Below are 230,686 nucleotides of genomic sequence, written 5' to 3'. Positions count from 1 at the left end.
TAAAGTCACTGATTTTGGTGATCCCTAAACGGTAAGCAACATCGTAAAAATAGGTATCGCATGACTCTTCAATAGCACGATAAACATCAACATGGCCATGACCCAACGTTTCCAGTCACGCCATTTGTGCTCCACGTTAGGAATTTGGAAAAAGCCCGGATCCCAAATTTGTGTTTGCTCGGTTACCAGTCCTTCTTCAAGGGCAAGAATTGACATATGAGGCTTAACCGTTGAGGCAGGTGCATAACGCCCTTGCGTGGTTCGGTTAATTAGCGGTCGGTCTGGGTTTAACAACTTTTTGTAATCTGTGCTGCTGATACCATGGACAAATAAATTCGGGTCATAACTTGGGTTGGAGTAAAGTGCTAAAACGCCGCCATCTTTAGCATCAAGCACTACAATGGCACCACGCATGTCTTTTAAGGCATGTTGAGCAATTTGTTGTAAGCCTATATCGAGAGTGAGTACTAAGTCGTGACCAGGCTCAGGTGGCGTGAGGCTTAAAGTGCGGATAACTCGGCCACGGTTATTCACTTCAACGCGCTGCGAACCAACCACACCATGAAGAAGTTCTTCGTAATACTTTTCGATACCCAGCTTACCAATGTCGTGGGTTGCACGGTAGTTCGTTGCTTGGTCTTCTGCTTCCAGTTTGGTGAGTTCTTTTTTGTTGAGTTTGGCAACATAACCTAGGGCATGGGTAAGGGTATCACCATAAGGGTAATAGCGAGCTAAACGCGCTTCGATACTAAAGCCAGGAAACTTATGCTGATTAACCGAGAACTTTGCAACTTCGGTTTCGTCTAAACGGGCTTTTAATACTTGGCTTTTAAAGCGGCGATTGTGCTTAATGTCATCTAGAAAGTCAGCTTTTTGTTGCTCAGTTATTTTAATAACTTTTTCAACTTCGCTCAGTGCCTCTTCAAGGTTATCAACTTCCTCGGGTATTACTTCTAAATTATAAACTGGTTTGTTTTCAGCCAGTAATACGCCATTTCTGTCGTAAATAAGCCCACGGTTAGGGGCAATTGGAATAACTTTGATGCGGTTATCGTTCGAACGTGTTTGATAATCTTGATGTTCGATAACTTGGATGTTGTATAGGTTAGATAACAACACACCAATTAACAGTGTAACAAACACAAAACCCACAAATGCTCGGCGAGCAAACAAGTTTGCTTCAGCCGAGTGGTCTCGAATCGTGGGTCTGTGTTTTCGCATTGGCTTTACTACTCGCGATGATAAGGGTGGTTGTTATTCAAGCTCCAGCCTCGGTATAGGCTTTCTGCAACAATGATGCGCACTAGCGGGTGCGGTAGTGTCAGGTTTGATAATGACCACTTTTGCTCAGACGCTGCAATACACTCAGGTGCTAAGCCTTCTGGTCCACCAATCAATAAGCTAACATCGCGACCATCAAGCTGCCACTTTTCCATACTTTTTGCCAGCTGATGGGTATCCATTGGTTTACCCGTCACCTCTAGCGTTACAATGCGGTTACCTTTAGGGATCGCAGCTAGGGTCTTTTCGCCTTCAAGTTGTAAAATACGTTTGATATCCGCATTTTTACCACGTTTACCTGCGGGGATTTCAATTAGTTCAAGAGGCATATCACGCGGGAAGCGACGTTGATATTCTGTGAATCCGGTTTCAACCCATGCTGGCATTTTGGTGCCAACAGCAATCAATTGTATTTTCAAAATGGTTACCTATGTCCTTGCTAAGGGTTAGCCCCAAAGTTTCTCTAAATCATAGAAGTCGCGAGTTTGGTCTTGCATTACATGCACAACCACATCACCTAGGTCTACAAGCACCCATTCACCTTCGTTTTGGCCTTCGTAACCGAGAGGTTCTTCACCAGCATGGCGTGCTTCTTTAGCAACATGATCAGCAATAGATTGTACATGGCGTTTAGAGTTACCTGAGCACACTAACATGTAATCAGTAATGTCAGACTTACCACGAACATCAAGCTGTACCACATCACGGGCTTTCATATCATCGACTTTATCAAGGGCAAATGCGAGTAGTTGTTTAGAATCCAAAGTGTTTTCTCAAAAATAAATAATCTTAATTTGTTATTTTATCACGCAGGCAGTATTTATTCATCTGTTTGGTAAAGATGATGCTGCGCAATATAGTGACTTACATTGGTAGGTAAAAGTTCCGCTATATCATTATTTAAATGCAGCTTTTTTCTGATTTCGCTTGAGGCGGCATTAACTTGTAAGCCATTTAAAAAGAATAACTTACCTGCAGGGGCTTGTTGTAGCTGGCTAAGTTGCTCTGTTACGGCATTCTTTTTATAAGCTGCAAGTTCACCAGATACTTGGCAGTGCTGCCCCGGACGCTGGTACACCACAATATGACAAAGTTTGACAATTTCTTGCCATTTAAACCATTTATCTAGGCTATTGAATGAATCCATGCCGATTAAAAACATAATCGGCTCGGCTGGGTTTTCTGCACGAAGCTCTTCTAAACTTAGCAAAGAATAAGACGCACCTTCTCGGTTTAGTTCGCGGTAATCGATAGCAAAATGCGGATTGTCGTCAATCGCAAGTTTTAGCATATTAATGCGATGCTCATCACTTATTCCTGGCTTGGCTTTGTGGGCAGGAATAGCGCAAGGCATGAAGTAAAGGGTATCTAGTTGGCACTGCTGAACACACTGCTGGGCCATATTAATATGACCTAAGTGAATTGGATCAAAGGTGCCACCAAAAATAGCAATCATGAATTGTTACTCTTAGTCAAAGACCGGGTGGCAAGGTAAAGGTATCGCCACAGGTTGGCAAAATACTAAGCATATTTGCATTAATGCTTGGTAGGGGGCTACAAGATTGCCTTGTTTATATGCGGCATCAAACTGAGCTAATTGTTTGGTAATTTGTTCGAGTACTTGGATGTTCAAGCGATTTAAGGCCTGTTGTACAACAGCTTGTTGGTTTTTCCAAATATTATACTTTTTGTATAAATCAGCCATATTGGCACCATTCAAGCGCCCGTGTTGCATAGCCAGTAAGTTAGCTGCTTCTTTATTGATGGCCCAAAAAATACTCATGGCTTCAGTGTTATCGGCAGCCAGTTTAGTCATTACTTTAACTGCTTGTTCGGCGTGGCCATTTAATAAAGCATCACTCAAATCAAAAATATCAAATTTTGACTGATTTAGTAGCCCTTGCATCACAGCTTGTTGGTCAATTAGCTCACTACCATAAAGCAAAGATAGCTTTTCTAACTCTTGATGACAGGCAAGTAAATTTCCTTCAGTGGCATCAATTAAGCTTTGTTTCGCATTGTTATGAAGATTTAAGTTTAAACGGTAGCACTGTTCATCTAGCCAACGGTTTAGGTGATTACCTGATAATGGGTAACAAGGAACAAATAACCCTTGCTTATCGAGGGCTTTAAACCAAGCACTGCGTTGAATATCTTGGCTGGCTTTGGCGCCTTTTAAAACCAAAATAGTATCGGGATTAGCAAGCTCAACAAGCTGCTTAAAGATTTGACTGCCTTGCGTACCAGGTTTTTGCTCGTTTAAATCAAACTCAATTAAGGTACGAGCGCTGAACAGTGACATACTTTGGTATTGAGCAACAATTTCTTGCCAATCAAAACCCGGCATTAAGGTAAATTTTATTACCTCGTCAAAGCCTTGCTGTTTAGCTGCTTGGCGAATTTGCATGATGCACTGCGCAATTTGATAAGGCTCTTCACCAAACACCATGTAAAAAGGCGCGAGGCCTTTTTTTAACTGGCTAGGAAGCTGGTTTGCATAACAACGCATTACAGTTGTGATAGCTCACGAACAATACGACGACTCGCTTGCTTACGAATTTCGCCTAAGAGCAAATCAAGCTCTTTTGCTTTGGCAAGGGCATTGTCTGGGTCGTCTTGGTAGTTACGATACAATTCAAAGCTTTGATTAATCGCTTTTTGTCCAGGGCGCTTAAGGGTATAGCTTACGCTGTAGGCAAGTTCATATTCAGCAACCTGACCATTATTAAACAATGACAAAATTTGACGCTCTAAGCGGTCTTTGTGAATCTTTAACTCAGGGTGTTTACCAACTTGGTTAAGCTCAACTTTACTCGCAATCAGTTCTTTTTCGACTAATTCGAATAAGGCTGACTTTTCATCATCACCAACAAGGGTGAGTACTTTCAAGTCGTCAGGCAAGTTAGAGGCTTTCTTTAAGTGAAAGCCACAACTTGTCAGCAGTAAACAGACTAGCGCAAGGGCTAGTCCGTTTTTCAGTGCGTGAAGCGCTGCCATCTTAGTTAGCAACCACGTTAAGTAGTTTGCCAGGTACGTAAATTACTTTACGGATAGTCGCGCCTTCAGTGAACTTAGTCACGTTTTCTTCAGCAAATGCTAATGCTTCAACTTGCTCTTTAGTTGCATCTGCAGGCACTGTTAACTTAGCACGTAGCTTACCGTTAACTTGTACAATGATTAGCTTTTCATCTTCAACAAGTGCTGATTTATCAACTGTTGGCCATGCTGCATCTAAGATATCGCCTTCTTTGCCAAGGTCTTGCCATAACTGGTGACACATGTGCGGTGTGATAGGCGCAAGCATGATAAGTAATGCTTCAAGTGCTTCGTTAGCAATTGCCACATCTTGTTTATCAGCAAGTGGAGCTTTAAGTAACTTGTTCGAAATTTCCATGATTGCAGCGATTGCAGTGTTGAACGTTTGACGACGTTCAACGTCATCAGTCACTTTTGCAATTGCTTTATGAAGTTCACGACGAAGAACTTTTTGGTCGTTGTTTAATGCTGATTTATCAAGCGCTTGATAACCTACTGTTTCAACATCAACAGCGTATTTCCAAATACGTTTTAAGAAACGCATTGCACCTTCAACACCTGAATCAGACCATTCAAGAGTTTGCTCTGGTGGTGCAGTGAACATCATGAATAAACGCACTGTATCTGCACCGTACTGGGCGATAACTTGTTGTGGGTCGATACCGTTGTTTTTCGATTTCGACATTTTGCTCATGCCCGCAGAAAATACCGGCTCGCCATCTTCTTTGTGCCACGCTTTAACAACACGACCTTTGTCGTCTGTTTCAGTTTGAACGTCTGTTGGTGAAATCCAGATATCACCGCCTTTCTCATCTTTACGATAGAAAGTATCAGCTAGTACCATGCCTTGACATAATAAGCGCTCAAATGGCTCATCTGAGTTTACTAAACCAAAGTCACGTAATAGTTTGTGGAAGAAACGCGAGTAAAGTAAGTGCAAGATTGCATGCTCAATACCACCAATGTATTGGTTTACTGGTAACCAGTAATTGGCAGCGCCTGGCTCGATCATGCCTTCGTCAAAACGTGGGCTACAGTAACGAGCGTAGTACCAAGACGATTCCATGAAGGTATCGAAGGTATCTGTTTCGTGGAATGCAGGCGCGCCATTTACCTTTGTTTTAGCCCACTCAGGATCAGCTTTGATTGGTGAAGTCACACCATTCATTACTACGTCTTCTGGTAAGCGAACGGGTAGCATATCTTCTGTTGCTGCAAGCTCATCACCATTTTCGTCGCTAAGCATTGGAATTGGAGAACCCCAGTAACGCTGACGGCTAACACCCCAGTCACGTAGACGGAAATTAACTTTACGCTCACCTACACCCAGCGCTTCTAGTTTGTCTGCAACGGCATTAAACGCTGCTTCAAACTCAAGACCATCGAACTCACCCGAGTTAACTAACACACCTTTTTCTGTGTAAGCTTGGTTGTCTAAATCAACCGTTTCTTCAGAACCTGCAGCTGGTGCGATAACTTGAGCAATCTCAAGGCCATACGTTGTTGCAAACTCGTAGTCACGTTGGTCGTGCGCAGGAACAGCCATAACAGCGCCTGAGCCGTAATCCATTAATACGAAGTTAGCGACCCAAATTGGTACTTGCTTACCTGTTAATGGGTGAATTGCATAAAAGCCTGTTGCAATGCCTTTTTTGTCCATGGTTGCCATGTCTGCTTCAGCGATTTTCGTGTTTTTACACTCATCAACAAACATAGCTACAGCGTCGCTGTTTTTAGCAGCTTCTTGTGCAATTGGGTGACCGGCAGCAACTGCTACGTACGTCACACCCATGAAGGTATCTGGGCGTGTTGTATAAACACTGAATGTGTCTTCGTTATCAGCACGCTTAAATTCGATTTCTAAACCTTCAGAGCGACCAATCCAGTTGCGCTGCATGGTTTTAACTTGCTCAGCGCCAGTGGTCAAGTTTATCTAAATCGTCTAATAGCTCTTGTGCGTAATCAGTGATTTTGATGAACCATTGTGGAATTTCTTTTTGCTCAACAATTGCACCTGAACGCCAACCACGACCATCAATTACTTGCTCGTTAGCAAGTACTGTTTGGTCAACTGGATCCCAGTTAACTGTTGACATCTTTTTGTAAACTAAGCCTTTTTCGTAAAGCTTAGTGAAGAACCATTGTTCCCACTTGTAGTATTCTGGGTGACATGTTGCGATTTCACGATCCCAGTCGTAACCAAAACCTAGTTGCTTTAACTGGTTACGCATGTAATCGATGTTTTCGTAAGTCCACTTAGCAGGTGCTGTGTTATTTTTGATTGCTGCATTTTCAGCTGGTAGACCAAACGCATCCCAACCCATAGGTTGCATTACGTTTTTGCCTTGCAAGCGTTGGAAGCGTGATACTACGTCACCAATGGTGTAGTTACGAACGTGACCCATGTGGAGTCGGCCGCTTGGGTATGGGAACATAGATAGGCAGTAATACTTTTCTTTGCTCTCATCTTCAGTGACTTTAAATACTTGGTTTTCTTCCCAATAGGCTTGTACTTTTGACTCAATGTCTTGCGGGTTATATTGCTCTTGCATCTACGATTCCAGACTTCTTGCAAATTAATAAAAAATTGTCGATAAGGATAACCCAAAATACATGCTAATCACAGCGGCAAATAGGCGCTTTTGTTAATTTTCCAAGGAAATATATTTTCAGGGCAGGTTAACCTATACTCAACTAGAATAACGGTTGATTTTTCATCATTTTTGAAGGAGTAAACGATGGCAGATTATAAATCTTGGTTGAGCGATTTAAGTGCATGGCTCAAAGATGTAAAAGATCATGAGCTAAAAGATGCAATGGAAAAATTTGTTGAATCAGAGCAAGCACTTAAAGACTTAGGGCAAGAAAAGCTCAATCAGTATCGTGACTATCTACAACGCGATATCGACCACATCAAAGAAAACGACAGTCACTATGATTCACTCGCATGGCTCGAGCTTAAAGAGTCGCTTTGGTACGAGTTATCGCACATTGAAGATAAAACCCAGCTCGAATGGCAAGCCTTAAATCAAGATTTTCAACATAATGGTGTTTATCAAGAGGGAGAATGGATAGCCATGGGCACATTAGTATGTAAAAATTGTCAGCATAGTTACGATGTTTACCATGCTACGCAAATTACTCCTTGTACTGAATGTGGCGGTATTTATTTTCGCCGTAAGGCATTACAACCTTAATCAGTGACGCTGGCTTGTGCTGGGCGTTACCTATAATGCCCAGTCAAGACTGGGAAATAAGAAGTTAGAATGACAAAAAAACTAATCCCTCTACCTATTTCTGCGTTAGCACCTGAGATTGCCGCAAGTCATGTTGCGACTTGTATGCAAAACCCATATCCAGAAGCGTTGCCATTTATTGGTCAGCAACGTGCACAAAGTGCCCTTGACTTTTCACTTGGAATGGAATTACCGGGTTACAATGTTTATGTCATGGGTGAAGCGGCTCATGGTCGTTACACCTTAGTAAAAGACAAACTCACAGCCCATTCAAAAGACCGCCCAACGCCTAATGAGTGGTTGTATGTTAACAACTATGATGACCACCGCGAGCCAATCGCGTTATTCATGCAAGCGACAATCAAAGCAGTTAGCTGACGATATAGATTCATTTATCGACGAAGTACTCGATACATTCCCAGCGGCTTTTGATAACCCAGGTTATCAACGCAAGAAAAAGTCAATCGACCGTGAGTTTACCGATACTTACGATGCGGCAATTACTGCTGTTGAAATTGCAGCACTTGAGCAAAGTGTGGCACTGATTGAAGAAAATGGTGTTGTGGGATTTGCGCCTTTAGTGAATGGTAAACAACTGAGCGACAGTGAATTTTCAGCCCTTGATGAGCCACTGCGTATCGAATTTTATGAGGTTATCGAAAAGCTTGAAGATGCGTTAATCGAAGCATTAATTGAGCTTCCTCGTTGGAAGCGAGAGTCATCTGAAAAACTACGTAACCTTAAAAAATCAACTGCTGAGCTTGCCACTAAGCCACTCATTAAAGCCCTTGAACATAAATACGCGACGCACATCGGTGTGTTGCGTTATTTAAAAGATATTCGTGAAGAAATCATTGATGCGGTACTTGAATGGCTCGACGATGATGAAAACGACGAAAATAAAGAAGACTTTGACCGTAAAGGGATGCTCACAGACTTCTTTGCGCCAAATATTCTAGTCGAATACAAAGAGGGCGATGCAGCCCCTGTGGTGTATGAGCCAAACCCGACCTTTGGCAATATTTTCGGCAAAATTGAATATGCGACCTCACAAGGCTCGCTTATCACCAGTTACCGTTCAATTCAGCCAGGTGCACTGCACCGTGCTAATGGTGGCTATTTGATTATGGATGCTGAAAAAGTCATGGCGAACCCACAAGTGTGGGATGGCCTTAAGCTTTCTCTAAAAACGCATCAAATCAAAAACGACTTACCCTATCAAGACAGCTCTGTGGGAAGTAGCTTTACGTTACGTCCGCAGCTTATTCCTCTTGATGTAAAAATAGTGCTGCTAGGCTCTCGCGACCTTTATTACACCATTGGTGAATATGACGAAGAGTTTGCAGAGTTATTCCGTGTACTTGCTGACTTTGATTATTACTTACCAAGTAGCGATAAACTGCAATATCAGTTCATTACCAAGGTGACTGAATATTGTCAGCAAACACTTAATTGCACCGTAAATGAAGCTGCAATGGCAAGATTACTAAAGTTTAGTTATCGCCAAGCTGAGCACCATAACAAACTCTCAGCTCGTTTTGCTGATGTATTAGAGTTAGTGGCAGAAGCCAGTTTTTATGCCAAACAAGATGGCCAAACAGTGATTGATGCTCATCACATAGATGAAGCCATTGTTGGTAAGCAATACCGCACAGGGCAAATTTCAGAAACCATGCTGAGTGATATCAAAGAGGGGCAAATTTTAATTGCAACCGAAGGTCACGCAGTGGGCAAAGTAAATGGCTTAACTGTGCTGCATATTGGCGATACCTCATTTGGTACACCTGCACGCATAACAGCCACTGTATACGCAGGTGCAGATGGCGTAATTGACGTTGAACGTGAAGCCGAGCTGGGTAAAGCCATTCACTCAAAAGGGGTGATGCTATTAACCGGTTACTTAGGTAATAAGTATGCTCAGCAATTTAGCCTAACGCTCAGTGCCAATATCGCAATAGAGCAAAGCTATGGCTACATCGACGGTGATAGCGCCTCATTAGCAGAGCTGTGCGCGCTTATATCAGCCATTACGAACTTACCTATTAGCCAATCTATTGCACTGACAGGGTCAATTAACCAGCATGGTGATGTGCAATCAATTGGTGGTGTAAACGAGAAAATAGAAGGCTTCTTCAAGCTTTGTAAAATGCGTGGCTTAACCGGTGAGCAAGGGGTGATTATTCCTAAATCAAACCAAGTTAATTTAGTGCTTGATGACGAAGTACTCGATGCGGTTGAAAAAGGGCGCTTTAATATTTATGCCGTTGAAACGGTTGATCAAGCTCTCAGCTTATTAATGGATAAAGACGCAGGTGAAATGACCGCAGAAGGTTACCCTGAAGGCTCTATTAACGCGCTAGCCTTAGCAAGGCTTGCCAATATTGCAGATATCGTAAATGGCGACAATGATGATGAGAAGGACGCAGAATGATTAATTTAATACTTTTACTGATCATTGGTATTTTTTGCTTTTTAATTTTTAAAAATAGTAAAAAAGCGAAGCTTCAAGCCCTTGAAAATGAAAAACTCGCTGCGGACTTTTTAGCGAATAATAGTAAAGCTGACGATGTTCATGAAACCGCATCTGGGCTGCAATACAAAATTGAGCAAAGTTCTGGTAATGACACAAAGCCAAGTGCAACCAGTAAAGTAAAGGTTCACTATCACGGTACGCTTATGGATGGCAGTGTTTTTGACAGTTCAGTGGTAAGAAACTCACCAATTAGCTTTGGTTTAAACCAAGTCATTGCAGGCTGGACCGAAGGCTTACAACTCATGAGCGAAGGAGATAAATTTACCTTTTATATCCCGCCACAGCTTGCTTACGGCCGTAAACGCGTCGGCAGCATTCCAGCAGGCTCGCTACTTATATTTGATGTAGAGTTGATAAAGATAGAATCTTAAATGTAAAAAGGCTTCATTATGAAGCCTTTTTTAATTGTTATTTCTTAATCCTTACAAATACACCCACAGCGCTCAGTAATATCACTACCGCCCATACTGGCCAATTGCCATATTGACTATAAATGCTATCGCCTTTAATTAACGTGATATTGGCTTCGAGTACATCCGCTTTAAATTGTGGCATAGCTAATTGTGATTTAGCGATAGGGTCGTAAACGGCGCTAATACCGTTATTCGTCACGCGGATTAGCGGGCGCTGTAACTCTAAGGCGCGCATACGCGCTATTTGCATGTGTTGATGCGGGCCATTTGAGTCACCGAACCATGCATCGTTACTCACCGTGAATAAAATGTCGGAGTCACTGCGATAATTACCACGAACCAACTCAGAAAAGGCAATTTCATAGCAAATAGCCGGTAAAATGTTTAAGCCATTTGCGCGTAAATTGTTTTGCACTTCATCACCACGGGTAAAGGAGGACATAGGCAAATCAAACAGTGGCGCAATTGGGCGCAAGAAGTCCTGAAACGGCACAAACTCACCAATGGGTAATAACTGATGCTTTTGGTAGCGGTTTTTACCTAAATATTGATAGTGGCCTTCACTGTCATCGTGTTCTTTTTTACCAAGCACTATTAAGGTATTAAAAATGTTACGCGTGTCGTATTGGTAATCAACGATACCGGTAATAAGCGCGGTGTCATTAAACGTTGCAGCACTATCAAGGCCTGTTAAATACTCGGTTGATAATGCTTCAAGCTCAGGCACAGCAGCTTCTGGCCAAACAATTAAATCAGCATTCCAATGCAGGCGAGTCATATCTTGGTATTTGCTCATAGTCGTCCAAAACTCAGACGGCTCAAAACGAAGATGCTGTTTAATATTACCCTGCACCAGTACAGTTTTAATGGTTTTATCTTGGTAGTGTAGCTGGCTGCTGCTTGCAATCATATATAAGCCAGCTAATAGGGCTACAGAGGCGATAAGAGGTTTACCATCTTTATTTGCTAGGCGATATAAAGCAAACGCAATTAATATACATACAAGCGTAATGCCAAACTCACCAATCACTGGGGCTAAAAAATTAAGTGGGCTGTCTGTTTGCGTGTAACCAAAGCTTAGCCACGGAAAGCCCGTTAGCAATGTGCCACGTAAGTATTCTGTGGTTGCGATAGCGGCGAGTAACCAACATATAAAGCTATATGGGCCTGTAGCAAGGCGTGTTGTCAGCCAAGTAGCTAATGCAGGATAAAGGGCTAAATAAGCACAAAGCAGCACCATTAACGAAAGTGATGCGATTAATGGCATGCCACCAAAGGTCGCTATTGATACATGCACCCAGCTTATACCTGCACCAAACCAACCTAAACCAAATAAAAAGCCATATTTAGCACTTTGTTTAGCGGCTAATTTACCGTTTGCGAGAGGGTTAATGCAGTAGAGTAGAGTACCAAGGGAAAGAAAAGTTATAAACCATAGGTTATAGGGTGCGTAACTCAAGGTTAAAAAGAGGCCCGCAACAAGTGCGAGCCAGGCTTTTTTATCTTTTGCAAGGTGACTTAGGTTAGTTAGCAGTTTCTTCACTGTCGTTATCATCAGCCTTTGGAATGGTGACTTGCAATTGTAAGATACGGCGGTTATCTGCGTTAGTGACTTTAAATTGTAAGCCTTCTACCTCGATTGTTTCACCACGACTTGGCATGTGACCAAATGCATGTAAAACAATACCACCTATGGTGTCAGCATCTGAGGTGCTGTAACCAGTTTTAAAATACTCGTTAAAGTCATCAACTTCAGTCAGTGCTTGCACAGCGTAAACGTGCTTTGCAACTTGGCGAATATCTTGTAGGTCTTCACTTTCATCGTGCTCGTCTTCGATTTCACCAACGATGATTTCAAGGATATCTTCGATAGTGACAAGACCAGACACACCACCATACTCATCAATAACAATCGCCATGTGGTAACGTTGTTGACGGAACTCATTAAGCAGCGTGTCTACACGTTTACTTTCAGGCACTACAACTGCAGGACGCAAATATTCACGTAAAGAAGGCAGTTGCTCATCTTTGTTGATGATCAGTGGTAATAAATCTTTTGCTAATAAAATACCTTCAACATGGTCTTTGTCTTCACATACCACGGGAAAACGTGAATGTGTTGAATCAACCATCATAGGTAATAGCTCTTCTAATGGTGTATCAACCTCTAAGGTTACCATTTGCGAGCGTGGGATCATGATGTCCCGCACTTTCAGCTCTGATACACCTAGCACCCCTTCAATCATATCTTTGGTTTCAGGGTCGATAAGGTCGCGTTCTTGCGCATCGGCAATTACTTCTACCAGCTCTTCTCTATTCTGGGGTTCCCCTTGCAACATTTGGGCTATGCGACCCAGCCACGTTTTGCCAGAAGAACCCTGGCTAGTTTGCGAGTTGTCGTCGCTCATTGCGTCTAATTGCTCCGTTAATTTAAATATCGTCTCGATATGGGTCAGCGATGTTCAGATCGGCAAGTAATTGCTTTTCTATGCTTTCCATTTCAAGTGCATCTTCGTCCTTTATATGGTCAAATCCAAGTAAATGCAAGCATCCATGGATAACCATATGGGCAAAATGGTCGTGAAAGGTTTTTTCTTGCTCAATTGATTCGGCTAAAACAATAGCCGGACAAATGATTAAATCACCTACTAAAGGTAACTCAATGCCCGGTGGTGCTTCAAATGGAAAAGATAAGACATTAGTCGGTTTATCTTTGCCACGGTAATCATTGTTGAGCTGCTGGCTTTGTGCTTCATCGCTGATCACTATAGTCAGCTCTGCATCTTCACGGTAGTTGCTAAGGGCTTTGTCAGCCCATAGCTGGAATTGTTCAAAGCTTGGTAAGTCGTCAAACTCACAGGCTATTTGTAAATCTAATTCGGTCACGAGTTTGCTTCTTGTTGGTTTGCTTGCGCTTCTTTCGCACGTTGCTTCTCTGCACGTTTTAAACGTTCTGCTTCATCGTTTCGCTCATAAGCTTCAACGATACGAGCAACAACCGGATGGCGAACCACATCGTGTGATTGGAAGAAGTTAAAGCTAATTTCATCGACACCGTTTAATACTTCGATGGCATGACGTAAATTTGAGCGGGCACCACGCGGCAAATCGACTTGTGTAATATCACCCGTGATCACCGCTTTTGAATTAAAACCAATACGGGTTAAGAACATTTTCATTTGTTCTGCTGTGGTGTTTTGGCTTTCATCGAGAATAATAAACGCGTCATTTAGCGTACGACCACGCATGTAAGCAAGTGGCGCAACTTCAATCACGTTTTTCTCAATTAGCTTTTCTACACGCTCAAAACCCAGCATTTCAAATAATGCATCGTATAGAGGGCGTAAATACGGGTCGATTTTTTGACTTAAGTCACCAGGTAAAAAGCCTAGCTTTTCACCAGCTTCAACCGCAGGACGAGTTAATAAAATACGGCGAATTTCTTGACGCTCTAAGGCATCAACAGCTGCAGCAACCGCTAAATAAGTTTTACCTGTGCCAGCAGGGCCAATACCAAAGGTAATATCGTGATGCAAAATATTTGCAACATACACGCCTTGATTATCATTGCGCGGTTTAATAACGCCACGGCGAGTTTTAATCACCATGTCTTTGCCATATACACCTGGGTTTTCATCTTGCTCTAGCGCATTTGATTCGCTAATTGCCAAATGTACGGCTTCAGGTTCAATCTCGCCAATCAGGCCGCGAATAGGTTGAGTTTCAATATAGAGGTTTTTTAGTATCTCAACAGCCGCTGCTGCAAGGTGCAGTTTACCAGTTACTCTGAAGAAATTATCACGGTGTGCAATCTCAACACCAAGGCGGCGTTCAATTTGCTTAATGTTTTCGTCAAACGGACCACATAAAGATGAAAGGCGTTTGTTGTCGGCGGGTTCTAAATAAATCTCTAATGTTTTTAATTGATTACTCAAAATTGCTTCCTATTGATGGGTGCAGGCTGTGCCTGCACCAAGTGTCACCCTAAGGTACGAAAGTAGCAACGCCAATTTCGTTAGGGGCCGCAGCGGCCTCAGCTTCAGCAGCTTTACTTAAAATAGCTGAAGGTGCCACATCACGACGTAAGTTCATTTCTGATTCTGTACGAATTAGTTCACCACGTAAAGAGTTTGGCAATGCTTCTGTAATACGTACATCAACGAATTGACCGATCACTGAGTGAGGGCCTTCAAAGTTAACCACTCGGTTGTTCTCAGTACGGCCACGTAATTCCATTGGATTCTTCTTAGAAGGACCTTCAACTAGGATACGCTGTTCGGTATCAAACATTTGACGACTGATTTGCTGCGCCATCTGCGTGATACGGTTTTGCAGAATGTATAAACGTTCTTTTTTCTCTTGCTCTGTTACGTCATCTGGTAAATCAGCAGCAGGCGTACCAGGGCGCGCACTGTAGATGAAGCTAAAGCTCATATCAAAACCAATGTCATTGATAAGGTTCATAGTTGCTTCAAAGTCCGCTTTACTTTCGCCAGGGAAACCAATGATGAAGTCTGAAGACATGCTTAGGTTAGGGCGAATTTTACGTAACTTACGAATCGTAGATTTGTACTCGAGTGCAGTATGACCACGTTTCATAAGGTTAAGAACACGGTCTGAACCACTTTGCACTGGTAAGTGTAGGTGGTCAACAAGCTCAGGTACGTCTGCGTACGCATCAATGATATCTGGCGTAAATTCTACTGGGTGCGATGTGGTATAACGAATGCGGTCAATACCGTCAATCGCAGCGACATAACGTAATAAATCAGAGAAGTAACAAATTTCACCGTCGTGAGTTTCACCACGATACGCATTTACGTTTTGACCAAGTAGGTTTACTTCGCGAACACCTTGCTCTGCAAGTTGGGCAACTTCAAGTAATACGTCATCAAGAGGGCGGCTTACTTCTTCACCACGCGTATAAGGCACTACGCAGAATGTACAGTATTTAGAACAACCTTCCATAATTGATACAAACGCAGTAGGTCCTTCCGCTTTTGGCTCAGGTAAACGGTCGAACTTTTCAATCTCAGGGAATGAAACGTCAACTACCGAGCTGCTGTCGCCACTTTGCACTTGCTTAATCATTTCTGGTAAGCGGTGTAATGTTTGCGGGCCAAAGATTACATCAACAAACGGTGCACGTTGACGAATTGAGTCACCTTCTTGCGATGCAACACAGCCACCAACACCAATGATTAACTCAGGTTTGTCGTCTTTTAATAGTTTCCAACGGCCTAGCTGATGGAATACTTTCTCTTGTGCCTTTTCACGGATTGAACAGGTATTGAGTAAGATCACGTCAGCGTCTTCAGCTTCTTCAGTTAACTGATAGCCGTTAGTCGCATCTAGTAGATCAGCCATTTTCTGAGAGTCGTACTCGTTCATCTGACAACCCCAGGTTTTAATATGCAGCTTTTTACTCATTGAAATATAGCCTCGTTTTCAATTCGGTAGTGACACAAAAATGTGTTAGAAACAGGATTAAGTGGCAAGTATGCCGACTTAAAGGACGCGTATTTTAGCTGGATACCCGCACAGATCCAAGTATAGTTTTTATCTTTGTGGTGTGAAATCAAACAAGTCACTGTTTTAAAATTCATAAGCGGTAAATGCACTGACACGCAATATTGAATTACGTTACAATTTATCCCGTATTTAAATAGCCAAATGAGCGAATATTAAATGAATAAAAATAAGGTAATTGTTGTCGGTGGCGGCATGGTAGGTGCTGCTACTGCTGTAAAACTGGCCAAGCAGGGTAGGGATGTCACCGTTATCGAAAAGCACCTTATCGATGCTGATCACATTTTAAGCTCAGATAAGGTAGATATTCGCATTTCGGCTATTAATCGTTTTTCAGAGAATTTACTTGATGAGCTTGGTGCAATGCCGTTACTAAGACAAAATCGTATCGCACCTTATCAACAATTAGAGGCCTACCAGCAACAAGGCGAGAATTTATTGTTTGATAGCCATGAGATAGGCGAAACGCATTTAGGTCATTTAATCGAAAATAATTTAATTCAAGCAAGTCTTTGGCAGCAATTCGCCAAGTACAACATCGAAGTGATAGAGCAGTTATCTGCCATCACGGATATTACTCAAACGGCTGATTCAATCACCTTACATTATGGCGATACTCAATATACCGCTGATTTAGTTGTTGCTGCAGATGGTGGACAATCACAATTGCGAACTAAAGCTGGTTTAGGTGTAACTGGTTGGCAATATGGCCAGCATTGCATGGGCGTGTTAATCAAATTAGATGCCCCACAGCAGGTAAAAACGTGGCAACAATTTACGCCAAGCGGGCCTGTGGCGTTTCTACCGATGCAGGCCCCTTATGCTAATTTAATTTGTTATCACGAGGCTGCGGTTTTAAAGCAGTGGCAAAAGTTGTCGAATGAGCAACTTAAAGCAAAACTCATTGAACATTTTCCTGAACTACCGGGCGACTTTGAATTACTTGAGCATGCTGTTTTTCCACTTGCACGCCAACATGCCAATGATTACTCGCACGGACGTTTAGTTTTAGTGGGTGATTCGGCGCACACAATTAACCCGCTTGCTGGGCAAGGTGTAAACTTAGGCTTTCAAGATGTTGTAGCACTGGCAGATATTTTGGCAGATCAACCTGATGTTGGTCAGCAAGCGTTATTAAAACGCTACGAGAAAAAACGCCGCCACGCTAATTTACTGATGATGAGCATGATGGATGCATGTTATTTTGGTTTTTCAAACGAGATAAAACCACTGAGCTGGGTGCGCAGTAAGTTTTTAAAGCTTGCCAATAACACAGGCCCTGCAAAGAACTGGGTTTTAAAATATGCGATTAGCGGGACATTAAGTTAATAGTAAAAAATTAATCGTACAAAAGGCAAAGAAGCGGGGTAATGAAAATTAGCCCGTTTTTTTGTGCTAATACCAATCCGCAATAATACTTAATCATTTTGAGGGATTAAACCTGTCGCTACCTGCGTTAAAAATTTCTGATTTAGAACAACTAAATAACGAAATTTTTGCCTTGTTATCAACGAGGTTTTATTGCCTCAAAATAGACTACTTAATTAAGCGAATTGGTATAAAATTACCGAATATACTTTGGAGAAACTTGAAACTTGAAACTTGAAACTTGAAAGGGTAGTAAGTAGTTGGCTGGGATACCAGGATTTGAACCTGGGAATGGCAGGATCAAAACCTGCTGCCTTACCGCTTGGCGATATCCCAACGCTAAACTTGAAGAGTTTTAGTTCTACTTAAGAACATGGTGCGGAAGGAGAGACTTGAACTCTCACAACCGAAGTTACTGGAACCTAAATCCAGCGCGTCTACCAATTCCGCCACTCCCGCATCATTTGTACTAATCTACTGGTAGTTATTTTAGACTCTTCATTGAGTATTCTTTATCACTTTGATAAAGTGGCTGGGATACCAGGATTTGAACCTGGGAATGGCAGGATCAAAACCTGCTGCCTTACCGCTTGGCGATATCCCAACAAAGAATAATTTGATAGTTTGAGTTCTTATCAAGAACATGGTGCGGAAGGAGAGACTTGAACTCTCACAACCGAAGTTACTGGAACCTAAATCCAGCGCGTCTACCAATTCCGCCACTCCCGCATCATTCGTACTAATGTACTGGTAGTTATTTTAGACTCTTCATTGAGCATTCTTTGACACTTTGAGAAAGTGGCTGGGATACCAGGATTTGAACCTGGGAATGGCAGGATCAAAACCTGCTGCCTTACCGCTTGGCGATATCCCAACAAAGAATAATTTGATAGTTTTGGTTCTTATCAAGAACATGGTGCGGAAGGAGAGACTTGAACTCTCACAACCGAAGTTACTGGAACCTAAATCCAGCGCGTCTACCAATTCCGCCACTCCCGCATACCTTTTGCGTTTGTAGTAAGGGAACCTAAATCCAGCGTCTTAATCAAGACATCGGCCAATTCCGCTACTCCGCATCATTCGTACTTAAAGTACTGGTAGTTATTTTAAACTCTTCATTGAGTGCAGCTTTAACTCCTGCAGAGCCATTCTTAAGAAAGAATGGTGGCTAAGACGGGATTTGAACCTGTGACCCCATCATTATGAGTGATGTGCTCTAACCAACTGAGCTACTTAGCCATCGTGGCTGGGATACCAGGATTTGAACCTGGGAATGGCAGGATCAAAACCTGCTGCCTTACCGCTTGGCGATATCCCAACAAAAGCTTGATAGTTTGAGTTCTTATCAAGAACATGGTGCGGAAGGAGAGACTTGAACTCTCACAACCGAAGTTACTGGAACCTAAATCCAGCGCGTCTACCAATTCCGCCACTCCCGCATCATTCGTACTTAAAGTACTGGTAGTTATTTTAAACTCTTCATTGAGCAACAAAAAGAATGGTGGCTAAGACGGGATTTGAACCTGTGACCCCATCATTATGAGTGATGTGCTCTAACCAACTGAGCTACTTAGCCATCTTTTTTGTTAGCACTTCATCGCTGAGTGCGGGGCGTATTATGCTGATATGACCTAAATCCGTCAACACCTTTTTTGCAAAAAAATGCTTATCAGTGTTTGTTTGCATTAAAATTAAGCTAAGTGGCGAAATTTCATTTAAATTGCTGTTTTTTTGACTGCAATTTATGGGGTTAATTCCCAAACGCATCGTAAGAGTTTTAAAACGTACATTTAAAGTTGCTTGATTTTCATACAAAAATCAAGTTTCAAAATTAGTTAGCGTAATCTTTAGGTGATTTAAACATAAAAAAGCGAAAGCGAATGAATTTATATAGGCTATTTTGTCACTAAGGGGGCTTATTTTTACTTTTAAAATCCCCACAATTTGCTAATCGAGCAGTCAATAGGTTGCAAAATGGGGAGCGAGCTTTGAAATCCCCTCTAATTGACTGTTGTTATCACTCAATTGCTTTCGACGTATTTATTAATACGATTCACTGTGAAGCATAAATAACACCGTACATCACTAAAAAGAACAAGCAGAGGTAAGGCTGCAGAAGTATTACCCACCATGCTTTGATGATTTAGGGAAGGGTTAGTAATATTTAGGCAATAAAAAAGGCTCGTAATAACGAGCCTTTTAAAATCGAATGAGCAAATATGCTTATACGTTAAATAAGAAGTTCATCACATCGCCGTCTTTAACGATGTACTCTTTACCTTCTTGACGCATCTTACCAGCTTCTTTAGCACCGCTTTCGCCTTTAAACGCAATATAGTCGTCAAATGCGATAGTTTGTGCACGGATAAAGCCACGCTCAAAGTCAGTGTGGATTTTGCCCGCAGCTTGTGGTGCAGTCGCACCTACTGGGATTGTCCATGCACGTACTTCTTTAACGCCAGCAGTGAAGTAGGTTTGTAATTTAAGTAACTCGTAACCACCACGGATCACTAAGTTAAGACCTGGTTCTTCTAAACCTAGGTCAGCCATAAATTCTAGTTTATCTTCTTCTTCAAGTTCAGATAACTCAGATTCAATCGCTGCACATACTGGAATAACAACCGCATCTTCTGCAGCGGCAATTTCACGTACTTTGTCTAGGTAAGGGTTATTTTCAAAACCATCTTCTGCCACGTTCGCAATATACATGGTCGGTTTGATTGTTAAGAAGTTAAGCGGCTTAATTGCTGCTTTTTCTTCTTTAGTTAGTTCTAAAGAACGTAACGTTAAACCTTCATCTAAGTGTACTTTTACTTTTTCTAAAACAGCATTTTGCTCTTTAGCGTCTTTGTCGCCGCCTTTTGCTTTTTTAGCATTACGAACAATCGCTTTATCAGCACTGTCCATATCAGCAAGTACTAATTCAGTGTTAATTACGTCGATATCATCAGCAGGGTCAATTGTGCCAGCAACGTGAACAATGTTTTCGTCTTCAAAACAACGAACAACGTGACCAATCGCATCTGTTTCACGAATGTTTGCTAAGAATTGGTTACCTAAACCTTCACCTTTCGATGCGCCTTTTACTAGACCGGCAATGTCAACGAATTCCATCGTCGTTGGTAAAATACGCTGAGGATTTACGATAGCGGCTAAATCATTCAAGCGCGCATCAGGAACCGGTACCACACCCGTGTTAGGCTCAATGGTACAGAAAGGGAAGTTAGCGGCTTCAATACCCGCTTTAGTTAGTGCATTAAATAGAGTTGATTTACCAACGTTTGGCAAACCAACGATGCCACATTTAAAACCCATAGTAAGATACCTTGTGTAATTTCATTAAAACGGATTAAGGTTTAAATGAATGTAGTCTGTTTTGTGCTTTTAACACACCATCTTTTGCAAGTATTTCCATACAACGAACTGCTTCGTCAACGGCGGCGTCCATTTTTTCTTGATCGTCTTTCGCGGCTTTACCTAGCACCCAGCCTGTTACCATTTCTCGGTGACCTGGATGACCAATGCCTATGCGAAGGCGCATGAAATCTTTTTGGTTTGCCATTTTCGCAATAATATCTTTTAAACCATTGTGACCGCCGTGGCGCCACCTTTTTTAAGTTTTGCAACCCCAGGATCTAAGTCCATTTCGTCATGAGCAACGAGAATGTTTTCAACAGGGATTTTAAAGAAATTAGCGAGACTACTCACCGCCTTACCACTTAAATTCATATAAGTTGTAGGGATCAGTAATTTAAATTCTTGGCCTTGAATAATCACTTTGCCGGTGAGGCCGTGATATTTAGGATCATGTTTGAGTGTGCAGTTATAACGTGCAGCCAGTTCTTCGATGAACCAAGCACCTGCATTATGGCGTGTGTTTGCGTATTCGGGGCCTGGATTAGCCAGGCCCACAAGCATTTGAATAGAATTCAAGGTGTTTACACCTTAAAAATTATTCTGCAGCGTCTTCTGAAGCTTCTTCTTCAGCTGGAGCTGCTTTGTTAGCTTTAACAGTAACAACTGACTGATCGTGATCAGCGCCTTTAGTTAGCTCAACAGATGAAACACCTGAAGGAAGTTTAAGGTCAGAAAGGTGGATTGAATCACCAGCTACTAAATCTGAAACGTTAACTTCAACGAACTCAGGAAGTGCTTTAGGAAGACACGTGATTTCGATTTCAGTTAATTGGTGAACAACAGTGTTACCAGCTTTAGTTACTTTCTCTTCACCGATGAAGTGTACAGGCACTTTAGTGTGAAGTTTGTGAGTAGCATCTACACGTTGGAAGTCTAAGTGAGTGATCTTAGGCTTGTACGGGTGACGTTGAATATCTTTAAGGATAGCTTCAACTGACTCGCCACCGATGTTTAAAGTAAGGATGTGCGTGTAGAAACCTTCGTCTTCTTGCGCTTTGATCATATCTTTGTGTGCAAGAACGATTGATGCAGCTTCTTTGTCAGCACCGTAAAGGATTGCAGGAACTTTATCTTCACGGCGTAGGCGGCGGCTCGCACCAGTACCTGTTTCTGTACGTAATTCTGCATTGTATGTGTAAGTTGACATAATGTCTCCAATAATTAATAGTCTTAGGGCCTTTGCGACCAAGGTCCCCAGCCAAAAGGCGCGCTATCATACCACCCCTTTCGGGGAAAATAAATAACGACTACAAAAAAAGCACCTAGACGGTGCTTTTTTTAGTATTGCAGTGATGTTGATTAGTGTTCAAACATCGCTGAAATAGATTCTTCGTTGCTGATACGACGGATTGTTTCAGCAAGCATATCTGCAAGTGTAAGCACTTTGATTTTATCAATTGCTTTAAGCTCATCAGATAGTGTGATTGAGTCAGTTACGATAACTTCGTCAATAACTGAGTTACGAATGTTCTCAGCGGCATTACCTGAAAGTACTGGGTGAGTAGCGTAAGCAAATACGCGTTTTGCACCGTGTTCTTTAAGCGCTGCTGCTGCTTTACATAAAGTACCACCGGTATCGATCATGTCATCAACGATGATACAGTCACGACCTTCAACGTCACCAATAATGTGCATTACTTGTGAAACGTTTGCTTGTGGACGACGCTTGTCGATAATAGCAAGGTCTGTGTCGTTTAATAGCTTAGCGATTGCACGAGCTCGAACAACACCACCGATATCAGGAGAAACAACAACAACGTCATCGAAGTCGCGTTCTTTCATATCTTCAAGTAGAACTGGGCTACCAAATACGTTATCAACTGGTACGTCGAAGAAACCTTGGATTTGTTCAGCGTGTAAATCAACCGTTAGAACGCGGTCAACACCAACACTTGAAAGGAAATCTGCAACTACTTTAGCTGTAATTGGTACACGCGCAGAACGCACGCGGCGGTCTTGACGTGAATAACCAAAGTAAGGGATAACGGCAGTAATACGTCCAGCAGACGCACGACGTAGGGCATCAACCATAACGATAAGCTCCATTAAGTTATCGTTAGTAGGGTTACAGGTTGATTGGACAATGAAAACGTCAGAGCCACGAACATTTTCATTAATTTGAACACTGATCTCACCGTCACTAAAACGGCCAACAACAGCATCGCCTAATTCAATATACAAACGTTTTGCAACTTTTTGAGCTAGCTCAGGTGTTGCGTTACCAGCGAAGAGCTTCATGTCAGGCACGGTAGGGTTCCTCAGGCACTGAATTTTGGGACTAACAGGCTATGGTAGGCACCAAAGCAGGTTAACATTTACTTGTACGTTACTTCATTTCAAAGTGAGCATTTAATGCTGTATGAGCAGGAGAAAGTGTAGCACTACTTGCAACAAAACCTGTCCATTTTTCTGGTAATTGAGCTAAAACTTGTTGTGCTTGTGCCTCGGTTGAAAACTCAGCAAAGCAGCAAGCGCCTGTACCAGTCATCTTTGACGGGGCGTATTTTAGCAACCACTGCAGGGCTTTTTCAACCTCGGGGCAGAGCTTTTTAACTAAAGCCTCACAATCATTGCCTAAATTTTCTGTTTGCCAGTCTGCTTTTAGCTTAGGTGTGTCGCGCTTTAAATCTGGGTGGCTAAAAATTTTCGCAGTGCTCACATGCTGCCCTGGATGCACTACACAGAACCAACTTTGCGGTAATTCAATATTTTCTAGTTGCTCGCCAATCCCATGGGCAATGGCAGTGTGACCATTGATAAATACTGGTACATCAGCGCCTAATTTCACCCCAAGCTGAGCTAATTCTGTAAGTGATAAATCACAACCCCATAGTTTATTAAGAGCAAGCAGGGTAGTGGCGGCATCAGATGAGCCGCCGCCAACACCGCCGCCCATAGGCAAACGTTTTAATAGCTTTATTGAAGCGCCTTGTTGGCAATCACAGTGCTGTTGTAATAAACGGGCTGCTTTATATATAAGGTTATCTGCAAGCTCAATACCGTTTGTATCACCGATTACTGTAATATTTGGCTCGTTGTTGACAGTAAATGTTAAGTCATCACCAAATTCTAAAAAGGTAAATAAGGTTTCGAGTTCATGGTAGCCATCTTTACGGCGACCATTTATATGAAGGAATAAATTAAGTTTTGCAGGTGCTATTAAAGTTAGCGGGGCGGTTGAAGCGTGTGTCATGATTAATTTAACTGCCAATCATTAAGTTGAATTTTAATACGAATTTTATTGTTTTTAAGGCTTAGCTTAACAGGAAGCCAATAACCATCTTGTTTGATGTAATCTGAATAGGTTATCTGCCACTGTTGACCATTGTGTGCTTGCCAAATAAGACTTTTTAAACGGCCTTGCTCATCATAGCTTGCTTGGTCGCTCTCGACGGTACCTTTTAGCCACTTTGCGGCATTATCTAATGGGATTGAAAAACCGGTTAAACGATATAACAACATTGAGGCATCACGGTCGGTATATACATTGTCGTCATACTCAAGTTCAGCACCTTGTGCATTTTGCTTTAAAGACAGAATACGGGTACCAATAAAACTGGTAAGCACCATGTCGCTGTATTGCTCATCATGTTGCCAATTTAAATTGGCTGACTGGCGCTGCTCTGTACTAATAAATGCCATTTTGCCTTGCACTTGCCATTGAGCTTGTTGTTCTAATCGGCTTTTCCAGTCAGGATAAATGTAATCAACTGTTGAAATTTTTTGCGCACAACCGCCGATAAATAAAAAAAACATGAATAAAATCAAATATTGTTTAATCAAATGTCGTTCCTTACTTTCCATATTCCGCTGATTTTTGGTAAAATTAATGCCTTTACAGCTGGGCTTAGCAATATTTGGTACATATGACCATCGTAGCACTTGGTATAAATCACAAAACCGCATCCGTAGAATTACGCGAAAAAGTCGCGTTTTCGCCTGAGCAAATGTCTGAGGCGTTACAGCAATTAAGTGGTCATGCGCATTTTAATGAAGCGGTTATTGTTTCGACCTGCAACCGAACTGAAATCTATTGTAGCCTTGCTGAGCGTAATTCCCAAACCCTGTTGCACTGGTTAGCCAGTTTCCATGGATTGGATGAACATGAACTGAGCAATAATATCTATTATCATGAAGATCACGAAGCAATTAATCATTTAATGCGAGTGTCTTGTGGTCTAGATTCGTTAGTACTCGGTGAGCCGCAAATTTTAGGGCAAATAAAACAAGCCTACCATAATGCAAAAACTCACGATGCCATTGGTGTAACTTTTGACCGTTTGTTTCAAAAAACATTTTCTGTCGCAAAACAAGTTCGTACCGAAACTGATATTGGTGCTAGCGCAGTATCTGTTGCTTATGCCGCGGTTAATCTTGCGAAACATATTTACGGCAAACTAGATAAAACCAATGTACTGCTAATTGGTGCAGGTGAAACGATTGAACTAGTTGCTAAGCACTTATACCAAAACGATCCGCAAAAAATCACGGTGGCAAACCGTACTATTGAACGCGCTAAAACTTTAGCGAGTGAGGTTGATGCGGATGTGATTGCACTTGCCCAGTTACCTGAGCGTTTACACGACGCCGATATTGTTATTAGTTCAACCGCCAGTACCTTGCCTATTATCGGTAAAGGGGGGGTAGAGCAGGCGTTGAAAAAGCGCCGCCACAAACCAATGTTATTTATCGATATCGCGGTACCGCGTGATATCGAAAGCCAAGTAGGCGAATTAGATGCTGCCTATTTGTATTCAGTTGATGACTTACAAGCCATAGTAAGCGAGAATATCGCCGCCCGTGAGCAGGCTGCGGAGCAAGCGCAAGCTATTATTCGCTCACGTACCGATGAATTTGCTATGTGGTTGCGTTCACTCGATTCGGTGGATCTTATTCGCCATTATCGCAACGATGTACAAGATATAAAGTCAGAACTTGTCGAAAAAGCCCTTGGCCAGCTACAAGCAGGTAAAGAGGCAGAAAAAGTAATACTCGAGTTGGCAAACAAACTGACCAACCGCTTGATGCACGCACCTACCCGTGCCATTCAAGATGCTGCTAAAAAAGGTGAAGCAGCGGAGTTAAGCCAATTAAAGAAAATGTTAGGTATTGATCAGGAATAGTCGTTAAATGAAAGAGTCTGTTTATAGAAAATTAGAAACCTTAGTTGAGCGTTATGAGGAAGTGCAAGCGCTACTAAGCGACCCCTCTGTGATCAGCGACCAAAATCGCTTTCGTGCCTTATCTAAAGAATACTCAGAATTAGAAGAAATCGTAAAAGCATTTTTAGCTTACCAACAAGCACAAGATGATGTTGCTACAGCAGAAGAAATGTTAAAAGACTCTGATCCTGATATGCGTGAAATGGCGCAAGAAGAATACAAAGAAGCAAAAGCACAAATTATTGCATTAGAAGATGAAATCCAAATTCTAATGTTACCAAAAGACCCTAAAGACAATAATAATGTCTATTTAGAGGTTCGTGCTGGTACTGGTGGTGATGAAGCTGCTATCTTCGCAGGTGACTTATTCCGTATGTACAGCCGCTACGCTGAAACTAAAAAGTGGAAAGTAGAGGTAGTAAGTACTAACGAAGGTGAGCACGGCGGTTATAAAGAGGTTATTGCGCATATCTCTGGCGAAGGCGTGTATGGTCAGCTTAAGTTTGAATCAGGTGCGCACCGTGTACAACGTGTACCAGAGACTGAGTCGCAAGGCCGTGTTCATACCTCAGCTTGTACTGTAGCCGTTATGGCAGAAATTCCTGAAGCGGAAGCAATTGAAATTAACCCTGCTGATATCAAAGTCGATACTTTCCGTGCATCGGGTGCCGGTGGTCAGCACGTAAATAAAACTGACTCAGCAATCCGTATTACACACATTCCAACGGGTGTGGTTGTAGAGTGTCAGGATGAGCGTTCACAGCATAAAAACCGTGCTAAAGCGATGTCTGTACTAGGTGCACGTTTACAACAAGCTGAAGATGAAAAGCGTCAAGCGGCTGAAGCGTCAGAACGTCGTAACCTAGTAGGTAGTGGTGACCGCTCTGAGCGTATTCGTACCTATAACTACCCGCAAGGTCGTATTACCGATCACCGTATTAATTTAACACTTTATCGTTTGAATGAAGTGGTTGCCGGTGATTTAGGAAGTGTTATCGAACCTCTAATGCAAGAACACCAAGCTGACTTACTTGCTGCGATGGGCGATGAATAATCGTGCCGCAAAGCATTGAACAAGCAATTGTTGCTGCAACGGCGTTATTAACGCCTAGCAGCGACAGTGCTAAGTTAGACGCACAAGTTCTGTTATTATCCATTCTTGATAAACCTCGCAGTTATTTATTTACCTGGCCCGAAAAACAACTTACCGAACAGCAACAACTTGACTATGAACAAGCATGTCAGCGTCGTTTAAATGGTGAACCAGTTGCTCATATTGTTGGTTTTCGTGAATTTTGGAGTCTTCCTTTAAAGGTTAATCCTACAACTCTGATCCCAAGACCTGATACCGAAACATTAGTTGAATATGCTTTAGGCCTTGAGCTACCTACGGCTGCAAACGTGCTTGACTTAGGCACTGGCACAGGGGCAATTGCCTTAGCATTAGCCAGTGAAATGCCTAATTGGCAGGTGACAGGGGTTGATAGAGTGGCTGGTGCAGTTGAGCTTGCCAAAGAGAACAAACAACGACTCAATATTAGCAACGCTACTTTTGCGTTGAGCAATTGGTTTAGTGCAGTAAGTACACAAAAGTTTGACCTAATTGTTAGCAATCCTCCGTATATTGAACATGATGATGAGCACTTAAGCCAAGGTGATGTTCGCTTTGAGCCGCTCTCTGCATTAGTTGCAGATGACGACGGTATGGCTGATATTAAACAAATTATTACTATCGCACGTGACTATTTAGCAACAAATGGCTATCTTTTAATTGAACATGGCTACAAACAAAGTGTGAAGGTACAAGATTTTTTTGCACAAATGTCGTATAGCCATATACTTACAATTAAAGATCTTGGCGGTAATGACCGTGTAACGTTAGCACAATGGCTTAAATAACAATGAAGTGCACTGTGCGTACATAGCCTTTGAGGATCCCATAGAATGGATGATTTTTTGTTTTCGGATGAAGCACTTGATGAAGTAAATGAGGTGGTTCAGGGTAGTTGGAAAGTCATCGTCGTTGATGACGAGCCAGAAGTACATGCCGTAACAAAGCTTGCGTTGAGTGACTTTGAATTTCAAGATAAACGTTTAGAGTTTATTAGCGCCTATTCGGGTGAAGAAGCCAAGCAGGTTATTCAACAGCATCCAGATGCGGCTATCGTACTACTCGATGTGGTTATGGAAACTGACGATGCAGGCCTCAAAGTCGCTAAGTTTATTCGCGAAACCGCAAAAAATAATCACATTCGCATCATTCTTCGTACAAACGCCAACCTGGTCAAGCGCCAGAGCGTCAAGTCATCGTTAATTACGATATTAATGACTACAAATCAAAAACTGAACTAACCGCACAAAAACTATTCACTGTGGTGATGTCGAGCTTACGTTCTTACCGTGACATTTTATCGATTGAGCAATCTCGCCAAGGCCTTGAAAAAATTATTAAAGCATCCCGTGATATTTTCTCGACTCATTCACTTGAGAGCTTTATTGAAGGGGTGATGCAGCAACTAACCTCATTGCTAGGTACCGTTGATCAAGCTATGTATGCAACAAGTTTAGTTGCGAGTAACCCACAAGATAACCAAAAGAAGCTTGTTGTGTTTTCAGGGCGAGGTGAGTTTGAACGCAGTGAAGGCAAGGCGATTGAAGAAGTGCTTGATGAGGAGCAGTTACAAGCCTGCCAACAAGCACTGAGCGAAAAAACCATTGTTTATCGTGAAAACTATTTATTTGCTTATTGTTGTAGTGAATGTAATCACAACTCGATGCTATTTATTTCCGGTATCCCGAAGCATTTAACAGACACTCAGCGCCATTTGATTGAAATTTTCTCGCAAAATGTACAGCTGGCGTATGAAAACGTGCAGTTACAATCTGAAATTGAAGCAACACAGCAAGAGTTAGTATTTAGGCTTAGTGAAGCATTAGAGCAACGTTCAACAGAAACCGGTAATCATGTAAAACGTGTATCGCACATTTGTTATGAACTTGCCATGGGCTATGGTCTATCAAAACGCGAAGCAGAACTTATTCGCTTAGCTGCGCCACTGCATGATGTAGGTAAAGTGGGTATTCCTGATGCCATCTTAAATAAGCCTGGGCCACTTACCGACGAAGAGTGGGCTATCATGCAACAGCATGCTGAAAAAGGTCATTTAATTTTAAAAGACTCAAATCGTGACATTGTTAATACTGGGGCGATTATTGCGTTATCGCACCATGAGCGTTGGGATGGTTCAGGCTATCCGAAAGGTTTAAAAGGTGATGACATTCCAATTGCAGGTCGCATTGTCGCCTTAGCTGATGTGTATGATGCACTGCGCCATAAGCGCTGTTATAAAGAGCCGTGGTCACTTGACGATGTAGTTAAAGAAATTAATGCGCAACAGGGTAAACAATTTGATCCAAAGTTGATTGATGTGTTTAATCAGCGAATTAAAGAAATAGAAGACGTACTTGTACGTTATCCAGATTAATTAAAATAAAATTAGGGGCATATGGATTATTTAGCAGTAAAACATACTCACATGTTATTTGCCGTGTTGAGTATTATCTTATTCTACGTTCGTTCTTTCTCTCGCTTAAGGACGGGCGTTCTGGCAAAAAACAAAGTAGTGTTTATTGGCAGCCACAGTATCGACACCTTATTACTTATTTCTGCAGTGGCATTAATTGTAATGACCGGTTTTAACCCGCTTGAACAATCTTGGTTATTAGAAAAGATAATCTTAGTGGTTGCTTATATTGTACTCGGTGTGGTTGCCGCTAAGCAAAGTGCAAAAAGCGCGAAGCTTGTATTACTTGCGATCACCACGCTTATTTTATTAGTAATTGGTTATTTAGCATCTGCAAAAACAGCACTTCTTTTATAACAAATCTCTGAGCGGTATTTGATTGCATTGGCTGTCGTACCGCTTTTTTATATCTCAACGCTCAGTATTGGTAACTTAAAGCAAAAGTAGGTAAACTAGCTGTTCGTTTTTGAAAGAGATGTAGCAGTATAAATGACCACCCCTTGGTTTGAAGATCAAAATGAATCCTATCAAGATGAGGCCTTTGACGCATTTTCTTCTAAAGTGCTTTATCGTTGTATCGACGCTGAATTAAAGTGGGATCAACAAGCTGATTTAACAGCCTGTTATGACACCCTTAATGAGCTTGAAAATACGGTAACAGCTCTTTGCGCCGAATTAAAAGAGCCACATGAGCGTCTCGATAAGTTACTTGATACCTTTTATCAGCAATGGCTGTTTAGCTCATCAAGCTTAAAAGTGCCAGAGTACACGTTAAATAGCTTTAGCTATACCATTACTATGCGCAGTGGCACGCAAACCACGCTGGCAATTTTACTTTGTCATTTATTACAGCATGCTGAACTTGATGCCACGGTCACACTTAGTCAGGGAGACGTGCACGTTCACGTTGGGATGAGTGATGAAGAGGGCTATTTAATTGAGCCAAGCACAGGTCAGCAGAGCTGGTATATAACACCTGAGAATGCCTGTGAAGAAAATGGCGATGAGCAAGAACCGCTTGAACTGATTTTTGAAGAAGAGCTTTATAAGCTGTATCTAGCACAGCAAAAATGGTCGTTCATCAGCGAAAGTAAATTTGGTCATGCATTGCATTGTGTTGATATGCTGATGGAATTACTTGGTGATGACCCTTATGAGCGTCGTGACCGCGGCTATTTACTTAATCAGCTAGATTGCCCAAAAATGGCGCGTGATGATTTGCAGTACTTTATTAATGAGTGCCCAGATGATCCCGCTATCGAATTAATTCAGCACCAGATAGCTGAAATAGAAGACAACAATAATACACACCACTAATTTAAAGGAACATTTATGACTGACGCCCACAGTGCGCTAATTACCAATGACGCAGTCGTACTTGGTTTGCTTGCCGTTATTTTGGGGTTTATTTTTAAAACCTCGCACAGTAATAATGCTGCCTGCCAAAAATTTTATAAATATGTACCAGCATTATTGCTTTGCTACTTTTTACCATCATTACTCAATACTTTTGGGATTGTTGATGGTCATTCTTCGAATGTATATTTTGTAGCGTCACGCTATTTACTGCCAGCTTGCTTAATCTTGCTTACCATCAGTATTGATTTAAAAGCGATCCTAAACCTTGAACCAAAAGCATTAATCATGTTTTTAACAGGTACCTTGGGTATTGTTATTGGTGGCCCTTTGGCTATCTTAGTAATGAGCGCCGTTTACCCAGAAGCGGTGGGGGGCCATGGCCCTGACGCAGTGTGGCGTGGTATGACGACTATCGCCGGTAGCTGGATTGGTGGCGGCGCAAACCAAGCTTCAATGAAAGAAATGTTTGAAGTAGGCGGCGATATCTTCTCTGCAATGGTGACTGTTGATGTGATTGTGGCTAACTTATGGATGGCCGTACTGTTATTAATGGCAGCAAACCATAAGGCGATTGATGCTAAAACAGGCGCAGATACGCGTGCAATTGAAGATTTAAAAGAGCGCGTAGAAAAGTATCATGCTGAGCATGCGCGCATGCCAACTCTAAATGATTACATGACGATTATCGCAATTGCCTTTGGTATTACTGGCCTTGCACATTTTTGTGCTGACTTTTTAGGTCCGTTTTTTGGGGCTAACTTCCCGTGGGCACAAGAGTATAGTTTAAACAGTAAATTCTTTTGGTTAATCGTTATCTCTACCACAATTGGTATTAGTTTATCGTTTACTAAAGTTCGCCATATTGAAGCTTTTGGTGCGTCAAAAGTAGCATCAAGCTTTTTATATATTCTTGTTGCTTCAATTGGCTTACACATGAATATTACCGCGATTTTTGATTCACCAATGTACTTCGTACTGGGTGTTATTTGGATGATTACTCACGCAAGCTTAATGCTTATTGTGGCGAAACTAATTAAAGCACCACTGTTTTATATGGCGGTAGGCTCTCAGGCCAATGTAGGCGGCGCAGCATCAGCACCTGTTGTTGCATCAGCATTCCACCCATCACTTGCGCCAGTAGGTGTTTTACTTGCTGTTTTAGGCTATGGTGTTGGTACTTACATGGCTTATATTTGTGGATTAATGCTACAAGCTGTTGCACCTTAAGGAATAGAAATGAACAACCAGTTAATTAAAATTAACGAGATTGAATTAGCCAACGACAAACCATTTGTATTGTTTGGCGGTATGAACGTACTTGAATCACGTGATTTAGCGATGCGAATTGCGGAGCATTATGTAGAAGTTACAGCAAAGCTAAACATTCCATACGTTTTTAAAGCATCTTTTGATAAAGCGAACCGCTCTTCAATTAATTCATACCGCGGTCCTGGTATGGAAGAAGGTTTAAAAATCTTTGAAGAAATTAAATCTACTTTTAATGTGCCACTGATCACTGACGTACATGAGCCGCATCAAGCTGCGCCTGTGGCTGAAGTGGTTGATGTAATTCAGTTACCGGCATTCCTTGCTCGTCAAACTGACTTAGTTGTAGCCATGGCAAAAACTGGCGCTATTATCAATGTGAAAAAGCCACAGTTTTTAGCTCCACACGAAATGCGTCATATCATTAAAAAGTTTAATGAAGCGGGCAACAACAATGTTGCACTGTGTGAGCGTGGTACTAGTTTTGGTTATAACAATCTTGTGGTTGATATGCTTGGTATGGATGACATGAAGCCTATGGCGCCGGTTATCTTTGATGCAACGCACGCATTACAACGCCCAGGAGGCCGAGCTGACTCTGCAGATGGTCGCCGTGCACAAGCTGCAGAACTTGCTCGCAGTGGTATGGCATTAGGTATTGCGGGTTTATTTATTGAAGCGCACCCTAATCCGAATGAAGCAAAATGTGATGGCCCATGTGCACTTGCACTAAGCAAGCTAGAAGGTTACTTATCGCAAATGAAAGCGGTTGATGACTTAGTTAAGAGCTTTGCACCACTCGATACCAGCGCAAGCGATTTATAATTTAAGTATATAAGTATTTAAGTATGAAAAAGGCGACCATGGTCGCCTTTTTTTATTTGTATCGCTATAATCGACGCATAAGAAAAACTAATTCTAAGTTTGGTGTTTATGTCTCGTCGTTTACCTCCTTTAAATGCACTAAAAGCTTTCGAAGCCGCTGCCCGCCATTTGAGCTTTACCAAAGCAGCTGAAGAGCTATATGTAACGCAGGCTGCGGTGAGCCATCAAATTAAAACCCTTGAAGAGCATTTAGGGTTAAAGCTGTTTTTACGTAAGAATCGTTCTTTGCTGTTAACCGAAGAAGGGCAAGGTTACTTTTTAGATATAAAAGAAATTTTTACTCAGCTGATTGATGCCACAGAAAAACTGCTAGCCCGAGGTGCGAAAGGGTCACTTACGGTAAGTTTAACGCCAAGTTTTGCGATTCAATGGTTAGTACCCAGACTTAGTTTATTTAATGAATTACATCCAGAAATCGACGTGCGAATTAAAGCACAAGATCAGGATGAAAACTCACTTTCTGACGATGTAGATATTGCTATTTATTATGGTCGTGGCCACTGGAGTGGGGTACAGACATATAAGCTGCATACTGAATATCTAGTGCCATTATGTAGCCCATTGCTGTTAACGGGCCCTAAGCCACTTAATCAACCCAGTGATTTAGCAAATCATACCTTATTGCATGATACCACCCGTAAAAACTGGAAAACCTGGATGAAAACGGCTGGTGTGCGTAATGTACAAGTTAACCAAGGGCCGATTTTTAGTCACTCATCAATGGTATTGCAAGCCGCGGTGCATGGACAGGGGGTTGCCATTGGTAATAGCGTTTTAGCAAAACCTGATATTGATGCGGGTCGTCTAGTTATTCCATTTAATCACTCATTAGAAAGTAAAAATGCATACTATTTAGTGATCCGCGAATCGCAAACAGAGCTTGGCAAAATAGTGTCTTTTAAAGACTGGATGCTGAGCTTAGTAGAGCAAGAACAAGAGTATTAACATGTTACAGTGGTTTAAAAGTGCAACGGGCAAAGCTCGCGCACAGTTTATATTTGCCCATGGTGCAGGGGCAGGCAGTGATTCTGAGTTTATACAAACAATGGCTAACTTGATTAGTCAGCATGGGATTGATGTAGCCTTGTTTGATTTTCAGTATATGCAAATTGCTAAAGAAACGGGCAAGCGTAGGCCACCCGAGCGTGCTCCTAAGTTACTTGCCTACTTTAGTGAAATTTTAGCCGAACGCCAGCCAGAATTGCCGCTATTTATTGGGGGTAAATCTATGGGGGGGCGTATGGCTTCGATGCTTTGTACTGAGCAGGAGCAAGCTCAAATTGCAGGTGTTGTGGCTTTTGGTTATCCGTTTCATCCACCGGGTAAACCCGATAAACTGCGTATAGATCATTTTGTTGATATGCCATGCCCTTTTTTAGTGCTGCAAGGTGAGCGCGATACGTTTGGCTCTCAGCAAGAACTTGCTGAGCTTAAAATGGTTAACCCACCCGAGATTAAATTTCTAAAAGATGGTGACCACTCATTAAAACCACGTAAAAAAAGTGGCATTACAGAACAAGAAAACTTACAGCAAGCTGCAGATTATGCAGCGCAGTTTATTTTGAATTTAGCGGCTGGAGATAGGCAATGATCAAACTATATTTAATGATTGGTAGCTTATTTTGCATGCTTTCAGTAATGCTTGGCGCATTTGCTGCTCATGGTTTAAAAAGCCGCGTTTCTGAGTACGCAATTGGAATTTTTAAAACCGCTGCTGAATACCAAATGGTGCATGGCCTTGCACTGATAGCAATTGCTATCTTAATTAAATGGGGTATGAACTTAAGTTGGGCTGGTGGATTTTTTATCGCAGGTACCGTGTTATTTAGCGGTAGTTTGTATTTACTCGCACTAACGGGCATGAAGTGGCTTGGTATTATCACCCCAATTGGCGGTGTTTGTTTTATTATTGGTTGGGCTATTTTGTTAGTTCAAGCAGCACGATATAAGTTTTAAGGGTTATCTATGTCGAGTGTAGTTATTTATTGTCGCAGTGGTTTTGAAAATGATGCGGCTGCTGAAATTACTTTTCAGGCTGCTGAACAAGGCTTTGCAGGTTACGTAAAAACAAAACCAAATACGGGGATTGTTGTTTACGAGTGTTTTGATACAAGCCACGGCGAAGAAATTATAAAAAAAGTCGATTTCAAGAATATGGTATTTGCGCGACAATGGTTTACTGGCGCCTTAGTCGATAACATGCCACTTGAAGACCGCGTTAGTGCTATTGTTGATGCTGCCGCTGAGTTTCCTGAATGTGGTGACCTACGCGTAGAAACGCCAGATACCAACGAAGGTAAAGAGCTGAGTAAGTTCTGCAAAAAGATTTCTACACCTCTGAAAAAATCGCTTGAAAAGCGCTCGAAGGTAACACGCGAAATTGCTGAGAAAAAACCTGTTATGCATGTGTTATTTTTAGCAAACGACAGTGCTTATGTTGGCTATTCATATACATTCAATAATTCGCCTTTCTTTATGGGCATTCCGCGTTTACGTATGCCGAGTGATGCGCCAAGCCGCTCAACGTTAAAACTCGATGAAGCCTTTAACGTGTTTATTCCACCTCATGAAGCTGAAGAACGTATGCAACCTGGCATGCGAGGCGTTGATTTAGGTGCTTGCCCAGGGGGCTGGACATATCAATTGGTGCGCCGAGGTATGTTTGTAAGCGCAATTGATAATGGTCCTATGAACGATGACTTGATGGAAACAGGGCAAGTTAAGCATTTTAGGGTCGATGGTTTTAAATACCGTCCAGAAAAGCGCAATATTCAATGGTTAGTCTGTGACATGGTGGAAAAGCCAGCAAAAGTGACTAACCTTATGATTGATTGGGCGGTAAACGCCTACGCAAAAGAGCTTATTTTTAATCTTAAACTACCGATGAAAAAACGTTTTGATAGCGTTTACGAGTGTTTAAAAATGATTAAAGAAGAGCTTGATAAATATGGCGTAAGTTACGAACTGCAAGCTAAGCACTTATACCATGACCGTGAAGAGGTCACGGTTCATTTAAATGTAACTAAGGTGCCACAAAGTTTATACAGTTAATCGCGAGGGCTTAAAAATGGAGAATAGAATAAAGTTACTTGGGCTTAGTATTTTATTTTCCATTTTTTTAACGGCTTGTGGAGGCGGTGGAGGGAGTGAAGAGTCTAATAATGCTGAGAACCAAGCGCCACAAGTAAGTATTTCTGGTGATACTGAGGTCAATGAGCTGGCAACACTTTTATTAAGTGCGTCAGCCAACGATAGTGATGGTTCTATAGCCGACTTTTCTTGGCAGCAAACTGGTGGTCCTTCTATCGATTTTGCAGCAAACGGTCAACAAATCAATGTATCAATTCCTGCAGTAGATACTGACACAGATGTCTCATTTTCTTTGCGCGTTACTGATAATCAAGGCGCAACAGCTACAACCAGTATCATTATTACCATTATTAATGTTAATCAAGCCCCGACAATATCGGTTGCTGGTCCTCAGATATCCTCTTCTAGTAACAATATTTCTCTTAGTGCAAATGCCTCAGATTCTGATGGAGAGGTTATTAGTTATGATTGGCAGCAAACGGCTGGTCCAGATGTAGAGTTTGAAAATGGATCGAGCACAATTACTTTTACCACACCAAATGTTGCAACCTTAACTCAGCTTGTTTTTTCGGTGACAGTTACTGATAGTTTTGGTGAACAAAGCACGGCGCTTTTTGCTATAGATGTAAGCGCAAACAGTGCTCCATCAGTGAGTATAACTGGTTCGCAAAATATTCAAGAAGGGGCTGAAGGAGTATTAACAGCTACGGCAACAGACAGTGATGGTAGTATTATTAGCTATAGTTGGGTGCAAACTTCAGGCCCGATTACCGAATTTACTGCAACTGATAATTTAATAAATTATACGGCCCCTGAAGTAGAAACAAATGATGAAATTACCTTCCAAGTAACAGCAACTGATGATGATGGAGCTACAAGCTCAGCAGAATTTAGTGTTGTGGTTGAAAATTACATAAATCTTGCGCCTGTCATTACCCTCGATGCGATTGCTGATATTACTGAGTTAACGCAAGCTTCTGTCTCTGTGGTTGTTACAGACAGCGACGGGGTTATAGCAGATATTGAGTGGCAGCAGTTAAGTGGACCATCAGTAGATTTTGTGCAAAATGGCGAAACTATTACTTTCACAGCGCCAGAAGTGTCTGAAAATGCCGAGGTGATATTTCGGATCACTGCGGTAGATGATCAAGGAGCAATATCTTCAGCAAGCCTCACATTTATGATCATTCATGTTAATAAACCACCCACAGTCTCTGATATTGCTATTACTACAGAGTTTAATGAAAGTAGTGAATTTACTATAGACGCGAGTGATATTGATGGGGATGAGTTAACTATTAATTTTTCTCAGCAGTTAGCTGGGGCGAGTATCACTTTAGTTGATGCAACAACTTTTCGTTATCTTTATCAACCTGCATCAAATAGCATATCGCAAGCGCCTTTTACTGTAACTGTATCGGATGGAACTCAGAGTGCCCAAGCGACAGTGAGCGTGACAATTACAGATACTAGTGCTGCCACTGTTGTAAATGTAAGCCCTGAAGATGCAGCCTCTGCTGTGAGTGTAAATGCTCGAGTTATGTTATCGATGTCTGATGTGATGAAGTCATCGAGTTTAGTTGTTAATAGCGCCAATGGTGTATGTGAGGGAAGTGTGCAATTATCAGCTGATAATTTTGAAACTTGCTTAGCAATCGACTCATTAGAGATGACGGGACCACAAGGAAATGACAATGAATATTTTAACAATATTGAGTTTACAGCTGCTTTTAATCAAGCAACAGAATATGCGTTAAGATTAACCGAAGACTTAGTTAATTTTGCTGATACACCTGCTTTAGCCCAAGTAGTTTCTACTTTTACAACTGGAAGTAATGATTTAAAGATAACTGAGGTTGTCGCTATTCGTTTTAGCAACGACACGCCTTGGTTTGAACTTTATAACGGAACCGATAGTAGTGTTAATTTAGCTGATTACAGTGTACGAGTAAAAAGTCGTGACAGTTCTGATAATAGTATTTCGGCCGCAACAATTTTTAATTTGCCTGACCAAGTGATTGCTCCTGAGGAATATCTCATAGTTCATAGTGGTTTTGGTGATCAATTATTTTACGATACAACTGAGCAAAATAAATCTATCGCTTTTATTGGCGATATTGACTCAACGGTTCGCCCTTATTGGTTTTTGAATGGGTTTGTTGAATTACTAACGCGTGACTCGGGAAGTACTGTGGATTTTGTTCGATTTGGCAATGACACTACTGAGCCTCTGACGGCAGGACAATGGCAAACAGGATCAGCACCTGTCATTTCTAATGTAACTGGCTCAAGTATTAAAAGAGATATAGATAACACAGATACTAATTCATCATCTGATTGGCACTATAGCCAATTTACGACACCGGCGGGTGTTAATGATGTTAGCTGCGAAGATGACAGTGATGAAGATGGTATTCCTGACTGTTCAGAACTCCCTGGGTCAACTTTTTCTGGACTACCTCTGCATGCTTGGGGAGCTAGAGTTAATCAAAAAGATATCTTTATTGAAGTGGATTATATGGATAGCAGTGATGCGGGAATAATACCGCACCAAACAGCATTGGAAAAAGTGGTAAGCTCGTTCGCTGAGCAAGGCATTGTTGTTCACTTTGATGTGGGGGATTTGTACCACCAAGCAGGGGGAATATCTGTACAAGATCATGATTTAGGTGGGGGTGATCAAGTAACCTTTAGACAATATACACCTTATAACTTTAACCAAGGTGTTGAGAGTTTATTTCATTATAAAATGGCAAACTTTGACATGAGACGTAAGCCGATATTTCATTATATGTTAATGGCTAATAGTCGAAACATTGATGGCAGTGCGGGTTCTTCAGGGGTTGCTGAATTAAGTGGTAATGATTTGATGATAAGTATGGGGAATTGGGGGTTATCACTTGATAACGAAATATCTAGAAATTTAACCTTCAACTACCAAGCATCAACGATAATGCATGAGCTTGGCCATAATTTAGGTTTAGAGCATGGTGGTGATGAAAGTACAAACTATAAACCAAATCATTTGAGTATTATGAATTACCTTTATCAGTTGAGAGGGTTACCGACGATAGGGGATAATGAGGGAGATCGCTATTATTCGAGTCGCTATCGTGAGAATGCCAATTGTGCCGTACAAACTGCTGATTTGACTAATAGCCCATTTGACTCTCCTGAAAATTTTGTAATGTCTTATTCGCATGGACTCGGAAGTTCCATAGACGAAAATAATATAATAGAGGCTAATGGTTTAAGGTATCCCGGCTCTGCTGCTGTAGATTTTAATTGTAATGCTGATTTGACTGAAACTCTAAGCCAAGATACGAATGATGATACCGCCGTAACAGTGCTAAATGATGTTGATGAGTGGAGTTTGATTGAACTTCGTTTTTATACCTTGTTCTCTGGCAATCGCTTCGGTGTTCATCAGCAAGATAGCGATCAAAAAGACGTGTCGAAGCATATACAACAACGAATGATTGAAGAGCAAGCGCCACCTTTAAAACTTCTTAGTGAAATTAAAGCTGCTAGAGAAAAGCAAGGGATTAAGTAGTGAAGTATCTGGTTATATTTTTTATGTTGATATGTTGTGTTGCATGCACACCAGATGTTGAACCTCAATGGCATATGTCATCTAGATTAAATTATGATGGGCAGCCAGTAAACTGGAAATCAGACTCAGTAATTGGTTGCCAACATTGTAAAATTCAAGAGGGACGTATCGTTGAACCCGATGGGATCTCAATCATATACACTCTATACCAAAGAGGGCAATGGCGGGCTGAATATCGCGAATCACATCAAGCTAGGATTGTTTTAGGGAATAACGCACATGCACTTTTAGTTAAAAATAAAGGTTCAGGCACTATTTTATTAGAAAATAAACACAAACAAATTTCAGAGCTAGCAAAGATAGGGACCCCATTTATACTCAATATGGGGGAAGAAAGATTTACGGTGGTTATTAGTCAATTTGATGAACCTCGCTTTGGCACCGAGTTATCAGATCCTTTACCAGTTAAATTAAATTATAGTGTATTGAAAAGCCAATAGTTTTCTACTGGCTTTTCAAACATTTTAACTTCGATATTGGCTTCGATAGTTTTCAACCCATAACCGTGTGCCACCGCAAACAGCAACGGGCATAACAATTAGGTTTACGAATGGGATAGCAGTTAAAATCATGACAGCTAAACCAAAGCCATAAGATAACGTTTGCTTTTGCTTTAAGTCATTTTTCATTTCGTTAAAACTAATTTTATGGTTATCGAACGCATAGTCTTCATATTGCACTGCATACATCCAGCAAGTGAATAACACCCATAAAACTTGACCGATTACAGGTAAAATCCACAGTAAGATAAAAAAGCCTATAGCGCGCGGCAGATAATAGCAAAGTTTTGTCCATTCTCGACCTAACATACGTGGCACATCTTTCATTGTATCGAAAAGACTATCGTCATTAATTTTTTGCCCAGTGAGATAAAGTTCGACTTTTTCACTGAGTAAACCGTTAAATGGGGCTGCTATAAAGTTTGTTATAACTGTGAAGAGCATACTGTAACTAAATAAAATCACCAGCACAGCAATTGGCCACATTAGCCACTCGAGCCAGCTAAGCCATTCTGGTAATAACGAGTTCATGTAAGCAAAGCCATCGGTGAGCCAGCCATACAAAAAGAACAGCGAACTACCAAAAAGCAGAATATTGATTAATAAAGGAATAAGTACAAAACGTTTCAACCCCTTTTGGCTAATTAACTTAAAGCCAGAAAAGAAGTATTCCATACCTTGAGTGAACTGCACGAGAAAACCTCATCTTATTTCTTGTTGTTTGCAGTATAGGGTTTTGACGATATTTGAACAGCTTTTTTCCGTAACAAAGTGTTTAACTCTTTACATGGACAGTCACTTTAAGTCGGATAGGCACTCTAATAACTCTTTACATGGACAGTCACTGATTTATTGCTCTTGCGGCACAGAAAACTTTGTCTACACTTTAATTACAGCTAATGCATTTCAAATTATCAGTTCAAGGAGTGGACGATGGCTTTAGCAAGGAAGCGGCAAATCTGTTTGTCGAACACCAAATATTATCATTGTGTATCTCGTTGCGTCAGACGCGCTTACCTTTGTGGAGAAGACGCACTCACAGGCAAATCATATGAACACCGCCGAGTGTGGGTTGAACAGCGTCTGCTTTTTCTTGCAAAGGTATTTTGCATTGATGTGTGTGCTTATGCGGTGATGAGCAATCATACGCATCTTGTGCTTTATGTTGATGATAAAAAAGCAAATAGGTTATCGGATAAAGCCATCCTTTTACGCTGGTTTAAGCTCAGTAAAATGACGCCTTTAGATCAAAAAGCCCTTCATGGTGAGCCGTTAAGTGATGGTCAACAAGTCTTCTTAAATAAAGAGGTTGCAGAATATAGAAAGCGCCTTTCAAGCATTAGTTGGTTCATGCGAATGCTAAATGAATTTATTGCCAGACGTGCAAATAAAGAAGATGAATGTACTGGGCATTTTTGGGAAGGGCGCTTTAAAAGCCAAGCGCTCCTTGATGAATCAGCGCTTTTAGCCTGCATGACCTATGTTGATTTAAACCCTGTTCGTGCTAAAGCTGCGAGCACGCCGGAACAATCGGACTATACCAGTTTTAAAAAGCGATGCGAAAGCGCGAAGGAGTCAAAGCAACCTAAATTACTAGCTCGTTTTATTGGTGGCATGAGTAAGTGTAAATCAAAGGAAATACCTTTTGAGTTAAAGTCATACCTGCTACTTGTGGAGCAAACTGGGCGTTGTATCAGCGCGGATAAGCCTGGATATATAGAGCATCATTTACCTCCTATTCTAGAAAGGCTGAATTTGGAAGCTGAAAACTGGTTAACGCTAACAGCTCAGTTTGAAAACTTATTTCATGGAGCTGCAGGTCGAGTGGGTGCTATTGAAAGTTATTGTATTAAAACAGCTCGCAAGCGACGAAGTAACATTACAAATAGCCGAACTTTATTAGCGAGTTAAGTTTCTAGGTTTATTTTAACGTGATTTCAAATCGCTAGTATCTTCACGCTTTAAATTTAATTGTTTGAAATAATTAGCCCTAAAAGGCTAAAGTCAAAGCTCTATTCTCTCTGAAGCACACCCGCTAAACATAATTACAGAATAAGTTTAGTAATTTTTTTGACTCACCTTTGTATTTTTAAATTACTGCCTTCAGATTTTAAAAATACAATAGTTGTTGGTTTTAAATGACTGTTGGTTTTAAATGACTGTCCCTTTAAAAAGGCTTTACGAACTCTGAAGTAATCTCTGGTAAAAAATCTATAGGTATAAATTATTAACCTTGAATGGTGTGGTGTAGTTTAGACTTTAGTTTTTATCAACTTGGCGTTTTTTTGGTTACATACTGTTGAACTTAGAGATAGTATGTCGGTCCGAACAGTACCTATAAAATCATTATTGAAAACTACAGTAGAGGATAATGGAAATATCCGATACTATTGTTCACATAGTTAACAAAAAAGACATATAAAAATGGGAGTTTTATGCAGTTAGTCGATTTAAATCCACATGATCCTGAAGTAGTAAGCGTGTTTTCTGATATAGACCGACTCATAAACTCACTATACCCTGTTGCTACCGCTCAATCTTTAAGTGTTGAAGAGCTAGCTGAGCCTAATGTTTATGCTATAGGCTTAAAAAATGAAGATGGTATCGTTGCATGCGGCGCAATCGTTATGCAAGAAGGCAACCCTCCTTATGGTGAAATCCGCCGCTTATATGTAAAACCAAGCTACCGTGGTAAAGGGTTATCACGTCGAATTATGCAGATATTATTACATCAAGCTGGTGAGCAACTAATACCGCTTATTCGTCTTGAAACAGGTCCTAAACAAACAGAGTCAATTAGCTTATATGAAAACTTAGGTTTTAATCGTTGTGGTCCGTTTGGTAATTACAACGAAAATCCACAAAGTTTGTTTATGGAGCTTGGGCTAAATCAGTAATTTAGGTGGTAAGCTATGTTTTAGTGAGGTCATCTTTATTTATAAATTCACCTTACAACTATTGGGCTTTGTTACGCTCTTTCTGATTGCTGCTTGTGGTGATAGTTCACAGGTATCCATTACTTCTCAGAGTCGGCAACCAGACCTTATTATTAATAGTACTAAGCTCTATTTAAACTCATGCTACAGTCTTTCTGGTGTCTTCAACCATAATGGCACTATAAAAACAAAAGTTATTCTTATATTTCCTACTCGTCCTTTAAGTATTTGCGCTGATAAGCAATCGCAGCTGAATTTTGATGGCACCTATCTCACTGTAAGAATTTGCCGCACCTCTTTTGGCGCAGGAGGTTGCGGGGTTGAAAAATATCGCACAAAAGACTTCGAAAACTGGCAAGAGTACATAGGTATTACTTGGCATGATAACGAGCAATATGAAGCGTGGAGATGGTTAGGGTCAAATTCTTCAGCCGCTGATGAAATCACAAAAGTAATACCAGCCAATTAAAATCAATATGAAAAGGTAATTTACCAGTACATATATTCTACAGTGACTGTCCCTTTGAATGTGATCCTATTAAATACTATTTTCAGTGACTGTCCCTTGAAATAGGGTTTAAAAACATTCAGGGATGTTGATTAGCTTTTCACATCAAAAATCACTCGTTACGAGTAAAAATTCTTGTTGGACTTGAGTCACTATTTTTCTTTTAATGCGCGGCAACAACCCTTGCCGATTTCGGCATTACTAAAATAAAAGAGAAAGATAGATGAAAGAAACAACATCACTAGAACAAGCTCGCACGAGTTACAATGTTCGTCATTGGAGCCAAGGTTTCTTTGGTATTAATGATCAAGGTGATGTGTATGTTGCGCCAAACGCCATGCCCCAGAGCAAACCATTGCACTAATCGATATCGCACAGCAATTACAAGACAAAGGCTTAAGCTTGCCTGCGTTGGTTCGTTTTCCACAAATTTTACATCATCGTGTACATAGCTTATGTCAGGCATTTAACACGGCGATTGAAAATTATGGTTATCCGAAAGACTATTTGCTTGTTTACCCAATTAAAGTAAACCAACAGCGTGAAGTTGTTGAAGAAATTGTTGCAAGCCAAGCTGATATTGAAAAGAAACAATTGGGTCTAGAAGCGGGCAGTAAGCCTGAGCTATTAACTGTATTAGCGATGGCTGAAAAAACCAGTGCTGTTATTGTGTGTAATGGCTATAAAGACCAAGAATACATTCGTTTAGCACTGATTGGCGAAAAGCTAGGCCACAAGGTTTACATTGTTCTTGAAAAACTGTCTGAGCTAGACATGGTGCTTAGCCAAGCAAAAGAGTTAAACGTAAAGCCACGCATTGGTATTCGTGTACGTTTAGCGTCGCAAGGTAAGGGCAAGTGGCAAGCAAGTGGTGGCGAAAAATCAAAATTTGGTTTGTCGGCATCGCAAGTACTCAGTGTGGTTAATCGCTTAAAAGCGTCTGATCAACTTGATCTGATCCAACTTGTACACTTTCACCTTGGCTCGCAAATGGCAAACATCCGCGATGTTCGTTTAGGTGTGAGTGAAGCTGCGCGTTTTTACTGTGAGTTACGTAAATTAGGTGCACAAATCGATTGCTTAGATGTGGGTGGCGGTTTAGCGGTAGATTATGACGGTACTCGTAGCCAGTCACATAACTCAATGAACTACAGCCTAAGTGAATACGCTAATAACATCGTATACACCATTGGTGATACCTGTAAGTTATATGAGCAGCCAATGCCGCGCATTATTTCTGAGTCAGGTCGTGCGTTAACAGCGCACCATGCTGTATTGATTTCGAATGTTATCGGCACCGAAAGCTATGTACCTGAAGACATTCAAGCGCCAGCCGCTGATGCACCACTATTATTAAAAAACATGTGGACATCATGGCAGCAGTTAAGTGATGACAATGACGACCGTGCATTAATCGAAATCTATCACGATAGCCAAGGTGATTTAGCCGAAGCACATAATCAATTTGCACTTGGTTTGTTAGATTTAACAGAGCGAGCATGGGCGGAGCAAGTTAACTTACGCGTATGTTATGAACTTAACAAACATATGGATAACAAAAACCGTTTTCATCGCCCGATTATTGATGAATTAAATGCGCGTTTAGCAGATAAGTTTTTTGTGAACTTTTCATTGTTCCAGTCATTACCGGATGCATGGGGTATTGACCAAGTGTTTCCTGTTCTACCATTAAGTGGTTTAACAGAAGCACCACAAAAACGCGCCGTGTTACTTGATATTACCTGCGACTCAGATGGTGCTATGGAGCATTATGTAGACGGTCAAGGTATTGAAAGCACATTACCTGTGCCAGCTTTTAGCGAAGAAAAACCATATTTAATGGGCTTTTTCTTAGTGGGTGCTTATCAGGAGATTTTAGGTGATATGCATAACTTATTTGGCGACACACACAGTGCAATTATAAAAATGGATGAGCAAGGTCAGGCGCAAATCACTGAAGTTAACGAAGGTGATACCGTTGCAGACATGATGCGTTACGTACATTTAGATGTAGAAAGCTTCCAGCAATCTTACGCCCAGCTGGTGGCTGCTAAATTGCCAGAAACTGAGCAGCAAAGCGTTTTAGATGAGCTGCAAACTGGCTTAAATGGTTACACTTATTTAGAAGAGTTATAAGCAATGTCGACATTGTTTGACCACACAGATCATTCATTATATTCAAACGGCATGACGTTTTTACGTCAGCCGATGGTGCAAAACATCACTGCAATCGATGCGGATGTAGTGGTGCTAGGTTTACCCTTTGATTTGGCGACCTCAGGTCGCCCTGGTGCACGTTTAGGGTCTGACGCAATTCGTCGAGCTTCAGTGCACCTGGCATGGGAAGAAACCAAGTACCCATGGACGTTTCCGTTGTTTGAGCGTTTAAAATTAGCTGATGCGGGTGATTTTACTTACCCAGTAGGCGACCCAGAATATTTTACCGCGCAGTTAGAATTAGCCGCTGAGCAAATTCTTCGTCAAGGTAAAACATTATTAGGTTTAGGTGGCGACCACTTTGTGACTTTGCCGCTACTGCGTGCCCATGCTAAGCAATATGGTAAGATGGCATTAGTGCATTTTGATGCCCATACAGATACTTACAGCAATGGCTCTCGCTATGATCACGGTACCATGTTTTATCATGCGCCGATGGAAGGGCTTATTGATGTTGATCACAGTATTCAAATCGGTATTCGTACTGATTTTGATCAAAGCAAACATGAGTTTGCAGTGATTGATGCAATGGCAGCTAATGATTTGCCTGCACAAGATATCGCAGAGCAAATTAAAGCACGTGTGGGTGACTTACCTGTGTATCTAACCTTTGATATTGACTGCCTTGATCCCGCATTCGCTCCAGGGACAGGCACTCCAGTATGTGGTGGCTTAACCAGCGATAAAGTACTCAAAGTACTTCGTGCATTGAAAGGCATTAATATGGTCGGTATGGATGTGGTTGAAGTATCTCCATCCTATGATCAAAGTGAACTAACAGCGATTGCTGCAGCGACCATTGCCAATGAGTTATTACACTTATGGACTTTGAAGCATAAATACTAAATGAGAGAGACAAAGAGCGCCATTAGGCGCTCTTTTTTTTGATATTAAATTAAGCAATTAAGCGCTTCGAACATCAACCTTTAATTTAAGCTTTTGCCCAGGTTGAATGTATTTTTGCCCAGCTAATGAGTTCCATTTAATAATATCTTCTACAGACACATTAAACTTAGCAGCAATGCGCGCTAACGAGTCACCACGACGAACTTTATAGGTAATGGTGCGCTCTTTGATTTGTGTAGCAGCAAGTTGTGATTTTTCTTGCTTATACACAGTTAGCTTTTGACCAACACGCAGTACCGCGTCTTTTTTCAGCTTATTCCATGTTGCAAGTTCAGCTATGGTGACATCGTACTCACGGCTGATATCCCACAGTGTATCGCCACTAGCCACTTTATGGCTAAGTTTTTTACGTGTTGCTTTATTAGCTGCCATACGCACTGACTTTGGTAAATGCTGGCTATTAATCTCACCATCGCTTAGTGGCACAAGTAATTGCTGACCAACACGAATAGTATTCGATGAAAGCTTATTCAGTGTTTTAATCGCGTTTGTGCTTGTCGAAAACTTCTTCGCAATCACAGATAAACTGTCACCGCGTGCAACAATATATTGCTGCCAGCGTAGGCGGTCTTTTTGCTCTGTTTTAGCTAACTTGTCAGTAAACGCTTCAACTTTATCAGATGGTAATAATAAAAAGTGTGGACCATTAGGATCCGTCGCCCAGCGATTAAAACCTGGGTTTAAACGATACAGCTCTGTTAAGCTAATACCTGCCATGTCAGCGGCAAGTGCTAGGTCTATTTGGCTTCCTACATTAACTGCTTCAACGACTTGAGCATTAATAATTGGCTGCCACTTAACACCAAATTCGTCACTGCGTTTTACTAGATCAGACAGCGCTAACAGCTTAGGTACGTAGGCTGTGGTTTCTCTTGGTAAATCAAGTGACCAAAAATCCGTTGGTAAATGCTTTTTACGGTTCTTTTTAATGGCACGCAGTAAACGACCTTCACCTGAGTTATAGGCTGCAATGGCATTTAGCCAATCGCCTTCTAAGGTTTTGTGTAAATATGATAAGTAATCAAGCGCTGCACGGGTCGATTGCACAATGTCACGGCGACCGTCATACCACCAGTTTTGTTTTAAATCGAAACGCTCACCGGTTTGTGGCATAAATTGCCAGATGCCAGAAGCACTGCGATGTGAATAACCAAATGGGTCAAACGCACTTTCTACAATAGGTAAAAGTGCAATTTCGATTGGCATTTGACGCTTTTCGACTTCTTCTACAATAAAGTATAGGTAAGGCTCAGCTCGCTTAGAGATACGATCTAAATAGGCCTGATGACGCGCATAATAGTTACGCTCAGCAACAACTGGGCGGTTTTGTGGCACATCAATCGAAAGCTGATAGCGAATACGTTCCCATACATCATCAAATACAGGAGGCGGCTCATCAATATCGGTTAATTGTTGATATTGAGCGTTGATCATCAATGCATCATTGATATCGCTCGGACTTGCGCCGTCTAATTGTTGCTCAACATTATTGCTCGCAACATCTGTACTTGCTGAATCAGAAGCTGTCAATTGACAGCCACTTAAAATCAGCGCAAGTGATAAAACTAAAGGAGACTTATACATATATACCCATACATCAGGTAAAAAAACTCGGCGAATATTACCTGCTCTGAGAACATATTGCCACTTTATGACCAGTTTATGTCAGCTTATTATTGCAAGATGCTGATCTAAATATACAAAATTGTAACTACCGGCGTTTACATTTTTTAAAAATTATCTTTCCAGGCTCTGAGACCTGCAAAGCGTTGCCAAGGTTCATTCAGATCCAAATTAATTTTTAGCTCATTTGGCAGCTCATCGGTGATTGTTGCTATATTGCTACGTAAAAATGGATTTATTTGTTTTTCCACGCCTAACTTGGTTGGCAAACTTATTTTGTCGTTGGCGCGCAGCGCATCAACTTCATCACTGTAGCTGAGTAAGTACTCATTGTTTGGTTCAACGGCTTTTGCGAAGGCTAAGTTGGCTTGCGTGTACTCATGAGTGCAGTAGATTTTACACTCATCTGGCAGGGCTCTTAGTTTACATAACGAGTGCCACATTTGTTCTGCGCTGCCTTCAAATAATCGTCCGCAGCCAGCACTGAATAAGGTGTCGCCAGTAAAACTTAATTCGTCGTTAATGTAACAAATATGGTCTAGGGTATGACCAGGTGTTGCAAGCACGGTAAAGGTGTAATCATACACAGTGACTTTATCCGCTTCTGATACGCCATGAGTAATAGCTTTAAAAGGGCTATGTCTTGGCCCATAAACCGGAATATCACGAAATTCCTTAACCAGTGCAGCCACACCATCGGTATGATCATAATGGTGATGAGTAATCAAAATACCGCTAAGTGTTAAGTTATGCTCGCTCAGATAGTTTAAAACAGGCTCTGCTTGACCGGGGTCGACGACCCAGGCTGTTTGCTCAGCTTCATTGCTGATGCACCAGATGTAATTATCAGAAAAGGCTTTAATTGCTTTAACTTGCACCATGTTTAATTGCTCTATAAAGTGACAGTTAACACACAGTATAACGAGCTCAGAAAATGAAACCAGCCCTTAGTTTTCAAGAAGGTCCTAAGCCATACACTTGGCAGCAGTTCCCTCATGGTGACTATTTACGTGCTGAAATTGAACGTAAGCTAACACCATGGTTGCCTCGCATGTTTGGCTATCACATGCTCAAACTTGGTAATTTAAGTGGTGAGCTGGCAACCAGTGAAAGTCCTATAAAGCATCAAGTTTGTGTCGCAGAGCAGGGGTTATTTACCGGTGTTATTGCTGATGTAGACGAGCTACCTTTTTATGAGCACAGTGTTGATGCTTGCATATTATCGCATTGCTTAGAATATCATTCTGATCCACACCATATCTTACGCGAAGCACACCGTACTTTAATTCCCGGTGGCTATCTGGTGATCACGGGCTTTAACCCGTTTAGCTTGTGTGGCTTGGCGCAGCTTTTACCTTTTAGTCGCCAAAAGTTACCTTGGACAGGGCGCTTTTTTACGCCATCACGAGTAAAAGACTGGTTGAATCTATTAGGCTTTGAGATTATTTCGGACGAGCGATTTATCCATTCATCGCTTGCAAGAGGCAACCGTTTGTCACGTTTTGCTGCGTGGCGCAGTTTTGGTCAACAATATTTAAAGCCAATGGGCAGTGTGTATATGCTGGTGGCTCGAAAACGTGTGATCCCGCTGACACCAATTAAACCTAAATGGCATGCAAGACCACAATTTTCGCCGGTAAAAGGAGCAGGGCTCAGGCAAACATCAAAGCAGCACTGTGAGCGGGATAGCTAAATAGTGTTGTTGAGTATCCGTTTTGCTTGGGTACTGGCCTGCACGAATATTTAATTGAATAGAAGGGTGCAACAGCTTTGGTACTGCTAATGTTGCATCGCGGCCTTCCCGAGTTTCAATAAAACGTTGCTTATCGCCTTTTAAATGAATGTTTTGCTCGCGCTGCTCTTTCACTGTGGTTTTGTTCGCCAGCGGGCGCCCATCAGGTTGGTAGTCATGACACATCCAAAGTACGGTATCGTCAGGAAACGCTAAAATTCGCTGTAGTGAGTCATATAACTCACCGGCACTGCCTCCTGGGAAATCACAGCGGGCTGTGCCACTGTCTGGCATAAAGAAGGTGTCACCAACAAATACATTGCCATCAATGTGAAAACACACGCTGTCAGGGGTATGGCCCGGTGTGGCAATCACATCTACCGTGTAATCACCTAACTGAAATTGTGCTTTATCAGCAAATAAAGCATCAAAAGGTTCACCATTACATGGCATATCAAGATTATAAAGTTGGCTAAAGTGCTGTTGCACTTGTGTGATCCCTTCACCCGTGCCGAGTTTACAAGGGTGTGTGTCTTGTAATTGCTGCTTTATGTAACTTGCTGCGGTGATATGGTCAGCATGTGCATGAGTTTCAAGAAGCCATTGTAGTGTCAGCTGCTCAGTCTTTATATAGTTGATGATCTCATTGGCGGTGGTAAAACTTAACTCACCACTTGGCATATCAAAATCAGCTGGCGCATCAATCAGCAAGCACTGTTTAGTGTTTTCGCAACTGACTAAGTAACAGAGGGTGGCGCTTTGTTGATGAAAAAAAGAGTGAATGCGCAGAGCCATAGTGAATCCTTTATATTTTGTTATAGCCAAATCTTATAACATATAACAAAAATATAAAACGACCTGCGCCAAGTTTATTTCAAGGGACTTTTAATTACCGTCGTAACCAGTATCTTCAAGTAATTGATCGCTACCAGCTGCTTCACGGGCAAGATCGTCAACAATCTCATTGTATTTATTACCGCTATGGCCTTTTACCCAACGCCATTCTACCTCGTGTTGTTGGCAGGCAGCATCGAGTCTTTTCCATAAATCGACATTCTTAACTGGTTTTTTAGCAGCGGTTTTCCAGCCGCGCTTTTTCCAATTTTCAACCCAGGACTCAATACCTTGTTTCACATACTGGCTATCGGTCGTCAGAATGACGTGACAAGAGCGGGTGAGAGTTTCTAGTGCAACGATAGCTGCGAGCATTTCCATCCGATTATTTGTTGTTAGGGTGTAGCCTTGACTTAACTGCTTTTCGTGGCCGTTGTATCGCATCACGATGCCATACCCACCAGGCCCTGGATTTCCTAAACATGATCCATCGGTGTAAATCTCTACGGTTTTCTGCACTGTTTTACCTTGATATTGTGTACAATAAAGTGAATATAGAAAGATACCAGAGTCAGGCTTAAGACGATATGGCACATAGACAAATAGTTTTAGATACAGAAACCACGGGTATTGACCCAAAGCAAGGCCACCGCATTATTGAAATCGGTTGTGTTGAACTTGTAAATCGCCGTCTTACTGGCAACAACTTCCATGTGTACATCAATCCACAACGTGAAATAGAAGAAGAAGCAATAGACGTACACGGTATCACTAACGAATTTTTGCGTGATAAACCCCTGTACCACCAAATTGCCCATGAGTTTTTAGAGTATATTCGTGGTGCTGAGCTTGTTATTCATAACGCAGCGTTCGATATCGGCCACATGGACAATGAGTTTGCATTGTTAAATCAAGGTTTTCCGAATACTGCCGATGTATGTAGTGTACTTGATACGTTAAAGATGGCGCGTGACTTGCACCCAGGTCAAAAGAATAACCTTGATGCACTTTGCCGTCGTTACGATATTGATAACTCAAAGCGTACTTTACACGGCGCTTTACTGGATTCTGAGATCTTAGCCGATGTTTACCTGTCGATGACGGGAGGGCAAGTAAAGCTGAATCTTAATCAAAATAAAGATGAAGGCTCAACTCAACAAGCTGGTGGTATTCGCCGACTAAGTGCTGATAGAGCACCACTTGTAGTATTAAGAGCAACAGAACAAGAGCACGCCGCTCACGAAGAGCGTTTAGACTTGGTTGCAAAGGGTGGCCAATGCCTATGGCGTGCAGAATAAGGTAATAAAATGAGAAAACAACTACTAGCAGGATTAGTGTGTTTAATTCCCTTCACGGGATTTGCCAATGAGCAAAATAAAATAACCCCATTAGAACGTGATGGGGTGCAAAATGAAATTCCCCTGCTAGAGAACCGTTTTCGTATCGATCACAAAATCGATAAAGTAACTTTACTCTTCTTTCGTAAGCGCGGTGCCCCTGCCGTTGTGTTAGTTCGCCCTGACGGCACTAAGTATTATGCAACTGACTCAGTTAATAATGATGACCTCGACTGGTATGATGAATTGAGCTATGACTTGGTAACGATAAGCAACCCAATGCCAGGCCCTTGGCAAGTGGTCGGCAGTATCTTGCCTGATAGCCGTATTATGGTGCTGGGTGAAATAGAGCTTAATGTTGATCCACTCCCGCCCATGCTGTTTCGTGGCGAAACAGTAAAACTAACGGGCCGCGTATTAAATGACGGTGAGCCAATAGAAGTTGGTCAGTTTAGAGATGTGATCAGTTTGCACGTTGATTTTGTCAGCACTAATAATAGTGATTACGCAAACTTTGGTGCAGGTACGCAAAGTGTTACTGACTTTAAAGATGATGGCCGTGGCTTTGATGAGCGTCCGCTTGATGGTGTGTTTACCGGTGAGTTTAAACTGGTCTTTCCGGCAGGTGAGTGGCAGCCAGAGCTATATATAGAAACACCTATACTAAAGCGTACCGTGGTGCAAAAACCGATAGTCGTGCATGAGCCGCCTTTTGATTATGAAATAGCCCTTGCTGAGCAAGATGAAGATGACCACATTTTAACAATCACCTTAAACCCTGAAATCGTCAAACCAGAAACTGTGCTCATTCAAGGGAAAATTTATTACCCTAATAATGAAGAGCAAATGTTCTCTTTAGATGCTGATAAATCGCAAACACGGGAACTGGCCATTAAAAATTATGATTGGGGACGATACAGTGTTGAGCTCTCTGTATTTGGTAGCAACATAAATGACCGTGAATTTATGGCGACGTTACCGACGTATAAATTTGAAATTGAGCGACCAATTGAAGCTGTACCAGAAATTGTTCGCCCAGAAATTGATTTAGAAGCGCAAGCAGAGCAACAACGAATTATTGAAGAAGAACAAAAAGCGTCCACCATGCTGATGGTGACCTTAATTGTTGTTGGAAATTTAACCGTACTTTTATTAGGTTGGCTGGCAATTAGAATTTTTGTTCAGAAGAAACCGCTGAAATTTAAAATTTCTTTACCGTTTTTAAAGAAAAAAAATCAAACCGAAAATGATGAGCAAGCAACGAATGAAAATGAAGTTGGCAAAAACGGCTCAAAAAATGATAAATCAGGTGAAATTTTAAACCTTTCGATGTCAGATGACTAAAAAACCTGTAAAAATACAAAAAACCCCTTGACGAACTAGAGGGTGATTCGTATTATTCACGCCGCTGTCAGGGGAGACTCAGTCAGCAACGAAAATGTGGAGTGGTAGTTCAGTTGGTTAGAATACCGGCCTGTCACGCCGGGGGTCGCGGGTTCGAGTCCCGTCCACTCCGCCAATTTTCGACAATTTGTAAGTATGCGCTGGAGTGGTAGTTCAGTTGGTTAGAATACCGGCCTGTCACGCCGGGGGTCGCGGGTTCGAGTCCCGTCCACTCCGCCAATTACTTGCACAACTTATGGTTGTAAAACATTTTCCTTTGCGGAGTGGTAGTTCAGTTGGTTAGAATACCGGCCTGTCACGCCGGGGGTCGCGGGTTCGAGTCCCGTCCACTCCGCCAATAGGAAAAATAAATAGCATTAAATACTGCGGAGTGGTAGTTCAGTTGGTTAGAATACCGGCCTGTCACGCCGGGGGTCGCGGGTTCGAGTCCCGTCCACTCCGCCACTATTTAAACGCTATTTAATTACAAAATTTGTATCGCGGAGTGGTAGTTCAGTTGGTTAGAATACCGGCCTGTCACGCCGGGGGTCGCGGGTTCGAGTCCCGTCCACTCCGCCAACAAATTAAGTAATAACAATGATATCTCTGCGGAGTGGTAGTTCAGTTGGTTAGAATACCGGCCTGTCACGCCGGGGGTCGCGGGTTCGAGTCCCGTCCACTCCGCCATTTGATATCATAAACAAATTAAGTGCATTACCCCATGCACATACCACTGCGGAGTGGTAGTTCAGTTGGTTAGAATACCGGCCTGTCACGCCGGGGGTCGCGGGTTCGAGTCCCGTCCACTCCGCCATTTGTTTTCCTCAAGCAAATGATTATATAAGTCTTTACACTACGCCTTAGTATTTCCTTATACTGAAAACGTATCTCGTATCTCGTATCTCGTATCTCGTATCTCGTATCTCGTATCTCGTATCTCGTATCTCGTATCTCGTATCTCGTATCTCGTAAATTTCTTCCTATCTTGCTAATATTCTTCATTATTCCTATTTATTCAGCTTTTTATATCTGCATGAATAGCAAAGAATGGCGGCTCCACAACAAAAAGGAAATGCGTTATGAGTACATTCGGAACACAACTAAAACACTATCGCAGTGAGCTAAAACTAAGCCAACCAGAATTTGCTGAGCAAGTTGGAATAGAGCAAAGCTACCTTTCAAAACTTGAGAACGATAAATCAGTGCCTTCAAACGACACATTTCGTTCAATATTAACGGCGCTCAATCTAACAATTTGCGACTTTATGGAGCCATTAAAACATTCTGTAGATAAAGCGAGATTGATTAATGTGCCTGACATTGAAGCTTGGTGTAAGCAACAAAGTAATAAGCAATTCATTAAACAGCGCTCATTAATCTATATTGCGATACTGTTAAGTGCGCTAGGCTGTGCCATGTTTTATTTAGGGCATCAAGAAAAGCTATTCAATACAACGTTCTATGAGTACAAATCATATGGTGTAGTGAAAGATAATGAACCAGATGGCATTTTTCATGATTGGCGAACGCTACTTGTAGAACAAAGCCGCAAGAAAATAGATGCTAAACGTCGAGAAATGATTAGCAGGCATGATTTTAAATTTATTATTTCAGCGGACTATAAAGGTATTTCGTTTGTAGAATCTGGCGAGCAAGGCAGGCGCTTATATAGCCTTACTTCAAAAACACCTATTATCAAGCCCCATAAAGGTCATGTGTGGCTTGAGTTTATAGGTATCTTATTGCTTGTAGTTGGTGCAGGTCTCATCACATTTGAGAGTAAACTGACAAGAGTGCATTAATGAGTTGTAGAACCTGACGCGTGTTAGCTGGCGTCAGGATCACGAGGAATTAAATGTGCAAATTGCTGCTGGTGGATTTGTTCATATAGGGTAGCTGCATAGCTTTGCGCATCATGTAATCTACGCGTACTGATGTGTTTTCTAAGATCATCAAGTGCAGCCGTTGCAGGTTCATAACCTTGGCTACTTGCCAGGCTTAGCCACACCGCGCCATGAAAAACACTGTGCGGAACACCTTGTCCTTTGATGAAAAACAGCCCCATATAAAATTGCGCTCTATGGTTACCCGCCATAGCTGCTAAGCGCATCCATTTGGCAGCAAGGGGAGGCTGTTCATTTTTTAAATAATACAAAGCTTTGTTTAGTACGTTTTCAACAGATTGAGTACTTTTATCTGGCGCCGACCCTTTATCGGGTTGGGTAATAAAGGCAAGTACATTATCAAGCTGTTGCTCTAAATCTAAGCCTACTGGCGAATTATCAGACATAGTTTAGTTATTTTCTTGAAATAAAAGACCTTATTAGTTTAGAACATTGCAAGGTAAAATGTCCTCTTATTGAGATAAAATATGATAAAATTAGCCAATTAATCTCAACTTAAAGTTCAACATGTTCGAAAGACTTTTCAAAATCACTGAAAACAACACCTCTGTGCGCCGCGAGACTATTGCTGGCATCACTACATTCATTACCATGGTTTACATTGTATTTGTTAACCCTGCCATGCTAGCAGAAGCGGGAATGGACCAAGGTGCGGCATTCGTAGCAACCTGTATTGCTGCTGCAATTGGCTGTTTTATCATGGGTTTATGGGCAAACTACCCATTAGCACTGGCTCCGGGTATGGGCTTGAACGCCTTCTTCACTTATGGTGTTGTTTTGGGCATGGGCTACACTTGGCAAGCTGCATTAGGTGCAGTTTTTATGTCTGGTTGTATCTTTTTATTCTTAAGCCTATTTAAGGTGAGAGAGTGGATCATAGACGCTATTCCACTGGTATTAAAGCGAGCCATTGCCACGGGTATCGGTGCTTTCTTAGCGCTTATTGCATTGAAAAACGCCGGGATTATCGTAGCAAGCCCTGCAACCTTAGTGCAGTTAGGCGATATCACAGCCCCAGGTCCACTACTTGCGATTTTTAGCTTTTTTGTTATTGCAGCACTGTTATATCGCGATGTGAAAAGCGGCGTACTTATCAGTATTTTATTAGTAACCGCAATTGCGCTTGGTTTAGACCTTGTGGAGTATCAAGGAATTATTTCAATGCCGCCTTCAATTGCACCAACCTTTATGCAATTGGATTTTGCAGCAGCATTCGAAATCTCAATGCTAACAGTGGTATTTGCGTTCTTATTTGTTGATTTGTTTGATACTTCAGGCACTTTAGTTGCTGTAACGCAAAAAGCAGGTATTGCTGATGAACAAGGTAAAATGCCTCGTTTAGGTCGTGCATTAAGCGCTGACAGCACAGCTACCATTGCAGGCTCAATGCTTGGTACGTCAACAACAACGTCTTACATTGAATCAGTAGCAGGTGTGTCTGTGGGCGACCGTACAGGTCTAACTGCTGTTGTTGTAGGCATTTGTTTCTTGTTAATGATGTTCTTTGCGCCACTTGCTGGCATGATCCCAGCTTATGCAACGGCAGGTGCAATTTTATATGTAGCTGTATTAATGATGCAAAACTTAAAGCTGGTAAATTGGGATGATATGACAGATGCCATTCCAGTGAGCGTAGTATTATTAATGACGCCGTTAACTTTCTCGATTGCTCACGGTATTGCGCTTGGTTTTATTTCTTATACTGCAGTGAAGTTGGTATGTGGTAAAAAAGATGAAATCAGTATTAGTGTGTGGGTATTAACAGCGCTGTTTATTGTTAAGTTTGCGTTTTTATCTTAATTTTCACAAAGCAAAGAAAAAGTGGTTTACCACTTTTTCTTTGGTGCGAATAACACGTCTAAATCGTCCTGCTCTTGTTCTGCTTTCTTCTTTAGTGACGTCGCATTTGATGCTTTCAACTCAGAGCTAATCGTTTCTAAATAACCTTCAACTTCTTGTCTTTTCGAGTTTACATATTCATCGCTATAGCTAACTGAGTTAAGCGTTGCCAGTGCTTTTTCGAAATACTGTCTGGCAGAGCCCACCATATTTGCTGAGCGAGCTGAAAGCCCACGCTTAATTTGGCTTTCTACGTTGATTCGAAGTTGTAGTTTTTCAAGGCGTTTATCTTCGGCAACAAATATTTGACTCTCGATTTTACCTTTACTATGTTCAGAGCGTAGCACTGCCCTAAGTTTTTTTATTCCTTGAATTAAAGAAATAAGCTGCTTATCGTTGTCTGGTAACACTAATGAGTCGCTATTATTTGCCTCAATTGGACCCCCTAAACGCTGTTTAGCTTCATTTAAGCGACTTTTGAGTTCCTTAGAACTTGGAGAGAGTTGTACCATACTTGCAAGCGCATCATATATACGGCGCTGAATAATACGTAGAATATTCTCAGACATGGGAATATTGGCACTGTTAAGCAGCACGTCTTCTGCCTCTTCAATGATTTTCTTTTGTTTAGTTAACTCTTTGCGGCGCTCTGCTTCTTGTTTTTCTTTGTGTTGTTGCACAGCACTGACCCATAATGCGATCACAATTAATGCAACAATGAGCATGATGATGATAGAAACAATCATTACTAAATCTCAGTTTTAACTATCTAATTTTTTTATATTACCTTAAAAAGATTAGATCTGAACAGTTTTGCGGTAGTTATCTCGAATAAACTTATTAAGTTTACTACTTTATAATGAGTATAGCGCTAAACTAACATCTTTATTGAATATTTTGCGAGTAAACACGGCTACCGAGCATTAATTTAATGTGTTAGCCTTAGAAACAATCGATATAAATGTATAGCGCGATGAAATATCGCTTGGCATTGCGCTTTGCAGCCTTTATAAATAAACAATAACAACGTTTACAATGCAGCCATGAAACTACAACAACTCAGATATATAGTCGAAGTCCAAAATCATAAACTGAATGTCTCAGCGACAGCCGAAAGTTTATTTACCTCGCAACCGGGGATCTCGAAACAAGTTCGTATGCTTGAAGACGAACTGGGCGTACAGATCTTTGGCCGTAGTGGCAAACACCTTACCCATGTAACCAGTGCCGGTAACGAAATAATTAATATTTCGCGAGAGATATTGTCGAAAGTTGAAGGTATTAAAGCGGTTGCTAATGAGCATACTTTGCCTGATCAAGGTAAACTTAACATTGCGACTACTCATACTCAGGCTCGTTACGCATTACCGAATGTTATTCAAGGCTTTATGAAAAAGTACCCGGCAGTTTCTCTGCATATGCATCAAGGAACGCCACAGCAAATTTCTGATGCGGCAGCACGCGGTGATGCTGACTTTGCCATTGCGACTGAGGCACTACATTTATACTCTGATTTAGTTATGTTGCCGTGCTATCACTGGAATCGCAGTATTGTTGTGGCAAAAACACACCCGCTTGCGCAAAAGGCTGATAACTTAACGGTTGCCGATGTGGCTAAATACCCACTGATAACTTATGTGTTTGGTTTTACTGGTCGTTCTGAATTAGATAAAGCCTTCAATGCTCATGGCCTTGAGCCGCATATTGTTTTTACTGCAACGGACGCTGATGTCATTAAAACTTATGTTCGTTTAGGGCTAGGTGTGGGTGTTGTGGCGTCTATGGCGATTGATCAAATAACAGATACTGATTTAGTCTGTATTGATGCAAGTCACTTATTTGAAGCGAGCACCACTAAAATTGGTTTTCGAAAAGGCAGCTTCTTGCGTAGCTACATGTATGATTTTATTGAGCGTTTTGCCCCGCACTTAACGAAAGAGCTGGTTGAACGAGCAAGTTTATTACGTAACCAAGAAGATGTTGATAAACTCTTCGAAAACATTGAGTTACCAGTAAAATAGAGATAAGAAAGCCGCTTTAAAGCGGCTTTTTTTTATGCTGAAAGCGTGCTGTAAATTAACACTCGATGATGTTAACCGCTAAGCCACCGCGAGCGGTTTCTTTGTATTTCGTTTTCATATCATTACCTGTATCGAGCATGGTTTTAATGACCTTATCAAGGGTTACTTTTTGCTCTCCAGAACCACGCATAGCAAGGCGTGACGCATTGATTGCTTTAATTGAGCCCATTGCATTACGTTCAATACATGGTACTTGTACAAGACCGCCAACAGGGTCACAAGTTAGACCTAGGTTGTGCTCCATGCCGATTTCAGCGGCGTTTTCAACCTGTACAACATTACCACCCATAATTTCAGTTAGTGCACCCGCTGCCATTGAGCAAGCAACGCCCACTTCACCTTGGCAACCAACTTCAGCACCCGAAATTGACGCATTCTTTTTATATAAAATACCAATTGCTGCCGCCGTTAATAAGTAACGTGTTGCAATATCACGGTCTACTTCTTTAATGAAAGTGTGATAATACATTAATACTGCTGGCAAAATACCTGCAGCACCATTGGTTGGTGCGGTAACAACACGGCCGCCAGCAGCGTTCTCTTCGTTTACAGCAAGGGCAAATAAATCAACCCAGTCCATCGCACGTAATGGGTCGTTGTTTACTTCAATATTTAATTTAAGGTGTAAACTAGGGGCACGGCGCTTTACTTTTAATCCGCCTGGTAAAATCCCTTCTGTACGCATACCACGCTCAATACAGGCTTTCATTACTTGCCAAATATTAAACAGCTCATCCTTGATGTCTTTTTCGCTGCGCAGGGTTTTTTCGTTATGCATCATAAGTGTTGATACACTAAACCCTGATTCACGGCATAGCTCTAATAACTCTTTAGCTGTGTTAAACGGATAAGGCGCTGGGTTTTCTTCGCGAATTTCGAGTGCTTTTTGTTTTTCGTTCTCGAACTCTTCATCACTGACGATAAAGCCGCCACCGATTGAGTAATACACTTTGCTGAATAACTTTTCGCCATTTTGGCTAGCAATGATTTCCATTGCATTTGAGTGTTTTGGTAGAGTTTTACGACGATGAAATACAATCGCACCTTGCTTAGGGAAATTGGCTTTATGGCTTTGGTTTAAATAAATAACCTGCTCTTTTTCGATTTTTGCGAGGATATCGTCGACTAAATCAGCATCAATGGTTTCTGGATCATAACCGGCAAGGCCTAAGATCACAGCTTTACCAGAGCCATGGCCAATACCTGTTTGACCGAGTGAGCCAAATAGCTCAACTTTAATATCGGTGACGTTTGCAAGTAAGTTTTTTTCTTCTAGTTCGTTTACAAATAAACGCGAAGCGCGCATCGGGCCAACTGTGTGAGATGACGATGGATCAATACCAATACTAAACATATCGAATGCACTGATCATAATTTGCTACTCATTTTTCTATTAACGGCATACTACCTGCCTTTGAACGGTCCCACATGATAACGTTTAAACGTGTCTGTGTAACCCTAAAAGCAGGATAATTAAACTGGTAGGGCGAGCTGCTTGATAAAGTTATTAATAATGCTTGCTGTTGCTCCCCAAAGCAGACCATGGGGGGTCATCAAGCCTTGCAAAGTAATGGTTTTACCATTTCGCTCAAAGGGGAGGGGTTGCCAATTTTGTTGATTACTTAAATAAGATAAGGGTAGTAAAAAACTGGCAGCAACTTCGTTGGGATCTGCTTGCCATGTTGTGCCCTCACTAAGGACACACACAAAAGGTTCAATAGTGAAACCGGTTAGAGTCGCGTATTGATGTAATTTACCGTGGACAGTCACTTGGTGTGTGCCAATATTAAGCTCTTCATTGAGCTCTCGAAGAGCGGTGTGCAGCAAAGTGTCATCTTGTTCTTCATACTTTCCACCCGGTAAGCAAATCTCCCCCGGGTGATGAAGTAAATAACTAGGTCGCTTGCACAATAACAAATGCGCTTCGTCGTTAACATCAAGCAGAGGTAACATTACGGCACTGGCACGCTTTTCGGCATTAAAGCGAATGCTAGCTGGGCGCTCTGTGGTTTGACTTAAACTAAAACGGGCAATTATTTGCTGGCTATTCAAGGTGGTTACTTCAACTTTTACTTTAATAAAGGCAGTATTTTATTTACTTTATCGTAAGTTTCTTGGTACTCCAAGTCGACCTTTGAATCAACCACAATGCCACCGCCAGCCCAGCAATAGATTGCACCTTTGTGACACACTAAAGTACGGATTGTGATACTGGTATCCATCTTGCCACAGGCACTCAAGTAGCCAATTGAGCCGCAGTACACACTACGACGATGCGGCTCGAGCTCTTCTATAATTTCCATAGCGCGAATCTTCGGCGCTCCGGTAATTGAACCACCCGGGAAAGCGGCATGAATTTGGTCAACGGCATCTTTGCCATCCGCTAATTCTGCGCGCACAGTACTTACTAAATGATGCACAGCCGGAAAGCTTTCAATGGCAAATAACGAGGGAACGGTGACGCTACCTGGGCGAGCCACTTTGCCTAAATCGTTGCGTAGCAGATCAACAATCATGACATTTTCTGCGCGGTCTTTTTCAGATTGTTGTAAACGGATTGCTTGCGCTTGGTCTTGTTCAGAGTCAGCCAAACGAGGGAGGGTTCCTTTAATTGGCTTGGTTTCTATTTGGCCCTGATTAATAGCAATAAAACGCTCAGGGGAGATAGATAAAATAGCGCCATCAGGGTGATTTATATAGCTTGAAAACGGTGCTTTATTCGCTTCTCGAAGTTGTTTATAGGCTTGCCATGTTGAACCAGAAAACTCAGCTTTAAAACGCTGTGCAAGGTTGATCTGATAGCAGTCACCACTTTTTAAATAAGCTTGAATTTTCTCGAACTTTTCGCTGTAGCTGGCTTTACTCATGTTTGATTGCCAGTCGCTTTGTAGCGCGAACTCTGCACTTGCTGGTGTTTCGTTTAGGTGCTGCCGGTATAGCGCTAAGCGATTATGATTTGGCTGACAGACGTAAAACCAGCTTTGCTGTTGCTTATCATAAATAAGGGCATCTGGATAAAGGCCAATAGCCATTTGCGGCATGTTAATGTCGTTTTCGGCAGTAGTTGGCATGCTTTCAATCACGCGACCTAAATCATAACCAAAATAGCCAAGCCAACCACCTGTAAAAGGCAGGTTATTAGAGTTTGCTGTGTGATTAAATTCCTGAAGGCCTTCTTTCATCAAGCTAAAACAATCACTTGATTGTGCTTTGCCGTCGACAAAGCAGGTATTTTCACGCACTTCTAATTGCTTTAAAGGGGCAATAGCGATGATATCGAAGCGGCTATTCACATGTTCGCTATTGGCTGAATCGAGCAACACGGCATGGGGCAAATGAGCAAAATGACTAAATAGCGCGATGCAATCACCACTTAAATCTAATTTTATGCACAAATTTTCATCGTTTATCATCTACATTGCCCTGAATAACTAGCCCGAAACGGGCGAGGAGGGTATCATAAGTTAAATTTGATTGGCAGCGTTATGATTTCCTTTATAGTGATGCCATGACTAACCCGTAGAGTAAATCTTCGTCACCGGTTTACTCAGGATCACGTACAGCGCTACGCGATAAAAACTTAAGGAACCCGTAATGAGTACAATTCGTCAGCAAGACTTCATTGATAGCATTGAAGATGCATTGCAATACATTTCTTTTTATCACCCTCTCGATTTCGTACAAGCCTTAGAAAAAGCTTACAACAAAGAGCAAAGCAAAGCGGCAAAAGATGCCATTGCGCAAATTTTAATTAACTCTCGTATGTCTGCTGAAGGTAAACGTCCACTGTGCCAAGATACAGGTATCATTACTTGTTTCGTAAAAGTAGGTATGGATGTTAAGTGGGATAAAACAGACATGACTGTACAGCAAATGGTTGATGAAGGTACACGTCGCGCATACTTAAACCCAGATAACCCATTACGTGCATCAATTGTTGCAGACCCAGCTGGTACTCGTAAAAACACTAAAGACAACACACCATCAGTTGTTCATATTGACTTAGTGCCAGGCGCTGAAGTAGAAGTAATGGTGGCAGCGAAGGGCGGCGGTTCAGAAAATAAAACGAAAATGGTTATGCTTAACCCATCTGATGATGTGGCTGCATGGGTTGAGAAAACATTACCAACCATGGGGGCGGGCTGGTGTCCACCTGGCATGCTAGGTATAGGTATTGGCGGTACTGCAGAAAAAGCTGCGGTACTTGCTAAAGAATCATTAATGGATCCGGTTGATATTCACGAGCTAATTGAGCGCGGCGCTGAAACAACTGAAGAAAAAATGCGTATCGATATCTTCGAACGTGCTAATAAGTTAGGTATTGGTGCTCAAGGTCTTGGTGGTTTAACAACCGTAGTTGATGTGAAAGTTAAAACGGCACCAACTCACGCAGCATCAAAACCAGTGGTAATGATCCCGAACTGTGCAGCAACGCGTCACGTACACTTCACGTTAGATGGTTCATACCCAGCTGATCTTAAAGCGCCTAAACTAGAAGATTGGCCAGAAGTTACATTTGAAGTAGGTGAAGGTACACGTCGTGTTGATTTAAACACACTGACTAAAGAAGACACGCAAGAATGGAAGATGGGTGAAACGGTTCTTCTGTCTGGTACTATTTTAACGGGTCGTGATGCCGCGCATAAACGTTTACAAGATATGATCCAATCAGGTGAAGGTTTACCTGAAGGCGTTGATTTTGATAACAAGTTTATCTACTACGTTGGCCCTGTAGATGCAGTGGGTGATGAAGCGGTAGGTCCTGCTGGCCCTACAACTGCGACTCGTATGGATAAATTCACTGATATGATGTTAGAAAAAACGGGCATCATCGGTATGATTGGTAAAGCAGAGCGTGGTCCTGCTACAGTAGAATCAATCAAAAACAATAAATCTATCTACTTAATGGCAGTAGGTGGTGCAGCTTACCTTGTATCTAAAGCAATCAAGAAAGCACGTGTTGTTGCGTTCGAAGATTTAGGTATGGAAGCAATCTACGAGTTTGAAGTAGAAGATATGCCAGTAACCGTTGCCGTTGATAGTGAAGGTGCCAATGCGCATACGCAAGGCCCTGCTATTTGGAAAGCAAAAATCGAAGAACTTGATGGCAAATTAAAATAACCATCTTGAAACTCTTTTCATAAAACGGCGCACCTGCGCCGTTTTTTTTCAGCTCTGACCAGTCTCAGCTATTTCTCTAACATCTCTTTAAAAGCTGATTTTACTTGGCTTTATCGGCATAATTTTTTTGTCATTTTTTCTTTACGCTATACTTTACCTTTACGTTCACGTAATAAAGTTGGCGATGTTAATATTTTGTTTTGAATTAACAATGCTTAATGCGTACGTTGACTGGTATATTTTTTCCATAAAGTGTTAGTTTTTGAGTTGTTATTTCGGCCTGAGAACTTTGCTTAGTTTTATCATCTCATTTAGTGGTAAGGGAGCATACGAAGTGATAAAGTCTCGGCACTTTCAGCGCTCACACCCTTTAGGGTAAGAAAATTTCGGAGTATTTAACTGTGGCTGTATTTAATAAAGTCGACTTTGATAACCACGAGCAAGTGGTGTTTTGTTCAGATAAAGAATCAGGCCTAAAAGCTATTATCGCGGTTCACAATACCAAGTTAGGTCCAGCGGTTGGTGGTTGCAGAATGTGGGACTACACAACTGATGAAGATGCTGTTACTGATGCACTTCGCTTATCAAAAGGTATGACCTACAAAAATGCTGTGGCACGTTTACCATTTGGTGGCGGTAAGTCAGTGATCATCGGTAATGCTAAAGAAATTAAATCAGAGCAACTTTTCCGTGCATTTGGTCGTCAGTTAGAGCGTTTAAGTGGTAGCTACTATTCAGCTGAAGATGTAAACATCACTTGTGATGATGTGGCTATCATGAATAAAGAAACTAACTATGTATTAGGCCTTGAAGGTAAAAGTGGTAACCCTTCACCGTTCACAGCATATGGTACATTCTTAGGTATTAAAGCGGCGTTACAACATCAACGAGGTCATCAAGATCTTGCTGGTATCAAAGTAGCCGTGCAAGGTTTAGGTGCAGTAGCATATGGCGTTTGTAAACACCTACATGAAGCGGGCGCAACATTATTTGTAACAGATATCAACGAACAAGCTGTTGAGCGTGTTGTAAATGACTTCAATGCAACGGCTGTGGGTATTGATGAAATCTACGACTTAGATGTTGATGTGTATGCACCATGTGCACTTGGCGCAACGGTGAATGACACGACTATCCCGCGTTTAAAAGCAACAATTATTGCAGGTTGTGCGAATAACCAATTAGCAGAGTCTCGTCACGGTGAGATCATCCGCGAAAAAGGTATTTTATACGCACCAGATTACGTCATTAACGCAGGTGGTATCATCAACGTTTATTACGAAACTGCACCAGCAGGTTATAGTGCAGAAGCATCAACGAAGCACGTTGAAGGCATTTTTGATACGCTAACAGAAATCTTTGCTCGCTCTGAAAAAGAGCAAAAGTCGACGCATTTAATTGCCGATGAACTCGCATTAGAAATCATCGAAAACGGCTTATAATTTAGTAAATCGATAAATTTACAGGTAAAAAGGTGCGCAAGTCGCACCTTTTTTGTCTCTGTTATTTATCGCAACAAAATGACGAAGGCTAACTATCTCGGTACACTCGGTTTTTAAATCTCGAGGACGCCTAATGAAAACTCAGCCTTGTGAAATAACCCCAATCAATCTTGATACTTGGCCTCGTAAGCAGCATTTCGCTTTTTTCAAAGAATTTTCTCTGCCATATTTTAATGTATGTGTTTCACTCGATATGGCGGCTCTATATAACAAGTGCAAAGCAGAACCGTATTCGTTCTTTCACAGCTATGTTTACCTAACACTTGAAGCATGTCATGACTATGCACCAATGCGTCAACGTATTATTGATTTGTTGCCCGTACAACTGTCATCTGTAAGAGGCAGTGTGGTAGAGCTTGCAGAAGATGAAACTTTTCGTTTTAGTTATTTTGAAAAACAAGCGTCGATGGAAGATTTTTCAAAACACGCGATTGCTGTGGGTAAAACAAGTAAAGCAAAACCATTTTTCTCTGATGCATTTGCTGCAACAGAAGGGCAGCCTGATCTTATTCATATCTCAGTGCTCCCATGGCTTAATTTTACCGGCTTCTCGCATGCGGTGAGTGAAGGGCATGGTCTAGGTATACCCAAGTTTGTGTTTGGCCAATATGACGTACAAACTGGCAAGATGCCGCTTTCAATCGATGTGCATCATGCTTTGATGGATGGCCTGCATGTAGCAAGATTTGTGAAAATACTGCAAGAAAAAATTACGAATTTTTGTAATTGATTCTTGCTAAATGTTATCGAAGTAAGTAAAAATTGCAACTAATGTAGTATTATCTGAAGTTAGGGATGACTTTACTTCGCATAACTACATCACTGAATAGAACGATAATAAATATCAGGGTTTTAGTTTAATGGTGCGGGTAGTTAGTTGTATTTTCCTTTTTTTATGTTTCAGCGCGGTTGCAGAATCTGCACGCCTCTCTTTAAGTGACTATTTTACAGAGACTTGGAGTACTCGCGCCGGCCTTCCTCACAATAGTATAAATGGTGTAGCGCAAACCAAAGATGGTTACATTTGGATAGCAACTTGGGAAGGGCTTGCCCGTTTTAATGGTCGCGAGTTTAAACTCTTTACTCGAACAGAAATACCTGGCTTACCTGATTCTGGCCTACGTAGCCTTATTGCAATGGAAAATGGCGATTTATATATCGTGGGCGCCCGTGGTGGCATTGCGCTTCGCTCACAAGGAGGGTGGCGCGCATTACCAAGCTCATCAGCCATGGTTAATCATGCACTTGTTACTGAACAAGGTGAGCTTTGGTTGGCACTTGAAGGGCAAGGTATTGTATACCGCGCTTCTGAAACTGCCACTGAGCAAAAACTGCTTGATAAGTTAAGTGCCTACCGCCTTTTACAAGACAAAACAGGCGTGATTTGGGCTGCGACCAGTGATGGTCTTTATCAAATAGAGAATAAGCAAGTTAGTAAGATCAATGAAGACTCAGGGCTTCCAAATGCTTCTGTGTTTACCTTGTTACTAACGGAGTCAGGCACTTTAATTGTCGGCACTGAAAAAGGGGCATGGCAAAAGAAAAATAATAAGTTTGTTGCTATTAATCCCGTCCTTAACAACGAATCAATTGCTAGTTTACTCGAAGATGCACAAGGCGATTTGTGGTTTGGCACCATCAATAAAGGGGTATTTAGACTTAGCAGTTTAGGCCTTGAAAACTTAGCGGCAGATGATGGCTTACCCAACAACCGTATTTTATCCTTATTGCTCGATCGGGAAAAAAGTATTTGGGTTGGCACGAATGCCGGGTTATTCCGCCTGCGCGAAGCACCATTTACGAATTGGAGCCAAAGTCGTGGGCTTGCATCTGATTATGTGCGTACCGTGTTATCGCATTCTGATGGCAGCTTATGGGTGGGCAGTAGTAATGGCTTAAATCGTATTGAAAATGGCAAGCTCACAACCCTTACCCAAGCCTATGAAAAAGACCCACTATCCGTTTTAAGTTTAACTGAAGATAAGCAGGGCGGAGTCTGGCTAGGCACTTATACTGCCGGTTTAATGAAAGTGGTTAATGGGCAAATTTACCCAGTAAAAAACCGCAGTAATGGCCTGATCAGTAACGAAGTTCGCGCTGTGTTGTTTGATGCTTTTGATAATCTATGGGTTGGTACCGCTGCAGGCTTAACCAAGATAGACCCTGCAGGGCAAATTCATTCGTTTACCACGGAGGATGGCCTGGCCGGTGATTTCATAATGGCACTTAATGAGGATGACCATGGTAGATTATGGGTTGGCACGGGCGTCGGTGTGTCCATTTTTGACCCAGTTACAGAGCAGTTTAAAACACTTGAGTTTCCAACGCAGTTCAGCACTGAGTATGCATTCGGCTTTTACTTAGATGGCGATAAAATGTGGCTTGCAACCGATAGAGGTCTCGTTCGTTACAATCTCAGCACAGATAAAATGAGCTTATTTGGTCGAGATCAAGGTTTACCTGTCGATAAGCTGTTCCAAGTCATTGAACAAGGTGACTCACTGTGGCTGACCAGTAACCGCGGTGTTATTCAAGTCAATAAAGCTCAGCTAGTAGCACTGCTAGATAACCCTGAAAAAGTTCAGCCAATGAGCGTTTCGATGCAGCTTTATGATGAAGGCGATGGCATGCTTAGCGCGCAAGCTAATGGTGGTTCAAACCCTGCTGCTGTGCTTCATTCAGATGGACAAGTATGGGTTGCTACTGCAAAAGGCGTTGCTATTGCGACACCAGAACGCTTAAAAGAAGCCAGTAAACGCCGACTATCGACGGTTATTGAAAGCTTCGAAGTCGATGGCAAACCCATGACTTTACCCGTTGGAAGTGAGGTGTTGAGCTTGCCTGCGGGTGTTTCTCGTGTTTCGTTTAATTACGCTGGGCTTAGTTTTATCATGCCCGGGCGTTTAAACTACCAAACGCAATTAAGTGGTTACAATCAACAATGGGTAGACAGGGGGCGCTTGGCCATTACCGAATACACTAATTTACCACCGGGTAACTATACCTTTAAAGTGCGCGCTGGGTATCCAAATAGTGATTGGCAAGATAATGAACAAGTACTGCGGTTTAAAATAGCCCCTTATTTTTGGCAGAAAACCAGCTTTAAATTATTTATCTTAGTTGCAGTGCTTTTTGCTGCTTATGCCATTTATAAATACCGCTTATATCATTACAAGCGCATTGAAATTGAGTTAACTGAAAAAGTTGAACAGCAAATGCATGATTTACAAACGCAAGCCGATGCCTTTGCTCATTTAGCGAATCATGACCAATTAACGCAATTACCGAATAGACGTGCCTTTGATATATGGTTGTCTGAAAACTTTAGTCAGTTCCAACGTGATAATAAAACGCTTAGTATTGCCATTATGGATATTGATCACTTCAAACTCATTAATGACAATTTCTCGCACTTAATTGGTGATAAAGTGATTTGTGAAATTGCTCGTTTACTGCGCATGAACTTCCCTGATGAAGGTTATGCGGCGCGTTGGGGCGGTGAAGAATTTACCCTGTTGTTTCCATACAAAAACGCTGAAGAGGCCGCAAGATTGTGTGAAATTATCCGTTTAGAGATAGCGGGTTACGATTTCTCAGAATTAGCAGATAGCCTTTCTGTAACGGTAAGTTTTGGTGTGACAGATAACGCGCAAGTTGCAGACTACGACCGCTTGCTATCACACGCCGACAACGCTTTATACAATGCGAAGAATAACGGCCGGAACCAAATTTTTATTTATAATCAAGGCTGTATTACGCTCGATTAATCAGCTTTAAAAATAAAAATGTGTGTAAACAATTGATTCTTTTTTTGTTTGCACACATTAAAGTATCAAGATTGTTTTTTAGGCGATAGTAATGCTTAACCTGGTTTTGATACTTTTTTTAATAATTTTTGTTGTGTGTTACTGGCGCTGGGACGATATCCGTAATCACTTTTGGCAGAAAAAATACCTTAATAACTCCCTCAATGTTCAGCAAAAAAATCTGCTGTTAAAATATATGCCTATCTACCGAAAGATGACGGATGCCGACCGCGAAAAGCTGGAGCGTCATATCGTTTGGTTTTTAAATGAAAAACGCTTTATCGGTTGTGATGGCCTTAAGCTTAATGATGCAATGAAGCTGATTGTGGCAGCCGATGCTTGTGTTTTAGTGCTTAATAAACCGTGGCCATTGTATCGTAATGTAAAAGAGATCCTATTATATCCAAGCGCGTATTATGCCCCGCAAACTTCCCGCGATAATGCCGGACTTGTTAGTTATCACAATACGGTGCGTCAAGGTGAATCATGGCCAGGCGGAACACTGGTATTGAGTTGGCATGATGTCCTTGAGGGGAACCGTTTACCAAGCGATGGCCATAATTTAGTGTTTCATGAATTTGCCCATCAGCTCGACCAAGAAACCGGCAAAACTACGGGTACACCACTGCTTTCGAGTAACGAGGATTACCAAAAGTGGGCAAAAGTATTTAGCCGCGCCTTTAATCAACTTAAAACCCATTTAGCTTATGGCATGCCTCATATTATTCATAGCTATGGCGCGACTAATGAGGCAGAGTTTTTTGCTGTTATCACCGAAACCTTTTTAGAAAAACCCGCTGAGCTCAGGCAGTTTGACCCAGAAATTTATCATTTACTGGTTGGCTTTTATCAGTTTGATCCGATTGCGTGGCATTAGTCGACTATTTACGTCTGTTTAACACGAATCACTGGAATCTTGCTATGCTATTTGGTGCAATCTTAAACGTGTGCATATAAGCAAAACAATAAAAAGTGAGATTTCAATGAAGAAAATGCTTCATACAGCGCTCGCTGTATCTGTTTCACTTGCTCTAACTGGGCAAGTGGCGGCAGCTGAGCAATCAAATGACGACAAATGGCAGGTGGACGCACCAAAAGGCCAATTCCTAGACGCTAAAATTAGTGTTGAGCAGGGCACGTGGATGAACGTAGATATTAGCCCTGATGGTAAAACAGTGGTGTTTGACCTACTCGGCGATATTTATACCATGCCAATGTCAGGTGGCACTGCAACGCAATTAACCAGTGATATTGCATGGCAAATGCAACCACGCTTTAGCCCTGATGGTAAGCACATTGCGTTTACTTCAGACCAAGGTGGTGGCGATAACATTTGGGTTATGGATTTAAATGGTGAAAACCAAAAAGCCGTAACGAACGAAACATTTCGTTTGTTAAACAGCCCAGCTTGGAGCCCAGATGGTGACTACTTAGTTGCGCGTAAGCACTTTACTGCAAGCCGCTCTCTAGGTGCTGGTGAAGTATGGCTTTACCACAAAGCGGGTGGTAAAGGTGTGCAACTAACTGCACGTGAGAACGACCAAAAAGACTTAGGCGAACCAATGTTCTCACCGGATGGTCGTTATGTTTATTTCTCGCATGATGCAACGCCGGGTAAAACATTCCATTACTCTAAAGATTCTGTAGCGGGTATTTATAAAATTAAACGCTATGACCGTGAAACTGGCGAGATTGAAACAATTATTGATGGCATGGGTGGGGCTATTCGACCGACACCTTCACCAGATGGTAAAAAGCTTGCGTATATTAAGCGCGATGATTTCCAAACAAGCTTGTACTTATATGATCTTCACACCGGTGAGCATACTAAGCTGTATGGCGAGCTTGAGCGTGATATGCAAGAGACATGGGCAATTCATGGCGTATACCCAACAATTGCTTGGACACCAGATAACGAACAACTGGTCTTTTGGGCGGGTGGTACCATTCATAAGCTAGATGTGGATGATAAGTCTGTCTCGACTATTCCGTTTAAAGTGGAGACCAATAAGCAAATTCAAAAAGCCGTGCGTTTTACACAAAACATCGATAGCGATAATTTTGATGTGAAAATGCTGCGTAATGTACAAATTTCACCGGATGGTGAAACGGCTATATTTGAAGCGCTAGGTCATATTTATAAACGTGATTTAGAGTCTGGCAAAGTGAAGCGCCTGACTAAGCAAGACGACCACTTTGAATTATTCCCGCAGTTCTCTCGTGATGGTAAGAAGATTGTTTATACCACATGGGATGATAACGAACAGGGCTCAGTTCGTGTTGTATCTGCGCGCAGTGGTCGTGGCGATACCATTACTAAGGAGCCGGGTAAATATGTAGAGCCAACTTTCAGCCCTGATGGCAAAACGGTTGTTTACCGTAAAGCATCTGGCGGCAGTATCCTTAACCCAACATGGTCATTAGAGCCAGGTATTTACTCAGTAAGTGCTAAAGGCGGTAAAGCGACGCTAATCAGTAAATCAGGCTATCAGCCGCAATTTGGTGCAGCGAATGACCGTATTTATGTGATGAGCCCTTGGCCGAAACCAACATTAAGTGTTGTTGAGCTTGAATCAAAGCAAGTTCGTAAACTTTACGAATCAGAACATGCTACAGAGTTTAGAGTATCACCAGATGGCCAATACTTAGCGTTTGCAGAGCGTTTTAAAGTATTTGTTACGCCATTTGTTGAGCGTGGCAAAACCATTAATATTGGCCCGAAAGATAGCCAATTCCCAATTGAGCAGCTTTCTGTTCGCGCGGGTGAAAACATCAGTTGGAGTGGCACAAGCGATAAACTTTATTGGAGCTTAGGCCCGGAGTTATATCATGCCAGCCTAGCGGGTTTATTTGATATTAACCAAAATGCAGAGACTGACTTTAAAGTTAAAAACGGCGACAACATCGGTTTTACAAAAACCATGGCCGAGCCTAAATCAATCTTTGCGTTAACTGGTGCGCGTATTATCACCATGAACGGTGAGCAGGTTATTGAAAACGGCGTTATTGTTACTGATGGTAAGCATATTAATGCGGTTGGCAGCAAAGATAGTGTTGCTATTCCCAAAGGCGCAGAAGTAATTGATGTAACTGGCAAGACGATTATGCCGGGTATTGTTGATGCACATGCGCACGGCTCGCAAGGCAGCGATGAGATCATTCCACAGCAAAACTGGAAGAACTTAGCTGGCTTAGCGTTAGGTGTGACAACGATTCACGATCCATCAAACGACACCACAGAGATTTTTGCTGCAAGCGAAATGCAAAAAGCAGGCATGATTGTCGGTCCTCGTATTTTCTCTACAGGTACCATCTTATATGGTGCGAATATGCCAGGTTATACATCGCATATTGACTCGTTAGAAGATGCTAAATTCCATCTTGAGCGTTTAAAGAAAGTAGGTGCGTTTAGTGTTAAATCATATAACCAACCTCGTCGTGAACAGCGCCAGCAAGTTATTGAAGCAGGTCGTGAACTTGAAATGATGGTTGTGCCAGAAGGCGGTTCATTACTGCAGCACAACTTAACTATGGTAGTTGATGGTCATACGGGTATTGAACACTCAATTCCTGTTGCCAATATTTACGATGATATTCGCCAGCTTTGGTCACAAAGCGATGTGGGTTACACGCCGACACTCGGTGTAGCTTACGGTGGTATTTGGGGTGAAAATTATTGGTACGACAAGACGGATGTGTGGAATCACCCACGCTTAAGTAAGTTTGTACCAAAGAATCAGCTTTTGCCTCGCTCAATGCGTCGTGTTAAGGCGCCCGATCATCACTATAACCACTTTAACAATGCCCGTGTTGCTAAAGAGCTGCAAGACTTAGGTGTTTTAGTAAACCTAGGTGCTCACGGTCAACGTGAAGGTTTAGCGGCACATTGGGAGATTTGGATGTTTGCGCAAGGTGGTATGACACCACTTGAAGCAATTCGTGCAGCAACCTTAGATCCTGCTAAATACATTGGCCTTGATACCAACATCGGTTCTCTTGAGCCGGGTAAACTTGCCGATTTAATTGTTATTGACGGTAACCCGCTAACTAACATTCGTGATACAGATAAAATCGATTACACCATGATCAATGGTCGTTTATTTGATGCTGCAACCATGAACGAAGTGGGTGAGAAAAAACGCGAAAAGCTATATTTTGAAAAAATCTAACATAGCAAAAATCTAAACTGAAAGCGGCCATTGTGCCGCTTTTTTATTGCTTTAAATAAGGAAACTGTTTAATTCCTACTAGTTTTGCTTGGCAGATCATGCCCTCTACCAGCGTCATTAAATAGTGGCTGTGTGAGTCGAGCTGCGAGCTTTCCATGTTTTCACACGCTGATAGACGCTGTTTAATTAACTGCTGTACTGCCATTTTATGCTCTTTGCAGGCTTGATTTATCGGGCTTGCAGGATCAGCAAACTCAGCGGCAGTGTTAATAAATAAACAGCCATTAAAATCACCTAACTCAGTCACTTCAGAGTTAAACCAAGCTTCATGGCAGCTGATCAAAGCGACTTTAAACTCTTCAACAGTGGTTAGCTTGCTGGTGGCTTGCGTTAACCAATTTAAAAATCGGGTATGGCGCTCACTAAGGCACGCGAGTAACAATTCATCTTTACTTGTGAAATGGTGGTACATGGTTTTTTTGGCGACACCCGCCGCACTAATAATTTCGTTTATCCCCACACTATGAATGCCTTTTTGATAAAAAAGTGACAGGGTGGTCAAAATAATATGTGTTCGTTTATCCATAACATGGCCTCATTGGGTGACTAATGACAGCTTGACAGAAGTAGACCGACTTGTCTACTATTTGCCAGGTAGACAAGTCGGTCTACCTATTGGAGGTTTTATGGAGAATAAAGTAAGCAAGGCGGCCATTGCGGGTATATTTGCTTGTATGGCAATTTTTGTGTTGGCCTATTTACAGCAATTAGGAAGTTTTGGTGTGTGGTTGATGGCCCCATTTGGAGCAACTGCGGTGTTGGTATTTGGTGTGCCACATAGTCCGCTTGCGAAAGCGAAGAATGTTATCGGTGGGCACTTTTTAACTGCACTAATCGGTGTCGTATTTGTAAATTATGTCGGAGTAGGGCCTGTTGAAATTGCTATAGCCACAGGGTTGGCAATTAGCCTAATGATGTTGACGGACACAGTACATCCTGCTGCAGGCGCAAACCCAATTTTGATAATGCAATCTATGCAAAGCTGGGACTTTTTAGTGATGCCTGTATTGATTGGCACCGTATTTATTGTGTTGTTTGGCCATAGTAGCCAATGGGTTATAACTAGCCAAATGAACAGCCATAAAAAAACCGCTAACGAGTAGCGGTTTTTAAAATTGCTAAGTGTAATTTGATTACACAACACCACGCGGTAAACGACAGTCGTGGTCTTTTTCAGCTAGGTTAACAATCCAAAGCTCTTCAGCTTTGTAACCGTCATCGTTTGCTGTAACAACAGTGAACGATGCTTTCTTAGCTGTTTTAGCCGGTGCAGCGGTTTTAGTTTTGGTTTTTTTCGCTGGTGCTTTAGGTGCTTCTTCTGCTTTAGGCTCAGCTGTTTTACCAGAAGTGAGCTCTTCAGTCAGTGCTGCAACATCAGCAAGGCGCATATTTTTGCCACCGTCGATGCTATACCAACCAGGTTTTGTTGTGATTTCAGGTTTCTTACCATTCGCTGCTTCGTATGCTGCTTCGAAGGCATTTAACACTTCTGTTTTGTCTAGTTTGCTCATCAGAGACCCTATACGTTGTAAACACAGATTAAGAATATATATTTATACCTATTTTCAGCTTACTTTTCAATTTTTTGCGATTTTCCTTCCATTTTTCACTCATAAACGCCAAAATTTGCACAAAATAGAGGGTTGAAGGACGATTTTTATATGCAACGCAAACAATTTACTCAATTATTAAACGACATTCTTAAACCTGATTCTATCGCTGACTTTTGCCCAAATGGCTTACAAGTTGAAGGTGCGAGCGACGTAAAAAAGATAGTGACGGGTGTCACAGCTAGCCAAGCATTGATTGATGCCGCTATTGCAGAAAATGCAGATACTATTTTGGTACATCACGGCTATTTCTGGAAAGGGGAATCGCAGCCAATCACGGGCATGAAAAAGCGCCGTATTGCAGCGCTTTTAAATAATGATATTAACTTATATGGCTATCATTTACCGCTAGATATACACCCTGAAATTGGTAATAACGCGCAACTGGCTAAGTTACTCGATATTGAGTTCACAGGTGGGCTTGAATCTGGTCCAAATAGTGTGCCGGTAAAAGGGCGTTTAAAAACCCCTTTAAGTGGTGAAGAGTTTACCGCCAAAATAACCCAAGTACTTAACCGTGCACCATTAGCTAGTTTGGTAAGAAAAGAGAAAATCGAAACCATCGCTTGGTGCACCGGTGGCGGACAAGGGTATATTGATTTAGCAGCTACTCAAGGGATTGATGCTTATCTTACAGGTGAAGCCTCTGAGCAAACGATTCATAGTTCACGCGAGCAAGGTATCGACTTTTTTGCAGCAGGTCACCATGCTACTGAGCGTTATGGCATTAAAGCCTTAGGCGAGCTTTTAGCTGAGCAGCATGGTTTTGATGTGACGTTTATCGATATCGACAATCCAGTCTGATTGTTCTACAGCGCCTCTGGATCAATCCAGCGGCGCACACTCACCCAAGCACTGCCAATTTTCTCATGCGCGACTCTGGTCACTGCAACAAGTACTGCAATGTTAGGTATAAACTGCTTATACGTTGGATACTGACTAAAATCTTGAAAGTCGGTTGCCGCTGGTATCACATCAATGCCTTGTGCATTAAATAAGTCTTTCGCACGTGGCATGTGGCTCGCTGAGGTGACAAGAGCTGTCTCTTTATCGACTAAATAAATGGCAAGTCGTTTCGCTTCTTCTGCGGTATCCATAGCGAGAGGGTTTTGTTTAATTCTCGTTACAGAAATACCCAACGCTTTTGCTGTTTCAAACATGAGCTGACTATTGGTGGTATTAGCAAAACCGCCTCCTGATACATAGAGGGTGGCATTTGGGTAGTGATGGGCAAGCTTAACACCTTCAAGTAATCGAGCAAGCGCACAATCGCCTAGCTGGTGGTTTGCTTGAAGACGCGAGTTGGGCATTATTGAGCAACCAAGTACCACAATATTATCGAGTTTAGGGTGTTTTGCTTGGTTAAATTGCCATGCAGGGTTATTGCTTGCAGCTATCAGTGACTGACCAATAAATGGCGTGCTTATCAGCATTAAAGTTAAAATGCTAGCAAAGCCAAAATAGAGTGCTTTGCGTTTGTGTGTAACGGCTAAAAATACCATCACTAAAGTAAGCAGCCCAAGCAACGGCAGGGGCATTAATAATGAGCCAATGATTCTTTTTAATTTCAAACATGTATACCCAAGCCTCCTCAAGGTACAGAATTCAGCGTTTCACAGGTGCCTTAATATCAAGGCGTTACTTTGCAAAAATGGCAGCCCCTTTTAAGAAGTAACAACGATGAGAGTAAGCACCTGTGAAGCGCCCAAAGGGTTGGTTTAAAAGCGAATTATACTGCGTTATTGATTTTAACCATAGAACCACTATTGTTTGCAATCAATGCCTTGCCTAAATCGCTTTTAATTCCAACTGAAACTCGCACCTTGAGGTGGTTTGGGTATTAACATTATTATTAGTAATAGATGCTGCTATGTTAGTTATTTTGCCTTGTTTTAGCGACCGTTATTTTGCTTACACGTATTTAAAAAGTGGCGATAAACTGGGTTATCTTTCATATTCTTTTTCATCGCTAAATACATAGGGCGAGTAAGTTTAGTGCTCCTAACGGAATAGACTTAATGAGTCCCTGGCTTTCATAAGGAGTGACTAGCCAGTCTGGTAATGCTGCAACCCCCATACCTGCACTCACTAATTGAAATATCAATAAGCCTTGGTCAACCGTTTTAAGCGTGCCATCAAAGCGTGCATTTTGAATAAAATGTTTAAAGATGTCTTGGCGCTCACGGGGAATAGGGTACGAAATAATTGTTTCGTTTTTTAAATCAAGGGCGGTGACATAGGCTTTTTTTGCTAGCTCATGATCCGGTGCAACGATTAGTTTTAATTTAAAATCAAACAGGTGAGCATACTCAAGTTGATCGGGTTCACGAATATCAGAAGTCAGCACTAGATCTAATTCATCATTAATTAAATCTGGAATGGCGTCGTAACTAAAGCCGCGCTCGTAATCAATTTTAATATCAGGCCAAAAATTATTAAATTCTTTGATGGTTGGGAGCAACCAATGAAAGCAGGCATGACACTCAACGCTTAAACGTAAATTTGAGATTGGCTGGTTAAGGCTTTCTTTTAACCGACATTTTGTTGCCTCAACACGAGGTAATACTTCATTAGCAAGCTCCAGAAGTAGCATACCTTGCGGAGTAAAACGCACAGGCTGTGTTTTACGTTCGAACAGCTGGCAATCTAACTTATTCTCGAGATCTTTAATTTGATGCGATAAAGCCGATTGAGTTAAAAACAACTCACGGGCGGTATTGACCAAAGAGCCTGTTTCTTTAAGGGTCGCTATGGTTTTTAGGTGCTTTATATCAATCATCTTTAAAAAATCTCATGGAAAATGTGAGTCTAACTCAGATTACGAACATACTACGCCTTAGAATTTGTTTTTTCAACGTCTAGACGTCTAAAATATGTGGTTATTTTAACTGCTTTTTTACAATACGCCTTTCGATAAATTATTGACAGCGTTGTCATGTTGTTTTTTGTAGTTTAACTATGAAATTCCATGAATTTACCTCAAGTTGAAACTAGCCGTTTAAATCGTGATACAGCTTGCGATTAGTAATTTGATATTTAATTAAAATTACTGAGAGTAGGGTTTAGTTGTTTGTTAAGATGTTATTTTTTAAGGTGTTATTATCTTCTATTAGGTGTAACGTGATTTTTAAAGGAATGCTTGTGATACGTACCGTACTTTTACTCTGTGCATGCTGGGTTTTGCCTGTTTGCGCTGGCACTATTTACAGCCAGTTTCCAACAGAGATTGACCCGCATGGTCACTATGTTTTTTATTCACATGGTTTTATCGTCGAAGGGACAAACCCTAAGCCTGTTCACAAAACCTTTGGTGTTTATGACTTTATTGCAGTAAAAGAAGCACTGACAGATGAGAGCTATCATTTAATTGCCTATCACAGGCCAAAAGGTACTGAGCCATTTACGTTTGCGAAAAAACTCGCTGCAGATGTTGAAGCATTGATCAGTGCCGGTGTTGCTGAGTCGAACATTAGTTTGGTTGGTTTTTCACGTGGCGGGGCATTATCGATACTCGCAGTCAATGAACTTAAACGTACACATATCAACTTAATTATATTGGCAGGTTGTGCAGCGTTTATAAAAAATCACACATCAGTTAAGGCTTATGGCAAGGTGTATTCTATCTTTGAGCGCTCAGATCAGGTTGGCTCTTGCCAATTTTTAATTGATAGAAGTGACGTAACCAAGTTCGAAGAAATAAGCATTAATACAGGGCTCTCCCATGGCGCATTTTATAAACCAAAAGATGAGTGGCTGTTACCAATTAAGAAGTGGCTAAAGGATTAACTATGCCTTATTTACTGTTAGTTATTGTGATCAGTGTTTTGAGTGTGAGCTCTGTAAGCAATGCTGAGCCGTTTACTTTGCCACGTACTAATACTGTGTTACTTAAAGATAAACATACCAAAAACGAATACCCGATTACGATTAAATTGCCACGCAGCTACCAAAAGCAGAACCAGAAGCGCTACCCAGTTGTTTACCTATTAGATGCAAACTACAGTTTGCCAATTGCCTCTGGTGCTAGTCGCTTTATGATGAATTCGGGGGCTATAGAGGAGGTAATTATCGTTGCAGTTGGGTATCAAAAAGGTGTATCTGGGCTCAATAGCCGTATTTATGACTATACGCCATTTGAAGATAAAAATTGGCAGCGTAAAACAGGCGGAGCAAGTCAGTATCTAAATTACCTAAAACATACTGTATTGCCTCATATTGAGGCTCACTACAGAACAACCCAAAAAAGTACGTTAGTCGGTAACTCACTTGGCGGTTTATTTGCGGCTTATACCTTATTCACTGAGCCTTCGCTTTTTTCAAATTATATTATCGGCAGTCCTTCAGTGTGGTTTAAAGAAAACTCAATATTAGCTATGGCTGTAAAACCAGCTGCCAACACAACAAAAGTTTACATCGCAGTGGGTGAACTTGAAGAAAGCGAAGGTGAAAAAATGGTGTCGGGCGCAAGGCAATTAGCAGCTAAAATTAATAAACAAAGCGGCGCGCTGGTTATAACAAATTTATTTGTTATTCCTCAGGCACGCCATGCAACCGCATTCCCAACAACGATTACCCAAGCCTTAGACTGGATTTACCAGGTTAATGGTAACTAAAGAGCGTGACACTTTTTATATTTTTTGCCGCTACCACAAGGGCACTCGTCGTTACGGCCTATTTTAATATCTGCAACTGGCGTTATATCACCGTCTAGGTAACGCCATAGGCCATCTTCTTTAATAAAACGCGACTTCTCGTGTAACTCACAATACAAGTTTTGATAAAAGTAATTAGCTTTAAATTCTACAAAACCTTCTTGCTCGTTATGTTCAGTATCTAAAACACTTAGCTTGGTAAAACGGCAGCTATTAGCAAAATCTTTAATTTCGCGAACAGGGTTAGCGGCTTGCTGGCTTTGTGCATAGGTACTAAATACATATTTTGCATCTTTTAGTGCGTAAGCACTAAAACGAGAACGCATAAGTTGCTCTGGCGTATCAGCTTGGCTTGCACCTGTATGAAAAGGCTGGCAGCAAAGCTCGTAAGTCGATTCGCTGCCACAAGGACAAAGGGAGTGTGTGAGTGATGTCATAACAACTTACCTAAAACTATAAATTGTTATTTTAACAAGCCTATTGTGGCTGCGGTACTAAATTGTTTAATTGAGCGCTTTTTGTAAAACAATAAAATTTAGCAGATGCCTGCTCAAGGTTTAAGTTCATCGAATCAAGTTGATGATTGTTTACAATATCTGTCCATGTGATCACAGCAGCAAAATTACCGTTATGTAATGCTGAACTAAGAACATACTCAAGATTAACTAAATGTTTTTGTCTGATCACAAGAAGTTTGCTGGTATCAATCGAACACGAATCTAGTAAGGCTTTACTAGGAACATGATCAGGAGCAATTAGCAGTGTCCATGCATTTTGGCTATTGTAATGATGCAATACTTTTAATAGCTCAAAGGTTGCTGAAATTTCGTCTTCAATTTGAATTAAATTAACAGACGCTTTGTCGTTATCTTGTTGATAGCTTTTAACTGTTCTTAAGGTAATTGGCTGTAACATAACTTTCACTCACTGGTTGTTTATACAGTATGTGTATACAGTAGTTTATACAGTGTTTTTGCGCAAGTACTTTTTTGCTATTTTTTAACCAATGATTCAGTTTTATTTTAATAAAAACAATTTAATTGTTATTTAACAATGGTTTATAGTTTTGGTTTGAAGGTGGAAAAAGGTGAAAAATTTATCATTAAAGATATACAGTATTTTATACAGTACTGTGTAAACTGCTAAATTTTGATTCTATACAGGTGTTTTGCATAAAAAAGCCGGCATAATACCGGCTCTTTAGCTTTGCAATTTTGCTATTTATCTAAGTAGGTATTTAAAAACTCAAGGTATGCATTTGAGGCTTTTATGCGGTTTTCTTTTTTAGTAAAACCATGGCCTTCATCATCAAATAATACATATTCGACAGGCACACCATTTGCCTTTACAGCGGCAACAAGTTCATCGCTTTCAACTTGTAAAACGCGTGGGTCGTTAGCACCTTGGATCACCATTAATGGCTTGGTGATGTTTTTAGCATGAAATAGTGGCGAAATGGCACGGTGACGTTCACCGTCTGTCGCGGGGTCGCCCATTTCATCATACAGTGCCTTTTTAAAGCTTTCCCACCATGGTGGAATCGAGTTTAAGGTTCTAACCCAGTTTGTTACACCAAATATATTAATGCCTACTTTGAACTCTTCAGGTTCAAAGGCAAGTGCGGCGGCGGTCATAAAGCCACCATAGCTGCCCCCCATGATGCCAATTTTATCAGCATCAACCCAATCTAGGCTTTGCAGGTGTTTTTTACCGTAAACAATATCTTGTAAATCGTCAGTGCCATGCTTTTTATCATCTAAATGGAAGAAGGTTTTACCATAGCCTGAGCTGCCACGGTTATTAACTGCAAAAATGGCATAACCATGATTGACTAAATGCTGCTGCATTGCACTATAGCCTGTACGACTTTGGTCGCCAGGACCGCCGTGCACCCAAACTAAAGCTGGTACTTTGTTGTTGCTGTTAGCTTGCTTAGGCTTATATAAAACCCCGGGGATTTCTAAACCATCAAAGCTTTTAAAGCGCACAATTGTGCTTTCAACCAAGTCATTTTGATTAATTGCATCACTTAATGTGTTGGTTAACTGTTTAGCTTTTGATTCTCCGAGTTGCCAAACAAATAGGTTACTTGGTGAGGTATCTGAATTTAAATAAAACGCCATGGTCTTTTCATCAGCTGAAAAGTTCACACCACGTAAGTTACCAGCTGGCAGCGATGGCATGGCAATACCTTTACCTGTGGTGGTATCAATTATCGACACTTTAGTGCTTGCGTCAGCATTAACACCGCTTACTTGATAACGACCAGATTTAGAGAAGTAGATAAAACTCACATCCCACTCATCTTTGAGGGCAGGGCTGTGCTCGCCGGTCGTTAAGTCATAGCGCCACACCTCTGCAAACTCACCTTTGGCGTCGGTTGAGTAATATAATGATTTACTGTCTCTGGAGAAGGTTTCTGGGCCATATTTAGCGTCGTCGTCATGACGGGTAATGAGCTCTGGTTTCAGTGTTTTTTTACGCGTATCGAGAATAAATACATCGCTGTCTTTGTTCGAATTGTTTTTCGATAAAGCAATAAAGCGGCCGTCAGGGCTGATCGCACCGACATCTAGCCCCATGGTATTTTGATAAACAGGCGTTACTTCATAGCTATTAGCATCAACACGATATAGGTCCATAAACTTAGCATCACGCTGATTGCTGGTTATAAAAAAGTGTTTACCGTCTTCTGTGAAGCCTGCAAATCCTGCACGGGTTTCTTCACCTGGCGTAAGATCTTTAACTGTGCCGTCTGTTTCGCGAACATAGATGTGATAACGCTCGTTACCGCCAGAGTCTTTAGTAAATAGTACGCGCTCATCTTTAGGGAAATAAGCCACAGCATACGTACTGTCTTCAAAGTCTGTTAAGCGAGTTTTTTTGGCGGTTTTTATATCTACTTCGTATAGGCTATAAATACCGCTTTCGTCACTGCTAACGAGTATTTTTGTCGCCTTTTGGTGAAAAGCTGCTGCCCATGATTGAGGTTGTATCAAAAAAGGTTTCAGCGTCATACTGTTTAACAGTTTGGCTTTGTTGCACGCTTTCGGTGCTGCTAGTTGATGGGGTTGATTGTGAACATCCTGCAAGCGCCAGGCTAAGTGCGCATGCAACAGCTGCTAGTTGAAAACTCGGTTTCATTGTAATTATTCCTTGTTAATTTTTCGTTATCAAGTGTTGCCTGTTCATAATCTAAACGCAAGTTTTACCCGTTCGATATTTGTTACAAATCATGTAAATAAATAGGGACATGAGTGTGCTACTATTTTTTCATTATTAAAGGAATAAACATGATTGAAATTAACAACCTCAATAAGCGCTTTGCTTCAGCCCACGTTTTTGAAAACTATAATAAGCAATTTCAAGGTAAACGAGTTTGTTTACAGGCAGCCAATGGCAGAGGAAAAACAACATTACTGATGATGCTAGCTGGCCTTGAAAAGCCACAATCAGGGCAGGTTTTATATAATAATGAAGCATTAAAATCGCCGCAAAACATTGTTTCAATTGCTAGCGACCGTATTGCTCTGCCGGATTTTTTAACCGCGCGACAAGTTATTGAACTTAGTTGCAAGGCGTTAAAGAAAGACTTGCCAGAACAACTCATTACTGGATTTAACTTTACAGAGCACCTTAAAACTCGTTTTAGTGCTTTGTCGAGTGGAAACCAAAAGAAGTGTCAGCTTATCACTGCTTTTTTAAAGCAAGCTCCATTTTTGCTATTAGATGAACCGAGTGCTGCACTTGATCAAACAAGTATAAAATTTTTGCTGACCTTACTTGATGACTACCTTGATGATAAACCTAATGGGCAAATTATCATTACAAGCCACGAACCAGAAGTGTTTATACAGCACGGTTTTGAGTGCACATCACTATGATAAATTCCTTTGCAAGTTACTTCTCATTCCTTTCTTTTCGATACTTAGCATATACGACCACCCTCAAGAGCATGCTGTCTCAATTAAAGAGTTTTAGCTTGTTGTTTGCACTGGTACTGGGCCCAGCTTTTCTTGGTATGGTTTTATTGTTGTTTCTAGGACTTGGTAAAATAGTCGATAGCCATGCAGCACCTGGTTACGGTGCAAAATTAGCAGTAATTTATCTTTTACTTGAATCAGTAATGTTATGGGTCATGGCACCAGCCATTAAAAATGAGCAAAATAGGGCATTTCAGCGAAGTCTATATAAATCCTCTTGGCGAGTATGTGTTGACTGCAAGCTACTACTTTTAAGTAATGCTTGGCTTATTGCCAGTTTACTAATAGCAGTCGACCTATCGTTAAAGCAATGGCTACAAGTGCCTCATTTTATACTGTTTATGCTGTTGCAGTGGCTATGTGGAGTATTTGTTCTTTATAGGCCACGTGCACTTTTTTATAGTTTATTACTCAGTTCTATCTTGATATTACTGCCTGCTAGTTTAACTTCACTGCAATACTATCTAAGTTTTATTGCAATTTTCGGCTGTTCGATTTTACTCCCACCTGTAAGAATAAGTCATAAGTTAAAAGTACACTCGCTTGCGTTGTTTTGGCTTAGTTACTTTATACAGCATAGCTGGAGCTTAATATGGCGTGGTTCACTCTTGCTAGCATGCTTGCTCGCGTTATTACAGCTAATTGCAGTGCGTAATGACTTTAGCGACTTGGTACTGGCTTTGGCTTTTTCAGTATGCGTGTTGCTAACGAGCTCGCTGCAGTTCGATTGCTTGGCTGTTTTTAAAAAATATCGGCTGTTCTTTCAAAGCAATAACCAAGATAAGCCGTTTTATATAAGCCAGTTTTTACCGAGCTTTATATTTTTTTCTGTGGCTTTCATTGTCGTTATAAGCATGCTTGGCACTAACTTGATTTACATCCCTATTGGGGCAGTGTGGTGTGTATTGCAGCAATATTTAGCGCAAAAAAAACCAGCGCAATTTGCGCTGGTTTGGTTTTTCATAACAATTGGAATTGTTTTGCTAGCTTAAGCGGCGTCTGCTTTTTTATCGCTCTCGCCGCGGGCAACATTACCTGCAACTAAGTCTGCAGGGTCAAAGTCGTCAACGTTAATAACGTCAAGACGGGCTTTTTCAACAGCAGCTAGTTTGTCGGCTTCAGCTTGGCTTAAAATGCCTGCTTCTAGGCCCATTTGCGCTACTTTATCAAGCTGGAAGAAAGGCAGTTTTACGCCTTTTTCACGGCATACCTTGTCAAACAGAGGCTCAACTTCAAGGATGTCTTTAAGCGTTTGCTCTTGACGACCAACAAGGTTAAGTGGCTCGTTTTTAAGATAAATGTAGTTAGCTAAACGGTTACGAGTTTCGCTTGGTACTTGTAATAAGTGAGCAAGTTTGTGCTCAAGCTTATCAGTAGGCTTACGTACTGGACGACCGAATGGGAATAACATGATTTTTAGCATCGCACGTAGTGGTGCAGATGGCATGTTATTGATTAAGTCAGCGAGTGCACGTTGGCAGTGGTAAAGGTGATCTTGGCAGCTCCATTGAACAAGCGCAAAATCTTCTTTTTTACGGCCTTCGTCGTTGTAACGTTTAAGTGTTGCAGATACAAGGTATAAGTAGCTTAGTAAGTCACCTAAACGTGCAGAGATACGCTCTTTACGTTTTAATGAACCACCAAATACTGCCATGCTGATATCTGACATTAATGCTAATGATGCACTGAAACGTGACGCAACACGATAAAACTCAGCTGTTTCGTCTTTGTATGGTGTACTTGTGAAGCGAGCATTTGTTAATGCTAACCACTTAGTACGAACAAGGTTCGAAATAGTAAAGCCAACGTGACCCATTAACGCTTTATCGAATACTGCAAGCGCTTCTTCGCGGTCTTCAATTGCACAAGCACCTAGCTCAGTTAACACAAATGGATGACAACGAATTGCACCTTGACCATAAATGATCATGTTACGCGTTAAGATATTTGCACCTTCAACGGTAATTGCAATTGGCGCACCTTGGTAACCGCGACCTAAGTAGTTGTTTGGACCAAGCATGATGCCTTTACCACCATGAACATCCATGCCGTGAATCGTTGCTTCACGCATTTGCTCAGTTAAGTGGTATTTGATAATCGCAGATACAACCGATGGTTTTTCACCAAGGTCAACAGCCCCTGTAGACATGCTCACTGCAGCATCAGAGCTATATGCGTAACCTGCAAGTTTTGCCATTGATTCTTCAACACCTTCCATTTGACCAATTGGTAAACGGAATTGACGGCGAATACGGCTGTAAGAGCCTGTTGCAAGCGCAATTGTTTTAATGCCACCTGTTGAGTTAGACGGCAATGTAATTGCACGACCAACAGATAAACATTCAACAAGCATACGCCAGCCTTGACCAGCCATTTTCGGGCCACCAATGATGTAATCAAGTGGTACGAAGATGTCTTTACCGCGAGTAGGACCATTTTGGAATGGTACGTTTAGCGGGAAGTGACGACGACCAATTTCGACCCCTGGAGTATCTGTAGGGATCAGCGCACAGGTAATACCTGGCTCTTTATCATCACCTAGTAAACCGTCTGGATCTTGTAGTTTAAATGCAAGACCAAGTACAGTCGCAACAGGAGCAAGAGTAATGTAACGCTTGTTCCACGTTAGGCTAATACCAACAACTTCTTCGCCGTTCCATTGACCTTTACAAACAACACCGTAATCTGGAATTGCACTTGCGTCAGAACCGGCTTCTGGTGATGTTAAAGCAAAACATGGGATCTCTTGACCACTTGCTAAGCGTGGTAAGTAATGATTCTTTTTGCTCTTTAGTACCATAGTGCTGAAGTAATTCGCCTGGACCTAATGAGTTAGGTACACCTACGATAGAAGAAAGTAGCGTCGATTTACTGGTTAGCTTTTGCAGTACACATGATTGTGCATAAGCAGAAAACTCTAAACCGCCAAATTCTTTTTTGATGATCATGGCAAAGAATTTATTATCTTTTAGATATTGCCAAACATCTTGCGGTAAATCAGTTAGTTCGTGAGTTGCGTGCCAGTCATCTAGCATGCTACACACTTCTTCAACTGGACCATCAATAAACGCTTGTTCTTCGATAGTCAGTTTAGGTGCTGGGTATTGGTGCAATTTGTTCCAGTCAGGACGACCACAAAAAAGATCCGCTTCCCACCACGTCGTACCGGCATCGATTGCTGATTTTTCAGTATCCGACATCGTCGGGGTTACTTTTTTGAAAGCAGCGAAGATAGGTTTGATGATGTATTGTTGACGAACGCCAGTCACAGAAAGTGGCACAGCGATAAGTAAGAATAGTAGCCAACTAATTGCGCCAAACGCGCCAGCAAATGTGCCAACAAGTAAAGTCGCAACGGCAATACCTAAGCAGGTATTCCAGCTTGCTCTGTGGTAACTCGCAATACTAAGCAGTACGAGTAAACCAAGTAAAAATATGAGAGTCATTGATTATTCCTTAATAGAGGTCAGACCACCTCTTTTAGAGTAGCGCTAGAAAAGCGAATTATCAAGAGGGGAACAAGGATTAAAACGGCTTGTTTGGTGAGTTTTATTATTTTAAAAATGGCTATCAGTGCAAAAACATTTACAGCAGATGAGGAATTGTTGAGTAATTACTTATAATCAGCGCCGTTATACTTACGATTAGTTGTGAATTGCTCAGATAGTTCTGAAAATCTCAGCATAGCAGTTGCCATCCTTAGCGGTATGTTTAACAATGAGCGCAGGCAGGGATCAGCCCATCATGCCTTCCTTCGATTAGTTTTATAGGTTAAGAGTTCTATGTGTGAGTTGCTTGGCATGTCGGCCAATGTACCAACGGATATTTGTTTCAGTTTTTCAGGATTATTAGAACGCGGTGGTAATACTGGCCCGCATAAAGATGGCTGGGGCATCACTTTTTACGAAGGCAAAGGCTGTCGTACATTTAAAGATCCTGAGCCAAGTTGCCAATCAGAAATTGCCAAACTAGTTAAAGCCTATCCAATAAAAAGTATTTCGGTGATAAGCCATATTCGCCAAGGTAATCGTGGCCGAGTGTGTCTTGAAAATACCCACCCATTTACTCGCGAGTTATGGGGACGCGAAATTACGTATGCTCACAACGGGCAACTATCGAATTATCATGATTTAAAACCAGATTACTATCGACCTGTGGGGAATACAGACAGTGAACTGGCGTTTTGCTGGCTGCTCGATAAAATTCGCGAAAAATACCCTAAACGCCCATCAAATATGGCTTCTGTATTTCGTTATGCTGCCAAGCTTGCCCACACACTGCGTGAAAAAGGCGTATTTAATATGCTGCTTACCGATGGTGTTTATGTTCTAGCTTATTGCACAAATAATCTACATTGGATCACACGCCGTGCGCCGTTTGGTAAAGCGACATTAATTGATGCAGACATGGTGGTTGATTTTCAAAAAGAAACCACACCGAACGATGTGGTTACTGTGATTGCAACAAGGCCACTCACTAATGATGAACGCTGGCAGAAAATGGAGCCAGGTGAGTTTGCACTGTTTAAAATGGGCGAAAAAATCTAAATAAAAGATGAAGCGCTACTCAGGCGCTTCATTACTCACTTCATTTGTTACGGCCACTGGCGTGGTCACGGTGAATGAATTAAGCTGCACTTCAAATTGCTCTACGCCTTTTTCACCTTTCCACATACGAACTAGCATATAGTCCATTTCTGGGGCAAACCAAGCAAGCGCTTGACGCTTATCGTTATCGTATAATCGTTTTACTTTAATCGCTTCTACATTACCAATAGGTAGCGAAATCATTTCTGTGCCGACAACTTCAAAGTCATAATTACGAAGGTTGCCTTTTTTATCAATCAGTGGATACGATAATTGCGTTTTACCTTGTTTTAGCTCTTCGCGTACTTGCACTTGATAAGACAGTGAATCTTGAAAATCATCTGACCAATCAATTTTAAGAGGGTATTTACTTTGGCTGCTTTGAACTTGCTTTTGCGTAGAATCAAATTTTAAGCTGTACTCTTTATCAGGTCCGGTGCCCGAACGCTCCATAGTGTAACTTAGCGGAGAAATTTTCTGATCATGATAAGTAAACATGGATGTTTCTTTTCGTGAGTCTGAAAAAATCATCCATTCGATTTCACTGTGATAAGTGATCACGTAGTTACCGTCTGCGGCTTTTTTCAGCTCGCGTACTGCTTTACCATGGGTTTCGCCTTTACGAAGTACATCGTATTTGGCTTCGTATTGAGTGAGGTCGCCAGCTAATACACTGGTAGGAAGTAATAAAGTGCCCACACAAGCGAGTAGGGCACTTAGATTTTTATTCTGGGTAGTGCGCGCCGTGTGCAGGAAGTTTCTTTTCGTCAAAAACTGCATAATCTGCTTCCATCTTGAGTCGTTGTTCACTGAACCACTTGACCACCAACGGATAGATTATATGTTCTTGCTGATGAACACGTTGTGCGAGTGTCTCTGCGGTATCGTTTTCGAGTACCGGCACTTTGGCTTGAAGAACAACGGGACCGCCGTCTAGCTCTTCTGTGACAAAGTGAACACTAACACCATGAACCTCATCTTTTGCATCTATCGCTCGCTGGTGGGTATTCAGCCCTTGGTACTTAGGCAACAAAGAAGGGTGAATGTTCAACATTTTTCCCTTAAACTTTTGCACTAAGCTAGGTGTAAGAATACGCATAAAACCAGCTAATACAACTAGATTTGGTTCAAAATTGTCAATAATGTCCATTAACTCAGCATCATAGGCCTCGCGCGAGTCAAAATCTTTATGGCTTAGTACACATGTTTGTATACCTGCATTTTTTGCTCGCTCAAGGCCATAGGCGTCGGCTTTATTACTAATTACAGCGGCGATTTCGGCCTTTATCTCACCACGCGCACTCGCGTCAATGATGGCTTGAAGGTTTGAACCGCTACCAGAAATTAATACAACAAGACGACAAGGGGTCATTAGTCACGACCACCTAAAATTTCTACTTGCTCTTCGCCTGCTTTCGCATCTTGGATCTCACCGATATGCCATGCATTTTCGCCAAGATCTTTAAGGATTGTTAAGCTTTGCTCAAGTTTGTCAGCTGGAACAACTAAAACCATGCCTACACCACAGTTGAATGTACGGTACATTTCGTGTGTTGTGATGTTGCCGTTTTCTTGTAACCAGTTGAAAACAACATGTCATTCCCAGCTATCACCTTTGATTACTGCTTTTGCAGATTCAGGAAGTACGCGCGGGATGTTTTCCCAGAAACCACCACCCGTGATGTGAGATAACGCATGTACGTCAACCTGCTTGAATAGCTCAAGTAGTTGTTTAACGTAGATACGAGTTGGCTCTAAAAGGTGATCGCCAAGTGTTTTGCCTTCAAGCTCAGCGCTCGTGTCTGCGCCAGATACTTCAAGAACTTTACGAATTAATGAGAAGCCGTTTGAGTGAGGACCACTTGATGCAAGTGCGATTAATTGGTCGCCTGCAGCAACTTTAGTACCGTCGATAATTTTTGATTTTTCTACAACACCAGTACAGAAACCAGCCATGTCGTAGTCTTCGCCGTCGTACATACCTGGCATTTCAGCAGTTTCACCACCGATTAAAGCGCAGCCAGAAAGCTCACAGCCTTTACCAATACCTGTTACAACATCAGCCGCAGTATCTACGTCTAATTTACCCGTTGCATAGTAATCAAGGAAAAATAGTGGCTCTGCACCTTGTACAATAAGGTCGTTTACACACATAGCAACAAGGTCGATACCCACTGTGTCGTGCTTTTTAAGATCGATTGCTAAACGTAGTTTTGTACCAACACCGTCTGTGCCAGCAACCAGTACAGGCTCTTTATAGCCAGTTGGTAGTTCGCAAAGTGCGCCAAAACCACCGATACCGCCCATTACTTCAGGACGTCTGGTTTTTTTAACTACGCCTTTAATACGCTCAACAAGTGCATTACCGGCATCGATATCTACGCCCGCGTCTTTATAGCTAAGAGACTGTTTTTGTTCGCTCACAGGTTTTCCTCAAAAAAGTTGCATGTGGGTTGCTTAGAAACGCGCGTATTTTACAACAATTGCACTGGCGCGGCTAGTTGAAAAATCACTTTAACCGACTTGACAAGGACAGTTGTCCGGTTTTTTGTTTTCAAGTTCCAAGGCAAAAGTATCAGGCAAATGAACTTTTAACCTTGAAACTCGAAACTTCTCACTATTTGTTAAGCTTTCGCGGTTAAAATAGCGCGAAGAGGGGCAGGGTAACCTTCAATGGTTTTGCTGGTGTCATTAGGGTCTAAAAAGTCGACTAATGATTCGTTTTCCATCCACTGGGTTTTGCGTTGTTCTTCAAGCGTTGTGATTGCACAGTCTTTTACTTGTACATCTTTAAAGCCAACGCGTTCCATCCATAGTTTTAATGCCGCGGTGCTTGGGATAAACCATACATTACGCATTTTTGCATAGCGGTCAGTTGGCACTAAAACTGTGTGCTCATCACCTTCAACAACCAGTGTTTCAAGGACTAACTCACCACCAGGGCGAAGCTGTGCTTTTAATTGCGCTAAAAAGTCGATAGGCGAACGACGATGATATAAAACACCCATCGAAAAAACTGTATCGAATGCTTTTAGCTCTGGCAGAGCTTCAACACCCAATGGCAATAAATGCACGTTTTCATCTTGGTGATAATGCTTTATCGCTTGGAATTGGCATAAAAACAAATCGGATGGATCGATACCCACCACAAAATTTGCGCCTTCACCGCGCATGCGCCACAAGTGATAACCCGAGCCACAGCCAATATCAAGCACAGTGCGACCTTTTTAACGGTTCGATATGAGGTAGTAAACGATCCCATTTCCAATCACTGCGCCACTCAGTATCAATCTCGATACCGTGTAAGCTAAAGGGTCCTTTACGCCATGGCATCATGCGCTTTAATAAATGCGTTAACTGTTTTTGCTGACCTTCAGATAGCTCATCACCGGTGCCAATTTGTACTTTATCCTGAAGATTTACATGGTTTGTGCTTACCTCAGGTAAGTTTTTCAGCACTTTTTGCCATTTCGGTAAATCGCCGTGGCTGGCTTCGAGTTCCCAGTGTTTTAATTGACCAGGCAAAGTTTCGAGCCAGTGGCTAAGCGGGCTTTGTGCAATCGCAGCGTAAAATTGGTTAAACCATTGAGACATGAAATACTCTTTATATCGTTGTGATGATTACTTGATTGCAATCATCGAGCAGAAGTTAAAACATTGATACCACACTTGCGTTTGGCTAAAACCAATTTCACTTAATCGGTTTAAGTGGGTAGATAAATGATCTGGGCGCATGACATTTTCGATAGCGGTGCGCTTTTGGCTGATCTCAAGCTCCGAATAGCCGTTGTGACGTTTAAAATCATGGTGTAAATCAATGAGCAAATTATCGCATTGCTCATTTTCACCTCTAATTTTTTCGCTAAGTAGCAAAACGCCGCCAGGTTTTAAATTTGCGTAAATCTTTTCAAGCACCGCTTGGCGCTTTTCAGGTGGAATAAACTGTAGTGTAAAATTCATCGCAACCACAGAGGCATTTTCGATGGCTAAATCGTTGATATCACCTAGTGTAACAGTCACCGGCACGTCAGAGCGAAAACCTTGTAAATGTAATTTACAGCGCTCAACCATCGCTTCTGAGTTATCGACGGCAATAATATTACAGTTATCGGTGCGAATATTACGGCGCATACTTAACGTTACAGCGCCAAGTGAACAGCCTAAGTCGTATAGGTTTGAATTACTTTGCGCATACTCGCCAGCCAGTTTACCTATGGTGCTAACAATGGTTGCGTAACCTGGCACTGAGCGCTGGATCATATCAGGGAAAACTTCTACTACATGTTGGTCAAAGCTAAAGTCTTTAACCGCTTGCTCAGTGGCATAAATACTGTCTTTTTGCGTCACGTGAACAGTCTCTTTGAAAAATAATACCGCTATTTTAGCATTTTTAACTGGATAGTCAGTGATAAATTCAGTAGCTTGGCTAGAATTATCAATAACAAGTACAAAAAAGAGAAGTTTAATGACAAAAAGCAAAGTGATCAGTACAGAAGATATCTTATCAACTCTGTGTCATTCAGTGACTGGAGTTCTGTCTTCAGCAAGCGGTAACAGTATTAGTTATTCTGCCATGGTTCAAAAAATTACCCGCACCTGTATGCGCCCAGATATTGGCTGTTTTGTATTGTTCGATGGTGGCTTTACCGGTCTTGTGGTAACAAACTTCACAGCGCAAGCTGCCATGGAAATTTACCATGACTACATGCGTAACATGGGAATGCCAGAAGAAGAAATTGCACAAAGCCATTTATCAGATGATGTGGCAAACGTACTTGGCGAACTGATGAACCAAATCGTTGGTGACTTTACGTCAAAAGTACGCGACCAGCTGCATACTTCTATCACGCAAAACCAACCTAAGATGATGGCAATTAATAAACAGGTGCAAATCTCTGTTGATACCACTATGGATAGACCACAAGCACGCCGTGTGACCTTCACCACAGCGAAGCAAAATATCTTCTATCTAGAATTAGCCATGGATAAAACTGAATTTATCAAACTACATGACTTTGATATTTCAGAAGCGGTTGACCCGGATGACATCATCGAAAACGAAGCTAAACAAAAAGCTGAAAAGCAAAAAGCATCATCACAAGCAGACGATGCAGATGATGATTTTATGGCAGAACTTGGTTTGTAACCCAAAGACTTGAGCTGTCAGCTATCAGTTTTCAGCCGTCAGAGAAAATAGAGGCGCGGGTCAGACCGCGCTTTTTTGTGCTTTAGAGCAATTGATAACATCTTTGTCAGGGATCCCAATTAACTTAATAGTCTCATCGTCTATTTTTTTGATTTTCGATTTAACTGTCACTGAATACCTCGAGTGAAGCTTTTCACAGACTCTGGTGAAAAGATATTTAGATCGTCTTTTATTAAATTTGTTTTATGGGTTTTAGAATTAAAGCTGATCATGATATCACCCTCGAAATCCATTTTTTCTGAGGATTCAACAGAGATAACAGAGACCAAATCAGGGTTTTGCTTAAAATAAAATTTAAAAAAGCTTTTTGAATATGAGTTTAAATCTTTAATTGAAGTCGTTACGTGGCTATCAACTTCTAGTATTGCATCGTCTGGTAATACAGACTTCATTTTGCAAAACCATTCACCATTTAGAAAACTATAATCTTCAAATGCGTTTGCAGTTGTACACTTAGAAATTAATAAAAGTATTATCAATACTCTATATAACATTCCATTTTTTCCTTTTAGAAAATACTCTATGCTTGTTCACTTCATCTAAATACCTTACAGCTTAAAGCTTTGAACTTAAAGCTCGTTTTAAAGCCTACATTCATCCAATTTATGCTTTACTCATAAAGCCTTAAATGGATTTGATGATTGCATGAATTACTTAAAAAACTTTATAACTAAATTTGTTTTCATGATGCAGAAGCGGCCGGGGTTGATGGCGGTGTTGGCTTTTTGTAGTGGTGTAGCAAGCTATGTCTTTGTTGAACGAAAAGAATCGTTTTCGCAGCTTATCTCTATTTTGTTATTAGTCACTTGGTTGTGGTTGTTAATAGATAACTGGCTAAGAGATAAGGTAGAGGAGCGTTTTGGTGTGGCGGTGTCGCCTAATGTGATGCGCTTTGCGCTGCAAGTTGTGCAGCAAGAAAGTTTGTTTTTTGCTTTACCATTTTTCTTAGCGGTGACTACTTGGGACCATGGTCAGGCCGCGTTTACCGCTTTAATTATACTTTGTGCGTTCGTTTCTGTTGTTGATCCTCTCTATTATAAAAAGCTTGCAAGGCACAGTGTCTGGTTTAGTGTGTTTCATAGCTTTTCTTTGTTTGTCGTGCTGTCGGTTACCTTGCCTATTTTATTAAAGTTAACGACCAGCCAAAGTTTTGAAATTGCACTAATAACAGCTGTTATTTTAACGGTCCCCAGTCTTGGCAATTTGATGCCCAATGCTAAATGGTGGCGTTTTCCGTTGTTGGTGTTATTGCTTTGTTCATTAGGTACCGGGCTTTGGCAATTACGTAGTTTTGTGCCACCTGCAGCACTGCGTTTAACCGATATGAGTATGTCATATCAGCTAGATGCACAAGCTCGTAAACCGCTTTCGCCAATAACAGAACTCACTGAGCAGAGCTTACATGAAAACGGTCTATATAGTTTTAGTGCGGTAAAAGCACCGCGAGGTTTAAATGAGAAAATCTTCCACGTTTGGGTGCATAATCGAAAAGAAGTTGACCGTATAGCCTTGGATATTTCTGGTGGTCGTAAAGAGGGCTATCGAGCGTGGAGCCATAAAACGAATTTCCCTGCTAATGCTGCAGGGAAATGGGTCGTCAAAGTGGTTACCGAGTCTGGGCAGCTGATAGGGCAAAGAAGGTTTGAGGTTTCAGAAGTTTAGCTGTCAGCTTTCAGCCGTCAGTTTTTAGCTGATAGTTTTAATACGGATTTTTCCCTTCACCTACCAACACACTGAATATTCTTAAATCTAGTTCTAGTTGATGATATTGCGGCTCCATGTGGCAGCAAAGTTGATAGAAGGCTTTGTTGTGGTCTTTTTCTTTAAAGTGAGCCAGCTCATGTACGACGAGTGCTTTGAGAAGTGGTTCAGGTGCGCGAAGCAGGTCGCTATTAATGGCAAGATCGTGTTTTCGGGTTTTACCTTGCATACGAAAAGTATGGGTGCCTAAGGCATTTGTGACCATATCGCCTTGTTTTTTGAATGCGGCACGACCAAAAGGCAGGGCATTTTTAAGGTAGCGCTTTTTTAGTTCAGTGGCGTAATTGTATAAAGCTTTATCGCTGGTAATGCTATGCGCATCAGGGTATTTGCCTTTAAGGTATTTTGCGGCCCTGTCGCCATTAAATAGCTGTAACACTTGCTCAATGATTTGAGGCGGGTAACCTTGAAAATAACGGCTGTAATCTTTCATGTTTTCTCTGATAAATCGGGCGCTAAAATAAACTGCTTTGGCTTGCTTCGCGTTCACCTATAAAAGGTGCAAGCACGGGGTGATTGTAACCTAAATCTTGGCAAAACTGTCTTGCTAAAAGTGGTGACTGGCGATTATCTGCGGTATGAAAAAACAAATAGGGTGATTTTCCTTCATCAAGCCACTGTTTTACTTTTTTCAGCCATGGCTGGTAATACGACTTGTATTCATGTTCAAGACTGGCAATCACAAAGCGCAGCATAGGCTGATTTCCTGTTGCAATGGCATGCACAGGTAAATAAGGCTTTTTCTTTTGCGCATCAATGAGTGCATCGGTATCGGCGGGAACAGCAAATAAAGCGCGGGTATCCATGCTGATGCGATCTATATTATTTTCAATTAACAGCTGATTTAAACGAATTTCAGCATCATCTTTATTAAAAAAGCCGGGGTGACGTACTTCTACACCGTAACTAAGTTGTTTGGGGAGTTGTGCAATAAAATTTGCAAGCAGGGGTAGGACATCTGGTCCAAAGGCGCGGGGTAGCTGCAACATAATTTGCCCCGTTTTAGCAAAAATTGGCTCAAATAAGTTTAGCCACGCATTAAGCTCACTAGTTATATTCGTCAGCTGTAATTCGTGGCTAAAACGCCGATGAAACTTAAAAGTAAATTTAAAGTCTTCGGGTACCGCATCATGCCAGCGCAATAATGACTCATGACTTGGATCAGCATAAAAACTGGTGTTGCCCTCGACTGAATTAAAAGATTGCGCATACTCACTGAGCATGTCGGCGCTTTTACAGTGACTAGAGAGTAAATTTCCTTTCCATGCGGTGCTAGACCACTGCGGACAACCTAAATACAGCATTAAACCAACCAATAAATTTAAACTTTAGCTAGTGTATCAAAAGAAATGTTTGCTCAGAAGTCGGGGTGTATATTTAGCCCCCGACAGGCACTGCTGGCACTCGCATTTTGCGATGGTTTGGGTATAATGCTCTGCCTTAAATGATTACTTTGTATAGTGGCTTTTGCTCTCAAAATAGCGAACTCTTAAGAGCAGGCGGCTATAAGTCTTTAACTGACAGGAATACTATGCGCTCTATATATTGCGGACAGCTAAATAAATCTCACGTAGATCAAGAAGTTGAACTATGTGGTTGGATCAACAAACGCCGTGACCTTGGTGGTCTTATCTTCGTCGATTTACGTGACAGAGAAGGTTTAGTACAAGTTGTTTTTGATCCTGAAGTAGAAGGATTAATGGATACTGCGAATAAACTACGTCAAGAGTTTTGTGTGCAGTTAAAAGGTGTTGTTCGCGCACGCCCTGATAGCCAAGTAAATAAAGACATGGCAACAGGTGAAGTTGAAATTTTAGGCACAAGCTTAACTATCATCAACCGTTCTGAGCCATTACCACTTGATTTTAATCAGCAAAACTCTGAAGAGCGCCGCTTAAAATACCGTTACTTAGATTTACGTCGTCTTGAAATGAGCGACCGTATCAAACTTCGTGCAAAAGCGAGCAGCTTTGTGCGTCGTTTCTTAGATGACAACGGTTTCCTAGATATCGAAACACCAGTACTAACAAAAGCAACACCAGAAGGTGCCCGTGACTACTTAGTACCTAGCCGTGTTCATAAAGGTAGCTTCTACGCTTTACCTCAGTCACCACAGTTATTTAAACAATTATTAATGATGTCGGGCTTTGACCGTTACTATCAAATTGTTAAATGTTTCCGTGACGAAGACTTACGTGCTGACCGTCAGCCAGAATTCACACAAATCGATTTAGAGACGTCATTCATGAGCTCTGATGAAGTGCGTGCAATGACTGAGAAAATGATCCGCGAAATGTGGCAATCATTACTAGACGTTGACTTAGGCGACTTCCCAGTAATGCCATACAGCGAAGCAATGCGTTTATATGGTTCTGATAAACCAGACCTACGTAACCCAATGCAACTTGTAGACGTTGCTGATTTAGTAAAAGACGTTGAGTTTAAAGTATTCTCTGGTCCTGCTAATGACGAAAAAGGCCGTGTTGCTGTATTAACTGTACCAGGCGGTGCTGAGCTTTCTCGTAAACAAATCGACGATTACACTAAATTCATCGGTATCTATGGCGCGAAAGGCCTAGCATGGATGAAAGTGAACGACCGTGCAGCGGGCGTTGAAGGTGTACAGTCACCAATCGCTAAGTTCTTAAACGAAGAGGTGATCAACCAGTTACTTGAGCGTACTAACGCACAATCTGGCGACATCATTTTATTTGGTGCTGATAAGCGTAACGTTGTAAACGAAGCGATGGGCGCGCTACGTCTTAAGATTGGTGTTGATTTAGGTATTACTAATCTTGATAGCTGGAAACCATTATGGGTAGTTGACTTCCCAATGTTCGAAGAAGACGACGAAGGTACATTGCATGCGGTTCACCACCCATTCACTGCACCGAAAGGTATTTCTCCTGAAGAGCTTGAAGCAAACCCAGCTGGTGCACTATCAGATGCATACGACATGGTATTAAACGGCTACGAAGTTGGTGGTGGTTCGGTACGTATTCACAATGCAGAAATGCAAGAAACAGCATTTAGAATTTTAGGTATCGAAGCGCAAGAGCAGCAAGACAAGTTTGGCTTCTTACTTGATGCACTTAAATACGGTACGCCACCGCATGCAGGTCTTGCGTTTGGTCTTGACCGTTTAGTTATGCTGTTATGCGGTACTGATAACATTCGTGACGTTATTGCTTTCCCTAAAACAACGCAAGCATCATGTTTATTAACAGATGCACCAAGCAAAGCAAATGCCGATGCATTAACTGAGCTTGCACTTGATGTTGTAGCGAAAGACGCTGAATAATTCATAATAACCTGAATTATAAGGCTTAATGAATAATAACCCTAAGTTGTATGCCTTAGGGTTTTTTTGTGCTTAAATGAATATTTGGTATGTTCTTCAAGGAAAGAGTATGAATATCAGTGCAACTTTTTTAGGTTATTTTGTACTTGTTCTGTTCCCACTGTTTGCCGCTATCAGCTATTTCTTAGGTAAGCGTAAAACCTCAACACCAATCGTGGTGGCCGTTATTGGTGGGTTACTAGGGCTAATTCCATTGTTTGGTCTTATTTTTATTGCTGTACTTGCGCTTAAACAAGATATTGAGACCACCGCGTGATTGTAAGCCACTCCCTTTATTTTGAACACACCTTTGAAGCAAACCTTGCAGGGCAAACATTTTCGCATTGCGAATTTGAGCAATGTGAATTTATCGACTGTGACTTTAGCAATAGTCAGTTTGAAAACTGCCGGTTTATAGAGTGTGAGTTTAAAAATTGTAATTTAGCTACGCTTGGGCTTAGATACACCTCGCTTGAAGAAGTAAGCTTTAAACAGTGTAAATTAACCAGTGTTCGTTTTACTGATGTTGATTGGCCGCTACTCGCCAGCCGTGCTCCAGTGAGTTTTGTTGGCTGTGAACTGAGCCACAGCAGCTTTTTTGAACTTAGTTTAAAAGCTTTAAAAATGCGTAGCTGTTTTGCCAAAGATGTTGATTTTAGACATGCAGATTTAACATCTGCTGATTTTACTGATACGGACTTTCGTGACAGTTTGTTTCAACAAACCAACCTCAGTAAAGCTAATTTTATTGGTGCCAGTCATTTCGCCATTGATATAACAGCTAACAATATCAGTAAGGCCAAATTTGAACGTTATGCCGCTTTGGATTTATTAGCAGGGCTCGATATAGAGCTGGTGGATTAAATATTATTACTAATTAAGGTTAAGGAAAGTTATGGATTTAAGCCCCATCACCTTAGAAGGTCAATTTGTTAAATTAGTGCCGTTAACGCTTGAGCACCGTGATGCTTTAGTAAACGCCGCTTCAGATGGAAAGCTTTGGGAGCTTTGGTTTACCTCAGTGCCCAATGAAGAACGTGTTGACGATTATTTAAATATGGCGTTTGAACAACAGTCACTTGGTCGCGCAATACCATTTGCTGTCATCGATAAACACACCGATGAGGTGATAGGCTCAACTCGCTTTTGTAATATCGACAGTAAAAACCGCCGTTTAGAAATTGGCTATACCTGGTATGCCAAGCGTTTTCAGCGTACTGGGGTTAATACTGATTGTAAAAAACTGCTACTGAGTTATGCATTTGAAATACTTAATGTGATTGCTGTTGAGTTTCGTACCCATTGGCATAATCAGGCTTCGCGCAATGCCATTGCTCGCTTAGGGGCGAAACAAGATGGGGTGCTTCGCAATCACCAAATAATGGCTGATGGATGCGTACGCGACACCGTGGTGTTTTCAATTATTGATGGTGAGTGGCCGATGGTTAAACGTAGTTTAGAATTCAAATTAGCATGTTAAATATTAAAAAGCCGGCGCTATTGCTCGCTTTAACGCTTTGCGGGCAAACAGCCTTTGCAAATCAAACAGAGACACTGTTTGATACTGAGCGGGCACGCCATATTCCGGTGACCATTACAGCAGCCGATAGCAAATGCACGATAAAAAAGAAATGCCCCGTGGCGTTTATTGGGGCAGGCTATGGTATGGCGCATACAGACTATCAATTTGCCCAGCAGGCCTTTCATCAGCATGGTTATTTAACGGTTGAAGTGGCTCATGAGTTAAAAGGCGATCCGAGTTTAAACCCTGAGCCACCCTACATGACCACACGCATGGAAAACTGGCACCGCGGTGTACAAACCCTTGAGTTTTTAGCCGTAGAACTTGCAAAGCGATACCCTGCGTATGACTTTAATCAGCCCACTTTATTTGGGCACTCAAATGGCGGTGATATTGCAGCGTTATATGCCGCTATTTATCCTGCTAAGGTAGCTAAGCTGATCACCCTTGATCATCGCCGTATGCTGACCCCAAGAAACAAAAATATTGCTGTACTGACACTACGCGGTAGCGATTTTCCAGCAGATGACAACGTATTGCTAACGCAGCAAGAACTTGCTATGTACCCAGTGACGCAAATTAAGCTTAAAGATTCGTGCCATAACGATATGTATGATGGTGGCCCAAAAGCGCTTGTAGAACGAATGAGTAAAGAGCTCAACGCATTTTTACTTGCTAATAAATAGCAAATGATTTGTTGCTTGATCTGTATCAAAGTTAAGGAGCTAAGCAAGGTGGAGCGGACATAAGTCCTTATGTTTTTACCTGTGTTTCTCTATCCTCGCGAAGCGCTATAATGAAGAAATGCTATGCTTAGCACAGACTTCTTGAACCTTATTCACTGGAAAAGACAAATGCAACATTTACCTACCGTTGATTATAAAGCGAGCGATGCGGCCGCTCAATTTGTTGAGTCACTAAGAAACACAGGTTTCGGTGTACTAAAAAATCACCCAATCCCTCAGTCATTAGTTGAGTCTATTTACAAAAATTGGCAAGAATTCTTTAATTCTGAGCAAAAGCACGAGTTTTTATTTTCAAAAGAAACACAAGATGGTTACTTCCCACCATCAGTGTCAGAAGTTGCAAAAGGCTTTACCGTTAAAGATATTAAAGAGTACTACCACGTTTATCCAAAAGGCCGCGTTCCAGCACAGCTAGAAGAAGAAATCCGTGAGTACTACCGTTTAGCGAATGAGTTTGCAGCAACATTATTAAGCTGGGTTCAAGCTGAAGCACCAGAAGAGGTGCGCGCTAAGTTCTCTATCGACCTTAAAGATATGATTGCTAACTCTGAGCAAACACTTCTGCGTATTCTTCATTACCCACCAATGACAGGTGATGAAGAGCCAGGTGCAATCCGTGCAGCAGCGCATGGCGACATCAATCTACTAACTGTATTACCTGCGGCGAATGAGCCAGGTTTACAAGTACAAAAAACAGATGGTGGTTGGTTAGACGTACCATGTGATTTTGGTAACCTGATCATCAATATTGGTGACATGTTACAAGAAGCGTCAGGTGGTTACTTTCCATCAACGATTCACCGCGTGATCAACCCAACGGGTAAAGCGTCAACGAAATCACGTATTTCGTTACCACTATTCTTACACCCGCGTCCTGATGTTGTGCTTTCTGAGCGTTACACAGCAGACAGCTACTTACAAGAGCGTTTACGCGAACTTGGTGTCAAGTAAAGATTGGTTATACCCGAACCACCTTGAGGTGATTTGGGTATATAAGACAAAGCGGCATTTGAGCCGCTTTTTTTATGCCTGAAATTAGGCTGCTCAGTTCGCTATTAAGTGCTAGTTTGCAAATAATTCCATGCATTATTGACTATCCTAGGTATAATGCGCGCACTTCGCCGAATCGGCTGAAATTTTTAAAGAGAGATAGTATGAGTTTTGATGGGTTAGGTTTATCACCAGCTTTAGTAAATGCAGTTTTAGAAAAGGGCTATGAAGCACCAACGCCTATTCAATCACAAGCTATCCCTGCGATCATTGAAGGCCGTGATGTTATGGCCGCAGCGCAAACTGGTACAGGTAAAACAGCAGGTTTTACACTGCCGTTAATTGAGCGTTTGTCAAAGGACCTAAAGCGGGTGGCAATAAAGTACGCGCATTAGTATTGGCTCCAACTCGCGAGTTGGCTCTACAAGTAAGCGAAAATGTTGAGCAATATGCTAAGCATTCAAATGTTAGCTCATTTGTTGTTTATGGTGGCGTTAAAATTAACCCACAAATGATGCGCCTTCGTAAAGGTGTTGATATTTTAGTGGCCACACCTGGTCGTTTATTAGATCTACACAATCAAAATGCTGTTAAGTTTGATGATTTAGAAGTGCTGATCCTTGATGAAGCCGACCGTATGCTTGATATGGGCTTTATTCATGACATCAAACGTATCATTGCTAAATTGCCTGCTAAACGTCAAAACTTAATGTTCTCAGCGACTTTCTCTGATGAAATTCGTGAACTTGCAAAAGGGCTCATTAACGACCCCGTTGAAATTTCAGTCGCGGCAAAAAACACCACAGCTAAAACGGTTGCTCAATCTGTTTATGCGCTAGATAAATCACGTAAAACAGCATTACTTAGTCATTTGATCCGTACTAATGATTGGCAACAAGTATTAGTATTTTGCCGTACCAAGCATGGTGCGAACCGTTTAGTTAAGCAGCTTGAACGCGATGATATTGTCGGCGCTGCCATTCACGGGAATAAATCGCAAGGCGCTCGCGTTAAAGCGCTCGAAGGCTTTAAATCCGGTGAAGTGCGCGTACTAGTTGCAACCGATATCGTTGCCCGTGGTCTTGATATTGTTGAGCTACCGCACGTTGTTAACTACGATTTACCGAATATTTATGAAGATTACGTACACCGTATTGGCCGTACAGGCCGAGCGGGTGCATCGGGCCATGCTATTTCGTTTGTAACAGCAGATGATGCTGACGATTTATATGGTATTGAGCGATTTATTGGTGAGCTTATTCCGCGTGCAACCGAAGCAGGCTTTGAGCCAAGCAAACCAGTTGCTGAAAAGCCACTAGATACGCGTCCAATCAAGCCGAAAAAACCAAAGAAACCGAAAAAGCCAAAAGCACCAGCTCAAGATGGTCAAGGTGCAGCAAAATCTGCACAAAAGCCAAAACCTAAATCGCAAAAGCGACCTTCACAAGGTAAGTGGCAGGGTAAGGGTAAAGAGCAAGGGCAAAACCAAAAAGGTGCTAACAACGGGAATAAATCGAATAACACTAAACCAGCAGGTAATAAACCTGCGGGTAATCGTCAGCGTGTATCGGGGCCATCTCGCCCAAGACGTAAGCCCGCTGCGGATAGTTAATAGCAGTAAAAACAAAAAACGCGCAATTGCGCGTTTTTTGTTTTAAATGAGTTTAATGCAATATAAGGTGGCGACACCAATAAAGAGTGTCACGGTGACACTTAATAAAGTGCCCAGCATGACATATTCAGTGAGTTGTTTTTCGCTACTTTCTTTTAAATCACCAAATCGAAAGATAGACTTGGCCGCTAGCAGAAAGCCCACACCGCCGTATTCACCTAGCAAGATAAAGCTCAACATCAACACTCGCTCGAGTAAGCCTATAAAATGCCCCGCAGCAGGAATACTGCCTTCATTGTTTATCTGAATATTGATTTTCTCCAGCATCATGCGAATAAACACAGAGCTTGGGTTGAGCACCAACAAATAAGCTGCAATAACATACAAGGTATCGAGGGCAATCAGCTTTTGCCACGCTAAGCTATAAAATTCATTCTTATCACTAAGCCAAACGCTCAGTATTACAATCACAACAAGATGTGCCAACTGATCGAGTAAAAACGGCACTACGCCTTTATTTGAATATGACTTTGCCAAGTCAATGACATAGTGGCTTAGCATAATCGCACCAGCTGCTATCAGTACACGAGAGAACTCTTGCCAGCCGTAGGTGTATTCCCACAGTATTAGCACGGCTAAAGAGGTCACACCATGCGTCAATACGTGCAAATAGAGCTTACTGGCACGAAAGTGACGGTTGTTTCTATCGTGCACCCAGCTCATTGGCTGCCAATAAAAGTCAGCAAGTAAGTGGCCCAGTACTAACGCGGTGAGTAGTAGAGCAAAACTGGTCATAACAATCCTTTGAGTGTGGTTTGGCTATAATTTATAAAGCGCTCGATAAGTTGATAATGGGCTAGGTTGAGTAACTTAGTGACATTCTCTCGGCTCGTATAAAGCTCTTTGGCAAGCTCTGCATGGCTGTTGTTCTCGGCGGTTAAGTAATAAAACAGGGCATTAGCCTGCTTTTGACTCATTTTTTCAAGCAACACTTCAACAAGCGCAATATTAAGCGCAAAGCCTTCTTCAAGGGCGTTATTTTCAATATTTAACACTAAGCGTTGCTGGCTCATATTATCTAAACCACGGCCAGATAAGGTATAAGCACTGCCTGTGGCTGTTTTAATATCGGCGCGGGGGTTATCGAGTGAGCCAATAGCCAAGCTTTGTCGCAGCTCGTAATTGGCTGCCTTCATTTGCAAATACAACAAGATGGCTGCATGACATACAAGCTCAGGCTCTGTTAGCTGTACTTGCAATGCATCGCCACGGTAAATGGTAAAGCTTGCATTAAAGCGCTTAGCAACAAAGCGCAAGCTTTGATCAAGCTGATAAAGCATGGCGTCGTATTCTTGCTGTGGAATTTTTTGTGATTTAATTAAATCACCGCTGATCACCGCAATCATTATGATCCCTTAGATTAAGTAACTTAATTTAGTTACATCGCAATAAGTAACCAAATTTGGTTACTTTGTTTTATGTAACCAATTTAGGTTACTTTTTCGTAAATATCAACCTAGATATGCTACAGTGAACACAAATCACTAAAAACAGAAAATTTATGTCAGCAGTTGATAAGCCAAAAGTCGGTATCTTTGTAGATGTACAAAACATTTATTACACCTGTAGAGAAAGCTACAAGAAAAACTTTGACTACAATGCCTTTTGGGCACAAATGAGCGAACGCTACCAAATTGATTGCGCCATTGCGTATGCAATATATCGGGGCGATGAAAAGCAATCGCAGTTTCAAAATATTCTGCGCGCAATTGGTTTTGAGGTAAAACTGAAACCTTTTATTCAGCGCAAAGATGGCAGTGCAAAAGGGGATTGGGATGTTGGCATTACCATTGATATGCTAGAGCATGCCAAGCAGCTCGATAAATTGGTATTGCTTTCGGGTGATGGTGATTTTGCCTTATTACTTGGTCACTTAGCGAATAAGTATCAGCTACCGTGTGATGTCTATGGAGCAGAGCACCTCACCGCAGATATTTTAAAGCAAGCCGCCGCTGAATTTCATTGTATTGATGATTCACTGCTACTATCAAGGTAAAAAAATATTCCTATAAAAATAAAATGTTTAACTAAAGTATTATTTCAGCTAAGCTAACATTAGCTACACTTGATGATAAATAAAGGAATAGTCACGCACAACGCACTAAATTATGCAAAAAAGCATAAATAAAGGTGTTATAGGACATTGTTGATGTGGTTTCTAATTTTCTTGTCTGTTAAATAAAGCGTTTTAATTCAATAAATTAAAAATAAATATGAAAGTTATACGAATTTTTATAAAAAATATAATGACAACGCTGTCATTTGTTGTGTAACATTAAATCAACAAAGGTTGAGATGATTTCGCATTCTGATAAGAAAAATAATGCGATTTAGACAAAAACTAAATGAAGGCTAGGGGTCGTTAAATGATGGCGAAGAGTGTGAATGAGGACCAATTGTTTATTGGTATCGATGGTGGCGGAACGAAATGTCGCGCAACTATCTACTCTGTTAAACAAGGTGTATTAGGAACTGGCCTAGGTGGTCCTGCAAATCCATTACATGGTTTGGAACGTACTCTCGAATCAATTATGGTCTCAACACAATTAGCACTTCGTGATGCGGGTTTAGCGCTTGAAACCGTTCACCAGCTTTATGCCGGCTTGGGTTTAGCCGGTGTAAACCTACCAAGTTTGTACGACAAGATTATGGAATGGGAGCATCCATTCAAACAAATGTTCCTCACTACTGACTTACATACAGCCTGTATCGGCGCACACGAAGGGAGTGATGGTGCGGTGATCATCACAGGTACTGGCTCATGTGGTTTCTCATGTGTAAATGGTCGCACAACTAACTTTGGCGGTCATGGTTTTGCTCTGGGAGATAAAGGCAGTGGCGCCTGGATGGGTCTTGAAGCAATAAAAGCGACATTACTAGACCTTGATGACTATAGGCGAAGCAACAAATCTGACTAACGTGATCACCGAGCATTTTGCAGCTGACAATGCGATGGCGATTGTTGAAAAAATGTCTGGTCAGCCTTCGAGTAGTTTTGCCAAATTAGCCCGCTATGTATTTGAAGCAGCCAATAACAATGACAAAGTTGCGGTTTCGATTGTTAAAGAGGGTGCTGATTACGTCAGTAAATTAGCTCAGCGTTTATTAGAGAATAACCCGCCACGCTTATCTATGATTGGTGGCTTAGCTGAGCCATTAAATAAGTGGCTTGCAGAGGATATTGCGAAACGCGTTGAATCTCCTATTCAACCACCGGAAATGGGCGCTGTGTATTTTGCTCAGCAATCTGTGCTTGAACAAAACCAAGAGGTAAGTTTGTAATGACGATTTATCATGCGAGTTCATTGTTTACCGGTGACGAATTTTTATCTGACGTATATTTTAGCGTCGACAATGGTGTGTTTAAGCATGTTGAAGCAGATGCTAATGCCGTTAAACTAACGGGTTTAGTGGCACCCGGCTTTATTGATGTACAAGTAAATGGCGGTGGCGGGGCGTTTTTTAACGCTGAGCAAACGCCAGATTGCTTAGATAGAATAGCCAAAGCACATGGTCAGTTTGGTTCAACAGCGATTATGCCAACGCTGATTACCGACAAAATCGAAGTCATGGCAAAAGCGGCCGATGCCACTGCACAAGCAATTGCTGAAGGTGTTCCGGGCGTAATGGGTGTGCACTTCGAAGGACCGCACCTTTCCTTAGGGAAAAAAGGCACCCACAGCGAGCAATTTATTCGCCCTATTACAGAGCAAGAATTTGCAATTTATGCCCGCCAAGACTTAGGCATTAAAATGGTTACCTTAGCACCTGAAAATGTCAGTGCTGATAATATCGCGCGCTTGGTTGAGTGTGGTGTAAAAGTATCAATTGGCCACACCAATGCAGACTTTGCAACCACCAATGCTGCACTTGCTGCAGGGGCTGATGGTTTTACCCACTTATTTAATGCCATGTCAGCATTTACATCACGAGAGCCGGGTGTTGTTGGTGCTGCACTTTGGGATGATAACAGCTGGTGCGGTTTAATTGTTGATGGTCACCATATACACCCATCATCAGCTAAATTAGCAATTCGTACCAAACAGCGCGGAAAAATTATGTTAGTCACAGATGCAATGCCACCTGTGGGGACTGATGACATGGAGTTTGATTTCTTTGATGGCCGTAAAGTTATTCGTACTGGCGACCGATTAAATTCAACGACCGGTGAATTAGCAGGCAGCGTACTTGATATGGCAAGTGCGGTGCGCAACACAGTGAACACATTGGATGTTAGCCTTGCTGAGAGTTTACGTATGGCATCACTTTATCCTGCACAATATTTAGGTTTACATAAAAAAGGTCGCTTACTGAGCGGGTTTGACGCTGACTTTGTGGTGTTAGACGCACAGCAAAATGTACAAGCCACCTTTATTGCTGGAAAAGCGCTATAACAAGCTTCCCTGGTAAAAACCCCGCCGTTGTATCGCGGGGCTTTTTCTATTTAAGGTAATACAATGACAACAATACAACCAACAAGAAAACGTTTGGCATCGCTGGATGCACTGCGCGGCATGGATATGTTCTGGATATTAGGCGGACAGTCACTATTCGCAGCGCTCTTCGTTTTAACTGGCTGGACTGGCTGGAAAGTTTTTGAAGCACACACAGTGCACAGCGTTTGGCATGGCTTCACATTTTACGATCTGATTTTCCCATTGTTTATATTCTTATCGGGTGTTGCGATGGGGTTAGCCCCGAAACGCATTGACCATTTACCGTTTGATGAGCGCAAAGTGTATTACCGTAAGGCGGGTAAACGTCTTTTACTATTGTGTTTATTAGGTATTTTGTATAACCACGGCTGGGGCACAGGGATGCCGATGGCGTTAGATGAAATTCGCTATGCCAGTGTGCTTGATCGCATCGCTATTGCGTGGTTCTTCTGTGCAATGTTGGTTTGGCATACTGGTTTACGAACACAAATTATTACCGCTGCGGCTATTTTAGTGGGTTATTGGTTACTACTTTGTTTTGTTCCAGTGCCGGGTGGCAGTGCTGGTGACCTTTCAGCAGCAGGGAGTTGGAATGCATGGTTTGATGCACACTTACTGCCGGGGATTAGTTATCAAAACCGTGTAGTAGACCCAGAAGGTGTGTTGTCGAATATCCCTGCGATAGTTAATGCATTAATGGGTGTGTTTGCAGGTCAATTAGTGGCACGTGCTCAGCAAATTGGCGAGTGGAAAATGACCGCCTTATTGTTCGCCGCAGGTGTGGTAAGTGTATGCTTAGGCTGGTTATGGGATTTACAGTTCCCAGTAAATAAAGAACTTTGGACTAGCTCATTTGTGCTTGTAACCGTTGGCTGGAGTGCCATATTGCTCGCCGTATTTTATGCACTGGTGGATATTTTACCGGGGCAACGCGCTGCGTATCCATTTGTGATCATAGGTGCAAACTCGATTATTATTTATTTAGCGTCAAGTCTAGTGAATTGGGGTTATGTAAGCCAAAGCGTATTTGGTGGGGTGGTTCGAGCTGTGCCAGCGGCATGGCAACCCCTGATGGCGGTAATTGCATTATTAGCAGTACAAATGCTGGTGTTGCATTGGATGTATCGCCGTAAGATCTTTGTTAGTGTTTGATAATTATTAAACACTAACAGAAAGAGTAATTTTTTATTCACTTTTACTTTACAAAGATAAAACTAGAAGTGATAATGACAGCGTTGTCATAATGGTTGTAGCTACTGCATCGTATCCTGGCAGTGGTTTGATCTAAAACCCAGCTCGATTGCACGTGGGGTTGGGTTTTAGGTCCCATTTTTTTCCAACTTATAATTAGAGCTAATCGATATGCAAATAGTGATTCTTGATGATGCAGCCCAAGTTGCAGCGTATGGTGCCAACATCTTTGCTAAACAATTACTAAAAAAACCAGCCTCGGTACTCGGTCTTGCCACAGGTTCAACACCTGTTGCTTTGTACCAACAACTGATCGAAAAAAATAAAGCTGGCGATATTTCGTTTAGCCAAGCGACAACATTTAACTTAGACGAATACTTAGGTTTAACTGGCGAGCATCCTCAAAGTTACCGTTACTTTATGAATGAGCAGCTGTTTAACCATGTTGATATCGACAAACAAAACACCCATGTACCGCCGGGTGATGCAGTAAATCCGCTTATTGCTTGTACTGAATATGAGCAAAAAATCACAGCGGCTGGTGGTGTTGACGTACAACTACTTGGTATTATCGTAATGGTCACATCGGTTTTAACGAACCTTCATCAGGTTTGACATCACGCACCCGTGTAAAAACACTGACGAAAGCGACGATTGAAGACAATGCACGATTTTTTGCAGAAGGCGAATATCAACCGCATTTATCAATCACTATGGGCATTGGTACTATTTTAGAAGCCAAAAAAGTTGTGCTTTTAGCAACGGGTGCAAGTAAAGCGGATGCCGTTCATGCCATGGTAGAAGGCCCGTTAATGGCTAAATGCCCAGCTTCAGCACTGCAACTTCATAAAGATGCGGTGATCATCATTGATAAAGCTGCCGCGAGTAAATTAGAAGATTTAGAGTTCTATCAGCATATTGAAGCTGAGAACCAAAAACTACAAGCGCATCTAGCGACCTTGTAAAATTGTGAGAGAGAATAAAAAAGCCCAGTTTGGGCTTTTTTTATGCCTGTAATAAATTGGGTTTATTATCCGCTTATGGTAGTTTTAGCGAGTAAACTATTTTCAAGGAACGCCATGCTGAATTACTCTCAAATGCCATTGGATCGTGCATCAAATCGCCGTAAAGATCCAAAGTGGTTAAAGGCTCAAATGAATTCTCAGAGTCGCTGGTTATTGGTCAATAACAATCAAAGTTTATTTGTTAAAGACAGTCCTGAAGTTTGTTATTTACGCTTATCTCAAGTGGATCATCTCGATTTATCAAAAGGCATTTTATTGGGTTTAGACGACGATGATGTGGCGCATTTTGCTTTAGATGTCAGCCATGTTCCAGACTCACTCATTGAGCCTATGCTTAATGGCGCTGAATTTGTTGATATTCGCAAGTTAGGCCCACAAGTTGAGCTAAAACAAGGCTCGATTGCCGCACTGGCAAGGGGCTTGTGTTTTTGGCACGCAACGCACCGTTTTTGTGGTCGTTGTGGTCATGAAAATAACATGGTTGAAGCAGGGCATTCACGTTTATGTGAGAACCAAACTTGCCAGCATCAAACTTTTCCGCGAACCGATCCTGCGGTGATTATGATCGTGACTAAAACCTTTTCAGATGGAGTTGAGCGCTGCTTACTAGGCCGTCAAGCAAGCTGGCCTGACGGTGTTTTTTCAACTCTTGCTGGTTTTGTTGACCCAGGTGAAACACTAGAGCAGGCCGTTGCCCGCGAAGTCATGGAAGAAGCCGGTGTTGCGGTGACAGATATTCAATATATCGCGTCACAGCCTTGGCCATTTCCATCATCAATCATGTTTGGCTTTATGGCCACAGCGGTTTCAGAAGATATTCAGGTAGATAAAGACGAGTTAGACGATGCGAGATGGTTTAGCCGTGCTGAACTTAATGAATTCGGCCAATGGCATGAGCAGGGCAGTCACCTTAAACTAACCCGACAAGATTCTATTTCTCGATTTTTGGTTGAGCACTGGCGCAACCTGTAAAGCACAGCTTGGACAAATTATGACAAAGACAAATAAAAATACCCAAATCGTCTCTGCAGGGCGTAAAAAAGCATATACACAAGGGGTTGTGAACCCTGTGGTGCAACGTGCATCAACAGTGGTATTCGATTCAGTGGCTGATTTAAAAGCAGCGGCGAAGAAACGGGGCGACAAAACGTTATTTTATGGCCGTCGCGGTACGACGACACATTTTGCTCTGCAAGAAGCAATTGCTGAACTTGAAGGCGGCGAAGGATGTGCGCTATATCCATCAGGTGCGGCTGCAATAAGCAATGCGCTGCTATCGTTTGTAAAAACAGGCGATCATATTTTAATGGTGGATACCGCTTACGAGCCAACCCGTGATTTTTGCGACAAAATACTGGCTGGATTAGGTATTGAAACAACCTATTACCCACCGGGAATTGGCGCAGGAATTAATGAGCTTATCAAAGATAACACTCGCGTATTGTTTTTAGAATCACCAGGCTCAATCACTATGGAAGTACAAGATGTGCCAGCCATGGTTGCTAAGGCTAATGAGCGGGGTGTAATGACCATGCTAGATAACACCTGGGGTAATGGTCTGCATTTTAGACCGCTTGAGCATGGCGTAGATATTAGTATTCAAGCAGCGACAAAATACATTGTTGGTCACTCTGATGTGATGATGGGTGTGGCGGTCGCTAATAAAAAGTATTGGCCAACCCTTCGAGAAAATTCATACCTACTAGGGCAATGCACCTCTGCAGATGATGCTTATTTAGCGCTACGTGGTCTGCGTACTATGGCTGTGCGTTTAAAACAGCATGAACAAGCTGCCATCGAAGTGGCTAAATGGCTTGAAACACACCCATTGGTTGATCATATTCGCCATCCCGCTTTTGCAACGTGCCCGGGTCATGAGTTCTTTAAACGAGACTTTGATGGCAGCAACGGCTTATTTTCATTTGTAATGAAGCAGGGTAATCAACAAGCAATTGATGCGTTTTTAGATAGCCTGCACCATTTTAAAATGGGCTTTTCTTGGGGCGGCTATGAGAGCTTGGTCACGGCAAACCTGAGCATGAAAGGGCTTCGCTCTGAAACAGGTTGGTCACAAGGCCCGGTAATAAGGCTACACATTGGTCTTGAAGATGTGGCTGATTTACTAGCCGATCTTGACCAAGCGCTTGCAGTGTACGAAAGCCACCTCTAGGTTAAAAGTTTATACTTTGTTACATAAGACCCGCTTGTCGGGTCTTTTTTTTCTGGTAATTCAAGCTGTTTCAACTTAGTGTAATTCTAATAATAAAATTCATTAAGGATTATGAGTGACGCAGTTACATCCTAAACGCCTTGCACAAATTGCCCAATTTGAGCTGGTACGACTATTTCTGACCAAACGTGGTTTGTTGGCGGTTGCCGCTTTTGCCATTTGTTGGCTACTTATTTTACGCTATCCCATTGCCCAATCTGTGACCTTGATTAGCTCACCTGATTTTGCCGACTTTGCAAGGCAAGCATTTGGCGCCATTGGCATCAGTAAATTACTTGATTGGCCTGAATCTGAACTTGCCGTTTATTGGCTGGTTGCCTTATTTAGTTTCCCAAGCTTTTGTTTGTTTTTATGTAGTGACCAAACAGTGGGCGACAGACAGCGAGGTACGTTACGCTTTTTATCACTTAGAGCTACTCGTTCAGAAATTATTATTGGCCGCTTTTTGGGGCAGCTACTCATTTTAGCTGCATTGTTGTTTGTTACCTTGATGGCAACGGTTGCAATGCTTGGCTATCGTGAGCCAAGTTTACTGCTTTCTGGCTTATCGCGAAGCTTTATGTTGTTATTTTATTTGCTTGTTGCAGTTATGCCATTTATTGCCTTGATGAGCTTTTTAAATACATTTGCCCGTTCATCGCGTCTTGCGTTTGTTTTGGCTATTTTGTTTTTTGCTGGCGGTAATATTGTGATTGGCTTACTAACATGGCAATGGCCTGCATTTGAGGTTTTAAATTACATATTTCCGGGCTATCAACTTGATTTAATGGCAGGTCAACGTGCAGGTGTGACACTGGCTCTTGGTTTACCACTTTTACAAACGGCAGTGCTACTGGTTGCTGGTGAACGAATTTTTGCAAGGAGCTCATTATGACCGTTTTAATTCAAGCACAAGGCTTGTCAAAAAACTACGGGGCTAAGCGAGCGCTCGATAACGTTAGCTTTGAGATAAACAAAGGGGCGCCGGTAGCGCTAGTTGGTCCTAATGGTGCAGGTAAAACAACGTTATTCAGTTTGTTATGTGGCTATATTTTACCTAGCTCAGGAAAGCTATCGGTAATGGGGTATACCCCAGGTAGTGCGGCGTTATTTGGTAAGCTAACCGCGTTACCGCAAGATGCCCAGCTTGATCCTCGTTTTAGTATTGCGCATCAACTTAACTTTTATGGTCAATTACAAGGGCTCAGTGGTGCGGTTCGTAAAAAAGAAACGGCTCGTGTTTTAGAGCTCGTTGGTTTATCAGAAGTGGCTAAGCAACGACCAGATGATCTTTCTCATGGTATGCGTAAGCGAGTGACGATTGCACAGGCATTAATTGGCTCACCTGAAATAGTGATGCTTGATGAAGCAACTGCAGGCCTTGATCCAATTCATGCTCGTGAGGTAAGGGAGCTGGTAAGTTCTTTAAGTAACGAAGCAACATTTATTTTAAGCTCCCATGACTTAACTGAGCTTGAGCGTTTATGCTCACAAGTTTTACACCTCGATAAAGGGGTGTTAAGTGAGCATCAAGCCCGTTCTAGCACGCAAGATAATAAACACTTTATTACGCTGCAGTTAAATCAACACTATGATGATGTAGAAGCAAAGCTTGCTGGTCTTGCCCATGTACATCATGTTTATATGAGCCAAGCAAAAGAATATGTGATTGAGTTTGAGAAAACCGCTGAGCCTTTTGACATCAATCTTCTACAATTTTGTTATCAGCAAGGTTGGCAGTATCGTCAACTGGTAAATGGTCACACACTCGAAAATCAAATTTTTCATAAGGAGAGCTAGTTATGGGTCTATTAAGTGGATTAATGGGTAATGCAAGTGAAGTCGATAACGACGACTTAGAAGAGCTGCTTGCTAATACATTGATTGATGGTGAAACAGTTCAAAAAGCCTATAAAGTTATTCGTGATATGTTCATCTTTACTAATAAAAGATTAATTATCATAGATAAACAAGGTGTTACCGGTTCTAAAGTTGAAATGCTGAGTATTGCTTACTCAAAAATTACTAAGTTTAGTAAAGAAAGTGCCGGGCATTTTGACCTAGATGCTGAACTGAAAATTTGGGTTGGTTCAGATCCAACGCCAATCAGTAAAGACTTTAAAGCAGGAGATAACATTAATGAGGTTTATAGAATTATAAGTCAATTTGCTTTATAAGGTACTGACAAATCTTGTTTTTTTATTAAAAGCTGGCTAAAAGATGAAAGTTTTGGCCAACTTTTTCTTTACATTTACCGACACTTTATTACAATTAATCAAGTAAAAACAAACGCTTAGTTAAGTTTCCATTCAGTTTTCTGACGTTAGCATGTGCCCAACTTAGCCATCAGGCTAGTTTTCAACAGCAATGAAACAATGTTAATAGGGAAATCTGTTTATGAAAAAGTTAGCAGTTATTATTTCGAGTATGCTTCTGTCAACTGCCGCGACTGCTGCGGATAGTTACCAATCAATCAGCCATTTAGGATACAAGGACACCGATGGCAACGACACTGTAAGTGTTGATTCAACTTATTACTTCGCACCAAAGAAAACGATGGGTCCATACGACCAGTTTGAATACATCAACAGAACAACTAACGTGTTTGGCTCGTACGCAGATGATGACTTTGGTGATGTGACTAACATCGGCGGTGAGTACTTCGTACAAGATTTTGTAATCGGTGCGGGTTACAGCAATTACGATTACGGTTCAGACACTGATTTATTCAATGTGTCTGCGGGTTACTTCTTTAACCCTAACCTTCTTCTAAAAGCGACTTTCACTGACGTTGAAGATGGTGATAACTATGTAATGTTCGACCTTAAGTACAATCATCAAATTAACAGCACTGATTACTTAGGTTTCACGTTCACTGCAGACGACGAGTTTGATTATCGTGCGGTTAGCGCTAAATACTTTATGGATCTTCAACAAGGTAATTACCTAACGATTGAAGGTACAATTGCTGATACTGATGATAGTGGTAGCTCTTGGGAACTAGGTTCTAACTACTACTTCTCTAAAGCAACATCAGTATTTGTAACGTTTAATAAAGAAGATGACTACAGCTTTGGTGCTCAGCACTTCTTTAACAAAAACGTTGGTTTAAAAGCTGGTTATGCAAACAACTGGGATGACTCAGATTACGATGCATACTTTGCAAACCTAAGCTTACAGTTTTAATCATTAATTTGATGATATAAAAAAGCCCGCATTATGCGGGCTTTTTCGTTTTTATCATTACCAACCGCACTGGCGGCCTTCATTTTGCTCATCAAGGTATTTTTGTAACGGTGCAAAGTAATCTAAGATTGCTGTTGCATCCATTTCTTCTTTACCAGTGATTGTCGCAAGTGCTTCTTGCCATGGGCGGCTTGAGCCCATTTCTAACATAGCATTTAGTTTTTCACCAGCCTCAGCAGAGTTGTATACAGAACAACGGTGAATCGCTTCTTCGTTACCGGCAATTTCACATAAACTTCTGTGGAAGTCGAATTGTAAAATGTGCGCTAAGAAATAACGTGTGTAAGGCGTGTTGCCTGGTACGTGATACTTAGCACCTGGATCGAAGTCTGCTTCGCTACGTGCGATTGGCGCTTGTACACCTTGGTATTTTTCACGTAATTCCCACCATGCTTTGTTGTAGTTCTCTGGCGTTACTTCACCTGAGAAAACTTTCCAGCGCCATTGGTCTACTAATAAACCAAATGGGATAAATGCTACTTTGTCTAATGCCATTTTCATTAACAGGTCCATATCTTTAGATTCATCAGGCACGTCGTCTAATAAACCAATTTCTTTTAAATAACCTGGCGTTACAGAAAGTGCAATGGTGTCACCAATCGCTTCGTGGAAACCATCGTTCGCACTTTCTTGATAATAAATAGGCTGTGTGTTGTAGGCGCGTTGGTAGAAGTTATGCCCTAGTTCATGGTGAATAACAGAGAACTCTTCACCTGTACGTTGAATACACATCTTAATACGTAGGTCGTCTTTGCTATCAATATTCCATGCAGATGCATGACATTGTACGTCACGGTCTTGCGGTTTAGTGAATAGCGAGCGCTCATAGAAGGTATCTGGCAATGGCGCAAAACCCATTGAGGTGAAGAACTTCTCAGCACCACGTACCATTTTAAGTTCGTCGTAATCGTGCTCAGCTAATAGTTCTGTTACGTCATAACCAGGATCGGCATTTTCTGGTGCAACAACATCGTAAATGTTACCCCACGTTTGGGCCCACATATTACCTAGTAGGTGTGCAGGGATAGGCTGGTCTTGTGGGACTTTATCTTCGCCATATTTTTCACCTAGCTTGGCACGAACATGACAATGTAATGAATCATATAGCGGTTTAACTTGGCCCCAAATGCGGTCAAGTTCTTTCGCAAAATCATCGGCTGGCATGTCGTATTTACTACGCCACATAGCACCTGTATCTGCATAACCTAGCTCTTTTGCACCTTCATTGGTGAGTGCAACTTGTTGCTCATAAAGCGGGCGCATAGGTTTTGAAACTTGACGCCAACCTTGCCATAAATCAAGCAATTCATTGTAATCACGGCTCGTTGCCATTTTAGCAGTCATCTCGCCAAGGCTTAAACAGCTACCATCTTCTTTACAGTATTTACCTTTACCATAAATACCCCCTAGCTCAGCCACTAATTGTGAGAGCTTAGCTGTTTTTTCAGCATCTTGTGGTGCAGGTAAGGTAAGTGCGAGTTTAAGTTTATCGAGTTTACGACGTGCATCGTAATCAAGCTCTAAACTATCGAACTTTGCGGCTTCATTAGCAAGACGAACCACAGCTTCTGTCATTTTGCGATTTACTTCAGCAGATAGTTCAGCAGTATCATGGGTGATGAAGTTGGCATAAATCCACTCAGCACGGCTTGCTTCTAAATAAAGCGCGCTTAATTCTTTTTCAGTATCGGCGATAAATTTAGCGGCATCTTGTGCGGTTACTTGGCTTGTTTTGACTTCAGCAGTCGTTGTTTTAGTGCTCGCAGTGTCATCATTACAGCCTGTAAGTGCTGGTGCACTGGCGACCATAAGCGCGCTGATGCTGAGCTTAAATGGAGTCTTTTTCATAACGTTCCCTAGAAGTTTATTGTTATTTATTGCCCATGCATAATAGCAGTGTCTTAGTAAACAACAAACTGCCTAGTTGAAAACAAGCTAAGTAAGCGCTGCTTACGTTGTATTTATGGCACGATCAGTCATACTTGAACCAGTTAAATAAAATAAAAGGATTGCACAATGACGACCGTAATCATTCTGTTACTAGTTGCTGTGATTGTAATTTTTGCTGTGAAAGACATTCGCATCAATCTTGTCACACGACCTACGTTTAGACTATTTAAAAAAGTTTTGCCGCCGTTATCGCAAACAGAACGTGAAGCTATGGAAGCGGGTGATGTTTGGTGGGACGGTGAGTTATTCAGTGGTAACCCTGATTGGCTAAAGCTGCATCGTTTTCCTAAACCTGAACTCAGCGAAAAAGAGCGCGCATTTATGGGTGAGCAAGTCGAAACTTTGCTAGCCATGCTTGATGATTATCAAATCGTGCAAAAAGATAAAGACCTACCAAAAGAAGTGTGGGACTACCTAAAAAAAGAAGGATTTTTTGCACTAATCATTCCTGAAGAATTTGGTGGCCGAGAGTTTTCAGCCATTGCTAATTCAACCATTGTATCGAAAATTGCCACTAAGAGCTTAACCGCTGCGGTCACCGTTATGGTGCCAAATAGCTTAGGTCCTGGCGAATTGCTTCTTCATTACGGTACCAAAGAGCAACAAGAGCGTTGGTTGCCAAGCCTAGCTAAGGGCGATGATGTGCCTTGTTTTGCATTAACGGGCCCTGAGGCTGGGTCTGATGCAGGCAGTATTCCTGATACAGGGGTGGTTTGTAAGGGCATGCATAACGGTGAAGAAGTGATTGGTTTAAAACTTAACTGGTCAAAACGTTATATTACCCTTGCGCCAATTGCCACCGTGCTGGGTCTTGCATTTAAAATGTACGATCCTGAAGGTTTATTGGGTGATAAAAAAGAACTTGGTATTACGTGTGCACTTATTCCGACTGATCACGAAGGTGTGCAAACAGGTGAACGTCATTATCCGTTAAATATGGCCTTTATGAATGGCACAACGTACGGTAAAGATGTGTTTATTCCGCTTGATTGGATCATTGGTGGCGAAAAGGGCGCAGGTAGAGGTTGGCGTATGTTAGTTGAATGTTTAAGTGCGGGTCGCGGTATTTCGTTACCGGCACTTAGTACGGCAACAGGTCATTTGGCTTCAAGAATGACATCTGCCTATGCAACCGTACGCCAACAATTTGGTGTGTCGATTGGCCAATTTGAAGGTGTTCAAGAAGCACTCGCTCGCATTGGTGGTTTAACTTACACCTTAGAATCAGCAAGGTTAATGACCGCAGGGGCGATAGACTTAAAATTGAGTCCGTCTGTGGTTACCGCTATAGCTAAGTATCATATGACTGAAATGGGCCGTACTGTAATGAACGACGCGATGGATATTCATTCGGGTAAGGGTATTCAAGTCGGGCCGAATAACTATTTAGCCCATGGCTACATGGGGATCCCGGTATCGATTACCGTTGAAGGTGCAAATATTCTGACTCGTAACTTGATGATATTTGGTCAAGGCGCTACCCGTTGTCATCCGTTTGTTTTAAAAGAAATGGAAGCAGCAGCAATGGAAGACCAAGATGTTGCTTTAAAAGAGTTTGACTCATTACTGCTGCAACATATTTTATTTGCAGGCAGTAATGCAGGTATGGCATTTGTGCACGGTTTAACGCGAAGTTACTTCGCTAAAGCCCCTGTCTGTGGCGCAACCACTGGTTACTATAAACAGTTAAGTCGCATGAGTCGTGGTTTAGCATTTTGTACTGACGTTGCGATGCTAGTATTAGGCGGTGAGTTAAAACGCAAAGAGATGATTTCGGCACGTTTAGGTGACGTGCTTAGCCATTTATACCTTGCTTCATGTGTATTGAAACGTTATGAAGATGAAGGGCGTCAGCAAGCTGACCTACCATTTGTGCAATATGCCGTTGAGCATTCGTTATTCTGCATTGGTCAAGCATTCGATGGCTTCTTTAAAAACTTCTCTAACCCAGTGGTTAATTTTTTACTAAAACGTATTGTGTTCCCTCTGGGTAATCATTACCACCGTCCAAGCGATGAGTTAGCACAAACAATGTGTGAGCACATGAGCAAACCAGGGGTCTTTAGAGACAGATTAACCCATCTTTGTTATGTTGATGAAAATGCAGGCACGGGTGTCATGGAAAATGCCTTTTTAGCCATGATTGACACCCATGAAGACTTTAAGCAGCTTCGTAAATGGCAAAAAGAAGGCACTATTGCCAAAAACCTTGAACTTGAGGGCGCAATTGCCGCAGCAGCAGAGAAAAACTTGATAAACGAAACCGTTGCAGAGCGTATGAATCAAGCCAATGAGCTACGTAAACAAGCGATAGCCGTTGATAACTTCTCCCCCGGCGAGCTGTAACTTCTTGCCAAGTTGAAATAATTAAAGCCTTGCATTTGCAAGGCTTTTTTATCTTAGCTTATACCAATCCGTGAGTGATGACTTTTTCTGCTTCGCTGGCTGGCATGGGTTTCGCTTTTAAGAAGCCTTGACCAAACTTACATTGAGTTTGTTTTAAGATTGCCAATTGTTTTTCTGTTTCAATCCCTTCCGCAACAACATCGAGCTTTAACGACTGTGCTAACGATAATATGGCATCCACCAAGGGGTTGTGTGCTTTATTTAAATGATCGATAAAGCTTTTATCGATTTTTAAAATATGGATAGGTAATTGGTGTAAATAACCAAGCGCTGAGTAGCCAGTACCAAAATCATCTAAGCACAGTTTAACTTCAAGAGGCTCAAGGCCTTTAATAATTTTTGTTGCTAGCTCTAAATTACCAATTAGCCCAGATTCAGTGATTTCTAAGCACAGCGAGCCTAAAGGGAGTTTGTATTTAGAGTACAAAGCATGGATTTGCGCGACGAAGTCGAGACTTGCAAAATGACGTGATGACACATTCACGGTAATTCGGCCAAACGCTTTACCTTTACTTGCCCACAGTGCGATTTGCTTTGCCGCGAGTTCAAGCAAGTGTAAATCTAAGTTAATAATTTGGCCTGTGTCTTCTGCAACGGGTATAAAATCATTTGGCGAGACAAAGCCTTTACTTGGGTGGTGCCAACGCACAAGCGCCTCAAAGCCGACAACCTGTGCATCTTGAATGGTAAAAATTGGCTGGTAGTAAAGTTCAAAGTCGTCATGTTCAATACCATGCTGTAAATCATTTTCTATATCCGCATGATTTTTGAGCTTTTTACGCATGGTATTGTTAAAAAACTTAACTTTACCGCGGCCTGATGACTTCGCCTCGTACATTGCAGCATCAGCATGCTGTAATAGCTTATAAGCTTGATCGCGACTACTTTCACAAAACGCAACACCAATACTTGTGGATGCCTGAAGTAAGTGGCCATCAATATCAAGAGGCTCAGCGAGAACCTGTTGAATTCGTTCAAGGGCATCTTTAATTTGTTGTTTATCGGTGATGTTCTCCATAAAAATGGCAAACTCATCGCCCCCTAAGCGGGCAAAGGTATCGGTATTGCGGATGGTACCTAAGATTAACTCACAGATTTTGACCAAAAAGTGGTCACCAACCTCATGACCTAATGAATCATTGATACTTTTAAAACGGTCAAAGTCTAGATAGAGCAGGGCATGTTGGTGGCGCTTATCTGCTCTTGCCAGACGAAGGATCGCATGTTTAATACGCTCTATTAATAACGAGCGGTTAGCAAGGCCGGTTAATTCGTCGTGAAGAGCTCGGTGCTCAAGCTCTTGTCTTGATAATTGGCGGTCTATCGCCATGCTAATTTGGCGGCTCACATACGTGAGTAAGGCACGGTCATGTTCGTCATAGTGATAGCTTTTACTGTAACTTTGTACGGCGATAACACCACTAATACGCTCATTTACTTTAAATGGCACCCCTAGCCAAGACTCGGCCTGACGACCAACCATTTTAAAATGACCCGCATCAATGTGTTGTTGAAATTCTTCTTTCGTAAAAAGTAAAGATTGGTCGATGTTTAATAAATAATAAGATGCGGTGTCTTTTAGTTGTTCTTTCGATATTTTCTTATGGGCGTTAGAACGCACGCCTTCTTCGATAATATAAACTAAATCAAGCACATCGAGTTGCTTGTCATACAGGCCAATAAAGAAGTTATCAGCCCTCAGTAAAGAGGTAATAATGCCGTGTAAAGATTCAAAGAAGCTATCTAGCTCGCTTGATTGATAGGTTAAGTTAGCGATTTGCAGCATCGAGCGTTCTAGCTTTTGTGCATCGTTTAACTGCATCACAGTTTGCTGTAAGTCTTCTACGGTGCGAACTTGATTTATCTTGGCACTGAGTAAGTGGGCGACAGTTGATAAAATCTCTAAATGCGTATCATTGTAGTAATGTTTTTGCGGGTGCTCACAGTCAATGACACCCAGTACTTTTTCTTTGTAAACTAATGGTACGCAAAGCTCAGATAACGCAGGGCGAGAATCAGCAATATAACGCGGGTCTTGACTGACATCGCCAATCATTAAGGGTTTGCCAGTGCTTGCGACATAACCCGTAATACCTTGATCAAAGCTAATTTCTGTTCGGTCGATATGGTAAGTATCATGGCTACTTGCCGTGCCAATAGACGCCATTTCTTTTAGGGTACGTGTTTTATCGTCTGCTAGGTAAATGACACACTCTATAAAGCCCAGGCGGCTCACTACCTCTGATGTAACATATTCGAGTAACTCTTCAACTGTATCTAACTGCATTAGAGATGATGAGAACTGATTAATAATATGTAATTGGTCTGTTTTGACTTCAAGTGCAAAAGCCGTGTCTAAACTCTTAGGCATAGAATAAAAGGTAACCAAAATGTTGTATTAATTTATTACGTTAACCTACTATCAAACTATCCACAAAGTTATTTTCAAAAAAAACGTATACTGGTGTAAACTAGGCACCTGAAAATGAGCTTGGGTAAATAAGCGAGGTTATTTGCTCAATGTTTATGCTATCCCCCTAACTTTAGCCGTGGAAACAAGCAATGTCAGATTTAAATTCGATGCAAACTCTAACAATTACACGCCCAGATGATTGGCACATTCATTTACGTGATGGTGAGCAACTCGTTGATACCGTTCGTGATGCAAGCCGTTACATGGGGCGAGCAATCATCATGCCTAACCTTGTTCCACCGGCAACTTGTACAGACACTGCATTATCTTACTATGAGCGAATTAAAGCTGCGATCACAAGGTAACTTCGAACCATTAATGGTGCTTTACCTAACAGATAAAACTACGCCAGAAGAAATTAAAAAAGCTAAGGCAACAGGTAAAATTGTTGCTGCTAAACTGTACCCAGCTGGCGCGACGACCAACTCAGATTCTGGTGTGACATCAGTTAAGAATATTTACCCTGTACTTGAGGCAATGCAAGAAGTAGGGATGTTACTGTTAGTACATGGTGAAGTAACCGATTCATCAATTGATATTTTTGACCGTGAGAAGGTCTTCTTAGATACAATTTTAGCGGATGTAGTAAATGACTTCCCGAGTCTTAAAATTGTGCTTGAGCACATCACCACGAAAGATGCAGTAGAGTTTGTTAATAATGCACCAGAGAATGTTGCTGCAACCATTACTGCTCATCACCTTCTTTATAACCGTAATCATATGCTAGCAGGTGGTATTCGCCCGCATTATTACTGCTTACCTATTCTAAAGCGTAACATTCACCAGCAAGCGCTAATTGGTGCTGCAACAAGCGGTAGCAAAAAGTTCTTCTTAGGTACTGATTCTGCACCACATTACAAAGACAAAAAAGAAGCGGCCTGTGGTTGTGCTGGTGCATATACTGCACATGCAGCTATTGAGCTTTATGCTGAAGCGTTTGAAGAAGCAGGTGCTTTAGACAAGCTTGAAGGTTTCGCGAGTCACTTCGGTCCTGACTTTTACGGTATGCCTCGAAACCAAGATACCATTACACTAGTAAAAGAGAGCTGGACAGTACCAGCCAGCTATAAACTAGGCGATTCAGAAGTGGTGCCAATCAAAGCAGAAGCACAAATGGACTGGCAAGTTAAGTAAGTTTTAGCAAGGTCTAAATCGAGAATAAAAAGCCCATCTATTTGATGGGCTTTTTTCATTTATAATTAATTGTTTATAAATAGTACTGTCATATATTTTTGTTTGAGCGGTTGACCTTAAAATTATTTTCGATTAATAGAGCTAAAAGCTATTTAATGTGTTAGTCTTAAATTGCTTTGAGTTTTTGCGTATTGAATTTACGGATAATGTGCGGCTGTACGGTTACCGGTTTGGTTATTGGTTCTTCCTGTACTTTACCCCAAGTTTATTGGGCATTCACTCAGGGAGGATAGAGCCATTATGGCTGAATTTTAATAATTGACTTACAGGAAAATTTGGTATGTCAAACACGGTTACTGGTAAAGTTAAGTTCTTCAACGAAGCTAAAGGTTTCGGTTTCATTGAACAAGAAAATGGCCCTGATGTATTCGTACACTTCAGCGCTATCACAGGTACAGGCTTCCGCACTCTAAGCGAAGGCCAGCAAGTATCTTTCGGCATCAAACAAGGTCAAAAGGTCCCTGAAGCTGAGAACGTAGAAGTAGCATAATTTATTATGTGAACCTAAGCATTTTGGTGAAACAGTTTCTGTTTCACCAAAATTCATTTACTCCCCAAATATCATACAGTTGTACCTAAACCTATTTAAACCTAAAGTATTGTGTTAGCCTTTTTTAATAGGTAATTCTTCTAGAACTTTCTCAACTATTCCTTTAAAGCTACTCTCGGTATCTAAAGTACTATATGCTCTTAGACTTAGTTAATTAAACATGACATTGATTGTTGTGTAAGTGAAGAATTTGATCTAACGAGAAAATTTAGTACTCATTTTCAGAGATTGTAGATTTTTTTACCAACATCTGAATTTCCCGCTAAACTTAGTGATATATAAGACAGCGGTAATTTAAATGAGCAATAAAATACTCGTTTGATAGATATAATGAAGGTTTGCTAATTGATGAGCATAGGAAATAATATACTTTTGGTAGACGATCACCCGATGGTGGCAACAGCAATTAAAATGGTTTTATCCAAATCGACCTTAGTTAACGAAGTTCAAGCTGTTGGAAGTCAAAAAGAAGCACTACAATTTTTAAAAGCTAATAATGTAGCGTTAGCTATATTAGATATTGAGTTAGAAGACTCAGATGGTTTTAGCTTATACAAGCGGGCTGTTAGTGCAGGGTTTACTGGCAAAGTGTTATTCTTATCAGCTAAGCAAGATAAGCATATTATACGCACTGCAGCAAAGTTGGGAGCGCAAGGCTTCGTTAACAAAGCTGAAAGCCTTGAAGATATTTCTTCTGCAGTTGAAATGATCTTGCGTGGTTACACCTTTTTTCCGCAAGAGCATTTAATTGCTTCTGAAAAAGACATTGACGAGTTACTCACTGAGCGTGAACTCGCCGTAATGAATTACCTATTGCAAGGGCTATCGAATAAAGACATTGGTGAAAAACTTTTCATCAGTAACAAGACCGTCAGTACTTACAAAACAAAAATATTTGAAAAGCTTGAGGTTGATTCAGTTATCTCATTAGCTAAGCTAGTAAAAGACCGCGCCGTGTTCTAATGGCGGCAGTTATAAGTCAAGATTAAATCCCGTTTAATGTTTAGTAAGCAGTTTGCTTGCTTATTAAACATTCCCTGCCTGTAAATGCATAAAAATTCTTCTAATTAGATTTTTTAGATGAAAAAACTGAATTTTTTTTTCATTTTTCTTTACCGCTTTTTGATTTCAATAAATGTTACATTTATGTTTAAGTTTGAACGGAATATGAATGTGATGATTGTTACTAAAGGGCTATAGAAGCCTTACAGATGTGTGACTGTTATATTTTTGTTAATTCGTTGTTTTGGTTATTTTCATATCAACGACGAGTCACCAAATTTTTCCGATGAAAGCCGAACATCAAGTTGACAGACTCAGATGCATTTAGCATTATTGGAGGGTTGATATCTATTAAAAGATATCAGGGTTGTCCTCTTCGGAGGGTAATTAAATTATAAAAGTAACATTACTTAATTGGTTGGGAACTATGTCTGTTAAAATCAGAAAGAGTCTTGTAGCATCAGCGTTGGTTGGCGCTTTTGCATTTGCAAGCAGCAATGTGATTGCAGATCCTTTGAAAGATGTGCAAGATGCAGGTCAACAAATTCAAAAGGCTGCTGTTAAGTCTCAAACTAAAATTGACAATGTATATGGTCAAACTCAAGAGCTAATCGCTGAGTACCGTAGCGTTGTTGACGAAACTGAGCTAATGAAGGTTTACAACGATCACGTAGCACGTTTGGTCGCTGACCAAAACGCTTCAATCGAATCGTTTGACCGTCAAATCGCAACTATCGATAACACGAAACAAAACGTTGTGCCTTTGATGTATCGCATGATCGATACGCTTGAGCAATTCATCAAAGCGGACGTTCCGTTCAATCTTGAAAACCGTCTAGCACGTGTTGAAAGACTTCGTGACATCATGGCGTCAGCTTCAGTTACTACATCTGAAAAATTCCGCCAAGTTCTTGAAGCTTACACTGTTGAAACTGCATACAGCTCAGCTGTAACTGCTTCTCAAGGTACTCTTGAGATCGATGGTAAGAGCATCAACGTTGACTTCGGTCGTTTAGGTCGTATCACTTACGTAGCTCAGTCTTTTGACCTTAAGCACGCGTGGGTGTGGGATAACAACACTAAACAGTGGAAAGAATTAGGTGAAGAATACCTAAAACCTGTTAAAGAAGTTATCCGTATGGCGCGTAAACAAGCGACATTAGAACTTGTTAAACTACCAATTTTTGGCGCGGAGTAATCAATAATGAAGAAACTATTTAAAGGTTTTGCTGTTGCAGCAGTACTATCTGTTTCTGCAGGTACCGCGCTTAATGCACACGCAAACACTGATGCTTTAGACAAAATTCTTGAGCAAGTTAAGCAAGAACGTATCTCTGAAGGCAAATTAAATAAGCAACGTGAACAAGAGTTCCTTTCAGCTCGTGCTGACAAGCAAGCGTTACTTAACAAAGCTAAAAGCGACCTAGCTGCTGAAAAAGCACGTGGTGACCGTTTAGCTAAAGAATATGCTCAAAACGAAAATACTTTAGCAGAAAAAGAGCAAGCTCTTTTAAATGCTCAAGGTACTTTAGGTGAGATGTTCGGTGTTGTACGTCGTGCAGCTGCTGATGCAATCGGTTCAATCGAAGCATCACTTGTTTCTGCTGAAAAACCAGGACGTGCTGAAGTACTTCGCTCACTAGCTGCTGCGAAAGAACTTCCAACTGTTCGTGAACTAGAAGAGCTTTGGATTTCTCTTCAAACTGAAATGACTGAGTCTGCTAAAGTTTCAACTTTCGAAACTGAAGTTGCAGGTCTTGACGGTTCATCTTCTGTGAAGAAAGTAACGCGTATCGGTAACTTCAACTTAGTAACTGACGACGGTTATTTAATCTATTCTCCAGAAACTAAAGCGATTCAACCTCTAGGTAAGCAACCTGATAGCTACATCCTAGCGGGTATCAGCGATTTAGAAGGTACTTCTGCAGATAACTACGCTGGCGTATACATCGACCCGACTCGTGGCGCGATCTTACGTATCAACACGCAGAAGAAATCACTAATGGAATACTACGAGCAAGGTGCTGAAGTAGGTTACATCATCACACTATTATTAGTTGTTGGTCTACTTATCTTCATCGTTCGTTTCATTGATCTTGCGCTTACTAGCACTAAGATTAAGAGCCAGCTTAAGAACCTTTCTACTCCGAATACAAACAACCCACTGGGTCGTATTCTTAAGGTTTACGCTGACAACAAGAATCAAGACGTTGAAAACCTTGAGCTTAAACTTGACGAAGCAATCCTACGTGAAACGCCTCGCATCGAAGCTGGTATCAACATCATCAAGATCTTGGCAGCAATCGCTCCATTACTAGGTCTACTAGGTACGGTAATCGGTATGATCCTTACGTTCCAAACAATCACATTGTTCGGTACAGGTGATCCGAAGATCATGGCTGGTAATATCTCTCTAGCACTTGTAACTACAGCGTTAGGTCTAATTGCAGCTCTACCACTTATCCTACTTCACTCAATTGTTGCGGGTCGTAGTAAGTCGGTTCTACATGTCCTTGATGAGCAAAGCGCTGGTATCATCGCTGCTCACGCGGAGAAGGAGAAAGCCTAATGCTAGTCCTGATGGAGATCTGGGAATCTATCAGGGATTTTGTTGGCACAGGCGACCAGGTATTATACGTGGTCGCGATAGCACTCTTTCTTATGTGGGTTTTAATGATTGAGCGCTATTGGTTCCTACTAGCTGAGTTTCCTCGTATGACGAAGAACATTGTAGCTCAGTGGGATGCCCGCCAAGACACTACGTCTTGGTACGCACACAGAATCCGTGAAGCATGGATTTCTGAAGCGTCTGAAAAATTAGATCAGCGTATGTTGTTGATTAAGACATTAGTAGCTGTTTGTCCTTTAATCGGCTTATTAGGTACTGTAACGGGTATGATCGCGGTTTTCGAAACCATGGCTACTCAAGGTACTGGTAACGCACGTTTAATGGCATCAGGTATTTCAATGGCAACAATCCCAACAATGGCTGGAATGGTTGCGGCACTATCTGGAGTATTCTTTAGCTCACGTCTTGAAGCGAGAGCGAGAATGGCGAAAGCTAAACTTGTAGATAGCATGCCTCATCACTAGAGAGAGAATTAAATATGGCACGTAAACAACGTTTTCGTGAAGAAGAAGAAGCAGCGGTTGACATGACGCCAATGCTTGACATCGTATTTATCATGCTTATTTTCTTTATCGTAACTACATCGTTCGTTAAAGAGGCTGGTATCGAAGTCAATAAACCTAAAGCAGCTGCAGCTACGAAGCAAAAAAATGCAAACATTTTTGTTGCTATCCGCGCTGACGGTGCGATCTGGATTGATAAACAACAAGTAGACGTTGAGCGTGTATCAGCTAAACTTGAAAGTTTATTAGCAGAACAACCTACTGAAGTTGTAATTTTGCAAGCTGATAAAGAAGCAAAACACGGCGTAGTAGTTAAAGTTATGGACCAGATCAAAGCGACGGGTGATAACCTTAAAATTTCAATAGCTGGAGATCAGTAATGATTCGTTTTCTGTTTTCACTGATTGCAGGTGGGGCAGTTACTTTCGGCTTGTTCTACTTCATGGCGTACCTCATCTCCGGTGGAGCTGACCGTGCGACTGAACAAAAAGAACAGATCGTAGTCGAAATTATGACGAATCCGCCTGAATCTAAGGTGCAGGAGAGGAAGCGTGTTCCGCCTCCGCCTCCGCCACCGCCAAAGCAGCCGCCTAAACCGCAGCCGCCTCAGCCGGAAAACAGCAACCCTAACACTGGTGGTTTGTCATTTAATATGCCAAGCATCGATGTGGGTAGCACAGCTGGTGACCTAAGTGGTCCAGGTGCATTTGGACGTGATGGTGACGCGACACCTATCGTTCGTATTGAACCAAAATACCCTACGCAAGCAGCGCGTGATGGTAAAGAAGGTTGGGTACAACTTTCATTCACTATCAATGAAGTGGGTGGTGTAGAAGATGTTGAAGTGATCGACGCCGATCCTAAACGTATCTTCGACCGCGAAGCTAAACGTGCGCTACGTAAGTGGAAGTACCGTCCGAAAATCATTGACGGCAAACCACAGAAGCAATTTGGTCTTCAAGTACAACTAGACTTTAAACTTAACCAAGGTAACTAAGGAGGCGAGTAATGAGAAATTTATCTAAAGTAACTGCACTTGCGCTTCTTATGTCTCTATCAGGTGTAGCTTTCACTGCACCTGCTTTAGCAGCGCCAGATTACGCGAAGATTGAAGCGCGTAAAAAAGCAAAAACTAAAGTAATGGGCGAGCGCGTTGGTAAAAAAGTTATTAAAGCGTTTGATTTGTACAATGAAGAGAAGCTTGATGAAGCGATTGCGTTACTTAAAGAAATCGATCCTTCGGATGAATTTGATAAGGCAACAGTCGATCGTTACTTAGGTCAAATGTACGCTCAAAAAGAGCAGTATCAATTGGCTATCAAGCATATCGCAGCTGCAGTTCAACCTGACGTTTTAAATTTTGCTGACCAAGAGCAAGGCTTAAAACTTCTAGGTGATATGTACGCGGGTACTGAGCAATATGCAAAAGCGAAAGAAGCTTATGCAGCTTGGATGGACTTCACAGGTGAGGAAGACGACAAGGTTTATACACGTATTGCGCAAGCAAACTACGAGTTAAAACTTTTCAAAGACGTACTTCCTGCTGCAAACAAAGCAATTGAATTGGCAAAAGAACCTGCAAAGGCTGCTTACCAATTAAAGCTAGCTGCCTATTTTGAACTTAAACAGTACAAAAATATGGTAGGTGTTGCTGAAGAAATTGTTCGTGTTTAACCTGAAGACAAAAAAGCCTGGGTTGGTTTAGGTAAATACTACCTTCAAACCGAAGACTTCAAGAAAGGTCTAGCGACCATGGAAGTTGCCTATAAAAATGGCTATTTTGAAAACGAAGTTGAATACAAAGTACTTTCTAACTTTTATTCGTTAAATGATATCCCTTACAAAGCAGCAGTTGTGCTTGAAAAGGCAATCAACGAAGAAAAAGTTAAGCGTAACAAGCAAAATATCAGTGCAGTGGCATCTAACTACCACCGTTCTAAAGATATTGAAAAAGCAGCTAAATACTATGAAGAAGCGGCTAAATTTGATGATGATGCTGAGCTTTACCGCAAAGCGGGTTCATTACTTTTACAATCGCAAAATTATAGTGCAGCCGTTGTTCGTTTGAACAAGGCAATAGAGTTAGGTTCTGACAAAAAAGGAACTATTTACTCTGATTTAGCTGAAGCTTATTACTACCAAGAGAAGTATAAGCAAGCTTATAACGCTATCACTAAAGCAATGGACGATCCGCGCACTCGCAAGTTTGCGAAGAGCTGGTCGACCTTCATCAAAGATAAAGCCGCTCGTAACGGTGTAAAAATCTAATTGATGTTGTTTTAAATTAAAAAGCCCCTCTGGGGCTTTTTTTATGGAATTTTAAAATGCTAAGACAGATCGTATTATTAGTTGTCGCAAGTGTGATGCTGATAGCTTGCTCTGAGCAAACATCAGCTTTCAAAACATTTAGTGAAGGGCAGCAAGCGCTGCAAACTATTAATAATTTATTATCGACTCAAGAACAGCAAAGTGAAGCTGCTAGCTGACCTTCTCAGAAAGTTATTTGCAAGCACGTCATCAGGCTTATCAAGGACTAAAAACGACGACGTTAGATGTGTCACAACAGGCGCAATTGAACTATTTAATCATTGCTGAGCGTTATCCCGAACGTTACTTTGTGTGGCCTGTACAACGTGATGTTATTAGCCAAGCTCGTTTAGTAGATGACTATTCGGTAAATGAATTAGCTAACTGGCTAGAGTTAGTTGAAACGCAGCTAATTGCAGCTGAGCAAAGCAATCTGAAATTAAATAAAATCGAATTAACGCTTTTACATAATATGGTCAAATCGCACCTTGATAATAGCGATGACAGTGTACAAGCAGCACTAAACAAACTTAATCAATATTTAACTCAATATAAACCGCGTACAAAACTTGGTTTAGTCGGTTTGGCAAATGGTAAAGATTGGTATCAAAGTAAACTTAATTACTTTAGTGGTGAGACTAAGCCGCCTTTAACTTGGTTAAGTGAAATCCAGGCTTCGTTAAAGCAATCGCAGAAAGCAGATTTTGTATTACCTGTATCAGACTCTCACGCTAAACCATTAGTAATGAACTATTTTGTAGAAAGTCATCAGCACACAGGTCTTGATTGGCAGCTTGATTATCTCGACCCGCTCAAAAGTAAGCGTAAATTAACAAAAGATGAGCAATACTTCTGGCAAGTTATGATGGAAACCGACTTAGGAATTCATTATCACACATGGAGTGAACAGCAAGCACGTGTTAGTTTGATGAAGCGTCTAGGGGTAAATCAGCAACAAGCTGATTGGTTAATTGAGGATATCGTGCTTTATCCTGCGATGAGCTTTATTTTTATAAATTAGTACAGCGCTGCGCTCTATGGAGCGCATCGCCGACAGCGTTGGCTTGCAGGATCTGCAAGTAAACGTTCGTCATCAATTTTTTCTTCACAATCACAGCAATAGCCATACTGCCCAATATCGATTTGGCATAGTGCTGCTTCTAACTTTTCTATTCGAGCAATCAATATTTGATACTCAGAACCGAGATTATTTGCTGTCAGCTCTAACCAGTCTGAAGGGGGATGATCCTTGAGTTGCGATAGCAGTTGCTGATGATAGGCTTGATCAGAATTAGCCAGCATATCCAGTAAACGTTGTCGAACCTGCGCAAGTTCCGCAGATAACTTTGTTTGAATTTCAGTATTGTTCATCGCTTTTCTTCCAAGTGGGCAATACTGGTATTATCAAACAAAATCGATTTGCTAATTATGATTTGTATCAATACTCGGCGCTTTCGCGTACTTTCTTAGTACATCTGCAACTTCGTCTTTGGCTTTTAGGCGGCGGATCTCATCAAAAAGTGCGTTAGCTTGTGGGTATTGGCGCTTTAAATAGCCGAGCCATTGCTTAGTACGAGAAGCAAAATACTTTTCACATTTGCTCTCGTCTTGGTGCATAGATGAATGAATAATGTGGTATATCACATGCTCCCATAACATCGGAGTGTAATGCTCGTTTTCTGCATGAGATTTTATTTGTTTTGCTAGATCAGGCATCGCTAATGCACCACGACCAAGCATTAAATCTTGGCAATGACTGCGCTTTTGACAAAGCATGGCATCTTCAACTTGCCAAATTTCGCCATTAGCAACGACCGAAATATTTTTATCTTTGATCAACGGCGGGATTTTTTCCCAGTATGCCGGAGGGTTGTAGCCATCTCTTTTAGTTCTGGCATGAATAGCAAGACTTGAAGCACCCGCGCTAACAACAGCATCAACAATTTCTTGGCTATTACTATCATCATCAAAACCAAGCCTAATTTTGGCACTAACTTCATGGCAAGGATCAACAGCATCACGTACGGCTTTAATAATTTCGTACATGTGCTCAGGGTCTTTTAACAGTACCGCACCACCTTTACTTTTGTTCACTGTTTTAGCTGGGCAACCAAAATTTAAGTCAATGCCATGGGAGCCTAGGCGTATTGCTTTGACGGCATTTGCTGCCAAAGCATGAGCAACTTGACCTAGCAACTGAATACGCACTGGCGTACCTGCACGGGTATAGCCACCTGTTTTTAGCTCAGGACAATAGCGGTGAAACACGCGTTCGGGCAGTGTGTCTTCAACGACACGAACAAACTCTGTTACGCATAAATCAAATCCACCTAAATCAGTTAAGAGTTGTCGCATTTTAAAATCCACAACGCCTTCCATCGGTGCTAAAACTAGTCGCATGATACCTGTTAACTCATCAAAAATTAGGACGCGTATTCTAGCTTTTCTGGATTGTTTTATAAATCGTAATTTGCATTCTCGGCACTTTCAGAAAATAATTATAAAAATTTTGAAAGTAATTTTTAGTTCTCGGGTCTTGTTTAATAACCCTTTATAAAAAAGAGAGTCATCGAATGAACACAGTTAAGAAAAATTCAATTGCATTAACATTAGGTGCGGTTGTAGTAGGTGCGTCAAGTTTTGTAGCAACTGATGCGAGTGCAAACCCATTTGAATTTCAGCAAATGCAAGCAGGCTATCAACTAGATGCCGCAGAAGGTAAATGCGGTGAAGGTAAATGTGGCGGCGATAAAAAAGCTGAAAAAGAAGGCAAGTGCGGTGAAGGTAAGTGCGGCGGCGACAAAAAAGCAGCCAAAGAAGGCAAGTGCGGCGAAGGTAAATGCGGCGGCGATAAAAAAGCAGCCAAAGAAGGTAAGTGTGGCGAAGGTAAATGCGGCGCAGACAAAAAAGCAGCCAAAGAAGGTAAGTGTGGCGAAGGTAAATGCGGCGCAGACAAAAAAGCAGCCAAAGAAGGTAAGTGCGGCGAAGGTAAATGTGGCGCAGACAAAAAGAAAGCTAAAGAAGGTAAGTGTGGCGAAGGTAAATGTGGTTCTAATCACTAAGCGCTCATTTAGCTTTTAAAAGGGCCGTAAAGGCCCTTTTTAGTAGGAGGTAGTATGTTAGATGAATCAGTAGCTGATTTTGGGCTGATTGGCTTAGGTTTGCGCCGAGAAATGCTTGATGAAATGCTCATTGATGTTCCTAAACCTATTGAGTTTTTAGAAGTTGCACCTGAAAACTGGCTAAAGCTTGGGGGGCGTTTTGGTAAACAATTTAAACAGCTTACCGAACAACATGCCTTTGTTTGCCATGGTTTATCGTTATCGATTGGCTCACCAGCAGCGCTTGATATTGAATTTGTGCAATCGCTTAAAACCTTCTTTAAAGAGCATAATATTCGTTTATTCAGCGAGCACTTAAGTTACTGCTCGGGCGAAGGACATATGTACGATTTAATGCCTATACCATTTACTGAAGATGCTATTAAGCATGTTGCTTCTCGTATTAGGCAAGTACAAGATATTTTAGAACAGCCAATTGCTATTGAAAACGTGTCTTACTATGGCGCCCCCGGGCAACAAATGACAGAACTTGAATTTACTAATGCTGTTTTAGAAGAAGCTGATTGTAAACTGCTGCTCGACGTGAATAATATTTACGTTAATTCGATTAATCATGGTTATAACGCTGAGCAATTCCTAGCTGAATTACCAACAAAACGGATTGCCTATGGGCATGTTGCGGCCATTACACTGAGGCTGAAGATCTACTGGTTGATACCCATGGTGCGCCAGTTATCGATCCTGTTTGGCAATTGCTTGAAAAAGCTTATGAAGTTCATGGCGTATTTCCCACCTTATTAGAGCGTGATTTTAATATTCCGCCGATGAGTGAGTTGTTAACCGAGCTAAAAACCATTGAAGCACTGCAGCAAACAGCGAGCAAGCAAAACCAAGCAAGGGTGAAACACAGTGCCTGAACATTTTACTCAAGTACAGCAAGCGTTTATGGCGCATATCCGCGACCCCCAGCAACATGCTAAGCCTAGCGATGTTGAAGAGCGCCGGATGGCGATTTACCGCGACTTATTTTTTAATAATGTGGATGGCTTTGTTAGCTCTGCGTATCCAGTACTAAAAAGTTTATATTCAGAGCAAGCTTGGCATGCCCTCGTTAGACAGTTTTTTAGTCAGCATGATTGTAAATCACCTTATTTTTTAGATATTGCAGGGGAGTTTTTGGCTTTTCTTGCTAATGACTATGAAGTGCAAAGTGATGATCCCGCGTTTATGTTAGAGCTAGCGCACTATGAATGGGTTGAGCTTGATGTATCGGTTGCTCAAGAGGTGGCAGAAGAAGTCAGTTTATCGGCTCATCAAGTGACAAGCTCTGCATTATTCTTAAGTTCACTTGCCCGTAACTTGAGTTACAGTTTTCCTGTTCATACCATCAGTGCAGATAATCAACCAAGTGAACCGGTAGGACAACCCAGTTACTTTGTGGTCTATCGTGATAGCGATGACGAAGTACAATTTTTATCGACAAATGCGATGACAGCATTACTTCTTAATATCATAGAATCTCAGCCAGGTGCCGATTTAAATGATGTATGCCAAGCAGTTGCAGAGCATGCGCCTCAATTTAGCCAAGAGCAGCTGTATCAGGGAGCCCTCAATACCTTGAGTGCAATGGCAGAACGCGGCATTGTGGTTTCTAATACCTTGGTTTAAAAATCAGCTAAAAGTCTTTATTGATGTATTTAGTTCGACTATTATGAGCGCCTTATTTTGTCGTGCTTAAATAAAGGTAGTAATTATGTCGAATGATAAAGACTTTAAAGATCCGTTCAATGCAACTTATTTCATTGCGTTTTTAGCTGTATTCGGTGGCATTGGCTGTCTAAACGCTATTCTTGGTTGGATCACTTCTTTATCTTAATCTGCGCAAGCAAATTAAAGACAATAGGCTGCATTATGCAGCCTTTTTTATAGCTTATATTTCTTGTTAAATGATTAATTTCGAAACTTGCTACCGACTTTCTACTAAGGTGATGTTATACTCTCGAGCTTTGTTAGATAAACTTTTTGAGCAGTATAATTATGACTCAAGCAACTTCAACGCTCATCAAACAGAGCATTGCAACGATCGCTGATTACCCAAAGCCGGGCATTATGTTCCGCGACGTAACTACTTTAATGGCTAATGCTGACGCATTTAAAGCAACCATCGACAGCTTTATTGCAGCATATAAAGACCAAGGTTTTACAAAAATCATCGGTACTGAATCTCGTGGTTTTATCTTCGGTGCACCACTTTCTTACGCACTAGGTATTCCATTCATTCCTGTTCGTAAACCAGGCAAACTTCCTCGCGAAGTGATTTCACAAAGTTATCAATTAGAGTATGGTGAAGATATTCTTGAGCTTCATACAGACGCAATTGTCCCTGGCGATAAAGTGTTACTAGTAGATGACTTACTGGCTACAGGTGGCACAATCGAAGCAACGGCAAAATTAGTTGCTAAACTTGGCGGTAACGCAACTGATGCGGCATTTGTTGTTTCTTTACCTGAGCTGGGTGGTGAGCAACGAGTTGCTGATATGGGCATCAAAATCTTAAAGTTGGTTGAATTCGAAGGCGAATAATTAATGAGTTATCAGGTTCTAGCAAGGAAATGGCGACCACAAACCTTTCACGAGTTAGTGGGGCAGTCTCATGTTAAACAAGCATTAGTTAATGCATTAACACAAAATAGACTCCATCACGCTTATCTCTTTACTGGAACCCGTGGGGTGGGTAAAACAACCATTGCACGTATATTCGCAAAAAGTCTCAACTGCGATAAGGGTATCTCTGCTGAGCCATGCGGCCAATGTTCAAGTTGTACTGATATTGAAGCAGGCCGTTATATTGATTTATTAGAAATCGATGCGGCATCACGTACCAAAGTAGAAGATACCCGCGAAATCCTTGATAACGTTCAATACGCACCAACACGTGGTCGTTACAAGGTATACCTAATCGATGAAGTTCACATGCTGTCAAAGCACAGTTTCAATGCATTACTAAAAACATTGGAAGAGCCGCCAGAGCATGTGAAGTTTTTATTAGCGACAACCGATCCGCAAAAACTACCCGTGACGATTTTATCGCGTTGCTTACAGTTTAATTTAAATGCTTTGTCGCAATCAGAAATTCATGATCAGCTTGCCCATGTTCTTAATCAAGAACAGCTAAGTTTCGATGATAAGTCATTGTTTATTTTAGCTAAGGCAGCCGATGGTAGTATGCGTGATGCATTGAGTCTTACAGACCAAGCAATTGCGCAAACCAATGGTAATATTAATCATCAGGCTGTGCAAACTATGCTTGGCTTGATGGATACTCAATATAGCCAAACCATGTTAGCAGCGTTACTGTGCCAAGATGGCGATGCATTACTTCAAGAAGTAAAAGCAGTCGTTAGCCGAAACCCTAACTTTGCAGCCTTGCTCGACGATTTAATTGCCCTGACGCATCTTATTCAGCTTGTGCAACTTGTGCCTAGTGCAGCGGCACTTGATGATACTAACCGAGATTTTATTGAACAGGTGGCACAAACCACTGATGCACAGCAGATGCAGGTTTACTACCAATTGCTATTAAATGGTAAAAAAGATTTGCAGTGGGCACCCGATGCTAAACTTGGCTTTGAAATGATCATGTTGCGACTGCTTGCATTCCAACCTACGCAATTTGCACAAAGCCAAACACCATCGAATACCCAGCAGCAGGTTAAGCCAAGTGGTGCCGGTGCACTGCGTGATATTTTGAAAAAATCAACGGCGCAACGTGAGCAAGCTGCTTCAGAGCAAGCACCAGTTGCACATAGCTCTGCACAGACAACTGCTGTTCCTTCAGAGCCTCAGCCAACACAAGCTGAGCCTATTCAAGCAGCCAAGGCAGAAACGGCACATAGCCATGAGCCTGCCCAGCAAGTTGAAGCAACAGCAGTAGAGCAGCCTGATGCTGGTCAACAGCCTCAGCAATCTGTTGAAACTGCAATGGTTGCTGAAGTTCAACCTGCGCCACAACAGCAAGAGCCAAGCCACTCAGAGCAAGTGCCAGCAGCTGAGTACTCATCACCAGAGTATTCTTCGCAAGATTATATGGATGATGATGCCGAAATGGATTCATCACTTGCAGCGCAATATGATGATGTGATGAATAGCGCTTATGATCAGGGCTTTACTGCCAATGAAGCATCTGCGCCTCAGCAACAGCAAACAGCACCAGCACAATTACAACAGCAGCAAAGTCAGGCGCAGTCGGCCATTGCTCGTATTTTACAAGATCGCAATATTTCAGGTGCTGGGCGTTTAAGTGGTGCAGCAACGCAAACTCATGCTAAAGCAGAACCGCCAGTGCAACAAAGCACAGCCGCGACCAACATTCAGCCTCAGCAGCAAGCAATGGCTGCTGAAGTAAAAAAGCCCATCCCCCAGCAAACGGGGGAGAGCAGTAGTAAAGTAAAAAAAGTCGACTTTCGAGAAAAGCATCAAACAATCACCGAAAACTTAGCGCCAGAGTTACTTGAGCAGATCAATCCACAAAAAGCGCCAGAGCCAGTAGTTGAAGAAGCCAGTATTCCGATACCTGATGATTTTGAAAGCCCGATCAGCAGTATTAAATTTGCACACGAACAAGACGAATGGGCGTATTTAATTAAGCGCATGGGACTGGGTGGTCGCATGCGCCAATTTGCGCTGCATTCAATCTTTACCAAGCAGAATAATCAGCTGCATATTGAAGTTGATTCATCACAGCGCCATTTAGATAGCGCTGTGCTTAGACAAAAGCTCAATGCTGCATTAAGTGAAATTTACGGCCATAATGTAGAGCTTAGTATCGAGTTTGCTGATGGCGTAATTGATTCACCGTATTTGATTCAACAAAAAATTGATGCGGGACGTCATCAACAAGCGATTGATGTAATAAATAGTGATGAAAATATAGTGCAATTTCAGCAGTTGTTTAGCGCTATAATCGATGAAAACAGTATTCAGGCATTGTAATTAGTTACAATAGCCCTTATCTTCATGCCAATTAAAGTAGTTTAGAAAGAGAGACAGTTATGTTTAAAGGTGGAATGGGTAACATGATGAAGCAAGCGCAGCAAATGCAAGAGCGCATGCAAAAAGCCCAAGAAGAAATCGCAAACCTTGAAGTTGTAGGTGAAGCAGGTGCAGGCCTAGTTAAAGTAACTATGCTTGGTAACCACAATGTTCGTCGTGTTGAATTAGATGACAGCTTAATGGAAGACGACAAAGACATGATCGAAGATTTATTAGCGGCAGCGTGTAACGATGCTGTACGTCGTGTTGCTGAAGAAACACAAGAGCGCATGAGCAAAGTAACTGGCGGTATGCAATTACCACCAGGTATGAAAATGCCATTCTAAGTGATTTTGTATGCAACTATCTCCTAGTTTAACACAGCTAATTGAAGCGCTACGATGCCAGCCGGGCATAGGCCCTAAGTCGGCACAGCGCATTGCTTTTCATTTGCTTGAGCGTGACCGTCAGGGTGGTAAACAGCTTGGCCATGCATTAACCAAGGCAATGGATGAAGTAGGGCATTGTCAATCTTGTCGTACTTTTACAGAGCAAGCGGTATGCGATATTTGTTCAAGTGTTAAACGCCAAGATAGTGGTTTATTGTGTGTGGTCGAATCACCAACCGATGTACTCGCGATTGAGCAAACTGGTCAATACCAAGGTCTTTACTTTGTTTTAATGGGTCACTTGTCGCCAATTGATGGCATAGGACCAAAAGAAATTGGCCTTGATATTCTTGAAAGCAAGTTGCAACAAGGTGGCATTAATGAGGTGATCCTCGCGACCAATCCAAGTGTTGAAGGTGAAACCACAGCCCACTACATTGCTGAGCTTTGTCATAAGTATCAGGTAGGTGCATCTCGTATTGCTCACGGTGTCCCTGTTGGTGGTGAGCTCGACTTGCTTGATGGTATGACATTGATGCACGCATTTAGCGGACGACGCGCCGTAAACCAAAACTAATACCTAATATGGTATCAAAAGCCTGCTTTAAGCAGGCTTTTTTGTGTTTGGCTCATCATGCACTTCAATAGGTAATTTTGAACATACGAGCTTCATAGGCACTCAGATGAACTATTCAAAAAAATTATCGAGGGTAATTAGCGAATGGAGCAGGATATTATTAAGGATATCTATGTAAAGATGGGTGATGTTGCGTAGGTTATGAATTTAAAATTAAAAATAATCACATTTTCATAGAAAAAATCATTACTCTTTGATATCAATTAAGGTGACTAAGTAATTATGGATAAAGTACATGGAACAGAAGCACCGGATCGTATATGGTTGTTATTCAGATGTTTGGCAGTACGGGCAACATGATAAAGAGCAATTAAAGGCTTTATCTGTAGAAGTTATACCCGAGGAGTTCAGTCCTCAAATGAAAGGTAAAACTTTTTGTCCTATCTGCGCTACGCCACTTACAAGAACTCCTGACGCAGATGCTATTAGCAAGAATAATATCACTGCTCATTATAAGCACGGATCTAAGAAAAAGTATCCAGATAGCATTAAATGTGAGTGGAGAGTCAATGCTAAGCCTGGTCTTAATTATGAATCAGAGGAGATAGCAGCAAAAGCCATAGAGAATAAAGAGTTAGCTATAATTCATTCTTGGAAATCGACACCCCCTTCAGGCGATGGTAACGACATTGACGATACAGGGGAGTACGATAGAACTGCAATAGAAGATGAAAACGGTCCTAATACCGAAGTGCCAATAGCTAGGCATAATGGTAAAAGCTTCAGCTTACCTTCTAATATCTCAACTGTTATGGCTCTTTGTATGAACTTTCCTGCAAATTTGTCCCGAGGTTTTTATTTTCCTAACTCTCAATACCCAATGTTGCTGAGCGATCAACTTTATTCAACAAGTAAATTAACTGATGATTTACCCAAGAAAGAAACCTTGTTCTTTGGAAAAATAATAGGTTTTAGAGAATTATCAGCTCGAAATGTAATTGAAGCGCGAATTCAAGTCCGAAGTGCACCACTCGCTAAATTAGGCTGCTTTGCGTAATTCATCGAATATTACCGCTGGTTGCCTAAACCCTAGACATTTTCTCGAACATCGCATTGAGCGCCTTTTCTATGTGCGCAATTTGCTTATCTGTCACCGTTCGTAAATCAGTGCCTTTGCGAATATATTGACGCAACAAGCCATTAAAGTTCTCATTTAACCCTCTTTCCCATGATGAGTAGGGGTTAGCAAAGTAGATGTCGGTTTTTAGCTTGTCTGAAACATGCTCATGTTCACAAAACTCACTCCCGTTGTCTGCGGTTATCGTATGAACATGGCGTCGATAGCGCCACAGCATACCTATCATTGCTCTGCTCACTTGCGCTGCACTTTTTGCTGGCACTTTGCGTATCAGGTAAAACTTACTTGTACGCTCGACTAAACTAACGATTGCTCCCGTACCATGCTTGCCAAGTACTGTATCCGCTTCCCAATCACCAAATCGTGTCTTAGTGTCAACAATCGCAGGTCTATGTTCAATGCCAACACGATTTGGGATGATGACACGTTTGCTTCGGCTGCCTTTACGATAACGTCTGTGCCCTTGTCGCAGATGTTTGTATAGCTTGCCACCACTCAATTTATCTTTTTGAATATAGCCATAAATCCATTCATGACTCACAGGATGCCCGATAATTTTGCTTACACCCGCAACCTGCTCAGGGCTCCATTTTTGCTCCAATCCAAACTCAACGAACGCAATTGTAAGTGCTGGCATGGAATACTTGGCAGCTAGATGTTTTCGTTTACATGCCTTTGAATGTGCAACCTCAGGCAAGTAATGACTTCGAGTACTATTGCGCCTAACTTCACGACTTATAGTGCTGTGGCTCACTTTTAGCCTTTTCCCTATCTCTCGATAGCTAAAACCCTCGCGTAAGTAGGCCTCAATCTGGTATCTTTGCCCTTCGATCAACTGCTTGTAACTCATGGTATCTACTCTTGTTTTTTGGCGATTACAGAGTACCACCAACAGGCAGTTGATCTCTTCTCACCGTTTAACCATGAGTGGTGCACTTATTATCTGAATTCGGGAGTAGAGTCAAGTAATGATTTAGTAAAGATATATACTGATAAGTCTTATGATGAGAGAAAGCATATATCGAAAAAATCAAGAGGAAGTTATTTACTTTTCTCTGCTAAATTATATTCAGAAAGTGACTCAGTTTATGCTTGCAAAGTATTGAACTGGGGTGCTTATAGTGTCCTCCCTAAAAAATACGATAAATATATTGAGGCTTTGCGCTAGTGCGCATTTGAAAGCTTATCAAGTTACAGACTTAATTTGGTTATCTATAAAATTCTAATTTACATTGCGCACAAAATGCGATTAATCGCGCAGATAATTATGTGTAAGTGGATTCTCTTGCATGAATTAAGGAGATTAACATGCAGCAAAAACTCACCAACATAAAAGTACAGCCAGTTGGATTTAGAGGTTACTGCAATTTCACATTAGCTTTAGATATCGAAAATGAACATCTAGAGGCTTATTTCAATAAGAGTGATACGAAAACGGCGATTGCTTATGAGCAAAGAGCTTTGGCTGAAAAGGTTGAAGGTACAATTTAGTGGAAAGATTCGGTACATGGTTTAAAAGCATATCTACTAGTTATTTGATTTTGCTTCTAACTCTATTTTTGTTTTATGGATTTGGCGTTAAAGATGGTTCTTGGGGAAGTTTTAGTGATATTACTATCGCTATTTTTACGTTTTTGATTGCTTACACTACAAATTTGTTGCTAATTGCAGCCTGGTTAACAGCAGACAACTGGGTTAAGCAAAATGAACATAATAATGCTGAAAAATTATTAAGCTCACTTAATAGGTTATATTTTTGTTTACATGAATATCGAACACTAAAAGCAACTGCTGCTTATCAACTGGAAATTGCTAAGAACGATGAACCAGATGTCAGTAAATACTCAGCAGACGGATTAGATGCATTTTCAAGATTTGGTATCAATGAGGAAATTACATTCAATGATGAACAACTCAACTTTATGAGAAAGGCGGTTGCAGAGCCTTTAAAAATTACAAATGATAAATTAACCCAACTACAAGGCAGGCTTCAGCATCTTAAGTTTGAGTTGATGTCGGCAGCAGGGCTGTTTGCGAATAGCCTAATTGAGAATAATATAAATCTCATTTGGGAAGTTAACCGTTTGCTAATGGCAGAAAGGCAATTACATGAAACTGCTGAACCAATTTACTATTTATTAAAGTCAGTGACAAAGTATGACAGCTTCTTGTTGATGAAGGTTAGTGATCCAGTAATTTATTCAATTTATAAATAAAAGTTTAATAGAGGGTACTGCAACAGAGTCGTCAAGTTTAAGGATTTAGCCAAAGTGATATCAGGCATAATCGAAAAGCAGGGTTTCTGATGGTGATTTGTTAATAATTGACCATAAGATCGGAGTAAAACAAGGTGATGCCATTGTAGCTACAAACAACAGCGTGTTTGTTTGTAGAATAACTGATTCTAGAAGAATCATTCTTTTATCTGAATGTTAGTCATACTCACTTGTAAAAGCCAGCAATCATGGTGAGTGCCTTGTTGAAGGCGTTGTTATAAGCTCTGTGTGAATGTATCGTGAAAGTGTAAAGGATATTATTTAAGGTAAAGCTATGTTGTTTAAAATTGAAGTGTTGAAAGCAAATATTGACAGTAAGCAAGCTGTGGATTTAGAGCACATGTTGTGTGGTTGGGGTATTGGTGGTACAGGAACTATATGGGACAATAAAGATACAGGTGCTGATGGCGAAATGTTATTTGATATGTTGCGCAGTCAATTTTTTATAGGCATACCAGAGCAAGCTCCTGATGTTTTATCTGATATTTGGAAGTCGATTGATTTAGGTCAGATTGAATACGAAGAGGCTCAAAATCGTTTAACTCAACTGACTAATTGGATAAACGATTGTCATATATCAAAACCAAGATGGGATGATTAACTTCCTACCCTCAATTCTGATATAGTATTCTCCATATTGAATAAATCCGCTTAGTTTATGACTTGGCGGGTTTTTAGTTTAAAGGGATGTAAAAAAAATGACCGTTCAAGCTGACAGTAGTACCCTAGATTTATTCAGAGAAAGATTAGCAAGCCCATTCATTTTTACTTATTTTTGGGTTTCTTTAACGTGGAACTGGAAATTAGTTTATTGGTTTTTGTATGAGCCACTAAAGCCTAGTCTGAAACTCAATCAAATTCCTTTTGACTGGAATTATTGGCAGCCATTTGGAATAACACTTCTATTAGTCGTTATAGTTCCTTGGTTAAATAACGGTGTAGAATTTCTTAAGCGCTTTGCCGTTAATTGGTTTAATAAATGGCTTCATACCAAAGGCTGGAAGGAGATGATTTCTAATGATGAGCACCTACAAGTATTAGATGAATTATCTAAAACCAAAGCCAGAGCTCATGATTTAACAGATAAATACGATGACTTATTAATAAGAGAAAAAGAAGTAAAAGAAAGATTAATTAAAGAGCAGGAAAAAAATTCAAAATTACTAAGTGATATAGCTACTGAAAAAGAGCAGTCCAGTTTTTATGAAATAGCAAGAAATGAAATAAAAGAAAAGCAGCTTGAAGCCGAAGAGCTTCACCTTAAGTCTCATAACGAAGCATTAAAATATGCTGAGCAATTAAAGAAAAGTGAAAACGAATTTAAAAATCTATCACATAGTTACAATAAACAAGATGAAACGCTAAATCAGATAAAAAAAGAAAATAAGGAGCTTGCAAATATACTTGGAGTATATTCCATGGTCGGAGCAAATATACTTTCTATACCTGAAATTAGACGAGCATCTCAAGTCGTCAGAAACATAGATAGTTTGTTAAATAAATAGTATTGAATTCATCGTAACCTGCAAAACGCGGGGTTTTTATACCTAAAATTTGAGAACAAACTATGAAAGCAAAAAAACTTACAGCGCTGGGGTTTCTGGCATTCTTGCGGCTGCAGTTGTAACAGTCGCTACATTCGAGGACCAAGAGTACACAGAAGGTGAGTGTTTGAACTTGTTCGCTGATGATTTGGCTACTCATAACGAACTGTTAATGAGTGCTATAAATACAAATTTGAGCCAAGACAGGCACAATATTTATTTATCATTGCAATATATTTTGACTTCATAACAATACAAACTGGCTGAGAAGTAATTATCCGTTTCACTACTTTTAGAAGATCTTAAATATCGTAGGATATTCCCAAAAGCTTGCTATTTTACCCGCAAATTTAATTTTTTGCCTTGAAGTTCAAAAAGCCTGCCCCATATAAAGAGTCATAGTGCAGATTAGACACTTTGTTAATTGGAGATTTACACAATGACTGCAGCACAAAAAGAAACATTAGGCTTTCAAACAGAAGTCAAACAACTATTAAACCTGATGATTCATTCTCTTTACTCTAATAAAGAGATTTTCCTACGTGAGCTTGTATCAAACGCGTCAGATGCGGCAGATAAATTACGTTTCCTTGCGCTTTCTAATGGCGATTTATACGAAAACGATGCGGAACTAAAAGTACGTATCAGTGCCGATAAAGAAGCAAACACGGTCACCATTACTGATAATGGTATCGGTATGAGCCGTGAAGATGTGATCAATTCACTAGGTACAATTGCAAAATCAGGCACCGCAGAATTTTTCCAAAACCTAACTGGTGACCAAAGCAAAGATTCACAATTGATTGGTCAATTTGGTGTTGGTTTTTACTCAGCGTTTATCGTTGCTGATAAAGTAACAGTGCGTACGCGTAAAGCAGGTGAAAGCCAAGGTATTGAATGGCAATCTGCAGGCGAAGGTGAGTACACATTACAAGAGATTGATAAACCATCACGTGGTACTGAAATCATTCTTCACCTTCGTGAAGACGAAACAGAATTTGCTGATGAGTTCCGTTTACGTAGCATCGTAACTAAATATTCAGACCATATTTCTATTCCAGTTGAGATGTATAAAGCAGAGGTACCTGAATCTGAAGGTCCTGACGGCGAGAAAATTCCAGCACAGCCAGGCGAGTGGGAAGGTATTAACCGCGCGACAGCACTATGGACCCGTGACAAGTCAGAAGTAACAGACGAAGAGTACAAAGAGTTTTATAAGCATATCGGTCACGATTGGGAAGAGCCACTAAGCTGGGCACATAACAAGGTTGAAGGTAAAACAGAATACACCAGCCTGTTATACATCCCGAAAAAAGCACCTTTCGATTTATGGAACCGTGAGCGTCAATCAGGTTTAAAACTGTATGTACAACGCGTTTTCATCATGGATGACGCTGAGCAGTTCATGCCAAGCTACTTACGTTTTGTGAAAGGTTTACTTGATTCAAACGACTTACCACTAAACGTGTCACGTGAAATCTTACAAGACAACAAAGTAACGCAAGCAATCCGTAAAGGTTGTACGTCGCGCGTACTTAAGATGCTTGAGCGTATGGCGAAAAACCGCGAAGAAGATTACCAAACGTTCTGGAACGAGTTTGGTCAGGTGTTAAAAGAAGGCCCTGCTGAAGATGCGGCTAACAAAGAAGCCATTGCTAAGCTACTGCGTTTTGCTTCTACACACACTGATGAAAGCACTCAAAATGTATCGCTTGAGCAATACATTGAGCGTATGAAGCCAGAGCAAGACAAAATCTACTATGTAGTTGCTGATTCATTCGCTGCAGCGAAGAACTCACCACACCTAGAGATCTTCCGTAAGAAGGGCATCGAAGTGTTGCTATTAAGCGACCGTGTTGATGAGTGGATGATGAGCTACTTAACAGAGTTCAACGAAAAATCATTCCAGTCAATTACCCGTGGTGACTTAGATTTAGGCAACATGGATGACGAAGAAACTAAAAAAGCGCAAGAAGAGTCAGAAAAAGAAGTTGCAGGCCTAGTTGAGCGCATTAAAACTGCACTAGGTGATAACGTTAAAGACGTACGCTTTACGCACCGTCTAACTGACTCTCCTGCATGTGTTGTTGCAGATGAGCACGATATGAGCTCGCAAATGCAAAAGTTAATGGAATCAGTTGGTCAAACAGTGCCTGAGCAAAAGCCAATTTTTGAGCTTAACCCAGAGCATCAGCTTGTTAAACACTTAAATGTTGAACAAGATGAAGACAAGTTTGCCCAGTGGTCACAAGTGCTTCTAGATCAAGCATTACTGGCTGAACGCGGTACGTTAAAAGACCCTGCAGGCTTTGTAACTCGTTTGAACAAACTTATGCTAGATTTAAGCAAATAAGCGTTTTAGCGCAATGAGTTGGAAAAGGGAGCAAGGCTCCCTTTTTTATTGCCGCTAATATAGGCAATTGGTATAAGTTACTTGAGGTATAGCCTTAGTTGTGGAAGAATTCAGGCTCTAAAAACAAAACTCCACTGATCGACCATTTTTTAAGATTAGTATCACACAGAGGACAATGATATGCGCATTATTCTTTTGGGCGCGCCGGGTGCAGGTAAAGGTACTCAAGCTCAGTTTTTGATGGACAAATACGGTATTCCACAAATTTCTACGGGCGATATGCTGCGTGCAGCAATCAAAGAAGGTACACCACTTGGTCTTGAAGCTAAAAAAGTAATGGATGCAGGTCAATTAGTATCTGACGAAATTATTATCGGTCTAGTTAAAGAGCGCATTGCTAAGCCAGATTGCGAAAAAGGTTTCTTACTAGACGGTTTCCCTCGTACTATTCCTCAAGCAGATGCAATGAAAGAGAATGGCGTGGTAGTTGATCACGTTATCGAATTTGACGTTGCTGACGAAATCATCGTTGAGCGTATGGGCGATGCCGTCGCGTACACCCTGGCTCTGGTCGTGTTTATCACGTTGTTTATAATCCACCTAAAGTTGATGGTAAAGATGACATCACAGGTGAAGACCTAATCATTCGTGATGACGACACTGAAGAAACAGTGCGTAAGCGTTTAGGTATTTACCACGACCAAACTAAACCATTAGTTGATTACTACCAAGCTGAAGCGAAAGCAGGCAACACTCAGTACCACAAATTAGACGGTACTCAAGCTGTTGAAGCTGTTAGCCAACAACTTGGTGAGCTTTTAGGTTAATAGCCTAATTGCTGATATGAAAAAACCGCCTTGGGCGGTTTTTTTGTGTTTGTATCACTGCAAGTTAAAATTGCGCTTTTACAGTTTCTTTAATGCCGCAATAGCACTGTCGTAATCAGGCTCTTTTGAAAGGTTATCGACAAGCTGCTTGTAAACGATGTTATGGTTTTTATCGAGCACAAATACGGCACGGGTTAACAAGCCCATATCTTTGATAATCAAACCGTAGTTCTTACCAAAGTCACGCCATACAGAGTCAGATAAGGTCACTATTTTGTCTATATTCTCGGCTTTACAAAAACGCTTCTGTGCGAACGGTAAATCTGCGCTTAAGGTCAGCATCGCCACACTTGGGTATTCTGAAGCTACTTTTTCATTGAAGTGTTTGGTTTGAATACTACATACACCTGTGTCTAAACTTGGCACAACGCTTAAAAGCACTGCTTGGCCTTGATAGTTGTCTAGTGTGACGGGGGTAAAGTTGCCATCTACTACTTTAAAATTAGGCGCTTGTTGGCCAACTTCAACACCTTGCCCTAGTAAAGTAACCGGTTTAGACTGGGCTGAAACCTTACCTGCGTCTAAACTATTTTCTGATAAATCACCTGCATAACTAAACGTGCACACAGCGCCTAATGCAAACATTAGCGGACGTAACATAATAAAATTCCTTTAAATTAACGCATTTAACTTCAGTGTATTATACTCATGAAGTGGCTCCAAGGATTAGTACAATTTAAAATTGTAAATAACCATTAGTTTGATTAACATGTGCCTGAGACCCTATTTTTTACATATAAAAATAAGAATAAAGTTACTAGTTAATGTTTTTGCTAGTTAGAAAGTGTGGATTTAGAGAGAATATATGTCAACATCGGTATTAGTTTGTGATGATTCAAAGTTAGCACGTCGACAATTAGCACGCTCTTTACCCGATGATTGGGATATAAAAATTGAGTTTGCTGAAAATGGTGTTCACTGTATTGAGCAAATCAAAAAAATTCAGCCGGAAATTTTATTTCTCGATTTAAACATGCCTGAAATGGATGGTTACGAAGTACTGCAAGCCATTCAAGAACAAGACCTTCATGTTCTCACTGTTGTTGTATCTGGAGACATCCAACCTAATGCTCATCGACGTGTGCTTGAGTTAGGCGCAATCGACTTTATTCAAAAACCTTGTTCCGCCGAGAAACTAGCGAGTATTATTGAACATCATGGTATTAAAGATAAAGCCATGCGTGAGCGTCTTGCTAATAAGCTAGGTGAGCAAGTTGATCCCGATGTGCGTGATATCTACCAAGAACTCACCAATGTCGCAATGGGGCAAGCTGGAGACTTATTAGCGCGTCTTCTTAATGTATTCGTAAAGCTTCCTATTCCTAATGTAAATGTTTTAGAAGTCAATGAACTAGATATGGCTTTGCGCTCGATTGATGCCAATGCCGCAACCTCAGGTGTATGTCAGGGTTTTATTGGCGGCGGTGTTTCTGGCGAAGCACTATTGCTGTTAAATGATTCAAGTTTTAAAGAAATCGCCTCGTTAATGAATTATGAGGGTGAGCTCAACGATAAAGTTGAATTAGAGCTATTAATGGATGTGAGTAACATATTAATAGGGGCTATTCTGACAGGACTGTCGCACCAATTAGATATGCGTTTTAGCCAAGGTCATCCTGTGGTGCTGGGACAACACTGTGATGTATCTGATTTAGTAAAGGCGAATAAATCTCGCTGGCAACGAACGCTGGCGATTGGAATCAGCTATGGCATCGAAAATCACAATATTAACTGTGATTTGATGTTGCTGTTCACCGAGGACTCATTAAAAACCCTTAAGTACAAAGTAGCTTATTTATTAGAAGACTAAACTATGCCTGCAGCCGATTTTAATATGAATGAACTCCATTGGTTAATGGATATGTTTAATACCGTTGATGTAGGCCTAGTGGTGCTCGATAGAGACTACAAAGTATGCATCTGGAATGGGTTTATGGAAAACCATTCTGGCCTATTGCCAAGCGCGGTGAAAGATAAAGACCTGTTTGATTTGTTTCCATCAATCGATGAAAAGTGGTTTCGCAGCAAATCTGAGTCTGTGTTCATTTTAAATAATCGCTCATTTACTATTTGGGAGCAGCAGCCATATATTTTCCGTTTTAAGAATTACCGCCCAATTACCGGTAAAGCGGATCATATGTATCAAAATGCCACTTTTATTCCACTGACGACGACCACAGGTGAAGTATCGCATATCTGTATCATTATCTATGATGTAACCGATGAAGCGGTGAATAAAAAAGAGCTAGAAGAAGCGAATAGCAAGCTTGAACAAATGAGCCGTACCGATGCACTTACTAAGCTTACTAACCGTGGTTATTGGGAAGAAAAGCTACGCAAAGAATACATGCGCATAGTGCGCAGTGGCGGGTGTAGCACCTTGTTAATGTTTGATATTGATCACTTTAAAAAGGTCAATGATGAACATGGCCATCGCGGCGGTGATGAGGCGCTGCGTCATATTGCAGACTTACTGCGTAAAACTCTGCGTGAAACAGACTTAGCAGGTCGCTATGGCGGTGAAGAGTTTGCGGTAACCTTGCTTGATACTGATCATGAAGGTGCACATATATTTGCTGAGCGATTAAGAACACTCATTGAGAACTCATCAATTTACTTTGATGGCAAACAAATTCAACTGACGGTCAGTATTGGCTTTGCCTGCTTCGACGAGAAGTTTGATCGCTACGAAAAGTGGGTTGAAGCTGCCGATAAAGCCTTATATCACTCAAAAGAAAACGGCCGTAACAAGGTCACAGCTTACACAGATTTATAAACAAACAAGGGGCAATTAAGCCCCTTTTTCATAGTAACTCTATTCAGTTAAGCAGATTAAACCCCAAGTGGCGGTAAAACAAGAATATCTGTTTTAAGTAGCTTCATGACTTTTTCGGCGGTATTACCAATTAAATGACCTTTAATACCTGTATTACCCACCGAACCCATAATCACTAAGTCAGCATTTAATTTAGCTGCAACACTTGGGATCACTTGCTCAACCACACCGGCTTTGATTTTAAGCTTGTCTTTTAAGTCGTGCGCTTCGATTAAGGTTCGCTGTGCTACGGGTAGCTTTTCAAAGGCGTTAATCACTTGCTCATCTGAAAATACAATGCCTAGATCACGTAAAAACGGTGATACATGTACGGTATAACAGGCATAAAACTCGCTGTCGTAGTCTTTTGCATAGGCTAAGCCTGCTTTGATAATTGCTTCGTTTAAACAGTATTTAGTCGCCTTCTCACTGCCTAAATCAAGGGCTGCCAGCACATTGGTATTGTTACGCCATTTGTTATCGGCGGCCAAATAAAGTGGCAGCGGGCTAAAGCGAATAAGCTGCCAGTCTAGCTCTGTAAATTGCGTTTCTTCGTCGATGTGGCGAGTTTTAATCACCATTTCATAATCTGACGTATCAAGCTCATTGGCTAGCCATTGTACTGGGCTTTCATGCCACAGGGTTTGCAAAGTATAGCTATCATCATCTAAATACTCGCTGATAAGTGGACCAAGTGCTGCACGGACTTTAGCAAGCTCTTTGTCTTGAATAGCCAGCGCTTCATCAGGTGGAATAGAGAATAAAATGTTATTGGTGTCTTCGTAGCTAAAAGCAACAATATCAATATGCTTCATGCCTTTGGCTTTTTGTCTTGCATGTAATATAGATGTTTTAGCATCGGCCGTTGAGTCGATGATCACCAATATCTTTTTATTCATTTTTGGTTACTCTGTTGTGTGTCGGGCATCACTGCTTGGGCATTCACCCAATAATGAAACTTCACCTGTTGCGCTTTCTTGTTCCAGTTTTACCTTAAAGCCCCATAGCCTGTAAAGGTGTTTTAGTACTTCATCTTTAGACTTGTTTAAAGGAATATTGTTATGGGGTACATAACGCAGAGTAAGTGAACGATCTCCTCTAATATCAACATTATAGACTTGAATATTTGGTTCGTGATTACTTAGGTTGTATTGTGCCGACAGGGTTTCACGAACTTGGTGATAGCCCATTTCATCATGAATAGCACCGACATTGAGGGTTGGCTCTTTTTCATGATCAATAATGGTAAACAACTTAAAATCACGAATAATTTTTGGCGATAAAAACTGGCTAATGAAGCTCTCGTCTTTAAAGTTTTGCATTGCAAAGTGCAAGGTTTCTAACCAATCGCTGCCGGCATACTCTGGAAACCATTTCTTGTCTTCTTCTGTTGGGTTTTCGCAGATACGGCGAATATCAACCATCATGTTAAAGCCAAGAGCATAGGGGTTGATCCCTGAATAATAATTACTGTTGTAGGGTGGTTGATACACCACATTGGTGTGACTTTGTAAAAACTCGAGCATAAAGGCATCGGTGAGCTTACCTTCGTCGTACAGATGGTTCAAAATGGTGTAATGCCAAAACGTAGCCCAGCCCTCATTCATCACTTGAGTTTGTTTTTGTGGGTAAAAATATTGCGAAATTTTACGCACAATTCGAATTATTTCTCGTTGCCATGACTCTAGCAGCGGCGCATTTTTTTCGATGAAGTACAAAATGTTTTCTTGTGGCTCTTCTGGAAAACGGCGTTCTCGTTTTTTTGACTCTTGCTGCGAAGTAGGGATTGTGCGCCACAACTCGTTGACTTGAGATTGTAGGTAGTCTTCACGTTCTTGTTGACGTTTTTGCTCTTCATAAAGTGAAATACGTTGCGGGCGCTTGTAGCGGTCTACACCATAATTCATTAATGCATGACATGAATCAATCAGATTTTCGACCTCGGTAATACCGTATTTCTCTTCGCACTTGGCAATGTAGTTTTTGGCAAATAATAAGTAATCGATAATTGAGCTGGCATCAGTCCAGGTTTTAAATAAGTAATTGCCTTTAAAAAATGAGTTGTGACCATAACAGGCATGAACCATTACCAAGGCTTGCATTGGCAGGGTGTTTTCTTCCATTAAATAGGCAATGCAAGGATCTGAGTTAATAACAATTTCATAAGCGAGGCCCATTTGCCCACGCTTATAATTCTGCTCTGTTTGAATGAATTTTTTACCATACGACCAGTGGCTATAGCCAATCGGCATACCCACACTCGAATAGGCATCCATCATTTGTTCAGCAGTGATCACCTCAATTTGATTAGGGTAGGTATCGAGTTTATAAATTTTCGCTACCCGTTCAATCTCAGTTTGATACTCTGTTAATAGATCAAATGTCCAATCAGGACCGTCGCTAATACGTTTATCGGCCATACTTTACCTCACTGGCAAGGCTATGCGGCGCCTTGCTGCTGACGATTCTTTTTAAATAATTCACGGAAAATAGGGTAAATGTCCTCAACGCCACGAATGTGTTGCATGGCAAAATTGTCGTGGGTTTGCACTATTGATTGATACTCTCGCCATAAACTTTGATGAGCACGAGCGGTAATTTCGATATAGGCGTAATAGCGCACCGCCTTTAACAGTTTATTACGTAAAATTTCACCACAGTTTGGCGAATCATCAGCCCAGTTATCACCATCAGAGGCTTGCGCTGCGTAAATGTTCCACTCTTCAGGGTTATAACGTTCAGCGATGATTTCGTTCATCAGTTTTAATGCACTTGATACTATGGTGCCACCCGTTTCTTGAGAATAGAAAAACTCTTGCTCATCAACTTCTTTCGCTTGGGTATGATGACGAATATAGACAACCTCTATATTTTTGTAGCTACGAGTTAAAAATTGATAAAGCAGAATATAAAAGCGTTTTGCCATGTCTTTCGTGGCTTGATCCATCGAGCCAGACACATCCATTAAACAAAACATCACAGCTTTGCTTGTTGGGTGTGGTTGCTTTTCATAATTACGAAAACGTAAGTCGTAATTATCAATAAATGGCACTGCTTTTATGCGGTTTTGCAGCTCCTCAATCTGACGTTCAAGTAACGCAATGGCTGCCTTGTCTGGCTGCTCTTCAGCTTGTAGCAGAGCGAGCTGACCTTCAAGCTCTGCAAGGTGGCGTTTTTTGCCTGCAGTCATCGCCACTCTTCGAGCAAGCGAGCCTTGTAATGAGCGAACAATATCAATATTGCTTGGCATGCCGTCGTTACAAAAACCAGCGCGATGGGTTTTCATTTGCACCAGTTTATCGAGCTGGTTTTGTTGCAGGTTGGGCAGTTCAAGATCTTCGAACAATAAGTCTAAGTATTCATCTTTTGAAATAGAAAATACAAAGTCGTCTTGTCCTTCACCAGAGTCACTGGCTTCACCTTCGCCGCTACCACCACCTTGACTGCCTCCTTGCGGGCGCTTGATTTTGTCGCCCGTAGAAAACTGGTCATTGCCTGGGTGGATCTGTTCACGGTCGCCACCACGTCCTTGATGAAAGATAGGCTCACTGATATCACGTTGCGGAATAGAGATACTCTCGCCGCTGGTGGTATCGGTTACGCTGCGCTTATTAATGGCATCAGATACCGCTTCTTTAATCTGTTTTTTATAACGCCTGATGAACCGTTGACGATTCAAGGTACTTTTGTTTTTTCCATTCAGGCGTCGGTCAATAAAATGCGCCATAACAACCCCCTTAAAACAAACGTTTTTTACTGCGATTTTCTAACGCGTAAATACCATTCAGAAAGTAAACGTACTTGTTTTTGGGTATAGCCTTTCTCAACCATACGATTGACAAAGTCTTCGTGTTTTTTCTGATCTTCTGCAGAGGTTTTCGCATTGAAGGAAATAACCGGCAGCAAATCTTCGGTATTTGAGAACATTTTCTTCTCAATAACTGTGCGAAGTTTTTCGTAGCTGGTCCAAAGCGGATTCTTGCCTTGGTTGTGGGCACGCGCTCGCAGTACGAAATTAACTATCTCATTACGGAAATCTTTAGGGTTTGAAATACCCGCAGGTTTTTCAATCTTCTCAAGTTCTGCGTTAAGCGCAGCACGGTCAAATAACTGGCCAGTATCTGGGTCGCGGTATTCTTGATCTTGGATCCAGAAATCTGCATAAGTGACGTAGCGGTCAAAGATGTTTTGCCCATATTCAGAGTAAGACTCTAAATAGGCTGTTTGTAACTCTTTCCCGATAAACTCTACATACTGAGGAATGAGGTAGCCTTTTAAGTGGCTTAAGTAACGCTCTTCAACATCGGCGGTAAATTGCTCTCGCTCAATTTGCTGTTCAAGAACATAGAATAAGTGCACTGGGTTGGCTGCCACTTCAGTGGTATCGAAGTTAAATACCCGCGATAGGATCTTAAACGCAAAGCGGGTAGAAAGCCCGGTCATGCCCTCATCAACACCCGCGTAATCGCGGTATTCTTGATACGACTTCGCTTTCGGATCAGTATCTTTTAAGCTTTCGCCGTCATACACCCGCATTTTTGAATAAATACTTGAGTTTTCAGGCTCTTTAATACGCGAAAGAGTGGTAAATTGTGCCAGTGTTTTTAATGTGCCCGGTGCACAAGGTGCATCATGTAATTCACTGTTTTCGAGTAGTTTATTGTAAATTTTAACTTCTTCAGATACACGCAAACAATAAGGCACTTTGACGATGTAAACACGGTCTAAAAATGCTTCATTGTTTTTGTTGTTCTTAAATGTTTGCCACTCAGATTCATTTGAGTGAGCTAAAATCATGCCATTGAACGGCAGGGCACTAATGCCTTCTGTGCCGTTGTAATTGCCTTCTTGCGTTGCTGTAAGCAGTGGGTGTAGCACCTTGATTGGCGCTTTAAACATTTCCACAAATTCCATTAAGCCTTGGTTTGCTAAGCAAAGTGCACCTGAGTAGGCGTAGGCATCAGGGTCGTTCTGTGCAAAGTGCTCAAGCTGGCGAATATCTACCTTACCAACTAACGCTGAAATGTCTTGATTGTTTTCATCGCCGGGCTCAGTTTTCGCAATCGCGACTTGATTTAAAATAGATGGAAAGCGCTTAACCACTCTAAATTGGCTAATATCACCATTAAATTCACTTAAGCGTTTTGCAGCCCACGGTGACATCACCGTTTTTAAATAACGCGGTTTAATGCCGTATTCTTTTTCTAAAAGTTCAGCGTCTTCATTTGGGTCAAATAACGCTAAAGGGTGGTCGTTAACAGGCGAGCCTTTGATTGAGTAAATAGGTACCTGCTGCATTAAGTATTTTAGTTTTTCAGCAATGGATGATTTACCGCCACCTACTGGGCCAAGTAAATACAGTACTTGCTTACATTCTTCTAAGCCTTGCGCAGCATGTTTTAAATAAGAAACGATTTGCTCAATGGCATCTTCCATACCATAAAAATCGTGAAATGCAGGGTAGCGTGCGACTACGCGATTAGAAAACAGCCTGCTTAAGCGCGCATCGGTTGAAGTGTCGATAATCTCCGGCTCACCGATGACCATCAATAGCCGCTCAGGTGCGCTGGCATAAGCTGATTTATCCTTCTTACAGATCTCGAGAAATTCCTCAATACTGTATTCTTCTTCTTGCGCTGCTTCGTATCGTGATTGGTAATGCTCAAAAATACTCATAGAGACCTCCGAAAACCCGCTAAAATGACGTGTAATTAGATTAAGAGAAAAGCAAAGGCTAATTAAAGCTTAGTCACGATTTTGAATTTTTGCGCAAGAAAATTAAGAATTTAATTGAAAAAAGCTCATCTTGATTACGCTTTTTGGCTGAGGGCTTGGCTGCGACTTAGAAGGGGCGTGCACTGGCAATAAAAAAGACGCCGAAGCGTCTTTTTTTGATTACTGCTAGTAACAGAAGATTAAGCGAAGTTAGCGTTCGCGAAGTCCCAGTTAACTAATGCCCAGAAACCTTTTAGGTAATCTGGACGAACGTTACGGTAATCGATGTAGTAAGCGTGTTCCCAAAGATCCACAGTTAGGATTGGAGTAACACCTTCATCAGTTAATGGCGTTGCAGCATTTGATGTGTTAACGATATCAAGAGTGCCGTCAGCTAGTTTAACTAACCAAGTCCAGCTTGAACCGAAGTTGTTTACTGCTTTGTCGTTTAACGCTTCTTTGAATGCGTCGAAAGAACCCCATTTAGCGTTGATCGCGTCAGCGATTGCGCCTGTAGGCTCGCCACCACCGTTTGGAGATAGGCTGTTCCAGTAGAACGTGTGGTTCCAGATTTGTGCAGCATTGTTAAATACGCCACCTTCTGAAGAACATACGATTTCTTCTAGAGATTTGTTTTCGAATTCTGTGCCTGGGATCAGACCGTTTAATTTCACAACGTAAGTGTTGTGGTGTTTACCGTGGTGAAACTCTAGAGTTTCTTTTGAAATATGTGGCTCTAATGCATCGATTGCGTATGGTAGTGACGGTAGTTCAAATGCCATTTTTTATCTCCATCTTCTTGGTTGATAGTCCACTCAGTTATAGGTAATAGCAAGGTAAACAGCGTACTTCCCTATACCAAGTGGTATTATAGTGTTACTATAATTGTTGAGTATTTTACTCAAGTTTTAGCAAACAGCAATGCTATTGCTAAAGACTATTTAAAATTGTGGCTACGAATGCCGATTTTAAGTTATATATCTGAGGCCACAGTGAAACTTTTTCAAGGCCAATGTAGTAAGCCAATGTCTTTTTTGAGGTTGTAAATGGAAACCATCGATAAAATTAAACAGCAAATTTCTGAAAATCCAATTCTTCTTTACATGAAAGGATCACCAAAGTTACCTAACTGTGGTTTTTCTTCACAAGCATCACAAGCACTTATGGCGTGTGGTGAGCAGTTTGCTTACGTTGACATTCTACTTAACCCAGATATCCGTGCAGAGTTACCTGCATACGCAAACTGGCCAACATTCCCACAGTTATGGGTAGAAGGCGAGCTTATCGGTGGTTGTGACATTATCATCGAAATGTTTCAACGTGGTGAATTACAGCCACTAATCACTGAAACAGCTGCAAAGTACAAAGAAAAAGACGCTGAATAATTATATTTAGTGTTGAAAGAAGCCGCTGATTGCGGCTTTTTTGTATCTGTTGTATTACGCGGGCAGCAAAACATGCACGCTTAATCCACCTTGCTCGCGGTTATGCAAGCTAATTTGCCCGTGGTGCGCTTCAACTATTTCCCTGCAAAGTGCTAACCCTAAGCCGCTGCCTGTTGCTTTGGTTGAGTAAAAGGGTATAAGTGCGTTAGCCATTACAGCTTCACTCATGCCTTTACCTTTATCACTCACCGTGATGTGTGTGCCACTTGCTTCTTGTTGCACTGTTAAGCTGACATCTTCGGGGTTTGACCCTGACTCATAGGCATTTTTTAATAAGTTTATAAGTAATTGTTCGAGCTGAGTGTGATCAGCGTCAGTTGTTACACGCTCATCAAGTGAAACCTCGACTTGCCACTGACTTTTTAATTGCTCAATCAGCGTAAACCAGTTAATCGTTGATAGTTGAGGGGTGGGTAACTTGGCAAATTTACCATAGCCTTGTACAAACTCATTAAGGTGTTTTATGCGGTCTTCAATGGTGGTAAATACCCGTTTTAAGCGTGGTTCATCGACTTCTTTTGTTAAAAGTTGCGCGCTATGAAGCATCGACGACATTGGCCCTAGGGAGTTGTTTAGCTCATGGCTAATAATACGAATAACTTTTTTCCATACCTCTACTTCTTGGCGGCTTAGTTCGCGGGTCAGTTGTTTAAAAACATACAGTTGGTGAAACTGATTATTAAGTAATAATCGGCCTGTTGCCATATGCCAAGTTTGTGATTCTTGATCTGCTTTGTCGAGGGTAAATAAGCCATCAACACCTTTGTGTATGGCACGCGTTAATTGCTCGCAGCTTGAATCTAATAAGTTTTCTAGCTTGGCGCCTTCAAGGGCTGATTTAGCATCGAGTAAGCTGCGAGCGCTATGGTTGCTATACACAATAAAGCCTTGGTCGTTAGTCAAAAGCACAGCTTGTGGCGAGCTTTGCAGTACTTTATCGAGCATCAGCTCACGCTGATAAATCCATTGTTTTTCTTGGCGAAGCTGTTTTGCAGTTTGGTTATAAAGCCGGCATAAATCACCTAGCTCATCACTGCCATCATAGGCTAATAATGTAGCCAGCTCACCATCTTTAAAATTAAGCAGCCCGGTTTCGAGCGAGTTCATGCCATCAATGAGCGGAGCTGATAATTGCGCGGCAAAAAATCCGCTTATCAAGGTGCAAGCGAGTAGGGCTAATAGGCTGTAAAGCAAGCTTATGCCCGCAAAATAACACACCAATATTAGCGGCAATGCAGACGCTGCAATACATAAGGTTATGATTTTATATCGAAACGAAAAACGCATTAGTATTCAATCTTAAATTTATCAAGCCTGCGATAAAGCGCTTGGCGGCTTAAACCAAAATGGCGAGCCACTTTAGCAATCACACCTTTGTATTCGCGCATGGCAAGTTCGATCTCCTGTTTGTTAGGCTCTGCTCTTGTTTGTGTTGGGCTGTTTGTTTCAACTTGTAAGCCAAAATCAGCAAGCTCAATCACCCCTGAGGGTTTTAAAACGCCAGCGCGTTTACAGGCATTTTCAAGCTCACGAACATTACCCGGCCAACTATGGGCGAGCAGGGCTTTTTCTGTACTTAGCGACAGTGTGCGCTCAGGTAAAAAGTGTGCGACTAAAGCTAAAATATCATCTGGGCGATGGGCAAGGCTTGGTAAATTTAACTCAATTACATTTAAGCGGTAGTAAAGGTCTTCTCGAAATTGACCTGTTTTAATTGCATGGCTTAAATCTTCATTGGTTGCTGAAATCACCCGCACATTCACTTTACGTGTTTGTGTTGAACCTAAACGTTCAAATTCACCGGTTTGTAAAATGCGTAATAATTTCATTTGCCCAGAAAGTGGCAAGTTACCAATTTCGTCTAAAAATAGGGTGCCACCATCGGCCGCTTCAAAACGACCAATACGCTGTTTGGTAATACCTGTATAAGCGCCAGCTTCGGCACCAAATAACTCAGCCTCAATAAGCTCGCTTGGCAAAGCACCGGCATTAACAGTGATAAAGGGTTTATCTGCTAATAATGAATTGGCTTGTATTATTTGTGCAATGCGTTCTTTACCACTGCCGTTGGGGCCTGTGATCAGTACTGAAATATCCGATTTAGCCACTTGAATCGCAAGATTAACAATGTGCTCCATAGCGGTACTTTTATAAACCAAGCCCACCAAATTTGCTTGTCGTACAGATGCGTCACGCTCTTGCTGGTGGCGGGTAAAAGTCTCGTTTTGCTGTTTTGCTTTACCCAGTTCGATTAGATTATTTACACAAGTAAGTAGCTTGGCGTCGTCCCATGGTTTTGGTAAATAATCAGCAGCCCCTGCTTTGACAAGTTCAACGGCAGTAGAAAGCTCTGTCCATGCGGTGATCAAAATAATCGGTAGGTGAGGATTAATGTCTCGTAAGGCATAAAAAAGTTCTTTGCCTTCTTCGCCGGAAGTGGTGTCGGCGGTAAAGTTCATGTCTTGAATAACAAGCGCTATGCGTTGGTATTGTACGGCTTGAATTGCCTCAAACGGGTTACTTGCGGTAACAACATCAAAACCGTGAATTTCGAGTAATAACGACAATGCATCCAAAATTGCTGGGTTATCGTCGACGATAAGTATTTTTTCCATATTATTGTTTTAGTTATTTTCCTAATAAGGGTGCAAGATGAATGCTACACTGTTAATCCAGTGTAGCATAGGTTGGGAGAATTAAATTGTTCGAGTTGCAATGCTCGGTGAGATATTCGCCGCCCGTTTTGCAGGTGCAAGTACTGCTAATAAACTCATAACGAACACTGCCAGCGCCGTAGCAAGCACGTAGCTAATATCAAGCTGAGCTATTGAAAAGTGCTGCATGAGCACCTGGCCTAAATACACGGCAGCAATCACACCAATCACTAAACCAACTATACATATCATGGCGTTTTCAACTAAGAAGTAGCTGATGATGGCCGATTTTCTGGCCCCTAAAGCACGGCGAGTACCTATTTGTTTAGTACGCTTACTAATATTGAACAGCGTTAGGCCGAAAATACCCAGGGCCGTCACCAACACTAAAATAGTAATAAGTACAATCAGCATGCGCATCATTAATGTATCCTCAGCCATGTATGACTCTTTATCGTCATCTAAGCCACGAATGCGAGAAATCACGCGTTTGTTGTAGTTTTTCAGCATGGCTTCTTCAACACGGTTCATGACTGATTGACGTTGACCAGGCTCTGTTCTAACCACAAAGCGTGCATTTGTACCAGGCTTAATAAAAGGCAGCAGTGCTACGTTATCTGGACGGCTGTCTTTAAGCCATGGGCCTTTCATAAGTTCAACAACACCAATTACTTTCATTGGAATGTCACCAAAATAGACAGTTTGACCTAAACCATTGCCGTCAGGGAACAGCTCATCGAGTAGGGTTTTAGTAACAACGGTTACTTTTGAAAGCTCATCATAGTTATCGGTAACGATCACTTCGTCTTCGGTGTAGTTACGCCCAGCAATGAGTTTTACACCATAAGTATTAATGCCATGCTCATCGATAAACATGTAAGAGCTACGCGCTGATTTACTCTCTTCAGGTGCTGGCTTTAAACTAAAATCTGACGAAGAGCCACTGCCCGAAAGCGGTGTATTACTTGAATAAGCAGCATCAACTACACCAGGTATTTGACGAAGCATGGCTTCATCAAGCTCATATTGCTGTGACGGCGACACATCTTTGCCAAACATCATGACATTAAAAACGAAAATGTCTTGTTCAGGATAGCCAGTCTCTTGGCTTAAATAGCTAATTCTGTCTTGAATAATAAACGCTGCGTTACTAACAATTGCAGTGGTGATGGCAATTTGGATCAGTAATAAAATGGCGCCAACTTTTGAGCGGCATAAGGCGTGAAAGATAGGTTTAATTTCTAACATGGGTGTCTTCCTTATTGGCTCTTAAGATAAATAGCAGGGTTGGTTTTACATACCAGCCAAGCAGGGTACAGACCCGCTATCACACAGGTGCTAATTGCAATCACAGGTGCGCTGAGTAGCATGGTTAAATCCATAGTGGCTAAGCTTTGGTAGTAGCTATAGCTTTGACGTACGCCTAATAAGCCCACTTGCGCCAAAATAATTCCGAAGATGCCACCTAAGAAACCTAACATCGCGACCTCAACAATATGTTGAAAGAATATTTGGCGTTTGCTGGCACCTAATGCACGGCGCACACCAACCTCAGGAGCGCGGCGTAAAAATTTCGCTAGTAATAAACCTAAAATGTTGGCAAGGCATACTGCTAAAAACATAAAGCTTAGGCCAACCAGAATTTCGTTGTCTTCGCTAACGACATTGTTGTACTGCATCCACTCATTTACATCGCGTAAGGTGGCGGTTAATTTTTCGCGGTTAAAACGACCTAGCTTTTGTTGCTCTTGCATATAGGCCATTAAAAAGTCTTGGTAAGCTTGTTTTTCTGCAGGTGTTTTTAGTTCAACCCAAAATTGTAACCACACCATTTCAGAATTGAGTTTGTCGTTAAAGGTATTGGTTTTTTCGTGCTTCCAACCATTGGTATTACCCCAGTTTTCAAGCTGGCGTGCTTTCATTAGGCTAAATGGTAAAAATAGTTGCTCGGTCTTATTAAATGCACCGTTGTTCAGATCATAATATTTGGTGGTGATATCCCAATCATCAATCACGCCAATAACTTCGTAGCTGGCATCATCGAGGTACACCATTTTACCGACAGGGTTTTCACCTGCGAATAACTTGTCGTTTAATTCTTTATTGATCACCACAACAGGGGCTGCATCGGCTTCTTGTTGCGCGCTCCAAACCCCACCGTAAATAAACGATAGGTTAAACATATCGAAAAAATCAGGCGTGGTTAGGCGTGCTTGTCCAATAAATGGTTTAACTTTATCTGAGTCTAAATAAACCGAAAAACCCGTTCTAACCATAGTGACACGTTTGCCACCCGCATTCGCTTGATTAAGGTTAACGGCATCCTGATAAGTTAATTGCAGTGGCATGTTATCGACTGTCCACCACGTACGGCCTTCATCCATGGTTTGTAGCTGTACTGTATAAAGGTCACTACTTTTTTCAGGAATAGGGTCTGCCGACATCATGTGATACACAGATAAACTGGTCATGGTTACGCCAATACCAATGGCTATGGCCAATACCATTAAAAAGCTCACAAGTGGCGTGCGCTTAAAGCTGCGCCAGCTTAAATCTAAATAATGAAGGAACATGGTTACACTCCAGCCGCTTTAAGGTTTTGAGTGCCTTGATACAAGGTGAAGTCAGCGAGTTGGCCGTCAACAACTTGGATATTACGTGGTGCTCTGCGAGCAAGTTCAGGATCATGGGTAACCATGATGATAGTTGCGCCATCACGGTTGATTTGCTCAAGTAGCTCCATTACTTGACGGGCCATTAAGCTATCTAAATTACCGGTTGGCTCATCGGCAAGTAAAAAGCGCGGTTCACCAGCAAGAGCTCTGGCAATAGCTACACGTTGTTGTTGGCCACCAGAAAGTTGTTGCGGTAAGTGTTTAGCGCGTGATGCTAAACCAACTTGCTCTAAGCATTGCTCGATTCGGCGTTTACGCTCGGCGGCTTTGATACCGCGATAACGCAGTGGTACTTCAATATTTTCATAGAGGTTCAAATCTGGGATCAGGTTGAAGCCTTGGAAAATAAAACCAATTTTTTGATTACGAAGATCTGCACGCTGGTTGTCGTTGAGCTTACCCACATCAATACCGTCTAGCATGTATTGGCCTTCGTTAAAGGGTTCTAACATACCGGCGATGTTTAAAAATGTGGTTTTTCCTGAGCCACTTGGGCCCGTTACGGCAATAAATTCACCTTCTTCTACTTGAAGATTAAAGTCACGAAGGGCATGTGTTTGTACCATATCTGTTTGATACACTTTGCTGATGTTGTTCATTGTAAGCATGTTGATTATTCCTTTTATTTGTTAGCGTAAAACCAGTGTGGGTGCTTTTTTAAAGCGATCGTAGTTCGAGATAATTAACTTATCGCCAGGCTCTACGCCTTCAATTATCTCGACAGCATTGATACTGCTTGCACCGGTTTTTATATCGATTAAATAAGCCATGTCACCGTCAACTTTATAAGCATGGGTGCCACCTTGTTGTAAGAATGCGCCGCGTTTTACTTGTAATACATCGTCGCGATTTTCTAGTAAAATACGTGCGGTTAAGCGTTGGTTTTGGCGAATGCCAGAAATCTCATTGTCAAAGCGTACGCGGGTTGTGACCTCGCGATTATTTACTTCAGGTGATATAGCCGATAGCGTGCCTGTGACATGACGAGCACCTAAAGTAAGCTCAACTTGCATACCAAGACCCAGCTCATTGGCGTAGCTTTCTGGTACTTGCAGTTCTGCTTCAAAGTTACTTAAATCGACCAATGTCATTAATGGTTGGCTTTGTGTGACCGCTTCTTTTTGTTGCACTAATAAGTTACCCACAATGCCGTTTACACTCGCGGTAATAGTGAGTTCATTTACTTGTCTGAGTAAGTCATCAACAATCAGTTGCTGACGTGCCAGATCACGCTCTGCTGCTTTTAGCTCAAATGCGAGGGTGTCTTTAGCTAAGCTGACTTCTTGCTCGGCGTGCTTATAAGACAGCTTGGCACGGGCTAAGTCATCAACGGCTTTTTCTAAATCTATTTGGCTAATTAAATGTTTTTCGATTGAGATTTTAGCTCGGCGGTTTTCTCTATCTGCAGCATTGAGTTCAACTTGCGCTAAATCGAGCGCTTTAGTCAGGCTTAGTTTTTGTCTACGCGCTTCAAGTTGCTTGCGCTGTAACTCGCCTTCTAATCTCGCTAATACTGATTGTTGTTGTTTTAGCTCGTTGGTTAGCTCAGGGCTGGTTACGGTTGCGATCACTTCATTTACTTCAACGCTGTCACCGGCTTTAACTTTTAAATCGACAAAGCCGCGTTCAGGGCTGTAAACCTTTGGCGCATTAGCTGCAACGATTTTACCGCTTGCTGCTACATCTCTGGTGAGTGTCTTTTGGCTTACTTCACTAATTTGTAGGCTTGCTGCATCAACCGAGATGCTGCCATCGTTACTGGCAAACAATGCTTTAAAGCCGAGTGCACCAACAAGTATTACAGCTGCTGCTAGTATAAGTGGCTTTTTAATGGTGTTTTTCTTGGTCACTGTAATATCTTGGGCACTGGTATCCTTAATCATCATAACTCCTTACGATTCTCAAAACACACAATCATGAAGCCAACGGCAAGCATGGTAAGTGGAGAAGCCATAAACAAACTGATAGTGAACATTTTGAAATCCTCAATTTCGCTGATGTCTTATCTATACCAGTAGCGTGCCAGTTTTTAATTTATTGATTTTTAATTATTTTATGTTTTAACAGTGAGTTAATGTCTGTCCGCGGACAGAAAAAGTGTCCGCTGCGGACACTTTTTAATTGCTGATTGTTGACGCAAGGGTAAAGAACTCAGTCATTGCGACTAAGGTAGTCTGCTCAGATACGTAGTTTGTAACTATGCTAAAGCCAAGAGTAAATAATGATGCAGTTAGGCTAGTCGAGACCCCGTAAAAAACTGCATTGATATTCATAATTTGAATAATTATTCAAAATAAAGCGCAGTTTACGTTAACGTAAAGTGGCGGGTTTTTAGATTGTTTTTTTACAAGTTGTTAAATTTGACACCAGTGTCATAAAAAAATAACGGGTAAAATACGACTAAATGTAAAAAAATAGCATAGAATTTAAAAAGTATCTTAAGTGAGAAATATTCATGAATATGAATATGTATTCAAAACTCTATTGACTCATGAGGTATTTGGCGATAGTTTTGTTCGTCTGCTAGCACTGTCACAAAAGACTGAACCGCTAGTCGTTGTAGCAAGGGGAGGGGTCTATGTTATACGACTCAAAATTAGAAAAAGATAATTGTGGCTTTGGCTTAATAGCCCAGGTCAATGGTCAGGCGAGTCACCGCTTGATTCGAACAGCAATCACTGGCTTAGATCGCATGGAGCACCGTGGGGGTATTTCTGCAGATGGTAAAACAGGTGATGGCTGTGGTTTATTAATGCAAAAACCTGATAGCTTCTTTCGTGCTATTGCCAGCGAACATGATTGGCATTTAGGAAAGAACTACGCCGTTGGCATGGTATTTTTAAATGCCGATCCTGTACTTGCGCAAACAGCTAAAGATGTGTTGAGTGAAGAACTCGAAAAAGAAACCTTGAGCATTCAAGGCTGGCGCGTAGTACCTACCGATGCGTCATGTTTAGGGCCAATTGCAAAAAAACAACTACCAGGCTTTGAACAAATTTTTGTAAGCGCACCAGAAGGCTGGCGTCCAAAAGATTTAGAGCGTCGCTTATATGTAGCGCGTCGTCGTGCTGAAAAACGCCTCGAAAACGATGAACATTTTTATATTGCCAGCTTATCTGGTTTAGTTACTGTTTATAAAGGCTTAATGATGCCTGTAGACTTACCTAACTTTTATTTAGACCTAGCTGACATCCGCATGACCAGTGCGATTTGTGTATTCCACCAACGTTTCTCTACTAATACACAACCTCGTTGGCCACTGGCGCAACCATTCCGCTATTTAGCACATAATGGTGAAATTAATACGATTCAAGGTAACCGCCAATGGGCTCGTGCCCGTGCGTATAAGTTTGCCTCACCACTTATTCCTGATTTGCAATCAGCAGCGCCTTTCGTGAACGAAAGCGGCTCAGACTCTTCTAGCTTAGATAATATGCTTGAGTTGTTCTTAGCGGGTGGCATGGATTTATTCCGTGCAATGCGTATGCTTGTGCCGCCAGCATGGCAAAAAAACCGTGCTATGGATGATGACTTACGTGCATTCTATGACTTTAACTCAATGCATATGGAACCATGGGATGGCCCAGCTGGCATTGTAATGTCTGACGGTCGTTTTGCTGCTTGTAACCTTGACCGTAACGGTTTACGCCCAGCGCGCTATGTAATCACTCAAGACGGTTTTATTACCCTTGCCTCAGAAGTCGGTATTTGGGACTACGCGCCAGACGAAGTGGTTGAGAAAGGCCGTGTTGGCCCAGGTGAGTTATTAGTAATTGATACTCATCAAGGTAAAATTTGGCATTCAGATGAGATTGACCAAGATCTTAAGTCACGCCATCCATATAAAGCATGGCTTGAAGCAAACGTTAAGCGTTTAACGCCATTTGAACAGTTATCTGAAAAAGATGCCGGTAACCGTTCTTTTGATGACGAAACACTGCTTAAGTATCAAAAAATGTTTGGCTACACCAACGAAGAGCTTGATAGTGTAATTCGTGTAATGGGTGAAAATGGTCAAGAAGCAACAGGTTCAATGGGTGATGACACGCCATTTGCGGTTCTGTCAGAAGGCCGTCGCTCACTGTTTGATTACTTCCGACAAAAATTTGCGCAAGTAACCAATCCACCAATTGACCCACTTCGTGAAAATCACGTTATGTCACTGGCAACCTGTATTGGTAGTGAGCAAAACGTATTTAACGAAACAACCGGCCACGCTAAGCGATTACAGTTTGATACGCCGATTTTGATGTACGCTGATATGCAACAGCTGATCAATGCTGACGATGAGCATTACAGTTACTGTAAAATTGATATCACTTACACACTAGAAGAAGGCTTAGAAAACGCAATCACACGTATTTGTGATGAAGCACAAGAAAAAGCAGCGTCAGGCTGTGTCATGCTTATTTTAAGTGATCGTAACTTTAGCGAAACGCATTTGCCGATCCCGGCTGCGATGGCGGTTGGTTCAATTCAAAGGCGTTTAGTCGATAATAACTTACGTTGTGAATCTAATATCATCATCGAATCGGGTAGTGTCCGTGATGCGCATCAGTTTGCGGTATTACTTGGTTTTGGTGCAACGGCAATTTATCCGTACCTTGCATATGAATCATTAGTTGCAATGAGTGACAAAAAGATTTTAAACAAGAGCTATTGCGAAGTAACGCTTGCTTATCGTAATGCGATCAACAAGGGTCTGTATAAAATAATGTCGAAAATGGGGATCAGTACTGTCGCTTCGTACCGCTGCTCGATGTTATTTGAGGCAGTTGGTTTATCAGATGCGGTTGTAGAAACCTGTTTTAACGGTGTAGCTAGTCGTATCAAAGGGGCGTGTTTTACTGATTTTGATGATGACCAACGTAAACTTCATAAGCTAGCATTTAGTAAACGTAAGTTATTAAGTCATGGTGGCTTACTAAAATATGTTCACGGTGGTGAGTACCATGCTTATAACCCAGATGTTATTCAAACTCTGCAAAAGGCAGTGCGCTCTGGGGATTATAAAGATTACTTGGCTTATGCTGATTTAGTAAATAACCGGCCATCACCAATTTACGTGACATGCTAGCGGTGAAAATTCCTGATAGCGGTGTGAGTGTTGATGACGTAGAGCCAGCAACTGAGCTTTACAAACGTTTTGACTCTGCTGCAATGAGTATTGGTGCATTATCGCCAGAAGCACATGAAGCACTCGCGATTGCAATGAACCGCTTAGGGGGTTGTTCAAACTCTGGTGAAGGTGGTGAAGACAAGCTTCGCTACGGTACAGAGAAAAACTCACGTATTAAGCAAGTTGCTTCGGGCCGTTTTGGTGTTACACCACATTACTTACGTAGCGCTGATGTCATTCAAATTAAAGTGGCGCAAGGTGCAAAACCAGGTGAGGGTGGTCAATTACCGGGTGAAAAAGTAACGCCGTATATTGCAAAATTACGTTACTCAGTGCCAGGTGTGACCTTGATTTCGCCTCCGCCGCATCACGATATTTACTCGATTGAAGATTTAGCCCAGCTTATTTTCGATTTAAAACAAGTAAACCCAGATGCACTGATCTCGGTGAAACTCGTTTCTGAGCCGGGTGTAGGTACTATCGCAACTGGCGTAGCTAAAGCCTATGCAGATTTAATTACCATTGCTGGTTATGACGGTGGCACAGGTGCAAGCCCGCTTACCTCTGTTAAGTATGCAGGTAGCCCTTGGGAGCTTGGTCTTGCTGAAACCCAGCAAGCGCTGGTAGAAAATGGTTTACGTCACCGTATTCGTTTGCAAACAGATGGTGGTCTTAAAACGGGTCTAGATATCATTAAGGCGGCTATTTTAGGTGCTGAAAGCTTTGGCTTTGGTACTGGCCCTATGGTGGCACTAGGTTGTAAATACTTACGTATTTGTCACTTAAACAACTGTGCGACTGGTGTTGCAACGCAAGACGATACGCTGCGCCAAAAGCATTATCATGGCCTACCAGAAATGGCGATGAACTATTTTAAGTTTATAGCTGAAGAAGCACGCCAAATTATGGCAAGTTTAGGTGTGACTCGTTTAACAGATTTAATTGGTCGTTTGGACTTACTTGAAGCAATCGAAGGCAACACAGAGAAACAAAAGAAAGTCGATCTGTCGTCAGTGATTGCTGTACCAAACAACCCAACGGGTGAAACACTGTATTGTAGTGCGCCAAATAGCTCACACTACTTAGGTCAGCTAAATGAAACCTTGCTTGAAAAAGCCAAGCAAGCAATTGACGAAAAATCGGGTATCTCACTGGTTAACCGTATTTGCAACACAGACCGTTCAGTGGGCGCTATGTTGTCTGGCTATATCGCTTCTAAACACGGTAACCAAGGTATGGCTGCTGATCCTGTCTCTGTTGAGCTTCATGGTACAGCGGGTCAATCATTTGGTGTATGGAATGCAGGTGGCCTTGAAATGACACTGGTTGGTGATGCCAATGACTATGTTGGTAAAGGCATGGCTGGCGGTAAGCTAGTAATTCGCCCACCGCTGGGTTCATCGTTCGAAAGCCACAAAGCGACCATTGCCGGTAATACCTGTTTATATGGTGCAACAGGCGGTAAGTTATTTGCTGCAGGCTGTGCCGGTGAGCGTTTTGCAGTGCGTAACTCAGGCGTTCAAGCGGTTGTAGAAGGTGTTGGTGACAACGGCTGTGAATACATGACAGGTGGTGTGGTTTGCGTACTTGGCAAAGTGGGTATTAACTTTGGCGCAGGTATGACAGGGGGATTTGCGTATATTCTTGATGAAGGCAACGACTTTGAAAAACGCATTAACCCTGAGCTTGTTGAAATTGTTACCCTTGAAGGGTTGGCGTCACACCAAGAACATTTACGCGGACTCATCGCTGAGCATTTAGAGCTTACCGGCTCAAACCGCGCTGAGCAGATTTTAGCTAACTTCGATTTATACATGCCAATGTTTAAATTAGTTAAGCCAAAGTCTAGTGATGTAAAAAGTTTACTCGGACACCGAGCGCGCAGCAGCGCAGAGCTTCGTGTTCAGGCTCAGTAAGGGGGTAGTATGAGCGAAAATGTATACCAGTTTATCGATGTACAACGTGTTGATCCGCGCAAAAAGCCAATTTCAGCACGTAAACAATCTTTCGTAGAAATCTACGAGCCGTTTTCTGAGACACAAGTTAACTCACAGGCGGATCGCTGTTTAGATTGTGGTAATCCATACTGTGAATGGAAATGCCCAGTGCATAACTATATTCCACAATGGTTAAAACTCATTCGTACTGGCCGTATTTTAGAAGCGGCAGAGCTGTCTCACCGTACAAACAGCTTACCAGAGGTGTGTGGTCGAGTGTGCCCACAAGACCGCTTGTGTGAAGGCTCTTGCACACTTGAAGAAGAGTTTGGTGCTGTCACTATCGGTAATATCGAAAAGTACATCACTGATACGGCCTTTAAAATGGGCTGGAAACCAGATATGTCGTATGTGGTATGGTCTGACAAAAAAGTGGCTATCATAGGTGCTGTCCCTGCAGGTTTAGGTTGTGCGGATATTTTAGTACGTAACGGCGTTAAGCCTGTGGTGTTTGACCGTCACCCAGAAATCGGTGGCCTTCTTACGTTTGGTATTCCTTCATTCAAACTTGAAAAAGAAGTAATGCAAAAGCGTCGTGAAATTTTCACTGAAATGGGTGTCGAGTTTCAGCTAAACACTGAAGTTGGCGTTGACATTACCCTTGATGAAATATTGGCAGAATATGATGCCGTGTTCTTAGGTGTTGGTACCTATCAAAGTATGCGTGCAGGCCTTGAAAACGAAGATGCTGAGGGTGTGTTTGATGCACTGCCGTTCTTAATTGGTAACACAAACCGTGTTATGGGCTATGCAGAAGACAAGCAAGCTTATATCGATATGGCGAACGAAAAAGTCGTTGTATTAGGCGGTGGTGATACAGCAATGGACTGTGTTAGAACCTCTATCCGACAAGGTGCTACACAGGTTACCTGTGCGTATCGTCGTGACGAAGAAAACATGCCAGGCTCAAAGCGCGAAGTTAAAAATGCTCGTGAAGAGGGCGTTGAGTTTACCTTTAACGTTCAGCCAAAAGGCATTGTGGTTGACGAGCAAGGGAAAGTTGCTGGTGTTAAGATGGTGAAAACCCAACTTGGTGAACCGGACGAAAATGGTCGTCGCCGTGCTGAAGAAGTAGCAGGTTCTGAGCATGTTATTGAAGCAACTAAAGTGCTCATGGCGTTTGGTTTTAAACCTCATAAAATGGATTGGTTAGAACCGTACGGTGTTGAAATCAATCATTGGGGTGGTATCAATGCACCAGAAAAAGGTGAATTTACTCACCAAACAACCAACCCTAAGATTTTTGCCGGTGGCGATATTGTCCGCGGCTCAGATTTAGTGGTAACGGCTATTTTCGAAGGCCGAAATGCCGCAGAAGGGATTATGGATTACTTAGACGTTTAATTCTAAGGCGCCATTCAACACTTTTAAAAGCAAGCTACCGAGCTTGCTTTTTTATTGCCTATCATTTTATTGATACGAAAATTTAACCTAATTTTAGAAAAATAATGAAAAAATAGCGCTTATTACCTAAAATTTAGGAATGAATCTAACTGTTGAACAGAAAAAATTCATTATTTCGTACTAACTCCATATTTGCTCCATATTGTTGCGTTTTAATATTTAGTAGAGGCAGAAGCCCATCTTAATATTTGATGCTAACAACATGGATAAAAAGAAAATGTTTTGCGAACACACAAATGACGAGCAGTTAAGCTTTTTTCAGCCAAATTCGAAATCTGAAAATGATTTACTCAATGAGGTTATGAATAGTGAAGATCTGCACGATATTCTGACTATGGTTTTATTAGATGAAACCTTATCAGATACGCTTAAAGCGATGGTGAAGCAACAACTTAGAACAATAAAAAAAATATAAACGGAAATAGAAATGCCGCAGATATTAGTCGTTGAAGACGACTTAGATATTGCAGAACAAGTGCTGTTGTTCTTCAATGCATCTGGCTTTACCACTCACCACATCACTGATGGCAGTGCTGTGATGTCGTGGGTTAAAGAAAATAATCCGGATGCGATAATTTTAGATGTAATGTTACCCAATTTAGATGGCGTGGAGTGCATGAAGCAGATCCGCGCTTTTTCTATGGTGCCGATTATTATGGTAACCGCGAAAGTCGAAGAGGCTGACAGGTTAAAAGGGTTGGAACATGGTGCCGATGACTATGTTTGTAAACCTTTTAGCGGTGCAGAGCTGGTGATGCGTGTTAAAGCTATTTTAAGGCGTTGTGCGTCAGCACCTAGTACCGATGTAGTAGTGCAAGCGACTGATGCAATTTGCTTAATAGAAGATGCGCTTGAAGTTGAAATTAAAGGTGTCTCTTTAGGTTTAACAAAAGTGGAATATGACGTATTTAAACTTTTGTACAAAGCCCCAAAGCGTGTTTTTTCTAGGCAGCAGATACTTGACCATATCCAACCAAACAACTTTGATATTACCGATCGGGTAATCGACAGCCATATTAAAAATATTCGCAAAAAGCTTAAGAGTTTAGATTTCTCTCCTAAGATAGTCGCTTCCGTTTATGGTGCTGGCTATCGCTATGATGAACGTCAAATCAATTGATTTGGCGTTCATCGCTTTCTAAATTACATACTGTTCGATCACCTTTTCGAATCGAATGGCTAAACACATACACTGATAATTCCCTCGTTTTGATATCTTGCCAAATGCGTTTGCTAGCCACAGGGCATAAAGCGTAATGTAAATATTGACTCAAAGCTTCACCTTCTAGAGCAATTTTGCTTGGCGTTTGCACATACACCTGAATTGCATCAGATGAGTAGTTAATTTTATTTAAGCGCCATTGCCCCAGTAAAAACTGTTTGGCAAAAAATTGCGAGATACGCTGTTTCGCAGCTGCAGATAACGGTGGATACTCTTTCGGTTTTTCATAACTCGCATAATAAAACCCAGCACTCAATAGCACACAAGCAAGCGCGGCGCAGATAGAAAGAGGTGATTTTTTGGTTTTTTTAACTTTGCTTTGGCGGTGTTTACGCTCAACAGATTTTGCCCATTGAGCATGCTTTAATGACTCTGACATGGTTCCATTCCACAGTAATTTATTATGCTATTTAAGCAATAAAATATGGTGGAAAAATGGAGAAGCTTATTTATTGCTTAAAGGCAGTAAAATTCGGATACATAATCCACCCGACTTACCCGGTAATGCACTGATACTGCCAGACATTAATTCGACAAAACTCTGGCAAATTGATAGCCCCAAACCTGAGCCTCCTGATGCGCGGCTTCGAGATTCTTCAACACGATATAAACGGTCAAAGAGTTTGCCTATATGGGCTTTACCTACACCCGGAGAAGTATCATCTACTTGAATAAACAGCTCTTGCTTGTTAGTTCTCACTTTGAGCCGAACATGACCAGGGCTGTCGGTATATAGGCAGGCATTAGTAAAAATATTATTAAGGATCTGATCGAGCTTTTGTTTATCTACCGTGATCTCTACATCATTAGCAATAATAATGTCTGAAAAAAATGTCAGGTGGTGGCTGCGAACATAATGACGCATGTCTTGCTCGTACTCAGCAAAGACATTTGCAGCATTTAAGCGTTGGAGATTTAGCGCGAGAGTCTTGTTTTCTGCTTGAGATAACTGATACACATCTGAAATTAGGTTGTTAAGTTGCGCTATTTTGCCATTAATTTTGCTATAGGCTAGATCGCGGTTTTCTTGAATATCGAGCTCAAGTGCTTCTATATGCAGTTTTAATACGCTTAAAGGGGTGCGTAATTCATGGGATATATCAGCAAGCATTTTGTCTTTTTCAAGCAGGTTATATTGATAAAGTTTTGCTTTAAATAGCGCTTTTCGATGCTTGAAGTAATAAAGCACGAGCGCAAGAGTCGTGAACAACAAAACAATACCCGCAGACAATAACCAAATCTGTTTTTCTAGTCGTTGGTTATTCATTTGTGCAGTAGTGAGCTTATTTTTTTGCACTTCATCATCAATACGTTGCTGTTGCTCGATTGCTGTTAATTGCTTTTTGTTTTTTTCAACGGCTTGATTTAAATGTTCTTCAAACAAAGACTCGGCTAGTTTATTTTCAAGCTTCAATTGCTCAGTTGCGAGTTTGTAGTCACCGATAAGTTCGGCATAAACTGCGGTGTAGCCATGCAGCTTTTTATTTAGTAACCGATTATCAATTCCTTCGATAAGTTCTTTTGAACGACTTAAATAGAGGTCAATCAATTGTGAGTTCTTAAGTGGCAGGTGGAGTTCAATTAAATTGAAATATGAATATATTTGACTCAATGCTGAGCCAGATTTAAGTGCTGCTCTGAATTTGAATCTGCACTACTTAAAGCCATATGTTTATTTTCGAGCTTTAAATATAGTTGCATTAGCGTATGCTTTGCTGTTGCCATTCCTTCATAAGCATTTAAATCAGCTAAGCGTGAGTAGGCATTTTTTAATAAGGGTAAAGCTTGCTCATAGTCACCACGTTTATAAACTAACTTTGCCAACTGTAAGCTGGTATCTGCAATGTTTATTTGATTTTTTGTTTTAATATCAAACTCAAGTGCTTTTTTGTAGAAGTATTCTGACTGGGCAAGAATCATCTAGGCGATGAGAAAGGTTTGCTAAATTATAAAAATTGGTGGCGATTAACTCATTATCTTTACTGCCAATTAAAAGCTTTTGTGCTTTTAATTGCTGAAACATAGACTGGTCTAGGTCATTCAACGTGTCATATAAGGTACCCAGATTACTATGGCTTTGTGCCTGTTTGTTTTTATCCTTTAACTCGTAAGCTAGTTTGAGTGCAGCCATATAATGCTGCTGAGCTTGGGTCGTTTTAACTTGGCGTCTGTAATTGATACCAAGCTCTTTTTGGATTTGATAATGCTCTTCTTTGGACAACTCAGCAATATGCTGTAAAGGTAAAAGTAACTCTATTGCAGCCTCGTATTGCCCTTGTTTTCTTAATATGGGGGCTTTTATCAAATCAATCGTCGATTTTGCGACAGGCGTGCTATTGCTTTGTAGTTTTTCAATTAACAATAGTGCTTTTTTTAGGTTTCCTTTCTGCTCTAAGGCAAATATTTCTTCTATCTGCGGTATGTGATCTGTATTAGCCATACAAGGAAGAGAAAGAAGAGCAAGGATTAAAGTTACAGTTAGCTTCATTAAATATTTCGGTGACCAAGTTTGCCGTTATGCTACTGAGAAAATGTGTGGAAAATATGGAGCAGTAAGAATATTAAAACATTGGGAATATAGAAAATCAGAAGTTATTAGCCATTGCCAATACTAAAGTGTGTTTTACATAATTGGTGCTAATTGTTATGTCTGTTTTTATGATAAATCGAGACAAATCAGTAATTTCTGATTGTGTTTGAACTGTAGCGAAATAAAATTATTGCGTACAAAATTTAAACGTAATGGTCTGATGCTAAAGCAGTAATTTAATTATTTTTATTAATTATTTTAGTTAGTCGGCCTAATTTTTAGGTGTAATAATATGAAAAAATCGCTACTTTCAGTTCTTGCAGTCACAAGTGCTTTATCTACAAATGTAGTCGCTAATGAATGTACGGGTGAGTTGTATGGAATTAATTCTGGTCGCGGCCATCTAGGCATTGTTTTTTCTTTAAATGAGCAAGAGCAAACAGCCGCTATTCACTCAAAAGCAAAGTTTTCTTCTGCTGCTATGGCCTATGATAGTGCAAGGGATCGCTTATATTATGTTTCAGCTCCTCGACCGCTAACTTACAAACTTGATCCTAGTGATTTGAACTTATCTGAAGATGAGTTAAAAGATCTGCCAATTAAGGGGGCTAAATACAAATATACTCAGCTTGCTTATGTTGATATGGCAACTGGTGAACACACAGTAGTTTCTCGATCTAATCCAATGACTCGACTGGCTTATGACGCTAATACTGACATGATGTACGGCTCTAAAGGAAGCAAGTTATATACTGTTGATCCTGTATCAGGAAAAACTACATTACTTGGTAACTTAACTGGCTATGGCGACAGCTCAGATATTTTACGCGGTGATATGGTTTTTAAAGATGGCCAACTATTTTTGATCAGTGCTACGAGTATTTTTTCCGTTAATTTGAACACATTGGAGTTAACGAAAAAATCAGAGCATGGCTTAATTGCTGTTACAGGTGCTGCGCTTGATCAAAATGGTGAGCTATTAATTTCTAGAGAAATTATAAACGATCAAGGTCACTATAATACTACCAAGTTATATAAAGCATCGATTGAGACTGGCAAAACGTGTGCAATGGGAACCTACCCGATGCGCATAAATGATTTGGCGCTAAATACAGCAAAACCAGTTGCTTGCTATGCTCAAGCTACATGTAGTGTAGAGCCAGACTCTTTTGTTGTTACAAGTATTGATACGCTAAGAAAAGCAACCTGGCAAGGTTATACACTAAATGGCCACTTAATGGATAAACCACTTGCGAAACTTTTAAGTACAGAAAACTTTGGTGAACAGGGAACTGTTTATAAAACAGTATCTGTAAATCATGATTTTGCAGCGGCAAATTCGATTACTGAAGCTGCGATAGATGCTTATGGCACCGATGTTTTCTTTATTGGTAGTTTCCACAAAAGCGACTTCACAGATAGCGAATTAAATGAAGCTTACAATTGGTCCCTTAAAAAAGGAAACGTAGCGATAATAGCGGGTGATTCTGACTACCCTGAAGAAAAAGTGTATACGACTTGGGGCTATACAGTTACTCGAGATGGTTATGTTGATGGTCCAAATACACAAAACCCAGAAGGAGTAGGTAGTGCAGCTCAAGAGGCAATCTTTGCAGGACCATTTGGTGAAGTATCTCGCTTTTTCCAAGCTGGTGGCGCAAAAGGTTACTTCTCTGAAATGCCTTCAGGGACTCAAGTCTTAGCTGTAAATCAGGATGGCTTGCCTACAATTGTTTTAGATGCTGCAACAGGCGACATAATACTTGCTGATAGCGGTATGCTGACAACACAAAATAAAGAAGACAACTTTACTGATGGTACCGAGGTATCGAGCATGTCAGACCGTTTATTTATGAACTTAATCAATTATGCGAGTGAAATCGATTAATTGTAATTTTAGATGCTAATTGAAATCGCGAGGCTTGTGGCCGCGATTTTGTTTGTGAGTTTTATACCAATTTCGTTCAAAATTATAAGGAGGATAGTAATAAAGTTGAACAGGAAGTGAGTTATTTTTACATTGAAAGGAATTTAAAATGAAAAAGTTTTTATTATCTACAGTTAGCCTTTTAGGCTTAATACCTGCTGGCCTTAGCGCGTCTGAATGTACGGGTGAGTTATATGGAATCAACTCAGGGAGAGGGAGCTCGGGCTTCGTTTTTTCTTTAGATGAGCAAGCGCAAACGGCTAACATTCATTCTGCTGCAAAGTTCTCATCCGCAGCAATGGCTTTTGATAGCTATCGAAACAGACTCTATTATGTTTCAGCCCCAAGACCTTTAACTTATAAACTGGATACGAGTGTTCTCAACTTATCAGATGAAGAGTTAAATGATCTGCCTATAAAAGCCGACAAGTATCGATTTACACAACTCGCCTATGTTGATATGTCTACAGGCAAACACACTGTAGTGGCACGTACTAACCCTATGACCCGTCTTGCTTATGACCCTAACAAAGACGTTATTTATGGCTCTAAAGGGAGTAAGCTTTACCAGGTTGCTATTGATTCAGGTGAAACTCAGTTCTTAGGCAATATGAAGGGCTACGATAGTAGTTCAGATATTCTGCGTGGCGACATGGTTGTTAAAAATGGTGAGGTTTACCTCATCTCTGCCACAAGCATTTTTTTATTGGATCCGGAAACACTGGAGTTAACAAAAAAATCTGAACATGGTTTAACGACGGTAACAGGTGCTGCTCTAAATCAAAATGACGAATTGGTAATTTCCCGTGAAGTCATTAATGATCAAGGTAATTTTAATATTACTAAATTATATAAAGCATCAATCGAAACGGGTAAAACATGCACATTGGGGACATACCCAGTGCGAATAAACGATTTAGCACTAAATACTCTAAAGCCTGTTGCATGTTATGCGCAGCCTACTTGTAGTACAGGAGTAGAGTCGCTTGTAATTACGAGTATTGATAAGCAAAGAAAGGCACGATGGCAAAACTACACATTAAACGCTTACTTGTTTGATTTACCGATGGCTAAACTTGCAAGTCCAGAAAATTTTGGTGAAAGTGGGGTTGTAGCTAAATCAGTATCGGTTAATCATGATTTTGCGGCATCAGGCTCAATTACTCATGAAGCGATTGAAAGCTATAACACTGATATCTTCTTTATGGGTAGTTTTTACAACAGTGATTTTACTGAAACTGAAATTGCAGAGCTATATAATTGGTCAGAGAAGAAAGGAAATGTTGTCATCATAGCATCAGATTCCGATATGACTGACGAGAAGGTGTATTCAAAGTGGGGTTATACAGTAACCAGAGAAGGCTACATAGATGGACCAAATACCCAAAACCCAGAAGGTTTAAACTCTCAAATACAACAAGCTATATTTGCAGGTCCTTTTGGAGAGGTTACACGCTTTTATCAGGACCGGTGGTTCAAAGGGGTACTTCTCAGTAATGCCAGAAGAAAGCCAAGTGTTAGCTGTCAATCCAGATGGCTTACCGACAGTGGTTTTTGACTTGAAATCGGGTGATATATTACTCGCAGATAATGCAATTATTAACTCTCAAAATAAAGTTGGTAATTATACCAATGGTACCGGAGTTAGTAGTATGACAGACCGTTTATTTATGAATTTGATATATTTAGCTAGCGAAATCGAATAACGCTAATCAGCAAATAAGAACTAAAATCGCGAAACGTGCTGTTTCGCGATTTTTTTTGCAGCCAAAGTAATTTCATTACCAGCAACTAGTAAGTGTATTTTTTATCCTGTTAGTGTGTTGTTTAACCAATAAATAATTAATGCCAACAAGCAATGAATGAATACCAGCAAACACAACTAACCATGATGAAAGACCAGCTGTTAGATGATTAACCATTATCAAGCTAGCTAACATGATGACCAATGAATAATTTAATACTGTTTGTAATAATTGCTTAAATCTTAAGTGCTTCCAGTGACTCCATAGAACCAGCAACAATGTAGTTGAGGGCAAGACAAACAAAATACATTTAAATAAAGCAACGACTAACTGCGTATCGTTATAGGGTGGCTCAACCACTGCGCCAAACGAATGCCCTGAGTTAAGCGTTATTAAGGCAAGACCCAAAGCTGTAAGTATATTTTTATTTTTCATTTATAAACTCTATACCATCAAATTCATCAACAATCTAAGTTTCATAGCTAAAAATGGGTTATGCATGTGCGCTTATAAGCTCTTTGGCATTTGCTCTAGCCATTTTACTGATATTGTCACCGGCAAGTAGTCGGGCAATTTCATCAATACGGCCTTCTTTAGATAGCTTATTCATTTGAGTGTAGGTTTCGCCGTTTGCAATTTCTTTAGCTACAAAAAATTGCTGATGTCCAGAGCTTGCAACCTGCGGCAAGTGAGTTACACAAATAACTTGAGTTGATTTACCTAATTGGCGTAAAAGCTTGCCAACTGCAGACGCGGTTGGTCCAGAAATACCCACATCTACTTCATCGAAAATAAGAGTCGGCGTTGTAACACGCTGAGCAATAATGACCTGAATAGCTAAACTAATTCGCGATAACTCACCACCAGAAGCCACTTTAGACAGTGCTTGTAACGGTTGACCTGGGTTGGTAGATACTAAAAACGACACCGTATCAAAACCCATTGCACTTGGCGCTTTATCGCTAGTTTGTTGAATATCAATCGCAAACCTGCCGTTTTCCATTGATAAGTTAGCCATGCTATCACTAATTAATTGATTAAGCGTATCTGCGTATTTATGGCGGCTTTCACTTAACAGTTTTGCTGCTTGTTTATATTGCTCAAGGGCATTGTTAATTTCGCTTTCGAGAGCAACAAGGCGGTCGCTGTTATAACTAATTGATGCTAACTCTTCTGCGATTGACTGATGAAATTCTACCAGCTCTTCTGGTTTTATATGATGTTTTCGGGCAAGGTCCATAGCACCTGTTAAACGCGTTTCAACTTCGTCTAACCGGGCAGGGTCTAAATCAGTTACATCAACATAGCTGCGTATCTCGCGGCTAGCTTCTTCAACTTGAACGGCAGCTTCACTCAGTAATGATGCTATGCTAGATAAGCTTTCATCGTAGCTTGCCAGCTCTGTAAATTGTTGGGCGCTATGTTGCAGCAATGAACACGCACTTTGCTCATCACTTTCGTATAAGTGTTGTAGCTCACGTTGGCATGACTCTAAAATAGTCTGGCTATGGCTTAGTTTATGATGCTCAGCTTCAATCTCTTCGAACTCACCCGGTTGCAGGGCAAATTCATCAAGTTCAGCTACTTGATACTCCAGTAATTGCTTTTGAGCTGCTTGTTGCTGCTGTTGTTGTTCAAGTTGATTAAATTCTTTAATTAACGCTTGGTAGGCTTTAAAGCGCTCTTTAACATCAGCTAATAGCTGGTTGTGGCCGGCATAGGCATCAAGCAGGTGCAACTGATGTTCAGCTTTTAATAAATGCTGATGGGCATGTTGCCCGTGAATAGAAATTAAATACTGACCTATCTCTTTTAATTGTGCAGCGGTAACTGAGCTGCCATTAATGTAGCTCTTGCTGCGGCCATTTTTGCAAATAACACGGCGTAGTAAACATTCGCCTTCACTGTTTGAGAGTAAATGTTGCTCTAAAAAGTGCTGGGCAAGAGGGAGTTGGCTAATATCAAATTGTGCACAAATTTCTGCACGATCCGTACCTGGGCGAACAGCACCTGCATCTGCACGCTCGCCTAAACATAATGACAGGGCATCAATTGCAATTGATTTACCCGCACCCGTTTCACCTGTAATAGCTGTCATACCATTGTGCCACTCAGTACTTAAATTACTTACAATGGCAAAGTTTTTAATTTCTAACCCGATTAACATACTGTTTATCCATCCAGTCAATTAACTGTTAATTTATACAGTGTTTTCGGGTTTTGCAAATTAAATTTTTAAGCTTTGCTTAATTCTGGCAGTTGATTTTCTTGGACTGATTCATTTGCAGCTTGCGTGCTCTGGGCTAGCGGCTGATCGTCCTGTAAATCGGTGGGGGGCTGACATTTAATTACTTCAATCAGCGATGGTAAGGCTTCTTGATAAAACGCTTTATTGTACTCGATGCCGTTGTAAGGCAATTCAGCCATAAAATACTGTAACCTGTCAGCGAGCTGATCAATTTCCTCAGGGCTTTGCGCTTTACTGGCTTCCATTATGATTGTGTTGATAAGCAAATCGCTAATGAATTCGAGGTAAGTGAGATTTTCTTCATTGTGCGCTTGCACTACAAAGTAATTGCTGGTGATCATATTTAGGCGCGAAATATTCTTAGGGCGGATAATTTTGCCTTCGCTAAAATCAATTAATTTATTTTTAAAGTCATTATTGATTTCTTTGACTCGTTGATTAAAACGTTTTTTTTCAGCTTCAATAGCTTTACGACGATTGCTCTCAACCACCCAGTAACAACCTAGTAAGGTGATAAGTAATAATAGAGCAAGAAAAACGATATAACTCATTTCGCCTTAGAATCCTTTAAAAAATACAGCTTTTAGTCTTATTATTTTGCGCTAATCAATACGCCTTGGCAATTAGCTTGAGATAAAAAAGCCACTTAAAATAAGCGGCTTCCCCAATTTAATTTTTTTCTTAATACATTGTAGTAAGAGTATTCCTTTGGATGAATCAAACGTAGACGCTTGTCTGCTTTTTTAATCACTACTTCGTCACCAGGTAATACAGCTAAAACTACGTGACTATCACAGCTGACTTGTAGGCTGTCGGTATTTTCGAGGCTAAGCTTTAAACGTACTTCATTGTCAGCGTCAACCACAAGAGGACGGCTTGATAATGTGTGCGGGAACATAGGAACTAATGAAATCGCATTCAGCTCAGGGGTTAAAATAGGTTCGCCGCCAGATAATGAATAAGCTGTTGAGCCAGTTGGTGTTGAAACGATTAATCCATCAGAGCGTTGAGAAAATACAAAGTCGTTATTAATAAAGGCCTCAAACTCGATCATATGCGCAACTTTATCAGCATGAAGTACCGCTTCATTCACTGCCAAGTTTGCACTTTTGAGTTCGGCATGGCGATATACTTCAACTTCAAGCAAGAAGCGTTTTTCCTCAAGGAACTGGCCACTTAACACTTGTTCTAGGCTCGCTTCAAAACCTTCTGGGTTTAAGTCAGTTAAAAAGCCTAAGTTGCCACGGTTTACGCCAATCACAGCGACATCAAAACGCGCTAATACTCGAGCTGCGCCAAGCATATTGCCATCACCACCGACGACTATGGCTAAGTCTGCTCGTTCACCTAAATCTACCAATTTAACTAGATTTTCTTGAGGAAGGTCTTCAAGTTGACGTCCAGTGCGCTGTTCTACTAGCACTTCGAAACCCAAGGCTCGCAAAAATGTGTGCAGGCGAGCAAGTGTGGCAGCTGCCCCGCTGTGATTAGGTTTGCCAATTAAACCTATGGTTTTAAACGGTGAATCCATGTTATTTGCACTTAAACTTTCATATCGATAGATTACATTAAAAATTAATGCTTTGAAAATAACTTGAAATAAACTTGCTGCGCCCAAATATCCACTGGCAAGAAGCAAGATGTATGAATTATGAAATTAAATCCGCGCGACCAACAAATTTTTTCAGCTGTGATGAGCCTTTACTGTAACGGGGAAGGTCAGCCTGTAGCCTCAACTCGTATTGCCAAACAAAAAGGCATGGCGGTATGTTCAGCTACAGTGCGTAATGCTATGGCACGGCTAGAAAAAGTGGGCTTACTCTATTCGCCGCATACTTCTGCTGGCCGCGTACCAACCAATGCCGGTTTTGATTATTGGCTTGATGAGTTTTTTGCTCTACCTGAAATCGCACCATATTGGCAGCCTGAGCAAGCACAATTAGTCGAGCTTGCCCATGGTTTGAGTCAGCGCTATAAAGTGTGTTGTTGTGTGGGCTTACCTCAAGTCAGCTCACAGTTGGTCTTTCGAGTAGAGGTACTTGATTTTGATGGTAGCAATTGGCTAATTCTACTAATAGATAGAGCAGGGCAAAGCCATAACATTTGCATTACCAAACCTGAAGATTCATCTGATGCCGTTCGTTACCAGTTTGCTACTTGGCTTAATACCGTGTTTAGTCAGCAAACCTTAATGGAAGGCTTATATCGTATGCAGGCAATGGCAGGCACGGCACCAAATAATTGCCATGATTCACTAACACAATGGACTCGGCAATTAAGCCAAAAGCTTGGTTCAGACAACAGTATTGTGGTCGGTGAAAACTACCTTTACCGCCAAGTTGATTGTCAAACCAGTTTAAATATAGGTGTATCGTTTTTAAATTTTGTTGAAGATAAACTTGCATTTAAAAATGGTGTATCGGTATTAAACACAGAGCAATTGCCATTTACAGATTGTAATGAGTTGATGGTGATCAGCGTTCCTTATTTTAATAACCATGAATACCAGAGCCGATTTTGCGTAATTTGTCCAAAATCAGCGCAAATAGAAGCAATCATCCAAGAATTTAAGTTAATCGGCTCATCAGCCTCTTGAATCTTTTAATTCAATCCCCATAATTACCGCAGTTGTAAAGAATTGGAGCATGTAAGCTATGTCTGAGCAGACAAAATCACCAGAGCAAGAAGTTGAACTAAACGAAGAATTTGAACAAATGCAAGCTGAAGTAGAAGCTGCAGAAAAAGCAGCTGAACAAGTTGACGGCGAAGAAATGAGCCCTGAAGCTGAAATCGCTTTACTACACAGCGAATTAGAAGCGGCTAAACAAACTATTAACGATCAAAAAGACAGTGTTGTTCGTGCTGCTGCAGATGTTGAGAACATGCGTCGTCGTGCCGCTCAAGATGTAGAAAAAGCGCATAAGTTTGCACTTGAAAAGTTTGCTAACGAATTATTACCAGTTATCGATAACCTAGAGCGCGCAATTGAGTTTTCTGATAAAGAAAATGAGCAGCTTAAACCTGTGCTTGAAGGTATCGAAATGACTGTTAAGAGCTTTAATGATGCGGTATCAAAATTCGGTGTTGAAATTGTTAACCCACAGGGTGAGCAATTTAACCCTGAATTCCATCAAGCAATGTCAATTCAACCAAGCAATGATGTAGCACCTAACACTGTTCTTGCAGTAATGCAAAAAGGTTATACATTAAATGGCCGTTTATTACGCCCTGCAATGGTTATGGTATCAAAAGAAGCTGAATAAGCTTTAAAGAAAAATAAAAAAATGCCTGTTAATTACAGGCATTTTTTTTGTCCAATTTTCGATGCCAAAGCTGCACGAGTAAGATAAGTATCAGTGCGCTGAACATCATCGCAGAAAATGGAATAGCACTTTGTGGGTGAACAAAAGCAAGAATAGGCCCAACGAGAGCGCCACTGCCGAATCTCAGGGTACCAATAACAGCTGTTGCAGTGCCTGATTTTTCTTCAAATTGCATCAGTATCAATGAGTCCGCATTACTCGCGACAATACCTAAGCTCATCATCAGTGGTGCGATGCTTGCTACGATAAAATACAGTGATAAATGCAGCACACTGAATAATAACAATGCCCCACCAGACACAAAGCCAATGCTAAGGCCAATAAATAACAGTTTACGAGAACCCAAGCGCGGCACTAAACGTGTATTCATAAAGTTACCGAACATTAAAGCCAACACGTTAAAGGCGAATAACACACCGAACAATTGCTCATCTACTTTGAAGAAATCGAGATATACATAAGGTACCGATGTTAAAAAGCAAAAGAATGCGAATGAGGCAAACATTGAGCTGGCAATATCGGCAAGGGCACTGCGGCGTGAAAATACCGTTTTATAACTATTAAAGAACAGTGCCAAACCACGTTGCTGACTCTTAAAGATTGGAATATCGATTAAATGAATTTGCACCAAGGCTAAAATAGCAAAACTGTAGGCCGCCAATGCAATAAAAATAACCTGCCATGTCGAAATACCCATGATCAATGAGCCTAGAGTAGGAGCAATTAATGGGGCAACCATCATGATCATCGAGACATAAGACATGCCTTTGGCTGTGTTCTCTCGGTAAATATGGCGAATAATACCCGGCACTACAACGGTTGCAGCGGCACCTGTGAATGCTTGCACGGCTCTTAAAGACCAAAATAATTCGATGTTAGTACAAAATGCCAGTGCTAATGAGCTGATGCCAAATAGCGCTAAACCCACCTTAGCAAGTAATCGTCTACCAAGCTCATCGGCTATCGGGCCAAAAAACAACATACCCAGGGCATAACCCGCCAAATAAATACTGAGCGAGATTTGCACATTTGGCATGGTAGTTTGTAAGTCGTTGGCAATAACCAACATCGCTGGTAAATATAGATCAATTGCCAAAGGCGTAATCGCGACAATACTTGCCAGTAAAGGTAATAAAATGCGTTTATTTAAAGTCTCAGGGGAAGGCATTGTTTACTCATTCATCAAATAGTAGGTCACTATTGTAGCAGTGTGAGTCACTGTGGTGAACTTAGTTTGCCTGCTAAGTAAAAGAATTAACTAAATGGTAACAACTGAGTGGGTGATTGTTCATTTTCATATAAAATTAAGCAATGCTTTGCTATATTAGCCTCAATTACACAAAGTATTTGAAGGACTAGTATGAAAAAGTTAATCATGGCAGTGTTAGCCACCGCTGTTTTAGCTGGCTGTAAAACCTCTCCAACAGGGCGTACCCAAATCGCACTTTATTCAGATCAACAAATGAGCCAAATGGGTCAAGCAAGCTTTGCTGAAATGAAAAAAACACAGCCTGTTAATACTGATCCAGGTGTCAATGCTTATGTAAAGTGTATTGCCGATGATGTTATTGCGGTTTTACCTAACGAGTATGCCAAGCAGTCTTGGGAAGTTGTTGTATTTGAAGAAGATTCAGCAAATGCATTTGCATTACCGGGGGGGTATATTGGTGTTCATACAGGTTTATTAAAAGTCGCTGTAAACCAAGACCAATTGGCTACAGTACTAGGTCACGAAGTTGCACATGTTATTGCTGAGCACTCTAATGAGCGTGTATCACAAAACGCACTATTACAAACAGGCCTACAAGTTGGTGGTGCAGCACTTGATATGGGTAATGTTCAATATCGTGGCGAAATTATGCAAGCCTTAGGCTTAGGCGCACAGTATGGTGTTGTTTTACCATTTAGCCGCTCACATGAATCAGAAGCGGATATTGTTGGCTTAGATTTAATGGCAAAAGCAGGGTTTAACCCAGAGCAATCAGTTTCGCTTTGGCAAAATATGAGTGCAGCTGGCAGTAGCGGTACACCTGAGTTTATGTCGACTCACCCAGCACCGGGTAACCGCATCAAAGAGCTTCAAAAGCATATGTCGGAAGCATTAAAAGCCCAACAAGCGGCGCGAGCAAAGGGTAAAACCCCGCAGTGTAAGTTATGATCAATTGATCAAAGGTTGAATATCGACATTCTGCCAATGATATCTATTATTTTCAAAAATACACACCTTTCCTGGGTAAGTTAACTGATCCAATGTAGGAGCTGGTAGCTGCTCAGGAATACCACATTTTTGCGCCAGACTGACCATAGATATACTTTCAACTAATGGAGTGATATCTATATCTTTCCAATTACAATTATTTGCTTGGCAAAAACAAGCCTTTCCGTCGTAAGTAGCTTGGTTAAGTTTTGGCATTGTATATGGTTTAGGCAAACCGCACTTTATCGCAGGTTTAAGCTCAGCTGTATTGGCTAAGAAAGAAGTGGTTAAAATTAATAAGCTACTAATGATAAATGATTTATTCATGACATTCCCCTAAATTCTAACTTTAGAACTATGAGCGAATGTATGTCAAATTTTGTTATTTAGATATAACAAAGCCTGTAGTTTAACTGGCTACAGGCTTTTATTTTTTTCAGCTTACAGCTTATTAGAACGTCCACTCAACGTGAAGTTGTGGTACTGACTCAGTTGTGTCTGTACCTAGCTTGTTGTGCCAGTATTGCCACTCAAGGCCTAGCAGTAAGGTGTTTTCTTTCATGCTCATTGCGTGACCTAAATCCCACGTAATGATTGGCTGCGCTAAAATCCACGCTTTAACATCTTCGCCAAATTCATTTTCACGCTCTGCAATGTATTCAACATGGCGCTTGTTACGTTGAACTTTTGTGAGCCAATAGTGAATGGGTAGCCCCAAGCAACATCAATCATCCAGCTGTTCGTTTCAGTTGGAGCACCACCGCGTGCTACACCTTCACTGTCATCGATGTAAGCGGTAAATAAAGTAGATAAAAAGCTAAAGCCAGGTGCTTGCCAGCTGAGCTTTACACCCGGTAAATACTTAAGAACTTTCGAATCGCCTGCGGCATTAAAACCTGCCGTTAAACCTACATCAGTAATTGCGCCGTATGAGAAATCACTGCCAGAGATTTTTGATAAACTGAATGTTGAATACCATTCGCCGTAAAAGTCTTTATCTTGATAACCATCTTGACGGTCGTCATTGCTGTAATCAATAAAAAAGAAGTTGTCGCCATAGTCATAACCAGACGCATGCTGTAGTGATACAACCGTGGTGTTTGACTTAGTCAATGAAAACGGGTTTTTGTGTTCACCGTTATTAACGTGTAATTGCGTAGAGCTCCAATTAGCGGCATAGCTCGAAGTACTTACTGCACAAAGCGCAGCAACAGAAAGGATCTTTTTCAAGTTCGTATCTCAATATTGATGGTGTAATGGGGGATATAAAGTGAGGATTATAGCAGATACGCCCATATTTGGGCGTATCGAGAGAAAAAATTATTTAACTTATGCTTTATTTCGGCGTAAGCAAATTACTACAACGGCAGTAAAGGCAAGAATAAAGCAGTAATAAGAAGAGGTAGAGACTTCCCATGGGCTAATTTTGAAGGTTGCGCCCAGTAGAAGTGCTTGTGCGCCATACGGCAATGAGCCTTGCGTAACACAAGCAAAAATATCAAGTAAGCTTGCTGAACGCTTTCCTGTAATTTCACCATCATCCGCTAATTTTTTAGCAATCGGGCCTGCAACTATAATAGACACGGTATTATTAGCGATGCATAAGTTACTGGTCATAACCAGTGCTGCAATCCCTAATTGATCTGCAACTTTACGGTGCCATTTTGCAACGATTTTTGTAATTGCTTGAATTTTGTTAGCAATATAATCAAGACCACCATTAATACGGATAAACTCTGAAAGGCCACCAATAAACATCGATAGCAAGAAGATTTCCTGCATATCAGTAAAGCCTTTATAAATATCTTTAACAAAGCTTGCACCTTCATAGCTGCCAGTAAAGCCCATGAGTGCGGCAAAGATAATACCACTAAACAGCACCACGAATACGTTAAAGCCCATTACCGCGAGCACTAAGATAAAGGCATAAGGTAACACTAATAAAATATCGAAGTCTTGTGTCTCTACCGCTTCTGCTGCAGGGGTTAAGAAGAACAACAAGCCGATAGTTAATGCCGCAGCAGGTAAGGCGATTTTTAAGTTCTCACGGAATTTATCTTTCATTTCACAGCCTTGCGTGCGGGTTGCAGCAATAGTTGTGTCCGAGATGATTGATAAGTTATCACCAAACATGGCACCCGATACAATCGTGCCTGCCATCAGAGATGGATCAATGCCTGTTTTTTGGGCGACGGCATAAGCAATCGGATCAATCGCACCGATAGTACCCATAGAAGTGCCCATCGCAGTCGACACAACCGCAGCAATTAAAAATAATCCTGGTAGTAACAGAGCCGGTGGAATAAGTGATAAGCCCGCATTAACAACGGCATCAACACCACCGGTTGCACCAGCAACCGCAGAAAACGCACCAGCAAGCAAATAAATCAAACACATAGTGATGATGTTGCTATGGCCAGCACCTTTAATAAAGGTTTCAACACTGTGGTTGATGGTATTTTTATTTAAGATAAACGCCAGCATGATGGCAGGTAAAATTGCCACAGGAGCTGGTAATTGATAGAAGGCGTAATCGACACCTTGAGACTGTAAGTATAAGCCAGCGCCTAAAAATAAGCCGACAAACACCAAAAGCGGCAGCAAAGAAAGTTTTGCTTTTGTTTTATTAAATGATGGCTGCATCATATTCCTCGTTAGATAACCAATAACACAGCCAAACACTTCTTTTAGCTGTATTTAGTTGTGTCTAAAAGACAACAACAGCGCCCGCAAGCCAAAGACCAAATCGGCGCAAAGGAAGAAGTTTAAATGTATAGATGGCTAAATGCAAAGACTATCTGTTATTATTGTTGTTCTATTAATAAATCTAAAATTAGCTCTGTATTTTTTATAAGCTAACCTGACTATTACATGAGTTTTCGATAAAATCCAGCCAGCTAAGAAGAATAGATAAGGTAACTATATGAACCGCATAGGTGTATTTGGCGCAAACGGCCGCATGGGACTTGCACTTTTAGAAGCAGTCTCAAAAAAAGATGACGCAACATTAACGGGCGCGTACGTACGCGAAAACTCACCACTTTTAGATAGTGCGGTTAATCAATTAAACAGCGCTGCATCAGCAGATGTATCATTTAGTAAAGAAACAGACGTAAAAGATGCAGATGTATTGATAGATTTCACCTTACCTCAAGGAATGCGCAACCACCTGAAAACAGCGGTCGAAAAAAATATCGCCATGGTAATTGGTACTACGGACTTTAACCAAGATGATCTGGATGCCCTTAATGAAGCCGCGAAACACATTCCGATTGTTTTTGCCCGTAACTATAGCGTAGGCGTGAATTTACTGCTTAACTTAGTGCAGACTGCGGCTGTGAAGTTTGGCGATGATATGGATATCGAAATTTTTGAAGCTCATCATCGTCATAAAATCGATGCGCCATCGGGAACTGCATTGGCAATTGGTGAAGCGATTGCCGAGGCAAAAGGCTGGCAGCATGATGAAGTCGCGCGTTTTGATAGAAGCAATGACGAACATGCAAAATCGCAAAATGAAATCGGTTATTCAGTCATGAGAGGCGGAGATATAGTAGGTGAACACACCGCATATTTCGCAACTTCTGGCGAAAGGCTAGAATTAACTCATAAAGCAAGTTCAAGAATGACCTTCGCATTAGGTGCTGTAAGAGCTGCGGGCTGGTTGAAAAATAAACCAGCTGGACTTTATGACATGCAAGATGTGCTTGACTTGAAGTAGTTTAGTTTCTTTTTTGGCAGTTTCAGTGAATTTTTAGTTAATAACGCTTATTTTTACTATTTTATTAATTAAGATTAGATCTGAAAGCTAAATTACTGTAGAATAGCGCCAATTTGCCAAAAATTCATAAATGCGTGTTTCCAATCGCTATAAACGGGCAGTAGAGCAAATGACTTTACTCCCGTTTTTTACTGTTAGGAGGTTAACTTGACTAAATCCGCTCTGTTAGTCCTAGAAGACGGCACAGTGTTTCGCGGTACTGCAATCGGCGCTGACGGCATGTCAGTCGGTGAAGTAGTATTCAATACGTCTATGACTGGTTATCAAGAAATTTTGACTGACCCTTCATACGCGGAACAAATCGTAACTTTGACGTACCCACATATCGGTAATACGGGTACTAACAGCGAAGACGAAGAAGCGGGTCAAATCTGGGCTAAAGGCCTAGTGATCCGTGATTTGCCACTGCTAGCAAGTAATTTCCGTAACGAGCAATCGTTAAGTGATTACTTAAAAGAACGCAATATCTTAGGTATTGCCGACATCGACACTCGTAAATTAACACGTATCTTACGTGATAAAGGCGCTCAAAATGGTTGTATCATTGCAGGCGACGAGTTAGATGAGAATAAAGCGCTTGAAGCTGCGCAAGCCTTCCCAGGCTTAAAAGGCATGGATTTAGCAAAAGTTGTCTCAACCAAGGAAAATTTTGAGTGGCGCGAATCAAGCTGGACGTTAGGTTCAGGCTTTAAAACGCTAGAAGCAGCAGACGAGAAGTTCCACGTTGTTGCTTATGACTTCGGTGTTAAACGTAATATCTTACGTATGTTAGTTGACCGCGGTTGTAAATTAACCGTTGTTCCTGCACAAACATCTGCAGAAGACGTACTGGCATTAAACCCAGACGGTATCTTCTTATCAAATGATCCAGGCGACCCTGAGCCGTGTACTTACGCGATTGAAGCAATTAAAACTTTCCTAGAAACAGACACGCCAATCTTTGGTATCTGTTTAGGTCACCAATTACTTGCACTTGCTTCAGGTGCACAAACGGTGAAAATGAAGTTTGGTCACCACGGTGGTAACCACCCAGTTAAAGACCTTGACCGCAATGTTGTAATGATCACAGCGCAAAACCACGGTTTCGCAGCTGACGAAGCAACATTACCAGCGAATTTACGTGCAACTCACGTTTCTTTATTCGATGGCACGCTACAAGGTATTCACCGCACAGATAAGCCTGCATTTAGCTTCCAAGGTCACCCTGAAGCAAGCCCAGGTCCACATGATGCGGCACCATTATTTGACCACTTCATCGACCTGATGCAAGCACGTTCTAACTAATTTAACCGGAGTAACAATGCCAAAACGTACCGACATAAAAAGCATTCTTATCTTAGGCGCAGGCCCGATCGTAATCGGTCAAGCTTGTGAATTTGACTACTCTGGTGCACAAGCGTGTAAAGCACTACGAGAAGAAGGCTTTCGAGTAATTCTTGTAAACTCGAACCCTGCAACTATCATGACTGACCCTGAAATGGCGGATGCGACGTACATCGAACCAATTCATTGGGAAGTGGTAGAGAAAATCATTGAAAAAGAAAAGCCAGATGCGGTACTACCTACTATGGGTGGTCAAACAGCATTAAACTGTGCGCTTGATTTAGATAAGCACGGCGTACTGGCAAAACACGGTGTTGAGCTAATCGGTGCAACTGCTGATGCAATCGATAAAGCTGAAAACCGTGAGCGTTTTGACGTAGCAATGAAGAACATTGGCCTTGAGTGTCCGCGTGCAGAAATTGCTCACTCAATGGAAGAAGCACACGATGTACTTAGCCGCATCGGTTTCCCATGTATCATTCGTCCATCATTCACTATGGGTGGTACCGGTGGTGGTGTTGCATACAACCAAGAAGAATTTGATGAAATTTGTGAGCGTGGTTTAGATTTATCACCAACAAATGAACTTCTAATCGACGAATCGTTAATCGGTTGGAAAGAGTACGAAATGGAAGTTGTTCGTGACAAAAACGACAACTGTATCATCGTATGTTCTATCGAAAACTTTGACCCTATGGGTGTTCACACTGGTGACTCAATCACGGTTGCTCCTGCGCAAACACTAACTGATAAAGAATACCAAATCATGCGTAATGCATCGATGGCTGTACTTCGTGAAATCGGTGTTGAAACAGGTGGTTCAAACGTACAGTTTGGTGTGAATCCAGTTGATGGCCGTATGGTTATCATCGAGATGAACCCACGTGTATCGCGTTCTTCTGCACTAGCATCAAAAGCAACCGGTTTCCCAATTGCGAAAATCGCAGCGAAACTAGCTGTAGGTTACACCCTTGATGAGCTACAAAACGACATCACTGGCGGTAAAACACCAGCGTCTTTCGAGCCGTCAATTGACTACGTTGTTACTAAGATCCCACGTTTTAACTTCGAAAAATTCGCAGGTTCAAACGACCGTCTAACAACACAGATGAAATCTGTGGGTGAGGTTATGGCGATTGGTCGTAACCAACAAGAATCACTGCATAAAGCATTACGTGGTCTTGAAGTAGGTGCAACGGGCTTTAACCCAATTGTTGCCCTTGATGATCCGAAAGCAAAAGAAAAAATCATCCGTGAATTACGTGAGCCAGGTGCTGAGCGTATTTGGTACGTTGCTGATGCAATGCGTCACGGTATGAGCGTAGAAGACGTATTCGAATTAACTAAGATTGACCCTTGGTACTTAGTACAAATCGAAGACATCTTAAAAGACGAAGCAACAATCAGCGAAGTAGGTATGGCTGGTTTAAATGCTGAGTTTTTACGCAAGCTTAAGCGTAAAGGTTTTGCTGATGCGCGTATCGCTGAAATTGCCGGTGTTTCTGAAGCAGAAATTCGTAAGAAGCGTCACCAGTTAGATATCGTGCCTGTATATAAGCGTGTTGATACCTGTGCTGCAGAGTTTAGTTCAGACACAGCTTACATGTACTCATCTTATGATGAAGAATGTGAAGCTAATCCATCTGAAAAAGATAAAATCATGGTAATCGGTGGTGGTCCTAACCGTATCGGTCAAGGTATCGAATTCGATTACTGTTGTGTTCACGCAGCATTAGCTTTACGTGAAGACGGCTATGAAACAATCATGGTTAACTGTAACCCTGAAACTGTTTCAACTGATTACGATACATCTGATCGTTTATTCTTCGAGCCAATCACGCTTGAAGATGTATTAGAAATCGTACGCGTTGAAAAGCCAAAAGGTGTTATCGTTCAGTACGGTGGTCAAACACCACTGAAACTTGCTCGTGAGCTTGAAGCGAATGGCGTGCCAGTTATTGGTACTTCACCAGATGCAATCGACCGTGCAGAAGACCGTGAGCGTTTCCAACAGCTTGTTGAGCGTCTAAACCTTCTTCAACCAGAGAATGCAACGGTTACTTCTTTAGAAGAAGCGATTGTTAAGTCTGCTGAAATTGGCTTCCCACTGGTTGTACGTCCTTCGTACGTACTAGGTGGTCGCGCAATGGAAGTGGTTTATGATGAAGACGATTTACGTCGTTACATGACTGAAGCTGTATCAGCGTCAAATGAAGCGCCAGTACTACTTGACCACTTCTTAGATAATGCAATTGAAGTTGACGTTGACGCTATCTGTGACGGTGAGCAAGTAATCATAGGTGGTATCATGGAGCACATTGAGCAAGCAGGTGTTCACTCAGGTGACTCAGCGTGTTCATTACCAGCTCACTCACTAACTACTGAAGTACAAGACGTAATGCGTAAGCAAGTGACAGATATGGCACTAGAGCTTGGCGTAGTAGGTCTGATGAATACACAGTTTGCAGTGAAAGACGGTAAAGTTTACTTAATCGAAGTAAACCCACGTGCTGCGCGTACAGTACCGTTCGTTTCAAAAGCGACAGGTATCGCACTTGCTAAAGTAGCGGCACGTTGTATGGCAGGTCAGTCGCTAGCAAGCCAAGGTATTACAAAAGAAGTAATACCTCCTTACTACAGCGTAAAAGAAGTGGTACTGCCATTTGCTAAGTTCCAAGGTGTTGACCCAATTCGTGGCCCAGAAATGCGCTCAACGGGTGAAGTTATGGGTGTTGGTGAAACTTTCGCCGAAGCATTCGCAAAAGCACAATTAGGTGCAAGCAACACTTTACCACGCGGTGGTCGCGCGTTACTATCGGTACGCAACAGTGACAAACCACGTATCGTTGAACTAGCTAAAACCATGACTGATTCTTGGTTTTGAGCTAGATGCAACAGGTGGCACTGCAAAAGCACTTGAAGAAGCTGGCATTGCAGTTCGTCGCGTGAACAAAGTATACGAAGGTCGTCCTCATATTCTTGATAGAATTAAAAATGGTGAATACAGCTACATTGTAAACACTACTGAAGGTCGCCAAGCGATTGAAGATTCGAAGGTGTTACGTCGTGGTGCGTTACAGCATAAGACTAACTACACAACGACTCTGAACGCGGCATTTGCTAACTGTACTGCAAACCAAGCAGATGACCGTAGCAAGGTGACGTCAGTTCAGGAACTACACCAGCGAATGAACTAAGGAAATGTGCCAAGGGCGAGGCAATCGCTCTTGGGATTAAGTGAGAATAATATGCAATCAATTCCGATGACAGTTCGTGGTGCAGCATTACTGCGCGAAGAACTTAACGAATTAAAAACAGTTACCCGTCCAAAAATCGTTGCTGATATCGCTGAAGCACGTGAGCACGGTGATTTGAAAGAAAACGCTGAATACCACGCTGCTCGTGAGCAACAAGGTTTCTGCGAAGGCCGTATTCAAGAAATTGAAGCGAAGCTTTCAAATGTGCAAATCATTGATGTAACTAAAATGCCTAACACAGGTAAAGTTATTTTTGGCACAACGGTCACTATCGTTAATGTTGAAACCGATGCTGAAGTAAAATACCAAATCGTAGGCGATGACGAAGCAGATATCAAAAACAACCTGATCTCTGTTAACTCACCAATCGCGCGTGGTTTAATTGGTAAAGAGGTAGATGATGCCGTTATCATTAAAACGCCAAACGGTGAAGTAGAGTACGAAATCATTGAAGTTGAGTATATTTAGTAGCTTAACCAAGCATTGAGAAAAACCGCAGTTCACACTGCGGTTTTTTTATGCCTGTTTACAGGCGTGGATTTATTCGGTACGTTGGCTACAAACTGTTGCAATGAAGGAGTAATAATGGCGAAAATTCAGTATCCTAAACCACTTGTTCAAGGTGATAAAATAGCCATATGTGCTTTTTCATCAGGTGTTGATAAAGCCTTTCATGAGCGCTTAGACATAGTACTTAATGGCTTAACAGCCAAAGGTTTTATTGTTATTGAAGGTGCCTGCTTACGTCAGTCACACAATAGTGCAAAGCAACGTGCTGATGAGCTCATGCAGTATTTAACTGATGATTCAATCGCAGCCATCATGCCGCCATGGGGGGGCGATCTCACCATGGAAATTTTACCGCTTCTCGATTTTAATGCGATAAGCAAAGCAAAACCTAAATGGTTGGTTGGCTTTTCAGATATCAGCACGTTTGCATGTGCATTAACCACTCGTTGTGGCTGGGCAACCTTGCACGCTGCGAATTTAATGCAAATTCACCCTGACGATCCCGATGTTTATTTAGCAAATATATTCAGTGCCATGTCACTTGAAGAAAAACAGCAATTGCATCAAGTTGCTTCGCCTTTTTATCAGCAAAAGCAAATTGATTATAAAGCTAAGCCTGAGGCTCAATTTGACTATACTGCTCCTAGCCAATGGCGCTGTATTAACTATAAAGATAAACGCCAAATTGAAGTGTCTGGTCGCTTAATTGGCGGCTGTTTAGATACCTTAGGTCTGTTGTTACCCTCTAATTATTATGCATTGCATGAATTTAAAAAGCAGTATGCGCCTGAGGGGTTAATTTTATACCTAGAAAATGCAGAGCTTAGTCCGATGGCTCTTGCACGTTGTTTGTTATCGTTAAAGTTGAATGATGTTTTTACTGATGTAAATGCGGTGGTATTTGGCCGCAGCCCTGCAATTAATAACGACTGCTACTTTGATGAATACCAAGCAATAGAGCTCGCATTTAAAGGCAATTTGTTCCCAGTTATTGTTGATGCCGACATTGGCCACGTAGCCCCTAATTTAGCATTAATTAATGGTGCTGTTGCCACAATAACTGCAGATTTGTGTGAAGGTATGGCGAGTAATGTGGTTGTGAAGACAATATGTAATTAAAGGAAGCTCTGATTGGCTAGAACTAGGTGACCAAGTTTGGTTTTGGGAGATATTAGTGTGAAAGTAAAATTATTATTGCTTGGCATGATATTACTTTTGTCCTGTTCAACTGCGAAAAGTGCTCTTTATGTAAATTCTGAAAGTTGTACAGTGAAGTTAAATAACACAGAAAAAAAACTGGGGTTAATTACTCCATGCAGTTTAGTGAAAGTTCATGATAATTTATTGAATTTTAAAAAATACGGTGAAACAGAGGTTTATATTATTTCTGGAGCACCATCACCGTTAGATAAGCTGTCGAGATGGTCCGTAACAAAAGAAGATAACTGTTCACTAGAATATCAAGCTGTTATTGTTAATAATGAAACACTATCATTATCAAAGGTGAAGGATAAAACCTTGGTTTGCCCTAATTTAGGCTTGGATGAAAAAGTGTATAGGCAGTTTCTATCTGATTAAAAGCTTATAGGCTCATTTATAATAGCCATTCTAAGTTACGCCTACATTAAAAGGCGTAACTATTAAGGTTTGTTAAACAATCTTAATTACCGCATCTTTATCTAAACGCGATTTTGGTAATGCAGCATTATAGTCTTGCTCTGGCTCGTGATAACCAATAGCGAGTGCCACTTCACATACATAACCGCCTAATTCATCAGCAAAAAGCTCTCCGAGTAAGTCTTTATCGACACCTTCCATCGGTGTTGAATCTAAGCCTAAACGAGCCACTGTGTGCATAGTATTGCCTAAGGCAATGTAGGTTTGCGCTTTAGTCCAAGCAGCGTTATCACCTTGCTCATCTGTATTTAAATCAACAAAGGCGAAGGCACCAAATGCTTGCTCTTTGTTTTCAGCTTTTGTACTGCCATTAGCAATATCGGCATCAATTACTTTTTCATAATCAGCACGTTTATAGCTTGGGTTATAAGCAAATAAAATGGTGTGTGATGCCGCTTTTGCATGAACTTGGTTAAACTGAAACTTATTTGCAAAACTATCATGCAGACGCTGTTTACCTTGCTCTGATTCAATGACCACAAACTTCCATGGTTGAGAATTAATAGACGATGGCGATAAACGTAATGCTTCTAAAATTACAGCTAAGTCTGCTTGGCTAATTTGTTTTGAAGCGTCGTAACGTTTACTAGTATAACGGCGTTGTAAGTCAGAAATGATTGGGTGTGTCATGATTTGCTCCCGCATGTATAACAATTAGGTGCAGTTTACGCCTTGCATACTTTACGATAAAGCGCATAATCGAATAAACATTATCAAAAATTTTTAGTTAATATGCTGGTTGAAGATCTTAAGTTAATCCTCAAGGTGGCTGAGTTTCGCAGTATTACAACCGCGGCAGCCAAATTAGACATGCGAGCTGCTACCGCCAGTGCGGCAATTAAACGTGTTGAAGCAGCGCTGGGGGCTGAGTTATTTGTTAGAACTACTCGTCATTTGCGTTTATCTGCGGCAGGGGAGCGCTTTTTACCTCAGTGTCAGCAAGCAGTGCTCATGCTAGACCAAGCCACACTCGCGTTAAAAGGTGAGCATGATGAAATTGAAGGAGAACTAAGAGTCGCATTATCTTCAGATTTAGGCCGCAACATCATTATCCCATGGTTAGATGAGCTACTTGATGAGTATCCAAAGCTGAGTATGCGCCCGCATATTAGCGATAGTAATGTCGACTTTTACCGAGACTCCGTTGATTTTGCCCTTAGGTATGGCTCGCCATCCGACTCAAATTTGTATGGCTTTAAAATTTGTAATGTTCCGCGGCTGTTATGTGCAACCTCGGAGTACATTGCCGAACATGGCGCGCCGACACATCCCGATGAATTAAATCAGCATCAAGGCCTGTTTTATCAACTACAAGATATCATCAATAATGTCTGGGAATTTACCGATGGAACCGAGCGTTTTAAGGCGAAAATGCAAGGCCGCCGAGCATCTAATGATGGTGATTTGGTAAGGCGTTGGTGCGTGGCTGGTAAAGGCCTAGCGGTTAAATCATGTATTGATATCAGTGATGATTTACTAAGTGGGCGGGTAGTGCCCGTGATGCAAAATTATCCTCACTTATGTGCTGAGCTTTGGCTAATATGCCCAAGTCGACAGTCCATTACACCCGCGGTTCGTCTAGTGCGTGATATATGCCGAGAAAAAACCAAGGCGATCCTCAATCAACTGATTGAAAAAGGCATATTAGATAAGCGGGTACTCGATAACTAATTACTTTAGGTATAGAATAGCTTGGCTTATTCATCTTATTGATTAAGCAACATTCTCAGGGCGGGGTGAAATTCCCCACCGGCGGTATACTTTGAAATTATGTGAGCCCGCGAGCGCTTTAACTTTGGTTAGAGGTCAGCAGATCTGGTGAGAGGCCAGAGCCGACGGTGATAGTCCGGATGAAAGAGAATATAGTTTATCTATAAAACAGTAATTGGCTGCCTGCGGGTGGTCTTTTTTGCTGTGCCTTTCAATGTCCTGAATCTTTTCATATTTAATTTAATAGGTATTAAAAATGATGATTCAGTCTTCTTTACTTAGCCAATTTGGCGAACCACTTGAACGCGTTGAACGTGCTATTGCTGCCTTGCAGCAAGGTGAAGGCGTACTTGTAGTAGATGACGAAAACCGTGAAAACGAAGGTGATTTTGTGTATTCAGCACAGCACCTGACCACAGAGCAAATGGCCATGATGATCCGTGAAGGCAGCGGTATTGTGTGTCTTTGTATGGGCGATGAGCGTGTTAAACAGCTTGATTTACCACAAATGGTTGAACATAACACCAGCCAGAACAAAACAGCTTACACAGTGACCATTGAAGCTAAAACGGGCGTGACAACTGGCGTTTCAGCAACTGATCGTGTAACCACCATTAAAGCGGCAACAGCTGACAATGCAAAGCCTGAAGATTTGTCTCGTCCAGGACATGTGTTTGGGCTGCGAGCACAAACGGGTGGTGTATTAGTGCGCCGTGGCCATACCGAGGCATCTGTTGATTTAATGCTGTTAGCGGGTTTAACACCGTTTGGTGTTATTTGTGAATTAACGAATCCAGATGGTTCAATGGCTCGCTTGCCTGAAGTAAGCAAGTTTGCCAGTGAGCACAACATGCCTGTTGTATCGATTGAAGATTTAGTTGCCTATATCCAAGCAACGCAAAAACAGGCTTGCTAAAAGCGTTAAGCCGTAAGTAAAAAATAAGGCCACTCTTGTGGCCTTTATTTATTGTAATTTCTCAATAGCGTGTTTAGCACTTTCACTGTCAGGATTAAGTTTTAGCGCACTTTTGTAACTTGCTAATGCTTTTTGTTTATCACCAGCTGCTAAATATGCTTCACCTAAACTGTCAAACGTATTTGCTGAATCTGGATAAGATTGATTGTTGAGTTCAAACACCGTGATTGCGGCGTCTAGCTCATCCATCTGCATTAATTCATAGCCAAAGTAGTTTAGCGACCTTTCTCTAGGCGTATTACCCTCACTCACCATTTGCTGATAGGTATTCTTTAACCCTGCAATACCTTCACGTTTAAATGCGTTATAAAGTTTACTATCTGCATGCTCTGTCGCTTTTTCGTAGGGTTTGCCATAGTAGATTGCAAGTAAGCCATTAGTCATGGGTGTGAGTGGCGCACCACCGGTGTTATTTAAAATAATAACCAGTAATTTGTCTTCGATTATTCTACTTATAAATGCATTAAAACCATTAATACCACCGCCATGTTGGATACGTGTTAGGGGTTTTCCGTAGGTGCTTTTATCAAGGTTTGTAACTTCCCAGCCAAGCGCATAATTTCTTTGCTCAGAAACTTGATACATCTGTTTTTTATATTCGTTGTTCAATAACTTATCTGTGTAGAGAGCGTGATCCCATTTTAGTAAATCTCGTGCTGTTGAATACATTGACCCAGCAGCATACGGGATAGACATATCTAAATAATCAGTATTGCTATAACCTGCTAAACCATTGTCGTAACCCGATACGCGAAATTTAATGATTTTATTGTGAGAATCATAGCCTGTATTCTTCATATCGAGTGGATCTAAAATATTCTTCTGCAATACGTCTTGATATTTCTGACCTGTTACCTTTTCGATTACCGCACCCAAAATAAAATAGCCAGAGTTGCTATAACGAAACTCAGTGCCAGGCTCGAACACTAGATCATCACTACATAATAAGCGAATAAATTCATCAACACTGTAAGGGTTTCGGCTGTACTCATCACGAAACGATTTTGCTTGAGTATAATTACCAAGACCAGAGGTGTGATTAAGTATTTGCCGAATGGTAATTTTAGTGGCTATATCTTGTCTGTAATCAGGGAGGTATGTTGCAAGGTGATCATCGAGTTTGAGTTTACCATCTTGTGCCAATTGCAGAATTAACATGGCGGTAAACTGTTTGGTAATTGAACCAATTCTAAATTTACTTTTATTACTATGTTTTATATCCCATTCAAAGTTGGCATAGCCAACGCTTTGTTCAAACAGTACTTTTCCACCCTTTGCAACTAACACATTGCCATTAAACTGCTTAAAGTTATGAAAGCCATTAATAAAGTCAGCCATCTCTGCTTGCATGTTTTGGCTATGTGCGAGGCTTGAAATTGCGACTAAATAAAAAACTACAAGCAACCTTAGTTTATTAAAGAATATGTTCATTGCTTTCCTTGTTATTTGTTGGTTACATTAATTGATGTAAAACTTCATTGCGCATGGCTTGATTGATAAGGCTGACCATTCTGGTGTGGTCTAAATTACTGTAATGCACTATGGATACACTCTTATTTTGAAGTGCTTGCCAATAACTAGCGGGGCTTATTGGGTCAGCGTTACTGACATAGAGTGTGGTTCTATTAGCTGATTGTTTGCCGTTCAGTAGGGCGATTAAATCAAGCTGTGTTTCATCAATAGCACTGTCTTGAATTACATCTTTTGCTGCGTTTTTAAAATCATTATCTTTGACAAAGTAGCTTAAGGTGGGGTGATAATTTTTAGCTACGGACATTAATGCAGTGTCAAAATGCACCATTGGTGCAACCATTATCTGTTGCTTTACATTAGACATCTGCTTTGCAAGTTGCATAGCAGCAATACTGCCCATTGAATAACTTAAAATATCAATTTGTTGGTATTGATTGGTATTTAAATAATGCTTTAATACATCAAGACTGTTTAGGCCAAATTTGAATTCACTATACTGATTGCTCGCAGGCATTAGGATGACATCTTTGCCTGTAAAATGGCTAAGCCAACGAGCTTGCAAGCCATAGATCACACTACTCACACCGTAACCTGGGAATACGACAATTGCTGAATCGTTTAATTTTCTAGCGCCATTTATAGGGATTAAGGTTGTCTCAAACGTTTCAGTGACACCTTTCGACTTTAATTCAAAATAAATATCTAATGATTGATTATTTTTAAAATACTCTTTGGAATCATCTTGAGAAAACAACCTAAAATCTAAGCATTGCTTATCTTCGATACATGTATTCTGTGGAGCTCCTGAAGGCATGACCATGTATTCCATACCGTCAAATGGTATTTCTTGAGCGGGCTGTGTGATTTGATAAGCAATAAAACTTTGGCAACCACTAAGGACTAAAATATAAAAAATGCAGAGGATAAAGCGCATAATTCCCTTTGTTGTTATTGTAGTACTTCCATTAATCACAACAACTTACCAATCAAGCAGCAATAATGCAATCGGATAATATTTGAACAAGGGTTGTACGAGGATTGTATTACCACCTAGCGGTAAATCCTCGGTTATCTATGTGAACAAAACCACCGTGGTGGGAGGCGGGTTTATAGCGACCGATACCGCCATTATAGCGACTCTGTTTTTGGAACTTTTCAAACACTTTATAAAGCACATCAACATCAGCAATCGTTAGTTTGCCATCACCGTTTAAATCGTCCATTCGGCCATCACCATCTTCGTCTACATATAGGTCGAAGGCATCGCCGTATTGGTGTCGGCTATGTTTGCCATTACCAATTGAGCGATTGTAGTGGGGTGTTCTATAGCCGCTGATAAAGGTAAATTTGCTGACTTTAATCCCTTCATTTTGTACAAACGAGAGCAGATCTTCGAGCATCAACAAGCCATCGTTGTTGACATAAAGGTATTTTGGAAAGCCACTCACTTGCTTACAAATTACATTTTTAACTTGCACATGAGGAGTCAGCTGGCGTGATAAGTCTTTCTCAAAAATTTCTATAAACCCGTTTGGTGCACTGTATTGTGTATAGCCTTTATAAGGGGCAGGGTAGAGGCCTATTTGATAACTATTCAATTGCTTATTGTTAGCATTGAATGGTTTTTTCACTATAACGAGTAAGCGTTTGCTCGTTTTGTTGTTAGTCAGTACTAGGCTATAAAACCCTGCATTTTCTGGGGCATAAACGGCAATGCTATTTGGCCCTAATCGCTCTGTCTCAACATCTGAAACTGCAGTTGGAGCAAAATCAGCCGTGTTATCAAGTGTTAGCACTTGTTTTGCATCAAGTACAAGGCTGTGCAGCGAGTCAGTTAATTCAATGGCAGCAACAGAACATGTAGTTAACGCTAAGCACACACTAAAAATAATACGGCTGAAATACATAGTGACCTCTAAATTGTATTGTTTGCTAATGGCGTGGTGAGAGCTTTTAATAATGCGCCATCACGATTATAAACGTCGGTATAAAATTGTAGGCCCTCGTCGTTACCCGCAACGGTCCAATACATTAAAAGTACATCCAGCGGTTTTGATAAGCTGACTTTTTTAGTTTCTTTCGCTGCAATGGCGTCATCAATTTCACTACGGCTCCAATTATCCGAGATTTCTAAGATTTTCTCAGCTAAGGTGAATGGGTCATCAACTCTTACACAGCCGTGGCTAAATGCACGTTGGTCTTGCTGGAATAAACTTTTTGCAGGGGTATCGTGCAAATAGATTGAGTATTTATTTGGGAACATAAACTTGATTTGCCCTAATGAATTATTCTCTGAAGGCTGTTGTACAAACCAATACGGGAAGTTTTTGCGGCTAGCATTCGGCCAATCAATACTCTTGCTATCAACTGGGTTACGGCGACTATCAACCACAACAAAGTCTTTCTCGGTTAAGTAGTTTGGGTTTTCTTTCATTTTTTTGATGATGCCACCTGAAATACTCCGCGGTACTGTCCACGTTGGATTCATCACGATATAACTCATTTGCCCTTTAAAAATTGGGGTTTTGGTGTAGTTTCTGCCTACAACTACGTTGGTTTGCCATTTCAATTTGTTGTCTTCAAACAAGTACAGCAAGTAGCCTGCGATATTTACCACTAAGAAGCGCTCTGTGAGCGTGTTATCAACCCAACGAATGCGCTCTAGGTTTACTAAAATATCATTAACGTACTCACTGTAATCTTTGTTGAGTAGTTTTAACGTCGCATTGCCAATCACACCATCATCAGCAACTTGATGGGCATTTTGAAAGCGTTTAACTGCTGCGACTAGCTCATCGTTATAATCAGTGGCATTACTGTTACTGCCGTCAAAATACTTTAGTCGTTTTAACTTTTGTCTTAAAAGCGGTACTGCTGAGTCTGATTGTCCGGGTTTTAATACCTTATTTTGCAGTGCGAAGTCAGGTAACTCGCCAGTGGCATCAAGCTCTCGATAAAACACAAGGGCGTCTTTTAAACGCTTATAATGAGGCAAAACAGGCTTTAGGTTTTCAAGTCCTTTATCAAGGCTTTTTGATTTTACATGTTTAAGTAATGAGGTTGATGCAGCATCTGGGCTAACATCAAACTGTTCATAGTTCCATGTGGCTGCCAATTGTTTTGGGTTTACCTTTCCGCGTATTAGGTGTTTTGCATAGGTCATCACGGCATCTGTCATCAGTACATCAAACTGGGCTTCGACGGCATCTGCTCCGCGTTTCTCTATTTCGTTGGCCAGCGCCATTAATGTATCAAAGTGATAGTCGTTAGGAGATAGCCCTTCAAGTTCTGCTTGCGCAATTAAATTGAGCGCTTGTTTGGCATATTTGTTGTCATCCCATACTCGTTCAAAACTATTTGCTTTATAGGTGGCAACAGTCATTTCAGGGGAATGGATTTGTTGTCCTTCCATATTGTGAGATTCACCAATCAGAATAGGTTCAAGCTGTTGTTGCAAGTATTGGTTCTCAGCAAGCACTGGCATACAAATTGATAAACAACTGAGCAAAGCTGTGTAGTGCAGAATTTTCATAGCTATGTCCTTATAACGTATTTAGTTATTTTTTAATTGTATCTTTTTTGCTCATTTAAGCTTAGCAAAACAACAGGATTTATAGGAACATATTTTTAAATAAAAAACGCTTGGCAAATAAGCTTGCCAAGCGCTCGGTTGGGATTTTGAGAGGGGTTTAATTACTGGTTGTTTGTAATTTTGCTTCTGGCTCTGCTTTTTTACCTCTTAGCTTGCCAATTAAGCGTTTGAAGTCTTCTAACGCGACGTACTGACAAGGGATTAAAATAAGCGTAATGACCGTTGCAAATAACACCCCGAATGCTAGAGATACAGCCATTGGGATAACGATTTTTGCTTGTAAGCTTGTTTCCATAATGATTGGTAATACACCAATAAAGGTTGTAATCGAGGTCAGTAATATTGCTCTAAAACGACGCGCACCGGCTTGCATTACAGCTTCTTTGATTGCAACACCTTCGGCGCGGGCTTTATTGACAAAGTCGACCATCACTAGCGAGTCGTTTACGACAACACCTGCAACAGCGATGATACCGAATACTGATAGGCTACTCATTGTCATACCTAAGATCATGTGGCCAAACATTGCACCAATGACACCGAATGGAATAACCGACATGATGATAAATGGCTGTGAGTACGAGCGTAGTGGAATAGCAAGTAACGCAAAGATAATCATCATTGATAAAGCAAAGTCACGTACTTGTTCTGCAACACTGTCCATTTCTTCTTGAATACGACCGGCTACATTACTTTCTACACCTGGGTAGCTTTTCAGTAGGCTAGGTAAGTATTCGTCACGAATTTCTTTTGCAATGGCAAATGGTTCAGCTTGGTCAGTATTAACCGCAGCCCAAACGTTTACAGTACGTTTAGCGTTCTCACGGCGAATACGGTTTACACCATCTACAATGTTAACTTTAGCAACTTCAGCAAGCGGTACTTCAACACCCGTTGGCGTGATGATACGCGCATCTGTGATGTCACTTACTGCGTTACGCGATTCACGAGGGTAGCGGATCATTACTTTGATCTCTTCACCGTCACGTAAAATACGTTGTGCTTCTAGGCCGTAATAGCTAAAACTAACTTGTGATGCCACATCTGAAAGGGTTAACCCTAAGCTGTAAGCAAGTGGTTTAAGTTCAAGTTGAACCTCGTCAGTTGCAGATTGTAGTGAGTCATTTACATCGCCTACGCCTTGCATGCTATTTAGCTTTTCTTTTAACTTAGCAGCCACTTCTTTGAGCTTATTGATATCTTTGCCTTCTAAGCGAAAGCTCACATCACCGTCATCACGGCCGCCATTCATGATACTGTCTTCAATATTCAGCGTTTTCACACCTGGCAGTGGTGGCATTTGCTCACGCCACATTGCACTTAATTGGAAGGTATCAATAGGGCGTAAGTCTGGTTCAACCAAAATCGCCATAATGCGTGCACTTGTTCGACCGCGTAAACTAACCGATAAATCGCGGATCATTGCTTGACCATATTGCTCTTCAAGTTGTTTATCGACATCTAAAATCAGCTTTTCAATTGTTTGCGCTGTCTCAAGGGTTGCTTGCTCAGACGAAGATAAGTTCATTTCTACTGAGATACGTGGGAAATCATGTGGAATTTTAGGGTTCGCAACAAATTTCACTAAGCCACCAGCGAACATACCGCCACTAACAATAAGTACACAGATAAAGCCAACAATCACGGTGTAACGGTAATGAATACAGCGGCCAATAAATGGTGTGTAGTAATTATCAACAAAGTTCTTGAGGCCTTTATCCATACCTAAACGTAAGCGATGTAGTGGATTTTTAGGGTTCGCAGGTTTATTTTTCATTGCCGCTAAGTGAGCCGGTAAAATTAGTTTTGACTCAATTAGTGAGAAAATTAAACATAGGATAATTACACCACCAATGGCTTTAGAAAACGCAGAGCCAGGACCGGATGCCAGTGTTTGTGGTAAAAATGCTGCAATTGTGGTTAACACCCCAAAGGTTGCAGGAATAGCAACGCGTTTTACGCCGCGTACTACGTTATCTAGGCTATGACCGTGCTTTTCAATTTCAGCACTGGCTGACTCACCGACGACAATAGCATCATCAACGACTATCCCGAGCACCAGTATAAATGCGAATAAAGAAGCTAAGTTAACCGTGATATCAATAAAGCCCAGTGGCATCATTAAAAATGCGCCTAGGAATGACACAGGTAAGCCCATCATTACCCAAAACGCTAAGCGTAGTGGTAAAAATAGCGCCAGTACCACCATCACTAAAATACCACCCCAAATCATGTTGTCGATCATCATGTTTAGACGACCTTCAAGGTAGTAAGTTAAATCAACAATCGGTGATAGTTTTACACCTGCTGGTAACTGTGGTGCTTTATCTGCTAGGTATTTTTTTAATACCGCAGCAACTTTAGTGATGTCTTGATCTTTCGAAGCATTTACTTCAAAAGTCAGTGAGTTTTTACCGTTGTACTTAGAGTATTGTAAGCCTTCTTCAAAGCCGTCGTTAATTGTTGCTACATCACCTAAGAAAACTTGAGCGCCATCTGGTAAGTGTAATAAAGGCAGATTTTCGAACTCTTTACCACGATATGCTTGGTTTTCAACACGCATTGAAATGTAGCCATTTTCAGAGCGAATTTGACCTGCAGACATATTGGCAGAAAAGCTGCGAACGGCTGTGGCAATATCACGGAAAGTTAAACCATACTCACGTAGCTTATCTGGGCTAATTTCGATGCCAATTTCGTAGTTTAAGCCACTGTAAAAGTTGACTAAGTTAATTTGTGGTAAAGCTTGTAGCTCATCTTTTATGTCGTTACCAAGTTCTTTGAGCTGGTAGTTACTCATATCGCCATACAGCGCGAGTATCATCACTTCTTGCTCAAACTTTTCGCGGCGAACAATTGGGCGTTCCATCTCAGCAGGGAAGGTATTGATTGAATCAACCTGCATCTTGATTTCATCGAGTACTTCCTGCGGGTCGTACTTCTCTTCGATTTCGATCCAAGCTTGTGAAAAACCACGGTTCGAATAGGTAATTAAACGTTTAATGCCTTCGAGGCCTTCTAAAGACTCTTCGACCTTAATGGTGATGCCTTCTTCTACCTCTTGCGGCGCAGCCCCTGGGTAGACAGCTTGAATACTGATCCAGTTACTCTCAAATTGTGGGAACATTTGCTTACGCACCGACATTGCCGTCAATAAGCCACCCACTAAAATGAAAATCATAAGTAAGTTTGCAGCAACTGGGTTGCGAGCAAACCAGGCAATAAGCCCTTTTTCTCTGTGCGTGGTCATGGCTTATTCCTCTTTTAACGCTAACTGCGTTGTTGGCACATTCAGTGTTGCGTCATCTAACTTGACCGCCATGCCTTCAGTTGGGTATTCAAGTGCCGAGGTAATCAGTTGCTCACCGTTAGCAAGGCCATTATCGGCGATCACCATGCCATTTTGTTCGCGAACGATGTTAAGTGTTTTAAAAGTAAGCGTTTCGCCATCTTGTAAAACAGCGACTTTTTTATCTTTAACTAAATGGTGCGGAACAACAATCGCGTTGTCTAACGCTCTGACTTCGATAGTGGCGTTAATGTATGAGCCAAAACGTAATGGCTGCTTTTGCTCATAAGGCGTTGCTACTTGTGCTACTAAGTAATTCATGCGGCTACGTTGGTCTACAACTCCTTCGCTACGTACGATAGTTGCTTGCCATGTTGTTTGTTTACCTGCAAATTCAGCATTAATTGATACGCTTGCACCAATTCCTTGGTTATTTAGGTATTGCAGATCTTTATCAGCAACAGGTAAACGAATTTCAGCCAGTGACGTTGAGCTCAGACTACCAAAGCTGTTACCTGGGTTTACCACACTACCTAGACTAATCAGGCGTTCGTCGATAATCGCATTGTAAGGCGCTTTAATATATGTGCGCTCAAGATTACGTTTTGCGCGTTTTACACTCGCTTGCGCAGCACGATAACTTGCAAGTTTTTCAGCAAGTTGTGGTTTACGTAAATAAAGCTCAGAAGGGATAACTTGGTTTGAGTCACCTTTGATGCGGTCCCACTCAGCTTGCGCAACTGACACCTGTGCACGTTCTATCTCAAGTGCAGAGCTTGCTTGGGCTAGTCCTGCTTCAGCTTCAATGAGTGCTGCTTCGTAATCATTTGGGTCAATACGTGCTAGAATGTCGCCTTGCTTAACAAATCCACCTTGTACGAATTGATCTGATAACGACACAACCTGACCACTTACTTGCGCAACAAGCTCAGTTTGGTTTTTAGGTTTAACGATACCGTATGATTTTACATCGAGGGTAATGGCGTCAAAGCTTAACGGTTTGATTGATACAAGCGGGCGCAGATCTTGTTCTGGTTTTTCTACTGGCGGTTGCTTCATTGAGGCAAATGCGAATGCCATTCCAAGTCCGCCGACTAATACGGCGATAGGGAGAATGATTTGTTTTTTACTAGCCACGGGATAGTCCCTCACGGTTGACGGTAATTAAAAATAAATTTGATAGGCTAAGCATACGCAATAAAGTGTTTACAAGGCGTTTGAAGATGTAACAAACCATTACACATATTACAAAGGCGCTACAAAGGTTCTATAAGAGGTACTCAATGACAGATAAAATGGCATGCAGATTAGGCTGTGGCGCCTGTTGTATTGCACCCAGTATTAGCTCACCGATCCCAGGAATGCCCAATGGGAAAGCAGCGGGAGAGCGCTGTATTCAGCTTGATGATAATAACCTATGTAAATTATTTGGTGATGAATCAAGGCCTAAGGTGTGTAGTGACTTTTCTGCCACTATTGATGTGTGCGGCACGACAAATGAGCAAGCGTTGTATTTAATTACCGAGCTTGAGCAGATGACTTAGTTTATAATATAAATACTTTTTAGCTCAATGTTTACACATACTATACTCCTAATATTTTCTTAATCCTCACCTCTTAATACTTAAGTGTTTAACTTCTAGGAAAGTTAAACACTTTATATGGTTTATTTTTTTTATTTTGCCTTTAAAGCTTTTTTGATTGATATTTGTAATTTAGGGAATGATTTTAAGGAAAGGTTATGTTTAAAATTTATTGGATAATAGTATTTATATTCATTGTTTTTTTTCATATTAATGAAACTAAAGCAAGTGAATGTGATCCTGTTAAAGTAGTAAAGAATGTAAATGTAAGAGAACAGGCAAATAAGTTTTCTACGAAAGTTGGTTATTTGGAAGTAGGGCAAAGTTACAACGTTGTAAATGAGGAAAATGGATGGATTAACTTTTGGTATGATGGACAACTAAGATGGTCTTATAAAAATGGCTACTTAGAAAATGCCGAGTTATCTTGTGTAAAAATTTATAATACTAAAACTGACGCTGTGAATGTTCGTTCTGAACCTTCTAAGTATAGTGAAAGGTTAGGGAAAGCTCCAGAGGGTTCGACATGGATACTAGTTAATGAAAATAATAGTTGGGGGGAGGTATGGTACGATAGTAAACCTGCCTTTATTCATAGTAATTATTTGGAAGAAATACCCAAAGTTACTGAAAAGATAAATATGGAAGTAACTATGGGCTATAACAATGGCTATTATGGGGACTCAATAGATGATTCAGAAAGCCTTTTTGATGATATGCTTGTTTTCATTAATGGTGATTTTGTCGGTGAAATGGTTGATACGGTTAATATCACACTCAATGTTGACCCAACTATAAAAAATACAATTTCGTTAATTGGTAAAGTATCTTCATTTGGTGAGGTGACTTTAACTGAAGAAAACTACCAAACTAATTCAGTGTATATTCCCCTTAATGAAAATCATGGCTATGCTGAGTGGGCAAATATGTCTGTCTCCAGTATTACAGAAAATACGATAGATAAAAACTTTTCGAGTTTTGATATTTCGTTCTCACATAATGAATTACCGATAGATATAGATGAAAATCCCTCCTTTATCATTGAGTTAGCCAGAGTTGACGGTAGAGAAATAAATCTAGAAAAACAACCATCTGTTGATATATCACATTATTTCCATGTTGTGGATGGCATACTTACACCTAAGTCTTTCGATGAGTTTAAATCATTTTTTAGATCAAGGACTATATTTGGCGAACTCACTTTAATGGTTTCTGCTAGAGGTAAAGAGGTGGATGTAGATTATTATGGTGAAATTAATTTCTATATGGACGCTTTTTTATTAGGTGGAAAGCTGAACCCACCACCATCTAATAGCAATGTATCTGTTGCTAATGTTGAAATCGAATTCTCTTATTTATTAAATAATAAAAAGTTAGTAAAAAAGGTCATTACTGATGAGTCAGGTTCTTTTAGTATAAAATTATCTTTTGGTAATTGGTCGTTTTCAACAGAGGCAGTGCATGATGGTAAGAAGTATTTTTCAGTAGGAACAATTACAACAGACTATGAGCATAGCAATATAGACGTTAACTTACTAACGGATGTAGATATTAGAGAAAAAGTCCCTTTTTTTACTATGCCAAACACACTATCTAGTGAAAATGATTTATTAGATTTTGAAAAAGATAAAAATTATTATGAAAGAAGTGACTTCGAACAGTCTGTTGATTTATGTGGGAGGAATTTCATTGAGCGCGGATATTTATTTAAGTGCTCTCATAGTGAGCCTCTTAAAGAAGAAAGTGAGAATGTAAAAAGTAGCAATGCATCGAATGAAAGTGAAACAATTCAAGTGAATAGCTCGGAAGAAAATTTAGTAGTTTCAGATTCATTGGAGCTATTAGTACCTCAGGGCTCAAAGAAATTAACTGTAAATCAATATTTGTATACTCAAGAATACCCTTATTATGTGAAAAAGCAAAGTGCCTACAATGATACGGTTGCTGTTTATGTTTATTCTTATTTGTCAGGGGTTTTATATGAATATATTTCTGAAGTCAACTCTATTTATAACGATTTTCCTACTTGGGATAGTCAAGGTGTGGCATTTTATAGGTATACGGTTGATGTTGAAAGTTATGCAAAATATGATAACTTTCCCGTTTCACTTTATATAGAAACAAAAAATGTAGGTGACTCAAAGAGAAATACGTACGTTGCTGCTAATTTGGCTTATGACTCACCATATATTAGAGTAAGAAATTTACAATTAAAAAGAAATAAAAAAGCTACGAAAAATTCTGAAGATACTAGTGATTTTTTTAGCATACCGAAATCTGGTGATGCTAACTATTATCACAAGTCAGTCGATATAGAGCTAGAAATACCAGAGGGATATAAGCTATCAAACTTAGATGTTATATTGGTTTTACCTGATGAAACAGAAATGCAAAGTGTCTTTTCTGGGAGTAATTTCACACAAGTTGGAGATACTGTTGAAGGATTAAAATTAACTGATTTTGTTTCCCAGCTTAGTGATACAACATTTTTTAGTGAATTTAAGTATAAATTTTTTGCAGAAGCAGAAAATGAAATAAATCCAAGTGTTATAATTCAAAGTGAAATATATTATTCAAAAATTTTTCAGCCATTATGGAAAGTTGACAGTATTACACCAAGGTTTGGTGTACGTGACGCTGGTGGAGATGGTTGGTCATCATATAATACCATCAATTGGCTACAATCATATGGAAACTTAGTACCTGAAATAAATGACATATCAGGAGAGCACGGAAGGTATATCGGCCATAAGACCCATAAAGTTGGCACTGATATTGATGCATTTTTATTTCATAATATGATAGGTGGTAGATTAGATATAAGAGGAAAAGCTCGGGCTAATTATCAATTACTAGAAAAATATGTAATTAATGCATTAAATGGAGATGCATACTCCATTGATCAAGTTAGGTTGTGGGTAACAAAATCAAGAGCCGGTTTAGAAGAATTAGCACAATTAAGTTCAGTTATTAAACTTTATTACACAAAAGGATACAGTATGCATCAGGCTGGAATTAACTTGTCATCAGGTTGGATCAACTCTGATAGAAACAGGAAAGCTAGATGCTTCTGGCAAGGTATTAGACTTAGGGCTTTCGCCTTGGTCCAATTACAAAGTTACTTATAATAATGTCCATAATGATCATTTACATATCAAACTAACTAAATAGTTGCTAAATATGAATACCTCCTACGAATAAGGGTGTAAGAGGTATTTCATTTACCACGTATAAGTAGCGCTAAGAGTATATTGCTCGCCGCGACCAGGGGTACCCGGGACTTCTTCGAAAGATTCATCCCAAATGTTGTCAGCTGCAAAGGTAACAAACACATTATCAAGCTGAGCTGGGGTGAATTTTAGCGTTAACTGCGTGAAGAAGGCTTCATCATCAGAGTTACGTAAGCGGTTACTATGTTGCTTACGCCATTCGTTATCGATACGTAGCTCAAGCACATCCATTGGTTGCCATACTGCACCCAGTGTTACACGGTGATCAGGGTAGTTAAGCGCATAAAAGCTCGCATCAATATCTGCCGCGCCATAGTCTTCTGACTTTTCTAAGTAGGTGTAGCTGGCAATCAACTCAGTGCTTTCAAACGATTTATTCGCTAAAAACTCAACGCCTAAGGTGTCTATATCAACCGGGTTGGCAAAACGAGCTGAGGTTGCATCAAAGCGATATGTCCAATCTGTCAGGTTTTTATCTTTACGGTAGAAAATAGCTGAATCTAAACGCCACGAAGACTGTTCAATCAGTAAACCTAGCTCAAGGTTATCGGTTGTTTCGCGCTCAAGGCTGTAGTTACTTCTGAATAATCCGCCCGTTTCGCTGCCGCCGATGGCGGTATAACCGGGAACTTGTGTTGCTTCTGCGTATGATGCATACCAAGTATGTTCACCGCCATTATGATTAGCTACTTTAAGGCTGGCATCGGCAATCAATGAGGTAGCTGAGCTATCATGGTTAGTATTATCAAATGCTGCACCAATACGTACAGTAAGCTCTTTGTTCGCTGTAAGGGCTGTCTTGTACTCAGGCAAGATACTTAGCTTAGTGTAATTGCGTGACGTAAAGTTGTTTTCAAGAGACGTTGATTCAATTTCATCAGCAATAAATTGCCCTGCATAATTAATAGCATAGCGGTCATTTAAACGGTGACGTCCAGAGAGTGCCAATGACTTAACCGTGGTTTCGTGAAACGCTTCAAAAATAGCTGGGTTTTCACGAGACAATACGTAATGGTCGTTATGTTTACGATAATAACCAGTTACTTCAAAGGTATTGCTCTCACCATACACTTGTTTGTGATTGAGCATGAAAAGCTTGGTTTCAAGATCTTCGGTTTCGTTAAAATTAAATGGCGTGTAAAGGTTTGGCCAACCAAAAAACTTCTCTTGGCGTCCGAACATTAAATCAGTTTGCGAGGTATCGCTTGCAATTTGAACGCGTGCTGAGGCACGTTCAAAGTCGTGGTCGCCATTATCAATTGAGCCATCACTTTTTGAGTGAGAGTATTCCCCTTCAAAACCTAATCGCAAATCAGGTTTGCTATCAAGCTTTTGGCTATGAGCAGCATGAATACTTTGCAAATTAAAGCCATTCGTACCTGTGCCAAGTGAAACACTACCGGTACTCGTGATAGGGCGCCAGCCAAATGAAACCGTACCAACCGAGCTATTCATACCATAAAGGGCATTATCAGCACCTGTAAGCACTGAAGGGCCTGTTAGCATTTGTGGTGCAATCGGAATTTCAGCAAAGTAGTGACCAGATTGCGGGTCGAATAATGTACTGCTACCAACACGAAAGCCAGTATTTTCGAAAATACCACCGCGAATGGTGACATCAGCTTGTGCTTCAGCCATGTTACGTGATTGTAAATCGACACGTGGGTCATATTCTAAGTTTGATACCGGCGCATCAAAGGTACCGACAGGCTCTTTATTTGCGGTTGCAGAAACTTCAACGGTGATTTGTTCAATATTGTTGGTGTCTTCTGCTAGCACTGAGCAAGTGACGAATAATGCGGGAAGTGTAAGCTGTACTGCGCGTACCATCTAAAACTCTCTATTATTTTGATTAACTCGTTGCAGTGACCGTTAAGAGCACACTGGAAATTGCAGGTATTGTATCTGAATCACTGAGTTATACCACTCCAACCAGATTTCAGCTGGTAACAAAAAAACCGCGCTAAGGCGCGGTTGTGCAATAAGAGCTGTGTCTATTTATTATTTAAAAAAGATGTGTGTTTCAGTTTGATTTTTTATTTTTAACCGCATCATATTTACCAAAGAAAGTAATGATGAGAGCAACAAAAATACCCATAAATCCAATGACCGAAAAAGCTAGGCTATATTCAGCTTTAATATTAAAAATATTAAGCAAACTAGTTATTAACAATAGAGAAATACCGGAAATTTTTAAAATCGTCTGTGTTTTATTTAAGCAAAACCATGCTTGACAAGAAGGGCATTGATTTTCAATGAAGAGGCTGTTTGTATTAACCTTTTTTATATCTTTAGTCGCAATTATGGTTTTACAGTTTGGGCAAGTTAATTTCATTTTATTCCTTTTTGGATCTTTTCTCTAAGACCCCTAATTCCATTTAGAGTTATTTAAGTTAAAGCATCATAGCAAACTTTGATCTTCACAAACAAAAAAGCTCACAATTTGTGAGCTTTTCAAAATTATGTAAAAGGCTTATTGCTGAGGTTTTGGTGGGAAGTTACTTAGAATGTTAGCAACAGTCTCTTTGATAACTTCAGTGCGCTTTTCAGGTGATTGGTTCTTTTGCAAACGACCTTCTTTCGCACCACGCCAAACTAATTGGTTAGAAGCACGGTCTACCACGTCTAAAATTAACGTACCCACTTCGTATTCGCGAGCAGTTGTTTGCGTGTTATAACCCATACCCCAGTAATTCCAGCGTGCACCGTAACCTACGTTGAAGGTATCTACATCAATTTTAGTATCAACAGAGGCATGGTAGTTAATCAGCACATCTGCTTGTGCTAAATCAACTAGCTTCATACCGCTTTTTTCAAGTTCAGCATTAACGGCTTCACGAACCCGTTTTTCCATTAAAGGACTAATTTGGTAGTTCGATACATTTTTAGTCAAGCTGGCATTCGGTACCCAAGAGAAGGTTTTATAATTACTAAAATCGGCTGATTTGTCGTAATCCCAATCAGGCGTTTTAGCACAGGCTGCTAAAAATAGTACAGCCGTCGCGATTAATAAGTTCTTCATATTGTTTGCTCCTTGGCAAAATTTCCACTACTTGATTGATAACATAACACAAAAAATACTCAACTGAATGATTATTTAAAAACTATGGCACATTTATAAAAAAGTACTGTAATAGTTTGTAATTAAGCAGTGTGTTCCACTTCTATCCAGTCTTTTTCATCCACCCAGTTTTGAGCACCATCTTTAACAGTACGAATAGGGACGATGTAATCACAGCTAACTTGTGGTTTAACTGAGGCAAAAATCGGCACAAAGCCAAAGCTAAGCGCGGTTTCGATAATTGCTTTTTGGTTTTGTGGGTCGATATCGGCTGCTTCATCGATATAAATTGGAATACGATACAAGTTTTGTTCTTGGTCGCTTAATAAGTAACGAATAAACAGCATGCCACAAAGTAGCTTAATGGTGATACGGGTACCGTTAGAGCCGGCTGAGTCAATTTTTTCGAAGTGCTCAGTTTCACCAGCACGGTTTACTACTTCAAAACGAATATCAAATAAGTCGGTCAGTGTTAAACCGGCTTTTTCAGAGGCAAGCTTAATCAAATGATCTTTCGCTTCGTTTACCGCAGACTCGCTATAAGGCTCTTGGCTTAATAGGTCTAGGGTATCGCCTTGCTCAAACTGATTTGAGGTACTAATAATAGTATCAATGCTATCAACTAACATCTTGCGCGGAATAACATTAATTTTGAATGCTTGAAGGTTAGAGATCCGATGCTGACTAATGCCTTTATTAAAGCTGTTCATTTCCCGGCGTAGGCGGTCTAAGTCTTCGCGCAAGCCCTTAATGGTGGCGGCTACTTCGGTTAACGCAACTGGACCTTGACGTTCAACCGCATCGCGCTCGTTATCGATGTTATGAAACGCGCTAATAAGCTTTTCGTATTTAGTAAACTCATCGTTTTCGTTATCAAATTTAGTAATACCCGCATTATAAATATGCATATAGGTGTTACGTACGTTGATATCAAAGTTACGTAGCTCTTGGCAGTCTTTGTTAAAGTGATGAATGAGGTCACTTAAGTTATCAAAATCAATACTGATTTCAATCATATATGGAGTGACTTTGCCTGAGTAAAAATCAAGCGTGTGATCGATACGTTCAGATTTAACTTGGCGTAAACGGTCAGCTTGGCGGGCAAGCAGATCTTTTTTCGATTTGATAATCGAACGACAATCGCTGATTGAGCCACTATTTTTTTGAATGTCTTGCAGGTAGTCGTCAACTTGTTCGCGTTCTGCATTTAACTGCTCTTTTAGCAGGGTTTGTGCATCGACAGATTGCTGCATCACTTCAAATTGTTCAAAACGTTTTAATGCTTCTTCTGAGGCCATTAACTCATCATACAAGGCATCTTTTTCTTTTTGCTTTTCGGCGACATTTGCGGCGACTTCGCGCTGTTGTTTAAACTCTTTCAGTGAGTTTTCAAGAGCAGCAAGTTGCGCAGTTAATTGCTCTTTATTTTCGCCAGTTTGCATTTGCACTGGGCTTAGCTTTTTAAGTTTAATCGTCGCACCTGGCAGAGTCAGTACACCGCCTTTCACGTTAGCCGATAACTGCTCTAAGAACTCCCCAAAGGCATCTTCGTCTGTGATCTCAACATCACCATTGCTGGTGGTGGCAAACGATAAGATATCTGGGTTCAGAATACGCGAAATCTCTTCAACTTCTTTCAAAGATAAATCTTCACGCATACGGGTGAATAAATTGAACTCAAGGTTCTTCAGCTGTAATTTTAAGCTCTTAATTTGCTTTTGTGTTTCGCTAATACGGTAATCAAGCGTGTGTAAGCTTTGACCTTGGGCACTGCTTAATGAATGCGATAGCGATTCATAATCTTGTTTAAGCTGCGTAAGGCTTACTTTTAGGGTGGCTTTATTAACCAATTCAAACTCAGATTTAAGCGCTCGATAGTCTAAAAACCATTGTTCAATTTGAGTTTGTTTACGTTCAATATCACGGGATTGCTGAATATACAGCTGCTGCTTTTGTTCGAACTCGTGCTTTTCGTGTTCGATATCTTCAAGGGCAATATTTAGCTCAGAGAGTTGCTCTTGTTGATAGGTTTCAAAGTCAATCAGTGCTTGGTCAATTTTTGGCGCATAGGCAGCAAGCTTACCTTTTAAAACCGTTTGGTTTTCAAGCATAGATTCAAGAGCTGCAATTGGCTCTTGCATTGACTCAAGGGCTTTTAATTCACGTTTAGCGCGATTCACTTTATCAAATGAACGTCGCCATACTTCATAAAAATCAACCCGTGAGTTTGACATATGGCGCTCAAATACACGTAGCATAAAGCGTTTAACATCACTGGCACCTAACTTATGCAAGTTAAGGATACGGCGGAAAATTTCTTTGTAAATCGCTGAGTCTTGCACGTTATTGAGGGGGATCATCTTTAAGTTGATATCGCCATCAAATGGGGTTGCGCCGCCAGTGAGTAGGGCGTTTAGCTCTTGCGCTTTTAATTCAATTGGATTGAAACCTTGCTCTTTTAAGTGATTAAAAAGCTTGGTGAATTTTACAATAGTTTTGCCTTGCGTGTAGTGTTCAAGGTTCAACTTACCTGGGTAGCAAAAAAACTGATGCGCGTAACCGGCTATTTTACCTAGGCCGGCAACACCAATCACCACAGGACCATTAGGCAGGTCAGCTTCGAGTAAAATATAGGATTGATCTGACGAAAAGTAGAATTTTCGGGTTTCGTCTAAATCGTGGCCATCCCATTCTGTTAAACGCAAATCATTAATCAGTGGAAATTGCAGGGCATTAATTACCGAGCTTTTACCGGTATTATTCGGTGCACAAATAGAGCTACTTTTATCCAGTGGGATCACGCATTTTGCATAGCCTGCGGTATTTAAAAGCGCAAGTTTGCTGAGTCCGTAAAGGCTTTGGCTTTGCATTATTCGTCATCTCCTAGGTAGGTTTCTTCGTTTACTTCCATCAATGCATCGATATAACGATAAATAGGTGCTTGCAGCATAAAGCCATTTTCTACTTCGCGAGCCAGACCTAAACGCACCATACGTAGGTAAACGTCTTTGCGTAAATCTGAGCCTGAGAAGATTTCTAATTGATCAAACAAATGCTTGTTGATTTGCACTAAGGTTTGCATTAGTTCAAGGTCGTTTACTTCGTCAAACAAGGCACGCATTGGATCTTTACCGGTATTGGCATAGTGCTCAATCAAGATGTAGATAGTCAGTGCGATGGCACGCGAAATTTTACCCATATTTGGGGTGCTTTCGTCGCTACCAAAATAGTAAAAGCCACGGCTATCGTGTTGCAGGTCATGGCCAAGGGCGTTAAATAACGCGCGATAAGCATCAATGTGTTGATCAAGCTCTTGCCACATCAGCGTGTCTTGTTCGCTAATGTGGTAGCCTGATGTGAGCTTTTTATTAATAGCTTGCAGATGCGTTAAATCATCTAAATTAATATCTGTCATGGTTATTGCTCTGTTGCTTTTTTATCGTCAGCAATCGATGAGTTAAATGGATAAAGAGAGAAGTGTTGCTGGGCAATTTTTATTTTTACTTTCTCTTGGCTTTGGCTGATTTCAAGGTCGCCATCGCTAATCAATTTTTGATACAAGAACAGCATTTCGTCAGCTTCTAAATCTGGGTAACTTTCATCTAAGAAACTAAGCAGCGGCTGAGCTTTTTTGCTGGCTTTTTTAAAGCGTTTTCTAAATTGTGTTTTAACGTCGTTGTAATCAGGAATATGTGGGCTTTGGTAGGCGGGCACATCATCATGTTCAGGTAGTTGATATTCATCGTGCTCAAAGTCAACTAAGCCTGCCATATAGGCCACAATATGACGTTGCTGACCAAGTGAAAAACGTTGCGCGTCTGAGACAAAGTTAGGCTGTACTGCACTTAACATGTTATCGACGCCATTTTTACGCACTAAACCAAGCACTTTAGCCGCTTGACGCGTAATTAGGTTGTTACGGCGTAACTCTTCACGCAGTGGCATCAACATATCGGCGCTTTTACGTAAACTTTCACGGCCAACTAAATGCATTTCTAGAATACGAGTACGTAATTGTTCAAGCATGCGTTTGTCTTGGTATGACTTACCAAGGCGGTCAATTTGCTGTATTTGCGCGCTAATTTGCGCTTCGATGGTATTAAAGCAAGCGTGGAAGTCACCTCGAATATCAACCATTTCCAGCATAGGCTCGATGTATTCATCGAACGCTTCAATTACAGCCTGATAGCGTTTTTGCAGTGATTGCACCGCGTTGTCTGCTTTTGCTTGCTCAACAATATTTAAAATTGCGTTTTCATTGTGGGCAAACAATTTCATTATTTTGCGTACCCGATCATCCATAATGCGGCTAAAGCGGCGAAGCTCGTCGTAATCTTCAATTTCACCCGCTTTAGCAAGGCGATTACCAAGGCGAGCTAAGTCATCAACGAGCACGCTAATCTCTTGAGCAAGACCTAAGTGCTCTTCTTGTAGCAAGAAAGTCGCAAAATCGGCGATCGCGCGGTTTATTTCTAACTGTGATGATTTTGCCAGTGGAATGATAATATCTTGATTCAATAAACGATTTGTTTCTTTATAAATGCGTTCGTTTGACCATGAAGGCTGCTTTTGTTTTATCGCATTTTGTACGTCTTTCAAGCTGAAATCAGCCATCTTAAAACGTTTAAATAGCAGTTCTAACACCCCCCAATGTTCAGTAAGGGTATTTAATAACTTTTTAGCTGGGATCATAAGGCTCCAGTAAATTCAGACTTTGGTGTTGGCGATTAGTAGTAAATTATGTAATTGAGAATAGTTTTATGCTTTCTATGCTGCTAGAATCCGCGCCGAAACACTCGACTTACAATTTTTACATTATTATAAAGGTTGTTCAAACACCATGGTAACCCCACTTATCCTAACCCTGATAGCGGTGGCATTTTTGCTTATCGTTATAGAGGATATTATCCATGTAAACAAGGCCAAAACGACGCTTTTTTTTGGCACTTTATGCTGGATTATCTTATTTATCTCTCCAATTCATGGGCAAAGCCCAGAAACCATACAACATCAACTGGATCACAACATATTAGAAATCGCGACTTTGTGGCTATTTTTAATGGCTGCGATGACCTTTGTAGCGTATTTAAACTCTAAAGGTTTTATCCAGAATATTGTTCATAAAATTATGCCAAATCAAATCAGTGAACGAAAGCTGATGTTTCTGATTGGTGGTTTTGCGTTTTTATTTTCATCTATTTCAGACAACATAACGGCAACTTTAATCTCGCTTGCGGTGGTGATGTCACTTAAGTTAGATCCTAAAAAATTAATAAAATATGCGACCTTAATTGTATTTAGTGTTAACTCGGGTGGGGTGTCGTTGATCACCGGTGATGTGACAACCTTGATGATTTTCTTAGACGAAAAAGTCACCATTGCTAATCTACTATTATTAATTGCCCCTGCACTGACAAGTGTTGCACTGCTCGCGGCAATGTTGTCGGTGGGTATGTCGGGTAATGTTGTGTTTGAAAAGCAAGCAGCCCGTCGTATCGAAAAGACAGATATTACCATTGCGGTTATCTTCTTCTCGACGATTATTGCCACGTTAACTTTGAGTGTGCTTTATAGTGTGCCGCCGTTATTGACCTTTTTATTTGGTTTATCTTTGATGTTTTTGGTTGCGCAATTCTTAATGCGCAAAAAAGACGTTAACAAAAAAATCATCGATTATATTCGTGAAATTGAATACGACACCTTATTGTTCTTCGTTGGTGTGCTATTGCTGGTTGGTGCATTAAAAGAAGTTGGCATGCTTGCTAAATTTACTCACTTATATGAGTTGATGGCACCGGAATATGCCAACTACTTGATGGGGCTATTATCAGCGGCGGTAGATAACGTACCTCTCACTGCAGCACTTTTAAAAGCTGATATTGTGATGAGCCCTCAGCAATGGCTGTCGTTTACTTACGCAACTGGGGTGGGTGGCTCAATGCTTATAATCGGCTCTGCGGCAGGTATTATTGCCATGAGTAAGGTTAAGGCACTGACCTTTATGAGCTATCTTAAAATGTCGGTTTATTTATTAATTGCTTATACCGTTGGTTATTACGGTTCGCACTTAGCGGGCAGTTTAATTTCATAAAACAACTTGACAGCTAGACGTCTAAACGTTAACTTTCAAAGCCTGCTTTTAACAGCAGGCTTTGTTATTTTAACCAGGTGTTAACTTAACATTCAGAAGAGGTGCGATACTTAGGTAATTAATGTGAGGTGACGAACGCCGATGACCATTAATGAGGGAAGTACTCGCCGAGAAAATTAACCGGACGTCACGGTTATTTTTCGGTTTATGGGGCTGAATCCTCAAAACTGTCACCAAACTAGGTGGAGAGCTTCTGGCATGGACTACTCTTTATTTTCAAAGCACCCCCTTGCCGAGTTCTTCTTGAATTACTGTGGATAGTTTTCCACAAAAGGAGACGACATGAATACCCAATTAGCCGCCAACACAAAATCAGATTACGTTGTTGCAAAATTTGGTGGCACCAGTGTAGCTAACTTTGATGCTATGAGCCGCTGCGCTGAAATCATTTGTGCTGATAATCAAGTACGTATAGTTGCTGTGAGTGCCAGTGCAGGCGTGACAAACCATTTAGTTGCATTGTGTAAAGCTGATTTGAGTGCGGCTGAGCGTGACGAGCACATTACTGGCGTTGTCGCCATTCAAGAAGCTATCTTGGCAGAGCTGTCACTGGATGCTGATTTAGCACATGGCTTTAATGAAACGCTTAAGGCTTTTCAAAAGCTAGCATCAGACGGGGCTCAGTCAGTAGCAGATCAAGATGAACTACTGAGCTTTGGCGAGCGTTTATCATCGTATTTATTTACTCAAGTATTACGCGGGCAAGGTCTTGATTCGGTTCGTTTTGATGTACGTAAAGTGCTAAAAACAGATAGCCAATTTGCTAAAGCTACCCCAAATGTTGCAGCAACCGCTGCGGCTGCTAAAGAGCATTTAGTGCCGCTACTTGATGACCATGTTGTGGTAACCCAAGGTTTTATTGGTAGCAATGAGCACAATCAAACGACCACTTTATGCGTGGTGGTTCAGATTATAGTGCTGCATTACTCGCTGAAGCAATTAACGCAAAAAGCGTGCATATTTGGACCGATGTAGTTGGTATTTTCAGTACTGATCCGCGTTTATGCGCTAAAGCAAGCCCAATTGCACGCTTAAGCTTTGATGAAGCGGCAGAAATGGCAACGTTTGGTGCAAAAGTACTGCACCCTGCAACCATTTTACCTGCAAGCCGTAGCCATATTAGTGTGTTTGTTGGTTCAAGCCGTGAACCACAGTTAGGTGGTACATGGATTGAAAAAGAAAAATCTCAGCAACCAGGTATTCGTGCCGTAACACAGCGTAAAAACCAAATTCTGTTAACGGTTAAAAGCCCAGAAATGCTCCTAGCGAGTGGTTTCTTAGCGCGTGTTTTCACCATTTTAAGTGAGTTTAATATTTCGGTTGATTTGGTTACTACCTCCGAGATCAGTGTTGCAATCACTTTAGATAACGCACCAAATGCATCACGCCCTGAGCTTGATCAAGCTTGTTTAGATAAGCTTTCTGAGTTTTGTCATGTGTCGGTTGAGAATAACTTAACGCTGGTGGCTTTAATTGGTTCTGAGATTCAATTACGTCAGCAAGAAATGAATTTAATGCAGGTATTGAGTGATTTTAATATTCGTTTAATTTGCCACGGTGCAAGTAAACATAACCTGTGCTTCTTAGTTGAGCAAAGCGAGTCAGATGAAGTCGTGCAGGCTATTCACAGCCGACTATTAGAAAGCCAAGTCGCGGCGTAGGTCGTTAAAATTAATAAAAGAGCACTGCCAGTCAGTGCTTTTTTGTGCCACAACACTTATATCAAAACCTTCAATAGAGTTACTACTCGCGCTGAAATTATGTTTGCTCAATTCTTCAAATACATTAGGGGCAAGTAGTTTCGCAATAGGCTGAGCACTTGCTTTGGCAAGCGCTTCTTTTAATGTCCAAATTCTAAAAAAGCACTGTGCCTGTTCATAGGGAGCATCAAAACGGCTAATTAAGTCAACCTCATCTTGATGATAAAAATGCTTTGCGAGTTTGATAAAAGGGCGAGGTTTACTGCTTTGTTCAATATCAAAACCAAATAGCTGCTGTTTTGGGTTAAGAGCAGCGCCAATTAAACCATTTGAATGTGATAAACAAGCCCACACAGGTTCTCTAACCGGGGTATGTAATTTTAGCTTGCTGTCTTTGTCATCAAACTGGCTCGATATTTCACTGAGCGCTAAATCGTCATGAGGGTAAGCATGTTGATACAAATACTTTAACGTTAGGCGAGTTGCTAAGTACTCTTGCTTGGCACTTGGCACTTTGCGTTTTTCAAGTACGCTTAATTCAAACTCACTGAGTAATTTATCAAGGGGTAAACTTGCAACATCAATACATGTTGCATCCATAAGCATGATTTTTTTGGCCGTTGTTTGGCGTTGTTGCTCGATGATAAGAGTGTTCGAAAAGTAGTGACTGCTCATGGTTTAACGCTTACACGGGGCTTGAATTTAGTTTTGTTTATTTTTACAGCAAATGCACTTTTATAGGCATGAACAAACGCAAATAGTTTACGCAGTTGACTGTAATTATGGTTTAATGAGGAAAAATAATAACAGATTTGTAGATGTATGGCACAAGTTCGTGACGGCTTTCAAAGTCGATTAGGTTTCGTTTTAGCAGCTTCTGGCGCGGCGGTAGGTTTAGGTAATATTTGGGGCTTTCCAACACAAGCGGCAAACCATGGCGGCGGTGCATTTTTACTCGTTTACTTCATTGTTATTTTCTTATTAGCGCTTCCAGCTCTTTATACTGAGCTGTACTTAGGCCACCAAGCGCAAGCAAATCCAGTAAAAGCATTATCTAACGCATGGCAAGACACTGCACCTAAAGTGGGCGCTGCAGCTGGCTATATTGGCCTCTTTGGTGCGGTTGTGATGCTGAGCTTTTATTCGATAGTTGCAGGGTGGATGCTCGCTTATGCGCTGGAGCCAGTCGCAAGCTTCTTTGGTTTTACTGAGCTAAGTAACTTTTTACACAGTGACTCCATGGCGCGCAATTTTGTGTTTACGCCACTGATGCTTATTCTTACTGCGAGTATTATTTTAAAAGGCGTTAAATCAGGTATCGAAACTTGGTCACGTCGCTTAATGCCATTATTGCTAGTGTTATTAGTGGCGTTAATTGCTTATATCGCGACCCTAGATGGTGCGATGGATGGTTTTGCTGCTTACTTAGTGCCAGATTTTAGTCAAATTCTTGATGCAAACTTAATTATTGCAGCAATGGGGCAAGCATTCTTTTCATTGTCGTTAGGTGTTGGTTGTATGATGGTTTACGGCTCATATTTAAAACCAGATGCTAACCTGCCAAAACTAACTGGAACCGTGGCACTGCTTGATACTGGTGTAGCCTTTTTAGCGGGTTTATTGATTATTCCCGCTATTTTTGTTGCTCAACATAACGGTGTAGAGGTATTTAGCGGTGGTAAATTGGTTGGTGAAGGGCAGTTAATTTTTGCGATTTTACCTGAACTGTTTAGCACAATGGACCAAGTGGGTTTACTCGTTGGCTTATTATTTTTTGTATTAATGTCGATTGCCTCAGTGACGTCAACTATTTCATCGACTGAAATTCCAGTGGCATTTTTAGTTGAGAATCACAGTATTGAGCGCAAAAAAGCGACCTTATTTGTAACCCTAATCGTGTTTATTGCCTCATCACTGATTATCTTAAACTTTGACTGGTTATTTGGTTTAGTCATTATGGTGCTTACACAGTACCAATTACCTTTAATGGGACTGTTCTATTTCATTACTGTAGGCTGGTTATGGCAGCGTGGTAATAAATTGCATCAAGTATCGAGCGGCCCTCATTATTGGTTTGCCCAGTACATTCGCTTTGTCTGTCCGTTATTAATGACGGCGGTATTTGTGAACGTGGCGTTGTTGAAATAAAAAACTAATACTCACATTTACTCAATCAGACCATCTTAAGTAAAGTCATTTAAAATAAGGATATATTATGAACGAATGGATTGTTTTAAGAGAAAAAATAGAATCAAAGTTTCCAGCTCTGATAGATGTTATTAATAATGAGTCGAATGTTGAGTCATTAAATAAAATTGCAGATTTGGTTGGAAATACTTTACCTCAATCTTTTGTATCAATATATGCAAATTGTAATGGTCAATTCCGCACTAAGGCTGGTTTCGTTTTTGGCCTTTCATTATTAAGTACAGAAAAAATTATTCATGAGTTAAATGTTTGGCGAGAGATTATTGACCAAGGATTAGAAGGGTTAAATGAGAGTTGTTCATCCCTAACACCTAGCGCTATAAAAATTGAATATGCGAATACTAAATGGTTACCTCTACTTGGAGATGGAGGAGGTAATTTTATAGGGGTGGACTTTGATCCAAATTACGACAGGAACGAAAGGTCAAATTATCAATTTTGGCCGAGACGAAGATGATAAGTGTGTTTTTGCAAAGTCACTTGATGATTTCTTAGTGCTCCTCACTGAATTACTAAATAGCCCTTCGCTTGTTGAAGAGGAAGATGGCAGTTATTCATACAACCATACACACTTCATAGATGCACTCAAAGAGTTATCTCAAAAGTAATGAAACATAATTTTATTAAAATACCATAAAATCAATAAGTTAATAAAGGATGGTTAGCTTTGCAAGTGTTTAGAAGAAAAAGGAAGAAGGTTAGCTTTAAATTGCTCAACAGCTTTTTATACAGATTGTTATTTGGTGGTATGTTTGCTTATTATTTAACTGAATTTGCAGAAAAACCATTTTTTATGCAGCTCGGCTTTATAGTTGTATGTTGCATCATTTCTATCATTGTAGATTATTGGATGATAGAGCCAAAAAATTCAGTTGAGGTGTCAATAGACGGTGAAAAGTTACTATTATTAGGTGTTAAAATAGATATTTCCGAAGTAACTGAAATTCTTTACTCACAAACTAAAAGGTTCGAACATACAGTGAGGTTTAGTTATAAAAACCTAACTTACCAAGATTTCGAGCTAGCATCTTCCGATCTAATTGAAGATTTACGATTTTACGACTTTTTGGTTGATCACCAATTACCAGTAAAAATGCTCGATAACAATGAAAGGTTAAACGAGCATTGATGAGCTTAACGGCCTGATGAGAAGTATCAAGGCCATTTCTTAAATAACTTCGTTAGTTAATGCTAAGCCTTGGCTTATTTCATTGGCACTTTGTAATGTGGTGCAGGCTATTTCGCTCAGTGCTTCTTGGGTGAAGAAGCCTTGGTGGCCTGTCACTAACACATTTGGAAAACTAATAAGGCGTGAAAAAATATCGTCTTGCATGATTTCTTCACGGTGATCTTTAAAGAATAACTCTGACTCTTGTTCGTACACATCAAGGCCTAGGTGTCCGAGCTTTTTAGACTTAAGTGCTTGAATACATGCTTGGCTATCGAGTAGCGCACCACGAGAGGTGTTAATCAGCATGACACCGTCTTTCATTTTCTCAAATGCGCTAGCATCAATTAAATGATGGGTGTGCTCGTTGAGCGGGCAGTGCAATGAGATGACATCACTTTGGGTGAGCAATGTGTCTAAATCGCACAGGGTATAAGGGCCTTCACCAGCCATAGGATCGCACACGAGTACCTTAGCTCCAAAGCCATTTAATATATTTACCAGCGCTAAACCGATTTTGCCGCAGCCTATAATCCCAATAGTTTTTTTAAACAGATTAAAACCAAGTAAACCGTTTAAATCAAAGTTGCCTTCACGTACTCGGTTAAAGGCTTTATGGGTTTTTCGGTTGAGCGTTAGCATAAGGGCAATACAATGCTCTGCTACTGCTTCGGGGCTATATGCAGGGACGCGGCAAACCTTGATGTTATGCTCTTTGGCAGCATCAAGGTCTACATTATTGAAGCCTGCACAGCGTAATAAGATTGCTTTAATGCCAACAGCCGCCATATCTGCAATGACGTGTTTGTCGACCGTATCGTTAACAAACACGCACACTGCATCAAAACCTTGGCAGAGGGGCGTGGTATTGCTGTTTAAGGATTGCTCAAAATAACTGAGCGAAACAGACTCAGCGTATTCAGTTAGATTCCTTTCAAAAAACGGTTGCTCATACTTTTGCGCACTGAATAAGGCCAGTTTCATCATTTAAATTACTCTCTATCACCATTTTGAGGGTTTCGGGTTTGGTGCGCGGGGCATATCGCGCAACGAGTTGACCTTCTGAGTTTATAAGAAATTTGGTGAAATTCCATTTAATTGCGCGGTTTTGCGCAATTCCTCGAGTATGGCACTTTAAATAATTAAATAACGGGTGGGCGTCTGGATAATTGACTAACACCTTGTTAAAAATGGGAAAGCTGACATCAAAGTGTTGCTGATAAAAGGCTTTAAGATCATTGCCATCTAGAGGTTCATTGTGGCCAAATTGATTACAGGCAAAACCGAGTACGGTAAATCCTTGCTGTTTATATTCTTGATAGAGTTTTTCAAGGCTTGCCATTTGCACTGAAAAATTACATTTGCTGGCAATATTGACGATAAGCGCTGTTTTACCTTGTAGCGATTCAAGGCTGAAGTTTTCACCAGATGCAAGCTGGGCATTGAAACGATATATACTATCCATGTTTTACCTGTGTGTTTTTAAACGGTTTAAATGAACTTTTTTTCATTCGCTTTTTAGTTATTCGGTTGAGATAATGAAATTGTTACTAATTTATCACTCAAATAGGTCAGTTTTATGTCAATGAAAGTCGCCTTCATCGGATTAGGTGTAATGGGTTATCCAATGGCGGGTCACCTTGCCAACGCAGGTCACAACGTGACAGTTTACAACCGCACAACGGCTAAAGCGCAAAAGTGGGTTTCTGAGTATCAAGGTGAATACGCTGAAACACCAAGTGAAGCAGCAAAAGGGGCTGATATCGTTTTCATGTGCGTAGGTAATGATGATGATTTACGTTCAGTTGTTTATGGCGAACAGGGTGTGCTGGCAAGCATGCATGAGGGCAGCTATTTAGTTGACCACACTACAACGTCAGCTGAAGTGGCACGTGAAGTGGCTGCTCAAGCGAAACTACAAGGCATCGCATTTTTAGATGCGCCGGTTTCTGGCGGTCAAGCTGGGGCAGAAAATGGTGTATTAACCGTGATGGTTGGTGGCGACGAAGCTGATTTTAATGTTGTTCAACCTGTTATGGCTGCTTTTAGCCGTTTTAGCCAATTATTAGGTGAAGTAGGCTCTGGTCAACTGTGTAAAATGGTAAATCAAATTTGTATTGCGGGTGTGGTACAAGGCTTGGCTGAGGGGTTACACTTTGCAAAACAAGCTGGCCTTGATGGTGAAAAAGTAATTGAAACCATCTCTAAAGGCGCTGCAGGTTCATGGCAGATGGAAAACCGCTACAAAACAATGTGGGCTGGCGAATACGAATTTGGTTTTGCTGTTGATTGGATGCGTAAAGATTTAGGCATCGCTTTGGATGAGGCAAAGGCAAACGGCGCAACTTTGCCGATGACGGCAACA

General features: G+C 41.2%; 186 protein-coding genes, 17 tRNA genes, 23 pseudogenes and 2 riboswitches (2 of these 228 only partly in view). Of the genes and pseudogenes, 124 read left to right on the top strand and 102 right to left on the bottom strand.

The window, feature by feature from the left end; translation table 11 throughout:
* From mrdA to leuS, 7 genes and pseudogenes are all read right to left on the bottom strand, one after another.
* Window positions 1-1,221: pseudogene (gene mrdA / locus ACRWSG_RS02725) on the bottom strand (penicillin-binding protein 2); it reaches 659 nt to the left of the window's first position.
* Window positions 1,222-1,229: 8 nt separating this feature from the next.
* Complete coding sequence (gene rlmH / locus ACRWSG_RS02720) at window positions 1,230-1,700, bottom strand: 23S rRNA (pseudouridine(1915)-N(3))-methyltransferase RlmH (RefSeq protein ID WP_036967350.1); 471 nt, start codon at window positions 1,698-1,700, stop codon at window positions 1,230-1,232.
* Window positions 1,701-1,727: 27 nt separating this feature from the next.
* Window positions 1,728-2,045: a ribosome silencing factor gene (gene rsfS, locus ACRWSG_RS02715; protein WP_054551669.1), complete on the bottom strand. Its 318-nt coding sequence runs from the start codon at window positions 2,043-2,045 to the stop codon at window positions 1,728-1,730.
* A gap of 56 nt (window positions 2,046-2,101) precedes the next feature.
* Window positions 2,102-2,737: a nicotinate-nucleotide adenylyltransferase gene (gene nadD / locus ACRWSG_RS02710; protein ID WP_462165552.1), complete on the bottom strand. Its 636-nt coding sequence runs from the start codon at window positions 2,735-2,737 to the stop codon at window positions 2,102-2,104.
* A 12-nt stretch (window positions 2,738-2,749) separates the two neighbouring features.
* On the bottom strand, window positions 2,750-3,790 hold the full coding sequence (gene holA, locus ACRWSG_RS02705) for a DNA polymerase III subunit delta (protein ID WP_462165551.1): 1,041 nt from the start codon (window positions 3,788-3,790) through the stop codon (window positions 2,750-2,752).
* Window positions 3,790-4,278, bottom strand: coding sequence for an LPS-assembly lipoprotein LptE (locus ACRWSG_RS02700; protein ID WP_462165549.1), 489 nt, complete (start codon window positions 4,276-4,278; stop codon window positions 3,790-3,792). Before ACRWSG_RS02700 ends, holA begins: the two co-directional genes overlap by 1 nt.
* Before the next feature lies 1 nt (window position 4,279).
* Window positions 4,280-6,869, bottom strand: a pseudogene (gene leuS, locus ACRWSG_RS02695) (leucine--tRNA ligase).
* Between the two features lie 186 nt (window positions 6,870-7,055).
* Here leuS and ACRWSG_RS02690 point away from each other — a divergent pair.
* From ACRWSG_RS02690 to ACRWSG_RS02680, 3 genes and pseudogenes are all read left to right on the top strand, one after another.
* Window positions 7,056-7,514, top strand: coding sequence for a zinc ribbon-containing protein (locus tag ACRWSG_RS02690; RefSeq protein ID WP_054551664.1), 459 nt, complete (start codon window positions 7,056-7,058; stop codon window positions 7,512-7,514).
* A gap of 69 nt (window positions 7,515-7,583) precedes the next feature.
* Window positions 7,584-9,984 (top strand): annotated as a pseudogene (locus ACRWSG_RS02685) (Lon protease family protein).
* Complete coding sequence (locus tag ACRWSG_RS02680) at window positions 9,981-10,457, top strand: FKBP-type peptidyl-prolyl cis-trans isomerase (protein ID WP_138619637.1); 477 nt, start codon at window positions 9,981-9,983, stop codon at window positions 10,455-10,457. Before ACRWSG_RS02685 ends, ACRWSG_RS02680 begins: the two are co-directional and overlap by 4 nt.
* Window positions 10,458-10,494: 37 nt before the next feature.
* On the opposite strand, the gene lnt is transcribed toward ACRWSG_RS02680, so the two are convergent.
* Genes lnt through miaB form a run of 5 tightly spaced genes read right to left on the bottom strand, consistent with a single transcriptional unit; the run spans window position 10,495 to window position 15,929 of the window.
* Entirely contained in the window at window positions 10,495-12,042 is a 1,548-nt protein-coding gene (lnt, locus tag ACRWSG_RS02675; protein WP_462165548.1) for an apolipoprotein N-acyltransferase, read from the bottom strand.
* Window positions 12,023-12,907 carry a CNNM family magnesium/cobalt transport protein CorC gene (gene corC / locus ACRWSG_RS02670; protein ID WP_054551660.1) on the bottom strand — a complete coding sequence of 295 codons (885 nt, stop codon included), beginning with the start codon at window positions 12,905-12,907 and terminating at the stop codon, window positions 12,023-12,025. The genes lnt and corC overlap by 20 nt, the downstream gene beginning before the upstream one ends.
* 22 nt (window positions 12,908-12,929) lie before the next feature.
* Entirely contained in the window at window positions 12,930-13,385 is a 456-nt protein-coding gene (ybeY, locus tag ACRWSG_RS02665) for an rRNA maturation RNase YbeY (protein ID WP_054551659.1), read from the bottom strand.
* Window positions 13,382-14,434 (bottom strand): PhoH family protein, encoded by a 1,053-nt coding sequence (locus ACRWSG_RS02660; protein ID WP_462165546.1) that lies wholly within the window; start codon window positions 14,432-14,434, stop codon window positions 13,382-13,384. Before ACRWSG_RS02660 ends, ybeY begins: the two co-directional genes overlap by 4 nt.
* Window positions 14,435-14,483: 49 nt before the next feature.
* Window positions 14,484-15,929 carry a tRNA (N6-isopentenyl adenosine(37)-C2)-methylthiotransferase MiaB gene (gene miaB / locus ACRWSG_RS02655; RefSeq protein ID WP_138602619.1) on the bottom strand — a complete coding sequence of 482 codons (1,446 nt, stop codon included), beginning with the start codon at window positions 15,927-15,929 and terminating at the stop codon, window positions 14,484-14,486.
* Between the two features lie 258 nt (window positions 15,930-16,187).
* Between miaB and ACRWSG_RS02650 the strand changes: the two genes are divergently transcribed.
* Window positions 16,188-17,357, top strand: a complete 1,170-nt coding sequence (locus ACRWSG_RS02650; RefSeq protein ID WP_462165545.1) for an FAD-dependent oxidoreductase — start codon at window positions 16,188-16,190, stop codon at window positions 17,355-17,357.
* A gap of 300 nt (window positions 17,358-17,657) precedes the next feature.
* On the opposite strand, the gene ACRWSG_RS02645 is transcribed toward ACRWSG_RS02650, so the two are convergent.
* The 17 genes and pseudogenes from ACRWSG_RS02645 to lolB form a co-directional block, all read right to left on the bottom strand.
* Window positions 17,658-17,732 (bottom strand) — tRNA-Gln (locus tag ACRWSG_RS02645).
* Window positions 17,733-17,770: 38 nt separating this feature from the next.
* Window positions 17,771-17,855 (bottom strand) — tRNA-Leu (locus ACRWSG_RS02640).
* A gap of 70 nt (window positions 17,856-17,925) precedes the next feature.
* Window positions 17,926-18,000 (bottom strand) — tRNA-Gln (locus tag ACRWSG_RS02635).
* A gap of 40 nt (window positions 18,001-18,040) precedes the next feature.
* Window positions 18,041-18,125 (bottom strand) — tRNA-Leu (locus ACRWSG_RS02630).
* 70 nt (window positions 18,126-18,195) lie between these two features.
* Window positions 18,196-18,270, bottom strand: a tRNA-Gln gene (locus ACRWSG_RS02625).
* A gap of 40 nt (window positions 18,271-18,310) precedes the next feature.
* Window positions 18,311-18,395: transfer RNA gene (locus tag ACRWSG_RS02620), tRNA-Leu, on the bottom strand.
* Between the two features lie 163 nt (window positions 18,396-18,558).
* Window positions 18,559-18,635, bottom strand: a tRNA-Met gene (locus ACRWSG_RS02615).
* A 4-nt stretch (window positions 18,636-18,639) separates the two neighbouring features.
* Window positions 18,640-18,714, bottom strand: a tRNA-Gln gene (locus ACRWSG_RS02610).
* Between the two features lie 36 nt (window positions 18,715-18,750).
* Window positions 18,751-18,835 (bottom strand) — tRNA-Leu (locus ACRWSG_RS02605).
* Window positions 18,836-18,895: 60 nt separating this feature from the next.
* Window positions 18,896-18,972 (bottom strand) — tRNA-Met (locus tag ACRWSG_RS02600).
* Window positions 18,963-19,211, bottom strand: coding sequence for a hypothetical protein (locus tag ACRWSG_RS02595; protein ID WP_462165544.1), 249 nt, complete (start codon window positions 19,209-19,211; stop codon window positions 18,963-18,965). Before ACRWSG_RS02595 ends, ACRWSG_RS02600 begins: the two co-directional genes overlap by 10 nt.
* Window positions 19,212-19,619: 408 nt before the next feature.
* On the bottom strand, window positions 19,620-20,711 hold the full coding sequence (gene ychF, locus ACRWSG_RS02590; RefSeq protein WP_054551655.1) for a redox-regulated ATPase YchF: 1,092 nt from the start codon (window positions 20,709-20,711) through the stop codon (window positions 19,620-19,622).
* Between the two features lie 34 nt (window positions 20,712-20,745).
* Window positions 20,746-21,329, bottom strand: a pseudogene (pth, locus tag ACRWSG_RS02585) (aminoacyl-tRNA hydrolase).
* Between the two features lie 19 nt (window positions 21,330-21,348).
* Window positions 21,349-21,960 carry a 50S ribosomal protein L25/general stress protein Ctc gene (locus ACRWSG_RS02580; protein WP_054551653.1) on the bottom strand — a complete coding sequence of 204 codons (612 nt, stop codon included), beginning with the start codon at window positions 21,958-21,960 and terminating at the stop codon, window positions 21,349-21,351.
* A gap of 152 nt (window positions 21,961-22,112) precedes the next feature.
* Window positions 22,113-23,060 (bottom strand): ribose-phosphate pyrophosphokinase, encoded by a 948-nt coding sequence (locus tag ACRWSG_RS02575; RefSeq protein WP_054551652.1) that lies wholly within the window; start codon window positions 23,058-23,060, stop codon window positions 22,113-22,115.
* Window positions 23,061-23,139: 79 nt separating this feature from the next.
* Window positions 23,140-24,006, bottom strand: coding sequence for a 4-(cytidine 5'-diphospho)-2-C-methyl-D-erythritol kinase (gene ispE / locus ACRWSG_RS02570; RefSeq protein WP_235376857.1), 867 nt, complete (start codon window positions 24,004-24,006; stop codon window positions 23,140-23,142).
* Window positions 24,007-24,008: 2 nt separating this feature from the next.
* Window positions 24,009-24,596 (bottom strand): lipoprotein insertase outer membrane protein LolB, encoded by a 588-nt coding sequence (gene lolB, locus ACRWSG_RS02565; RefSeq protein WP_462165542.1) that lies wholly within the window; start codon window positions 24,594-24,596, stop codon window positions 24,009-24,011.
* 83 nt (window positions 24,597-24,679) lie between these two features.
* On the opposite strand from lolB, the gene hemA reads away from it, so the two are divergent.
* From hemA to ACRWSG_RS02495, 14 genes and pseudogenes are all read left to right on the top strand, one after another.
* Window positions 24,680-25,936: a glutamyl-tRNA reductase gene (hemA, locus tag ACRWSG_RS02560; RefSeq protein WP_462165541.1), complete on the top strand. Its 1,257-nt coding sequence runs from the start codon at window positions 24,680-24,682 to the stop codon at window positions 25,934-25,936.
* A 7-nt stretch (window positions 25,937-25,943) separates the two neighbouring features.
* Window positions 25,944-27,029 (top strand): peptide chain release factor 1, encoded by a 1,086-nt coding sequence (gene prfA, locus ACRWSG_RS02555; RefSeq protein ID WP_054551648.1) that lies wholly within the window; start codon window positions 25,944-25,946, stop codon window positions 27,027-27,029.
* Window positions 27,030-27,031: 2 nt separating this feature from the next.
* Window positions 27,032-27,874, top strand: a complete 843-nt coding sequence (prmC, locus tag ACRWSG_RS02550) for a peptide chain release factor N(5)-glutamine methyltransferase (protein WP_462165539.1) — start codon at window positions 27,032-27,034, stop codon at window positions 27,872-27,874.
* A 45-nt stretch (window positions 27,875-27,919) separates the two neighbouring features.
* A pseudogene (locus ACRWSG_RS02545) lies at window positions 27,920-29,460 on the top strand (DUF3369 domain-containing protein).
* Between the two features lie 21 nt (window positions 29,461-29,481).
* Window positions 29,482-29,856 (top strand): SirB2 family protein, encoded by a 375-nt coding sequence (locus tag ACRWSG_RS02540; RefSeq protein WP_462165537.1) that lies wholly within the window; start codon window positions 29,482-29,484, stop codon window positions 29,854-29,856.
* Between the two features lie 132 nt (window positions 29,857-29,988).
* Window positions 29,989-30,816 (top strand): tetratricopeptide repeat protein, encoded by an 828-nt coding sequence (locus ACRWSG_RS02535; RefSeq protein WP_054551644.1) that lies wholly within the window; start codon window positions 29,989-29,991, stop codon window positions 30,814-30,816.
* Between the two features lie 15 nt (window positions 30,817-30,831).
* Window positions 30,832-32,085, top strand: coding sequence for a DUF819 family protein (locus ACRWSG_RS02530; protein ID WP_462165536.1), 1,254 nt, complete (start codon window positions 30,832-30,834; stop codon window positions 32,083-32,085).
* Window positions 32,086-32,094: 9 nt separating this feature from the next.
* On the top strand, window positions 32,095-32,949 hold the full coding sequence (gene kdsA, locus ACRWSG_RS02525) for a 3-deoxy-8-phosphooctulonate synthase (protein WP_462165535.1): 855 nt from the start codon (window positions 32,095-32,097) through the stop codon (window positions 32,947-32,949).
* A 108-nt stretch (window positions 32,950-33,057) separates the two neighbouring features.
* On the top strand, window positions 33,058-33,954 hold the full coding sequence (locus ACRWSG_RS02520; protein WP_063706073.1) for a transcriptional regulator GcvA: 897 nt from the start codon (window positions 33,058-33,060) through the stop codon (window positions 33,952-33,954).
* Between the two features lies 1 nt (window position 33,955).
* On the top strand, window positions 33,956-34,600 hold the full coding sequence (locus ACRWSG_RS02515; protein WP_339982829.1) for an alpha/beta family hydrolase: 645 nt from the start codon (window positions 33,956-33,958) through the stop codon (window positions 34,598-34,600).
* Window positions 34,597-34,965, top strand: a complete 369-nt coding sequence (locus ACRWSG_RS02510; RefSeq protein WP_462165534.1) for a DUF423 domain-containing protein — start codon at window positions 34,597-34,599, stop codon at window positions 34,963-34,965. The genes ACRWSG_RS02515 and ACRWSG_RS02510 overlap by 4 nt, the downstream gene beginning before the upstream one ends.
* Window positions 34,966-34,974: 9 nt before the next feature.
* Window positions 34,975-36,060: a 23S rRNA (cytidine(2498)-2'-O)-methyltransferase RlmM gene (rlmM, locus tag ACRWSG_RS02505; protein ID WP_462165533.1), complete on the top strand. Its 1,086-nt coding sequence runs from the start codon at window positions 34,975-34,977 to the stop codon at window positions 36,058-36,060.
* A gap of 16 nt (window positions 36,061-36,076) precedes the next feature.
* On the top strand, window positions 36,077-39,652 hold the full coding sequence (locus ACRWSG_RS02500; RefSeq protein WP_462165532.1) for a PKD domain-containing protein: 3,576 nt from the start codon (window positions 36,077-36,079) through the stop codon (window positions 39,650-39,652).
* The gene (locus tag ACRWSG_RS02495; RefSeq protein WP_462165531.1) at window positions 39,652-40,152 is read left to right on the top strand and encodes a hypothetical protein; all 501 of its coding nucleotides are present in this window, start codon (window positions 39,652-39,654) and stop codon (window positions 40,150-40,152) included. Before ACRWSG_RS02500 ends, ACRWSG_RS02495 begins: the two co-directional genes overlap by 1 nt.
* Before the next feature lie 24 nt (window positions 40,153-40,176).
* On the opposite strand, the gene cysZ is transcribed toward ACRWSG_RS02495, so the two are convergent.
* A complete protein-coding gene (cysZ, locus tag ACRWSG_RS02490) occupies window positions 40,177-40,887 on the bottom strand; it encodes a sulfate transporter CysZ (RefSeq protein ID WP_206004105.1) in 711 nt (236 codons plus the stop codon).
* 258 nt (window positions 40,888-41,145) lie between these two features.
* Between cysZ and ACRWSG_RS02485 the strand changes: the two genes are divergently transcribed.
* The 5 genes and pseudogenes from ACRWSG_RS02485 to speB all read left to right on the top strand — a co-directional run bounded on the left by ACRWSG_RS02485 (window position 41,146) and on the right by speB (window position 46,719).
* The gene (locus ACRWSG_RS02485; RefSeq protein ID WP_462165530.1) at window positions 41,146-42,123 is read left to right on the top strand and encodes a transposase; all 978 of its coding nucleotides are present in this window, start codon (window positions 41,146-41,148) and stop codon (window positions 42,121-42,123) included.
* A 524-nt stretch (window positions 42,124-42,647) separates the two neighbouring features.
* The gene (locus ACRWSG_RS02480; protein ID WP_054551633.1) at window positions 42,648-43,109 is read left to right on the top strand and encodes a GNAT family N-acetyltransferase; all 462 of its coding nucleotides are present in this window, start codon (window positions 42,648-42,650) and stop codon (window positions 43,107-43,109) included.
* Between the two features lie 61 nt (window positions 43,110-43,170).
* Complete coding sequence (locus ACRWSG_RS02475) at window positions 43,171-43,617, top strand: hypothetical protein (protein WP_462165529.1); 447 nt, start codon at window positions 43,171-43,173, stop codon at window positions 43,615-43,617.
* A 262-nt stretch (window positions 43,618-43,879) separates the two neighbouring features.
* Window positions 43,880-45,792 (top strand): annotated as a pseudogene (gene speA / locus ACRWSG_RS02470) (biosynthetic arginine decarboxylase).
* A 3-nt stretch (window positions 45,793-45,795) separates the two neighbouring features.
* The gene (gene speB, locus ACRWSG_RS02465) at window positions 45,796-46,719 is read left to right on the top strand and encodes an agmatinase (protein WP_462165528.1); all 924 of its coding nucleotides are present in this window, start codon (window positions 45,796-45,798) and stop codon (window positions 46,717-46,719) included.
* 57 nt (window positions 46,720-46,776) lie between these two features.
* On the opposite strand, the gene ACRWSG_RS02460 is transcribed toward speB, so the two are convergent.
* Both ACRWSG_RS02460 and gloB read right to left on the bottom strand, forming a co-directional pair.
* Window positions 46,777-48,363, bottom strand: coding sequence for a LysM peptidoglycan-binding domain-containing protein (locus ACRWSG_RS02460; protein ID WP_138601830.1), 1,587 nt, complete (start codon window positions 48,361-48,363; stop codon window positions 46,777-46,779).
* Window positions 48,364-48,509: 146 nt separating this feature from the next.
* Window positions 48,510-49,283: a hydroxyacylglutathione hydrolase gene (gloB, locus tag ACRWSG_RS02455; protein ID WP_462165527.1), complete on the bottom strand. Its 774-nt coding sequence runs from the start codon at window positions 49,281-49,283 to the stop codon at window positions 48,510-48,512.
* A gap of 53 nt (window positions 49,284-49,336) precedes the next feature.
* On the opposite strand from gloB, the gene ACRWSG_RS02450 reads away from it, so the two are divergent.
* Window positions 49,337-50,095 carry a class I SAM-dependent methyltransferase gene (locus ACRWSG_RS02450; RefSeq protein WP_462165526.1) on the top strand — a complete coding sequence of 253 codons (759 nt, stop codon included), beginning with the start codon at window positions 49,337-49,339 and terminating at the stop codon, window positions 50,093-50,095.
* Here ACRWSG_RS02450 and ACRWSG_RS02445 read toward each other — a convergent pair.
* Window positions 50,066-50,929 carry an MBL fold metallo-hydrolase gene (locus ACRWSG_RS02445; protein ID WP_462165525.1) on the bottom strand — a complete coding sequence of 288 codons (864 nt, stop codon included), beginning with the start codon at window positions 50,927-50,929 and terminating at the stop codon, window positions 50,066-50,068. The genes ACRWSG_RS02450 and ACRWSG_RS02445 overlap by 30 nt on opposite strands.
* Before the next feature lie 90 nt (window positions 50,930-51,019).
* Window positions 51,020-51,487, bottom strand: a complete 468-nt coding sequence (gene rnhA, locus ACRWSG_RS02440; RefSeq protein WP_054561796.1) for a ribonuclease HI — start codon at window positions 51,485-51,487, stop codon at window positions 51,020-51,022.
* Window positions 51,488-51,555: 68 nt separating this feature from the next.
* On the opposite strand from rnhA, the gene dnaQ reads away from it, so the two are divergent.
* The 10 genes from dnaQ (at window position 51,556) to ACRWSG_RS02390 (ending at window position 55,490) form a co-directional block, all read left to right on the top strand.
* Entirely contained in the window at window positions 51,556-52,266 is a 711-nt protein-coding gene (dnaQ, locus tag ACRWSG_RS02435) for a DNA polymerase III subunit epsilon (protein WP_054551624.1), read from the top strand.
* Window positions 52,267-52,275: 9 nt separating this feature from the next.
* Complete coding sequence (locus tag ACRWSG_RS02430; RefSeq protein WP_462165524.1) at window positions 52,276-53,649, top strand: TIGR03503 family protein; 1,374 nt, start codon at window positions 52,276-52,278, stop codon at window positions 53,647-53,649.
* A gap of 98 nt (window positions 53,650-53,747) precedes the next feature.
* Window positions 53,748-53,824: transfer RNA gene (locus ACRWSG_RS02425), tRNA-Asp, on the top strand.
* Between the two features lie 27 nt (window positions 53,825-53,851).
* Window positions 53,852-53,928, top strand: a tRNA-Asp gene (locus ACRWSG_RS02420).
* 41 nt (window positions 53,929-53,969) lie between these two features.
* Window positions 53,970-54,046, top strand: a tRNA-Asp gene (locus ACRWSG_RS02415).
* Window positions 54,047-54,076: 30 nt separating this feature from the next.
* Window positions 54,077-54,153, top strand: a tRNA-Asp gene (locus ACRWSG_RS02410).
* Between the two features lie 37 nt (window positions 54,154-54,190).
* Window positions 54,191-54,267: transfer RNA gene (locus ACRWSG_RS02405), tRNA-Asp, on the top strand.
* 31 nt (window positions 54,268-54,298) lie between these two features.
* Window positions 54,299-54,375: transfer RNA gene (locus ACRWSG_RS02400), tRNA-Asp, on the top strand.
* 50 nt (window positions 54,376-54,425) lie between these two features.
* Window positions 54,426-54,502 (top strand) — tRNA-Asp (locus ACRWSG_RS02395).
* 265 nt (window positions 54,503-54,767) lie between these two features.
* Window positions 54,768-55,490: a helix-turn-helix domain-containing protein gene (locus ACRWSG_RS02390; protein WP_462165523.1), complete on the top strand. Its 723-nt coding sequence runs from the start codon at window positions 54,768-54,770 to the stop codon at window positions 55,488-55,490.
* 23 nt (window positions 55,491-55,513) lie between these two features.
* On the opposite strand, the gene ACRWSG_RS02385 is transcribed toward ACRWSG_RS02390, so the two are convergent.
* Complete coding sequence (locus tag ACRWSG_RS02385) at window positions 55,514-55,978, bottom strand: SEL1-like repeat protein (protein WP_119852042.1); 465 nt, start codon at window positions 55,976-55,978, stop codon at window positions 55,514-55,516.
* Between the two features lie 121 nt (window positions 55,979-56,099).
* Here ACRWSG_RS02385 and ACRWSG_RS02380 point away from each other — a divergent pair, with 121 nt between their 5' ends.
* A complete protein-coding gene (locus tag ACRWSG_RS02380; RefSeq protein WP_462165522.1) occupies window positions 56,100-57,392 on the top strand; it encodes an NCS2 family permease in 1,293 nt (430 codons plus the stop codon).
* A 26-nt stretch (window positions 57,393-57,418) separates the two neighbouring features.
* Here the strand turns inward: ACRWSG_RS02380 and ACRWSG_RS02375 are convergent, their stop codons facing one another.
* Complete coding sequence (locus ACRWSG_RS02375; RefSeq protein ID WP_054551619.1) at window positions 57,419-58,177, bottom strand: hypothetical protein; 759 nt, start codon at window positions 58,175-58,177, stop codon at window positions 57,419-57,421.
* A 297-nt stretch (window positions 58,178-58,474) separates the two neighbouring features.
* Here ACRWSG_RS02375 and cysB point away from each other — a divergent pair, with 297 nt between their 5' ends.
* Entirely contained in the window at window positions 58,475-59,452 is a 978-nt protein-coding gene (gene cysB / locus ACRWSG_RS02370; RefSeq protein ID WP_054551618.1) for an HTH-type transcriptional regulator CysB, read from the top strand.
* Window positions 59,453-59,507: 55 nt separating this feature from the next.
* Here the strand turns inward: cysB and ACRWSG_RS02365 are convergent, their stop codons facing one another.
* The 3 genes from ACRWSG_RS02365 to pabB all read right to left on the bottom strand — a co-directional run bounded on the left by ACRWSG_RS02365 (window position 59,508) and on the right by pabB (window position 62,925).
* Window positions 59,508-60,884, bottom strand: a complete 1,377-nt coding sequence (locus ACRWSG_RS02365) for an L-serine ammonia-lyase (RefSeq protein WP_462165520.1) — start codon at window positions 60,882-60,884, stop codon at window positions 59,508-59,510.
* Between the two features lie 101 nt (window positions 60,885-60,985).
* Complete coding sequence (locus ACRWSG_RS02360; protein ID WP_462165519.1) at window positions 60,986-61,564, bottom strand: NUDIX hydrolase; 579 nt, start codon at window positions 61,562-61,564, stop codon at window positions 60,986-60,988.
* Window positions 61,565-61,581: 17 nt separating this feature from the next.
* On the bottom strand, window positions 61,582-62,925 hold the full coding sequence (gene pabB / locus ACRWSG_RS02355; protein ID WP_462165518.1) for an aminodeoxychorismate synthase component I: 1,344 nt from the start codon (window positions 62,923-62,925) through the stop codon (window positions 61,582-61,584).
* A gap of 181 nt (window positions 62,926-63,106) precedes the next feature.
* On the opposite strand from pabB, the gene ACRWSG_RS02350 reads away from it, so the two are divergent.
* The 6 genes from ACRWSG_RS02350 (at window position 63,107) to ACRWSG_RS02325 (ending at window position 74,110) form a co-directional block, all read left to right on the top strand.
* A complete protein-coding gene (locus ACRWSG_RS02350) occupies window positions 63,107-64,633 on the top strand; it encodes a fumarate hydratase (protein ID WP_462165516.1) in 1,527 nt (508 codons plus the stop codon).
* 401 nt (window positions 64,634-65,034) lie between these two features.
* On the top strand, window positions 65,035-66,075 hold the full coding sequence (locus ACRWSG_RS02345; protein WP_462165515.1) for a Leu/Phe/Val dehydrogenase: 1,041 nt from the start codon (window positions 65,035-65,037) through the stop codon (window positions 66,073-66,075).
* A 133-nt stretch (window positions 66,076-66,208) separates the two neighbouring features.
* Window positions 66,209-66,865, top strand: coding sequence for a CatA-like O-acetyltransferase (locus ACRWSG_RS02340; protein WP_054551612.1), 657 nt, complete (start codon window positions 66,209-66,211; stop codon window positions 66,863-66,865).
* 130 nt (window positions 66,866-66,995) lie between these two features.
* Window positions 66,996-69,902, top strand: a complete 2,907-nt coding sequence (locus ACRWSG_RS02335) for a two-component regulator propeller domain-containing protein (protein WP_462165513.1) — start codon at window positions 66,996-66,998, stop codon at window positions 69,900-69,902.
* Between the two features lie 91 nt (window positions 69,903-69,993).
* On the top strand, window positions 69,994-70,818 hold the full coding sequence (locus tag ACRWSG_RS02330) for a M90 family metallopeptidase (RefSeq protein WP_462165512.1): 825 nt from the start codon (window positions 69,994-69,996) through the stop codon (window positions 70,816-70,818).
* Window positions 70,819-70,924: 106 nt separating this feature from the next.
* Window positions 70,925-74,110: an amidohydrolase family protein gene (locus tag ACRWSG_RS02325; RefSeq protein ID WP_462165511.1), complete on the top strand. Its 3,186-nt coding sequence runs from the start codon at window positions 70,925-70,927 to the stop codon at window positions 74,108-74,110.
* Window positions 74,111-74,153: 43 nt separating this feature from the next.
* Here the strand turns inward: ACRWSG_RS02325 and ACRWSG_RS02320 are convergent, their stop codons facing one another.
* A complete protein-coding gene (locus ACRWSG_RS02320) occupies window positions 74,154-74,696 on the bottom strand; it encodes a TetR/AcrR family transcriptional regulator (protein ID WP_462165510.1) in 543 nt (180 codons plus the stop codon).
* Between the two features lie 100 nt (window positions 74,697-74,796).
* Between ACRWSG_RS02320 and ACRWSG_RS02315 the strand changes: the two genes are divergently transcribed.
* A complete protein-coding gene (locus ACRWSG_RS02315; protein WP_462165509.1) occupies window positions 74,797-75,273 on the top strand; it encodes an HPP family protein in 477 nt (158 codons plus the stop codon).
* A 30-nt stretch (window positions 75,274-75,303) separates the two neighbouring features.
* Here the strand turns inward: ACRWSG_RS02315 and ACRWSG_RS02310 are convergent, their stop codons facing one another.
* Window positions 75,304-75,681 (bottom strand): hypothetical protein, encoded by a 378-nt coding sequence (locus tag ACRWSG_RS02310; protein ID WP_054561783.1) that lies wholly within the window; start codon window positions 75,679-75,681, stop codon window positions 75,304-75,306.
* 150 nt (window positions 75,682-75,831) lie between these two features.
* Here ACRWSG_RS02310 and ACRWSG_RS02305 point away from each other — a divergent pair, with 150 nt between their 5' ends.
* Window positions 75,832-76,584, top strand: a complete 753-nt coding sequence (locus ACRWSG_RS02305) for a Nif3-like dinuclear metal center hexameric protein (RefSeq protein WP_462165508.1) — start codon at window positions 75,832-75,834, stop codon at window positions 76,582-76,584.
* Window positions 76,585-76,589: 5 nt separating this feature from the next.
* On the opposite strand, the gene ACRWSG_RS02300 is transcribed toward ACRWSG_RS02305, so the two are convergent.
* Window positions 76,590-77,318 carry a YdcF family protein gene (locus tag ACRWSG_RS02300; RefSeq protein ID WP_462166880.1) on the bottom strand — a complete coding sequence of 243 codons (729 nt, stop codon included), beginning with the start codon at window positions 77,316-77,318 and terminating at the stop codon, window positions 76,590-76,592.
* A 354-nt stretch (window positions 77,319-77,672) separates the two neighbouring features.
* A pseudogene (locus ACRWSG_RS02295) lies at window positions 77,673-78,559 on the bottom strand (LysR substrate-binding domain-containing protein).
* A gap of 362 nt (window positions 78,560-78,921) precedes the next feature.
* Here ACRWSG_RS02295 and ACRWSG_RS02290 point away from each other — a divergent pair.
* A complete protein-coding gene (locus tag ACRWSG_RS02290; protein WP_462165507.1) occupies window positions 78,922-79,566 on the top strand; it encodes an alpha/beta fold hydrolase in 645 nt (214 codons plus the stop codon).
* A 2-nt stretch (window positions 79,567-79,568) separates the two neighbouring features.
* Entirely contained in the window at window positions 79,569-80,393 is an 825-nt protein-coding gene (locus ACRWSG_RS02285; RefSeq protein WP_462165506.1) for an alpha/beta hydrolase, read from the top strand.
* Here the strand turns inward: ACRWSG_RS02285 and ACRWSG_RS02280 are convergent.
* From ACRWSG_RS02280 to ACRWSG_RS02270, 3 genes and pseudogenes are all read right to left on the bottom strand, one after another.
* Entirely contained in the window at window positions 80,390-80,869 is a 480-nt protein-coding gene (locus ACRWSG_RS02280) for a YchJ family protein (protein WP_054551601.1), read from the bottom strand. The two genes, ACRWSG_RS02285 and ACRWSG_RS02280, sit on opposite strands and share 4 nt — an antisense overlap.
* A gap of 40 nt (window positions 80,870-80,909) precedes the next feature.
* The gene (locus ACRWSG_RS02275) at window positions 80,910-81,347 is read right to left on the bottom strand and encodes a SulA-like leucine-rich domain-containing protein (RefSeq protein WP_054551944.1); all 438 of its coding nucleotides are present in this window, start codon (window positions 81,345-81,347) and stop codon (window positions 80,910-80,912) included.
* 302 nt (window positions 81,348-81,649) lie between these two features.
* Window positions 81,650-83,576 (bottom strand): annotated as a pseudogene (locus ACRWSG_RS02270) (S9 family peptidase).
* Window positions 83,577-83,725: 149 nt separating this feature from the next.
* Here ACRWSG_RS02270 and ACRWSG_RS02265 point away from each other — a divergent pair.
* Complete coding sequence (locus ACRWSG_RS02265; protein WP_462165505.1) at window positions 83,726-84,316, top strand: ATP-binding cassette domain-containing protein; 591 nt, start codon at window positions 83,726-83,728, stop codon at window positions 84,314-84,316.
* Entirely contained in the window at window positions 84,313-85,407 is a 1,095-nt protein-coding gene (locus tag ACRWSG_RS02260; protein WP_462165504.1) for a DUF6136 family protein, read from the top strand. The genes ACRWSG_RS02265 and ACRWSG_RS02260 overlap by 4 nt, the downstream gene beginning before the upstream one ends.
* Here the strand turns inward: ACRWSG_RS02260 and fadE are convergent.
* A pseudogene (gene fadE / locus ACRWSG_RS02255) lies at window positions 85,404-87,861 on the bottom strand (acyl-CoA dehydrogenase FadE). The gene ACRWSG_RS02260 and the pseudogene fadE sit on opposite strands and share 4 nt — an antisense overlap.
* A 336-nt stretch (window positions 87,862-88,197) precedes the next feature.
* On the opposite strand from fadE, the gene ACRWSG_RS02250 reads away from it, so the two are divergent.
* Window positions 88,198-88,962 carry a class II glutamine amidotransferase gene (locus ACRWSG_RS02250; RefSeq protein ID WP_138599717.1) on the top strand — a complete coding sequence of 255 codons (765 nt, stop codon included), beginning with the start codon at window positions 88,198-88,200 and terminating at the stop codon, window positions 88,960-88,962.
* Between the two features lie 15 nt (window positions 88,963-88,977).
* Here ACRWSG_RS02250 and ACRWSG_RS02245 read toward each other — a convergent pair whose 3' ends face one another.
* The 5 genes and pseudogenes from ACRWSG_RS02245 to cmoA form a co-directional block, all read right to left on the bottom strand.
* Window positions 88,978-89,781 carry a DUF3108 domain-containing protein gene (locus ACRWSG_RS02245; protein WP_462165503.1) on the bottom strand — a complete coding sequence of 268 codons (804 nt, stop codon included), beginning with the start codon at window positions 89,779-89,781 and terminating at the stop codon, window positions 88,978-88,980.
* Window positions 89,726-90,373, bottom strand: coding sequence for a phosphoribosylglycinamide formyltransferase (gene purN, locus ACRWSG_RS02240; protein WP_462165501.1), 648 nt, complete (start codon window positions 90,371-90,373; stop codon window positions 89,726-89,728). Before purN ends, ACRWSG_RS02245 begins: the two co-directional genes overlap by 56 nt.
* Window positions 90,373-91,425 (bottom strand): annotated as a pseudogene (purM, locus tag ACRWSG_RS02235) (phosphoribosylformylglycinamidine cyclo-ligase). Before purM ends, purN begins: the two are co-directional and overlap by 1 nt.
* Before the next feature lie 200 nt (window positions 91,426-91,625).
* Window positions 91,626-92,595 (bottom strand): annotated as a pseudogene (gene cmoB, locus ACRWSG_RS02230) (tRNA 5-methoxyuridine(34)/uridine 5-oxyacetic acid(34) synthase CmoB).
* A gap of 27 nt (window positions 92,596-92,622) precedes the next feature.
* Entirely contained in the window at window positions 92,623-93,348 is a 726-nt protein-coding gene (gene cmoA, locus ACRWSG_RS02225) for a carboxy-S-adenosyl-L-methionine synthase CmoA (RefSeq protein ID WP_063706202.1), read from the bottom strand.
* A 118-nt stretch (window positions 93,349-93,466) separates the two neighbouring features.
* Here cmoA and ACRWSG_RS02220 point away from each other — a divergent pair, with 118 nt between their 5' ends.
* A complete protein-coding gene (locus ACRWSG_RS02220; RefSeq protein ID WP_054551591.1) occupies window positions 93,467-94,147 on the top strand; it encodes a DUF3334 family protein in 681 nt (226 codons plus the stop codon).
* Window positions 94,148-94,314: 167 nt separating this feature from the next.
* Here the strand turns inward: ACRWSG_RS02220 and ACRWSG_RS02215 are convergent, their stop codons facing one another.
* On the bottom strand, window positions 94,315-94,599 hold the full coding sequence (locus tag ACRWSG_RS02215) for a hypothetical protein (protein WP_462165500.1): 285 nt from the start codon (window positions 94,597-94,599) through the stop codon (window positions 94,315-94,317).
* A gap of 253 nt (window positions 94,600-94,852) precedes the next feature.
* Here ACRWSG_RS02215 and ACRWSG_RS02210 point away from each other — a divergent pair, with 253 nt between their 5' ends.
* A complete protein-coding gene (locus tag ACRWSG_RS02210; RefSeq protein ID WP_462165499.1) occupies window positions 94,853-95,869 on the top strand; it encodes a DUF5924 family protein in 1,017 nt (338 codons plus the stop codon).
* A 37-nt stretch (window positions 95,870-95,906) separates the two neighbouring features.
* Here ACRWSG_RS02210 and ACRWSG_RS02205 read toward each other — a convergent pair whose 3' ends face one another.
* Window positions 95,907-96,401, bottom strand: coding sequence for a M48 metallopeptidase family protein (locus ACRWSG_RS02205; protein ID WP_054551586.1), 495 nt, complete (start codon window positions 96,399-96,401; stop codon window positions 95,907-95,909).
* Window positions 96,402-96,423: 22 nt separating this feature from the next.
* Window positions 96,424-97,272: a DUF72 domain-containing protein gene (locus ACRWSG_RS02200; RefSeq protein WP_462165497.1), complete on the bottom strand. Its 849-nt coding sequence runs from the start codon at window positions 97,270-97,272 to the stop codon at window positions 96,424-96,426.
* Between the two features lie 227 nt (window positions 97,273-97,499).
* On the opposite strand from ACRWSG_RS02200, the gene aspS reads away from it, so the two are divergent.
* The 7 genes and pseudogenes from aspS to ACRWSG_RS02165 all read left to right on the top strand — a co-directional run bounded on the left by aspS (window position 97,500) and on the right by ACRWSG_RS02165 (window position 104,178).
* Entirely contained in the window at window positions 97,500-99,269 is a 1,770-nt protein-coding gene (gene aspS, locus ACRWSG_RS02195) for an aspartate--tRNA ligase (RefSeq protein ID WP_462165496.1), read from the top strand.
* Between the two features lie 109 nt (window positions 99,270-99,378).
* Window positions 99,379-99,585, top strand: coding sequence for a hypothetical protein (locus ACRWSG_RS02190; protein WP_138619313.1), 207 nt, complete (start codon window positions 99,379-99,381; stop codon window positions 99,583-99,585).
* Window positions 99,582-100,172 carry a pentapeptide repeat-containing protein gene (locus tag ACRWSG_RS02185; RefSeq protein ID WP_462165494.1) on the top strand — a complete coding sequence of 197 codons (591 nt, stop codon included), beginning with the start codon at window positions 99,582-99,584 and terminating at the stop codon, window positions 100,170-100,172. Before ACRWSG_RS02190 ends, ACRWSG_RS02185 begins: the two co-directional genes overlap by 4 nt.
* Window positions 100,173-100,203: 31 nt before the next feature.
* Window positions 100,204-100,788 (top strand): GNAT family N-acetyltransferase, encoded by a 585-nt coding sequence (locus ACRWSG_RS02180; protein WP_054551582.1) that lies wholly within the window; start codon window positions 100,204-100,206, stop codon window positions 100,786-100,788.
* A complete protein-coding gene (locus ACRWSG_RS02175) occupies window positions 100,782-101,516 on the top strand; it encodes an alpha/beta fold hydrolase (protein ID WP_462165492.1) in 735 nt (244 codons plus the stop codon). The genes ACRWSG_RS02180 and ACRWSG_RS02175 overlap by 7 nt, the downstream gene beginning before the upstream one ends.
* A 168-nt stretch (window positions 101,517-101,684) precedes the next feature.
* Window positions 101,685-102,527, top strand: a complete 843-nt coding sequence (locus ACRWSG_RS02170) for an isopenicillin N synthase family dioxygenase (protein ID WP_054551580.1) — start codon at window positions 101,685-101,687, stop codon at window positions 102,525-102,527.
* Between the two features lie 203 nt (window positions 102,528-102,730).
* A pseudogene (locus ACRWSG_RS02165) lies at window positions 102,731-104,178 on the top strand (DEAD/DEAH box helicase).
* 42 nt (window positions 104,179-104,220) lie between these two features.
* Here ACRWSG_RS02165 and ACRWSG_RS02160 read toward each other — a convergent pair.
* Together ACRWSG_RS02160 and ACRWSG_RS02155 are read right to left on the bottom strand one after the other, a co-directional pair.
* Window positions 104,221-104,973, bottom strand: coding sequence for a DUF3307 domain-containing protein (locus ACRWSG_RS02160; RefSeq protein WP_462165490.1), 753 nt, complete (start codon window positions 104,971-104,973; stop codon window positions 104,221-104,223).
* Window positions 104,970-105,584, bottom strand: a complete 615-nt coding sequence (locus tag ACRWSG_RS02155) for a hypothetical protein (RefSeq protein WP_462165489.1) — start codon at window positions 105,582-105,584, stop codon at window positions 104,970-104,972. Before ACRWSG_RS02155 ends, ACRWSG_RS02160 begins: the two co-directional genes overlap by 4 nt.
* Before the next feature lie 155 nt (window positions 105,585-105,739).
* Between ACRWSG_RS02155 and ACRWSG_RS02150 the strand changes: the two genes are divergently transcribed.
* The 11 genes and pseudogenes from ACRWSG_RS02150 to ACRWSG_RS02100 all read left to right on the top strand — a co-directional run bounded on the left by ACRWSG_RS02150 (window position 105,740) and on the right by ACRWSG_RS02100 (window position 116,285).
* On the top strand, window positions 105,740-106,234 hold the full coding sequence (locus ACRWSG_RS02150; protein ID WP_138601674.1) for a LabA-like NYN domain-containing protein: 495 nt from the start codon (window positions 105,740-105,742) through the stop codon (window positions 106,232-106,234).
* A gap of 370 nt (window positions 106,235-106,604) precedes the next feature.
* Window positions 106,605-107,520 (top strand): annotated as a pseudogene (gene nagK, locus ACRWSG_RS02145) (N-acetylglucosamine kinase).
* Complete coding sequence (gene nagA, locus ACRWSG_RS02140; RefSeq protein ID WP_462165488.1) at window positions 107,520-108,632, top strand: N-acetylglucosamine-6-phosphate deacetylase; 1,113 nt, start codon at window positions 107,520-107,522, stop codon at window positions 108,630-108,632. Before nagK ends, nagA begins: the two are co-directional and overlap by 1 nt.
* A gap of 63 nt (window positions 108,633-108,695) precedes the next feature.
* Complete coding sequence (gene nagX / locus ACRWSG_RS02135) at window positions 108,696-109,826, top strand: transmembrane glucosamine N-acetyltransferase NagX (RefSeq protein WP_462165487.1); 1,131 nt, start codon at window positions 108,696-108,698, stop codon at window positions 109,824-109,826.
* 210 nt (window positions 109,827-110,036) lie between these two features.
* Window positions 110,037-110,830 (top strand): annotated as a pseudogene (gene nagB, locus ACRWSG_RS02130) (glucosamine-6-phosphate deaminase).
* A gap of 114 nt (window positions 110,831-110,944) precedes the next feature.
* The gene (gene nudC / locus ACRWSG_RS02125; RefSeq protein WP_138601666.1) at window positions 110,945-111,862 is read left to right on the top strand and encodes an NAD(+) diphosphatase; all 918 of its coding nucleotides are present in this window, start codon (window positions 110,945-110,947) and stop codon (window positions 111,860-111,862) included.
* 19 nt (window positions 111,863-111,881) lie between these two features.
* Window positions 111,882-113,060: a cystathionine beta-lyase gene (locus tag ACRWSG_RS02120; RefSeq protein WP_339981425.1), complete on the top strand. Its 1,179-nt coding sequence runs from the start codon at window positions 111,882-111,884 to the stop codon at window positions 113,058-113,060.
* A gap of 115 nt (window positions 113,061-113,175) precedes the next feature.
* Window positions 113,176-113,994 (top strand): ABC transporter permease, encoded by an 819-nt coding sequence (locus ACRWSG_RS02115; protein ID WP_199530112.1) that lies wholly within the window; start codon window positions 113,176-113,178, stop codon window positions 113,992-113,994.
* Entirely contained in the window at window positions 113,991-114,899 is a 909-nt protein-coding gene (locus ACRWSG_RS02110; RefSeq protein WP_054551568.1) for an ABC transporter ATP-binding protein, read from the top strand. The genes ACRWSG_RS02115 and ACRWSG_RS02110 overlap by 4 nt, the downstream gene beginning before the upstream one ends.
* Window positions 114,900-114,901: 2 nt before the next feature.
* Window positions 114,902-115,276 (top strand): PH domain-containing protein, encoded by a 375-nt coding sequence (locus tag ACRWSG_RS02105; protein WP_054551567.1) that lies wholly within the window; start codon window positions 114,902-114,904, stop codon window positions 115,274-115,276.
* A gap of 220 nt (window positions 115,277-115,496) precedes the next feature.
* A complete protein-coding gene (locus tag ACRWSG_RS02100) occupies window positions 115,497-116,285 on the top strand; it encodes a putative porin (RefSeq protein WP_054551566.1) in 789 nt (262 codons plus the stop codon).
* 57 nt (window positions 116,286-116,342) lie between these two features.
* Here ACRWSG_RS02100 and ACRWSG_RS02095 read toward each other — a convergent pair whose 3' ends face one another.
* The gene (locus ACRWSG_RS02095) at window positions 116,343-118,193 is read right to left on the bottom strand and encodes a M2 family metallopeptidase (RefSeq protein WP_462165486.1); all 1,851 of its coding nucleotides are present in this window, start codon (window positions 118,191-118,193) and stop codon (window positions 116,343-116,345) included.
* A gap of 168 nt (window positions 118,194-118,361) precedes the next feature.
* Here ACRWSG_RS02095 and ACRWSG_RS02090 point away from each other — a divergent pair, with 168 nt between their 5' ends.
* A complete protein-coding gene (locus tag ACRWSG_RS02090; protein WP_462165485.1) occupies window positions 118,362-120,641 on the top strand; it encodes an acyl-CoA dehydrogenase in 2,280 nt (759 codons plus the stop codon).
* Window positions 120,642-120,699: 58 nt separating this feature from the next.
* On the opposite strand, the gene ACRWSG_RS02085 is transcribed toward ACRWSG_RS02090, so the two are convergent.
* The gene (locus tag ACRWSG_RS02085; protein WP_138601658.1) at window positions 120,700-123,072 is read right to left on the bottom strand and encodes an EAL domain-containing protein; all 2,373 of its coding nucleotides are present in this window, start codon (window positions 123,070-123,072) and stop codon (window positions 120,700-120,702) included.
* A gap of 191 nt (window positions 123,073-123,263) precedes the next feature.
* On the opposite strand from ACRWSG_RS02085, the pseudogene pyrC reads away from it, so the two are divergent.
* The 11 genes and pseudogenes from pyrC (at window position 123,264) to ACRWSG_RS02030 (ending at window position 132,380) form a co-directional block, all read left to right on the top strand.
* Window positions 123,264-124,308, top strand: a pseudogene (gene pyrC, locus ACRWSG_RS02080) (dihydroorotase).
* A 340-nt stretch (window positions 124,309-124,648) separates the two neighbouring features.
* Entirely contained in the window at window positions 124,649-124,858 is a 210-nt protein-coding gene (locus ACRWSG_RS02075; protein ID WP_462165484.1) for a cold-shock protein, read from the top strand.
* A gap of 432 nt (window positions 124,859-125,290) precedes the next feature.
* On the top strand, window positions 125,291-125,881 hold the full coding sequence (locus tag ACRWSG_RS02070) for a response regulator transcription factor (protein ID WP_161804338.1): 591 nt from the start codon (window positions 125,291-125,293) through the stop codon (window positions 125,879-125,881).
* A 466-nt stretch (window positions 125,882-126,347) separates the two neighbouring features.
* On the top strand, window positions 126,348-127,118 hold the full coding sequence (locus ACRWSG_RS02065) for a DUF3450 domain-containing protein (RefSeq protein WP_054551560.1): 771 nt from the start codon (window positions 126,348-126,350) through the stop codon (window positions 127,116-127,118).
* A 6-nt stretch (window positions 127,119-127,124) separates the two neighbouring features.
* Entirely contained in the window at window positions 127,125-128,489 is a 1,365-nt protein-coding gene (locus ACRWSG_RS02060) for a MotA/TolQ/ExbB proton channel family protein (RefSeq protein WP_054551559.1), read from the top strand.
* Window positions 128,489-129,013 carry a MotA/TolQ/ExbB proton channel family protein gene (locus ACRWSG_RS02055; protein ID WP_462165483.1) on the top strand — a complete coding sequence of 175 codons (525 nt, stop codon included), beginning with the start codon at window positions 128,489-128,491 and terminating at the stop codon, window positions 129,011-129,013. The genes ACRWSG_RS02060 and ACRWSG_RS02055 overlap by 1 nt, the downstream gene beginning before the upstream one ends.
* Before the next feature lie 14 nt (window positions 129,014-129,027).
* Window positions 129,028-129,432 (top strand): ExbD/TolR family protein, encoded by a 405-nt coding sequence (locus tag ACRWSG_RS02050; protein WP_054551557.1) that lies wholly within the window; start codon window positions 129,028-129,030, stop codon window positions 129,430-129,432.
* Window positions 129,432-130,049 (top strand): energy transducer TonB, encoded by a 618-nt coding sequence (locus ACRWSG_RS02045; protein ID WP_462165481.1) that lies wholly within the window; start codon window positions 129,432-129,434, stop codon window positions 130,047-130,049. The genes ACRWSG_RS02050 and ACRWSG_RS02045 overlap by 1 nt, the downstream gene beginning before the upstream one ends.
* An 11-nt stretch (window positions 130,050-130,060) precedes the next feature.
* Window positions 130,061-131,320, top strand: a pseudogene (locus tag ACRWSG_RS02040) (tetratricopeptide repeat protein).
* Between the two features lie 56 nt (window positions 131,321-131,376).
* Window positions 131,377-131,538 (top strand): hypothetical protein, encoded by a 162-nt coding sequence (locus ACRWSG_RS02035; protein ID WP_462165480.1) that lies wholly within the window; start codon window positions 131,377-131,379, stop codon window positions 131,536-131,538.
* A 17-nt stretch (window positions 131,539-131,555) separates the two neighbouring features.
* Window positions 131,556-132,380: a hypothetical protein gene (locus ACRWSG_RS02030; RefSeq protein WP_462165479.1), complete on the top strand. Its 825-nt coding sequence runs from the start codon at window positions 131,556-131,558 to the stop codon at window positions 132,378-132,380.
* Window positions 132,381-132,394: 14 nt separating this feature from the next.
* Here the strand turns inward: ACRWSG_RS02030 and ACRWSG_RS02025 are convergent, their stop codons facing one another.
* Window positions 132,395-132,730, bottom strand: a complete 336-nt coding sequence (locus ACRWSG_RS02025) for a TraR/DksA family transcriptional regulator (RefSeq protein WP_054551553.1) — start codon at window positions 132,728-132,730, stop codon at window positions 132,395-132,397.
* A 51-nt stretch (window positions 132,731-132,781) separates the two neighbouring features.
* On the bottom strand, window positions 132,782-133,759 hold the full coding sequence (locus ACRWSG_RS02020) for a tRNA-dihydrouridine synthase (RefSeq protein WP_187490784.1): 978 nt from the start codon (window positions 133,757-133,759) through the stop codon (window positions 132,782-132,784).
* Window positions 133,760-133,932: 173 nt separating this feature from the next.
* Here ACRWSG_RS02020 and ACRWSG_RS02015 point away from each other — a divergent pair, with 173 nt between their 5' ends.
* From ACRWSG_RS02015 to ACRWSG_RS01975, 9 genes and pseudogenes are all read left to right on the top strand, one after another.
* Window positions 133,933-134,421, top strand: coding sequence for an HvfA family oxazolone/thioamide-modified RiPP metallophore (locus ACRWSG_RS02015; protein WP_199530116.1), 489 nt, complete (start codon window positions 133,933-133,935; stop codon window positions 134,419-134,421).
* Between the two features lie 54 nt (window positions 134,422-134,475).
* Window positions 134,476-135,338, top strand: a pseudogene (locus tag ACRWSG_RS02010) (HvfB family MNIO-type RiPP peptide maturase).
* The gene (locus tag ACRWSG_RS02005) at window positions 135,331-136,089 is read left to right on the top strand and encodes an HvfC family RiPP maturation protein (RefSeq protein WP_283235066.1); all 759 of its coding nucleotides are present in this window, start codon (window positions 135,331-135,333) and stop codon (window positions 136,087-136,089) included. The pseudogene ACRWSG_RS02010 and the gene ACRWSG_RS02005 overlap by 8 nt, the downstream one beginning before the upstream one ends.
* Before the next feature lie 85 nt (window positions 136,090-136,174).
* Window positions 136,175-136,297 carry a hypothetical protein gene (locus tag ACRWSG_RS02000; RefSeq protein ID WP_254907726.1) on the top strand — a complete coding sequence of 41 codons (123 nt, stop codon included), beginning with the start codon at window positions 136,175-136,177 and terminating at the stop codon, window positions 136,295-136,297.
* A 161-nt stretch (window positions 136,298-136,458) separates the two neighbouring features.
* On the top strand, window positions 136,459-137,004 hold the full coding sequence (gene apt / locus ACRWSG_RS01995) for an adenine phosphoribosyltransferase (RefSeq protein WP_054551549.1): 546 nt from the start codon (window positions 136,459-136,461) through the stop codon (window positions 137,002-137,004).
* 3 nt (window positions 137,005-137,007) lie between these two features.
* Entirely contained in the window at window positions 137,008-139,413 is a 2,406-nt protein-coding gene (gene dnaX / locus ACRWSG_RS01990) for a DNA polymerase III subunit gamma/tau (RefSeq protein ID WP_462165478.1), read from the top strand.
* A gap of 59 nt (window positions 139,414-139,472) precedes the next feature.
* Window positions 139,473-139,799: a YbaB/EbfC family nucleoid-associated protein gene (locus tag ACRWSG_RS01985; protein WP_054551547.1), complete on the top strand. Its 327-nt coding sequence runs from the start codon at window positions 139,473-139,475 to the stop codon at window positions 139,797-139,799.
* Between the two features lie 10 nt (window positions 139,800-139,809).
* A complete protein-coding gene (gene recR / locus ACRWSG_RS01980; RefSeq protein WP_054551546.1) occupies window positions 139,810-140,418 on the top strand; it encodes a recombination mediator RecR in 609 nt (202 codons plus the stop codon).
* Window positions 140,419-140,713: 295 nt separating this feature from the next.
* Window positions 140,714-141,475 carry a hypothetical protein gene (locus ACRWSG_RS01975; protein WP_462165477.1) on the top strand — a complete coding sequence of 254 codons (762 nt, stop codon included), beginning with the start codon at window positions 140,714-140,716 and terminating at the stop codon, window positions 141,473-141,475.
* Here the strand turns inward: ACRWSG_RS01975 and ACRWSG_RS01970 are convergent.
* Window positions 141,458-142,406, bottom strand: a pseudogene (locus tag ACRWSG_RS01970) (IS30 family transposase). The gene ACRWSG_RS01975 and the pseudogene ACRWSG_RS01970 sit on opposite strands and share 18 nt — an antisense overlap.
* Window positions 142,407-142,864: 458 nt before the next feature.
* Between ACRWSG_RS01970 and ACRWSG_RS01965 the strand changes: the two are divergent.
* The 6 genes and pseudogenes from ACRWSG_RS01965 (at window position 142,865) to adk (ending at window position 148,556) form a co-directional block, all read left to right on the top strand.
* Window positions 142,865-143,047, top strand: coding sequence for a hypothetical protein (locus ACRWSG_RS01965; RefSeq protein ID WP_462165476.1), 183 nt, complete (start codon window positions 142,865-142,867; stop codon window positions 143,045-143,047).
* Window positions 143,047-143,772, top strand: a complete 726-nt coding sequence (locus ACRWSG_RS01960; RefSeq protein WP_462165475.1) for a hypothetical protein — start codon at window positions 143,047-143,049, stop codon at window positions 143,770-143,772. The genes ACRWSG_RS01965 and ACRWSG_RS01960 overlap by 1 nt, the downstream gene beginning before the upstream one ends.
* A 334-nt stretch (window positions 143,773-144,106) precedes the next feature.
* The gene (locus tag ACRWSG_RS01955) at window positions 144,107-144,433 is read left to right on the top strand and encodes a hypothetical protein (RefSeq protein WP_462165474.1); all 327 of its coding nucleotides are present in this window, start codon (window positions 144,107-144,109) and stop codon (window positions 144,431-144,433) included.
* Window positions 144,434-144,530: 97 nt separating this feature from the next.
* Window positions 144,531-145,337, top strand: coding sequence for a hypothetical protein (locus tag ACRWSG_RS01950; RefSeq protein ID WP_462165473.1), 807 nt, complete (start codon window positions 144,531-144,533; stop codon window positions 145,335-145,337).
* 478 nt (window positions 145,338-145,815) lie between these two features.
* Window positions 145,816-147,729: a molecular chaperone HtpG gene (gene htpG, locus ACRWSG_RS01945; protein WP_138600431.1), complete on the top strand. Its 1,914-nt coding sequence runs from the start codon at window positions 145,816-145,818 to the stop codon at window positions 147,727-147,729.
* 180 nt (window positions 147,730-147,909) lie between these two features.
* A pseudogene (gene adk, locus ACRWSG_RS01940) lies at window positions 147,910-148,556 on the top strand (adenylate kinase).
* Between the two features lie 78 nt (window positions 148,557-148,634).
* On the opposite strand, the gene tpx reads toward adk, so the two are convergent.
* Entirely contained in the window at window positions 148,635-149,216 is a 582-nt protein-coding gene (tpx, locus tag ACRWSG_RS01935; protein ID WP_462165472.1) for a thiol peroxidase, read from the bottom strand.
* 205 nt (window positions 149,217-149,421) lie between these two features.
* Here tpx and ACRWSG_RS01930 point away from each other — a divergent pair, with 205 nt between their 5' ends.
* A complete protein-coding gene (locus ACRWSG_RS01930; protein ID WP_462165471.1) occupies window positions 149,422-150,426 on the top strand; it encodes a response regulator in 1,005 nt (334 codons plus the stop codon).
* A gap of 3 nt (window positions 150,427-150,429) precedes the next feature.
* Entirely contained in the window at window positions 150,430-151,392 is a 963-nt protein-coding gene (locus tag ACRWSG_RS01925) for a sensor domain-containing diguanylate cyclase (protein ID WP_054551542.1), read from the top strand.
* 56 nt (window positions 151,393-151,448) lie between these two features.
* Here ACRWSG_RS01925 and ACRWSG_RS01920 read toward each other — a convergent pair whose 3' ends face one another.
* The 5 genes from ACRWSG_RS01920 to ACRWSG_RS01900 form a co-directional block, all read right to left on the bottom strand.
* Window positions 151,449-152,330: a universal stress protein gene (locus tag ACRWSG_RS01920; protein WP_166338066.1), complete on the bottom strand. Its 882-nt coding sequence runs from the start codon at window positions 152,328-152,330 to the stop codon at window positions 151,449-151,451.
* Between the two features lie 6 nt (window positions 152,331-152,336).
* Window positions 152,337-153,851, bottom strand: coding sequence for a SpoVR family protein (locus ACRWSG_RS01915; RefSeq protein ID WP_462165469.1), 1,515 nt, complete (start codon window positions 153,849-153,851; stop codon window positions 152,337-152,339).
* Window positions 153,852-153,871: 20 nt separating this feature from the next.
* Entirely contained in the window at window positions 153,872-155,158 is a 1,287-nt protein-coding gene (locus ACRWSG_RS01910; RefSeq protein ID WP_138600437.1) for a YeaH/YhbH family protein, read from the bottom strand.
* A gap of 26 nt (window positions 155,159-155,184) precedes the next feature.
* Window positions 155,185-157,107, bottom strand: a complete 1,923-nt coding sequence (locus ACRWSG_RS01905; RefSeq protein ID WP_462165467.1) for a PrkA family serine protein kinase — start codon at window positions 157,105-157,107, stop codon at window positions 155,185-155,187.
* A 239-nt stretch (window positions 157,108-157,346) separates the two neighbouring features.
* Window positions 157,347-157,928 carry a superoxide dismutase gene (locus ACRWSG_RS01900; RefSeq protein ID WP_054551537.1) on the bottom strand — a complete coding sequence of 194 codons (582 nt, stop codon included), beginning with the start codon at window positions 157,926-157,928 and terminating at the stop codon, window positions 157,347-157,349.
* A gap of 264 nt (window positions 157,929-158,192) precedes the next feature.
* Between ACRWSG_RS01900 and ACRWSG_RS01895 the strand changes: the two genes are divergently transcribed.
* Window positions 158,193-158,531: a Grx4 family monothiol glutaredoxin gene (locus ACRWSG_RS01895; protein ID WP_054551536.1), complete on the top strand. Its 339-nt coding sequence runs from the start codon at window positions 158,193-158,195 to the stop codon at window positions 158,529-158,531.
* A gap of 54 nt (window positions 158,532-158,585) precedes the next feature.
* Here the strand turns inward: ACRWSG_RS01895 and ACRWSG_RS01890 are convergent, their stop codons facing one another.
* The 6 genes from ACRWSG_RS01890 to ACRWSG_RS01865 form a co-directional block, all read right to left on the bottom strand.
* On the bottom strand, window positions 158,586-159,878 hold the full coding sequence (locus ACRWSG_RS01890) for a sensor histidine kinase (protein ID WP_462165466.1): 1,293 nt from the start codon (window positions 159,876-159,878) through the stop codon (window positions 158,586-158,588).
* Entirely contained in the window at window positions 159,878-161,206 is a 1,329-nt protein-coding gene (locus ACRWSG_RS01885; protein ID WP_300358780.1) for a sigma-54-dependent transcriptional regulator, read from the bottom strand. The genes ACRWSG_RS01890 and ACRWSG_RS01885 overlap by 1 nt, the downstream gene beginning before the upstream one ends.
* A gap of 81 nt (window positions 161,207-161,287) precedes the next feature.
* The gene (locus tag ACRWSG_RS01880; RefSeq protein ID WP_054551530.1) at window positions 161,288-162,493 is read right to left on the bottom strand and encodes an ABC transporter permease; all 1,206 of its coding nucleotides are present in this window, start codon (window positions 162,491-162,493) and stop codon (window positions 161,288-161,290) included.
* An 11-nt stretch (window positions 162,494-162,504) separates the two neighbouring features.
* Window positions 162,505-163,818: an ABC transporter permease gene (locus ACRWSG_RS01875; protein ID WP_105173978.1), complete on the bottom strand. Its 1,314-nt coding sequence runs from the start codon at window positions 163,816-163,818 to the stop codon at window positions 162,505-162,507.
* 2 nt (window positions 163,819-163,820) lie between these two features.
* A complete protein-coding gene (locus ACRWSG_RS01870) occupies window positions 163,821-164,528 on the bottom strand; it encodes an ABC transporter ATP-binding protein (protein WP_187489316.1) in 708 nt (235 codons plus the stop codon).
* Window positions 164,529-164,549: 21 nt separating this feature from the next.
* Window positions 164,550-165,803 (bottom strand): efflux RND transporter periplasmic adaptor subunit, encoded by a 1,254-nt coding sequence (locus ACRWSG_RS01865; protein WP_462166879.1) that lies wholly within the window; start codon window positions 165,801-165,803, stop codon window positions 164,550-164,552.
* Between the two features lie 695 nt (window positions 165,804-166,498).
* Between ACRWSG_RS01865 and gltB the strand changes: the two are divergent.
* The 4 genes and pseudogenes from gltB (at window position 166,499) to ACRWSG_RS01845 (ending at window position 173,560) form a co-directional block, all read left to right on the top strand.
* Window positions 166,499-170,955 (top strand): annotated as a pseudogene (gene gltB, locus ACRWSG_RS01860) (glutamate synthase large subunit).
* Window positions 170,956-170,964: 9 nt separating this feature from the next.
* The gene (locus ACRWSG_RS01855; protein WP_462165463.1) at window positions 170,965-172,380 is read left to right on the top strand and encodes an FAD-dependent oxidoreductase; all 1,416 of its coding nucleotides are present in this window, start codon (window positions 170,965-170,967) and stop codon (window positions 172,378-172,380) included.
* Window positions 172,381-172,642: 262 nt separating this feature from the next.
* On the top strand, window positions 172,643-172,855 hold the full coding sequence (locus tag ACRWSG_RS01850) for a hypothetical protein (protein ID WP_228290467.1): 213 nt from the start codon (window positions 172,643-172,645) through the stop codon (window positions 172,853-172,855).
* Window positions 172,856-172,867: 12 nt separating this feature from the next.
* Entirely contained in the window at window positions 172,868-173,560 is a 693-nt protein-coding gene (locus ACRWSG_RS01845; RefSeq protein ID WP_294407728.1) for a response regulator, read from the top strand.
* On the opposite strand, the gene ACRWSG_RS01840 is transcribed toward ACRWSG_RS01845, so the two are convergent.
* The 4 genes from ACRWSG_RS01840 to ACRWSG_RS01825 all read right to left on the bottom strand — a co-directional run bounded on the left by ACRWSG_RS01840 (window position 173,553) and on the right by ACRWSG_RS01825 (window position 176,150).
* A complete protein-coding gene (locus tag ACRWSG_RS01840) occupies window positions 173,553-174,041 on the bottom strand; it encodes a hypothetical protein (RefSeq protein ID WP_235374194.1) in 489 nt (162 codons plus the stop codon). The genes ACRWSG_RS01845 and ACRWSG_RS01840 overlap by 8 nt on opposite strands.
* Before the next feature lie 66 nt (window positions 174,042-174,107).
* Window positions 174,108-175,211, bottom strand: a complete 1,104-nt coding sequence (locus ACRWSG_RS01835) for a sensor histidine kinase (protein WP_462165462.1) — start codon at window positions 175,209-175,211, stop codon at window positions 174,108-174,110.
* A 59-nt stretch (window positions 175,212-175,270) separates the two neighbouring features.
* On the bottom strand, window positions 175,271-175,582 hold the full coding sequence (locus ACRWSG_RS01830; protein ID WP_462165461.1) for a hypothetical protein: 312 nt from the start codon (window positions 175,580-175,582) through the stop codon (window positions 175,271-175,273).
* Window positions 175,539-176,150, bottom strand: a complete 612-nt coding sequence (locus ACRWSG_RS01825) for a hypothetical protein (protein ID WP_462165460.1) — start codon at window positions 176,148-176,150, stop codon at window positions 175,539-175,541. The genes ACRWSG_RS01830 and ACRWSG_RS01825 overlap by 44 nt, the downstream gene beginning before the upstream one ends.
* Window positions 176,151-176,484: 334 nt before the next feature.
* Between ACRWSG_RS01825 and ACRWSG_RS01820 the strand changes: the two genes are divergently transcribed.
* Both ACRWSG_RS01820 and ACRWSG_RS01815 read left to right on the top strand, forming a co-directional pair.
* Window positions 176,485-178,080: a hypothetical protein gene (locus ACRWSG_RS01820; RefSeq protein WP_462165459.1), complete on the top strand. Its 1,596-nt coding sequence runs from the start codon at window positions 176,485-176,487 to the stop codon at window positions 178,078-178,080.
* 148 nt (window positions 178,081-178,228) lie between these two features.
* Window positions 178,229-179,677: a hypothetical protein gene (locus ACRWSG_RS01815; protein ID WP_462165458.1), complete on the top strand. Its 1,449-nt coding sequence runs from the start codon at window positions 178,229-178,231 to the stop codon at window positions 179,675-179,677.
* 223 nt (window positions 179,678-179,900) lie between these two features.
* On the opposite strand, the gene ACRWSG_RS01810 is transcribed toward ACRWSG_RS01815, so the two are convergent.
* From ACRWSG_RS01810 to nadK, 4 genes are all read right to left on the bottom strand, one after another.
* Entirely contained in the window at window positions 179,901-180,299 is a 399-nt protein-coding gene (locus tag ACRWSG_RS01810; protein WP_054551519.1) for a hypothetical protein, read from the bottom strand.
* Between the two features lie 58 nt (window positions 180,300-180,357).
* Complete coding sequence (gene recN, locus ACRWSG_RS01805) at window positions 180,358-182,031, bottom strand: DNA repair protein RecN (RefSeq protein WP_054551518.1); 1,674 nt, start codon at window positions 182,029-182,031, stop codon at window positions 180,358-180,360.
* Window positions 182,032-182,099: 68 nt separating this feature from the next.
* Window positions 182,100-182,663 (bottom strand): hypothetical protein, encoded by a 564-nt coding sequence (locus ACRWSG_RS01800; RefSeq protein ID WP_462165457.1) that lies wholly within the window; start codon window positions 182,661-182,663, stop codon window positions 182,100-182,102.
* 95 nt (window positions 182,664-182,758) lie between these two features.
* Entirely contained in the window at window positions 182,759-183,643 is an 885-nt protein-coding gene (nadK, locus tag ACRWSG_RS01795) for an NAD(+) kinase (RefSeq protein ID WP_462165455.1), read from the bottom strand.
* Window positions 183,644-183,763: 120 nt separating this feature from the next.
* On the opposite strand from nadK, the gene ACRWSG_RS01790 reads away from it, so the two are divergent.
* Together ACRWSG_RS01790 and grpE are read left to right on the top strand one after the other, a co-directional pair.
* Window positions 183,764-184,708, top strand: a complete 945-nt coding sequence (locus ACRWSG_RS01790) for an HrcA family transcriptional regulator (protein ID WP_054551516.1) — start codon at window positions 183,764-183,766, stop codon at window positions 184,706-184,708.
* A 58-nt stretch (window positions 184,709-184,766) separates the two neighbouring features.
* On the top strand, window positions 184,767-185,375 hold the full coding sequence (gene grpE, locus ACRWSG_RS01785) for a nucleotide exchange factor GrpE (RefSeq protein ID WP_054551515.1): 609 nt from the start codon (window positions 184,767-184,769) through the stop codon (window positions 185,373-185,375).
* Between the two features lie 28 nt (window positions 185,376-185,403).
* On the opposite strand, the gene ACRWSG_RS01780 is transcribed toward grpE, so the two are convergent.
* Window positions 185,404-186,603: a Bcr/CflA family efflux MFS transporter gene (locus tag ACRWSG_RS01780; protein WP_054551514.1), complete on the bottom strand. Its 1,200-nt coding sequence runs from the start codon at window positions 186,601-186,603 to the stop codon at window positions 185,404-185,406.
* Between the two features lie 192 nt (window positions 186,604-186,795).
* Here ACRWSG_RS01780 and ACRWSG_RS01775 point away from each other — a divergent pair, with 192 nt between their 5' ends.
* On the top strand, window positions 186,796-187,593 hold the full coding sequence (locus tag ACRWSG_RS01775) for a M48 family metallopeptidase (protein ID WP_054551513.1): 798 nt from the start codon (window positions 186,796-186,798) through the stop codon (window positions 187,591-187,593).
* Here the strand turns inward: ACRWSG_RS01775 and ACRWSG_RS01770 are convergent, their stop codons facing one another.
* The 3 genes and pseudogenes from ACRWSG_RS01770 to ACRWSG_RS01760 form a co-directional block, all read right to left on the bottom strand.
* Window positions 187,594-187,959, bottom strand: coding sequence for a hypothetical protein (locus ACRWSG_RS01770; protein ID WP_462165454.1), 366 nt, complete (start codon window positions 187,957-187,959; stop codon window positions 187,594-187,596).
* Between the two features lie 124 nt (window positions 187,960-188,083).
* Window positions 188,084-188,862, bottom strand: a pseudogene (locus ACRWSG_RS01765) (outer membrane protein OmpK).
* Between the two features lie 99 nt (window positions 188,863-188,961).
* Window positions 188,962-190,275: a Na+/H+ antiporter NhaC family protein gene (locus tag ACRWSG_RS01760; protein ID WP_462166877.1), complete on the bottom strand. Its 1,314-nt coding sequence runs from the start codon at window positions 190,273-190,275 to the stop codon at window positions 188,962-188,964.
* A gap of 280 nt (window positions 190,276-190,555) precedes the next feature.
* Between ACRWSG_RS01760 and dapB the strand changes: the two genes are divergently transcribed.
* The 6 genes and pseudogenes from dapB to ACRWSG_RS01730 all read left to right on the top strand — a co-directional run bounded on the left by dapB (window position 190,556) and on the right by ACRWSG_RS01730 (window position 198,081).
* Window positions 190,556-191,353, top strand: a complete 798-nt coding sequence (dapB, locus tag ACRWSG_RS01755; RefSeq protein WP_462165453.1) for a 4-hydroxy-tetrahydrodipicolinate reductase — start codon at window positions 190,556-190,558, stop codon at window positions 191,351-191,353.
* A 207-nt stretch (window positions 191,354-191,560) separates the two neighbouring features.
* A complete protein-coding gene (gene carA / locus ACRWSG_RS01750) occupies window positions 191,561-192,697 on the top strand; it encodes a glutamine-hydrolyzing carbamoyl-phosphate synthase small subunit (protein WP_462165452.1) in 1,137 nt (378 codons plus the stop codon).
* A gap of 16 nt (window positions 192,698-192,713) precedes the next feature.
* Window positions 192,714-195,933 (top strand): annotated as a pseudogene (carB, locus tag ACRWSG_RS01745) (carbamoyl-phosphate synthase large subunit).
* A 51-nt stretch (window positions 195,934-195,984) separates the two neighbouring features.
* Window positions 195,985-196,461 (top strand): transcription elongation factor GreA, encoded by a 477-nt coding sequence (gene greA / locus ACRWSG_RS01740; RefSeq protein ID WP_054551507.1) that lies wholly within the window; start codon window positions 195,985-195,987, stop codon window positions 196,459-196,461.
* 117 nt (window positions 196,462-196,578) lie between these two features.
* Entirely contained in the window at window positions 196,579-197,622 is a 1,044-nt protein-coding gene (locus ACRWSG_RS01735; RefSeq protein ID WP_138600478.1) for a S66 family peptidase, read from the top strand.
* Between the two features lie 57 nt (window positions 197,623-197,679).
* The gene (locus tag ACRWSG_RS01730) at window positions 197,680-198,081 is read left to right on the top strand and encodes a hypothetical protein (RefSeq protein ID WP_152967105.1); all 402 of its coding nucleotides are present in this window, start codon (window positions 197,680-197,682) and stop codon (window positions 198,079-198,081) included.
* A 72-nt stretch (window positions 198,082-198,153) separates the two neighbouring features.
* Here the strand turns inward: ACRWSG_RS01730 and ACRWSG_RS01725 are convergent, their stop codons facing one another.
* Window positions 198,154-198,810, bottom strand: coding sequence for a nitroreductase family protein (locus ACRWSG_RS01725; RefSeq protein WP_462165451.1), 657 nt, complete (start codon window positions 198,808-198,810; stop codon window positions 198,154-198,156).
* 102 nt (window positions 198,811-198,912) lie between these two features.
* Here ACRWSG_RS01725 and ACRWSG_RS01720 point away from each other — a divergent pair, with 102 nt between their 5' ends.
* Together ACRWSG_RS01720 and ribB are read left to right on the top strand one after the other, a co-directional pair.
* The gene (locus tag ACRWSG_RS01720) at window positions 198,913-199,851 is read left to right on the top strand and encodes a LysR family transcriptional regulator (RefSeq protein ID WP_462165450.1); all 939 of its coding nucleotides are present in this window, start codon (window positions 198,913-198,915) and stop codon (window positions 199,849-199,851) included.
* A 47-nt stretch (window positions 199,852-199,898) separates the two neighbouring features.
* Window positions 199,899-200,046, top strand: a riboswitch (FMN riboswitch).
* 106 nt (window positions 200,047-200,152) lie between these two features.
* Window positions 200,153-200,806, top strand: coding sequence for a 3,4-dihydroxy-2-butanone-4-phosphate synthase (ribB, locus tag ACRWSG_RS01715; RefSeq protein ID WP_138616028.1), 654 nt, complete (start codon window positions 200,153-200,155; stop codon window positions 200,804-200,806).
* Between the two features lie 48 nt (window positions 200,807-200,854).
* Here ribB and ACRWSG_RS01710 read toward each other — a convergent pair whose 3' ends face one another.
* The 6 genes from ACRWSG_RS01710 to ACRWSG_RS01685 all read right to left on the bottom strand — a co-directional run bounded on the left by ACRWSG_RS01710 (window position 200,855) and on the right by ACRWSG_RS01685 (window position 210,357).
* Window positions 200,855-202,297 carry a serine hydrolase domain-containing protein gene (locus ACRWSG_RS01710; protein ID WP_462165449.1) on the bottom strand — a complete coding sequence of 481 codons (1,443 nt, stop codon included), beginning with the start codon at window positions 202,295-202,297 and terminating at the stop codon, window positions 200,855-200,857.
* Between the two features lie 22 nt (window positions 202,298-202,319).
* Window positions 202,320-203,312, bottom strand: a complete 993-nt coding sequence (locus tag ACRWSG_RS01705; protein ID WP_462165448.1) for an alpha/beta hydrolase family protein — start codon at window positions 203,310-203,312, stop codon at window positions 202,320-202,322.
* A 70-nt stretch (window positions 203,313-203,382) separates the two neighbouring features.
* Window positions 203,383-204,246, bottom strand: a complete 864-nt coding sequence (locus ACRWSG_RS01700; RefSeq protein ID WP_462165447.1) for a D-Ala-D-Ala carboxypeptidase family metallohydrolase — start codon at window positions 204,244-204,246, stop codon at window positions 203,383-203,385.
* A gap of 8 nt (window positions 204,247-204,254) precedes the next feature.
* Window positions 204,255-205,871 carry a L,D-transpeptidase family protein gene (locus ACRWSG_RS01695; protein ID WP_462165446.1) on the bottom strand — a complete coding sequence of 539 codons (1,617 nt, stop codon included), beginning with the start codon at window positions 205,869-205,871 and terminating at the stop codon, window positions 204,255-204,257.
* 157 nt (window positions 205,872-206,028) lie between these two features.
* Complete coding sequence (locus ACRWSG_RS01690; RefSeq protein WP_055020813.1) at window positions 206,029-209,181, bottom strand: efflux RND transporter permease subunit; 3,153 nt, start codon at window positions 209,179-209,181, stop codon at window positions 206,029-206,031.
* A gap of 3 nt (window positions 209,182-209,184) precedes the next feature.
* On the bottom strand, window positions 209,185-210,357 hold the full coding sequence (locus tag ACRWSG_RS01685; protein ID WP_462165445.1) for an efflux RND transporter periplasmic adaptor subunit: 1,173 nt from the start codon (window positions 210,355-210,357) through the stop codon (window positions 209,185-209,187).
* A gap of 158 nt (window positions 210,358-210,515) precedes the next feature.
* On the opposite strand from ACRWSG_RS01685, the gene ACRWSG_RS01680 reads away from it, so the two are divergent.
* Both ACRWSG_RS01680 and ACRWSG_RS01675 read left to right on the top strand, forming a co-directional pair.
* Entirely contained in the window at window positions 210,516-210,764 is a 249-nt protein-coding gene (locus tag ACRWSG_RS01680) for a YkgJ family cysteine cluster protein (protein ID WP_054562006.1), read from the top strand.
* Window positions 210,765-210,961: 197 nt separating this feature from the next.
* Window positions 210,962-213,931: a hypothetical protein gene (locus ACRWSG_RS01675; RefSeq protein WP_462165444.1), complete on the top strand. Its 2,970-nt coding sequence runs from the start codon at window positions 210,962-210,964 to the stop codon at window positions 213,929-213,931.
* A gap of 93 nt (window positions 213,932-214,024) precedes the next feature.
* Here ACRWSG_RS01675 and ACRWSG_RS01670 read toward each other — a convergent pair whose 3' ends face one another.
* From ACRWSG_RS01670 to ACRWSG_RS01645, 6 genes are all read right to left on the bottom strand, one after another.
* Window positions 214,025-215,863 carry a TonB-dependent receptor plug domain-containing protein gene (locus ACRWSG_RS01670; protein WP_462165442.1) on the bottom strand — a complete coding sequence of 613 codons (1,839 nt, stop codon included), beginning with the start codon at window positions 215,861-215,863 and terminating at the stop codon, window positions 214,025-214,027.
* Between the two features lie 193 nt (window positions 215,864-216,056).
* The gene (locus tag ACRWSG_RS01665) at window positions 216,057-216,368 is read right to left on the bottom strand and encodes a hypothetical protein (protein WP_138615947.1); all 312 of its coding nucleotides are present in this window, start codon (window positions 216,366-216,368) and stop codon (window positions 216,057-216,059) included.
* Between the two features lie 138 nt (window positions 216,369-216,506).
* On the bottom strand, window positions 216,507-217,055 hold the full coding sequence (locus tag ACRWSG_RS01660) for a DUF4136 domain-containing protein (protein WP_054551495.1): 549 nt from the start codon (window positions 217,053-217,055) through the stop codon (window positions 216,507-216,509).
* A gap of 122 nt (window positions 217,056-217,177) precedes the next feature.
* Window positions 217,178-219,964 carry an AAA family ATPase gene (locus ACRWSG_RS01655; protein ID WP_462165441.1) on the bottom strand — a complete coding sequence of 929 codons (2,787 nt, stop codon included), beginning with the start codon at window positions 219,962-219,964 and terminating at the stop codon, window positions 217,178-217,180.
* Window positions 219,964-220,509 (bottom strand): condensin complex protein MksE, encoded by a 546-nt coding sequence (locus ACRWSG_RS01650; protein WP_063705788.1) that lies wholly within the window; start codon window positions 220,507-220,509, stop codon window positions 219,964-219,966. The genes ACRWSG_RS01655 and ACRWSG_RS01650 overlap by 1 nt, the downstream gene beginning before the upstream one ends.
* 2 nt (window positions 220,510-220,511) lie before the next feature.
* On the bottom strand, window positions 220,512-221,786 hold the full coding sequence (locus tag ACRWSG_RS01645) for a hypothetical protein (protein WP_462165440.1): 1,275 nt from the start codon (window positions 221,784-221,786) through the stop codon (window positions 220,512-220,514).
* A gap of 148 nt (window positions 221,787-221,934) precedes the next feature.
* On the opposite strand from ACRWSG_RS01645, the gene nhaD reads away from it, so the two are divergent.
* Both nhaD and lysC read left to right on the top strand, forming a co-directional pair.
* A complete protein-coding gene (nhaD, locus tag ACRWSG_RS01640; RefSeq protein ID WP_054551492.1) occupies window positions 221,935-223,185 on the top strand; it encodes a sodium:proton antiporter NhaD in 1,251 nt (416 codons plus the stop codon).
* Between the two features lie 88 nt (window positions 223,186-223,273).
* Window positions 223,274-223,446, top strand: a riboswitch (Lysine riboswitch).
* 81 nt (window positions 223,447-223,527) lie between these two features.
* Window positions 223,528-224,906: pseudogene (gene lysC / locus ACRWSG_RS01635) on the top strand (lysine-sensitive aspartokinase 3).
* On the opposite strand, the gene ACRWSG_RS01630 reads toward lysC, so the two are convergent.
* Window positions 224,883-225,620 carry a 4'-phosphopantetheinyl transferase family protein gene (locus tag ACRWSG_RS01630; RefSeq protein ID WP_462165439.1) on the bottom strand — a complete coding sequence of 246 codons (738 nt, stop codon included), beginning with the start codon at window positions 225,618-225,620 and terminating at the stop codon, window positions 224,883-224,885. The pseudogene lysC and the gene ACRWSG_RS01630 sit on opposite strands and share 24 nt — an antisense overlap.
* 147 nt (window positions 225,621-225,767) lie before the next feature.
* On the opposite strand from ACRWSG_RS01630, the gene ACRWSG_RS01625 reads away from it, so the two are divergent.
* From ACRWSG_RS01625 to ACRWSG_RS01615, 3 genes are all read left to right on the top strand, one after another.
* Window positions 225,768-227,093, top strand: a complete 1,326-nt coding sequence (locus ACRWSG_RS01625; protein ID WP_462165438.1) for a sodium-dependent transporter — start codon at window positions 225,768-225,770, stop codon at window positions 227,091-227,093.
* A gap of 67 nt (window positions 227,094-227,160) precedes the next feature.
* The gene (locus ACRWSG_RS01620) at window positions 227,161-227,610 is read left to right on the top strand and encodes an SMI1/KNR4 family protein (RefSeq protein WP_462165437.1); all 450 of its coding nucleotides are present in this window, start codon (window positions 227,161-227,163) and stop codon (window positions 227,608-227,610) included.
* A gap of 210 nt (window positions 227,611-227,820) precedes the next feature.
* A complete protein-coding gene (locus ACRWSG_RS01615; RefSeq protein ID WP_054551487.1) occupies window positions 227,821-228,282 on the top strand; it encodes a hypothetical protein in 462 nt (153 codons plus the stop codon).
* Window positions 228,283-228,321: 39 nt separating this feature from the next.
* Here ACRWSG_RS01615 and ACRWSG_RS01610 read toward each other — a convergent pair whose 3' ends face one another.
* Both ACRWSG_RS01610 and ACRWSG_RS01605 read right to left on the bottom strand, forming a co-directional pair.
* Window positions 228,322-229,305, bottom strand: coding sequence for a 2-hydroxyacid dehydrogenase (locus ACRWSG_RS01610; protein ID WP_138600708.1), 984 nt, complete (start codon window positions 229,303-229,305; stop codon window positions 228,322-228,324).
* Window positions 229,271-229,786: a glutathione peroxidase gene (locus ACRWSG_RS01605; RefSeq protein ID WP_462165436.1), complete on the bottom strand. Its 516-nt coding sequence runs from the start codon at window positions 229,784-229,786 to the stop codon at window positions 229,271-229,273. Before ACRWSG_RS01605 ends, ACRWSG_RS01610 begins: the two co-directional genes overlap by 35 nt.
* Window positions 229,787-229,900: 114 nt before the next feature.
* On the opposite strand from ACRWSG_RS01605, the gene ACRWSG_RS01600 reads away from it, so the two are divergent.
* Window positions 229,901-230,686, top strand: the 5' portion of a protein-coding gene (locus tag ACRWSG_RS01600; protein WP_462165435.1) for an NAD(P)-dependent oxidoreductase. It continues 96 nt past the right edge of the window; the window shows 786 of its 882 coding nt (coding positions 1-786); it begins with the start codon at window positions 229,901-229,903; its stop codon lies beyond the right edge, outside the window.

The sequence above is a fragment of the Pseudoalteromonas sp. GB43 genome, assembly GCF_054923805.1.
The sequence above is the reverse complement of the archived record's forward strand: the minus strand, read 5'-3'. Positions and strand labels throughout refer to the sequence as shown.

What these genes read in the sequence shown, in the direction of transcription:
- nadD (WP_462165552.1), bottom strand. Translation starts at nt 2,737, where the DNA reads ATGATTGCTATTTTTGGTGGCACCTTTGATCCAATTCACTTAGGTCAT.
- holA (WP_462165551.1), bottom strand. Translation starts at nt 3,790, where the DNA reads ATGCGTTGTTATGCAAACCAGCTTCCTAGCCAGTTAAAAAAAGGCCTC.
- ACRWSG_RS02700 (WP_462165549.1), bottom strand. Translation starts at nt 4,278, where the DNA reads ATGGCAGCGCTTCACGCACTGAAAAACGGACTAGCCCTTGCGCTAGTC.
- ACRWSG_RS02690 (WP_054551664.1), top strand. Translation starts at nt 7,056, where the DNA reads ATGGCAGATTATAAATCTTGGTTGAGCGATTTAAGTGCATGGCTCAAA.
- ACRWSG_RS02680 (WP_138619637.1), top strand. Translation starts at nt 9,981, where the DNA reads ATGATTAATTTAATACTTTTACTGATCATTGGTATTTTTTGCTTTTTA.
- corC (WP_054551660.1), bottom strand. Translation starts at nt 12,907, where the DNA reads ATGAGCGACGACAACTCGCAAACTAGCCAGGGTTCTTCTGGCAAAACG.
- miaB (WP_138602619.1), bottom strand. Translation starts at nt 15,929, where the DNA reads ATGAGTAAAAAGCTGCATATTAAAACCTGGGGTTGTCAGATGAACGAG.
- ACRWSG_RS02650 (WP_462165545.1), top strand. Translation starts at nt 16,188, where the DNA reads ATGAATAAAAATAAGGTAATTGTTGTCGGTGGCGGCATGGTAGGTGCT.
- ychF (WP_054551655.1), bottom strand. Translation starts at nt 20,711, where the DNA reads ATGGGTTTTAAATGTGGCATCGTTGGTTTGCCAAACGTTGGTAAATCA.
- ACRWSG_RS02580 (WP_054551653.1), bottom strand. Translation starts at nt 21,960, where the DNA reads ATGTCAACTTACACATACAATGCAGAATTACGTACAGAAACAGGTACT.
- ispE (WP_235376857.1), bottom strand. Translation starts at nt 24,006, where the DNA reads ATGACACACGCTTCAACCGCCCCGCTAACTTTAATAGCACCTGCAAAA.
- hemA (WP_462165541.1), top strand. Translation starts at nt 24,680, where the DNA reads ATGACCATCGTAGCACTTGGTATAAATCACAAAACCGCATCCGTAGAA.
- prfA (WP_054551648.1), top strand. Translation starts at nt 25,944, where the DNA reads ATGAAAGAGTCTGTTTATAGAAAATTAGAAACCTTAGTTGAGCGTTAT.
- ACRWSG_RS02540 (WP_462165537.1), top strand. Translation starts at nt 29,482, where the DNA reads ATGGATTATTTAGCAGTAAAACATACTCACATGTTATTTGCCGTGTTG.
- ACRWSG_RS02535 (WP_054551644.1), top strand. Translation starts at nt 29,989, where the DNA reads ATGACCACCCCTTGGTTTGAAGATCAAAATGAATCCTATCAAGATGAG.
- ACRWSG_RS02530 (WP_462165536.1), top strand. Translation starts at nt 30,832, where the DNA reads ATGACTGACGCCCACAGTGCGCTAATTACCAATGACGCAGTCGTACTT.
- kdsA (WP_462165535.1), top strand. Translation starts at nt 32,095, where the DNA reads ATGAACAACCAGTTAATTAAAATTAACGAGATTGAATTAGCCAACGAC.
- ACRWSG_RS02520 (WP_063706073.1), top strand. Translation starts at nt 33,058, where the DNA reads ATGTCTCGTCGTTTACCTCCTTTAAATGCACTAAAAGCTTTCGAAGCC.
- ACRWSG_RS02515 (WP_339982829.1), top strand. Translation starts at nt 33,956, where the DNA reads ATGTTACAGTGGTTTAAAAGTGCAACGGGCAAAGCTCGCGCACAGTTT.
- ACRWSG_RS02510 (WP_462165534.1), top strand. Translation starts at nt 34,597, where the DNA reads ATGATCAAACTATATTTAATGATTGGTAGCTTATTTTGCATGCTTTCA.
- rlmM (WP_462165533.1), top strand. Translation starts at nt 34,975, where the DNA reads ATGTCGAGTGTAGTTATTTATTGTCGCAGTGGTTTTGAAAATGATGCG.
- ACRWSG_RS02500 (WP_462165532.1), top strand. Translation starts at nt 36,077, where the DNA reads ATGGAGAATAGAATAAAGTTACTTGGGCTTAGTATTTTATTTTCCATT.
- cysZ (WP_206004105.1), bottom strand. Translation starts at nt 40,887, where the DNA reads ATGGAATACTTCTTTTCTGGCTTTAAGTTAATTAGCCAAAAGGGGTTG.
- ACRWSG_RS02485 (WP_462165530.1), top strand. Translation starts at nt 41,146, where the DNA reads ATGGCTTTAGCAAGGAAGCGGCAAATCTGTTTGTCGAACACCAAATAT.
- ACRWSG_RS02480 (WP_054551633.1), top strand. Translation starts at nt 42,648, where the DNA reads ATGCAGTTAGTCGATTTAAATCCACATGATCCTGAAGTAGTAAGCGTG.
- speB (WP_462165528.1), top strand. Translation starts at nt 45,796, where the DNA reads ATGTCGACATTGTTTGACCACACAGATCATTCATTATATTCAAACGGC.
- ACRWSG_RS02460 (WP_138601830.1), bottom strand. Translation starts at nt 48,363, where the DNA reads ATGTATAAGTCTCCTTTAGTTTTATCACTTGCGCTGATTTTAAGTGGC.
- gloB (WP_462165527.1), bottom strand. Translation starts at nt 49,283, where the DNA reads ATGGTGCAAGTTAAAGCAATTAAAGCCTTTTCTGATAATTACATCTGG.
- ACRWSG_RS02450 (WP_462165526.1), top strand. Translation starts at nt 49,337, where the DNA reads ATGAAACCAGCCCTTAGTTTTCAAGAAGGTCCTAAGCCATACACTTGG.
- ACRWSG_RS02445 (WP_462165525.1), bottom strand. Translation starts at nt 50,929, where the DNA reads ATGGCTCTGCGCATTCACTCTTTTTTTCATCAACAAAGCGCCACCCTC.
- dnaQ (WP_054551624.1), top strand. Translation starts at nt 51,556, where the DNA reads ATGGCACATAGACAAATAGTTTTAGATACAGAAACCACGGGTATTGAC.
- ACRWSG_RS02430 (WP_462165524.1), top strand. Translation starts at nt 52,276, where the DNA reads ATGAGAAAACAACTACTAGCAGGATTAGTGTGTTTAATTCCCTTCACG.
- ACRWSG_RS02390 (WP_462165523.1), top strand. Translation starts at nt 54,768, where the DNA reads ATGAGTACATTCGGAACACAACTAAAACACTATCGCAGTGAGCTAAAA.
- ACRWSG_RS02385 (WP_119852042.1), bottom strand. Translation starts at nt 55,978, where the DNA reads ATGTCTGATAATTCGCCAGTAGGCTTAGATTTAGAGCAACAGCTTGAT.
- ACRWSG_RS02380 (WP_462165522.1), top strand. Translation starts at nt 56,100, where the DNA reads ATGTTCGAAAGACTTTTCAAAATCACTGAAAACAACACCTCTGTGCGC.
- ACRWSG_RS02375 (WP_054551619.1), bottom strand. Translation starts at nt 58,177, where the DNA reads ATGATTGTTTCTATCATCATCATGCTCATTGTTGCATTAATTGTGATC.
- cysB (WP_054551618.1), top strand. Translation starts at nt 58,475, where the DNA reads ATGAAACTACAACAACTCAGATATATAGTCGAAGTCCAAAATCATAAA.
- ACRWSG_RS02365 (WP_462165520.1), bottom strand. Translation starts at nt 60,884, where the DNA reads ATGATCAGTGCATTCGATATGTTTAGTATTGGTATTGATCCATCGTCA.
- pabB (WP_462165518.1), bottom strand. Translation starts at nt 62,925, where the DNA reads ATGATAAACGATGAAAATTTGTGCATAAAATTAGATTTAAGTGGTGAT.
- ACRWSG_RS02350 (WP_462165516.1), top strand. Translation starts at nt 63,107, where the DNA reads ATGAGTACAATTCGTCAGCAAGACTTCATTGATAGCATTGAAGATGCA.
- ACRWSG_RS02340 (WP_054551612.1), top strand. Translation starts at nt 66,209, where the DNA reads ATGAAAACTCAGCCTTGTGAAATAACCCCAATCAATCTTGATACTTGG.
- ACRWSG_RS02335 (WP_462165513.1), top strand. Translation starts at nt 66,996, where the DNA reads ATGGTGCGGGTAGTTAGTTGTATTTTCCTTTTTTTATGTTTCAGCGCG.
- ACRWSG_RS02330 (WP_462165512.1), top strand. Translation starts at nt 69,994, where the DNA reads ATGCTTAACCTGGTTTTGATACTTTTTTTAATAATTTTTGTTGTGTGT.
- ACRWSG_RS02325 (WP_462165511.1), top strand. Translation starts at nt 70,925, where the DNA reads ATGAAGAAAATGCTTCATACAGCGCTCGCTGTATCTGTTTCACTTGCT.
- ACRWSG_RS02320 (WP_462165510.1), bottom strand. Translation starts at nt 74,696, where the DNA reads ATGGATAAACGAACACATATTATTTTGACCACCCTGTCACTTTTTTAT.
- ACRWSG_RS02315 (WP_462165509.1), top strand. Translation starts at nt 74,797, where the DNA reads ATGGAGAATAAAGTAAGCAAGGCGGCCATTGCGGGTATATTTGCTTGT.
- ACRWSG_RS02310 (WP_054561783.1), bottom strand. Translation starts at nt 75,681, where the DNA reads ATGAGCAAACTAGACAAAACAGAAGTGTTAAATGCCTTCGAAGCAGCA.
- ACRWSG_RS02305 (WP_462165508.1), top strand. Translation starts at nt 75,832, where the DNA reads ATGCAACGCAAACAATTTACTCAATTATTAAACGACATTCTTAAACCT.
- ACRWSG_RS02300 (WP_462166880.1), bottom strand. Translation starts at nt 77,318, where the DNA reads ATGCCCCTGCCGTTGCTTGGGCTGCTTACTTTAGTGATGGTATTTTTA.
- ACRWSG_RS02285 (WP_462165506.1), top strand. Translation starts at nt 79,569, where the DNA reads ATGCCTTATTTACTGTTAGTTATTGTGATCAGTGTTTTGAGTGTGAGC.
- ACRWSG_RS02280 (WP_054551601.1), bottom strand. Translation starts at nt 80,869, where the DNA reads ATGACATCACTCACACACTCCCTTTGTCCTTGTGGCAGCGAATCGACT.
- ACRWSG_RS02275 (WP_054551944.1), bottom strand. Translation starts at nt 81,347, where the DNA reads ATGTTACAGCCAATTACCTTAAGAACAGTTAAAAGCTATCAACAAGAT.
- ACRWSG_RS02265 (WP_462165505.1), top strand. Translation starts at nt 83,726, where the DNA reads ATGATTGAAATTAACAACCTCAATAAGCGCTTTGCTTCAGCCCACGTT.
- ACRWSG_RS02260 (WP_462165504.1), top strand. Translation starts at nt 84,313, where the DNA reads ATGATAAATTCCTTTGCAAGTTACTTCTCATTCCTTTCTTTTCGATAC.
- ACRWSG_RS02250 (WP_138599717.1), top strand. Translation starts at nt 88,198, where the DNA reads ATGTGTGAGTTGCTTGGCATGTCGGCCAATGTACCAACGGATATTTGT.
- ACRWSG_RS02245 (WP_462165503.1), bottom strand. Translation starts at nt 89,781, where the DNA reads ATGCAGTTTTTGACGAAAAGAAACTTCCTGCACACGGCGCGCACTACC.
- purN (WP_462165501.1), bottom strand. Translation starts at nt 90,373, where the DNA reads ATGACCCCTTGTCGTCTTGTTGTATTAATTTCTGGTAGCGGTTCAAAC.
- ACRWSG_RS02220 (WP_054551591.1), top strand. Translation starts at nt 93,467, where the DNA reads ATGACAAAAAGCAAAGTGATCAGTACAGAAGATATCTTATCAACTCTG.
- ACRWSG_RS02215 (WP_462165500.1), bottom strand. Translation starts at nt 94,599, where the DNA reads ATGAAGTCTGTATTACCAGACGATGCAATACTAGAAGTTGATAGCCAC.
- ACRWSG_RS02210 (WP_462165499.1), top strand. Translation starts at nt 94,853, where the DNA reads ATGAATTACTTAAAAAACTTTATAACTAAATTTGTTTTCATGATGCAG.
- ACRWSG_RS02205 (WP_054551586.1), bottom strand. Translation starts at nt 96,401, where the DNA reads ATGAAAGATTACAGCCGTTATTTTCAAGGTTACCCGCCTCAAATCATT.
- ACRWSG_RS02200 (WP_462165497.1), bottom strand. Translation starts at nt 97,272, where the DNA reads ATGCTGTATTTAGGTTGTCCGCAGTGGTCTAGCACCGCATGGAAAGGA.
- aspS (WP_462165496.1), top strand. Translation starts at nt 97,500, where the DNA reads ATGCGCTCTATATATTGCGGACAGCTAAATAAATCTCACGTAGATCAA.
- ACRWSG_RS02190 (WP_138619313.1), top strand. Translation starts at nt 99,379, where the DNA reads ATGAATATCAGTGCAACTTTTTTAGGTTATTTTGTACTTGTTCTGTTC.
- ACRWSG_RS02180 (WP_054551582.1), top strand. Translation starts at nt 100,204, where the DNA reads ATGGATTTAAGCCCCATCACCTTAGAAGGTCAATTTGTTAAATTAGTG.
- ACRWSG_RS02175 (WP_462165492.1), top strand. Translation starts at nt 100,782, where the DNA reads ATGTTAAATATTAAAAAGCCGGCGCTATTGCTCGCTTTAACGCTTTGC.
- ACRWSG_RS02170 (WP_054551580.1), top strand. Translation starts at nt 101,685, where the DNA reads ATGCAACATTTACCTACCGTTGATTATAAAGCGAGCGATGCGGCCGCT.
- ACRWSG_RS02160 (WP_462165490.1), bottom strand. Translation starts at nt 104,973, where the DNA reads ATGACCAGTTTTGCTCTACTACTCACCGCGTTAGTACTGGGCCACTTA.
- ACRWSG_RS02155 (WP_462165489.1), bottom strand. Translation starts at nt 105,584, where the DNA reads ATGATTGCGGTGATCAGCGGTGATTTAATTAAATCACAAAAAATTCCA.
- ACRWSG_RS02150 (WP_138601674.1), top strand. Translation starts at nt 105,740, where the DNA reads ATGTCAGCAGTTGATAAGCCAAAAGTCGGTATCTTTGTAGATGTACAA.
- nagA (WP_462165488.1), top strand. Translation starts at nt 107,520, where the DNA reads ATGACGATTTATCATGCGAGTTCATTGTTTACCGGTGACGAATTTTTA.
- nagX (WP_462165487.1), top strand. Translation starts at nt 108,696, where the DNA reads ATGACAACAATACAACCAACAAGAAAACGTTTGGCATCGCTGGATGCA.
- nudC (WP_138601666.1), top strand. Translation starts at nt 110,945, where the DNA reads ATGCTGAATTACTCTCAAATGCCATTGGATCGTGCATCAAATCGCCGT.
- ACRWSG_RS02120 (WP_339981425.1), top strand. Translation starts at nt 111,882, where the DNA reads ATGACAAAGACAAATAAAAATACCCAAATCGTCTCTGCAGGGCGTAAA.
- ACRWSG_RS02110 (WP_054551568.1), top strand. Translation starts at nt 113,991, where the DNA reads ATGACCGTTTTAATTCAAGCACAAGGCTTGTCAAAAAACTACGGGGCT.
- ACRWSG_RS02105 (WP_054551567.1), top strand. Translation starts at nt 114,902, where the DNA reads ATGGGTCTATTAAGTGGATTAATGGGTAATGCAAGTGAAGTCGATAAC.
- ACRWSG_RS02100 (WP_054551566.1), top strand. Translation starts at nt 115,497, where the DNA reads ATGAAAAAGTTAGCAGTTATTATTTCGAGTATGCTTCTGTCAACTGCC.
- ACRWSG_RS02095 (WP_462165486.1), bottom strand. Translation starts at nt 118,193, where the DNA reads ATGAAAAAGACTCCATTTAAGCTCAGCATCAGCGCGCTTATGGTCGCC.
- ACRWSG_RS02090 (WP_462165485.1), top strand. Translation starts at nt 118,362, where the DNA reads ATGACGACCGTAATCATTCTGTTACTAGTTGCTGTGATTGTAATTTTT.
- ACRWSG_RS02085 (WP_138601658.1), bottom strand. Translation starts at nt 123,072, where the DNA reads ATGCCTAAGAGTTTAGACACGGCTTTTGCACTTGAAGTCAAAACAGAC.
- ACRWSG_RS02075 (WP_462165484.1), top strand. Translation starts at nt 124,649, where the DNA reads ATGTCAAACACGGTTACTGGTAAAGTTAAGTTCTTCAACGAAGCTAAA.
- ACRWSG_RS02065 (WP_054551560.1), top strand. Translation starts at nt 126,348, where the DNA reads ATGTCTGTTAAAATCAGAAAGAGTCTTGTAGCATCAGCGTTGGTTGGC.
- ACRWSG_RS02060 (WP_054551559.1), top strand. Translation starts at nt 127,125, where the DNA reads ATGAAGAAACTATTTAAAGGTTTTGCTGTTGCAGCAGTACTATCTGTT.
- ACRWSG_RS02055 (WP_462165483.1), top strand. Translation starts at nt 128,489, where the DNA reads ATGCTAGTCCTGATGGAGATCTGGGAATCTATCAGGGATTTTGTTGGC.
- ACRWSG_RS02050 (WP_054551557.1), top strand. Translation starts at nt 129,028, where the DNA reads ATGGCACGTAAACAACGTTTTCGTGAAGAAGAAGAAGCAGCGGTTGAC.
- ACRWSG_RS02045 (WP_462165481.1), top strand. Translation starts at nt 129,432, where the DNA reads ATGATTCGTTTTCTGTTTTCACTGATTGCAGGTGGGGCAGTTACTTTC.
- ACRWSG_RS02035 (WP_462165480.1), top strand. Translation starts at nt 131,377, where the DNA reads ATGCTAAGACAGATCGTATTATTAGTTGTCGCAAGTGTGATGCTGATA.
- ACRWSG_RS02025 (WP_054551553.1), bottom strand. Translation starts at nt 132,730, where the DNA reads ATGAACAATACTGAAATTCAAACAAAGTTATCTGCGGAACTTGCGCAG.
- ACRWSG_RS02020 (WP_187490784.1), bottom strand. Translation starts at nt 133,759, where the DNA reads ATGCGACTAGTTTTAGCACCGATGGAAGGCGTTGTGGATTTTAAAATG.
- ACRWSG_RS02015 (WP_199530116.1), top strand. Translation starts at nt 133,933, where the DNA reads ATGAACACAGTTAAGAAAAATTCAATTGCATTAACATTAGGTGCGGTT.
- ACRWSG_RS02000 (WP_254907726.1), top strand. Translation starts at nt 136,175, where the DNA reads ATGTCGAATGATAAAGACTTTAAAGATCCGTTCAATGCAACTTATTTC.
- apt (WP_054551549.1), top strand. Translation starts at nt 136,459, where the DNA reads ATGACTCAAGCAACTTCAACGCTCATCAAACAGAGCATTGCAACGATC.
- dnaX (WP_462165478.1), top strand. Translation starts at nt 137,008, where the DNA reads ATGAGTTATCAGGTTCTAGCAAGGAAATGGCGACCACAAACCTTTCAC.
- ACRWSG_RS01985 (WP_054551547.1), top strand. Translation starts at nt 139,473, where the DNA reads ATGTTTAAAGGTGGAATGGGTAACATGATGAAGCAAGCGCAGCAAATG.
- recR (WP_054551546.1), top strand. Translation starts at nt 139,810, where the DNA reads ATGCAACTATCTCCTAGTTTAACACAGCTAATTGAAGCGCTACGATGC.
- ACRWSG_RS01975 (WP_462165477.1), top strand. Translation starts at nt 140,714, where the DNA reads ATGGAACAGAAGCACCGGATCGTATATGGTTGTTATTCAGATGTTTGG.
- ACRWSG_RS01965 (WP_462165476.1), top strand. Translation starts at nt 142,865, where the DNA reads ATGCAGCAAAAACTCACCAACATAAAAGTACAGCCAGTTGGATTTAGA.
- ACRWSG_RS01955 (WP_462165474.1), top strand. Translation starts at nt 144,107, where the DNA reads ATGTTGTTTAAAATTGAAGTGTTGAAAGCAAATATTGACAGTAAGCAA.
- ACRWSG_RS01950 (WP_462165473.1), top strand. Translation starts at nt 144,531, where the DNA reads ATGACCGTTCAAGCTGACAGTAGTACCCTAGATTTATTCAGAGAAAGA.
- htpG (WP_138600431.1), top strand. Translation starts at nt 145,816, where the DNA reads ATGACTGCAGCACAAAAAGAAACATTAGGCTTTCAAACAGAAGTCAAA.
- tpx (WP_462165472.1), bottom strand. Translation starts at nt 149,216, where the DNA reads ATGTTACGTCCGCTAATGTTTGCATTAGGCGCTGTGTGCACGTTTAGT.
- ACRWSG_RS01930 (WP_462165471.1), top strand. Translation starts at nt 149,422, where the DNA reads ATGTCAACATCGGTATTAGTTTGTGATGATTCAAAGTTAGCACGTCGA.
- ACRWSG_RS01925 (WP_054551542.1), top strand. Translation starts at nt 150,430, where the DNA reads ATGCCTGCAGCCGATTTTAATATGAATGAACTCCATTGGTTAATGGAT.
- ACRWSG_RS01920 (WP_166338066.1), bottom strand. Translation starts at nt 152,330, where the DNA reads ATGAATAAAAAGATATTGGTGATCATCGACTCAACGGCCGATGCTAAA.
- ACRWSG_RS01915 (WP_462165469.1), bottom strand. Translation starts at nt 153,851, where the DNA reads ATGGCCGATAAACGTATTAGCGACGGTCCTGATTGGACATTTGATCTA.
- ACRWSG_RS01910 (WP_138600437.1), bottom strand. Translation starts at nt 155,158, where the DNA reads ATGGCGCATTTTATTGACCGACGCCTGAATGGAAAAAACAAAAGTACC.
- ACRWSG_RS01905 (WP_462165467.1), bottom strand. Translation starts at nt 157,107, where the DNA reads ATGAGTATTTTTGAGCATTACCAATCACGATACGAAGCAGCGCAAGAA.
- ACRWSG_RS01900 (WP_054551537.1), bottom strand. Translation starts at nt 157,928, where the DNA reads ATGGCATTTGAACTACCGTCACTACCATACGCAATCGATGCATTAGAG.
- ACRWSG_RS01895 (WP_054551536.1), top strand. Translation starts at nt 158,193, where the DNA reads ATGGAAACCATCGATAAAATTAAACAGCAAATTTCTGAAAATCCAATT.
- ACRWSG_RS01890 (WP_462165466.1), bottom strand. Translation starts at nt 159,878, where the DNA reads ATGCGTTTTTCGTTTCGATATAAAATCATAACCTTATGTATTGCAGCG.
- ACRWSG_RS01885 (WP_300358780.1), bottom strand. Translation starts at nt 161,206, where the DNA reads ATGGAAAAAATACTTATCGTCGACGATAACCCAGCAATTTTGGATGCA.
- ACRWSG_RS01880 (WP_054551530.1), bottom strand. Translation starts at nt 162,493, where the DNA reads ATGTTAGAAATTAAACCTATCTTTCACGCCTTATGCCGCTCAAAAGTT.
- ACRWSG_RS01875 (WP_105173978.1), bottom strand. Translation starts at nt 163,818, where the DNA reads ATGTTCCTTCATTATTTAGATTTAAGCTGGCGCAGCTTTAAGCGCACG.
- ACRWSG_RS01870 (WP_187489316.1), bottom strand. Translation starts at nt 164,528, where the DNA reads ATGCTTACAATGAACAACATCAGCAAAGTGTATCAAACAGATATGGTA.
- ACRWSG_RS01865 (WP_462166879.1), bottom strand. Translation starts at nt 165,803, where the DNA reads ATGATTAAGGATACCAGTGCCCAAGATATTACAGTGACCAAGAAAAAC.
- ACRWSG_RS01855 (WP_462165463.1), top strand. Translation starts at nt 170,965, where the DNA reads ATGAGCGAAAATGTATACCAGTTTATCGATGTACAACGTGTTGATCCG.
- ACRWSG_RS01850 (WP_228290467.1), top strand. Translation starts at nt 172,643, where the DNA reads ATGGATAAAAAGAAAATGTTTTGCGAACACACAAATGACGAGCAGTTA.
- ACRWSG_RS01845 (WP_294407728.1), top strand. Translation starts at nt 172,868, where the DNA reads ATGCCGCAGATATTAGTCGTTGAAGACGACTTAGATATTGCAGAACAA.
- ACRWSG_RS01840 (WP_235374194.1), bottom strand. Translation starts at nt 174,041, where the DNA reads ATGTCAGAGTCATTAAAGCATGCTCAATGGGCAAAATCTGTTGAGCGT.
- ACRWSG_RS01830 (WP_462165461.1), bottom strand. Translation starts at nt 175,582, where the DNA reads ATGATTCTTGCCCAGTCAGAATACTTCTACAAAAAAGCACTTGAGTTT.
- ACRWSG_RS01825 (WP_462165460.1), bottom strand. Translation starts at nt 176,150, where the DNA reads ATGAAGCTAACTGTAACTTTAATCCTTGCTCTTCTTTCTCTTCCTTGT.
- ACRWSG_RS01820 (WP_462165459.1), top strand. Translation starts at nt 176,485, where the DNA reads ATGAAAAAATCGCTACTTTCAGTTCTTGCAGTCACAAGTGCTTTATCT.
- ACRWSG_RS01815 (WP_462165458.1), top strand. Translation starts at nt 178,229, where the DNA reads ATGAAAAAGTTTTTATTATCTACAGTTAGCCTTTTAGGCTTAATACCT.
- ACRWSG_RS01810 (WP_054551519.1), bottom strand. Translation starts at nt 180,299, where the DNA reads ATGAAAAATAAAAATATACTTACAGCTTTGGGTCTTGCCTTAATAACG.
- recN (WP_054551518.1), bottom strand. Translation starts at nt 182,031, where the DNA reads ATGTTAATCGGGTTAGAAATTAAAAACTTTGCCATTGTAAGTAATTTA.
- ACRWSG_RS01800 (WP_462165457.1), bottom strand. Translation starts at nt 182,663, where the DNA reads ATGAGTTATATCGTTTTTCTTGCTCTATTATTACTTATCACCTTACTA.
- nadK (WP_462165455.1), bottom strand. Translation starts at nt 183,643, where the DNA reads ATGGATTCACCGTTTAAAACCATAGGTTTAATTGGCAAACCTAATCAC.
- ACRWSG_RS01790 (WP_054551516.1), top strand. Translation starts at nt 183,764, where the DNA reads ATGAAATTAAATCCGCGCGACCAACAAATTTTTTCAGCTGTGATGAGC.
- grpE (WP_054551515.1), top strand. Translation starts at nt 184,767, where the DNA reads ATGTCTGAGCAGACAAAATCACCAGAGCAAGAAGTTGAACTAAACGAA.
- ACRWSG_RS01780 (WP_054551514.1), bottom strand. Translation starts at nt 186,603, where the DNA reads ATGCCTTCCCCTGAGACTTTAAATAAACGCATTTTATTACCTTTACTG.
- ACRWSG_RS01775 (WP_054551513.1), top strand. Translation starts at nt 186,796, where the DNA reads ATGAAAAAGTTAATCATGGCAGTGTTAGCCACCGCTGTTTTAGCTGGC.
- ACRWSG_RS01770 (WP_462165454.1), bottom strand. Translation starts at nt 187,959, where the DNA reads ATGAATAAATCATTTATCATTAGTAGCTTATTAATTTTAACCACTTCT.
- ACRWSG_RS01760 (WP_462166877.1), bottom strand. Translation starts at nt 190,275, where the DNA reads ATGCAGCCATCATTTAATAAAACAAAAGCAAAACTTTCTTTGCTGCCG.
- dapB (WP_462165453.1), top strand. Translation starts at nt 190,556, where the DNA reads ATGAACCGCATAGGTGTATTTGGCGCAAACGGCCGCATGGGACTTGCA.
- greA (WP_054551507.1), top strand. Translation starts at nt 195,985, where the DNA reads ATGCAATCAATTCCGATGACAGTTCGTGGTGCAGCATTACTGCGCGAA.
- ACRWSG_RS01735 (WP_138600478.1), top strand. Translation starts at nt 196,579, where the DNA reads ATGGCGAAAATTCAGTATCCTAAACCACTTGTTCAAGGTGATAAAATA.
- ACRWSG_RS01725 (WP_462165451.1), bottom strand. Translation starts at nt 198,810, where the DNA reads ATGACACACCCAATCATTTCTGACTTACAACGCCGTTATACTAGTAAA.
- ACRWSG_RS01720 (WP_462165450.1), top strand. Translation starts at nt 198,913, where the DNA reads ATGCTGGTTGAAGATCTTAAGTTAATCCTCAAGGTGGCTGAGTTTCGC.
- ACRWSG_RS01710 (WP_462165449.1), bottom strand. Translation starts at nt 202,297, where the DNA reads ATGAACATATTCTTTAATAAACTAAGGTTGCTTGTAGTTTTTTATTTA.
- ACRWSG_RS01700 (WP_462165447.1), bottom strand. Translation starts at nt 204,246, where the DNA reads ATGTATTTCAGCCGTATTATTTTTAGTGTGTGCTTAGCGTTAACTACA.
- ACRWSG_RS01695 (WP_462165446.1), bottom strand. Translation starts at nt 205,871, where the DNA reads ATGAAAATTCTGCACTACACAGCTTTGCTCAGTTGTTTATCAATTTGT.
- ACRWSG_RS01690 (WP_055020813.1), bottom strand. Translation starts at nt 209,181, where the DNA reads ATGACCACGCACAGAGAAAAAGGGCTTATTGCCTGGTTTGCTCGCAAC.
- ACRWSG_RS01680 (WP_054562006.1), top strand. Translation starts at nt 210,516, where the DNA reads ATGGCATGCAGATTAGGCTGTGGCGCCTGTTGTATTGCACCCAGTATT.
- ACRWSG_RS01675 (WP_462165444.1), top strand. Translation starts at nt 210,962, where the DNA reads ATGTTTAAAATTTATTGGATAATAGTATTTATATTCATTGTTTTTTTT.
- ACRWSG_RS01670 (WP_462165442.1), bottom strand. Translation starts at nt 215,863, where the DNA reads ATGGTACGCGCAGTACAGCTTACACTTCCCGCATTATTCGTCACTTGC.
- ACRWSG_RS01665 (WP_138615947.1), bottom strand. Translation starts at nt 216,368, where the DNA reads ATGAAATTAACTTGCCCAAACTGTAAAACCATAATTGCGACTAAAGAT.
- ACRWSG_RS01660 (WP_054551495.1), bottom strand. Translation starts at nt 217,055, where the DNA reads ATGAAGAACTTATTAATCGCGACGGCTGTACTATTTTTAGCAGCCTGT.
- ACRWSG_RS01655 (WP_462165441.1), bottom strand. Translation starts at nt 219,964, where the DNA reads ATGCAAAGCCAAAGCCTTTACGGACTCAGCAAACTTGCGCTTTTAAAT.
- ACRWSG_RS01650 (WP_063705788.1), bottom strand. Translation starts at nt 220,509, where the DNA reads ATGACAGATATTAATTTAGATGATTTAACGCATCTGCAAGCTATTAAT.
- ACRWSG_RS01645 (WP_462165440.1), bottom strand. Translation starts at nt 221,786, where the DNA reads ATGATCCCAGCTAAAAAGTTATTAAATACCCTTACTGAACATTGGGGG.
- nhaD (WP_054551492.1), top strand. Translation starts at nt 221,935, where the DNA reads ATGGTAACCCCACTTATCCTAACCCTGATAGCGGTGGCATTTTTGCTT.
- ACRWSG_RS01630 (WP_462165439.1), bottom strand. Translation starts at nt 225,620, where the DNA reads ATGAGCAGTCACTACTTTTCGAACACTCTTATCATCGAGCAACAACGC.
- ACRWSG_RS01625 (WP_462165438.1), top strand. Translation starts at nt 225,768, where the DNA reads ATGGCACAAGTTCGTGACGGCTTTCAAAGTCGATTAGGTTTCGTTTTA.
- ACRWSG_RS01620 (WP_462165437.1), top strand. Translation starts at nt 227,161, where the DNA reads ATGAACGAATGGATTGTTTTAAGAGAAAAAATAGAATCAAAGTTTCCA.
- ACRWSG_RS01610 (WP_138600708.1), bottom strand. Translation starts at nt 229,305, where the DNA reads ATGAAACTGGCCTTATTCAGTGCGCAAAAGTATGAGCAACCGTTTTTT.
- ACRWSG_RS01605 (WP_462165436.1), bottom strand. Translation starts at nt 229,786, where the DNA reads ATGGATAGTATATATCGTTTCAATGCCCAGCTTGCATCTGGTGAAAAC.